The sequence below is a fragment of the Mesorhizobium sp. P2_A12 genome (assembly GCF_056405075.1).
The window spans coordinates 166752-333052 of the sequence record NZ_JBFUCU010000007.1 but is presented as its reverse complement, the minus strand read 5'-3'; the positions used below and the strand labels follow the sequence as shown (position 1 = coordinate 333052).

The 166301-nt window shown below is 63.3% G+C and carries 157 protein-coding genes, 2 other RNA genes and 2 pseudogenes (1 of these 161 only partly in view); 53 read left to right on the top strand and 108 right to left on the bottom strand.

Features of this window, described 5'->3' with window-relative positions:
• Positions 1-1649 (bottom strand): potassium transporter Kup (locus AC1DZU_RS18455; protein WP_477287044.1); only part of this gene is annotated, 1649 nt, incomplete at its 3' end.
• Positions 1650-1746: 97 nt separating this feature from the next.
• The gene (locus AC1DZU_RS18450) at positions 1747-2487 is read right to left on the bottom strand and encodes a pyridoxine 5'-phosphate synthase (protein WP_477287042.1); all 741 of its coding nucleotides are present in this window, start codon (positions 2485-2487) and stop codon (positions 1747-1749) included.
• Positions 2488-2600: 113 nt separating this feature from the next.
• On the opposite strand from AC1DZU_RS18450, the gene AC1DZU_RS18445 reads away from it, so the two are divergent.
• Positions 2601-3017, top strand: coding sequence for a SpoIIAA family protein (locus tag AC1DZU_RS18445; RefSeq protein WP_477287040.1), 417 nt, complete (start codon positions 2601-2603; stop codon positions 3015-3017).
• A 36-nt stretch (positions 3018-3053) separates the two neighbouring features.
• Here AC1DZU_RS18445 and AC1DZU_RS18440 read toward each other — a convergent pair whose 3' ends face one another.
• The 9 genes from AC1DZU_RS18440 to AC1DZU_RS18400 form a co-directional block, all read right to left on the bottom strand.
• A complete protein-coding gene (locus tag AC1DZU_RS18440; protein ID WP_457151500.1) occupies positions 3054-4181 on the bottom strand; it encodes an ATP-dependent DNA helicase in 1128 nt (375 codons plus the stop codon).
• A gap of 167 nt (positions 4182-4348) precedes the next feature.
• Positions 4349-4714, bottom strand: coding sequence for a nitrile hydratase accessory protein (locus tag AC1DZU_RS18435; protein ID WP_477287038.1), 366 nt, complete (start codon positions 4712-4714; stop codon positions 4349-4351).
• Positions 4701-5360: a nitrile hydratase subunit beta gene (nthB, locus tag AC1DZU_RS18430; protein WP_477287036.1), complete on the bottom strand. Its 660-nt coding sequence runs from the start codon at positions 5358-5360 to the stop codon at positions 4701-4703. The genes AC1DZU_RS18435 and nthB overlap by 14 nt, the downstream gene beginning before the upstream one ends.
• Complete coding sequence (gene nthA / locus AC1DZU_RS18425) at positions 5357-5962, bottom strand: nitrile hydratase subunit alpha (protein WP_477287034.1); 606 nt, start codon at positions 5960-5962, stop codon at positions 5357-5359. The genes nthB and nthA overlap by 4 nt, the downstream gene beginning before the upstream one ends.
• A gap of 73 nt (positions 5963-6035) precedes the next feature.
• Entirely contained in the window at positions 6036-9197 is a 3162-nt protein-coding gene (locus AC1DZU_RS18420; protein ID WP_477287032.1) for an efflux RND transporter permease subunit, read from the bottom strand.
• Positions 9194-10465 (bottom strand): efflux RND transporter periplasmic adaptor subunit, encoded by a 1272-nt coding sequence (locus AC1DZU_RS18415; protein ID WP_477287030.1) that lies wholly within the window; start codon positions 10463-10465, stop codon positions 9194-9196. The genes AC1DZU_RS18420 and AC1DZU_RS18415 overlap by 4 nt, the downstream gene beginning before the upstream one ends.
• Positions 10466-10706: 241 nt before the next feature.
• A complete protein-coding gene (locus tag AC1DZU_RS18410) occupies positions 10707-11303 on the bottom strand; it encodes a LysE family translocator (protein WP_457151506.1) in 597 nt (198 codons plus the stop codon).
• A 120-nt stretch (positions 11304-11423) separates the two neighbouring features.
• Entirely contained in the window at positions 11424-11999 is a 576-nt protein-coding gene (ilvN, locus tag AC1DZU_RS18405) for an acetolactate synthase small subunit (RefSeq protein ID WP_477287028.1), read from the bottom strand.
• A gap of 85 nt (positions 12000-12084) precedes the next feature.
• Complete coding sequence (locus tag AC1DZU_RS18400; protein WP_477287026.1) at positions 12085-13881, bottom strand: acetolactate synthase 3 large subunit; 1797 nt, start codon at positions 13879-13881, stop codon at positions 12085-12087.
• A gap of 442 nt (positions 13882-14323) precedes the next feature.
• On the opposite strand from AC1DZU_RS18400, the gene AC1DZU_RS18395 reads away from it, so the two are divergent.
• A complete protein-coding gene (locus tag AC1DZU_RS18395; RefSeq protein ID WP_477287024.1) occupies positions 14324-16126 on the top strand; it encodes an NAD(P)-binding domain-containing protein in 1803 nt (600 codons plus the stop codon).
• Between the two features lie 63 nt (positions 16127-16189).
• On the opposite strand, the gene AC1DZU_RS18390 is transcribed toward AC1DZU_RS18395, so the two are convergent.
• From AC1DZU_RS18390 to tmpA, 4 genes are all read right to left on the bottom strand, one after another.
• Positions 16190-16951 carry a PcfJ domain-containing protein gene (locus AC1DZU_RS18390; RefSeq protein WP_477287022.1) on the bottom strand — a complete coding sequence of 254 codons (762 nt, stop codon included), beginning with the start codon at positions 16949-16951 and terminating at the stop codon, positions 16190-16192.
• 90 nt (positions 16952-17041) lie between these two features.
• Positions 17042-17350, bottom strand: coding sequence for a hypothetical protein (locus AC1DZU_RS18385; protein WP_477287020.1), 309 nt, complete (start codon positions 17348-17350; stop codon positions 17042-17044).
• Positions 17351-17920: 570 nt separating this feature from the next.
• Positions 17921-18505, bottom strand: a complete 585-nt coding sequence (tmpB, locus tag AC1DZU_RS18380; RefSeq protein ID WP_477287018.1) for a (R)-1-hydroxy-2-trimethylaminoethylphosphonate oxygenase — start codon at positions 18503-18505, stop codon at positions 17921-17923.
• Positions 18502-19653, bottom strand: a complete 1152-nt coding sequence (gene tmpA / locus AC1DZU_RS18375; protein WP_477287016.1) for a 2-trimethylaminoethylphosphonate dioxygenase — start codon at positions 19651-19653, stop codon at positions 18502-18504. Before tmpA ends, tmpB begins: the two co-directional genes overlap by 4 nt.
• Positions 19654-19770: 117 nt before the next feature.
• Between tmpA and AC1DZU_RS18370 the strand changes: the two genes are divergently transcribed.
• Positions 19771-20655, top strand: a complete 885-nt coding sequence (locus AC1DZU_RS18370; RefSeq protein WP_477287014.1) for a LysR family transcriptional regulator — start codon at positions 19771-19773, stop codon at positions 20653-20655.
• 4 nt (positions 20656-20659) lie between these two features.
• On the opposite strand, the gene AC1DZU_RS18365 is transcribed toward AC1DZU_RS18370, so the two are convergent.
• Genes AC1DZU_RS18365 through AC1DZU_RS18355 form a run of 3 tightly spaced genes read right to left on the bottom strand, consistent with a single transcriptional unit; the run spans position 20660 to position 22116 of the window.
• Positions 20660-21187, bottom strand: coding sequence for a GNAT family N-acetyltransferase (locus tag AC1DZU_RS18365; RefSeq protein ID WP_477287012.1), 528 nt, complete (start codon positions 21185-21187; stop codon positions 20660-20662).
• Positions 21188-21239: 52 nt separating this feature from the next.
• Positions 21240-21548, bottom strand: a complete 309-nt coding sequence (locus AC1DZU_RS18360; protein WP_477287010.1) for a hypothetical protein — start codon at positions 21546-21548, stop codon at positions 21240-21242.
• A 4-nt stretch (positions 21549-21552) separates the two neighbouring features.
• Positions 21553-22116 carry a helix-turn-helix domain-containing protein gene (locus tag AC1DZU_RS18355; protein WP_477287008.1) on the bottom strand — a complete coding sequence of 188 codons (564 nt, stop codon included), beginning with the start codon at positions 22114-22116 and terminating at the stop codon, positions 21553-21555.
• A 155-nt stretch (positions 22117-22271) separates the two neighbouring features.
• On the opposite strand from AC1DZU_RS18355, the gene AC1DZU_RS18350 reads away from it, so the two are divergent.
• Positions 22272-24104, top strand: a complete 1833-nt coding sequence (locus AC1DZU_RS18350; protein ID WP_477287006.1) for an ATP-binding protein — start codon at positions 22272-22274, stop codon at positions 24102-24104.
• A 226-nt stretch (positions 24105-24330) separates the two neighbouring features.
• On the opposite strand, the gene AC1DZU_RS18345 is transcribed toward AC1DZU_RS18350, so the two are convergent.
• Both AC1DZU_RS18345 and miaA read right to left on the bottom strand, forming a co-directional pair.
• Positions 24331-25122, bottom strand: a complete 792-nt coding sequence (locus tag AC1DZU_RS18345; protein ID WP_477287004.1) for a GGDEF domain-containing protein — start codon at positions 25120-25122, stop codon at positions 24331-24333.
• 129 nt (positions 25123-25251) lie between these two features.
• The gene (miaA, locus tag AC1DZU_RS18340; RefSeq protein ID WP_477287002.1) at positions 25252-26196 is read right to left on the bottom strand and encodes a tRNA (adenosine(37)-N6)-dimethylallyltransferase MiaA; all 945 of its coding nucleotides are present in this window, start codon (positions 26194-26196) and stop codon (positions 25252-25254) included.
• On the opposite strand from miaA, the gene serB reads away from it, so the two are divergent.
• Together serB and AC1DZU_RS18330 are read left to right on the top strand one after the other, a co-directional pair.
• Positions 26186-27073: a phosphoserine phosphatase SerB gene (gene serB / locus AC1DZU_RS18335; RefSeq protein WP_477287000.1), complete on the top strand. Its 888-nt coding sequence runs from the start codon at positions 26186-26188 to the stop codon at positions 27071-27073. The two genes, miaA and serB, sit on opposite strands and share 11 nt — an antisense overlap.
• Positions 27070-27642, top strand: coding sequence for a GNAT family N-acetyltransferase (locus AC1DZU_RS18330; protein ID WP_477286998.1), 573 nt, complete (start codon positions 27070-27072; stop codon positions 27640-27642). The genes serB and AC1DZU_RS18330 overlap by 4 nt, the downstream gene beginning before the upstream one ends.
• A 47-nt stretch (positions 27643-27689) precedes the next feature.
• Here the strand turns inward: AC1DZU_RS18330 and AC1DZU_RS18325 are convergent, their stop codons facing one another.
• The 6 genes from AC1DZU_RS18325 to AC1DZU_RS18300 all read right to left on the bottom strand — a co-directional run bounded on the left by AC1DZU_RS18325 (position 27690) and on the right by AC1DZU_RS18300 (position 33373).
• Positions 27690-29207, bottom strand: coding sequence for a DegQ family serine endoprotease (locus AC1DZU_RS18325; RefSeq protein WP_477286996.1), 1518 nt, complete (start codon positions 29205-29207; stop codon positions 27690-27692).
• A 211-nt stretch (positions 29208-29418) separates the two neighbouring features.
• Entirely contained in the window at positions 29419-29601 is a 183-nt protein-coding gene (locus AC1DZU_RS18320) for a DUF2065 domain-containing protein (protein WP_477286994.1), read from the bottom strand.
• Positions 29602-29607: 6 nt separating this feature from the next.
• Entirely contained in the window at positions 29608-30576 is a 969-nt protein-coding gene (gene hflC, locus AC1DZU_RS18315; RefSeq protein WP_477286992.1) for a protease modulator HflC, read from the bottom strand.
• A complete protein-coding gene (hflK, locus tag AC1DZU_RS18310) occupies positions 30576-31688 on the bottom strand; it encodes an FtsH protease activity modulator HflK (RefSeq protein ID WP_477286990.1) in 1113 nt (370 codons plus the stop codon). Before hflK ends, hflC begins: the two co-directional genes overlap by 1 nt.
• A 150-nt stretch (positions 31689-31838) precedes the next feature.
• Entirely contained in the window at positions 31839-32357 is a 519-nt protein-coding gene (locus tag AC1DZU_RS18305) for a dihydrofolate reductase (protein ID WP_477286988.1), read from the bottom strand.
• Positions 32357-33373 carry a DUF4424 domain-containing protein gene (locus tag AC1DZU_RS18300; RefSeq protein ID WP_477286986.1) on the bottom strand — a complete coding sequence of 339 codons (1017 nt, stop codon included), beginning with the start codon at positions 33371-33373 and terminating at the stop codon, positions 32357-32359. Before AC1DZU_RS18300 ends, AC1DZU_RS18305 begins: the two co-directional genes overlap by 1 nt.
• Positions 33374-33504: 131 nt before the next feature.
• On the opposite strand from AC1DZU_RS18300, the gene cobF reads away from it, so the two are divergent.
• The gene (cobF, locus tag AC1DZU_RS18295; protein ID WP_477286984.1) at positions 33505-34284 is read left to right on the top strand and encodes a precorrin-6A synthase (deacetylating); all 780 of its coding nucleotides are present in this window, start codon (positions 33505-33507) and stop codon (positions 34282-34284) included.
• A gap of 32 nt (positions 34285-34316) precedes the next feature.
• Here the strand turns inward: cobF and AC1DZU_RS18290 are convergent, their stop codons facing one another.
• The 5 genes from AC1DZU_RS18290 to modA all read right to left on the bottom strand — a co-directional run bounded on the left by AC1DZU_RS18290 (position 34317) and on the right by modA (position 38488).
• Positions 34317-35069, bottom strand: a complete 753-nt coding sequence (locus AC1DZU_RS18290) for a methyltransferase domain-containing protein (protein WP_477286982.1) — start codon at positions 35067-35069, stop codon at positions 34317-34319.
• 371 nt (positions 35070-35440) lie between these two features.
• The gene (locus AC1DZU_RS18285; protein ID WP_095087111.1) at positions 35441-35782 is read right to left on the bottom strand and encodes a winged helix-turn-helix domain-containing protein; all 342 of its coding nucleotides are present in this window, start codon (positions 35780-35782) and stop codon (positions 35441-35443) included.
• A gap of 81 nt (positions 35783-35863) precedes the next feature.
• Positions 35864-36976: a molybdenum ABC transporter ATP-binding protein gene (gene modC / locus AC1DZU_RS18280; protein WP_477286979.1), complete on the bottom strand. Its 1113-nt coding sequence runs from the start codon at positions 36974-36976 to the stop codon at positions 35864-35866.
• Entirely contained in the window at positions 36973-37677 is a 705-nt protein-coding gene (modB, locus tag AC1DZU_RS18275; protein WP_477286977.1) for a molybdate ABC transporter permease subunit, read from the bottom strand. The genes modC and modB overlap by 4 nt, the downstream gene beginning before the upstream one ends.
• A gap of 16 nt (positions 37678-37693) precedes the next feature.
• Complete coding sequence (gene modA / locus AC1DZU_RS18270) at positions 37694-38488, bottom strand: molybdate ABC transporter substrate-binding protein (RefSeq protein ID WP_477286975.1); 795 nt, start codon at positions 38486-38488, stop codon at positions 37694-37696.
• Between the two features lie 148 nt (positions 38489-38636).
• On the opposite strand from modA, the gene AC1DZU_RS18265 reads away from it, so the two are divergent.
• A complete protein-coding gene (locus AC1DZU_RS18265) occupies positions 38637-38843 on the top strand; it encodes a TOBE domain-containing protein (RefSeq protein ID WP_477286973.1) in 207 nt (68 codons plus the stop codon).
• A 38-nt stretch (positions 38844-38881) separates the two neighbouring features.
• Here AC1DZU_RS18265 and AC1DZU_RS18260 read toward each other — a convergent pair whose 3' ends face one another.
• Both AC1DZU_RS18260 and AC1DZU_RS18255 read right to left on the bottom strand, forming a co-directional pair.
• Entirely contained in the window at positions 38882-39676 is a 795-nt protein-coding gene (locus AC1DZU_RS18260; protein WP_477227035.1) for a thymidylate synthase, read from the bottom strand.
• Between the two features lie 184 nt (positions 39677-39860).
• Positions 39861-40172 carry a DUF2853 family protein gene (locus tag AC1DZU_RS18255; RefSeq protein ID WP_095087099.1) on the bottom strand — a complete coding sequence of 104 codons (312 nt, stop codon included), beginning with the start codon at positions 40170-40172 and terminating at the stop codon, positions 39861-39863.
• 168 nt (positions 40173-40340) lie between these two features.
• Here AC1DZU_RS18255 and ssrA point away from each other — a divergent pair.
• Positions 40341-40701: a transfer-messenger RNA gene (ssrA, locus tag AC1DZU_RS18250) on the top strand.
• 82 nt (positions 40702-40783) lie between these two features.
• A complete protein-coding gene (locus tag AC1DZU_RS18245) occupies positions 40784-41335 on the top strand; it encodes an AAA family ATPase (protein WP_477286970.1) in 552 nt (183 codons plus the stop codon).
• A gap of 42 nt (positions 41336-41377) precedes the next feature.
• Here AC1DZU_RS18245 and AC1DZU_RS18240 read toward each other — a convergent pair whose 3' ends face one another.
• On the bottom strand, positions 41378-42583 hold the full coding sequence (locus AC1DZU_RS18240; RefSeq protein ID WP_477286968.1) for a multidrug effflux MFS transporter: 1206 nt from the start codon (positions 42581-42583) through the stop codon (positions 41378-41380).
• Between the two features lie 189 nt (positions 42584-42772).
• On the opposite strand from AC1DZU_RS18240, the gene AC1DZU_RS18235 reads away from it, so the two are divergent.
• From AC1DZU_RS18235 to AC1DZU_RS18220, 4 genes are all read left to right on the top strand, one after another.
• Positions 42773-43462 (top strand): TetR/AcrR family transcriptional regulator, encoded by a 690-nt coding sequence (locus AC1DZU_RS18235; RefSeq protein WP_477286966.1) that lies wholly within the window; start codon positions 42773-42775, stop codon positions 43460-43462.
• 118 nt (positions 43463-43580) lie between these two features.
• Positions 43581-44120, top strand: a complete 540-nt coding sequence (locus tag AC1DZU_RS18230) for an SspB family protein (RefSeq protein WP_477286964.1) — start codon at positions 43581-43583, stop codon at positions 44118-44120.
• Between the two features lie 15 nt (positions 44121-44135).
• A complete protein-coding gene (locus AC1DZU_RS18225) occupies positions 44136-44381 on the top strand; it encodes a DUF4169 family protein (protein ID WP_477286963.1) in 246 nt (81 codons plus the stop codon).
• Between the two features lie 20 nt (positions 44382-44401).
• Positions 44402-44623 (top strand): ribbon-helix-helix domain-containing protein, encoded by a 222-nt coding sequence (locus AC1DZU_RS18220; RefSeq protein ID WP_477286961.1) that lies wholly within the window; start codon positions 44402-44404, stop codon positions 44621-44623.
• A 123-nt stretch (positions 44624-44746) separates the two neighbouring features.
• Here AC1DZU_RS18220 and AC1DZU_RS18215 read toward each other — a convergent pair whose 3' ends face one another.
• A complete protein-coding gene (locus AC1DZU_RS18215) occupies positions 44747-46549 on the bottom strand; it encodes a chloride channel protein (protein ID WP_477286959.1) in 1803 nt (600 codons plus the stop codon).
• Positions 46550-46701: 152 nt separating this feature from the next.
• Between AC1DZU_RS18215 and AC1DZU_RS18210 the strand changes: the two genes are divergently transcribed.
• The 3 genes from AC1DZU_RS18210 (at position 46702) to AC1DZU_RS18200 (ending at position 48458) form a co-directional block, all read left to right on the top strand.
• Positions 46702-47133 carry a MarR family winged helix-turn-helix transcriptional regulator gene (locus AC1DZU_RS18210; RefSeq protein ID WP_477286957.1) on the top strand — a complete coding sequence of 144 codons (432 nt, stop codon included), beginning with the start codon at positions 46702-46704 and terminating at the stop codon, positions 47131-47133.
• 122 nt (positions 47134-47255) lie between these two features.
• The gene (locus AC1DZU_RS18205) at positions 47256-47561 is read left to right on the top strand and encodes a hypothetical protein (RefSeq protein WP_477286955.1); all 306 of its coding nucleotides are present in this window, start codon (positions 47256-47258) and stop codon (positions 47559-47561) included.
• Between the two features lie 15 nt (positions 47562-47576).
• On the top strand, positions 47577-48458 hold the full coding sequence (locus tag AC1DZU_RS18200; protein ID WP_477286953.1) for a sigma-70 family RNA polymerase sigma factor: 882 nt from the start codon (positions 47577-47579) through the stop codon (positions 48456-48458).
• A gap of 32 nt (positions 48459-48490) precedes the next feature.
• Here AC1DZU_RS18200 and AC1DZU_RS18195 read toward each other — a convergent pair whose 3' ends face one another.
• Complete coding sequence (locus AC1DZU_RS18195) at positions 48491-52384, bottom strand: AsmA family protein (RefSeq protein ID WP_477286951.1); 3894 nt, start codon at positions 52382-52384, stop codon at positions 48491-48493.
• A 178-nt stretch (positions 52385-52562) separates the two neighbouring features.
• On the opposite strand from AC1DZU_RS18195, the gene AC1DZU_RS18190 reads away from it, so the two are divergent.
• Entirely contained in the window at positions 52563-53567 is a 1005-nt protein-coding gene (locus AC1DZU_RS18190; protein WP_477286949.1) for a Dyp-type peroxidase, read from the top strand.
• Between the two features lie 51 nt (positions 53568-53618).
• On the opposite strand, the gene AC1DZU_RS18185 is transcribed toward AC1DZU_RS18190, so the two are convergent.
• Positions 53619-55037: an FAD-binding oxidoreductase gene (locus AC1DZU_RS18185; protein ID WP_477286947.1), complete on the bottom strand. Its 1419-nt coding sequence runs from the start codon at positions 55035-55037 to the stop codon at positions 53619-53621.
• A gap of 205 nt (positions 55038-55242) precedes the next feature.
• Between AC1DZU_RS18185 and AC1DZU_RS18180 the strand changes: the two genes are divergently transcribed.
• Positions 55243-55728: a thioesterase family protein gene (locus AC1DZU_RS18180; RefSeq protein ID WP_477286945.1), complete on the top strand. Its 486-nt coding sequence runs from the start codon at positions 55243-55245 to the stop codon at positions 55726-55728.
• A gap of 143 nt (positions 55729-55871) precedes the next feature.
• Positions 55872-56069: a hypothetical protein gene (locus AC1DZU_RS18175; RefSeq protein ID WP_184873377.1), complete on the top strand. Its 198-nt coding sequence runs from the start codon at positions 55872-55874 to the stop codon at positions 56067-56069.
• A 43-nt stretch (positions 56070-56112) separates the two neighbouring features.
• Here the strand turns inward: AC1DZU_RS18175 and AC1DZU_RS18170 are convergent, their stop codons facing one another.
• Positions 56113-56592, bottom strand: a complete 480-nt coding sequence (locus AC1DZU_RS18170; RefSeq protein WP_477286942.1) for an Lrp/AsnC family transcriptional regulator — start codon at positions 56590-56592, stop codon at positions 56113-56115.
• An 89-nt stretch (positions 56593-56681) separates the two neighbouring features.
• Between AC1DZU_RS18170 and AC1DZU_RS18165 the strand changes: the two genes are divergently transcribed.
• Positions 56682-57584, top strand: coding sequence for an EamA family transporter (locus AC1DZU_RS18165; protein WP_477286940.1), 903 nt, complete (start codon positions 56682-56684; stop codon positions 57582-57584).
• Positions 57585-57606: 22 nt separating this feature from the next.
• On the opposite strand, the gene AC1DZU_RS18160 is transcribed toward AC1DZU_RS18165, so the two are convergent.
• Positions 57607-58482, bottom strand: a complete 876-nt coding sequence (locus AC1DZU_RS18160; protein WP_477286938.1) for a dienelactone hydrolase family protein — start codon at positions 58480-58482, stop codon at positions 57607-57609.
• A gap of 252 nt (positions 58483-58734) precedes the next feature.
• Here AC1DZU_RS18160 and AC1DZU_RS18155 point away from each other — a divergent pair, with 252 nt between their 5' ends.
• Together AC1DZU_RS18155 and AC1DZU_RS18150 are read left to right on the top strand one after the other, a co-directional pair.
• Positions 58735-58890, top strand: coding sequence for a hypothetical protein (locus AC1DZU_RS18155; RefSeq protein ID WP_184873372.1), 156 nt, complete (start codon positions 58735-58737; stop codon positions 58888-58890).
• A gap of 9 nt (positions 58891-58899) precedes the next feature.
• Positions 58900-59334, top strand: coding sequence for a hypothetical protein (locus AC1DZU_RS18150; RefSeq protein WP_477286936.1), 435 nt, complete (start codon positions 58900-58902; stop codon positions 59332-59334).
• Between the two features lie 43 nt (positions 59335-59377).
• On the opposite strand, the gene AC1DZU_RS18145 is transcribed toward AC1DZU_RS18150, so the two are convergent.
• Positions 59378-61696: a glucose/quinate/shikimate family membrane-bound PQQ-dependent dehydrogenase gene (locus AC1DZU_RS18145; RefSeq protein WP_477286934.1), complete on the bottom strand. Its 2319-nt coding sequence runs from the start codon at positions 61694-61696 to the stop codon at positions 59378-59380.
• Between AC1DZU_RS18145 and AC1DZU_RS18140 the strand changes: the two genes are divergently transcribed.
• On the top strand, positions 61686-62714 hold the full coding sequence (locus tag AC1DZU_RS18140; RefSeq protein ID WP_477286932.1) for a DUF2059 domain-containing protein: 1029 nt from the start codon (positions 61686-61688) through the stop codon (positions 62712-62714). The two genes, AC1DZU_RS18145 and AC1DZU_RS18140, sit on opposite strands and share 11 nt — an antisense overlap.
• An 81-nt stretch (positions 62715-62795) precedes the next feature.
• A complete protein-coding gene (locus AC1DZU_RS18135; RefSeq protein ID WP_477286930.1) occupies positions 62796-65453 on the top strand; it encodes an ATP-dependent helicase in 2658 nt (885 codons plus the stop codon).
• Between the two features lie 57 nt (positions 65454-65510).
• Here the strand turns inward: AC1DZU_RS18135 and AC1DZU_RS18130 are convergent, their stop codons facing one another.
• From AC1DZU_RS18130 to AC1DZU_RS18110, 5 genes are all read right to left on the bottom strand, one after another.
• Positions 65511-66554: an ABC transporter permease gene (locus tag AC1DZU_RS18130; RefSeq protein WP_477286928.1), complete on the bottom strand. Its 1044-nt coding sequence runs from the start codon at positions 66552-66554 to the stop codon at positions 65511-65513.
• Positions 66551-67348, bottom strand: a complete 798-nt coding sequence (locus AC1DZU_RS18125; protein WP_477286926.1) for an ATP-binding cassette domain-containing protein — start codon at positions 67346-67348, stop codon at positions 66551-66553. The genes AC1DZU_RS18130 and AC1DZU_RS18125 overlap by 4 nt, the downstream gene beginning before the upstream one ends.
• An 85-nt stretch (positions 67349-67433) precedes the next feature.
• Positions 67434-68441, bottom strand: coding sequence for a substrate-binding domain-containing protein (locus AC1DZU_RS18120; RefSeq protein WP_477286924.1), 1008 nt, complete (start codon positions 68439-68441; stop codon positions 67434-67436).
• A gap of 104 nt (positions 68442-68545) precedes the next feature.
• Complete coding sequence (locus AC1DZU_RS18115; protein ID WP_477286922.1) at positions 68546-69454, bottom strand: sugar phosphate isomerase/epimerase family protein; 909 nt, start codon at positions 69452-69454, stop codon at positions 68546-68548.
• Entirely contained in the window at positions 69451-70485 is a 1035-nt protein-coding gene (locus AC1DZU_RS18110; RefSeq protein WP_477286920.1) for a Gfo/Idh/MocA family protein, read from the bottom strand. The genes AC1DZU_RS18115 and AC1DZU_RS18110 overlap by 4 nt, the downstream gene beginning before the upstream one ends.
• Before the next feature lie 197 nt (positions 70486-70682).
• Between AC1DZU_RS18110 and AC1DZU_RS18105 the strand changes: the two genes are divergently transcribed.
• Positions 70683-71708 (top strand): LacI family DNA-binding transcriptional regulator, encoded by a 1026-nt coding sequence (locus tag AC1DZU_RS18105; RefSeq protein WP_477286918.1) that lies wholly within the window; start codon positions 70683-70685, stop codon positions 71706-71708.
• Between the two features lie 43 nt (positions 71709-71751).
• Here the strand turns inward: AC1DZU_RS18105 and AC1DZU_RS18100 are convergent, their stop codons facing one another.
• The 5 genes from AC1DZU_RS18100 to AC1DZU_RS18080 all read right to left on the bottom strand — a co-directional run bounded on the left by AC1DZU_RS18100 (position 71752) and on the right by AC1DZU_RS18080 (position 77260).
• Positions 71752-72066, bottom strand: a complete 315-nt coding sequence (locus tag AC1DZU_RS18100; RefSeq protein WP_477286916.1) for a ferritin family protein — start codon at positions 72064-72066, stop codon at positions 71752-71754.
• Between the two features lie 55 nt (positions 72067-72121).
• Positions 72122-72877, bottom strand: a complete 756-nt coding sequence (locus AC1DZU_RS18095; RefSeq protein ID WP_477286914.1) for a bestrophin-like domain — start codon at positions 72875-72877, stop codon at positions 72122-72124.
• Between the two features lie 98 nt (positions 72878-72975).
• The gene (locus AC1DZU_RS18090) at positions 72976-74529 is read right to left on the bottom strand and encodes a trimethylamine methyltransferase family protein (protein ID WP_477287062.1); all 1554 of its coding nucleotides are present in this window, start codon (positions 74527-74529) and stop codon (positions 72976-72978) included.
• Positions 74530-74538: 9 nt separating this feature from the next.
• Positions 74539-76950: a GcvT family protein gene (locus AC1DZU_RS18085; RefSeq protein WP_477286912.1), complete on the bottom strand. Its 2412-nt coding sequence runs from the start codon at positions 76948-76950 to the stop codon at positions 74539-74541.
• Positions 76951-77131: 181 nt separating this feature from the next.
• Positions 77132-77260: a hypothetical protein gene (locus AC1DZU_RS18080; protein ID WP_477286910.1), complete on the bottom strand. Its 129-nt coding sequence runs from the start codon at positions 77258-77260 to the stop codon at positions 77132-77134.
• Between the two features lie 2 nt (positions 77261-77262).
• Here AC1DZU_RS18080 and AC1DZU_RS18075 point away from each other — a divergent pair, with 2 nt between their 5' ends.
• Positions 77263-78969, top strand: a complete 1707-nt coding sequence (locus AC1DZU_RS18075; protein ID WP_477286908.1) for an esterase-like activity of phytase family protein — start codon at positions 77263-77265, stop codon at positions 78967-78969.
• Here AC1DZU_RS18075 and AC1DZU_RS18070 read toward each other — a convergent pair.
• Positions 78853-79479: pseudogene (locus AC1DZU_RS18070) on the bottom strand (L,D-transpeptidase); the annotation flags it as partial. The gene AC1DZU_RS18075 and the pseudogene AC1DZU_RS18070 overlap by 117 nt on opposite strands.
• 141 nt (positions 79480-79620) lie before the next feature.
• Here AC1DZU_RS18070 and AC1DZU_RS18065 point away from each other — a divergent pair.
• Positions 79621-81093 carry an MATE family efflux transporter gene (locus tag AC1DZU_RS18065; RefSeq protein ID WP_477286906.1) on the top strand — a complete coding sequence of 491 codons (1473 nt, stop codon included), beginning with the start codon at positions 79621-79623 and terminating at the stop codon, positions 81091-81093.
• 166 nt (positions 81094-81259) lie between these two features.
• Complete coding sequence (locus AC1DZU_RS18060) at positions 81260-81835, top strand: TMEM175 family protein (RefSeq protein ID WP_477286904.1); 576 nt, start codon at positions 81260-81262, stop codon at positions 81833-81835.
• 84 nt (positions 81836-81919) lie between these two features.
• Here AC1DZU_RS18060 and AC1DZU_RS18055 read toward each other — a convergent pair whose 3' ends face one another.
• Positions 81920-82201, bottom strand: coding sequence for a hypothetical protein (locus AC1DZU_RS18055; RefSeq protein ID WP_184874898.1), 282 nt, complete (start codon positions 82199-82201; stop codon positions 81920-81922).
• Positions 82202-82461: 260 nt separating this feature from the next.
• On the opposite strand from AC1DZU_RS18055, the gene AC1DZU_RS18050 reads away from it, so the two are divergent.
• The gene (locus tag AC1DZU_RS18050; RefSeq protein ID WP_477286902.1) at positions 82462-83328 is read left to right on the top strand and encodes an SDR family NAD(P)-dependent oxidoreductase; all 867 of its coding nucleotides are present in this window, start codon (positions 82462-82464) and stop codon (positions 83326-83328) included.
• Positions 83329-83369: 41 nt separating this feature from the next.
• Here the strand turns inward: AC1DZU_RS18050 and AC1DZU_RS18045 are convergent, their stop codons facing one another.
• The 3 genes and pseudogenes from AC1DZU_RS18045 to AC1DZU_RS18035 all read right to left on the bottom strand — a co-directional run bounded on the left by AC1DZU_RS18045 (position 83370) and on the right by AC1DZU_RS18035 (position 85271).
• Entirely contained in the window at positions 83370-83795 is a 426-nt protein-coding gene (locus AC1DZU_RS18045) for a low affinity iron permease family protein (RefSeq protein WP_457151469.1), read from the bottom strand.
• A 268-nt stretch (positions 83796-84063) separates the two neighbouring features.
• Positions 84064-84687, bottom strand: a pseudogene (locus tag AC1DZU_RS18040) (DapH/DapD/GlmU-related protein); the annotation flags it as partial.
• A 77-nt stretch (positions 84688-84764) separates the two neighbouring features.
• Complete coding sequence (locus tag AC1DZU_RS18035) at positions 84765-85271, bottom strand: CreA family protein (RefSeq protein ID WP_477286900.1); 507 nt, start codon at positions 85269-85271, stop codon at positions 84765-84767.
• 189 nt (positions 85272-85460) lie between these two features.
• Between AC1DZU_RS18035 and AC1DZU_RS18030 the strand changes: the two genes are divergently transcribed.
• From AC1DZU_RS18030 to AC1DZU_RS18020, 3 genes are all read left to right on the top strand, one after another.
• On the top strand, positions 85461-86039 hold the full coding sequence (locus tag AC1DZU_RS18030; protein WP_477286898.1) for an SCO family protein: 579 nt from the start codon (positions 85461-85463) through the stop codon (positions 86037-86039).
• An 80-nt stretch (positions 86040-86119) separates the two neighbouring features.
• Complete coding sequence (locus AC1DZU_RS18025; RefSeq protein WP_477286896.1) at positions 86120-86992, top strand: 50S ribosomal protein L11 methyltransferase; 873 nt, start codon at positions 86120-86122, stop codon at positions 86990-86992.
• Between the two features lie 145 nt (positions 86993-87137).
• The gene (locus tag AC1DZU_RS18020) at positions 87138-88982 is read left to right on the top strand and encodes an aminopeptidase P family protein (protein ID WP_477286894.1); all 1845 of its coding nucleotides are present in this window, start codon (positions 87138-87140) and stop codon (positions 88980-88982) included.
• 111 nt (positions 88983-89093) lie between these two features.
• Here the strand turns inward: AC1DZU_RS18020 and AC1DZU_RS18015 are convergent, their stop codons facing one another.
• The 23 genes from AC1DZU_RS18015 to mraZ form a co-directional block, all read right to left on the bottom strand.
• Positions 89094-89390, bottom strand: coding sequence for an AzlD family protein (locus AC1DZU_RS18015; protein ID WP_184874906.1), 297 nt, complete (start codon positions 89388-89390; stop codon positions 89094-89096).
• Positions 89387-90115 (bottom strand): AzlC family ABC transporter permease, encoded by a 729-nt coding sequence (locus AC1DZU_RS18010; protein ID WP_477286892.1) that lies wholly within the window; start codon positions 90113-90115, stop codon positions 89387-89389. Before AC1DZU_RS18010 ends, AC1DZU_RS18015 begins: the two co-directional genes overlap by 4 nt.
• A 112-nt stretch (positions 90116-90227) precedes the next feature.
• Positions 90228-90920, bottom strand: a complete 693-nt coding sequence (locus tag AC1DZU_RS18005) for a DUF2461 domain-containing protein (protein ID WP_477287060.1) — start codon at positions 90918-90920, stop codon at positions 90228-90230.
• Entirely contained in the window at positions 90920-93124 is a 2205-nt protein-coding gene (ligA, locus tag AC1DZU_RS18000) for an NAD-dependent DNA ligase LigA (RefSeq protein WP_477286890.1), read from the bottom strand. The genes AC1DZU_RS18005 and ligA overlap by 1 nt, the downstream gene beginning before the upstream one ends.
• 264 nt (positions 93125-93388) lie before the next feature.
• The gene (gene recN / locus AC1DZU_RS17995) at positions 93389-95062 is read right to left on the bottom strand and encodes a DNA repair protein RecN (protein ID WP_457154003.1); all 1674 of its coding nucleotides are present in this window, start codon (positions 95060-95062) and stop codon (positions 93389-93391) included.
• A 210-nt stretch (positions 95063-95272) separates the two neighbouring features.
• Positions 95273-96145 (bottom strand): outer membrane protein assembly factor BamD, encoded by an 873-nt coding sequence (locus tag AC1DZU_RS17990; RefSeq protein ID WP_477286888.1) that lies wholly within the window; start codon positions 96143-96145, stop codon positions 95273-95275.
• Between the two features lie 262 nt (positions 96146-96407).
• Complete coding sequence (gene lpxC / locus AC1DZU_RS17985) at positions 96408-97358, bottom strand: UDP-3-O-acyl-N-acetylglucosamine deacetylase (RefSeq protein WP_477286886.1); 951 nt, start codon at positions 97356-97358, stop codon at positions 96408-96410.
• 272 nt (positions 97359-97630) lie between these two features.
• Positions 97631-99301 carry a cell division protein FtsZ gene (ftsZ, locus tag AC1DZU_RS17980; RefSeq protein WP_477286884.1) on the bottom strand — a complete coding sequence of 557 codons (1671 nt, stop codon included), beginning with the start codon at positions 99299-99301 and terminating at the stop codon, positions 97631-97633.
• A gap of 66 nt (positions 99302-99367) precedes the next feature.
• On the bottom strand, positions 99368-100675 hold the full coding sequence (ftsA, locus tag AC1DZU_RS17975) for a cell division protein FtsA (RefSeq protein WP_184874914.1): 1308 nt from the start codon (positions 100673-100675) through the stop codon (positions 99368-99370).
• Entirely contained in the window at positions 100672-101613 is a 942-nt protein-coding gene (locus AC1DZU_RS17970) for a cell division protein FtsQ/DivIB (protein ID WP_477286882.1), read from the bottom strand. The genes ftsA and AC1DZU_RS17970 overlap by 4 nt, the downstream gene beginning before the upstream one ends.
• Positions 101601-102527, bottom strand: a complete 927-nt coding sequence (locus tag AC1DZU_RS17965) for a D-alanine--D-alanine ligase (protein ID WP_184874916.1) — start codon at positions 102525-102527, stop codon at positions 101601-101603. Before AC1DZU_RS17965 ends, AC1DZU_RS17970 begins: the two co-directional genes overlap by 13 nt.
• A 301-nt stretch (positions 102528-102828) precedes the next feature.
• Positions 102829-103794 (bottom strand): UDP-N-acetylmuramate dehydrogenase, encoded by a 966-nt coding sequence (murB, locus tag AC1DZU_RS17960; RefSeq protein WP_477287058.1) that lies wholly within the window; start codon positions 103792-103794, stop codon positions 102829-102831.
• 2 nt (positions 103795-103796) lie between these two features.
• Positions 103797-105203: a UDP-N-acetylmuramate--L-alanine ligase gene (murC, locus tag AC1DZU_RS17955; RefSeq protein WP_477286879.1), complete on the bottom strand. Its 1407-nt coding sequence runs from the start codon at positions 105201-105203 to the stop codon at positions 103797-103799.
• On the bottom strand, positions 105200-106327 hold the full coding sequence (gene murG / locus AC1DZU_RS17950) for an undecaprenyldiphospho-muramoylpentapeptide beta-N-acetylglucosaminyltransferase (RefSeq protein ID WP_477286877.1): 1128 nt from the start codon (positions 106325-106327) through the stop codon (positions 105200-105202). The genes murC and murG overlap by 4 nt, the downstream gene beginning before the upstream one ends.
• A 1-nt stretch (position 106328) precedes the next feature.
• Positions 106329-107480, bottom strand: coding sequence for a putative lipid II flippase FtsW (gene ftsW / locus AC1DZU_RS17945; RefSeq protein WP_095086935.1), 1152 nt, complete (start codon positions 107478-107480; stop codon positions 106329-106331).
• Positions 107480-108880, bottom strand: a complete 1401-nt coding sequence (gene murD, locus AC1DZU_RS17940; RefSeq protein ID WP_477286875.1) for a UDP-N-acetylmuramoyl-L-alanine--D-glutamate ligase — start codon at positions 108878-108880, stop codon at positions 107480-107482. The genes ftsW and murD overlap by 1 nt, the downstream gene beginning before the upstream one ends.
• An 8-nt stretch (positions 108881-108888) precedes the next feature.
• Positions 108889-109971 carry a phospho-N-acetylmuramoyl-pentapeptide-transferase gene (gene mraY, locus AC1DZU_RS17935; RefSeq protein WP_023765130.1) on the bottom strand — a complete coding sequence of 361 codons (1083 nt, stop codon included), beginning with the start codon at positions 109969-109971 and terminating at the stop codon, positions 108889-108891.
• Positions 109972-109989: 18 nt separating this feature from the next.
• Positions 109990-111420 carry a UDP-N-acetylmuramoylalanyl-D-glutamyl-2,6-diaminopimelate--D-alanyl-D-alanine ligase gene (locus AC1DZU_RS17930; RefSeq protein WP_477286872.1) on the bottom strand — a complete coding sequence of 477 codons (1431 nt, stop codon included), beginning with the start codon at positions 111418-111420 and terminating at the stop codon, positions 109990-109992.
• On the bottom strand, positions 111417-112865 hold the full coding sequence (locus AC1DZU_RS17925; protein ID WP_477286870.1) for a UDP-N-acetylmuramoyl-L-alanyl-D-glutamate--2,6-diaminopimelate ligase: 1449 nt from the start codon (positions 112863-112865) through the stop codon (positions 111417-111419). The genes AC1DZU_RS17930 and AC1DZU_RS17925 overlap by 4 nt, the downstream gene beginning before the upstream one ends.
• A gap of 54 nt (positions 112866-112919) precedes the next feature.
• Positions 112920-114629 carry a peptidoglycan D,D-transpeptidase FtsI family protein gene (locus AC1DZU_RS17920; protein ID WP_477286868.1) on the bottom strand — a complete coding sequence of 570 codons (1710 nt, stop codon included), beginning with the start codon at positions 114627-114629 and terminating at the stop codon, positions 112920-112922.
• Positions 114626-115021, bottom strand: coding sequence for a cell division protein FtsL (gene ftsL / locus AC1DZU_RS17915; RefSeq protein ID WP_477286866.1), 396 nt, complete (start codon positions 115019-115021; stop codon positions 114626-114628). Before ftsL ends, AC1DZU_RS17920 begins: the two co-directional genes overlap by 4 nt.
• A 4-nt stretch (positions 115022-115025) precedes the next feature.
• A complete protein-coding gene (rsmH, locus tag AC1DZU_RS17910; protein ID WP_477286864.1) occupies positions 115026-116042 on the bottom strand; it encodes a 16S rRNA (cytosine(1402)-N(4))-methyltransferase RsmH in 1017 nt (338 codons plus the stop codon).
• Complete coding sequence (gene mraZ / locus AC1DZU_RS17905; RefSeq protein WP_477286862.1) at positions 116039-116497, bottom strand: division/cell wall cluster transcriptional repressor MraZ; 459 nt, start codon at positions 116495-116497, stop codon at positions 116039-116041. Before mraZ ends, rsmH begins: the two co-directional genes overlap by 4 nt.
• A gap of 409 nt (positions 116498-116906) precedes the next feature.
• Here mraZ and AC1DZU_RS17900 point away from each other — a divergent pair, with 409 nt between their 5' ends.
• Complete coding sequence (locus tag AC1DZU_RS17900; protein ID WP_477286860.1) at positions 116907-118022, top strand: cystathionine gamma-lyase; 1116 nt, start codon at positions 116907-116909, stop codon at positions 118020-118022.
• 209 nt (positions 118023-118231) lie between these two features.
• Here the strand turns inward: AC1DZU_RS17900 and rnpB are convergent.
• The 5 genes from rnpB to AC1DZU_RS17875 all read right to left on the bottom strand — a co-directional run bounded on the left by rnpB (position 118232) and on the right by AC1DZU_RS17875 (position 121508).
• An RNA gene (gene rnpB / locus AC1DZU_RS17895) (RNase P RNA component class A) lies at positions 118232-118631 on the bottom strand.
• An 80-nt stretch (positions 118632-118711) separates the two neighbouring features.
• Complete coding sequence (locus AC1DZU_RS17890) at positions 118712-119392, bottom strand: lytic transglycosylase domain-containing protein (RefSeq protein ID WP_477286858.1); 681 nt, start codon at positions 119390-119392, stop codon at positions 118712-118714.
• A gap of 210 nt (positions 119393-119602) precedes the next feature.
• The gene (locus tag AC1DZU_RS17885) at positions 119603-120358 is read right to left on the bottom strand and encodes an N-acetylmuramoyl-L-alanine amidase (RefSeq protein ID WP_477286856.1); all 756 of its coding nucleotides are present in this window, start codon (positions 120356-120358) and stop codon (positions 119603-119605) included.
• Positions 120355-121074 (bottom strand): TerB family tellurite resistance protein, encoded by a 720-nt coding sequence (locus tag AC1DZU_RS17880; protein WP_477286854.1) that lies wholly within the window; start codon positions 121072-121074, stop codon positions 120355-120357. Before AC1DZU_RS17880 ends, AC1DZU_RS17885 begins: the two co-directional genes overlap by 4 nt.
• Before the next feature lie 173 nt (positions 121075-121247).
• Positions 121248-121508: a hypothetical protein gene (locus AC1DZU_RS17875; RefSeq protein ID WP_109668284.1), complete on the bottom strand. Its 261-nt coding sequence runs from the start codon at positions 121506-121508 to the stop codon at positions 121248-121250.
• 190 nt (positions 121509-121698) lie between these two features.
• Between AC1DZU_RS17875 and AC1DZU_RS17870 the strand changes: the two genes are divergently transcribed.
• Genes AC1DZU_RS17870 through AC1DZU_RS17860 form a run of 3 tightly spaced genes read left to right on the top strand, consistent with a single transcriptional unit; the run spans position 121699 to position 127326 of the window.
• Entirely contained in the window at positions 121699-125322 is a 3624-nt protein-coding gene (locus tag AC1DZU_RS17870) for a hydantoinase B/oxoprolinase family protein (RefSeq protein ID WP_477286852.1), read from the top strand.
• 31 nt (positions 125323-125353) lie between these two features.
• Positions 125354-126652, top strand: a complete 1299-nt coding sequence (locus AC1DZU_RS17865; protein ID WP_477286850.1) for a BtaA family protein — start codon at positions 125354-125356, stop codon at positions 126650-126652.
• Positions 126649-127326, top strand: a complete 678-nt coding sequence (locus tag AC1DZU_RS17860) for a class I SAM-dependent methyltransferase (protein WP_477286848.1) — start codon at positions 126649-126651, stop codon at positions 127324-127326. The genes AC1DZU_RS17865 and AC1DZU_RS17860 overlap by 4 nt, the downstream gene beginning before the upstream one ends.
• Here the strand turns inward: AC1DZU_RS17860 and AC1DZU_RS17855 are convergent.
• A complete protein-coding gene (locus AC1DZU_RS17855; protein WP_477286846.1) occupies positions 127318-128697 on the bottom strand; it encodes a serine hydrolase domain-containing protein in 1380 nt (459 codons plus the stop codon). The genes AC1DZU_RS17860 and AC1DZU_RS17855 overlap by 9 nt on opposite strands.
• A gap of 287 nt (positions 128698-128984) precedes the next feature.
• On the opposite strand from AC1DZU_RS17855, the gene AC1DZU_RS17850 reads away from it, so the two are divergent.
• Both AC1DZU_RS17850 and AC1DZU_RS17845 read left to right on the top strand, forming a co-directional pair.
• Complete coding sequence (locus AC1DZU_RS17850) at positions 128985-129788, top strand: glycoside hydrolase family 25 protein (protein ID WP_477286844.1); 804 nt, start codon at positions 128985-128987, stop codon at positions 129786-129788.
• A gap of 174 nt (positions 129789-129962) precedes the next feature.
• Positions 129963-131141, top strand: coding sequence for a lytic murein transglycosylase (locus AC1DZU_RS17845; protein WP_477286842.1), 1179 nt, complete (start codon positions 129963-129965; stop codon positions 131139-131141).
• 52 nt (positions 131142-131193) lie between these two features.
• On the opposite strand, the gene AC1DZU_RS17840 is transcribed toward AC1DZU_RS17845, so the two are convergent.
• Positions 131194-132414, bottom strand: a complete 1221-nt coding sequence (locus AC1DZU_RS17840; RefSeq protein WP_477286840.1) for an alanine racemase — start codon at positions 132412-132414, stop codon at positions 131194-131196.
• 209 nt (positions 132415-132623) lie between these two features.
• On the opposite strand from AC1DZU_RS17840, the gene AC1DZU_RS17835 reads away from it, so the two are divergent.
• Positions 132624-133541 carry a DMT family transporter gene (locus tag AC1DZU_RS17835; protein ID WP_477286838.1) on the top strand — a complete coding sequence of 306 codons (918 nt, stop codon included), beginning with the start codon at positions 132624-132626 and terminating at the stop codon, positions 133539-133541.
• Positions 133542-133981: 440 nt separating this feature from the next.
• Here the strand turns inward: AC1DZU_RS17835 and metF are convergent, their stop codons facing one another.
• Positions 133982-134899: a methylenetetrahydrofolate reductase [NAD(P)H] gene (gene metF / locus AC1DZU_RS17830; RefSeq protein ID WP_477286836.1), complete on the bottom strand. Its 918-nt coding sequence runs from the start codon at positions 134897-134899 to the stop codon at positions 133982-133984.
• The gene (locus tag AC1DZU_RS17825; RefSeq protein ID WP_477286834.1) at positions 134899-135906 is read right to left on the bottom strand and encodes an ArsR/SmtB family transcription factor; all 1008 of its coding nucleotides are present in this window, start codon (positions 135904-135906) and stop codon (positions 134899-134901) included. The genes metF and AC1DZU_RS17825 overlap by 1 nt, the downstream gene beginning before the upstream one ends.
• A 131-nt stretch (positions 135907-136037) precedes the next feature.
• Between AC1DZU_RS17825 and tsaA the strand changes: the two genes are divergently transcribed.
• The gene (gene tsaA, locus AC1DZU_RS17820; protein ID WP_477286832.1) at positions 136038-136577 is read left to right on the top strand and encodes a tRNA (N6-threonylcarbamoyladenosine(37)-N6)-methyltransferase TrmO; all 540 of its coding nucleotides are present in this window, start codon (positions 136038-136040) and stop codon (positions 136575-136577) included.
• Positions 136574-136891, top strand: a complete 318-nt coding sequence (locus AC1DZU_RS17815) for a DUF2293 domain-containing protein (protein ID WP_477286830.1) — start codon at positions 136574-136576, stop codon at positions 136889-136891. The genes tsaA and AC1DZU_RS17815 overlap by 4 nt, the downstream gene beginning before the upstream one ends.
• A gap of 11 nt (positions 136892-136902) precedes the next feature.
• Here the strand turns inward: AC1DZU_RS17815 and AC1DZU_RS17810 are convergent, their stop codons facing one another.
• Positions 136903-137406, bottom strand: a complete 504-nt coding sequence (locus AC1DZU_RS17810) for a hypothetical protein (RefSeq protein WP_477286828.1) — start codon at positions 137404-137406, stop codon at positions 136903-136905.
• Positions 137407-137563: 157 nt separating this feature from the next.
• Between AC1DZU_RS17810 and AC1DZU_RS17805 the strand changes: the two genes are divergently transcribed.
• A complete protein-coding gene (locus AC1DZU_RS17805; protein WP_477286826.1) occupies positions 137564-138526 on the top strand; it encodes a D-amino acid aminotransferase in 963 nt (320 codons plus the stop codon).
• A 132-nt stretch (positions 138527-138658) separates the two neighbouring features.
• Complete coding sequence (locus AC1DZU_RS17800; protein WP_477286824.1) at positions 138659-139498, top strand: SDR family oxidoreductase; 840 nt, start codon at positions 138659-138661, stop codon at positions 139496-139498.
• Positions 139499-139576: 78 nt separating this feature from the next.
• Here the strand turns inward: AC1DZU_RS17800 and AC1DZU_RS17795 are convergent, their stop codons facing one another.
• Positions 139577-140194 (bottom strand): MOSC domain-containing protein, encoded by a 618-nt coding sequence (locus AC1DZU_RS17795; RefSeq protein ID WP_477286822.1) that lies wholly within the window; start codon positions 140192-140194, stop codon positions 139577-139579.
• A 5-nt stretch (positions 140195-140199) separates the two neighbouring features.
• Positions 140200-140841 (bottom strand): TetR/AcrR family transcriptional regulator, encoded by a 642-nt coding sequence (locus AC1DZU_RS17790; RefSeq protein WP_477286820.1) that lies wholly within the window; start codon positions 140839-140841, stop codon positions 140200-140202.
• A 125-nt stretch (positions 140842-140966) separates the two neighbouring features.
• Between AC1DZU_RS17790 and AC1DZU_RS17785 the strand changes: the two genes are divergently transcribed.
• From AC1DZU_RS17785 to AC1DZU_RS17775, 3 genes are all read left to right on the top strand, one after another.
• Complete coding sequence (locus AC1DZU_RS17785; RefSeq protein ID WP_477286818.1) at positions 140967-141389, top strand: tautomerase family protein; 423 nt, start codon at positions 140967-140969, stop codon at positions 141387-141389.
• A 31-nt stretch (positions 141390-141420) separates the two neighbouring features.
• Positions 141421-141819 (top strand): VOC family protein, encoded by a 399-nt coding sequence (locus tag AC1DZU_RS17780; protein WP_457151696.1) that lies wholly within the window; start codon positions 141421-141423, stop codon positions 141817-141819.
• A 120-nt stretch (positions 141820-141939) separates the two neighbouring features.
• On the top strand, positions 141940-142623 hold the full coding sequence (locus tag AC1DZU_RS17775; RefSeq protein WP_477286816.1) for a methyltransferase family protein: 684 nt from the start codon (positions 141940-141942) through the stop codon (positions 142621-142623).
• On the opposite strand, the gene AC1DZU_RS17770 is transcribed toward AC1DZU_RS17775, so the two are convergent.
• From AC1DZU_RS17770 to ettA, 5 genes are all read right to left on the bottom strand, one after another.
• The gene (locus AC1DZU_RS17770) at positions 142526-142942 is read right to left on the bottom strand and encodes a GFA family protein (protein ID WP_477286814.1); all 417 of its coding nucleotides are present in this window, start codon (positions 142940-142942) and stop codon (positions 142526-142528) included. The genes AC1DZU_RS17775 and AC1DZU_RS17770 overlap by 98 nt on opposite strands.
• 223 nt (positions 142943-143165) lie before the next feature.
• Positions 143166-144287, bottom strand: coding sequence for a beta-ketoacyl-ACP synthase III (locus AC1DZU_RS17765; protein ID WP_477286812.1), 1122 nt, complete (start codon positions 144285-144287; stop codon positions 143166-143168).
• A 108-nt stretch (positions 144288-144395) separates the two neighbouring features.
• On the bottom strand, positions 144396-144731 hold the full coding sequence (locus AC1DZU_RS17760) for a hypothetical protein (RefSeq protein ID WP_477286810.1): 336 nt from the start codon (positions 144729-144731) through the stop codon (positions 144396-144398).
• Between the two features lie 103 nt (positions 144732-144834).
• Complete coding sequence (gene tam, locus AC1DZU_RS17755; RefSeq protein ID WP_477286808.1) at positions 144835-145602, bottom strand: trans-aconitate 2-methyltransferase; 768 nt, start codon at positions 145600-145602, stop codon at positions 144835-144837.
• Between the two features lie 46 nt (positions 145603-145648).
• Complete coding sequence (ettA, locus tag AC1DZU_RS17750) at positions 145649-147298, bottom strand: energy-dependent translational throttle protein EttA (RefSeq protein ID WP_477286806.1); 1650 nt, start codon at positions 147296-147298, stop codon at positions 145649-145651.
• Positions 147299-147570: 272 nt separating this feature from the next.
• On the opposite strand from ettA, the gene AC1DZU_RS17745 reads away from it, so the two are divergent.
• A complete protein-coding gene (locus AC1DZU_RS17745; RefSeq protein WP_477286804.1) occupies positions 147571-148857 on the top strand; it encodes a GGDEF domain-containing protein in 1287 nt (428 codons plus the stop codon).
• Between the two features lie 8 nt (positions 148858-148865).
• Here the strand turns inward: AC1DZU_RS17745 and AC1DZU_RS17740 are convergent, their stop codons facing one another.
• Both AC1DZU_RS17740 and AC1DZU_RS17735 read right to left on the bottom strand, forming a co-directional pair.
• A complete protein-coding gene (locus tag AC1DZU_RS17740) occupies positions 148866-149480 on the bottom strand; it encodes a hypothetical protein (RefSeq protein ID WP_477286802.1) in 615 nt (204 codons plus the stop codon).
• A gap of 86 nt (positions 149481-149566) precedes the next feature.
• The gene (locus tag AC1DZU_RS17735) at positions 149567-150574 is read right to left on the bottom strand and encodes a ribonuclease T2 family protein (protein WP_477286800.1); all 1008 of its coding nucleotides are present in this window, start codon (positions 150572-150574) and stop codon (positions 149567-149569) included.
• A gap of 189 nt (positions 150575-150763) precedes the next feature.
• On the opposite strand from AC1DZU_RS17735, the gene AC1DZU_RS17730 reads away from it, so the two are divergent.
• The 3 genes from AC1DZU_RS17730 to AC1DZU_RS17720 all read left to right on the top strand — a co-directional run bounded on the left by AC1DZU_RS17730 (position 150764) and on the right by AC1DZU_RS17720 (position 154633).
• Positions 150764-151696, top strand: a complete 933-nt coding sequence (locus AC1DZU_RS17730) for an alpha/beta fold hydrolase (RefSeq protein WP_477286798.1) — start codon at positions 150764-150766, stop codon at positions 151694-151696.
• 115 nt (positions 151697-151811) lie between these two features.
• The gene (locus tag AC1DZU_RS17725) at positions 151812-152987 is read left to right on the top strand and encodes a CaiB/BaiF CoA transferase family protein (protein WP_477286797.1); all 1176 of its coding nucleotides are present in this window, start codon (positions 151812-151814) and stop codon (positions 152985-152987) included.
• Complete coding sequence (locus AC1DZU_RS17720) at positions 152984-154633, top strand: thiamine pyrophosphate-binding protein (RefSeq protein WP_477286795.1); 1650 nt, start codon at positions 152984-152986, stop codon at positions 154631-154633. The genes AC1DZU_RS17725 and AC1DZU_RS17720 overlap by 4 nt, the downstream gene beginning before the upstream one ends.
• A gap of 116 nt (positions 154634-154749) precedes the next feature.
• On the opposite strand, the gene AC1DZU_RS17715 is transcribed toward AC1DZU_RS17720, so the two are convergent.
• Both AC1DZU_RS17715 and AC1DZU_RS17710 read right to left on the bottom strand, forming a co-directional pair.
• The gene (locus AC1DZU_RS17715) at positions 154750-155190 is read right to left on the bottom strand and encodes a CHRD domain-containing protein (RefSeq protein WP_477286793.1); all 441 of its coding nucleotides are present in this window, start codon (positions 155188-155190) and stop codon (positions 154750-154752) included.
• A gap of 206 nt (positions 155191-155396) precedes the next feature.
• Positions 155397-156680, bottom strand: a complete 1284-nt coding sequence (locus AC1DZU_RS17710) for a cystathionine gamma-synthase family protein (RefSeq protein ID WP_477286791.1) — start codon at positions 156678-156680, stop codon at positions 155397-155399.
• A gap of 124 nt (positions 156681-156804) precedes the next feature.
• Here AC1DZU_RS17710 and AC1DZU_RS17705 point away from each other — a divergent pair, with 124 nt between their 5' ends.
• A complete protein-coding gene (locus AC1DZU_RS17705; protein WP_457152357.1) occupies positions 156805-157263 on the top strand; it encodes an Lrp/AsnC family transcriptional regulator in 459 nt (152 codons plus the stop codon).
• Between the two features lie 41 nt (positions 157264-157304).
• Here the strand turns inward: AC1DZU_RS17705 and AC1DZU_RS17700 are convergent, their stop codons facing one another.
• Genes AC1DZU_RS17700 through AC1DZU_RS17685 form a run of 4 tightly spaced genes read right to left on the bottom strand, consistent with a single transcriptional unit; the run spans position 157305 to position 161152 of the window.
• The gene (locus AC1DZU_RS17700) at positions 157305-158276 is read right to left on the bottom strand and encodes an ABC transporter substrate-binding protein (protein ID WP_477286788.1); all 972 of its coding nucleotides are present in this window, start codon (positions 158274-158276) and stop codon (positions 157305-157307) included.
• 41 nt (positions 158277-158317) lie between these two features.
• On the bottom strand, positions 158318-159472 hold the full coding sequence (locus AC1DZU_RS17695) for an ABC transporter permease (RefSeq protein WP_477286786.1): 1155 nt from the start codon (positions 159470-159472) through the stop codon (positions 158318-158320).
• Entirely contained in the window at positions 159469-160347 is an 879-nt protein-coding gene (locus AC1DZU_RS17690; protein WP_477286784.1) for an ABC transporter permease, read from the bottom strand. Before AC1DZU_RS17690 ends, AC1DZU_RS17695 begins: the two co-directional genes overlap by 4 nt.
• Positions 160348-160360: 13 nt before the next feature.
• Complete coding sequence (locus AC1DZU_RS17685; RefSeq protein ID WP_477286782.1) at positions 160361-161152, bottom strand: ABC transporter ATP-binding protein; 792 nt, start codon at positions 161150-161152, stop codon at positions 160361-160363.
• Between the two features lie 145 nt (positions 161153-161297).
• Between AC1DZU_RS17685 and AC1DZU_RS17680 the strand changes: the two genes are divergently transcribed.
• Positions 161298-161696 (top strand): cupin domain-containing protein, encoded by a 399-nt coding sequence (locus tag AC1DZU_RS17680; RefSeq protein WP_184874971.1) that lies wholly within the window; start codon positions 161298-161300, stop codon positions 161694-161696.
• A gap of 20 nt (positions 161697-161716) precedes the next feature.
• Here the strand turns inward: AC1DZU_RS17680 and AC1DZU_RS17675 are convergent, their stop codons facing one another.
• From AC1DZU_RS17675 to aptA, 5 genes are all read right to left on the bottom strand, one after another.
• On the bottom strand, positions 161717-162094 hold the full coding sequence (locus AC1DZU_RS17675) for a hypothetical protein (RefSeq protein ID WP_477286780.1): 378 nt from the start codon (positions 162092-162094) through the stop codon (positions 161717-161719).
• Positions 162095-162108: 14 nt separating this feature from the next.
• A complete protein-coding gene (locus AC1DZU_RS17670) occupies positions 162109-162480 on the bottom strand; it encodes a hypothetical protein (protein WP_477286779.1) in 372 nt (123 codons plus the stop codon).
• A gap of 2 nt (positions 162481-162482) precedes the next feature.
• Positions 162483-163934: a dihydropyrimidinase gene (gene hydA, locus AC1DZU_RS17665; protein ID WP_477286777.1), complete on the bottom strand. Its 1452-nt coding sequence runs from the start codon at positions 163932-163934 to the stop codon at positions 162483-162485.
• A 64-nt stretch (positions 163935-163998) separates the two neighbouring features.
• A complete protein-coding gene (locus AC1DZU_RS17660) occupies positions 163999-165249 on the bottom strand; it encodes a Zn-dependent hydrolase (RefSeq protein ID WP_477287056.1) in 1251 nt (416 codons plus the stop codon).
• A 70-nt stretch (positions 165250-165319) separates the two neighbouring features.
• Positions 165320-166301, bottom strand: partial view of an omega-aminotransferase AptA gene (aptA, locus tag AC1DZU_RS17655; protein ID WP_095088901.1) — the 3' portion only. Its footprint extends 347 nt past the window's final position; 982 of the gene's 1329 nt are visible here — the last part of the coding sequence; its start codon lies beyond the right edge, outside the window; its stop codon occupies positions 165320-165322.

The following is a 166301-nucleotide window of genomic DNA, read 5'->3' as shown; positions in this document are numbered from 1 at the left end:
CGCATGAACAGCTCGTTGACCGTCTCCATCTTGACCCGCTCGCTGTCGGGCACCACCGGCTGCGGCGCGGTCACCACCGAAAGGATGACGTTCTGCTCATGCAGCACCTTGTAGTGTTTCAGGCTGTGCATCAGTGCCGTTGGCGCGCTCAAGGGATCGCTGGTCAGGAACACGGCGGTGCCGGACACCAGCTGCGGCTTCTTCTTCAACAGGTTGCCGGCGAGGAAATCGAGCGGGATCTCGTTGCGCCGGGTCTTGTCGAACAGATAGCGGCTGCCGCGAATCCATGTCGACATGATCAGCCCCATCATGCAGGCGACAGTAATTGATACCCATCCGCCTTCGAAGATCTTCACGACATTTGCCAAGAAAAAACCGCTGTCGATAATGCCGAACAGTAGGGCCAGAGCCAAGGCAAGCGCCAGCTTCCATTTCCACATCTTGCGCATCACCACGAACAGCAAAATGGTCGTCATCAGCATTTCGCCGGTCACCGAAATTCCGTAAGCGGAGGCCAACGCACTCGAGCTGCCGAAACCAACCACCAGCAGCATCACCCCGATCGCGATGAGCAGGTTGACGCGGGGCATGTAAATCTGCCCGAGCTGCATTTCAGAGGTATGCTGCACCTCGATGCGGGGCAAAAGGTTGAGCTGCACGGCCTGACGGGTCAGTGAAAAAGCGCCTGAGATGACCGCCTGGCTGGCGATAACGGTCGCGGCCGTTGCCATGCCCACCATCGGCATTAGTGCCCAGTCAGGCAGCATCTGAAAGAATGGATTGGTCGGCCTGCCACCATTGGCCAGGACAAAAGCGCCTTGCCCGAAATAGTTGAGCAGCAGGCACGGGAAAACCACGGAAAACCAGGCCATCACGATCGGCTTGCGCCCGAAATGGCCGAGATCGACATAGAGCGCCTCGGCCCCGGTCACTGCCAGGAACACCGCACCGACGGTGACAAAGGCGGCGGTCGGAGTACCGGCGAGATAGTAGACGGCGTAGTAGGGATTGATCGCCATCAGGACCGATGGATCGTCCATCAGGTGATAGAGCCCTGCGATGCCGATGGCCAGGAACCAAAGCGCTGTCACGGGCCCGAACACCGCCGCGACCTTTCCGGTGCCGAAGCGTTGCACCGAAAACAGAAAGGCCAGGATGACCAGCGTGATGGGCACGACATAGGCATCCAGTGTCGGGGTCACCACCTCCAGGCCTTCGACCGCCGACAGCACGGAGATGGCCGGTGTGATGATAGCGTCGCCAAAGAACAGCGCCGCACCGCAAAGCCCGATCCCGAGAATTAGTCGGGCGCCTTTCGGATAGGCGCTTCGTGCAAGCGCCATCAGGGATAGCGTACCGCCCTCGCCCTTGTTGTCTGCACGAAGCACGAAGGCGACATACTTTATGGTGACGATGATCGTCAGCGCCCAGACAATCAGCGACAGAACGCCCAGCACATCGCTACGCGTATCGGTGCCGGGAGAAGCATGGAGCGCTTCTCGGAAGGCGTAGATGGGGCTGGTGCCGATATCGCCATAGACGACGCCGAGCGCGCCCAGCATCAGAATCTTGGTACTGTGCTTTTCGACTTCGGAATGGCTCGATTGTTCGACAGTTCCAGCCTCGCTACCGCTACTGGCAAGGTCCATCGACCACTCTCCGACAAGCGCGCGGTGCTCTATGCATGCTGTGATACGATATCAATTGCACGCGATGGCTGCCATACTTTCAATGCGCGGCTCTACCCTACCATCCGCAGGCTTTCAGGAACCGCCCCACCGTGCCGGCCATGCCATACTCCAACGCGTCGGCTGTCAACCCATGTCCGATCGACACTTCGGCCAATGCGGGAATGCGCTTTGCCAGTGCCGGAAGGTTCCTGACCACCAGATCGTGCCCGGCATTGACCTGAAGACCGGCGGCGAGCGCGGCATCAGCGGTTTTTCCCAGTCTTTCCAATTCCTTGGCCGCTCGGGCGGGATCGGAATGACAACTGCCATACGGACCCGTATAAAGCTCTACCCGGTCGGCACCGGTGTCACGCGCGGCCGTCACGCCCGCAGGGTCCGGGTTCGAAAACAGCGACACACGAAAGCCCCCCTTCTTCAGACGCTTGACGATCGGAGTAAGGAACGCGGCCTCGGCGGCAAAGTTCCAGCCATGGTCCGACGTCGCCTGCGCGGGATCGTCCGGCACCAGCGTCACCTGTTCGGGCTGATGCTTTTCCACGAGCGCCAGGAAATCCTCGGTCGGATAGCCTTCGATGTTGAATTCCGCGCGCGGAAATTCGTCGTCGATCAGCGACCGTATCTCAGGCAGATCGGAGTGTCTCGTATGCCGCTCGTCGGGGCGCGGATGCACCGTCAGCCCATGCGCCCCGGCCGCAAGCGCAATGCGGCCGAGGCCGGTCACGCTCGGCCACGGCAGGTCGCGCCTGTTGCGCAGCATGGCGACGGCATTGAGATTGACGGAGAGTTTTGCGGGCATGGAAGCGGCCTCGGAGATCATTCGACGCGCCACCTATAATGCCTTTGGCGGGAACAGACAGGGGGTTTCGAGTGTTCCAAGCGTGATGAAGTGAGTCCGCGAAAGGAAGCACCATGAATTTTCTCGATGCCGTACCGGCTATCCGTCGTCTCGAGACCAGCCGTGACGACCTTCTCGCCATCGATGTCGTCGGCCACGTCTCAGCGGCCGATGGCGAAAACCTTTTCGGGTTGATGGAGGCAGCCTATGCCCTTCACCCACATATCGACGTGTTGGTGCGCCTTGTCGATCACGATGGCGTCGACTGGGCCAATATTGCCGAAGAGACCCTGACGCAGGGCTCCGCCCATGCAATGCAACATGTCGGCCGTTGCGCGACGATCGGCGAGCCGGACTGGACCGCCGACGCGCGACATGTCCTGCGGGATGCGCCGTCAATCGAATTCAAGCATTTCGAGACCGAGGACGAAGCCTCGGCCTGGCAATGGCTTGGAGCCCGGCCGACCGAAGAGCAACAGGGTCGCGGCTGAAACACGACAGCCCCGCAGGGTCTCGGCGAATGCCTGCTACCTGACGATCGTCAGCCGCTCGGCCGCGCGTGTGATTGCGGTGTAGAGCCAGCGCTGGCGGGTTTCCTTGAAGGCCCAGCTTTCATCGAACAGCACGATCTCGTTCCATTGCGAGCCCTGCGCCTTGTGCACGGTCAGCGCGTAACCATAGTCGAAATCGTCGAAGCGCTTCTTCTGCTGCCAGGGAATGTCGGCATCCGGATCCTCGAAGGCCGCCTTGAGCAGTTTGATCTTGGCGACGCCGCGGTCCGGATCGTCCTCTTCCGGCGACACCAGAAGGTTGATGCCGGGCTTCACCGTCTCGCGCGACGAGGTCATCACCTTCCACAGCGAGCCGTTAAGCAGGCCCTTGGCCGGATCGTTGCGCAGGCAGACGAGCTTGTCGCCGGCCTGCGGATAGTCGGCATTGAAGCCTTTGAGTTCGCGCAGCCGCTGATTGTAGCGCCGCCGCGTGCGGTTGGTGCCGACCAGCACCTGATCAGCCTTCAGCACCAGCTCCTGGGTGACGTCTTCCTTGCCGATCACCTGGGCCGTGCCATAGTCGCCACGCATGAACTCACGGCCCTCGCGAACATCGAGCGCCAGCCGTAGGATCGGATTGTCGCGCGCCTGCCGGTGGATTTCGGTGAGCAGGAAATCCGGCTCGTGGTCGGTGAAGAAGCCGCCGCCCGAAATCGGCGGCAGCTGGCCGGGGTCGCCGAGCACCAGGATCGGCGTACCGAAGCTCATCAGGTCGCGGCCAAGCTGTTCGTCGACCATCGAACATTCGTCGATGACGACCAGTTTCGCCCGCGAGATCGGGCTCTGCCGGTTGAGCGAAAAGGTCGGTGACATCGAGGTCTTGCCGGTGACCTCGTCCGATACCGATTCCTCGCCCTTCGGCCGATAGATCAGCGAATGGATGGTGCGGGCGTTGATCGCGCCCTTGGAGCGCAGTACCTGTGCGGCCTTGCCGGTGAAGGCGGCAAACTGGACCTGGCCGTCGACATGCTCGGCGAAATAGCGCGCCAGCGTCGTCTTGCCGGTGCCGGCATAGCCGAACAGCCGGAACAGCTGCGGCTTTCCGGTCTTCAGCCAGCGGGCAACCGCTTGCAGCGCCTCGTCCTGTTGGGGAGAGAATTCCATCAGCGCGAGAGACCGGATTCGCAAGGGAAAGACAAGATAGCCGCCACCACCATCGACGTGTCGGGGCGCTTCAGTGCCGCGGACGGATCAGGCTATCAGGCGCAAACAAGAACGTAAAGAGAACAGACGCAGCTGCGCCACGATTATGGTCTGGCTGCTGCCACGACCTATCGGATCCGCCTGGGGTCGTTCTCCAGCAGGATCGGCTTGCCATGCGGAGTTGCGTGCGCGGCGCGCTCCCAGGCTTCAGCCATGGCATCGACATCCGCCCTGGCGGTCAGCCCTTTCGAAACAAGCAGGCTTTCCAGCGCCGCCAGCCAATGTTCGTAATAGTCATGGCCGTCAACCGCGGCATCTGGCTTCCTCACCTGCGTCGACAGTGCCTGCGCCCATTCGCCCCACGAAAACAGGCCCTTGTCATGCAGCGCAACCGTCATGGCGAATGCTTCGGCCTGCCATGGCTCGGCAAAGACCGGGGCATCGACGCCAAGCGGCAAATCGGCGGCGTGATCGTTTGCCTCACGCCGGCTCAAGATAGCTCTCCCAGGCATCGATCGACACACTCAGCGTCGGGTCGGCGCCCTCGCCCCAGATTTCCGACCCTTCGAAAACCACCGTGTAGACCCATTGCGGGTTTTCGCCCCGGCCATGCGCGTTGCTGTCTGGAAACACGAAGCCGTCGCGCACCGCCTCGATCGTTCCATGCTTGCCGCGTGCATAGCGCGGCAGCCGCGTGTGGCCGGTCGGGTTGAAGTTCCTGGTCCGCACGGGATCGCCGGCCTTGAACCGCGCCGATTGCGCCACCGGCCGGTCGCAAGGACCGCCCTTGGCCAGCACGGCAGGCACGTTTTCCGCCTTCAGCACCCGTTTCGGCGCCGCCGCCGGATCGACTGCGGTGCCTGCCTTGAGATCGCGCTCGCTGACAAAGCCATGGCGCTTGAGCAGCACTTCCAGCGCCTTTATCCAGATCTCGTAGTAGCTGGAGGCATAGTAATCGGCGGGATGCAGCGATTCCCGCGCATGCCGGCTCTCGTCGATGTTCCACGCGCCCATCGCGCCGGCGCACAGCGTCACACCCAGCGCCCGCCTTTCCCAGGCGGCATGAAAATACGGCTCGTCAATTTCCGGCGCGACTGGACCGAAGCCCATCTGCCCGCCAAGGTCCTGCGGCCCGTTCATGCCGGCTGCCTCGCCAGAGCGGTGCCGATCATAGCGTCGCGGCTCACCAGATCGGCCAGCCGCTCCTCACTCCAGCCCTCGGTGCCGTCGGGACGCATCGGCACGACGAGATAGCGCAGCTCGGCGGTGGAATCCCAGACGCGGATCTTTTTGTCAGCCGGCAGCGTCAGCCCGAACTCCTCCAGCACACCGCGCGGATCGATGACCGCGCGCGAGCGGTAGGGCGGCGCCTTGTACCAGACCGGAGGCAGGCCGAGCACAGACCACGGATAGCAAGAGCACAGCGTGCAGACGACGAGATTGTGCGTGTCCTCGGTGTTGAAGACCGCCTGCATATGCTCGCCTTGGCGGCCGGTGTAGCTGAGCGATTCGATCGCCGCTGTCGCATCGCGCTTCAGCCAGTCGGCGAATGCCGGATCGGCCCAGGCCTTCGCCACCACTTTGGCGCCATTGCGCGGGCCGATCCTGGTCTCGTAGGTGTCGACGATGACATCGATCGCGGCCGGATCGATCAGCCCCTTGCGGGTGAGGATAGTCTCCAGCGCACGTACCCGCGCGGCAAAGGGATCGAGCTCGTTGTCGTGATCGTGATCGTGTGACATGACCGCAAATTACGTTTCCGGTGATGCCACCGCAAGCGCAACGCCTTGGGCCAGATCCTGGCGACCTTGAATTCTATTCGGCGGCCGTCTTCTGCGGTTCGAGCTGCTGCTCCTCGTTGACATCGAACAGCGAGGGCTGCCTCACAGGTTCCTTCGGGATCTCTTCAGCCTTGCGCTTCGGCATCAGCCCGACCAGCCAGCCCGAGAAGTTCTCCATGTAGACATAGATCACCGGCGTCACGAACAAGGTCAGCGCCTGCGAAGCAAGCAGGCCGCCGACAACGGCAACGCCCAGCGGCTGGCGCAGCTCGGCGCTGGCGCCGGTGCCGAGCGCGATCGGAAACGTGCCCATCAATGCGGCCAGCGTCGTCATCATGATCGGCCTGAAACGCATGAGGCAGGCCTTGTGGATGGACTCGGTGGCCGACAAGCCGTCTCGTCGCAATTCCAGCGCCACGTCGACCATCATGATGCCGTTCTTCTTGACGATGCCGATCAGCATCAAAATGCCGATCACCGCGATCACCGACAGATCCATGCCGGCGAAGCGCAGCGCAACGACGGCGCCAAGCACCGCCGACGGCAGGCCGGTGAGAATGGTGAGCGGGTGGATGAAGCTTTCGTAGAGAATGCCGAGCACGATGTAGATGGTCAGGATGGCGCCGCCGATCAGCAGGCCCTGGTTGGCCAGCGAATCCTGGAAGGTCTTGGCCGTGCCGGCAAAGGTCGTCGAGATCGCCGTCGGCATGCCGATCTGCTCCTTGAGCGCGTTGATGCGGGTCACGCTGTCGCCGAGCGCCACGCCTTGCGGCAGATTGTAGGAAATGGTCACCGCGGGCAGCTGGCCAAGCTGGTTGACCGTCAAGGCGCCGGCTGTGCGATCGACCCGGGCAAAGGCGCCAAGCGGCACCAGACTGCCGCTCGCCGTCCTCATCTGGATGGCAAGCATCCGCTCGGGCGACCATTCGATCTTGGGATCGAGCTCGGTGATGACTTCGTAGCTGTCGGCCGAACCGAAGATTGTCGAAACCTGGTCGGTGCCAAACCCGCCATAGAGAGCGGAGCGCAGCGTGTCGGTATCGATGCCGAGCTGGGCGGCTTTATCGCGATCCACCACCAGCGTCGCCTGCAGGGCATTGTTCTGCAGGTCGCTGGTGACATCGGCGAAGGTCGCATGGTCGGCCGCCATCGCGTCGTTCATCTTCTGCGCCCAGATATCGGTCTGGCCGGTATCCAGGCCCTGAACCACGAGCTGATAGGCGCTGGCCGACGACCGCGAACCCAGCCTCAGGTTCTGCACCGGTTGCATGTAGGTCTCGATACCCGCCACGCCGGCCAGTTGTCGCCTTAGATCCGAAAGGACCTTCTCGATATCGGGACGCTGGTCCTTCCCCTTGAGCTGGACGAACAGCTGCCCCTGGTTGAGCGCATTGTTGCCGCTGCCCGCCGACCACGCCACATGGTCGACATAGGGCGAATGCGAGAAGACGTTGGCCACCTGCCCTTGCAGCTTGGCCATGGCGTCAAACGAGATGTCCTGGCGCGCGATGGTCGTCACCGATATCTGGCCGATATCCTCCTGCGGGAAGAAGCCCTTCGGCGAGACCTGGATCAGCCATACCGACGCTGCCGCGGTTCCGATGAAGACCAGGAACACCAGGAAGGTGTGCCGCAGGCAGAAGCTCAAGATCCGGTCGTAGCCGCGTGTGATGAAGTCCTGCTTGTGACCAGGGCCATGCTTGTCCCGATCGGCCTTCGTAACCGACAGCAGCCGCGAGCACAGCATCGGCGTCAGCGTCAGCGACACGAACATCGAGGCCAGGATGGCGACCGTCACCACGACGGCGAACTCGTTGAAGATGCGGCCGATCACGCCGCCCATCAGAAGCACGGGGATAAACACGGCGACCAGCGATATCGAGATCGAGATGATGGTAAAGCCGATTTCGCGCGCGCCCTTCAGCGACGCATCGAAGGCCGACAACCCATCCTCTTCCATATGGCGGAAGATGTTTTCCAGCATCACGATGGCATCGTCGACGACAAGGCCGACCGCAAGCGTCAGGCCCATCAGCGATATGTTGTCGATGGAAAAGCCGAACAGGAACATCGCGCCAAGCGTCGCAATCAGCGAGATCGGCACCGCCACGGCCGGGATGATGGTCGCCGTGACCCGGCGCAGGAACACGAAGATCACCATGACCACCAGCGCGATGGTCAACAGCAGCGTGAACTGCACGTCGTCGACGGCCTGGCGGATCGAGGTCGAACGGTCGTTGAGCAGCTTGATCGAGGCGGCGGCCGGCATCTGGTCCTGGAACGACGGCAACATCGCCTTGACCTTGTCGACGACGTCGACGGTGTTGGCGTCGGGCTGGCGCTGCACGGCCATGATGATCGCGCGGGTACCATCGTACCAACTTGCGGTGGTGGTCGTCTGCACCGAATCGACGACGCGGGTCACCTCGCCCAGCCGTACCGGGTGACCGTTCTTGGTGGCGATGATGAGGTTGGAGAAGCCGGCAGCGTCGGTGAGTTGCGTGTTGGCCGTGATGGTGAGCTGCTGCTTGTTGTTCTGCAGCACGCCGAGCGGCGTGTTGCTGTTGGCAGACGCGATCGCCGCCTGCAGCTGATCGATCGAGATGCCGCGCGCGGCGAGCGCGGTCGGATCGATCTGGATGCGCACGGCGTATTTCTGCTGGCCGAAGATCGAGACCTGCGCGACGCCGTCGATGGTCGACAGCGACGGCGAGATGACGTTTTCGGCGAAAGCATCGAGGTCGGTCAGCGGAACCGTGTCGCTGACCAGCGACATCAGCAGGATCGGCGCATCGGCCGGATTGACCTTGCGATAGCTCGGCGGCGCCGTCATCTGCGGCGGCAATGATTTCTGCGTACGCGCGATCGCCGCCTGCACGTCTGCCGCTGCGGCGTCGATGTCGCGGTTGAGCACGAACTGGATGGCGATCGAGGTCTGGCCAAGCGAGTTGGTGGTCGAGATCGAATCGATGCCGGCGATGGTGGCGAACTGCTTGATCAGTGGCGTCGCCACCGACGTGGCCATGGTTTCCGGCGAGGCCCCGGGCAACTGCGCCGAGACGTTGACCACCGGGAATTCGGCGCTGGGCAGTGCCGCCACCGGCAGGAACTTGTAGGCGAACAGTCCGCCCAGCACGAGGGCGAACGACATCAGGAGGGTGGCGACCGGCCTACGAATGCAGAATTCAGAGATCATTGGGCCGCCTCGCCGGCCTTGTCGGCTTGCGCGACCTTGGGAGCGGCTTGGCCGCCGCCACCGGTCGCGGCCTTGCCTTCATGCACGGCGGCGCCGTCCTTCAGCCTTGTCTGGCCTTCGGTGACTACCTTCTCACCGCTTTTCAGCCCCTGGCTAATGGCGCTGTTTTCACCTTCGGTCAGGGCCACCTCCACCGGCCGCATCTCGACCGTGTTGTCCGGCTTGACGACATAGACGAACGGCCCCTTCTGGCTGGGCTGCACCGCAACCGTGGGAACCGATGTCATCTTCGGCATGATGCCGGCATCGAGCACGACATTCACATACTGGCCCGGCCACAACGAGAGATCGGCATTCGGCACACTCGCCCGCGTCGCGATCGTACCGGAAGCGGTGTCGACGCTGGAGTCGACGAAATCGAGCGTCCCCTTGCCGATCGGCGTCGGGTCGCCGTCCTTGGTCAGCGTCACGGCACCCTGCTGCGGCGCGGCAAGCGCCTTATGCAGAAGCGCCAGGTTACTTTCCGGCAGATTGAAGTTGACCTGCAGCGGGTCCATCTGGGTGATGGTCACCAGCGGGGTCGCCGTGCTGCTGTTGTTGCCGTTGCTAGTGGTGACCAGGTCGCCGACCGCGACATTGACGGCGCCAAGCCGGCCGGAAATCGGCGCGGTGATCGTGGCAAAGCCCAGCTGGACGTTGTCGGCGTCAATTGTCGCCTTGTCGGCATCGACGGTTGCCGCGGCAGCCTTTTGCGCCGCAACCGCCTGGTCGTAGGTCTGTTGCGTGCCGGCCTGCTTGGCGACCAGGTCCTTGGCCCGCTGGAGATCCGAATTCGAGCTGGCGAGCATCGCCTGGTCCTTGGCGAGCGCCGCCTGGTCCTTGGCCAGTTGGGCCCTCAGCGCCCGGTCGTCCAGTGAAAACAGAACGTCGCCGGTCTTCACCATCTGCCCGTCCTTGACGTCGATCGATACGATCTGGCTGGACACCCGTGCATTGATGCTGACGACGGCCGGAGACGAGACGAACCCGATCGCATAGCGCCGGATCGGGAAATCGGCCGTCGAAGCGACGGCCGAGAGGATGGAGGCGGAGCGCGCCGCGGTGGCGCCCTTCTTGTCCGAAGCCGCGGCCGGTTGGTCCGCCGCGGCCACCTGCTTTGCGCCGATGATCTGTTCAACCCTGCCCAGCGCGTTCGGCGAAACATAGAGCCAGCCCGCCGCGCCGAGGCAAGCGACGGCAAGCAACGAAAGAACGACTTTTCCACGCATGGTCAAAAGGCCCTCTCCATCCGACACGCGATGGGCCGATGGTTCGCATTCTAGCGCAAATCACGGCCCGTTGCCGCGATTTCGCCGAATAGATAGGACACGCCTTTGTCGGAAAAGGGCCAAAACACGGCATTACGAAGATTTAATGTGCACTGCACAATGGATGTGCAACCGACCAAGGTGGGCCGAGATTTAGGTCAGGCCGGCATCACCTGGCCGCATCACCTGAATGTCGACACACCTAGCGCAGCATCGGCCACAACGTCGCCGCTAGCAGCACGCCCATGGCGATATTGAACCATTTCAGGCGCACCGGGTCCGACAGGAAACCGCGCAGCGCGGTGCCGAAACCCGCCCACACCGAGACGCTCGGCAAATTGACGACGGTGAAGGCCACCGAGATCAACACCACCGACAGGAACGGATGCTCCGGATTGGTGTAGACAGCCATGGCGGTGATCGCCATCACCCATGCCTTGGGGTTGACCCACTGGAATGCCGCCGCATCGATGAAGCGCATGGGCTGCCCCTTCGCCTCACCCTTGCCGGCAAGCGAACGCGACATGGCGATCTTCCAGGCGAGATAAAGCAGGTAGGCGCCGCCGGCGACCTTGAGCGCCGTATGCAAGATCGGAAACGCAGTCAGCACCGCACCCAGGCCAAGCCCAACCGCAACCAGCAGCACCAGGAAACCGATGCTGATGCCCAGCATGTGTGGAACCGTCCGCACGATGCCGAAATTCACTCCCGATGCCAGAAGCATGAAATTGTTCGGCCCCGGCGTGATCGACGTCACCAAGGCATAGACAAGCAGGGCAAGGAATGCGTCAAGCGACATGATATCCTCCCAGACACGTCAGCACTATTGTCTCTTTCCGGAGGCCGTACAACGACCAGCGGCCGGTTTGTGGCAGAGCCAGACCTACGCTTGTCAAAGATTTGGAAGGCCCGGCCGTGCCTACATCCCCTGCGGACCGCGGTTCATCGCCGCCACGCCGGTGCGGCAGATCTCGACCAGGCCGAGCGGCTTCATGATGGCGATGAACTGGTCGAGCTTGGTGCCCTTGCCGGTGATCTCGAAGATGAAATGCTCGGTGTTGGCGTCGATGACGCTGGCGCGGAAGGCGTCCGCCAGCCGCAGCGCCTCGACGCGGGCCTCGCCGGTACCGGCAACCTTGACCAGGGCCAGTTCCCGCTCCAGCGGCCGCTCCTGGCCGAACTCGTGCGAACGCACGGTCAGGTCGACCACACGGTGGACCGGCACGATGCGTTCGAGCTGATGCTTGATCTGCTCCAGCACATGCGGCGTGCCGCGCGTCACGATGGTGATGCGCGACAGGTGCTTCTCATGTTCGGTCTCGGAGACGGTCAGGCTCTCGATGTTGTAGCCGCGCCCGGAGAACAGGCCGATGACCCGGGCGAGCACGCCCGGCTCATTGTCGACCAGCACGGAAAGCGTGTGGTTCTCCGGCCTTTCCGTCTCCTTGGCGATGAAGTAGGCGGAGCCCGTGGGCTGTAGGTGCTGTGCGTTCATGACATGAATCTCGTTTTCAAACTATTGAGCTAATTCTCTGTTTTCGCACGGCTTCTCGCGACAGCCCTGCCTAGGCCAGGTGGGGCTACACCAGTTCCCTGCCCTTGGCGTCGATGGCGTTGGCCACTGCCTCGTCGGTCGCCTCGTCGGGCAGCAGCATCTCGTTGTGTGCCTTGCCCGACGGGATCATCGGGAAGCAGTTCGCAAGTGTCGCCACGCGGCAATCGAACAGCACCGGCTTCTTGACCGCGATCATCTCCTTGATCGCATCGTCCAGCTCGTCCGGCTTCTCGCAACGGATGCCGTGGCCGCCATAGGCCTCGGCCAGCTTGACGAAGTCCGGCATCGCCTCGGTGTAGGAATGCGACAGCCGGTTGCCGTGCAGCAGCTGCTGCCACTGCCGCACCATGCCCATATACTGGTTGTTGAGGATGAAGATCTTGATCGGCGCGTCATGCTGCACGGCCGCGCTCATCTCTTGCATCGTCATCTGCACCGACGCGTCGCCGGCGATGTCGATGACCAGCGCGTCGGGATGCGCGATCTGCACGCCAAGTGCCGCCGGCAGGCCATAACCCATCGTGCCCAGCCCGCCTGACGTCATCCAGCGGTTCGGCTTCTCGAAATGATAGTGCTGCGCCGCCCACATCTGGTGCTGGCCGACCTCGGTGGTGATGTAGGTGTCCATGCCCTTGGTCAGTTCGTAGAGCCGCTGGATGGCGTATTGCGGCATGATGACGTCGTTGTTCATCTTGTAGGCGAGTGAATCGCGCGCACGCCATTTGGCGATCTGCTCCCACCAGGGGTAGAGCGCCTTCTTGTCGGCCTTGGCGGTGGCCCGCCACAGCCGCACCATATCCTCCAGCACCCGGCCGACATCGCCAATGATCGGCACTTCCGTGTGGACGTTCTTGTTGATCGACGACGGATCGATGTCGATGTGGATCTTCTTCGAGTTCGGCGAAAACGCGGTCAGCCGCCCTGTGATGCGGTCGTCGAAGCGCGCACCGATGCAGATCATCACGTCGCAATCATGCATGGCCATGTTGGCTTCATAGGTGCCGTGCATGCCCAGCATGCCCATCCAGTTCTTGCCCGATGCCGGATAGGCGCCGAGCCCCATCAACGTCGAGGTGATCGGGAAGCCGGTGAGATCGACCAGTTCGCGCAGCAGATGGCTTGCTTCCGCACCCGAATTGATGACGCCGCCGCCGCTATAGATGATCGGCTTCTTGGCGCTGGCCATCAATTCGACCGCCGCTTTGATTTTTTCCAGGTCGCCCTGGACCTTCGGCTGATAGCTGGTGCGCGGCGCGATCTGCGGCGAGACGTAAAAGCCCCTGGCGAACTGCACGTCCTTCGGGATGTCGACCACGACCGGACCGGGACGGCCGGTGGTTGCGACATGGAAGGCCTCGTGGATGGTCGCGGCGAGCTCGTTGACGTCCTTCACCAGCCAATTGTGCTTTGTGCAGGGGCGCGTGATGCCGACCGTGTCGCATTCCTGAAAAGCGTCGGAGCCGATCAGCGAGGTCGGCACCTGTCCGGTCAGGCAGACCAGCGGGATCGAATCCATCAGCGCGTCCTGCAGCGGCGTCACCGCATTGGTGGCGCCGGGTCCCGACGTCACCAGCATGACACCGGCCTTGCCGGTCGAGCGCGCATAGCCTTCCGCCGCATGGCCGGCGCCCTGCTCGTGGCGGACCAGGATGTGCTCGACCTCGTCCTGTTGGAAAATCTCGTCGTAGATCGGGAGTACAGCGCCGCCCGGATAGCCGAAGACATGCTTGACGCCATTGTCCTTCAGCGCCTGCACCACCATTTCGGCGCCAGTCATTTCGGTTCTTGGCATTTCGCGCCGCTCACTCTGTCCGTTGCTCATCGGTCTGGTCCCGTACTGCCGCCATCTGGCGATTGCTTGTCGTTTAGTCGTGTTTCAGGCAATAAAAAAGGCCCCCGAGGGAGCCTGTGTGTTGCGCATGGGAGGTTTTCGCCCGGCGGTTACACCGCCTTGCCCACGCGCTTTCCTACGAGAATGAGTGCCGTTTTCATGGTGGCGGACAATAGAATTGGTTTTACGCCGCTGTCAACGGCGAATCTGAGTGACATGAACCCGCAGCAAAGGGGCCGGCTCTCCTCTTCGGCACCGGCAAGCCATCACCGGAAAAATTCAATAGGTTTCCGATAAAGCATTGAAAACACGCCAAACTATTGGAGGGCGTGACGCTGCGGAGCTTTTGAAGAAATACTCCGCCAATCGTGGACAACTCAGTCCGGCCAGATCGCTCGATCGAGAAGCGATCACAATCCAAGGAGGAAAGCTGATGCTCGACAAGGCCCCTAACAAGAAACTGTCCGACCTGCTCGACCAATTCGGCGCCGCCCTGGTCGCCAATGACATCGAGAAAGCGGTCGATTGCTTTCAGGAGGACTGTTATTGGCGTGACCTCGTCACTTTCACCTGGAACATCAAGACCATGGAGGGTCGCGACCAGGTCCGCGACATGCTGAAGAGCCAGTTGTCGAAGACCAAGCCATCCCACTTTGCCATCGCCAAGGGTGAGGACGCGACGGAGAGCGGCGGGGTGATAGACGGCTGGATCAGCTTTGAGACAGAGGTGGCGCGTGGCTTCGGCCATGTCAGGCTGAAGGACGGCAAGATCTGGACGCTGCTGACCACCATGGTCGAATTGAAAGGCCACGAGGAGCCGGCGGGTTTCGCGCGGCCGATGGGTGCCAAACACGGCTCGGGCAAGAACCGTGCGACATGGAAGGAAGAACGCGAGCAGGAGGCCGCCGAACTCGGCTTCAAGACGCAGCCCTACACGATGATCATCGGCGGCGGCCAGGGCGGCATCGCTCTCGGCGCGCGCCTGCGGCAGCTCGGCGTTCCAACGATAATCATAGAAAAGAATGAGCGGGCCGGCGACAGCTGGCGCAAGCGCTACAAGTCGCTCTGCCTGCATGACCCGGTCTGGTACGACCATCTGCCCTATATCGATTTCCCGAAGAACTGGCCGGTCTTTTCGCCCAAGGACAAGATCGGCGACTGGCTGGAAATGTACACCAAGGTGATGGAGCTGAATTACTGGTCCTCGACCGAGGCCAAGAGCGCGTCTTATGACGACAAGAAGAAGGAATGGACGGTCGTCGTCCACCGCGACGGCAGGGACATTACGCTAAGGCCGAAGCAGCTGGTGCTGGCTACCGGGCAATCTGGCAAGGCCAATATGCCGAAATTCAAAGGCATGGAAAACTTCAAGGGCGATCAGCATCACTCCTCGAAGCACCCCGGCCCCGATGCCTATGCCGGCAAGAAGGCTGTTGTCGTCGGCTCGAACAATTCCGCCCACGACATCGCCGCGGCACTTTGGGAAGCAGGCGCCGATGTCACCATGGTGCAACGCTCGACCACGCATATCGTCAAGTCCGACACGTTGATGGAAATCGGGCTGGGGTCCCTCTATTCGGAACAGGCGGTGCAGAGCGGTATGACCACGGCCAAGGCCGACCTCGTCTTTGCCTCCCTGCCCTACAAGATCCTGCACGAATTCCAGATTCCGGCGTACGCAGAAATGAAGAAGCGCGATGCAAAATTCTACACGGGTCTGGAGAAGGCCGGCTTCATGCTCGACTGGGGCGATGACGATTCGGGCCTGTTCATGAAGTATCTGCGGCGTGGTTCGGGCTACTATATCGACGTCGGCGCTTCCGATCTGATCATCGATGGCTCGATCAAGCTGAAAAGCGGTGTCAACGTGGTCGAGATCAAGGAGCGTTCGGTGCTGCTCAGTGACGGATCGGAGTTGCCCGCCGATGTCATCGTCTACGCCACCGGCTACGGCTCGATGAATGGCTGGGCGGCCGACCTGATCTCCAGGGACGTCGCCGACAAAGTCGGCAAATGCTGGGGTCTCGGTTCGAACACCACTAAGGATCCCGGTCCATGGGAGGGCGAATTGCGCAACATGTGGAAACCGACGCAGCAGGAAGCACTGTGGTTCCATGGCGGCAATCTGCACCAGTCACGCCACTATTCGCAGTTCCTGTCGCTGCAGTTGAAGGCCAGGCAGGCAGGCCTGCCGACGCCGGTCTACGGGCTGCAGCAGGTCCATCACAAGGGATAGCGCCTCGTACATCCGCTCCTTTTTGAACCCGCGCGGCGATTCCGCCGCGCGGGCTCTGTCTGTTCAGTCCTGCAGCGTCACGCACTTCGCCTTGGCCCAACGCTCGAGGATCTTGCGCTCGTCCGTCGTTGCCAGACGATTGCCGAAACCGCGCACCTGGACCGCCCGATGCTGCGGATCGAGCTCGATCGTCAGCAAGCGTTCAGTCTTGCCGAGCGCCTTGCGTCGCAGCGCCCAGATCGAGGCATTGCCGGCAATGCATTTGGTCGCATAGGACGACACGCAATGATGCATCGCCCGGCTCTCGGCAACGAGGTCCTCTGCGGTCTTCAACTGGCGAATGGAGAACCACTCGCCATGCGCCTTCGCCTCCTTGGGCGGCGGATGCCATTCCCAATCCTGCAGGCGCGAGCCGTCCCAGGCGCTGCACTGCGCGGGTGCGCCGGCGACGGGCTGAGCCCGCGCGGCGGCCCGCCGGCGCATCGCCTCGATGCGTTCGATCGCAGCAAGATCGCGATGCCAGTCCGACATCTGCCGGTGCAGCGAGGCGAGCGTGCGGCCCTTCAGGCTGTAGGCAGCATCGCGCCGGTGCTTGGCGCCGACATAGTCACAGAGATCGTCGATCTCCCCCTTCGAAGCAGGATGCTCGCAGAAGAAGCGCGCCACCTCGCGCCAGAAGGCCAACTCGCCACGCGGCGTGCGCACGATCTTCGTGCGTGCAAGTCGTGCAGCCAGCCCCCAATCCTCGGTGTAGGACCGGACGATCGCGAACCAGAACGCCTCGTCGAAGGTGAAATCGCCGGACACGTTCAGGAAGCAATGCACCTCCTTTCGCGACAGCCACGCATTGGCGCCCGCCTTGTAGAGCGAGCCGCCACCTGCGGCCGTGACGTACCAGGCCAGGCGAAATGCGATCTACTGACCATCGAGCCCCGACCTATCCAGCCAGATGGCCTCAAGCGCGGCAGAAACCGGATAGCGCGCATAGAGATAGCGGGCGGCAGCCAGCCGCAGCCGCGCCGGGTCGCGCGTCTTCAGCTTTGGACGCCACAACGCGCCGTCGCGGATCGCCATGCCGGCATAGCCGCGGCGTACCTCATCGAGCGCCCGCTCGAAATCGGGAGCGGGGCGCGGTATAGTGGAAACCCGCCGCAGCGATGCTTGATATGCTTCAGTGCGTTGGCGCTCGGCGTCCTGCCTGAGCTGGATCATGGACCTGGCCATGGCCGTTCTTCCCGATTGGAACCCTGTCAGCCGCACGCAATTCCAGCGTCGGCACGGAATGTGTCGATCTGGGTTGGCGTGACATGGACAGGTCTCCTTTCAGGATGACGGTTGGAAAGGCGCGGTCTCTAGGCCCACAAGAACCTCGGCGCAAGTGCCATTCCTTCAATGTTTACAATGGCCTGTCGGAGTGTTGCAAAGCTGCATCTTTGATTTTCAGGCAGCCGCGATCGTCGGCGGGGAGCTCCAGGCTTCCACCGTTTTCATGGACAATGCGGCCTAACGCCGTCGCGGGCTGCGTAGCGCGCGCTGACGACAACTGCCGCCGCGCATCGCGGCACGGCGGTCCTCAGAGTGTCAGGAAATTGGAACCGCTGTGGCGCGGGTCAGCCCGTTCGTCCGCCGCGGAGGCGCGAAATGCGTGAACAAGATCTCATCGTCGCCTCCATCAAAAGCGTGGTTGATACGGTGCGGCCAATGAAAATGCGAGCCGCATGTCAGGCGCGGCCAATACATCGGAACGAGCGCAACGGCAAGACCGCGAGCGTGCTCGGCCTCGACGGAGTTGAGTCAGGCGCGATCGCGAAAGTCGCGAACGACCCGCTGCAGCAGTGGCACGTAATCGCGGAACGTCCGTGTCTTCATGTTGGCGATCTTGCCGCTCTCGTCCCAGATGCGGACCCGGACCGCTTCTTCATGGAAGGGATTCTTGCGGAACTCGGCCACCTCATCGGCGCTCATCGGCCCGCCCTGTAGCGACAGCGTATGCACCGAGGCCTGAGACAGCTTGCCGAAATAGCTCGGATCGGTGGCGCAGAGATAGCGCTTGGCCGAAACATGCAGCCTGACGCATTCGACGATGACCGGCGGAAAGAACGGCGCCAGCACCGCGCCGCCGGCTTCGTCATGATGCTTGTCCACGACATCCTCGGGCGAATAGGTGCCGAACTCGCTTGTGTAGTGGCCGATGTCGTGCAGCAGGGCCGCCGCCACCAACTCGTCCGGTGCGCCATCCTGCTCGGCGAACCATGCGCCCTGCAGCATATGCTCCGACATGGTGACGGGCTCGCCGAGATAGGATTCCGCGCCCCGGCGTTCAAAGATGTCGGCGATGAACTCGACGATGTTGTCCGCGCTCAGGTCCTGGCTGTTCATTCCGCCGCCTCCCTCAACGCGTGTTCGATCGCTGCGAGCGTCGACAGCAAGCCGTCCTTGTCGGCGTAGCAACCCTGCAACCAGCGCTTGCCAGTGCCGGAAAACGCTTTGCGGGCATGCATGACGCGCGTGTTGTCGACGATGAACGCCTGGCCCGCTTCGAGCTTGAAGGTCACTTCGAAGGACGGATCTTCGATCAGCTCGGCAAACCGGCGATAGGCGGCATAGTAAGCCTCCATGTCGGCGAACGGCACGTCGACCGTCGGCGCCAGCGAACGGTTGTTGAAGCGGATGCAGATCAGCTCGCCGTCGGGCCCGAGTTCGATCATCGGCCGTTTCGCCCGTAGCCGCACGCCGGAAGAGCCGGCATATTCGAAACGCGCCGGGGATGAACTCAACAGCCGGAAGCCTTCGGGGCTTTCAGCCTGCAAGGCCGCCGCGACGGCAAACCCGTCGACGACGCTGGACTCGCCACCCTCCACCGTATTCTCGATGCAGGACAGGATCTGCAGCGTCGGCACCGGATCGCGATAGGGATTGTCGGTGTGCGCCTGGAGGCCGAGATTGGTGTAGGCGAGATTGCTGGGATTGACCTCGGCGCGCACTTCGAACCAGCGGCCGTAATTGGTCTCCCTGATATAGCCGAACAGATCGGACACTTTGCAGAGCGCCCCGGATTCGGCCGGCAGATCGTCCATCACCGCGAAGCCATAGGCTTTCACCGCCGACAGCCATTGCCGCAAGACGTTGCGGTCGCGACTGGCGGCAGGGTAGCCGGCACGCGGCACGGAATTCTGCATCGTCGCCTTGGTCCAGCGCACGATGTCCTCGCCTGTCCAGCCAGCTTGGCGGGCCGAGTCGCGATCATAGGCATTGGCGCTTAGCCAAACAGAGGGAAAGCTCACCGTCTTTCCTTCCGGCACGAAGCTGACCTCGAGGGCGTCACCCCTGATCGACGCCGCGCCGATCTTCGTCTCGGCTGGAATGTCGAGGATGGTGATGAGCCGCTGGCCGTTGCCGGCACTGCGCGTCTTGTCGTCCAGCGCATTGTCGCGCAGCCACATGGCGTGAAAGCGGGTGCGCGTCCCGTCCTTCCAGCCAAGTTCGATGGTTTTGCCTTCGTCGCCGATCAGCGCGTGGGTGAGCATGGAGATCCATTCCTGCAGCTAGGCCTGCGGTCCGATCCGCAGGTTTCGATTGCATGTTGACCGCGCGAAAGGCATAATTCAAATTATCGTTTTTTGGCCAATGACCTTAAATATCTAATGGCTCGAACAATCCCGCCCTTGCCTCCGCTTGACTGGCTGCGCAGTTTCGAGGCTGCGGCGCGGCTGTCGAATTTCACCGCCGCGGCAACCGAGCTTGGCCTGACCCAGGCGGCGGTCAGCCAGCACATCCGGCTTCTCGAAGAACGGCTGAAGACGCGTCTGTTCTCCAGGCTGGCGCGTGGCGTCGCGCTGGCGCCGGAAGGCGCGGCTTACCTGCCCCACATCCAATCGGCTTTCGCCACTATCGGCAACAGCACCGCGGAATTGTTCGAGCCGCGCGCCGTCCAGACCGTGACCGTTCGCGCGCCGATCTCCTTTGCCCTGCTGATGATTGTTCCAGCCCTGCCCGACCTGGCCAAGGCATTGCCGCGCATCCAGCTCGACCTGGTGACGATCCACCGACCGGCCGACTACGACCTGCCGGGCTCAACGCTCGACATCCGTTTCGGCAACGGATCCTTCCCTGGACGTGAAGCCGACAGGCTGACCGCCGAGCGGCTCGTGCCGGTGACTGCCCCGGCCCTGGCCGGCGACGCCGACTGGACCTCCCTGCCGCTGCTTCTGGTCGCCGGCGCGCGCGAGATGTGGGCGGAATGGTTCGCGGCCGCTGGGTTGGCCGGCCACCCCCGGCGATCGCATCGCTTCGACAGTTTCGTTGCCGCGATGGAGGCGGCCAGGGCCGGGGCCGGCGTGTTGCTGGGCTCGCGGCCGCTGGTCGATGCCGCGCTCGACAGCAGGACCCTGGTCAGGCTTTCCGACTTCGAACTCTCCAGCACCTCGGGGCATTTCCTGACCAAAGCGTCGACCGCGCGCCTGACCAGCGCCGAGCAGGATTTCCGCCAGTGGCTGCTGTCCCGCCTCTCCGGTTACGGTCCAGCGTGACTGGTTACGAGATTGGCCCGATACGCTTCCAATAGAGGAGCGTACCGGTCAGTCCGCCATGCGGCTTCAACGCATAGTCCGGTATCTCGCCGGCGAGCGTGAAACCGAGCTTCTCGTAGAGGCCTGAAGCACCCTCCTCCGTCGCCGTATCGAGAACCAGCAGCGTGCGCCCCTTTTGAACGGCCAGGCTCTCGGCGGCGCGCATCAGGCGCGTTCCCACGCCCTTGCCCCGGTAATCCAAACGGGTCATCAGCTTAGCGATCTCGGCCCGGTGCGGCTGGTTGGGCGGACAGTCGAGCAACAGGGTGACAGTGCCGACCAAGACCTCGCCGTCCCAGGCGCCCAGCACCGCCCTTTCCCCTCTTGCCGCCGCTGCCAGCGATTTCTGCCAGAATGCGCTAGCCGCTTCCGGTGCCAGCGGATGCATGAAACTGACCGATCCACCGGCCGCTACCGTTTCGACCAGCAATTCGGCCAGCATCTCCTGCGTCGCCGCAGCCGGGGTCAGTGGTCCGATCTCGATCGAGTTCATGCGCGTGATGTCCTGTGATTGCGATGGGGCGGCAGATGCGGGCACATTGCCGTCAGTCCAGATGGCGCACACGGCGTCGCTTTCGGGCCGCCTTGATGGCGCCGATGCGTTCGGTGTCCTCTTCCCCGAGATGCCGCCCGCGTTCCAGAATCTCGAGCGTGTATTCCTCATAGGTCAGGCCCAGCCGCTCGGCCTTGTCCATGCGCAGCAGCATGACCTCGCGGCTCGGCGCTTTCCACGCCTTGGCATGGGCGGCCTGCCAGGCAAGGAAGATATAGGGATCGCCCTTGCCCCATGGCGGCCCCTTGTACTCGTCAAGAGGCGGCCCCCCATTGTGGGAGCGCTTCGGTCGTCTGGCCATGAGTTCAACCCCTGACCAACGCGACGAGATAGTCGGCGCCGGGTTCCAGGGCGTGGAAGGTACAGTCCGACGGCGCGCCGAGCGCCAGGCAATCGCCAGGGTCGAGCCGGTGCACCACATCGCCCTCGATGAACTCGAGCCGCCCCGAAATCAGCCATATCTGCTGCTTGATGAATGCATAGGACGCAGCGGGAAAACTGACCCTGGCGCCCGCCGGCAACTGGACCCTGATCAGTTCCAGCGGCATGTCCGAGGCGGGCGACAAATGCCGCCTGACATAGCCCGTACCGGGGTCGCGCCACACCGGTTGATCGGCCGTGCGAAGCAGCCCGCCGCCTTGCAATTCGGCGCGCGCGATGAGGGTCGACAGTGTCATGCCGAAGGCCGACGCGATGCGCACCAGAAGGGCCGCCGTCGGGCTGGTCTTGCCGCGCTCTATCGTGCTCAGCATCGCCTTCGACACAGCGGAGCGTTCTGCAAGCTCGGCCAGCGACCAGTCCCGCATGGTCCTCTCGGCGTGTATCCTTCTGCCGATGGTCGAGGAAATATCGTTCGCTATATCATCCATATGTCCATTATAGCGAAATATCGATTCCGGAGAAGAGCTGTCTCGCGACAATTTTCACGGGTCCCTTAATCGTCTTTACACCATCCGACCTCATCCCGCCTTAACCCCGTTCCTGTAGGCTCGATGCTCCAGGGGAAATGGGGATTGGCCTATCCATGTATGTCGAACGCGAAGCCTCCGTTGGAGAACCGACATTGCAGGAGCGCCGCAACGCAGAACAGAACGACAGGCGCATTCTGGGCAACGTCGTGCAATGCGACGGTGCGCGCGCCACCATCGGCGCCTTTGCGGACGATATTGACGGCGCGGTGACCGGCCTGTGGACAGTCGGCAAGATGATTTCCATCAATCTGGGATCCACGCGAACCGTCGGCCTGGTCTACGGGATCGGCAAGTCGGACCGCGCCTGGAGCAATGAAGGTCAAAACCCGATCGAGGTCAGCATCGAGCTGATCGGCGAAGTCCGCGACGGAGCAGAACCTGGCGCCAAGCCGATCTTCGATCGCGGCATCACCACCTATCCGCATATCGGCGCCATCGCCCATCGCATCCGCACCCGTGACCTGCAGGCGGTCTATGATCTGGCCGGGCGTCATTCGATCACCATCGGCACACTCTCGCAGGACGAGACGATCGCCGCCAACATCGCCATCGACGATACGTTGGCGCGTCACTTCGCCGTGGTCGGCACCACCGGTGTCGGCAAATCCACCGCCGTCTCGTTGCTGCTGCGCAAGTCGATTGCGGCACGGCCGGACCTGCGCATCCTGATCCTCGATCCGCACAACGAGTTCGCCGCGTCGCTGCCCGAATATTGCGTCAGGGTCGATTCCAAGACGCTCGACCTTCCGTTCTGGATGTTCAGGCTGGAGGAGTTCGCCGAGGTGCTGTTCCGCGGCCGCGAGACGGTGCCGGAAGAGATTGACGCCTTGCGCGACCTCATCCCCGCCGCCAAGAACCTTTACCGCAACCCGAATTCGGGCAGCTACATCAGGCGCGGCAGCGATGCGCTGACCGCCGATACGCCGGTGCCTTACCGCATCGCCGACCTCATCAAGCAGATCGACGAGCGTATGGGCATGCTCGAAAGCAAGACCGATCGTCCGACGCTGAAATCCCTGAAGACGCGCGTCGAATCGGCGGCTGCCGACCCACGCTACCGCTTCATGTTCAACTCGCGCCTGATCGAGGACACCATCCACGAGACGATCGGCAACCTCTTCCGCGTGCCGCATCATGGCCGCCCGGTGACCTGCTTCGAGATGGCCGGCATGCCGTCCGAAGTGGTCAATTCCGTCTGTTCGGTGCTGGCGCGCCTGGCCTTCGACCTCGCTTTGTGGAGCGAGGGCAAGCTGCAGCTTCTGCTTTTGTGCGAAGAAGCGCACCGCTACATGCCGGCCGATCCGCGTCTCGGCTTTGCGCCGACAAGGCACGCGCTGTCGCGCATCGCCAAGGAAGGCCGCAAATATGGCTGCTATCTCGGCGTCGTCACCCAGCGACCGGGCGAGCTCGACCCGACCATCCTGTCGCAATGTTCGACCTTCTTCGCCATGCGACTTGCCAACGAGCAGGATCAGGCGATCATCCGTTCGGCGATTGCCGACTCATCGGCCTCGACGCTGGCTTTCCTGTCGTCCATGGGCCAGCGCGAGGCCATTGCCTTTGGCGAAGGCGTGGCGACGACGATGCGGCTGAAGTTCGAAAAACTATCCTCGGAATTGATCCCCGGCACCAACAAACGCGAAGAAGCCGCATCGAAAGCCGGCGAGGATGTCGACCTGGTGGCAATCGTCGAGCGGCTGCGCAACGTGCCGAAACCAACGCAGCAGGCGATGGCCTTCGCCGAAGTCGTCGATTCAAGCCGCCAGGCCGGCGATCCCGACTACCGCAAGCCACCGGCCACCAGCCGCGTGCAATCGGATGACGATTTCGACATGCGCTACGGCCTCAAGCCCGCGACCTTCGGCCTGCGCCCGCAAAACGACTGAGCCGACAGCCTTACGCCATTCCGCCGACCGACTGGGAAGCCACATCAAGCTTCCAGAGCAGGGCGTCGTTGGCATGCATGGGTAAATCCCGAAAGGGAATTCATCAGGCCGAGTTGAATGACGTGGCTTTCGAGAAGCCGGAGCGGAGCGGACATTTAGTCCGTGAGCACCGGAAGTCGAGAAAGCCGCGTCAGGCGACCGGCCTCATGAATTCTTCTTCGGGATTTTAGGCGCAGACGCGGTTGCGGCCTTGCCTCTTCGCCTCGTAGAGCTGGCGATCTGCGCGGCGATAGAACTCCTCCGCGGTTTCCTTGCGGTCCCAGACAGCCAGACCGACGCTGGTGGTGATCTTGAGCCGGACATTGCCGGAGAGCACCGACATGTTGGCGACCGCCTTGCGGATGCGCTCGGCAAACTTGCCCAGCAGTTCGGCGTCCATGTTGGGCGTGACCACGGCGAATTCCTCGCCGCCCAGCCGCGCCACCACGTCGTGATAGCGAGTCATGTCCTTGAGGCAGCTCGCGACCGCCTTGAGCACCTCGTCGCCGACATCATGGCCATGGGTGTCGTTGACCTGCTTGAAATGGTCGAGGTCGAGGATCATCAGCCCGACGGGCTTTTCGATGCGCCGGAACTCCTCCAGATATTCCTTCAGCGCGTCGTCGAAATAGCGCCGGTTCTGCATGCCGGTCAGGCCGTCGGTCAGGGCGGCATGCTCGAGTGTCTCCGAGCGGGCGCTGAGCGAAACCGTCATGGCGCGCAGCTTGCCTTCCTCCGTCGCCTGTTTGCGGATCAGCGGATAGATGAAGAAGATGCCGAAGAACAGCGCAGTGGCCAAAAGCACGCCGGTCGCGAACAGCAGCTTGTTGAGATAGATGACCTTGTCCATGCCCGAAGCCGTATGCAGCTCGGTGGCGAAGGATTGCAGCAGTCCATAGGCATGCAGCGTCACCAGGCCGGCGGCCAGGATCACGAAGATAAAGACGAAAAATGCTGATTCCGCCTTGTGGAAACGCATCTGCTCCCCAATGGAAAAGTGCCCACTGACCTTATGGCATGGGCGGGCTTACGGAGGGTTAATTTGGACAACCGCAACGGGAACCTTACCTTGCAGATAAACTTTTCAGGTTGCAATGGAAACAGGCGATCAAATCGTGGTTTCCAGATCGTCACCGGGCCGCAATCTTTGCCATTCCGAGCCCAATTGATGCCTGAACCAGGTCGTTTGCCGCTTGGCATATTGCCTGGTTGCGATCTTGGCGCGCTCGATCGCCTCGGGAAAGCCAATCTCTCCAGCCATCGCAGCCTGCAGTTCGCGAACGCCGATCGCTTTCATCGCCGGCAATTCGGTGTCGAGGCCGAGCGCCGATAGCCGCTTGACCTCGTCCAGCGCTCCCTTGTCCAGCATCTGGTCGAAGCGTTTTTCGATGCGGTCGACCAACGCCGCTCGATCCGGCTCGATCACGAAGAAACGCGCGCTCTGCCTGTCGATGAGCGGCCGGCCGCGCTCCGCCTGCCATTCCCGGATCGAACGGCCCGACGCGTCGAGTACCTCCAGTGCCCGCACGATGCGCTGGCTGTCGGTCGGCTTCAGCATCATGGCAGCCGCCGAATCCTCGCGCAGCAGCAGTCTGTGCAGCTTGACTGCGCCCTGCTCCTTCAACTCAAAGCGCCAGCGGTCACGAATCCGCTGCGGAATGTCGGGCATTTCCGAAATGCCCTCGGCAAGCGCACGGAAGTAGAGCCCGGTGCCACCTGCAAAAATAACAGGCTGTCCGGAGAGCGTACCGTCCTCGATCAGCTTCATCACGTCGCGCAGCCACGCACCGGTGGAATATGCTGTGGCCGGGTGGACATGGCCATAGAGACAATGCGGCGCGCGGGCGAGGTCGTCCGCCCCCGGCCGGGCGGTCAGCACGTCGAGCACCGAATAGCCCTGCATGGAATCGGTGTTGACGACGACGGCGCCCTTGCGCTCGGCCAGCTCGAGCGCAAGGGCCGACTTGCCGCTGGCGGTCGGCCCGGCTATCAGGATCGCGTCCCTCACGCGGCCCTCGCCCGCCTGTCTGCCGGAATGTTCCATGCCGCTCATCGCCACGCTTGTTTCCCGTCCCGCCGATCGCGCATTGTCGCAGTCGCTTGCGAATATGGCGTCACGGTCGGTCGGCGCAAGCGCTGTTGTCTGGCTTGCCGACGCGATTGCCTGCGATCTTGCCTTGCCGCGGGAGGCTGACGCCGCCGGGACTAGTGCCGCCTTGCGCGCAGCACTCGCCACCGAACCGGTCGACGTAATCGTCCAGCAGGCAGAAACCCGCCGCAAGAAGATCCTCATCGCCGACATGGATTCGACCATGATCGACCAGGAATGCATCGACGAACTGGCCGACGAGATCGGCGTCAAGGATCATGTTGCCGCCATCACAGCGCGATCGATGAACGGCGAGATCGCGTTTGAACCGGCTTTGCGCGAGCGAGTGGCGTTGTTGAAGGGCCTCGATGCCGCCGTGGTCGACCGCATCGTCGCCAATCGCCTGACGCTGGCCGCGGGCGGCGGTGCGCTGGTGCGAACCATGCGGGCCAATGGCGCCTGGACGGCGCTGGTGTCTGGCGGGTTCGAGGTCTTCACGACGCGCATCGCGGCCATGCTTGGCTTCCAGGAGAATCGCGCCAATCGCCTGCTCGAACAGGACGGCCGCTTCACCGGGCTGGTCGGCGAACCGATACTCGGTCGCGCCGCCAAGGCCGATGCGCTGATCGAGATTTCCACACGCCTCGGCCTGACGCCGACTGACGCAATTGCCGTCGGCGACGGCGCCAATGATCTCGACATGATCCGGCTGGCCGGCACCGGTGTCGCCCTCCATGCCAAGCCGACGGTGGCGGCACAGGCAAAGGTGCGCATCGACCACGGCGACCTGACAGCATTGCTCTATGTGCAGGGCTACAGACAGGAAGAGTTTGTGCAATGAAACCAATGCGAACCGAGCGCCTGATCCTGCGCAACTGGGAAGATCGCGATCGCGAACTGTTCCACCGGATCAACTCCGACGAACAGGTCATGGAATTCTTTCCGTTCCGCCGCAACCGCGCGCAGGCGGACGCCAAGATGGACGAGGTCCGCGCCTGGGTTGATGAGGACGGCTATGGCTTCGCCGCGGCCGAGATTGCGGCCACCGGCGAGTGCATCGGCTTTGTCGGGATAACCGGGACAGAAGACATCGACGTCCTACCCGACGGCACGATCGAGATAGGCTGGCGTCTCGCCCCGGAATTCTGGGGCAAGGGCTACGTCACCGAGGCGGCCGAGGCCTGGCTCGCCTACGGTTTCGAAACGCTCGACCTGGACGAAATCGTGTCTTTCGCGGTCTACGACAACCATCGCTCCACCGCCGTCATGAAACGCCTCGGCATGAGGTTCGACCCGGCCAGCGACTTCGACCATCCCGACGTCCCTGACAGCCACCCGTCGCTCAAGCGGCATGTCCTCTACAGATTGTCGCGCAGGGACTGGCAGGCAAGAAAAAAGGCGGCTCAATAGCCGCCATTTTTCTTCTCAAAATCAGGGACTACAAGCCTTTCCGGACTTCAGTCCATCCGGATCGTCACGAACCTGAGCTCGCCGGTCTTCGACGCCAGCATCAGCAGCGCGTTCTTGCGCCCTTGCTCCTTCAGGGCGCCAATCCGGTCCATGACGTCCTTGGGCGTGGCGACTGATTCCTGTGCGATCTCGGTGATCACTTCGCCCGGCTGGATGCCGCGTTCGGCGGCAGCCGAATCCTTGGTGACATCGGTGATGACGACGCCGGAGACATCCGCGGCAATGCTGAACTTCTTGCGTGTCTCGTCGTTCAGTTCGCCGACGGTCATGCCAAGCACCGAAGCCGTCGAGACGGCCGGAGCCTTGTCACCCTTGTCCTTGTCGGTGTTGCTGCCGTCCTCGCCGCTGGCGAGCTTTTCGCCATCCTCGAGCCGGCCGAGCGTCACCTTCACGGTCTGCTCGACGCCCTTGCGCACGATTAGCACGTCGACCGCCTTGCCGACCGGGCTTTCGGCGACCACGCGCGGCAGGTCGCGCATTTCATGGATGTCCTTGCCGTCGAATTTGAGGATGACGTCGCCGGCCTGGATGGTGCCGTTGTCCACCGGGCCGCCCTTGATGACGCCGGCGACCAGCGCGCCCTTGGCAGTCGCCATGCCGAGGCTCTCGGCGATGTCGTCGGTCACCGGCTGGATGCGCACGCCGAGCCAACCGCGCCGGGTCTCGCCGAACTGGCGCAACTGGTCGACGACGCCCGAGGCAAGCTGCGAGGGGATGGAGAAGCCGATGCCGATCGAACCGCCCGACGGCGAAATGATCGCGGTGTTGATGCCGATGACTTCGCCGGCGCTGTTGAACAGCGGACCGCCGGAATTGCCGCGGTTGATCGCGGCGTCGGTCTGGATGAAATCGTCATAGGGACCGGAATTGATGTCGCGGTTGCGGGCCGAAACGATGCCGACCGTCACCGTGCCGCCGAGGCCGAACGGATTGCCGATCGCCATGACCCAGTCGCCGACGCGCATCTTGGTGGAATCGCCGAACTTCACCGCCGTCAGCTTGTGGCCCTTCGGGTCGACCTTCAGCACCGCGACATCGGTCTTGGTGTCGGTGCCGACCAGCGTCGCCTTCAAGGTGATGCCGTCCGAGAAATTGACCTCGATGTCGTCGGCATCGGCGATCACGTGGTTGTTGGTGACGACGATGCCCTGCTCCGCGTCGATGACGAAGCCGGAACCCAGCGACTGCACTTTCTGCCCGCCATTGTCCTTGTCGCCGCCACGGTTCTTGAAGAAATCGTCGAAGAAATCCTGGAAAGGCGAACCCTCGGGCAACTGCGGCATCGGCACCGCGCCCGGACCTTCCGTACCCTTCACAGTCTGCGAGGTCGAGATGTTGACCACCGCGCCGAGCAGGCCTTGCGCCAGGTCGGCAACCGAAGCAGGGCCGTCGGCGGCCAATGTCGGCGTCACGAAGGACGGGGCAGCGACGGCGCTGACAAGAAGTGCTGCCGCGCCGGCGATCAGCGTCCGCCGTGCCGCGCGCAAAAGGGTGTTGGATGTCATCGAGAAGCCTCCCGGTATTCTTGAAAAGAAAAGCGCTTCGACGAAAACGCCGCGTCGCGCCATGTTGGCAAAAAATAAGGCACGTTTGCGGCTATGACTATCGGCAGCGGATAAATCATCCGTTATCCCGGGATCGAACTTCGTATCCCCGGATCGAAGCTCGTATCCCAGGATCGAAGTTCGTATCCCCCGGGATCGAAGCTCGCCGCCCTCACCCGCTTCGAACCAGCCAGACGATGCCGACACCGATGGCAATCGCCGCCAGCCCCGCGATCCGCAACGCATTCTCGGGCAGCGACAACACTTCAGTGGCGAGCTTCCTGGCAAGGCCTGGAAAGCCGCCATAGACCAGACCTTCAAGGACAAGGCCCATGGCGGCGAGAAAGTCCTGCACCTGCCGCTACGGGCTGGTGCTGGGCTGTGCCGCCGGCGCGGCAGGTGCCGTCGCAGGCGCGGCAGGTGCCGGTGAAACCGGCTTCGCTGGCGCCTCCTTGCCATCAGGATCGCGGAAGAACCGGAAGAACTCCGAGTTCGGCGACAGCACCATGGTCGTCCCGGTGTTGTCCAGTGCCGTGCCATAGGCGTTCATCGACCGATAGAAATCGAAGAAGGCCGGGTCGCGCTTATACGCTTCCGCGAAGGTGGCGCTGCGCTGGGCTTCGCCCTCGCCTCGCAGGATTTCCGACTCTTTGCGCGCTTCGGCAACGATCTCGACCACTTCGCGATCGGCGCGAGCCGTTATGCGCTGTGCCGCTTCGTTGCCGCGTGCCCTCAGCCGCGCAGCCTCTGCGAGGCGTTCGGCCTTCATGCGGTCGTAAGTCTGCTGCGAGACTTCCGCGGTGAGATCGGTACGGCGAATGCGGACATCCTCGATCTGCAGGCCGAGCGACGTGGCGTCGGGCCGAAGCTGATCGCGGACTTCGCGCATCATCACGGCGCGCTGTTCGGAGAGCGCGGCCTCGAAATCGCGCAGACCGTAGACACGCCGCAAGGCAGCGTCGAGACGCGTCCTGAGCCGGGCTTCGGCCAGTTCGATCTGACCGGACACGGCGGCACGGAAGACGCGCGGATCCGAGATACGATACGCGATGAAGGCATCGACCTCATAGAACTTGCCGCCCGACACCTGGACGCGGATGTTGTCGAGGTCGAAGCGCAGCACACGGTTCTCGATCAGTTGCACCGTATCGGCGTCGAAGAACGAGAACGGCGCCTTGAAGTAGATGCCGGGCTCGCTCTTGACGTCGACGATCTCGCCGAACCTGAGCACCAGCGCCTGCTGGCGCGCATTGACCACGAAGACCGACGAGTAGAGCAGGAACAGGATGATGGCCGCGGCGACGACGATGATGGGGAGACGATTGGCCATCACTGGTTACCTCCCGTAACGGCAGCAGGGGCGGCCGGTGCCGGCGCTTTCGGCTGCAATGCCGGCAGCGGCAGATAGGGAACGACCCCTTGCCCGTTGCCCTGCTCGACGATCACCTTGTTCGAATCCTTCAGAACTCTCTCCATGGTTTCCAGATACAGGCGCTTGCGTGTCACATCCGGCGCCTTGGCATATTCGTCATAGACCGAGATGAAGCGCTGCGCCTCGCCTTCGGCTTCCTGCACGACCCGGTTCTTGTAGGCGGCCGCGTCTTCACGAACCTGTGCGGCCTCGCCGCGCGCCTGGCCGAGCTTCTGGTTGGAGTACTGGTTGGCCTGCTCGACGAACTTGTCCTCGTCCTGCTCGGCGCGCTGCACCTCGTCGAACGCATCGGCCACCTCGCGTGGCGGTGCAGCATCCTCGATCGAGACGGCGTTGACGTTGAGGCCGGCCTTGTAGCCGTCCAGCGTCGTCTGGATGATTTCGCGAACCGAGGCGGCGATGCCCTGGCGGTCATCGCGGAAGATGTCCTGCGCCGGCCGGCGGCCGACGGCTTCGCGCATGGCGCTTTCGGCAACCTGCCGCAGCATGCCGTCGGGATCGGAGACGTCGAACAGATAGGCCCGGGGGTCGGAGACCTGATAGGCCACCGAGAACTGGACGTTGACGATATTCTGGTCGCCCGAAAGCATCAGGCCGTTGCCGCTGGAGTTGCCGCCGCCAATGTCGACGAGCTGTTCGGAGATCTTCGCCGTCTCGACGGTTTCGAGCGGCCACCAATGGAAATGCAGGCCGGGCTGCGACAGTTCGGCCTTCGGCTTGCCGAAGCGCAATTCAACCGCGACCTCGTCGGGCTGCACGGTGTAAACCGCCTGGAACGCCCACAGCACCACAAGTGCGGCCGCAATCAGCGCGAAAATAGCCGGGCTCGCGCCACCGCCACCTGGCAGTGCGCGCCGCAACCTGTCCTGGCCGCGGCGGATGATGTCTTCGAGATCGGGAGGCGAGCCCTGCGGGCCGCTCGGTCCCTTTGGTCCCTGCCCCCAGGGTCCCTGATTGTTGCCGCCGCCGCCCCATGGGCCGCCGCCGCCGCTTTTATCGTTCCAGGGCATGAATGTCCTTTCGCATGGAATTCCCTCAAGCGCCGGTATTATGGCGCGAAATCCAGTATCGTTCTTCTATAGGGACGCCACGAGACGCTTTCAACGCGATGCGTTGCCGACTTCGTCCGATTTGGTCCGGTCGCGACCCTTTGTCGTCTTTCAATGCACGTCGCGGCGGCGCTCGTAAACCGAATAGCGCGTCGCGTGGCTGTCCTTTTCCCCCGCCGGAACCTCCTGTGAGCTGACCATACGCCAGGAATTGGGATCGATCGGCGGGAAATGCGCATCGCCGTCGACCGTTGCCAGCACATGGGTGACGTGCAACCGGTCGGCCAGCGGCAGCGCCTGGGCGTAGATTTCGCCGCCACCGATGACGCAGACTTCGTCTACGCCGGCCATGCAGCGCCCGCGCACCGTCGCCAGCTGGATCGCGGCTTCGAGCGAATGCGCGACCTCGATGCCCTCGGCGCGCCAAGCCTTGTCGCGGGTGACCACGATGTTCAGCCTGCCCGGCAGCGGCCGGCCGATGCCTTCAAAGGTCTTGCGGCCCATGATGATCGGCTTGCCCATCGTGTCGGCCTTGAAGCGCTTGAGATCGGTCGACAGGCGCCAGGGCAGCGCGCCTTCCCGCCCGATCACGCCGTTCTCGGCAATGGCAACGTAAATCGCGACGTGCATCAGTTGGCATCCCCGGCATTGTTGTCCGTCGGATCGAGAAGCAGGATGTCGATGTCGTGCTCGGGATAGAAATCGTCCGCCGTCATCTCGAACGTCGTCGGTCCGATCTTTTTGACATTGTCGCCGCAGAACGAGACCAGCGCTTTCGGATTGACCTTGTCGACGGTCAGCTTGAACTTTCCGATGGTGCCCGCCGCCCAGTTGCCGCCGGTAGTCAGGACATAGGCGATGCGGCTTTCGTTGTACTGGGGATAGCCGTCTGGACCATCCTTCGCCGCCTTGCGCACCGCGTTCTCGAAGGTATCGTCCATGCAGTAACGGGTCTTGTAGCTGGCGTATTGGCCCTGGAACTTGCCGTCGAAGAAAAAGCTGACCGAAGACGTGCCGCCGACGCTCGGCTTGTAACGGTGCGAGACATGAACGTCCTTGTTGGCCGGAAAGGTCGAGCGCCACCAGTAGGTCGACCGCAATTGCCAGAACGGCGCGTAGTTGGGTTTCGCGCCGGGGCTGTCGTCAATCGTGTCCTCGATGATGATGCCGCGGTTGACCCAGTCGTCGGCCACCGCTTGCGGCAGCTTTGCCAATGCAGCCTTCGCCGCGTCGCCGAACGGGTTGAACGGTACATTCTGCGCCTTCAGATCCGCACCGATGTCGATGCCGAGCGCGAACACCTTCTGCTCGAGCTGCGGCTTGGCGGCGACACCGTCGATCGTCACCTCGAAGCCGAGAAAATTGTCGCTCTGATTTTCAGGGATCGCCGGCATCTCCTCGGGATCGCCAGAAATGTCGGGCATCGGGAACGCGACGATCGCGTCGACATCCTTGTCGGTGTTGTTGTGGAAGACGTAGTCGACCGTCACCTTTTCCGGCGAGATGAAGAGGTCCTCGCTTTGCATCGACACCGCATCGCTTCGCGACAGGGTCAGGCCGCCGGTGCCGAGCTCGGCAACCGAATCATTGGCGAATGCAGGCGCGGCTGAAAGCGCCAGCACGGCGGTCAGGACGTATCGCAACATGGAAGCCCCCTCGGCTAGAATGCCGACACGACCCTAGCCGTTTCAATGTGGCGTTTCAAAGCCCTTCCGCATCCGCGGGCGCGCCATGACGCTCTGGACTAACAGGTTTCGATCGGGCAGGAGATCGTTCCATGCGCAAGCTTCTCGTCATCGGCATCGGCGCCGGCAATCCAGACCACATGACCGTTCAGGCCATAAACGGCCTCAACCGCGCCGACGTGCTGTTCATTCCCGACAAGGGCGCGAAGAAGAACGACCTTGCCGATCTGCGCCGCCAGATCTGCGATCGCTTCGTCACCAACCCGAAGTCGCGCCGCGTCGAATTCGACGTGCCGGTGCGCGCCGAGCCGGCGCCCTCTTACCGCTCGACGGTCGACGACTGGCACGAGGCCATTGCCGCCATCTACGAAGCCCTGATCCGCGACGAGATTGCGCAGGATGGCTGCGGCGCCTTTCTGATCTGGGGCGATCCCTCGCTCTACGACAGTGCGCTGCGCATCCTCGAGCGCGTGCACCTGAGAGGCAATGTCGCGTTCGAACTAGAGGTCCTTCCAGGCATCACCGCTATCCAGGCGCTTGCCGCCAGCCACAAAATGGCGCTGAACCGCATCGGCGATTCCGTCCTCGTCACCACCGGTCGCCGCCTCTCCCAGGAGGGCCTGGCCGACAATGCCGGCAGCACCGTCGTCATGCTGGACGGAAAATGCGCGTTCAATACGCTTGCCGACAAGGATGTCGCTATCCATTGGGGCGCCTATCTCGGTACCCCGGACGAGATTATTCTCTCGGGCCGGATCGGTGATATCGGCCCGGAGATCGAAAGGGTCCGCGAGGAAGCCCGTCTGCAAAAGGGCTGGATCATGGATACGTATCTGCTGCGCAAGCGTGGCGAGCCGCAGGACGATCGGTAATTTTCAGGAACCGAAGGTCCAAACCTAACGACCTACGCCTGCCGTCGTTTCAAAATTGCGCAGAATTCAAAGTTGTTGTGCGGCGTGGCATAGACTTGCTCGACATCCAGCCCGATGAGACCGAGATTGGAAAGTGCCTCTATGCCGTCGCGGAAGCTTTGCGGCGTAAATTGCCACGCGTGAACATCGACGTATGCCCCGCCGGAATTGTCATATTCGCTCATGGCCACGGAGACCGCAGCAATATTCTGCCGATAAACCGGCAGCCCATGATCTCCGGCCCAATGACGGGCAGCGTCATTGTGCGTGATCAGGGCTCTGTGTTCGATGACGCTCTTTATGCTGTGAACGCTGTTGCCCCGAGCGTTGATGAAATCTGCAATTGAGCTCTCTGGAATGAAGTGATCGAAGCAATAGCGCTTGTCCGGTACAATCAGGAGGTATCTGCCTGTCGGCACGAGTATCCTCTCGACCTGTCTCAGATGGTGGATGAGATCCGGTTGATGCTCGATGCAGTGACTGCTCAGGCAGAAGTCAAACGTCTCGGCGACAATACCCAAATCGCCGGTGCTGGAGACATAGTCGATATCCACAGGGGCGGTGGAGTATGGGTAGCCGACCGCATCCGCCCTCTTGATCAGGCCATGCTTGTCCAAGACGTCGAGATATCTGACGTTTGGACCCCGAAGCGTTGGGTTGGTGAAAGGCCCGATCTCAAGGGCTGATTTGCGTCCGACAAGGGCAGTCAGGTCGTTTCGGTGAAACTTTGTGGGGCCGGCGTCCATTCGAATTAGCCCGCGCCTGAGCAGCGGTAGCAGCCTTCTCAACAGGGGCAGCGAGGCAAGCCGCGCCCGCATTGCGCGAGGCAATAGCCGCCAGACATTCGTAAGCCGAGGCACTACCCTCATCGCGCAGCGCCTCTTCGTGTTGCGTTGTTGCTAGTGCCGCGCTGCTTCCAAGATCATGGCCTCAGTTTCCTCGATGTATTGAGTGCTCAGGGGCCGATCCGCTGTGCATCAACGTGTCGTCTAACCAAGAGGCGCCAATTCTAACCAAACATCCGGAGCCGGACAACTGGCCCGCGAGGGCCGCCCTGTCGGCCTCTGGTTCACGCGGTGAACTGCGCCAGGGCGTCCCATCTTCCGCTCGGCACCTTTCATCCGGCATCGATTTCAGCCTGCAACGCCTCCATGTGCGTCGCAGCCGCCGCCGCCGCCGCGCGCTCGATGGCGCGGAAGCGGCTGACAACCGCAAGCCCCACCGCAGTCAGTTGCGCGCCGCCGCCCTTGCGGCCGCCGGTCTGCGCCGCGACCAGCGGTTTGCCGAACACCCGGTTCATGTCCTCGACCAGGTCCCAGGCGTGCTTGTAGGACATTTCCATGCCACGCGCGGCGGCAGAGATCGAACCGAAGGCGGCGATCTGCTCCAGAAGCTCGATCTTGCCCGGTCCGATGCGCCCGTCGGGGTCGAGATTTATCCGCAAGCTCAGCGACGGCATTTTTGCTCCTCCGCGGTCACGTCCGATCCCATACTAGAAGCTCCTCAGCGATACCGCTATTCCAAAAAAACATAGCGATGGTCAGCCATCCGCTTCGGCGGGCAGGCCGGCGCCGGTGTTTGCCCGGTCGAAGCTCACCGTCTTGACCACGGCGAAAACCTTGCCGCCGGGCTGGAGCTTCAGCGCCTGCCGCGACTGCTCGGTGATGCGGGCCAGCACGGTTGCGCCGTTGCAATCGATGCCGACCTCGACGGTCGCGCCCTCGCCCGGGGCGATGGCAACAATCGTGCCCGGCAGAATGTTGAGCGCGCTCAGGCCTGTCGGTTTCTCCGTTGCGATCATCACGTCGCGGGCGCGGATGCGGATGCGCACACGCGCCCCTGTCGTCATCGCTAGCCGCGGCACCCGGATCTCGCCGGCGGCCGAGCCGAGCACGGTCATGCTGAAAACCTCGTCATGGTGCAGCACCTTCGTGTCGAGCACGGCGCCGCCCTCGGCGCGCTCCTCCGCCGGCAGCAGGTCGAGCCTTTGCATCACCGCCTCGATCGGTCCGCTGGCGATGACATGGCCCTGCGCCAGCGTCACCACGTCGCTGGCCAGCCGCGCCACCTCGGCAACCGAATGGCTGACATAGACGATCGGGATTTTCGTCTCGTCGCGCAGCCGCTCGATATAGGGCAGGATCTCGGCCTTGCGCGCCTCGTCGAGCGAGGCCAGCGGTTCGTCCATGAGCAGCAATCTAGGGCTGGCCAGCAACGCCCGGCCGATCGCCACGCGCTGCTTCTCGCCGCCCGAGAGCTTTGCCGGTCGCCTGTCCAGCAGCGGTCCAATGCCGAGCAATTCGACAACGCCATCCATCTCGGCGTAGCGCTCCGTTGCCGGCGTGAACCAGCGGCCATAGCGCAAATTGCTGGCCACGCTCATATGCGGAAACAGGCGCGCATCCTGGAACACCATGCCGATGCGGCGCTTGTGCTTTGGCACGAAAATGCCAGCGCCCATGTCGACCAGCACGCGGCCATCGACCTCGATGCGCCCTTTGTCGGGCCGGATCAGCCCGGCGATCATGTCGATCAGCGTCGTCTTGCCGGACCCGGAGGGTCCGAACAACGCCGTCAGCCGCCCGGCGCTCTCAAAGCGAACATCGAGGCTGAAATCGCCGAGGCGATGGCTGATGTCGACAAGGACGGTCATTCAATGTCCATCCGCCGTCCGACACGCCGCGCCAGCACCTCCGAAGCGACCAATGCGGCCATCGAGATGACAATGGAGATCAGCGTCAGCCTGAGCGCGCCTTCATCACCGCCCGGCACTTGCGTGAAGGTATAGATCGCCGACGGCAGTGTCTGCGTCTCGTTGGGGATGTTGGACACGAAGGTGATGGTCGCGCCGAACTCGCCCATCGCCTTGGCAAAAGCCAGGATGGCGCCGGCGATCAATCCGGGCAGGATCAGCGGCAGCGTGATGGTGGCGAACACCCAGTAGGGATTTGCGCCGAGCGTTCCCGCCGCCGCTTCCATCTTGCGGTCAACCGCCTCGATCGACAGCCGGATGGCGCGCACCATCAGGGGAAAGCCCATGACGCCGCAAGCGAGCGCCGCACCCGTCCAGCGAAACGAGAAGACGATGCCAAAATGCTCGGCCAGGAAGGCGCCGGCCGGCCCTCGCTTGCCGAAGGTCAGCAGCAGCAGATAGCCCGTCACCACCGGCGGCAGGATCAGCGGCAGATGGACCAGGCCATTGAGCAGCGTCTTGCCCCAGAATTGTCCTCGGGCAAGCAGCAGCGCGATCAATATGCCCGGCGGCAGGCTGGCGAGCATCGCCACCGTCGCCACCTTGATCGACAGCCGGACCGCATTCCATTCGTCGGGAGTGAGGTCCAGCAGCCAGTTCATGCGTTGGTTTCGTACCTCAATTGCTCGGCGTCAGGACAGTAAATCCCTGCTCCTTGAACAGCGCACCAGCCTTGCCCGACTGCAGGCATTTCAGGAAAGCCGGCGTATCCTTGTCCTTCGAATCGGCGGTCTGGGCAACCGGATAGATGATCGGCGGATGCGAATCCTCCGGGAAGGTGCCGACCACCTTGACGCCCTTTTCGGCGTGCGCGTCGGTGGCGTAGACGATGCCGAGGGCGGCTTCGCCGGTCGAAACCAGCTTAAGCGCCGCGCGCACATTCTCGGCCTGCGCCACCTTGCCTTCGACCGACGACCAGACACCGAGCGATTCAAGTGCGGCCTTGCCGTATTTGCCGGCCGGCACAGCCTTGAAGTCGCCCATGGCAAGCTTGCCGTCGCCAATCAGCTTGGCAAGGTCGAAACCCTTCTCGATCTTGGTTTCAACCGTCGAGTCCTTCGGAGCCACCAGCACGATCTCGTTGCCGAGCAGCTTCACTTCGGTGTCCGGCTTGGTCAGCTTCTTGTCGGAGAGATATTTCATCCAGTCGAGGTCGGCCGAAATAAAGACGTCGGCAGGTGCGCCGCCCTCGATCTGCTTGGCCAGCGCCGAGCTTGCCGCGTAGGAGACAGTCGCGGCCTCGCCGACATCGGCCTCGCATGCCTTGTTCACCGCGTCGAGCGCGTCCTTGAGGCTGGCCGCGGCAAACACCACCACCTTGTCTTCCGCATGCGCGGCCGGCACTGCCGCCGTCAGCGTCGCGGCAAAACCGCCAATGGCGATCGCTTTCAATCCGAAACCTTTGCGCGTCATGGAAAACTCCCCTGGGTTTGAAATCCGATCGGCTCGAAGCCTGCCAACCGATATATCCGCATGAATATAACAAGGGAAGGCCCGTACCCCTGTGCGACATCGATTGTTCTGGTAAGACGGGCAAGGAAACCCTGGAAAGGAAACTTCGATGAAGATCAGCGCTCGCAATATCCTTAAGGGAACGGTCACCGAGATCGTCAAGGGAGCCACCACTTCGCATGTCCGGATCGACATTGGCGGCGCCGTCGTCACCGCTTCGATCACCAACGAGGCCGTCGCCGATCTTAAGCTCGAAAAGGGCAAGCAGGCCTATGCCGTGGTCAAGGCTTCGGACGTGATGGTCGGCATCGACTGATCGGTGCCTGATTTCGAGGGTGAGCCGATCGGCGGGACTTAGACCGCGATCGGCGCCTTGATGGTCGCGTCGGCGACGTAGTTTTCCAGCCGGAAATCCTCGAAGCGGAAGGCGAACAGGTCCTTCACCTCGGGATTGATCCACATTGTCGGCAGCGCCCTTGGCGTGCGCTGCAATTGTTCGCGCGCCTGTTCGAAATGGTTCGCGTAGAGATGCGCGTCACCGAGCGTATGGACGAAATCACCTGGCTTCAGCCCGGTCACCTGCGCCACCATCAAAGTCAGCAGCGCGTAGGAAGCGATGTTGAACGGCACACCGAGGAAGATATCGGCGGAACGCTGGTAGAGCTGGCAGGAAAGCCGGCCTTCGGAAACATAGAACTGGAACAGGCAGTGGCATGGCGGCAGCGCCATGGCTTCCACTTCGGCCGGATTCCAGGCTGAAACGATCAGCCGCCGCGATTGAGGATTGCGGCGTATCTCTTTCAAAAGATTTGCTATCTGGTCGATGGAACCGCCATGGCCATCCGGCCACGAGCGCCATTGTTTGCCGTAGACCGGGCCGAGATCGCCATTCTCGTCGGCCCATTCGTCCCAGATCGAAACGCCATGGTCGGTGAGGTATTTGATGTTGGTGTCGCCGGCCAGGAACCACAGCAGTTCATGGATGATCGACTTCAAGTGCAGCTTCTTGGTGGTGGTGACGGGAAAGCCGCGCGCCAGATCGAAACGCATCTGGTAGCCAAACACGGAGCGCGTGCCGGTGCCGGTGCGATCACCGCGATCGGCACCGTTGTCCAGCACATGCTGCAAGAGGTCAAGATATTGGCGCATCGGTTCCGGCTCGATTCGAGATTTTACCAATCATAGCGCATGTGTGGGCTGACGCCACGCTAGGATCATGCGCAAAACCAAAAAGTGCCACAGCATCCTTTGCGCGTCCGAAAGGACGCACGGCGCTGTAGGAAGCGCAGAAAACCGTGCTAGTCGGCGGCCAGAGCAGAATTATCAAAAGGTCTCAGAGGGAGCCGAGCTTGCCCAGGTCCTTGGCGACCAGATAGTAGAAAGTCACCCGGTTCTTGGTGTTGTCGGCGGCCATCGCCTTGCAGACCTTTTCGATCGACGCATCAGCCTTCTTGTCGTCTGATATGCCAAGCTTTTTTGACACCCAACCGGCCTTGACGCGGTCGAGTTCCTTCGGGTCGGTGCAGGACACCAGCGAGGAATCGCGGTTCCTGAGCGCAATGCCCAGATGCTTCACGATCTTGTCGACCACGTCGGCGCTTGCCGCGGCGTCGTATTTCTTCACGTCTGCAAGATAGTCGGCCATCAGAATTCCCCTCGTCGGCGCCACCGATCGATCGATGAGGGCTGTGGCGCGCTGCTGCAACTTGTGCGCTAGGTCGGTAACTCCTCACCGTCTCAAAGCTTCGGTTGAGACCGCGCCCAAGTCAACCCTCGGCAACGCGGTTTTGGCGTGGGGACAAAGTGCCATTGCGGCCTTTCATTTTCCACCACAGACCCCTATATTCGTTTTGTCGGCTTGACCGACTATGGCGATAAATGGGCGATGAAATAAGCCGTTCGGACCCGGGGGCGGTACCCGGCGCCTCCACCAAAAGCCGCTGCTGTGTACAGGGCGGTTTTTGCTGGGGGCGAAATAGGATCGACGAAGGTGTAAAGATCGTACTTTTGCCCGGCATTGTACCACCGTCATCGGGCTAAACTTATAGTTGCCAACGACAACTATGCGGAAGCACGTCTCGCTGCTTAATGCGGTGCGATAGCTTCAATTCAAGTCCTAGAGGTTCGCACTTCTAGGCGGGGTTCGGAGGTACCTGGCAACAGAAACCTCCACTTCTCCCTCCTTTGTCAGTCCTATGCACCGCGCCCATGGCTGCGAAGCGCGCAGCACCGCGTACCCTTCTCCATGGACAAAAGATGCAGAACGATTCCGATCGATTCTTCGTGCTGACCGGTGGTCCGGGCTCCGGCAAGACCACCTTGATCGAAGCCTTGCGCCGGGCAGGCTTTGCCACCTCGGTCGAAGCCGGCCGCGGCATCATCCGCGACCAGTCCACCATAGGCGGGACTGCCCTGCCCTGGCACGATCGCGCGCTGTTTGCCGAGTTGATGCTGTCGTGGGAGATGCGCTCCTATCAGGTCGCGTGCGACCAGACAGGCCCGGTCTTTTTCGATCGCGGCGTGCCGGACACGCTTGGCTATTTGCGCATCATCGACCTGCCTGTTCCCGAGCACGTCATGCATGCCGCCGAACGCTTCCGCTATGCCAAGCGCGTCTTCATTGCTCCGCCATGGCCTGACATCTTCACGCAGGATGCCGAGAGAAAGCAGACGCTCGACGAGGCCGAGCGCACTTATCATGCGCTGGTCGGCGTCTATACGGAACTGGGCTACGAGCTGGTCCCGCTGCCATTGGCGCCGGTCGAGGTCCGGCTTCGATTTGTGCTGACCGAGGCAGGATTGAGATAAAAAAGACCGGGCTAGCCCGGCCTTTTCATCGATTGCAATCGCTTATTCCGCCGGTGCCTCGACGGCTTTGCGCGAGCGGCCGAGCGTGACCTTGGCCAGCGTGAAGGAGATCACCGCGCAAAGCGTGATGCCGGCCACCATCGGCAGCGGCGTGCCGTCGAAGAACACCCCGGCGACGCCCATGGCGAGCGCGCCGATGGCGAAGTGCAGCGTGCCCATCAACGCCGAAGCCGTGCCGGCGATCTCGCCGTGCTCTTCCATGGCCAGCACCGAGGTGGTCGGGATGACCAGGCCGAGGAAGCCGTAGCCGACGAACAGCAACGCCGCCATCACGTCGAGCCGGTCTATGCCTGTGGCCATCACCGCGAACAGCACCACCATCGTCGTGGCGTAGCCAGTCACCGCGACACGCACCACGCGCCGCAGCCCGAAGCGCTCGGCCAGCAGACCCGTCAGCTGCGACATGCCGATAAAGGCGACCGCATTGATCGAGAAGAACACGCTATAGACCGAAGGCGAAAGCCCGTAGTGGTCGATCAGGATGAACGAGGAGCTCGACAGATAGACGAAGAAGCTCGCAATGCCGAAACCGGCGATCGCCACCAGACCGAGGAAGTTGCGATCACCCATCAGAAAGCGGTAGCCGGAAAGCGCGGTTGCAAAGGAGGAACCGGCGCGGTCTTCCACCGGCCGCGTCTCCTTGAGCGAAGTCGCCAACAGGATGGTGGCAAGCACTGCCGCACCCGTCACCGTCCAGAACACCGCGCGCCAGCCGAAACTCTCGATGATCTGGCTGCCGGTCAGCGGCGCCAGGATCGGCGACACCGAAAACACCAGCATCAGCAGCGACATCAGTTTGGCAGCCTCATTGCCGGTGTGCAGGTCTCGCACGATGGCGCGTGGAATGGCCATGCCGGCGCTGGCGCCAAGGCCTTGCAGGAAGCGGAAAGCGATCAGCCATTCGATGGTCGGCGCCATTGCCGAGCCAATGCCGCCGATCATGAACAGCGCAAGGCCGCCATAGAGCGGCAGCTTGCGGCCGACCATGTCGGAGATCGGCCCGACGACGATTTGGCCAAAACCCATCGACAGGAAGAAGATCAATAGGCTCATCTGCACGGCGGCGGTGCCGGCGTGCAGATCCGCGCCGATCGATGGCAGCGCGGGCAGATACATGTCGATGGCGAACGGGCCGATTGCGGACAACAAGCCGAGCACGACCGCGATGCGGAGGAATTTGGGACTCATGATAAAGGCTTCTTTCGAATCTGGTTGCCGCCGCAGGCCGGCGGGTAACCCAAGGACGTTCCATCCCCTGAAATTCCGACTCTCCAAGAGCGAATTCTCTTCGTCTCTCCGGAGCCAAATCTCTTCGTATTGTGTCCACAAATTTAGACACTCTTGTCTAATTCGTCAATCACCTCTATATAGAATTCCATGAAGCTGCATGTTTCTCCTGACACTTTCCCGCCACGCGGCCATGAGGCCAAGCGCATTTCGATTGTCGACGCCGCCGCTGGAGTTTTTTGTCGCGAAGGTTATGCCGGCGCCAACATCGACCTGATCGCGGTCGAGGCCGGCGTCTCACGCCAGACCGTCTATAACCATCATGGCGACAAGGAAAAATTGTTCGTCGCCGTGGTGCGCGATCTGACCGAGCGCTGCAATACCGGCATTTTCGCCACCATTGCCACCTTTCCCGATCAGCCCAAGGACCTCGAAGCCGATCTGATCGGCTTTGCCGTGCGCTTGAACCAGAACTGCATCTGCAACCGCGACGGAAAATTCCTGCGCAAGCTGATCCAGACCGAAGGCGAGCGCTATCCCGAACTGTTCGCCGAGTGGCTCAAGCAGGGCCCAGGCCGGACGTGGCCGGCTATCGCCGCCCGCTTCGCAAGGCTGGCTTATGGCGGTTACCTCGCGATCGATGATCCCGATGTGGCGGCACGACAGTTTCTCGGTCTCGTCAATGCCGAGTTGCAGACGACCTTCATGCTCGGCGGCACGCCGCGCGAGGACGAGGTGCTCCAGTCGGCGACCAATGGCGTGCGCACCTTCCTGCGTGCCTTCGGCAAGCGCCGGTCCGTCGCATCGGTTGAAAAGCAAGCTGCGCTCGCCGGCGCTTGAGCGATCAAATCGCCGGCAATAATCCTCGTCTCGGTGCGGAGGTGATCTATATGCGGTTTACGCCGCGCTCAAGCTTGATTACAGCTATGCGGACGATTCAACGGAACCCGACCGCCACATGGCCGACGACCACATCCGCTACGACATTCTGGCCCAGGAGGCGTTGCGCGGCGTCATGCGCAAGGTCCTGGCCGAAGTCGCGCGCACCGGCCTTCCCGGCAACCACCACTTCTTCATCACCTTCCTGACCGGCGCGCCCGGCGTGCGCGTGTCGTCACGGCTGCGCGAGCGTTATCCCGAGCAGATGACCATCGTCATCCAGTTCCAGTATTGGGACCTGAAGGTGACCGACACCGGCTTCGAGGTCGGCCTGTCCTTCTCCGACGTGCCGGAGAAACTCGAAATCCCGTTCTCGGCCGTGCGCGGCTTCTATGATCCTTCGGTCAATTTCGAACTCGAATTCGACGTCAAGACCGACGGTGTCGCCGAGGAACCAGCCGCTGAAGCCTCGCCCGAGCCGCTGACCATCGTCTCCGAGAAAAAGCCGAAGGCCGAGAAGAAGGCCGCCGCCGCCGAGCAGGAGAAGAAGCCCGCTGCTGCCGACGCCGCCACCAAGGGCGCCGAAGTGGTCTCGCTCGACGCCTTCCGCAAGAAATAATCCACGCTTCGCGCCATGGCCGACATCGTAAACCTCCGCCAGGCCCGCAAGCAGAAGGCGCGGGACGAGAAACTGCGCGTCGCCGAACAGAACCGGGCGCTGCACGGCCGTTCCAAGGCCGAAAAGGAACGCGACCGCATGATCGCCGACAAGAGCGACAAATTCGTCGCTGGACATCGTCGCGAACCCTTTGGCGACAAAGACAACCAGAGCGTCCGACCGAAAGGCGCGCGGCGGCTTTCGGACGAATCCGATGCTTAGAGCAAAATGAGTACTCCGCAGTGAGCGCCGTCGAAAAGCGCTCGGTGACCATTCGCGGCCACCGCACCAGCTATTCGCTCGAAAAGCCCTTCTATGACGATCTCGTCGCGATCGCAGCGATCAGAAAGCTGACGCTCGCCGCTCTTGTCGCCGAAGTCGACGAGACGCGGCCCCGCGACACCAACCTGTCCTCGGCACTCCGGCTCTTTGTCCTGGAGTGGGCAAAGCGCGGCGCCGGCTAAATCTTTGTCCTTACGCACTTCCGGACGGAAAACCGCTACACACTTTTCCTCGAACCGCTCTAACTCGTTGTTTTGACACAATTCTGGACGGAAAACCGTTTCACACTTTTCCTGGAATTGCTCCTAGAGGCTCTCGACCACGTCCGCCTTTTTCCTCCGTCTGGTGCCGAAACCAAGCAGGGTCGAGCGATCGCGTTCCTCGGCCTGTTTCCTAGACCGCACGCGCATCAGATCCTTCCACCCGACATAACCGACCAGTTGCAGGCCCTCACGGGTGACGACAGGCAGATGAGAGACGTTGGCCAGCAGCAGCTTGTCGGTGAGACCCTCCAGGTACTCATCCGGATAGGCCAGCGTGATCTTGCTGCCGGCGAGCAGCTCGCCAAGCGTCGTGGTGCGGTGCCTGCCGGCCCGTCTCCAGCGCAGGATCGCCGGCGGATCGATGAGACCGAGCACATGCCCGTTCTCGTTGACGACGGGAAAACTCGGATGCCGCGTTTCCGGCGCCGTCAGGAATGCCGCCGCGCCATGCAGCGTCATCGTCGCCGGCACGCTCTCGACCTGAGAGGTCATGACCTCCCGTACTCTGGTCAGGGCGAAGGGATCGACACGGTATTCGCGAACCAGATGGTGCCCCCTTCTGGCGATCTTCTCGGTCAGGATCGAACGCTTCATCAAAAGCACGGTGACGGTGTGTGCCGCCGCACAGGCTGCGATCAGCGGCACCAGCATGTGCGTGTCGCCGGTTAGCTCGACGGCAAAGAAGGTTGCGGTCAACGGCGCCCGCATCGTGCCGCCCATGGTGGCGGCCATGGCCAGCAGCGCCCAGAAGCCTGGATCGGCCGCAGGCAGAACGCCGGCGAGCACCGCTCCCATCGCCCCACCCATGATCAGCAGCGGTGCCAGCACGCCCCCGGACGTTCCCGAACCGAGCGCCACCGACCAGATGATGGCCTTCACCACCAGGAGGATGAGTGCCGCTGTGGCGACCGTGCGGCCATCCAGCATGTCGGTGATGTTGTCATAGCCGACGCCGAGCGCCTGCGGCTCGATCAGCCCGCCTATGCCGACCACCAGGCCGCCCAGCATCGGCCACCACATCCAGTGAATGGGCAGCTTCTGGAAGCCGTCCTCGCAGGCATAGACCATCTGCGTCAGCAGCCCCGACAACAGGCCGGCCGCAATGCCGATCGAGACCCAGCCGGCAAGGCCGATGAAGGACACCTCCATGCCGCCCTGAAACGGAAAGATCGGCCCGGGCAGATGCAGCATGGTGCGCTCGACCTCGGCAATGATTGCCGCGACCGCCACGGGAATGAAGCTGCGCGGGGTCCATTCGAAGAGCAACAGTTCGACCGCCAGCATGATGGCCGCGATCGGTGTGCCGAAGACCGTGGTCATGCCGGCCGCCGCACCTGCCACCAGCAGCGTCTTGCGCTCATTGTCGCTGACTGGCAGCATTTGTGCGATCAGCGAGCCGATCGCGCCGCCCGTCATGATGATCGGCCCCTCGGCGCCGAACGGGCCGCCCGAGCCGATCGAAATCGCCGACGACAGCGGCTTCAGGATCGCAACCTTGGCGTCGAGCCTGGAACGCCCGAGCAGGATCGCCTCGATTGCCTCTGGAATGCCGTGGCCGCGGATCTTCTCGCTGCCGAAGCGCGCCATCACCCCAATGATCAGCGCGCCGATCACCGGGACGACGACAGAGGCAAGCCCGAGCGGCGTGTCCTGCAGCTTCAGATCGGCGAGCGTGAACTGGCCAAAATAGGCGATGTTGGTGGCAAGCCTGATCAGTTTCAAAAGCGCGATGCCGGCAAACAGCCCCGCCGTCGCCACCACCACGGCGATGGCGGCAACGAGCAATACCCTGGCATCGGTGGTGAAATCCCTGAGATGACCGGGATTGGAGTGATTGGGCTTCATGACGGACTTTGCTTTCTGGCGGCGAGCCGTATCTCGCGGCATGGTCGAGGCGGCCAGCCGGCTTTGTCGGCTGGCTATGTATCGTAACACGATATAAATATTCAAGTCGGTTTTGCTCGAAATCCGTTTGAGCTTTCCCGGAAAACGAACAAATGTCTGGTATGACGCAGCCGCAGAAACCTCGCCCCGCCATCAAGCAGTCCGACTACCAGCGGCTGTCCGAATTTCGCTACCTGATCCGGCGCTTCCTCGAATTCAGCCAAATCCAGGCGGAAGACGCCGGCCTGACGCCGCGCCAGCATCAGGCGCTGCTGGCAATCAAGGGATTCCCGGGCGGCGGACCGGTGACGGTTGGCGATCTGGCGGAGCGCTTGCGCATTCGCCATCACAGCGCCGTCGAGCTGATCAACCGCCTTTGCGAGGCAGGGCTGGTGGCAAGGGACCAGGACAAGGATGACCATCGCCGCGTGCTGCTGCGGCTGACCGAGCGCGCCGACGACTGTCTGGCCGAGCTGTCGGCAGCACATCTCGACGAGCTGTCGCGCATCGAACCCATGCTCAAGCGCCTGCTCGTCGGCGAGTGACGCGCCGGCGTCGTGCATTACGGCTGCGAATTATTCCTGGCACCCCGAATCCTTGGGCTTCCCGGGAACGTCTCGACAAGAGTGGGCCGGCAAGGCGAAATACGATCCAAGGAACAATCAAGATGAAACGCCATCTGATACGCTACAAGACCAAGCCGGAGCTGGCCGATGAGAACGAGCGGCTGATCAAGGCCGTGTTCCAGGAGCTGGGCGACAAATCTCCGGACGGCGTTCGCTATATGACGTTGCGGGCCGGCGACGGGACCTTTGTCCATCTGGTCGAAACGGAAACTGATGCCCATGCCGAACTCATCACCGGGCTTGCGGCATTCGAGGCCTTTCAGAACGGCATCCGCGACCGTTGCATTGAACGCCCACAACGTGAGGAAATGATCGTGGTGGGCAGCTATCGGATGCTGGGCGAGTAGTCGGGATAGAGGCGCATGAACATCCCTGGCGATATCCGCGAGCCGTTCGATCGGCTGTTCGGGGAATTGCGCCCCAAGCTGCACCGCTACTGCGCCCGCATGACGGGCTCGGCCATCGACGGTGAAGACGTGCTGCAGGAAGCCCTGGCCAAGGCGTTCGAAGCTCTGCCCAACACCGGCCCGCTAGCGAATCCGGAGGGTTGGCTGTTCCGCATCGCCCACAATGCGGCGCTTGATTTCCTGCGCCGTCGCGCCCGTGAAAAGGCCTTTTCCGATGAGGATCCGGACATGATCGTCGACCCGGCCAACCCCACCGTCGACCGTCAGGCCGCGGCCGCCGGCCTGCACACCTTCATGCGCCTTCCCGTCGCGCAGCGAAGCAGTGTCATCATGATGGACGTTCTGGGCTATTCGCTGCAGGAGATCAGCGCCATGCTCGACACCAGCATTCCGGCCATCAAGGCCGCGCTGCATCGTGGCCGCGGCCGCCTGCGCCAACTCGCCGATGAACCCGAGGATCGCCCTTCCCCCAGGCTGACTGCGTCCGAACGCCTGCTCCTCGACGCCTATATCGATCGCTTCAATGCCCGCGATTTCGATGCGGTGCGCGATATGCTTGCGGACGAGGTGCGGCTGGAACTGGTGGCCAGGGCGCGGCTGAACGGGCGCAAGGAAGTCGGCACCTACTTCCACAACTATTCGAGCGTCCAGGACTGGCGGTTCGCGCCGGGCTTCGTCGAAGGCAGGCCGGCAGTCCTTGTCTGCGATCCTAACGATCCGGCGGCGCGGCCCTCCTACTTCGTGCTGCTGGGATGGCAGGCGGGCAGGCTTGCCGCCATCCGCGATTTTCGTCACGCTCGCTACGTTGCGGACAGCGCCGAGATGTCCATCCTCTGACGCAATTGTTCGGCGCGCGGCGGCGGTCCGCGCTACTGCAACGACTTCAGCAGATTGTCGATGGTGAACGGATTGGACTTCGGCTTGGCCGGCGGCGGATTGTCGTTGGCCTCCGGCAGCGGCGCACGCTCCACCTTCGGCGCCTGCTGCGCGGCCTTGCGTTCGGCCTCGAGCCTTGCCTTTTCCTGCGAGGCGATGCGTCTCGCTTCTTCGTCTGCTTGCGCCTTGGCTGCCTCGTCGGCGGCCTGCTGCTCGGCCGCGGCCTTGGCGTCGGCCTGGGCTTTCGCTTCGGCATCGGCTTTCGCCTTTGCATCCGCTTCAGCCTGGGCCTGCGCATCTGCTTGGGCCTTTGCCCTGGCGTCGGCCTCGGCTTTCAGCCGCGCTGCTTCCTCCTGCTGGCGCAATTCCTCGGCCGCCCTGTCGCGCTCGTCCTGCAACGCCGCGTAGTAGCGCACCTCGCGCCGCAGCCGCTGCTTTTCGAGCAGGGCCGCCTGCATCGCCTCGACGCGCTGCTGTTCCCTTTCGAGCGCTCGCTGGGTCAGGAACTGTGCCAGCGGCTCGCTGTCGAACTGCCGTTTCACGGCGCCGAACGGCCCCTCGGCGGTGAAGTTCATCACCGGATCGGAGCCGACCAGCGCGTCGTCGCCGGGCCAATAGGTGATCGCTCCCTTGGCGGAAACCATGGCTGCGTTGAGGTCCGCAATGATGTCGGCGGACAAGGTTGCCGCCGGATTCTCCAGGCTGATCGGCGGTGCCCTGAGCGTGCCGCCGGCAACCGTGAAGGCGACAGATGTATCCTTGGCGGCAAAACTGCCGTCGGCGGCGATTTGCGGCGCGAAGACGGCGGTCTTGGCCGCATCGATGTCGCGCCCGATCGCATCCGCCTTGGCGAGAAACGCGTTGAACGCATCGGGATTGACGCCGGCGACCTGCAACCCCCTCAACGCCGCCGTGCCGGAGCCCGACAGAGCGGCCACCATCGCATCGACCGACTTGCCGCTGGTCGACAGTGCCGTCGAGAAATCGCCATTGCCGCTGATGCCGGCATTCGGCAGCACGGTCGCCAGATCGGCGCCCGCCAGTTTCATCTGGCCGGTGAAAAGTCCGGTGCCGTCATTGTTCTTCAATTCGAACACGCCCGTCAGCGCACCATTGAGGAATTTCGCCTTGAGGTCCGAAACCCGGATGCCTTCCTGGTCGAGCTTGAGCGAGAATCCGGCGTCATAGGCGGTGGCGAACGGCCCGGCGGCAAGCGCCGCCGTCGTCAGGTCGAGATCGGCGGTGAACGGCAGGCTGGATTTCTGGCTGAACGGAGCAGCCGGCCAGCCACCATTCTTGTCGCCCCCACTCTTATTGGCAAGAAAAGCAGAATCGCCGAACAGCGCCACAGCCATCGGATCGAGGTCAAGTTCGTCGAGCACCAGTGCGCCGGCCAGATGCGGCACGCCGTCCTTGACGTCGACATTGACGTCACCGGACACCGCCGCCTCGTTGAGGGCGCCGTTGAGATTATCCAGCACCAGCAGGCCGTTGCCATAGTCGCCCTGCGCCGCGAGTGACGCCGACATGCCAGCGCCCATTCCAGGCAGGCCGATGCCGGTCGTCATCAGCCATGGCTCGATGTCGGCGGCATCGAGGCTGAGCTTGCCTTTGACGGTAGCCCCTTGCGGCGTGTCTGCAACGGTTCCCTCGAAACCGGCCTTGAAGTCGTTGCCGGCGAGGCTGAAAGTCGTCGCCAGGCCCCCGCCAAGCGTGCCCTTGGCCTGAACGTCCGTGCTCGCCTCGCCCAGCATGCCGAGCGGCAGCGCCGGCAGGCCGTACAGCGCCAACAGCGCGGTGGCGTCGGGGTTCCTGGCGTTGAAGGTCAGCGTTACCGGCGCTTCGAGCAGCTTGTCCGCTGCTCCCTTCCCCGACAGCGACGCCGAAAAGGCCGAGCCGCCGGCCTTGCCTTGGCCGCTCACCGCCAGCCCCGTGGTGCCATCGCCATTGTCGGCGGCACTTGCCACAAGGTCGACGCGCGCATCCTGGAACAGCTCGGGATAGGCCGCTGCACGGCTCGCCAGCCCCTTAAGCACGGCATTGTCGGGATAGTGCTGGGCGGCGACGTCGACCAGCGGCTTGAGATCGACGGCAACCACCGAAGCGTCGAGCTTACCGGTTGGACTTGCCGGAAAATCCTTGATCCGGCCGGTGGCGCTGATCGAGGCGCCGGCCAGCCCGCCCAACGACAACCGGTCGATTTCAAGCAACCCGTCGCGCAGCCTCAGCGCCGTGTCGACCGTGTCGGCGGTCAGGCCGCCGGCGCTGACCGGCCCGGCCTTGATCTGGAAATCGAGGTCGCGGTCGGCAAAGCGGTTGGCGCCTTTGTCGCTGACGAAGATCGAGGCGAAGGCCGCAAGCCCGTCGACATCGAGCTCACCGCCTTCGAGCCGCATCAGCACCGACGGTTTGGCATCGTCGGGCTGGCTGGAATCGATGCTGCCGGAAAACTTCGCCTTGCCCAGGATCAATTCGAGATCGCTGAAGGCCTGGCGTTTTTCCGTGACATCGACCGTGGCCTTGAAACCGGCGGCGGGTAGACGGCGGATCGCCTCGTCGACATCCTTCGACAGCCAGGCGGCAAAGCCTGAAGGTTGCGCCACGGCCAGCAGCAGCGAGCCGGTGAAGCCGAAACGATCCTCGACGCTGAGCATGCCGTTGGCTTCCAGCGTGGTGCGGCCGGGCAGTGTCGCGGCAAGCGATTCCACCAACCAGCCGCCATCGGTCGGCTCGGCGGAAAGATGGACGTCGCGCACCGTGGTATCGCCGGCGACCACCGCCGGCAGCTTGACCTCGACGGTGCCGGGTATGGTCGGCTTCGGCAGCTCGTGCAACGCCTGTTCGAGCGCGGCGATGCGCTGGTCGAGCGTCGCGCCGGCGCCGGCCTCGGCGCCCACCGCCTCGTCGAACTGCACCTGCGCGCCACTGGCCTCGATGGCGAAGCTCGGCTTCAGGCCGAGATCGACCGAAGCCTTGCCGTCGGCGGTGTAGGGATTGTCGAGCGGTCCGGTCTCGAAGCGGAATTCGTCGACACCGAGCTTCTGGTGATCGAGCGAAAACTTACCATTCAGCCGAAAGCCTGGATCGGGCTTGCCGGCACTGACCTTCACCGTCTCGCCGTCGTTGCCACGCAACGCGGCGCTGTTCTTGTCGGCACCGGAGATCTTGAACTGGCCGGAGTAGACGGCGGCACCCTTGACGATGCCGGCATTGCCGTCGGTTTCGATGACCAGCGGATAGGCATCGGGATCAGCCTTCAGCCGAAGCCGCATCTGTCCGGTGCCTTCGGCCTTTCCAGTGGACGCGACGACCGTGGTGCGAAGACCGTCGAGCCGCAGTGTACCGTCCATGCGCCATGGCCCGGCCAGCGACTTGGCCGAGATCGTCGAATTGATCTCCGAGATGAGATGGCTGCGCCCACCAGCGGCATGGCTGAGTTTGATCTGCCCTTCCGTCACCGTCAGCTTTTCGATCGAGATCTGGTTGAGGTCGAAGGGCGAGGATGGCCGCATCGCCCAGTCGACGGTACCGTTGCTGGCAATATCGATGGTCGCTTTCGGCCGCACCAGCCGCATGTCGAAGATCAGCACCTCGCCACGCAGGAAGGGCGCCAGCTCCGCATCCATCGAAAACGTCTCGACGGTCATGGCAGGTTGGCCATTCGGGCCACCGGCGACGGTGACGTTGGAAAAGGTCACCGAGGGAAACGGCAACAGCCGCGCCGTGGCATCGCCCTGCACCGTCACCTTGCGGCCAAGGATGGCGCTGGCCTCCCGCTCGAATTCGGCGCGGTAGCCGGTCCAGTCGATAAAATACGGCACCACCAGCGCCGCACACAGCACCAGCACGAACAGGCCACCGAAGATCACGAACAGGCGAGCGAGCATCAGCTCCGAACGGGTTGATTGAAATTCTGCCGCACTCTACCTGCATCCGCGTGTCGATAAAGAGGCAATTCATCCAGTGTTGCGTGATGTCTCATCCGCAGCTGCGTGATGTCTCATCCGCAGTTGCGTGATCTCGGGTGATCTGAAACAAATCCTGGAAAAAGCGGAGATATTTCGGATGTCAGGGAAGAACTGGGACCGCGTGCCGATCGATGCCCAAAGCGTCGACGCTCCATTGTCGTTGTCGGCCGTCTTTCTTGTCGTCACTGTCGCAAGCGAGCAGAGCGCTCTCGTCAAGGTCGCGGCCGTGCTCGGCGGGCTTGACGATCTCGTCAAGACTGTCGGATTTCGCGACCTTTCCGGCCGGCTGTCCTGCATTGCCGGCATCGGCCGCGAGCTCTGGGATCGTCTCTCTCCAGACCGGCGGCCGCTGGAACTGAGATCGTTTGCGCCGATCAAGGGTGCGGTTCATTCGGCGCCGTCGACGGCGGGCGACCTTCTCTTCCACATCCGGTCCGAGCGCCCCGATATGTGCTTCGAGTTCGAGCGCATTTTGCTCGACAGCCTTGGCGACGGCGTGACGGTCGTCGACGAGGTCTCGGGTTTCCGCTATTTCGATGCGCGTGACCTGCTCGGCTTTGTCGACGGCACGGCCAACCCGACCGGTCTCGATCTGCCTGCCTCGGCGCTCGTCGGCGACGAAGATGCCGACTTCGCCGGCGGCAGCTATGTCGTCGTTCAGAAATATCTGCACGATCTCGATGCGTGGGCGCGAACGCCAACGCCCCTCCAAGAAGAGATCATCGGCCGCACCAAGATCGACAACATCGAAATCGATGACGACGACGCGCCGCGCAAATCGCACAAGTCGCTTGCCACCATCGAGGATGCCGATGGCAACGAATACGACATCCTGCGCGACAACATGCCTTTCGGCCAGCCGGGGCGACGGGAATTCGGAACCTATTTTATCGGCTATAGCAGGTATCTCTGGGTGATCGAGAAGATGCTGCAGCGAATGTACATCGGTGACCCGCCGGGCGCTTACGACCGGTTGCTCGATTTCTCCACGCCGCACACCGGGACCACGTTCTTCGCGCCAACTCGCCCTATGCTGCAAACGCTTGTTCAGGGCGCGCAGGAGAAGCCTGCATCAACTGCGCCGCAGAAGCCTGTCGAGTAAGCGAACCAGTTTGACCTAGCGCATGGGCGCCTGGTGACCGGCAGCCGACATCTAATGGCCGACGCCCGGCAATATCTTGCCGGGGTTCATGATATCAAGCGGATCGAGCGCCTGCTTGATGGTGCGCATGATGTCGACGCCGTGGCCGAGTTCGTGACGCAGGAAGCCGATCTTGCCCTGGCCGATACCGTGCTCGCCGGTGCAGGTCCCATCCATGGCGATCGCCCGCATGTTGAGCCGCGCGACAAATTTTTCCGACAGCGCGATCTCCTTGGGGTTGTCGACGTCCATCAGCACCAGCACGTGAAAATTGCCGTCGCCGGCATGGCCGACGATCGGCGCGATCAGCCCCATCTCGGCGATGTCGGCTTCGGTCTCGGTGACGCATTCGGCAAAGCGCGAGATCGGCACGCAGACATCGGTCGACAGCCCTTTGGCGCCCGGCCGCAGCGTCAGCGACGACCAGTAGGCGTCGTGCCTCGCCTTCCACAATTTTGTCCGCTCCTCGGCGACACTGGTCCACAGGAACGGGCCGCCGCCATTCTCCTCGGCAATCATGCCGAAGGTCTCGGCCTGCTCGGCAACGCCGGCGTCGCTGCCATGGAATTCGACGAACAGGCACGGGCTCTCGGGATAGTCGAGTTTCGAATAATTCTTCATCGCCCGCATCTGCAGTGCGTTGACCAGTTCGATGCGCGCCACCGGAATGCCCATCTGGATCGTCGCGATGACCGTGTTGCAGGCCGCCTCGACACTCGGGAAGGGACAGACGCCGCCGGAGATGGCTTGCGGAATGCCTTGCAGCTTCAGTGTCAGCGACGTGATGATGCCAAGCGTGCCTTCCGAGCCGACCAGCAATCGCGTCAAATCGTAGCCGGCCGAGCTCTTTTTCGCGCGCTTGCCGGTCGTCACCGTCTCGCCGTCGGCCATGACCGCGGTCAGCGACAGCACGTTCTCGCGCATCGTGCCATAGCGCACCGCATTGGTGCCGGACGCCCGCGTCGCCGCCATGCCGCCGAGCGAGGCATTGGCGCCCGGATCGATCGGAAAGAACAGGCCGGTGTCGCGCAAATGCCGGTTCAAATCCTCGCGTGTGACGCCGGGTTCGACCGTGCAGTCGAGATCCTGCGGATTGACCGCCAGGATACGGTTCATTCGCGAAGTATCGACCGAGATGCCGCCGCCCGGCGCATTGGTGTGGCCTTCGAGCGATGAGCCGACGCCGAAGGCGATCACCGGCACCCGATACGCGGCGCAGGCGCGCACGATCTCCTGCACCTCGGCGGTCGTCTCCGGGAAGGCGACGCCATCCGGCGCCTGCGTCGGAATATAGGTGGTGGTGTGGGCGTGCTGGGAGCGGATGGCCTGGCCGGTCTGGAAGCGCTCGCCGAGCCGCTGCTTGAGGATGCCGAGCACGGCCGCAATGCCCTCCTCGTTGCGTTCGACCGGATTGAGGTCGCTCAGAGCCATGAATTCCTCCGCGAATGGACCAGCGCGCACCCTTGTTGTGCATCTATGGATGATGCGCTCGGCAATTCCAGGGAAGGCGTGGAGCGGCTTTCCATCGGAATTGCGTCAAACAAGGAGATAGAGCAGTTCGGCGTTTCCGTGAAACGATGAACCGATCTAGTCTCACCGACAACAGTCTGTCCAGCACCAGAACAAGGAAGTTTCGATGCCCATCCCCGCCCCCTTCGTCTCCCAATCCATGGACATCGAGAAGGACTGGATCGACTACAACGGCCATCTCAACATGGCCTATTACAACGTGCTGTTCGACCGCTGCTCGGACGACGCCTTCGAGGCAATGGGCATGGGGCCGAACTACGCCAGAGACCGCCGCCTCACCATCTACACGGCGGAAGTCCATGTCTGCTACGTGCAAGAGTTGCATCTCGAGCACAAGGTCACCGTCACCTTCCAGCTGATCGACCATGACGACAAGCGACTGCGGGTCTACCAGGAAATCCGCCATGTCGACGGCTGGCTCGCCGCCACCTCGGAATCGCTTTCGCTGCATGTCGACATGGCCGGGCCGAAGGTGGCGCCGTTCCCCGCCGATGTGCTTGCCAAGATCGAAGCCATGCGTGCCGCCCATTCGGCACTGCCTATGCCGGAGCGCGCCGGCCGTTCGATCGGGATTCGCCGCAAGACCGCTTGAAGCGACACGACGGCCACGTTAACCTTACCGAGGTTTTAACGGGAACAAGCCAATTGAGCCATTGAACGACTCAGCGGAGCGGTCGAGAACGATGCTCATGGGTTGCGATACGGCGGCGGGCGAAGCCGGTTCGAGGGACGTGCATGAAAACCGACATCAAGGTCGAAGTGGACAGGCTCGTGGCCGATCCGCGCATCACCGACTATGATTTCTGGCGCTCGCTCAAGAACGTCAACAACGAGATCTTCCACATCGCCAACAACAACGAGCCGATCCCGTTCGACATGATCCGCTGGCGCGCCATCCTGAAGCAGGCGCGCATGAGGCGCGGACACGCTTAAAGCCTTCGGACCGACATCCTCGCCCTCAAGACCGGCCTCGCCCTCAAGATTGGCGCTTCACCGCTCCCAGCGGCGAGCGTGCCACCACCGGTGACGACTGGATGATCGCCGTGTTGGTCATCGCGTAGGGAATGATGCGGTCGATCACCCGTTCGAGCTCGGCCACCGAGCCGACATGCGCCAGCGCGATGAAACAATCCTCGCCGGTCACCCGGTCGCATTGCGCAATCTCCGGCAGGTCGCGGATGATCTCGGCGACCACAGCCAGTTGCCCCGGCACCGGACGGATGCGCAGCCATGCCGATAGCGGCAGGCCAAGTGCGGCAGGGTTGATCCTGATCGAATAGGCCTCGATCACGCCACTCTCCTGCAGCCGCTTGATGCGCTCGGCGACACTCGGCGCCGACAGGCCGACCGAGCGTGCAAGCTCCGCCGTGCTGATGCGCGCGTCCTTTTCCAGCAGCCGCAGGATCTTCATGTCCGCCGCATCGAGGTCGGCGCTTTCAGTTCGAAGGCGTTTCATCGAAAACTCCTTGCATCCGGGCGAAACCTAGCCTGCAGAGCCAATCATCCCCCATATAAATCGACAAAACTGCCTGCGATACTGATCCGATGGATGATCAAACGCAAGCTCTCGCGGCAAGCCCTGCCCCTGCCGGCCCTGTCCAGGGCGGGCTGGCGACGAGACTGCCGCCACATGTCTGGTTCGGCGTCAGCGCCGTGTTCCATTATCTCGGGCCGGCATTCGCCGTGCTGCTGTTCCCGCATGTCGGCGTGCTCGGCATGGCGTGGCTGCGCATCGCCACCGCCGCCCTGGTCTTCGCGCCGCTGACCCGGCCTTGGCGAACCTTCGCCCGCGCCAATCGCTCGACACGGCTGCTGCTGCTGGCCTTCGGCGCCTGCCTGGCGGTGATGAACTGTTCGTTCTACCTGGCGCTCGACCGCTTGCCGATCTCGCTGGTGGCGGCGATCGAATTTGTCGGCACCATCGGCATTGCGCTGATCGGCCTCAGGAGCCCGCGCAATCTTGCCGCCCTTGCCATTGCCGTCACCGGCACATTGCTGCTCATCGACGTCAAGTGGTCGAGCGATCCGCTTGGCCTGTTCTGGGCCTTCCTCAACGGCGCGCTGTTCGTCGGCTACATCGTGCTCGGCCACCGCGTCGCCCGCACGGGCGCAGGCGACGGCATAGCGGGCCTCGGCGCGGCCATGGCCATCGCCTTCATCGTCGTGCTGCCGATCGGCCTCACCGACGCGCTGCCGGCCTTCTTCTCGCCATTGCTGTTGCTCGCCGCCATCGGCGTCGGCATCTGCTCGTCGGTCATTCCCTACATCTGCGACCAGCTCGCCATGTCGCGGCTGCCACGCGCGAGCTTCGCCCTGATGCTGTCGCTGCTGCCGGTCACCGCGACGCTGATAGGGGTCATCGTGCTGCGCCAGATTCCGAGCCTGACCGATTGCCTCGGCATTGCGCTGGTCGTCGCCGGCGTTGCCTTCCACAAGCCGGCGCGCTGAAACAATCGGTGCCGCGGATCGGCTACCCTAGCTTCTCCTTCAAGAAAGCGATCGTGCGCCCCCAGGCGAGGTCGGCCGCCTTCTTGTCGTAGCGCGCCGCCGAGGTGTCGTTGTTGAAGGCGTGGTTGGCGCCTTCATAGACATAGACCGTGTATTCGACATGCGCGGCATCAAGCTCCTTCTTGAAGGCGTCGATGCCGGCATTGGTGCGCTCGTCCAGCCCGGCATAGTGCAGCAGCAATGCAGCCTTGATCTTCGACACATCGGCGGCCTTCGGCTGCATGCCGTAATAAGCGACGGAGGCGCTGAGATCGGGCGCGTTGACGGCCAACATGTTTGCCGTGCCACCGCCCCAGCAGAAGCCGACGGCGCCGACCTTGCCGTTGCCGTCCTTTTCGGCCTTGAGGAAAGCGACCGTTGCCTCCCCGTTGGCGACGGTCTGCGCGGAATCCAGTTTGGTGAACATGTCGCGCGCCTTGTCCTCGTCATCAGGCGTGCCGCCTAACGGCGACAGGAAGTCCGGCGCCAGCGCCACGAACCCTTCGAGCGCCACGCGCCGCGCCACATCGCGTATATGCGAGTTGAGCCCCCTGTTCTCGTGGATGACGATGACGGTGCCGAGCTTGCCAGACTGGTTCGCCGGCTTGACCAGATAGCCCTTCATCTCGCCGCTGCTGCCGGGATATGTGACGTCCTCGCCCTTCACGCGTGGATCGTTGTCGGCGACGATTGCCGCTTGCGCCGAATTTGCCGCCAAAAGCGGTGCGATCGCGGCCGCGGCGGCACCCGATCCGGCAAGCCGGGTCAGTTGCTCCATGAAGCGGCGGCGGTCGAGCGTCAGATGGGTGTATTCATCATAGGCGTCGATCATCGCCTGGGTGATGGCAGGTTTCGTCATGGGCGCGCTCCTTCGATCCGCTTTGGTACCGATCGCAAGATAGGAGCGAGGCTCCTGTCGTCCAGTCACGGCTCGGTGACACTCGTCCTCCCTCGCAATTGGCTGGAGGCTCCCAGCATCATCACGTTTTGGTCATCGGCGACAATCTTGATGGCGCTGCCACAATAGTGGAGGACACTGACCGACGTCGGCCGCGCCTCGGCGCGGTCACAGTCCTGATCTGAAGGCCGATCTGGAAAAGGAACGACGCCAATGACCATGCCCTCGCCAATCCTGGCAACCGCCTTCCTGTTTGCCGCGACCGCTATTCCAGCGCTGCGTGCGACGATTGTTGCCGCAAGTCGAAGGTCCATGATCAAGGTTCGCATCCGCCCGCGCCATCCGGCAAACACGAAAACCCAGGGTTGAGGTGAAGTCATGGACGTACAGGACATCGTGAACACTGTTTCGCAGAAGGTCGGTCTCGACCAGGCGACGACGGAAAAGGTTGTCGGCACCATTTTCTCGGTGCTCGAGCACGAAGCGGAAGGCACCAGCGCCTCCTCGTTCTTCGCCAAGATCCCCGGCGCCGATGCGTTGGCCCAGAAGTATGACGTCATGGCCGCCGCTCCGGCCGGCGGTGGCGGCTTTCTGTCGTCGCTGCAGGGCGCGCTTGGCGGCGTTCTCGGCGAGAAAGCCGGCGCGCTGGTCAACGGCGTTGCGGCCCTCAAGGCATCGGGCCTCGACATGGCGCAGATCCAGAAGGCGGGCGCAACGCTGATCCAGCAGGCCGAAGCCGCCGCCGGCCCCGACCTGACCAATGAGGTGCTCGGCTCGGTGCCCGGCCTGAAGAGCCATCTCGGCATCAGCTGAGGCGTCGATCCGTCAAGACAGTGCCGTCCTGAAGTAGCCTCCCCTACTTCGGCAGCGCGTAGGCCATCACATAGTCGCCCGGCTTTGTGCCGACCGAGCCGTGGCCGCCGGCAACGATAACCACGAACTGGCGTCCGTCGGCGACCGTATAGGTCATCGGCGTCGATTGCCCGCCGGCCGGCAGTCGCGCCTGCCAGAGCTGCTTGCCCGTTGTCAGGTCGTAGGCGCGCAGATAATCGTCGACCGCGGCGCCCAGGAAGGCGACGCCGCCGGCGGTGATCATCGGTCCGCCAATGCCCGGCACCCCGACCTTCAGTGGCAATGGCAGCGGCGTCATGTCGTAGACGGTGCCGTTGCGATGCTTGTAGGCGATGGTGCCGGTCCGCAGATCCACACCCGCGACATAGCCCCAGGGCGGCGCCTGACAGGGAATGCCGAGCGGCGACAGGAACGGCCCCATCACCACGGCATAGGGAGCGCCGTCATTGCGGTTCAGCCCCTGCTCGCTGCCCTTGGTGTCGCTGCCGGGCGGCGGCACGTCCGCGCGCGGGACGAGTCTCGACGTGAAGGCCAGATAGGTCGGCATGCCGAACAGCACCTGCCGCACCGGATCGACCGCGACGCCACCCCAGTTGAAGGTGCCGAAATTGCCGGGATAGATCAGTGACCCCTGCACTGAAGGCGGTGTGTAACGGCCTTCATAGCGCAATTTGTGCAACGCGATCCGGCAGGCCAGCTGGTCGAACATGGTGATGCCCCACATGTCGGCGTCGGTCAGCGGCTTGGGATTGAAGGAGAGGTCCGACGCTGGCTGCGTTGGCGCGCTGTGGTCACCCTCGATGGCGCCGCCGGGCGCCGGCACTTCCTTGACCGCAACCACCGGCTCGCCGGTACGGCGGTCAAGCACATAGAGGTCGCCCTGCTTGGTCGGCCCGACCAGCGCCGGCACCACCGTGCCGTCGGCCTTGGTGATGTCGATCAGGCTCGGCTGCGCCGGCACGTCCATATCCCAGAGGTCGTGGTGCACGGTCTGCCGCACCCAGCGCAACTGCCCGGTGTTGAGGTCGAGCGCGGTGATCGAGGACGAGAACTTCTCGACATTGTCGCTGCGCCCGGCGCCGAGCTGGTCCGGCGTCTGGTTGCCGAGCGGCACGTAGAGCAGGCCGAGCTTCTCGTCGGCGCTCGGCGTCGACCACATGTTGGGCGAGTTGGCGGTATAGGTCTGGCCCGCCGCCAGCGGCGTCGTCTGGTCCGGATTGCCCGAATCCCAGTTCCACACCAGGGCGCCGGTGTTGACATCATAGGCGCGGATGACGCCGGACGGCTCCTGCGTCGAATAATTGTCGTTGACGGCGCCGCCGACGATGATCTTGCCGCCCGATACCAACGGCGCCGAGGTCGAATAGTAATAGCCCGACTTCGGATAGGGCATATTGGTCAGCAGGTTCAGCGTGCCGCCCTCGGCGAAGGCCGGACAGACCTGCCCGTTGGCAGCGTCGAGCGCGATCAGCCGCGCATCCGAGGTCGGCAGGTAGACCCGGGTCGCGCAGGGCTGGCCGGCGGCGATGGCGGCGTCGGCATAATAGGACACGCCGCGGCAGGTCTGGTGCTGGCGGTCCTTGTCGAGCTTGATCTTGGGATCGTAGCGCCATTTCTCCTTGCCGCTCGCCGCATCGACCGCGATGGCGAAATTGTGCGGCGTGCAGATGTAGAGCGTGTCGCCGATCTTCAGCGGTGTCACCTGATACGTCGTCTCGCTGATATCGTCCGGCCCTTTCACGTCGCCGGTGCGATAGGTCCAGGCCGGCTGCAGCTTGGCGACATTGTCCGGCGTGATCTGGTCGAGCGGCGAATAGCGTTGGCCAAACTGCGTTCGTCCGTAATAGTGCCACTCACCGGCCGGCACATCGTTGCCGAGATTGGCATTGGGGATCACCTTGTCGGTGTCGAGCTCGCCGGCAATGTCCTTCGGATCCGCTGTCATTGAATAACCGGCGACCGCCAGCGACGCCAGCACGGCAAGGATCAGCGGCGCGCGTGCGTCAGGGCCGGTAATCCCCCGCCGCGCCCACGGCGTCAGCAGCCACAGTGCAACCAGCACAATGATGCCGCCGCGCGGGCCGAGTTCCCACCAGTCAAAGCCGGTTTCCCAGACTGCCCAGGCCAGTGTGCCGATCACGATCGCCGCGTAGAGCCACAGCGCGGTGGACCGGCGCCGGTAGAGCAGCCAGGCGGCGATCAGGAAGGCGAGGCCGACGATGATATAGTACCAGCTGCCGCCCAGCGAAGCCAAGCGGATGCCGCCGCCGCCAAGCACCAGACCGATCAGAAAAAGGATGAGGGAGGTGATCGTGACAGCCAAGATGATACTCCTTCGACTGTTGCGTTTTGCGACGCCCAAGGACAGCCCGATGCACCCGTTCCTGCCCTCCGCACAGCTTTCTCCCGCCCGCCCCGCCTGTCAAGGCGACGCACACGCCAAGGTGGCAATCCATCTTGCCTGCGGTCGGGTTTTCCAGCAGTCTCAATCATCTCTCCGCAGGAGCAAGCAAATGACGTCGTTCGTTCCGCCGCTGACGCGCCTGATGCTTGCACTCTGTTGCCTTGTCTCTCTCACCGTGGCTGCGCCTGCGCAGACGCTGCATGAGATCAACAAGGCGAACGGCTTTCACGAGATGCTGATGGCTATCGGCCCGGGTTTCATCGCAGCCGTGAAATCGGCGCCGGAAACGCCGCCGCAAAAAGTCCAGGACGCCCTGGCGGCGGCCATGGAAGGCGCTTTTGACGCGGACAAGATGGAGGCAGCCACCGAAGCGCGAATGGCGGACAAACTGCCCGCCAGTGAATTGTCCGACCTGGCCACGTTCTATGCGTCGCCCCTTGGCAAACATGTCACGGCGCTGGAAATCCAGGCTTCAACGCCGGAAGAAAGGCAACGCAAGACGATCGAAGGTCCAAAGATCCTGGGCGAACTTCCATCCAGGGATCCGGCTCGGCTCGCACTGTACAAGAAGCTCGTGGACGATCTCAGCGCTGTCGACACCGGAGAAGCCGTGGCCTTGAACATGGGCTATGCAATGCTTTCCGAGATGCTGGGAGCGGCCGGAAAGCCCCTGCCCGACGACCAGATCATGGCCCTGCTGCGTCAGCGATCCGAAGGCCTTCGCCATGACATCGAAACGGACGTCATGGCATCGGTGGCCTACATGTACCGGGATCTGCCGCTTGACGATCTCAAGCTTTACGCGACCTTCCTGGCGTCACCCGCCGGTCGCCGCTATTACGACCAGATGCAGGTCGCCCTCGGCGCCGTGATGACGGACGAGGCGCGCTCATTCGGACATCGATTTTTCGTCGCCCTCGGTTATCGCAAGGCCTGAACAGCCCATATCAGGCACTTTAGCGGAACAAAACGTAGACACTTCTGGCCTTTCGCCGCCGAATCACTACATTCGGGGGAGATGTCCGGCTTTTCCGAAGACATGCCCTTTTTCGATGAACCCAACGCGCGGCCCGCGGCCCCGTCGGGCATTGCCGCGCGCGCCATGGCCGCCCGCAGCGGCCACAACAATGCGCCGGACTATCTGAAGGGGCTGAACCCCGAGCAGAGGCTGGCGGTGGAAACCACCGAAGGCCCGGTTCTGGTGCTGGCCGGCGCCGGCACCGGCAAGACGCGTGTGCTCACCACCCGCATCGCCCACATCCTCGCCACCGGCAAGGCGTTCCCCTCGCAGATCCTCGCTGTCACCTTCACCAACAAGGCCGCGCGCGAGATGAAGCAGCGCATCGGCATCCTGATCGGCGAAGGCAACGTCGAAGGCATGCCGTGGCTCGGCACCTTCCACTCGATTGGAGTGAAGCTGCTTCGCAGACACGCCGAGCTTGCCGGTTTGCGCTCCGACTTCACCATCCTCGACACCGACGATGTCGTGCGGCTGATCAAGCAGTTGATCCAGGCCGACGGGCTGGACGACAAGCGCTGGCCGGCCAAGCAGTTCGCCCAGATGATCGACGGCTGGAAGAACAAGGGACAAGGCCCGGCCGACATCGCCGAGGGCGACGCCCGCGCCTTCGCCAACGGCAAGGGCCGCGAGCTCTACAAGGCCTATCAGGCACGGCTGCAAACGCTGAACGCCTGCGACTTCGGCGACCTTTTGTGCCATCCGATCCGCATCTTCCGCGCCAATCCGGATGTGCTGAAGGAATACCACAAGCGCTTCAAATACATCCTCGTCGACGAATATCAGGACACCAACACCGCGCAGTACATGTGGCTGCGCCTGCTGGCGCAGCGGCCCGATGCCGGACGCTCTTCAACATCGACGGATCTGCGACAGGCCGAAGGCCGCAAGCCCGACCGGGCGTCGGCCGGCCAGGCCGCCCCCGCGGAGGCCAGCGAGCGAAGCTCGCGTGCGACCGTGAGCGACAACAAAGTCAACATCTGCTGTGTCGGCGACGACGACCAATCCATCTATGGCTGGCGCGGCGCCGAGATTGACAACATCCTGCGCTTCGACAAGGATTTTCCGGGCGCCACCATTATCCGGCTGGAGCGCAACTATCGCTCCACCGCGCACATCCTGGGGGCTGCCTCTCATCTCATCGCCCACAATGAGGGCCGCTTCGGCAAGACGCTGTTCACCGACCGCGACGAGCCCGAGGACGACAAGGTGCATGTCCACGCCGCTTGGGATTCCGAGGAGGAAGCCCGCGCCGTCGGCGAGACCATCGAGGCCTACCAGCGCCAGAAGCACAATCTCAACGACATGGCCATTCTCGTCCGCGCCTCCTTCCAGATGCGCGAGTTCGAGGACCGCTTCGTCACGCTCGGCCTCAACTACCGTGTGATCGGCGGCCCGCGCTTCTACGAGCGCATGGAAATCCGCGATGCGCTGGCCTTCTTCCGCGTCGTCGCGCAAGGCGCTGACGACCTCGCCTTCGAGCGCATCGTCAACGTGCCGAAGCGCGGGCTGGGCGAAACCACCATCCGCCAGATCCACGACACGGCGCGCGCGCTGCGCGTGCCGATGCTGGAAGCCGCCTCCAAGCTCGCCGAAAGCGACGAGTTGAAGCCGAAGCCGCGCGCCGCCTTGCGCGAAGTGGCTGCCAATTTCGAGCGCTGGCAGAAGGCGCTGGAGACCACGCCGCACACCGAACTCGCTGAAACCATTCTCGAAGAGAGCGGTTACACCGACATGTGGAAGAACGACCGCTCGGTCGAAGCGCCCGGCCGGCTGGAGAATTTGAAGGAGCTGATCCGCTCCATGGAGGAATACGAGTCGCTGCGCTCCTTCCTCGAGCACGTGGCGCTGGTCATGGACGCCGAGCAGAATGCTGAGCTCGACGCCGTCAACATCATGACGCTGCATTCGGCCAAGGGCCTCGAATTCGAGACCGTCTTCCTGCCCGGCTGGGAGGAAGGCCTGTTCCCGCACCAGCGCGCGCTCGACGAAGGCGGCCGCTCCGGGCTGGAGGAAGAACGGCGTCTGGCCTATGTCGGCCTGACCCGCGCCAAGAAGAACCTGCATTTGTGGTTCGTCTCCAACCGTCGCATCCATGGCCTGTGGCAGTCGACCATCCCGTCGCGCTTTCTCGAAGAGCTGCCGGAAGCCCATGTCGATGTCGCCGAGAGCGGCAATTCCTATGGTGGCTATGGCAATTCCTATGGCGGCGGTTCTTTCGCCTCCGGTCGCGGCGGCCGGCAAAATCCCTATGGCGCCTCGCGCTTCGACAATGTCGGCGCCAACACAGAAAAATCCGGCGCCTTTTCCAACACTTACGCGACGCCGGGCTGGCAGCGCGCGCAAGCCAACCGCGCTGAAGCGACCGACCGTAACTGGGGCTCGCGCTCCGGCCATCAGGTCGAGCGCATCGGCTATGGCGAGACCGACTCCGGCTACGGCGCCGGCCGCACCAGCGTCAAAGGCCGCACCATCGACGGTGAGCTGGTCGCGAAATCCGTCTCGGATACGCCATCCGCCTTCAGCGTTGGCGATCGCGTCTTCCACCAGAAATTCGGCAACGGCAACATTTCGGCCATCGAAGGCAACAAGCTGACCATCGACTTCGACAAGGCCGGCCAGAAGCGCGTGCTGGACGGGTTTGTCGCGGCGGTTTGAGCGCCCGCTTGTCCCGTTGTCCTACAAGCGACCGCCCCAGCCAGAAATCTCCACCCGTCACCGATACCGCGCCTGGTTCCATTTGTGGCCGAGCAGCGACAGGATGATGATCAGCCCGTTGAAGAACTGCACGTAGAAGCCGCTCAGGCCCGCCGCCACGACGCCGGTCTGGATGAAGGACACGGTGACAGCACCGATAGCGCCGCCGACGACGGTGCCGATGCCGCCCCAGGTCGGCGTGCCGCCGACGAACACCGATGCCAGCACCGGCAAGAGATAGCCGTCGCCGGCAGTCGGCCACCAGGTGAAGTTGATCATCACCGAGAACGTGCCGGCGATCGCCGCACCGATGCCGACGAAGACGAACACTTTCACCCGCACGCGCTTGACGTCGATGCCCATCTGCTGGGCGCTGTCGGGATTGTCGCCGACCACCCTCACCTGCGCGCCGAAGCGGTGGCGGTTGTAGAGCATCGCCGACAGCACGACGAAGGCGACAGCCCAGAAGATCTGCACCGGGATGCCATAAACCTGGCTGGAGAAAATCTTATAAGCCCAGCTGTTGGCAAGGTTGGTCAGCGCCATCGACTTGCCTTCGTTGATGATCTGGATCAGGCCGCGCAGCAGGAAATTCATGCCGAGCGTGGCAATCAGCGACGACAGCCCGCCATAGACCACCAGCGAGCCGACCAGGAAACCGAGCAGTACGCCGGTGACGAGCGCCGCGGCAATGCCGAGAAACGGATCGTAGCCGGCCTGTACGACCAGCGCGAAGACCCATGAAGCAAAACCCATCGTCGCCGGAAACGACAGGTCGATTTCGCCGCAGGTAACGACGAAGACCAGCGGCACCACCACGAACAGCGCGACCGGCAGCGTGGTCAGCACCGAGCTGTAGAGATACCAGGTCGTGAAGACGGTTGGGTTGGCGATCATGAACACCGCCATCATGACGATGAACACGCCGAGCGTGCCGAGCGAAGCACGGTTGTCGAGGATGAACCCGCGCAGCCATTGATCGGATGGGTGTTTCCACTCTTTCTGTGGGCGGGGAATGGCGGTGGACGGCTCGTGCAGATCGGGTTCCATGGTCTTGCTCATCGCACTGCCCTCTCGGCGTCGCCGGTGTCGTGCAACCCGGCCAACCCGCCGGGGTGTGCGACATCCTCCATGAAGTTGATGAGGTCCTCGGCCGACTTGACCTCGCTGCGGTCGGCGGTAAGTGCGACCTTGCCGCGATCGAGCACCACGAAGCGGTCGGCGATGTCGAAGACATGATGGATGTTGTGGCCGATGAACAGGATCGAGCGGCCGCTCGCCCGCACCTGGCGCACGAAATGGAAGACCTTGGCGGTTTCGGTCAGCGACAGCGCCGTCGTCGGCTCGTCGAGGATGATCAGTTCCGCCTGCTTGTAGATGGCGCGCGCGATCGCCACGCCCTGGCGCTCGCCGCCCGAGAGTTGGCCGACAATCGACTGCGGCGTGAACACTTTCGAGGTGAAGCCGATCTCGCGCATCAGCCGGCTGGCTTCCTCGATCTCCTTGTTGACCTTCAGCCAGCCGAGGAAACCCGTGAGTTCGCGGCCCATGAAGATGTTGCGCACGATCGTCTGCTGCACGGCCAGCGCGCGGTCTTGGAACACCGTCTCGATGCCGGCCTCGCGCGAACGCGCCGCACTCCATCCGGTCACCGCCTTGCCGCGGATCAGGATTTCGCCGCTGGTCGGCTTGACCACGCCGGACAGGATCTTGATCAGCGTCGACTTGCCGGCGCCATTGTCGCCGATCAGGCCGACCACTTCGCCCCGATCGACGCTGAGATTGACCCCGCCCAGTGCATAGACCTGGCCATAGGATTTGCTGATATCGCGCAGTTCGATGATGCGTTCGGCCATCGGATCCTCGCCTTGGTTGTTGCTGCCGGCCTCTTAGCCGGCGGTCCTGCCGGCCGGGCTTAGCCCCGGCCGGCAGCTTGGGAGGTCAGCGCAGTGCCTGCTTGGCGAGTTCGGCGACGATCTCGTAATTTTCAACCGTGACGAAGCCGGCGCCGGTGTCGACATTCATCGGCGCCAGACCGAGCACCACCTGCTGGCAGAGGCTGAGGATCGGCAGATAGCCCTGCAGGAATGGCTGCTGGTCGGCCGTCAGCTGTACCCAGCCGCCCTTGAAGGCCTCGACGATCTGCGGGCTGGTGTCGAAGCCGAAGTTGAAGATGTCACCGGCCTTCCGTCCCGCCGCCTGCATGTATGTCGGCACATTGCCGAGCATCTGCCCGCCGGGATAGCCGACCGCCTTGACGTCGGGATTGTTGAGCAACGCGGCGGTGATCAACGGGATCGCGAGATTCGGATCGGCTGCCCATTCGGTTTGAGAATTGATTTGAATGACATCGATGCCGGCCTCTTTCAGCGCGGCGACTGTCCCACGCTCGCGTGCGCCCCGACTCTCATTCTCGAACGGGCCAATCATGATCGCCTTGTCGCCAGCCTTCAGCTTGGCCAGCTTGAACGCCTCGGCGCCGAGCGCGCGGCCCTGCTGCTCCTGCTGGGCGCCGACATAGCCGCCGCCGAACGCCGCCGTCACCGTCGGCACCGGCACGTTCTGGTACATCATCTTGATGCCGTCCTTGTGCGCCTGTTCAGCCAGCGGCATGATCGCCGCGTCGCCGGGGTGGCCCATCATGGCGATGCCGCCTGGCTTGACCGCGACCGCCTCGCGCAATTGCTGCACCATCTTTTCGACGTCCCAGCCGGAGAAAATGTAATCGACCTTCGGCCCGAGATCGGCTGCCGCCTGCTTGGCGCCATTATAGACGATCGTGCCGAAGGCGTCGCCCTCGGCGCCGCCGACGAAGAAGCGGATGTGGACGTCCTTGCACCATTGGGCGTCGAGCGCCTGCGCCGGCAAGGTGTAAATCGCAGCGGCGAGCGTCGTGGCGGCGGCCACGATGGTCGAGCGCAGAAGTGTCCTTCTCATCGTCATGCTCATGCACTTATCCTCCCTTTTTTCCCTGGCCAGGCCGAGGGGTTTCGACGATCGCTTCGGCTATGCGCCGCAATCTTGGCCAGCCGGCACCTCCCGCCGGCTCGCTTTCACACCGGGTTAGGCAGGTAGCTGGCACCTCCCCGGCATTGCTTCAGATAGTCCAGCGCGCGTACCTGCCCGGTGATCTCCAGTTCGTTGCGATAGACCGGATCGTGCCAGCCCTCGATGTCGATGGCGCCTTTGTAGCCGGCCAGCCGCAATTCGCTGATCACCCGCGTCCAGTCGCTGTCGCCGAAGCCCGGCGTGCGCATCTGCACGAACGGCAGCCGGCCGAATACGCCGTGTTCGCGGATCACATCCCAGCGCACCGTCGCGTCCTTGCCGTGGACATGGAAGATGCGCGGCGCCCATTTGCGGATCTGCGGCAGGGGATCGATCAGGTAGACGAGCTGGTGGCAGGGCTCCCATTCGAGGCCGAGATTGTCGTCTGGCAATTCATTGAACATCAGCTCCCACGCGTCCGGATTGTGGGCGATGTTCCAGTCTCCACCAGCCCAGTTGCCGTCCATGGCGCAATTCTCGAAAGCGATGCGCACACCCTTGTCGGCGGCGCGCCTGGCCAGCGGACCCCAGACTTCTTTGAAGCGTGGCAGGCTGTCCGGCAACGGCTTGCCGCGGAGGCGGCCGGTGAAGCCGCTGACGATCGAGGTGCCGAACAGATGGGCGTTATCGATCACCGTTTCCCAGGCCTGGAGCACGCCGCGATCGACATCGCCGCTCTCCAGCGGATTGCCGAACACACCGATCGAGGAGACCGTGACGTCGGCATCGCCGATCGCCTCTCGGATCTCACCGGCAAGCCGCGGCAGATCCTTGCCGCCCAGAGTCTGCCAGAAGAAGGGCTGGATGCACTCGAAGCCAAGCGGCAGGATCGCCTTGATATAGGCGGCCGGGTCGTCGAGATTGGCCCGCACCATGGTGCCGATCCTGATGTCTAGAAGCGGGTTTGGCATCATTGTCCTTCCTGCGAGGAGATCGTCACCCGGCGCCCGGTTTCGGCGCTCTCAATGGCGCCGAAGACCATGGCCAGGCTCTTGATGTTGTCGGCTCCGCACGTCTCCGGCTCGCTGCCGGTCTCGATCGCCCGCATGAAATCCTGGATGATGCCAAGATGGCCGCCGACGCGGTCGGCGGGATCGAGCGGCGGCACGGCAATCGGTTCGGTACGGTCGAACAGGCCTTCGCGGCCTGGCAGGACGACCTCGGCCTTCAGCTCGTCATTGCCGTCCCAGACCAGGCTGCCGCGCTCGGCGACGATGCGCCATGTGCTCTCCCAGCTGGTGCGGAAGCCGGCGGCGCACCAGGAGCCGGCATAGGTGAAGACCTTGCCGCCGCCGAGATCGAAGACGGCGCTGGCCGATGATCCCTGCCGGTACCAGGAACTCGCCGGCTCCCATTCCTGGCAGTAGACGCCGGCCGGCTCGCCATTCACCATGTAGCGGGCGGCGTCGAATGTGTGGATTGCCATGTCGAGCAGCAGGACGTGGGCCATCTCTTCGCGAAAACCGCCGAAATGCGGCGCGACGAAGAAGTCGGCATGGATGCTGGTCGCGGCACCGATGGCGCCGGAAGAGAGAAAGCGCCTGATGCGCCTGACATTGGCGACGTAGCGGCGATTCTGGACGACGGCATGGATACGTCCGGCCTGGCGGGCGGCCTCGACGATGGCGCGCGCATTCTCCGGGCTGTCGGCGAGCGGTTTTTCCGTCAGGAGATGGCAATGATGGGCAAAGGCCGAGAACGCAACCTCGCGGCGGGCGGCGGGAACCACCACGTCGAACACTGCGTCGGGCCTGGTTCGGTCGAGCACCGCGTCGAGGCTGGTGCCGATGACGGCGCTGGTGAGGTCGTATTCGCGCGCCCTCGCCTTCGCCCTGTCGGCGTCAAGGTCGACGAGGCCGACAACGGAAAGTCCGTCGATCTGCCTCACGGCATCGAGCCACTGCTTGCTCATCGCTCCGCAGCCGGCCAGGACGACATTTATCATCCAGCACTCCTCCTCCGCTCGGTCCCTCCAGACCGATCGTCACGGCATTCACGGCATGGCCGTAAACGTTTTCCGTAAACGTTTACGAGAACACACCCGATGGTGTAGAATGTCAATTGGTCGCTCGCAAAAAATTGTCTTGTCGCCTTGGCCTGAGCGCTTACCGGTGCTAGCCAAGCAAGGGGGAGAACAGTCACTTGGCGTCCAGCATTCATGACCTTGCCCGTCACCTGAACATTTCAATCGGCACCGTGTCGCGCGCCCTCAACGGCCGCGCCGACGTCAATGCCGACACGCGCCAGCGCGTGCTCGAGGCGGCCAGGACGCTGAACTATTCGCCGAACCAGTCCGGCCGCAGCCTTCGGCAGGGCGCCACCCATTCGATCGCCTTCATGCTTCAGCCGCATCCGGGCGACCAGCAATATGGCGAGCCGTTCTTCATTCCGTTCCTGATCGGGCTGCAGGCGAAGCTTGCCGAGAGCGGGCTCGACTTGATCGTGGTCATGGGCGCGCCTGGTGACTACCAGCAGGAACGCCTGCGCCGTGTCGTCGAGACGCGCCGCGCCGATGCCGTGGTGCTGGCCTGGACGCGGCGCGAGGACGAGCGCATCGACTATCTCACCCAGGCCGGCTTCCCGTTCGCCACCCTCGGCCGCAGCCGCTCCGGGGCCAAGTCATACCCTTCGCTCGACCTCGATTTCGAAAAGGCCGGTGCCGATGCGGTCGACCGCCTGGTGGCGCGCGGCCACCGCCGCATTGCCGCCATCCGCCCGTCGCTCAATCTCAATTTCGCCTACCTGTTCCTCGACGGCTATCGCAAGGCCTTGCGGCGGCACGGCATCGAGGTCGATCCCGAGCTGATCGCGTCCGGTTTCATCAACGAGGCCGGCGGCTATGAGGTGACGCCGCAGGTCATGCGCTCCAAGGACCCGCCGACCGCTATCATCTTCAACAACGACGCGATGGCGCTAGGCGGCTGCAAGGCGCTGGCCGAGATGGGTATCAGGCCGGGGCACGACATGGCGGTGACCGTCATCGTCGATACGCCGCTCTGCCGCTACTTTTCGCCGGCGCTGACCGCCTTCCGCCCGGCCCTGGAGCAGATGGGGCAGCGGCTCGCTGAAATGCTGCTGGCTTCGATCCCGGCCTTCGCCGGCCCACAAGGTCCGCGCATCATGCGCGAGGTCTGGCCATTGGAACTGGTGGCGCGCGACAGCGATTGATCTGGCCCGAAGCAGAGCCAGATCGGTCACGATCTATCAGGCCTCAATCCACCTTCTTCTCACCCCTCTCGCCGGCCTTGACGATGTCGCCGGTGGTGAACAGGATTTCCTTCAGTTCCGCCCGCCAGTCCTTCTTCTGGCGCAGCAGGAATTCGAGATCCATGCCGAAATGCTTGAACTCCTCGCCCTGCGCGTTCTCCATGATGGCGCGGGCCTGCGCGTCCTTCTCCACCGATATGCGCTGTTCGTACCAGCCTATCGCTTCCGCCTCCTCGATCAGCGAGGTGATCATGCGGGCAAAGGTCCGCACCTTCTGCGACAGTTCTTCGGGCGGTTCGTGATACTGGTCGAATCCCATGTCGTCCTCCCTGAGGCCATCTCCATGAATGCCCGGGAACGACGCCGGTTCCGTATCATCGCTGCAATTCCGCCAGCGCCCTCTGCAGGGGCGCCGGCGAAATCTGGATCGGGCCGGAGAACGGTATGTCCATGTCCAGGATGAGGTAGATCGCACCCGCGATCAGCACGGCCGAAACCACGAAGGTCGAAACCGTGATTGCGTTGCGGGGCGCCCTGAACCCGAAGCTGGCGAAGATCAGCACCAGCCACGCAACCAGCATGGCGATCAGCGGCGCAGGGATCGTGCCCTCCGACTGCTCGATCAGAATCCATCGCAACTCCACCACTTTCTGCAGGCGCTGACCGGCATCCTGCAAGAGGGAGCTGTGCGCCGCGTCGGCCGGCTCCAGTGCCCTCAGCCGGGTGCCGATCTCCGTCAGCAGATGTTCGGACAGCCGGTTGGCGACAACCGGCGTTTCGCCGGTCGGCGAGGCATCGCCCGCCACCCTCTGCACATAGACGACTAGCGGCTGGCGCGCCGCGTCGGTCTCCGGGCCATACTCGCGCAAGGTCCTGTCGAGCAGGATCAGCTCCGTCGCATAGTCGTGCACGTTGTGATCGATCGATTCGAACGTGTTCTTGGCCGAGTTGATCATCAGGCCGAGCACCAGCGAGGTCATGACCCCAAACAGGTTGGCGGCGAGCCGAACCACATTGTTCGTATCGTCGTCGCGATGTCTGACCGGCAGCCTGGGCCAGATCGCCATGCTGACCAGCGGCGCCGCTGTCAGGCACAGGAAGATCATCACTGCGATCAAAGCTTCGCGCATGACGGCCATTTCTGCACGGGATGCGCCGATTGCCAATGACCCCCGTCACCGATCACCCCGCGAAAGCTGCGCCAGGCGTCTTGCGGACGGCTCCTGCCTCAGGACACCGGCGGTGCTCCGCCCTCTTGTGTGCGCCGGGCGATGAACGCGTCGAGCACACCGGCGGTGGCGACAGCCGAAGCCGGCGGCACGAAATCGGCAAGTGTGCGCCTCCAGACAGCGGTGGCGCGCTCGCTCGCCGTCTTCGAGCCGCTTTGAGTCCAATTGCCGAAATTCGACCAGTCGGCGACCAGCGGTTCGTAGAAGGCGGTGCGGTAGCGCGCCATGGTGTGGCCGGCCGAGAAGAAATGGCCGCCCGGCTGTACCTCGGCGATTGCCTCGAAGCCGATGGAATCGCTGTCGCCGGGCGTCGCCACGCAGAGTTCAGCCACGGTCTGCAGCGCCTCGATATCGGTGACCAGCTTCTCGAAGGAAACGCTCAAGCCGCCTTCCAGCCAGCCGGCGGCATGGATGCACATCGTCGCTCCGGCCAGCACCGAGCCCCACAGCGCGAACTGCGTCTCGTGCGCCGCCTGCGCATCCGAAATGTTGGCCGCGCTGCCGCCGCCGGACCGCCATGGCAGCCCGGTGAAGCGCGCCAGTTGGCCGGCGCCCAGCGTCGCCTTGACATGCTCCGGCGTGCCGAAGGCGGGCGCACCCGATTTCATGTCGACATTGGAGGAGAAGGAGCCATAGACGACCGGTGCACCGGGCCGCACGATCTGCGCCAGCGTCAGTCCCGCCAACGCTTCGGCATGCTGCAGCGTTAGCGCACCGGCGACCGTGATCGGCGCCATCGCGCCCGCCAGGCAGAAGGGCGTGATGACCGAGATCTGCCCGGCCCTGGCGAAATCGATGATGCCTTGCGCCATCGGAATGTCGAGCTGGCGCGGCGAGTTGGTGTTGATGACGGTGTAGCAATGGGCGCCGGCGAGGAATTCGTCCTCCGAGAGCCCACGCGCCAACCTGATCATCTCGAAGCCGTCCTCGACCTGCGGCGTGCCGCGCGCGAAGACGAACGGAAGCTTGTCCGACAGCGTCAGCTGAGCGCGGTTGACCGCATAGTGGCGAAAGCGGTTGTCGACGTCCTGCGGCTCGATACAGGGTCCCAGCATATGCAGCACGTCGAAATGCTGCACCAGCCGTATCAGATCCTCGAAGTCGGCCAGCGTGCCCGGCCGCCGGCCGCGCTCGAGATCGGTGACGTTCGGCGCCCCGCATCCGGCCAGGAAGGTCATCGAGCCGAGTTCGAGCGTCAGATCGCGGGCGCGAGCACCGGCATGAGCATGGATCGATTTCGGCGCCGAGGCCAGTGCCGCCGTCACCATGTCGCGGCCGATGCGCACCATGTCGGTGTCCGGATCGACCAGGGCGCCGGCGCGGGCAAAATGCTCACGTGCCTGCGGGAGCAGCACCTTGATGCCGAGTTCTTCCAGCACCCGCAACGCCGTGTCGTGGATGGCGGCGACCTGATCATCCGAAAAAATCGGCTGCGACAGGAACGGATTCTTCAGCGAACGGTAATCGGGTCGGCGGCTGGTTTCCGAGCCGGCCTCGCCTGTCCGCCCACGCCGGCGCTCGCGCCTGCTGTCACGTGCCGCGTCATCCATCAGAAATCCTCCTCATAGCCGCATCGCCTTACCGTCGGGGTCGTAGGGCGAGCCCGCGATGACGCGCGCCGGCCGCTCCGTGCCGACGACATGCACCGAAAGCGCGGTGCCCTCGCCCGTGAAATCACGGTCGACGAATGCCAGCGCCAGGCTTTTGCCGACCGAATAGCCATAGCCGCCGGAAGTGACGAAGCCGACGCGCCGGCCTTGATGCCAGACCGGCTCGAAGCCGCTGGCGTCGGCGTCGACGGCATCGACCTCCAGCGTCACCAGGCATTGGCCGCTGCCAGCCTCCCGCTGCTTGAACGCCGCTTCGCGGCCGGTGAAGTCGCCTTTCCCAAACGCGATGAACCGGTCGAGACCGGCCTGATCGGGTGTGTAGCCCTGGGTGAATTCACGCGACCAAATGCCGAAACTTTTTTCCAGCCGCAGCGCGTTCAGCGCGTAATAGCCGATCTCGGCAAGGCCGAGATCCTCGCCGGCCGCCAGCAGCGTTTCGCGCAAGCCGGCATGCATGGTCACCGGACAACTGATCTCGAAGCCGAGCTCGCCGGCGATCGAGAGGCGGGCAACCCGCGCGGGCACCATGCCGATGTCGAATGCGCCGCAGGCCATGAACCGCAGTGCCGCGCCTGACACATCCTGATGCGTCGTGCGCGCCAGGATTTTGCGTGCATTCGGCCCGGTGAGCAGGAAGCCGCTCATCGTGTCGGAAAGGTCTGTGACCGTGATCCCCTCCGCCGCATGGCTCTCGAACCAGCGCATGTGGAATTCCCTGAGATAGTAGGAGCCCATCAGCCAATAGTCGCCGCCACCCCAGTTGATGACCGTGAGGTCGCCCTTCAGTCGTCCGTCATGGCCAAGCATCGGCGCCAGCCGCGCCTGTCCTGGTTTCGGCAGCCTGCAGGCCAGCAGCTGGTCAAGCCATGCTTCGGCCCTTGGCCCGGAAACCGCATAGCGCGCATAGGCCGAGATATCGACGAGACCGGCCGCACGCCGAACCTGCAGCGCCTCGTCGCCGACGATGTCGAAGGCGTTGGAGCGCCGCAGCGTCGTGTTCTCGCGAAACCCCATCGGCGCGAAATAGGCCGGGATCTCCAGCCCCCAGGACGCCGTCCATTCGCAACCCGCCGCCGTCATGCCGTCATAGGCGCCGGGGCGTTTCAGCGGCCGGCCGGCGGGCAGCCGCTCATTGGGAAAGGTCATGACGAAGCGGCGCGAATAGAACTGGCGCGTCGTCTGCCTGAGATATTCGCGGTTGGCGGCGAAGGCGCCATAGCGAGCAATATCCATGCCGAAGATGTCGGCCTGCGGCTCACCATAAATCATCCACTCGGCCAGCGACTTGCCGACGCCGCCGCCCTGGCTGAAGCCGGCCATGACGCCACAGGCAAGCCAGTAATTCTTCAACCCGCGCACCGGTCCGACAATCGGATTGCCGTCGGGGGTGAAGGTGAAGGCGCCGTTGACCCATTTGCGGATGCCGGCCGTCCTCAGGCATGGAAAGCGCTCATAGGCCTTGGACAGTTCCGGGCTGATGCGGTCGATGTCTTCCGGGATCAGTTCGATGCCGTAATCCCATGGCGCGCCATCCATGTTCCAATGCTTCGGGTTCTGCTCGTAGACGCCGAGTAATACGCCGCTGCGCTCTTGCCTGAGGTAGGAAAAGCCGTCGAGATCGACCGCAAGCCCGAGTTCCTTGTCGAGGGCGGCAACCTCCGGAATGTCCTCGGTGATGAAATAGTGATGCTCCATCGGCGTCACCGGCAAGTCGACGCCAGCCATGCGGCCGAGCTGCTTTGCCCACAGCCCGCCGGCGTTTACGACATGCTCGGCCACGATCGTGCCTTGCTCGGTGACGACATCCCAGTGCCCGTCGGCACGCGCCTTCAACGCGACCACGCGGTTGCGCAGGATCACGTCGGCCCCACGCTTCTTCGCGGCGCCGGCATAGGCATGCGTCGCTCCATAAGGGTCGAGATGGCCTTCGTTGGAATCGTAGAGGCCGCCGAGTACGTCGCTGACATCGACGATCGGGCAGATCTCCTTGATCTCTTCCGGTGTCACCAGGCGAGCCGTTTCGATGCCGACTGACTGGAACACGGCCCAGGCCGATTTCAGCCATTCCCAGCGCTGGGGATCGCTGGCCATGTTGACGCCGCCCGTCATGTGCAGGCCCGCGTTCTGGCCGGATTCGGCCTCGATCTCGCGATAGAGCTTGATGGTGTAGTCCTGCAGCGCCGCGACGTTGGGATCGGCATTGAGCGCGTGAAACCCGGCCGCCGCGTGCCAGGTCGAACCGGCCGTCAGTTCGGCCCGCTCGATCAGCGCCACATCGCTCCAGCCGAAACGCGTCAGATGATAGAGCACCGAGGCTCCGACCACGCCACCCCCGATAACGACTGCGCGGTAGTGCGACTTCAAGGGCTTCCCTCCCCGGTTAGTCCGAAGGCTGCACCATATACGCACTGGACATAAGTGTCTAGTGCGATGCGGGGCACACCTCGCTTTGTCGACCGGAGCCTGAGGGGGTGATCAATTCTTTCGTGCGGCCACACGTTTTTGTCGGCTTGCAAAGATGCCGACGGGCGGGCATTGCGCGCTGTCACGCAAGCATCATGTTCGCGCCGTAGACCGCTTTTCGGGGAGGCGCACGCGGCATCATCGATGCCGCACCTCTTTCAGCTTTTTCGCCATCGGCCGCTCCGGCACGCTTTGTTACAAAGAGGATCATCCATGAAACACCTGCACCGAACCGTGTCGCTCGGCGTCGCGCTGGCAATGTTCAGCGCCTTGACGCCGGCGCTGGCCGACAGCACCGCGACCGTCGGCGGCACCAGCTTCGTCAACAAGGGACTGGTCGGCGTCGGCCGCATTCCGGCCAGCCAGAAGGACAAGTTCGGCGAGACGTTCGGCTCGGGCTCCGGCATGGCGATCGACACCGCCGGCTGGACGCATAGTGCCGACGGCTACAAGGGTTCGCTCTGGCTGCTGCCGGACCGCGGCTACAACGTCGTCGGCACCACCGACTACCGGCCGCGCCTCAACACGATCGGCATCGAGTTCGCGCCGACCGCGCCTGGTGCGGCGCCCGCTGCCGGCCAGGAGCAGTCCGGCGTCAAGGCGACGCTCGCCGACACCATGCTCTTGACCGACGACAAGGGCGCCGATGCTACCGGCCTCGACCCGCTCAACGGCGTGCGCGCAGCAAGCGGCGACATGCCGATCCTGCCCGAGGCCAACGGCAAGCTGGCGCTCGACAACGAGGCGATCGTGCGGCTACCCGACGGCTCGATGTTCATCTCCGACGAATACGGCCCGAACATCTATCGGTTTTCCGCCGAAGGCCATCTGCTGTCGGCGACCCAGCCGCCGGCTGCCCTCGTGCCGATGCGCCATGGCGCGCCGAACTTCGCCTCGGACAATCCCGGTCCGGGTGCTGCCGAGCCCGATCCGAAGGATCCAGATACCGGCCGCCAGAACAACCAGGGCCTCGAAGGCATGGCGATGACGCCGGACGGCAAGTTCCTGATCGCCGTGCTGCAGTCGGCGCCCCGGCAGGATGGCGGCGATTCCGGCGCGACTCGCCAGAACACGCGCGCGCTGGTTTATGACGCTTCCGACCTCGCCCATCTCAAGCTGGCGCACGAATATGTCGTGCCGCTGCCGGTGTTCAAGGATGCCAAGGGCAAAACCAAGGTGGCGGCGCAGAGCGAGATCGTGGCCCTGTCCGACCAGACCTTCCTGATGCTGACCCGCGACAGCGGCAACGGCCAGGGGTTGAAGGGCGACACCTCGCTGCTCCGCCAGATCAACATCGTCGATCTCTCCGCCGCGACCGACATCGCCGGTGGCGCCTTCGACGCTGCCGACAAGCCGGTGGCACCCAAGGGCGTTCTCGACCCATCGGTGACGCCGGCCAAGCTGACGCCCTTCATCGACCTCAACGACAAGGGCGAACTCGGTCGCTTCGGCTTGCACAATGGCGCGCCGAACGACAAGAACAACCTCTCGGAAAAGTGGGAGGCGATGTCGGTGGTCAGCGTGCTCGATCCGAAGCTGCCCGACGACTATTTCCTGTTCATTGCCAATGACAACGACTTCCTCACCCAGGACGGCTTCCAGGTCGCCGAGCGCGTCCGCCTACAGATCGTGACGGCACACTTACTGCAACATCTCCGCGTCCTTTGGCACGCCCGCATCGATCGGCTCGGCCGTCCTGTTCGACACGGCGGTGATCTTCGCGGCGGCCGAAAGGTTCGCGCGCACGAAGACCGGCGCGACGCCGTTGACGCGGCCGTAGAGGTCGATGATGTCCTGGTTCATGAAGCGCACACAGCCGGACGAAGCATTCTTCCCGATCGAGTCCCACTCCGGCGTTCCGTGCAGCCGGTACATCGTGTCCTTGCCGTCGCGGAAGAGATACAGCGCGCGGGCGCCTAGCGGGCTCTGCGGGCCGGGCGGCATGCCGTCCTTGTATTTCGCCAGTTCCGGCCGGCGCTGGATCATTTCCGGCGGCGGCGTCCAGACCGGCCATTTCTTCCTGGCCTGGACCACGGCGCTGCCGGTCCATCCGAAACCGGCCTTGCCGAGGCTGACGCCATAGCGGATAGCCTTGCCGCCGTCGCGCACCAGATAGAGGAAGTGCTCGGAGACATCGACGACGATCGTGCCGGGTTTTTCTCCGGTCGGGTCGGACACGATCTGACGCACGAACTTCGGATCCATCTTGGCCACCGGGATCGCCGGCAGCTGATAGCCCTCGTCGACGCGCGCCGCATACATGGTTGCGACATCGCCGAAAGCCGGATCGCTTGGCGGTGCCGCCACAGGTGGCGTCACCACCTCCGTCGTTGTGCACGCCGAAAGAGCCACGGAGGCCGCGCCCAAAGCGGATGCACCGAGAAACGCGCGCCTGTTCAGGCGCTCAAAAAACAGTGGAATATCGGACATGAACCCCCGGCTTACGAGTTTGATCTAGTAAGGAACGCGCCCCACGCGCCCAGAACCAGTATCCGATTACCGAAGCTTTGAGAACATGATTAGATCAAGGCACGGACCTGACTGAGATAAGCCTTCGCCGAGTTGCCTGCCATGGACGACAAGATGCCCACGCGCCGGAGCACCGGCGACCTGACCAGTGGCCCGATCCCGCGCACGCTGCTGCTGTTCGCCTTGCCGGTGCTCGGCTCCAACGTGCTGCAGTCGCTCAACGGATCGATCAACGCCGTCTGGGTTGGCCGTTTTCTCGGCGAATCGGCGCTGACGGCCACCTCCAACGCCAACCTCGTCCTGTTCCTCATCCTCGGCACGGTGTTCGGCATCGGCATGGCGGCCACCATCCTGGTGGCACAGTCGGTCGGCGCCCGCGATCTGCCCGAGGCACGCCGCATCGTCGGCACCAGCGCCACCTTCTTCTTCCTCATCTCGGTGGTGTTCGCGGTCTGCGGCTGGATATGGGTCGACGCCATCCTCAACACGCTCGGCACTCCGGCCGATGCCTTGCCGCTGGCGCGCTCCTATCTGCGCATCATCTTCGTCGCCGTGCAGATGACCAACCTTTTGTCCTTCGTCATGACCGTGCTGCGCGGCGCCGGCGATTCACGCACGCCCTTTTTGTTCATGGCGCTCGCCGTCGTCCTCGACATCGTGCTCAACCCGTTGCTCATCCGTGGCATCGGGCCATTCCCGGAACTCGGCATCGCCGGCTCCGCCACCGCGACGCTGATCGGCCAGACGGTCAGCGTAATCGCCATTCTGATCGTGCTCTATGTGCGCAAGCACCCGCTGCGGCTGGCCGGCGCCAACCTCGCTCTGCTGCGGCCCGACCCCACCTTGCTGCGCATCATCGTCTTCAAGGGCGTGCCGATGGGCCTGCAGATGATCGTCGTCTCAACGGCGGCGCTGACGGTGATGGGCATCGTCAACTCCTACGGTTCGCAGGTCGCCGCCGCCTACGGCATCGCCGCGCAGCTTTGGACCTACATCCAGATGCCGGCGCTCGCCATCGGTGCGGCGGTCTCCTCGATGGCGGCGCAGAATGTCGGTGCCGGCCGCTGGGACCGGATCGGCCGCATCGCCGCCTCCGGTGTCGGCTTCAACCTGGTGCTGACCGGCGCATTGGTTGCCGTGCTTTGGCTTTTCGACCGTTCGGTGCTGAGCCTGTTCCTGAGCAGCGACAGCGCTGCGATCGACATCGCTGCCCACATCAACAATGTCGCGTCATGGTCGTTCATCCTGTTCGGCATCACCATCGTGCTGTTCGCCACCGTGCGCGCCACTGGCGCGGTGATGCCGCCGCTGATCATCCTGGTGATTTCGGTGCTGGTCGTGCGCACCGGCTTTGCCTATTTCATGCGCGGCGTGATCGGCGAGGAAGCGCTGTGGTGGAGTTTCCCGGCCGGCTCGATCACCTCGCTGGTGCTGGCCGCCGCCTACTACCGCTTCGGCCGCTGGCGCACCATGCACATGATCGAGGACAGGCCGGCCGCCGGCGAGCCGCCGGATACCGGCCTTGGCGTGCCGCGCCAGCGCGCGAACATGGCGCCCGAGACGCCGAACGGCTGACAGACAGGCGATACCTCCGCAGTTCGCCGGCAACGGTGGCGAATTGATCTTCTTCCACCCGAACCGCACCGATCCGTCCCGTCGTCAGAGGTGGTCGCCCAGCCACATGGCGGGTAGCCGCCCGTCCCACCATCGCGTAGATATCGTCGATAGAGGGGGAGGACTCATGGGCAAAGGCAGGGTCGAGGCATTCACCGATGGCGTCGTGGCCATCATCATCACCATCATGGTGCTCGAGCTGAAAGTGCCGCATGGCGAGGATGTTTCCGCCCTCTTGCCGTTGTGGCCGATCTTCTTCAGCTACGTGCTGTCCTTCATCAACGTCGGCATCTACTGGAACAATCTGCACAACATGTTCCACACAGTGCAGCGCGTCGACGGCCGCGTGCTGTGGGCGAACCTCAATCTTTTATTCTGGCTGTCGCTGATGCCGGTGACGACGGCCTTCATGGGCGAGAACCACTTCGCACCGGTGCCGGTCGCCGTCTATGGCATCGATCTCGTGCTATGCGCCGTCGCCTATACGATACTGGCCGCAGCACTGCATCGCCTGCACGGCAATGAGACCGCCTTTGCCAAGGCGCTGGGGAATGACCGCAAGGGCAAGATCTCGTTGACCCTCTACATCGCAGCCGTCCTGCTGACCTTCGTCAATCAGTGGATCGGCGTCGTGCTTTATGTGCTGGTTGCGATGATCTGGTTTGTGCCGGATAGGCGCTTCGCCCGGGTGATCGAAAAATAGCGCTTTCTTGTCTGACGCAATTCCTGGGGAAAGCGCTACGCGCTTTTCCCGGGAAAACCGTTTCACACTTTTCCTGGAATTGCTTCACTTGCGCATCGCCTTCAGTTTTTCCGCCACCGAGGCGGCAAGGTCGGCATAGCGCTCCTCCAGCCGTTCCGCCGCCTTGATGATCGAGAAATCATGGCCGAATTTCTCCAGTGCCATGCGCAGCTTCTCGACGAACTCGGCTTGTTTCTCCAGGGCGGAAAAGAGCGTTTTCACCTGCGCTTCGCTGATGTCGGGGTTGGCCAGCATCTGCGGCACCTCGCGGCTCATCTGATCGCCGGTGGCGGTCTGTTCCTTCAAAATTGCGACCCAGTCCGTCAATCAGGAAATCTCCATTTCTCACGGCAAAAGTCTCCTTTTGCCGTGGCAACATGCGCAGCCTCGGCCGGGCTGGTCAACCCGGGCCAATGCATGCCGCCCGAATGGGCGCAGCGGCTTTGGGACGACGACATGCATGAAACAAGGCCTGAAGCGCGCCACATAAATCGCTTCGAACCCGATGCGCTTTACGCGCAGTGAGGCTTGCGCTGGCCCGTTCCAGCGCTAAGTTCTGCGCCATCGAAAGAAGGACCCCATCGCCCATGATCACCGACGCCGAAATCCAGACCGCCCTGCCCGCGCTTGGCCCGGGCAACACCGCCGTCATCACCGGCGCCGCCAGCGGTATTGGTCTTGCGGCCGCCAAGCGGCTTGCATTGATGGGCATGAAGATCGTGCTGGCAGACATCGGCAGCGCACGCCTTGACGACGCCTCCCGCGCTGTTTCCGCGATTGCGGGCGAGGATGCCGTGCTTGCCGTTGCCGCCGACGTTTCGAACGCGGACGAAGTGGACCGTCTCGCCGAAAGAGCGTTCGGCGCCTTCGGCGACGTGTCGCTGCTGGTGAACAATGCCGGCGTCGGCAACAACCCCGGAAAGCCCTGGGAAAACCGCGATGCCTGGAAGCGGCTTCTGGACATCAATTTCTGGGGCGTCGTGCATGGCGTCGAGGCCTTCGCGCCGCGCATGCTGGCCTCGGCCAAGCCCGGCCTGATCGTCAACACCGGCTCCAAGCAAGGCATTACCACGCCGCCCGGCAACCTCGCCTACAATGTCTCCAAGGCTGGCGTGAAGACCTACACGGAAGGCTTGGCACACGCGCTGCGCAACGAACCCGGCGCCCATCTCGCCGCCCATCTGCTGATCCCCGGCTTCACCTTTACCGGCCTCACCGAGGGCGCGACGGAAAAACCGGCTGGCGCCTGGAGCGGCGAACAGGTCATTGATTTCATGCTGGAATCCCTGACCAGGGGCGATTTCTACATCCTGTGCCCGGACAATGAGGCGGCGCGGCCGCTGGATGAAAAGCGCATGGCCTGGGCGATCGGCGACATCATCGAGAACCGTCCGGCTCTGTCGCGCTGGCATCCGGACTACAAGGAAAATTTCGCGGCGTTCATGAAGCAATGAGCATGACCGCACGGTTGATCCCGAACTAAACCGCGGACGCTTCAGGCCGCGTGCTTTTTCGGCCCGCGCTTCTGCGCCACGGCCTTCTTTGCCGCCATGGCGGCAATCTTCTCGTCATGCCGCCTGGCCGCACGCTCGCATTTGTCACGGATCTCCTCGACCTCCGATTCGGTCAGATGTTCGATGCCGATGAAGTTGTTGTGGCCCTCGCTGACGCGGATCAGCTCGTCGAGCTTGGCCTGGATCGCCGCGCCGTCGCGGTTCTGGGTGTTCTGGATGAGAAAGACCATCAGGAAGGTGATGATGGTCGTGCCGGTGTTGATGACGAGCTGCCAGGTGTCCGAAAAGCCGAAGAACGGCCCGGTCACCGCCCAAACGACGACGATCAGGCAGCAGGCGGCAAATGTCAGCGGCAGGCCGGTGACGTGGGCAACCCAGTTGGCGATCTTGGTGAAAAGCTTTTCCATGTGTCGAAATTCCTCAACGCAGCGGCGCGATGAGAAACAACCGGCGACCGCTTCAGGTTCCCGGCGCAAACAAATACGTCAGGCGCAATTGGCTACACGCATAAAGAGAACAAGGCGGAAAACACGCCTTATGGCTTCAATGCCACAATAGCGGCACAGGCAAGAGTGCCTGTTCCTTCCGCTACCCAGCGGGTTATCTCCAGCCCCTTCCGCCGCGCCACCCCCGCATGGCGGAAGGGGTTTCAGTCCGGTCAGATGGCGTCGTTTCCCAGCGGTCGAGGAACGCCTCGATCGGCAATGCCTGCATGTCGGGAACTGCCCTGGCGAGCTTTTCGACCGGCCAGTCCCACCACGCGAGCGCTTCGATCCGAGCCGCGACAGTGGCCTGGAAGCGTGATCTGAGCGGTCTGGCCGGCACCCCGGCGACGATGGCGTAGGACGGTACATCATGCGTCACCACCGCATTGGCGCCGATGACGGCGCCATTGCCGATGGTGACCCCGGGCATGATCACCGCGCCATGGCCGATCCAGACATCATGGCCGATGGTCACTGCTTTCGCCTGCCGCCGCTCGCGGAATGCAGCGTCGACGCCCAGCCAGCGAAAATACTCGTTCGGCCGGTAACTGACCTTGTGCTGGGTGAGCCGCTCGATGGGGTGCTCCAGGGCGTTGATGCGGCTGTTTGATGCGATCGAACAGAATTTGCCGATCGTCGTGTAGATCGCTTCGGCGTGGCGCTCGAAATAGGAGAAGTCGCCGACGGTCACTTCTCGCAGCACCACCCGCTCGCCGATCGAGGCATAGCGGCCGAGCTTGCAGGCCTTCAGTTCCGCAGTCGGATGGATGCGCGGCTCGGAATCCTTCGGGACGAGATTTTCGGAACGGTCCATGCGGGCGGCTTTACCCCTAGGCGGTTGGTCCCGCAAGCGGGACTAACCCTCCGTAAGCTCGGTTCCAGCCGACCCACCTATTTCGGCTTGCCGCTCGTCCACACCACGTTCTGGCCGTAGAGCGGCACGGTGGTGACCGACATCTTGGCCGAGCCGTTCTGCACCTGGCGTGAATGCGACAGGTAGATCAGCGTCTCGTTGGCCTTGTCGTAGATGCGGTTCACCACCTGCTTCTTCCAGATCAGGCTGATGCCTTGCTTGAACACTTCCTCGCCGCCTTCGCTCATATCGATGTCGCCGATGGTGATTGGGCCGGTCTGGCGGCAGGAGATCGAGGAGTCGGACGGATCCTCGAACCAGTTGCCCTTGTGCAGGCGGTCGATGATGCCGCGATCGAAATAGGCGACGTGACAGGTGACGCCCTCCACCTTCGGATCCTTGATCGCCTCGACGATGATGTCGTTGCCCAGCCAGTCGACACCGACCTTGCCGACTTCATCGGCCACGGCCGTGCCAGCGCCAAAGACAACGCACGCGGCCAACGCGCCGCCGATCAGTTTTCGCCCAATCAGTCCCTGCAACATAGCCTCCTGCGGTTCGAGTTGCCGGTCACAGGTGGGGCGAGCAGCCCGGCTTTGCAAGCGGATACGTCGACCCCATATGCGGTTGCGGCAACGCGGCACTTTGCCTGGGCGGGGTCGAACCGCTAAGACTGTCGTGCTGGCGCGGCATGTGGCCGGCGCTCCCGATGATTCTGCGGACGGACCTTACTGATGATGCGTTCTATTCTGGTCGGCATTCTCGTCCTGATGGCGGCCGGCATCGGCTGGCTGACCTTCGACTGGTACCGCGGCCACTATGGCGGCGAGCCCTTCGGCGCCGCCTTCACGCTGGTCGACCAGCAAGGCGCGCCGATCACCGAGACCGCGTTCAGGGGCCAGCCCAGCGTCGTCTTCTTCGGCTTCACCCATTGCCCCGAAGTCTGCCCGACCACGCTGTTTGAACTGGCGGGCTGGCTGAAGACCCTCGGCGACGACGGCAAGAACCTGCATGCCTATTTCGTCTCGGTCGATCCGGAGCGCGACACGCCCGATGTGATGAAGGCCTATGTCAGCAATTTCTCCGACCGCATCGTCGGCATCACCGGGGATCCGGACAAGGTCCATGCCATGGCCAAATCGTTCGGCATCTACTGGAAGAAAGTCGACACCGGCGACGGCGACTATACGATGGACCATACCGCCTCGGTGCTGCTGCTCAACGCCAAGGGCGACTTTGCCGGCACCATCGCCTATGGCGAAAGCGCTGACACGGCCGTCGCCAAGTTGAAGCGACTGGCCGCGGGCGCATGATCCCGAACCGAAGGACGGCGTCAGCGAAAAGTGGGAACCGGTTTTCGAACAAGATCATGCTCGAGCAAGACACATAATCGATGACCCAGACGCGGCTTCATTTCATCACCGGAAAGCTTGAATCCATCAGCATTTTCGCGGCGTTCGAGGCGGCCTTCGAGGATGAAGGCCTGCCGATCGCCGTGCTGGAGGTCGATGAGGATCGCGATATCTACGAAGTGTCGCTCTATGCCGATGGCGACGTCGATGCCGTCGAGACGCGGGCCAAGGACATCCTTGCCGGCCTTTCCATTGCGAGGCCGATCGGCCGCGAGGCCTTGCCCGACATCGACTGGGTGGCGCGTTCACTGGAGGGCTTGAAGCCGGTGCGCGCCGGCCGCTTCTTCGTCCACGGCGCGCATGACCGCAGGAAGCGCCACAGCGGCGAACTCGCCATCGAGATCGAGGCGGGCCTTGCCTTCGGCACCGGCCACCACGGCACCACCGCCGGCTGCCTCGAAATGCTGGAAAAGGTCATGCGCCGCGAGCACCCGCGCAATGCGCTCGACCTCGGCACCGGCAGCGCGGTGCTGGCCATCGCCGTTGCCAAGCTGGCGCACATTCCGGTACTGGCCACCGACATCGATCCGGTGGCGGTGAGAGTGGCTGCCGCCAACGCACGACTCAACAACGTCAAGGCACTGGTGGAGACGGTGACCGCGCCGGGCTTTCACCACCCGATCTTTGGCAAGCGCGCGCCCTTCGATCTTATCGTCGCCAACATATTGGCGCGGCCGCTGATGCGGCTTGCACCGCAAATGGCCGATCACATCGCACTGGGCGGCTCGATCGTGCTGTCAGGCATCCTCCAGCGCCAGCGCGACGCTGTCGTCTCGGCCTATGTCGGCCAGAACTTCCGCCACGTGCGCACCTTGCACCGCGAGGGCTGGGTGACGATCCACCTCAAGCGTTGAGGCAGACAGACCGGCAACTACCCAAGCTGGACCAAGGCCAGCCGGTTGTCAGTCAAGCGACGCTGTAGCAGGTTGCGCCAGCCGAAAATCGATTTCGATTTTCAAGCCCGTGCGCTACGGTCGCGCGGAATTCAGGGAGGCCACGATGTTCCAGACCTTCGAATCCGCGGGCGATCCGGCAGTCGGCAAGCCGCGCGTCGCGCTGCTGCGCCAATGGCTGGCGGCCAACGAGCTGGACGGCTTCATCGTGCCGCGCGCCGACGAACATCAGGGTGAATATGTCGCCGATCGCTCGGCGCGGCTGAAGTGGCTGACCGGTTTCAGCGGTTCGGCCGGTGTCGCCGTCGTGCTGCGCGACCGCGCCTTCGTCTTTGTCGACGGGCGCTACACGCTGCAGGTGCGCCACGAGGTCGATCTCGACATCTTTTCGATCGAAAGCCTGGTCGACAACCCGCCAGCCGTCTGGCTGAGAGACGCCATCGGCAAGGGCGCGCGGCTCGGCTTTGACTCGTGGCTGCACACGATCAGCGAGGTCAAGGCGCTGCAGGCTTCGGCTGACAAGACCGGCGCGGTGCTCGTGCCGCTCGACAAGAACCCGATCGACCTCATCTGGACCGACCAGCCCGAGGCGCCGGTTTCGCCGGTCGAGCTCCACCCGATCGGCTTTGCCGGCGAACTCGCCAAGGACAAGCTGGCGCGGCTGGCAACGGCGATCACCAAGGACGGCGCCACCCATGCGGTGCTGACCGACCCTTCCTCCATCGCCTGGGCCTTCAACATCCGTGGCGGCGACGTGCCGCATACACCGCTGGCGCTCGGCTTCGCCATCCTTGCCGCCGACGGCTCGCACCAGCTGTTCATGAACCGGCGCAAATTCTCGCGCCAGGTCGAGGCCTATCTCACGCAGCTCGCCGAGCCGCATGAGCCCGGCGAATTCGAAGCCGCGATCGTGGGCCTTGCCAAGGGTAGCGCGAAGATCGCGCTCGATCCGGTGCTGGCGGCCGACAGGCTGCGCATGCTGGTCGAGGACAACGGCGGCACCGTGATTGCCGCAGCCGACCCTGCCCGCATTCCACGCGCCACCAAGAACCAGGCCGAGATCAACGGTTCCCGCGCCGCGCATCGCCGCGATGGCGCCGCGGTGGCCAAGCTCTTGTGCTGGCTGGAGCGCCAAAAACCCGGCTCGCTCGACGAGATCGCCGTCGTCACCAAGCTGGAAGAGACGCGCCGGAAGACGGGCGAGGAAACCCAGATGCCTCTGCGCGACATCTCCTTCGACACCATTTCCGGTGCCGGGCCGAATGGCGCCATCATGCATTACCGTGTGTCGCGCGCCACCAGCCGCAAGCTGCAGGCCGGCGAATTGTTCCTGCTCGATTCCGGCGGCCAGTATCAGGACGGCACCACCGACATCACCCGCACCGTGCCGATCGGCCAACCGACCGAGGAAATGCGCGAACGCTTCACGCTGGTGCTGAAGGGCATGATCGGCATTTCAACGCTGCGCTTCCCCGCCGGCACACGCGGCTCGGAAATCGACGCCGTCGCCCGCATGGCGCTGTGGCAGCACGGCTGCGACTTCGCGCACGGCACCGGCCACGGCGTCGGCTCGTACCTGGCCGTGCATGAGGGACCGCAGCGCATCGCCCGCACCGGCACTGAAAAGCTGCTCGAAGGCATGATGCTGTCCAACGAGCCCGGCTACTACAAGGAAGGCTCCTACGGCATCCGAATCGAGAACCTGATCCTGGTGACGCCGGCGGAAGAGGTCGAGGGCGGCGACATCGCCATGCACGGCTTCGAGACGCTGACGCTGGCGCCGATCGACATCCGCCTGGTGCGCACCGATCTGCTGACGCGCGACGAATTGCACTGGCTCGACGCGTACCATGCCCGCGTGCTGGCCGAGATCGGACCGATGCTCGACGGCGAAACGCTGGCCTGGCTGGAAAAGGCCACCGCGCCGCTGCCGCATGATGCGAAGATCTGACGATTGGCGAAAGCTTCAAAGCAGGGGTGTTTCTCCCCGTTCTACGGGGAGAAATGCCCGGCAGGGCAATGAGGGGCAGCGCCGACGTTCGACACGATCGCGCCGGTGAAACTACCCGACGAACTGCCGCGCCAGTATCAACACCGCTGCGCCAGCCAGAAACATAGACATCAGCCCGCCGCGCAACGAAACCACGGCGGTGACGACCAATGCCGCCCATTCCGCCGGTCCGGCGTTCAGCAGCTCCGGCGCGACCAGCGTCGTCAGCACCGCCGCCGGCACGGCATTGAGGCCGGCCTCGACGCGCGGATGGATGTTTTCGAAACGGGAGATGACCAGATGCCCGCCGATGCGCGTCAGGTAGGTCGCGATCGCACCGGCGATGATGATCCAGAATGTCGTGCTCATGGCCGTGCCTTCACGCCGCTGTGGTGGGGAGGCAGGACGACGGCGAGCAGCACCCCGGCAATTGCGCCGATCGAGACGTGCCAGGGCGAGCCGACGTTCCTGTAGGCGATGATCGAGGCGGCAGCGCTGGCAATGACCACCGGCAGCCACAGCGGCCGCTTGCGAAAGCCCAGGACAAGGCCGAGAAAATAGATAGGCAGCAGGAAATCGATGCCCAGCGCATGCGTGTCGGGGATCAGCTTGCCGAACACCGCGCCAAGCGCGCTTTCGATCACCCAGAACACATAGACCGGCAGACCGAGTCCGAGATACCAGGCGAAGCCGACCGTCTGGCCGGATTGCGCCCTCGCCTCGGCCACCGCGAATTGTGGATCGGTGAGGATGAAATAGCCGAGCGCTTGGCTGATGACAGGCCAGTGCGCAATGCGCCGGCCGATACCGGCGGAATAGAGCACATGGCGGAAATTGACGGCGAAGATCGACAGCACGATCAGCCACGGCGCCACATGCTGGCCGAACAGTTGGATGCCTACCATCTGGCTGGCGCCGCCGAAGACCAGTGCGCTCATCAGGAAGGCTTCGAAGACCGAGAAGCCATTGTCGACCGCAAGCGCCCCGAACAGCACCGCGAATGGCGCCGACGCCACCACGACAGGCATCGAGAGCCGCACACCCTGCCAGAAATCGCTCCTTGCACCGCTCTCGGAGATTGCGTCCGTCGCCATCAATCACTCCCTTGCGAAGGGCGGTATGTAGGTGGCGCAGCCCGGTCTGTCACACGAATTCGCTTGAGCCGAATGATCAGCGGAAATGATCGTCGCGATGCCTTATCGAAGGTTAGGCGGCGAGGGCTTTGCCCTCGATGGCCCTGCCCCAGTCGAGCAGCGGCCTGGCGCGCAAGCTGAAATCGACGAGTTCGTCGACCAGCTGCGCACCATGGATCCCCGCCGGGTCGATCACATGCTGGACGACAAAATGCCGGTTGCGGATGGCGTCAGTCAGATCGGGTTCGCTGATCTGCTCGAAGCCGCGTGGGGTACGCTTCATGCGGCCTTCCGTCTCAAGCTCAAGGCCGTTCTTCTTCAGCGCCTTTACCATGGCGCGAAACTTGTCAGGCTGCGTCGCGATGGCTTTGCGCATCGCCAGCAGCAGCGCCGGCTCCGGCTGCCACCAGGCGACGTCGGCAAAGCAGCCCTCAAGCCCGACATGAACATAGAACACGCCCTGCGCCATCTTGGTGCCGTCGGGCGACAGGATCGCCGACAGATGCCGGTTGTAGGGCCGCTTGTCCTTGGCGAAGCGCACGTCGCGGTTGATACGGAACAGCGACTTCTTGCGATCCCCGCGCAGGCCGAGCCCCGCCTGATCGAAACGCTCCGTGAGCGTTTCGATCAGATCGCCGAAGGGGTCACGCAACTCTTTTTCGAACAGGTCGCGGTTTTCCAGGAACCACTCCCGGCTCTGATGGAAATCCAGCGCCTTCAGGAACGGAATGGCCTTCAGCCCGAAACCCTTGAATGCACCTTCCATCATTCCTTGCCGATCCGCACCAGCCAGGCGTCCTCGTCGATCACTTCGACGCCGAGCTCGCTGGCCAGCTTGAGCTTGGAGCCGGCACCCGGCCCGGCGACCACCAGATCCGTCTTGGCCGAAACAGAACCCGCGACCTTCGCGCCGAGGCGTTCGGCCATCGCCTTGGCTTCGGGGCGGGTCATCTTTTCCAGCGTGCCTGTGAACACGATCGTCTTGCCGGCCACCGCGCTGTCGGCCGAGATGGTCACGATATAAGGCTTCGGCTTGACCTGTTTGAGCAGCGCGTCCAGCACGTCGTCGTTGCGTTCATTGCCGAAGAAGTCGCGCAGCGCATCGATGACTGTGTCGCCGATGCCGTTGACCGATGGGAAAACGGTGTGTGGATCGTCGGCCGCCGCTGTCTCCTTGCCGACGCGAATCAGTTCCTCGATGGTCGAGAAGGTTTTTGCAAGCACTGCGGCCGTGGTTTCGCCGATATGACGGATGCCGAGCGCGAAGATGAAGCGGTCCAGTTCAGGTTCGCGGCGCGAGTCGATGGCAGCAAACAGTTTGTCGAGGCCTTCGTAATTGCGATCCTCGACGCTGCGCACATTCTTGCGCGTCTTGCCCGATGCCGCCTCGCGCTGCCTGGCCTGCTCCTCACGCCGCTCGGCCAACGCCTTGGTGACGGCGGGGCGGCGATCCCTGAGCGTGAAGATATCGGCGGCTGTCTTGATCAATCCCGCATTGAAGAAAGTGTCTATGTTCTCGGCGCCCAGGCCTTCGATGTCCAAGGCACCGCGTGACACGAAGTGCCGCAATCCCTCCACCGCCTGCGCGGGGCAGATCAGTTCGCCGGTGCAGCGTCGACGGGAATCTTCCTTGCCGGTCTTCTCGTTGATCTCGCGCGTCGCCGGCGAGCCGCAGATCGGACAGGTGTGGGGGAATTCGTATGGCACGGCGTCGGGCGGACGCTTGTCGATGACGACGCTGACGATCTGCGGAATGACATCCCCTGCCCGCTGGATCACCACCGTATCGCCGATGCGCACGTCGATGCCGTCGCGGATCGGCTGGCCTGTGCTGTCCAGGCCCTTGATGTAGTCCTCATTGTGCAGCGTGACGTTTTCAACCACGACGCCGCCGACCGTGACCGGCGCCAGCCGCGCAACCGGCGCCAGCGTGCCGGTGCGGCCGACCTGAATGTCGATCTTCTGCACGGTCGTCATCGCCTGTTCGGCGGGGAATTTATGCGCAACCGCCCAGCGCGGCTCACCAGTGACGAAACCCCATCTGCGCTGCAGTTCCAACTGGTCGACCTTGTAGACGACCCCGTCAATGTCGTAGCCCAACGAGGAGCGCTGTTCCTCGATTCGATGATAATGCGCGATCAGCTCCTCGGCCGACTTCGCCCGCACCATCAGCGGGCTGATCGCGAAACCCCAATCCTTGAACTTCTGCACCGCGCCGTACTGGGTCGGCGCAGGATCCTCAGACGTGTAGCCCCAGGCATAGGCGAAGAATTTGAGGTTGCGGCTAGCGGTGACGGATGGATCCTTCTGGCGCAAGGAACCGGCCGCCGTGTTGCGCGGATTGACGTAGTCCTGGCCGCCAACCGCCGCCGAGCGTTGCTTCAGCGCCTCGAATTCCGCGTAGGTCATATAGACCTCGCCGCGTATCTCGATGATTTCTGGCCAGCCCGAGCCTTTCAGCTTCGCGGGGATGTCGGCGATCGTCCTGAGATTGGCGGTGATGTCCTCGCCGACGGCACCGTCGCCACGCGTTGCGCCCTGCACGAACACGCCGCTTTCATAACGCAGCGAAGCCGACAAACCGTCGATCTTCGGCTCGGCCGTGAAGGCGATGTCGAGATCCTTGTCGCGATCGAAGAACCGCCGGCCGCGTTCAATGAAGTCGGCGACATCCTCGTCCGTATAGGCCTTGGCGAGGCTGAGCATCGGCACCGCATGGCGCACCTTGGCGAAGCCTTCCGCCGGCGCCGCGCCAACCCTGCGCGACGGCGAATCCTCGCGCACCAGCGCCGGAAAGCGCTGCTCGATGGCAAGGTTGCGCCGTGTCAGCGCGTCATATTCCGCGTCGGTGATGATCGGCGCATCCTCGGTATGGTAGCGCCGGTCATGCTCGGCGATCTCTTCCGCCAAGCGCTTCAGCTCGGCTTCGGCTTCGCTGTCTGTCAGGGCATCGACTGGTTTTTCGGACATGGTTTCAGACCTGGCTCATAGATGTATGCCGCCCAAAAATGCGCAGCGGTTTTGGGACAACGACACGCATAGCAACAAAGACCCAGAGCACGTCGCGCAAATCCGATTCGGCGCGACGCGCTTTGGTGGTCCGCGACCATAGATCAGCTTTCGGATTCAAGGGAGCAAAATTCTGATAAAACCGCGCCGAAACAGCGGGATGGCGCCACAAGCTGACTCTGTTGCGAAGCCGGAATTTTTGCCAGCCTGGCGAACCCTGCATCGTCAGGACGCGGCGGTGTTCTCGCGCAGCAGCCGCTCGGCGGCGGCGCGCGCCTCGTCGGTGATGGTGGCGCCGGCCAGCATACGCGCGATCTCTTCCTGCCGCGCCGGCCGGTCCATCTCGGCAATGCCGGTCGCGACGCGGTCGGTGCTGCCCGACTTGGAGATCAGGAAATGCGTCGCCGCGCGCGCCGCTACCTGCGGCGCATGCGTGACCGACAGCACTTGGACGCGTTTCGACAATCGCGCCAGCCGCTGGCCGATGGCGTCGGCGACAGCACCGCCCACGCCGGTGTCGATTTCATCGAAAACCAGCGTCGGCGCCGAGCCACGGTCGGCCAGCGCCACCTTCAGCGCCAACAGGAAGCGAGAAAGCTCGCCGCCGGAAGCGACCTTCATCATCGGCCCAGGCCGTGTGCCTGGATTGGTGCGCACCCAGAATTCGATCTGGTCGATGCCTTCTTCCATGCGGCCCTCGGCCTCGCTCTTCATCTCGACGATGAAGGCGGCGCGTTCGAGCTTTAGAGCCGGCAACTCGGCCATGACCGCCTTGGTCAGGCCGACCGCCGCCGCATGGCGCAGCGAGGACAACTGTGCGGCGGCAATGTCATAGGTCTCGCGCGCCGCGGCCGCCTGCTTTTCCAGCCCGTGCAAGCGTTCCTCGCCGGCATCGAGATCGGCGAGATCGGCCGACATCGTGTCGCGCAATTGCGCCAGGTCGTCGACGGCGACAGTGTGCTTGCGCGAAGCGGCGCGCAGCGAAAACAACCGCTCCTCCGCCTTCTCCAGCCGTTGCGGATCATATTCGGTGGCGCGCAGTGCGGCCTCGACGCCCGATTGCGCCGCGTCGAGCGACAGCATCGCCTCGTCGAGCGACTTGACCACGTCGTCGAGCAGGCCTGGCGCTTCGGTCACCTTGCGTTGCAGCCGTCTGAGCAGGCTCGCCAGTTGCGGCAAGGGCGAGGACGGGCCGGAAAGCACATCCTGCGCGTCATGGATTTCGGAAGCGATCTTCTCCGCCCGCATCATCGATGCGCGCAGCTCGGCGAGATCGGTCTCCTCGCCCGGCTGCGGATCCAGCTTCGTCAGCTCCGCGACCGCAGCACGCAGATAGTCGGCCTCGCGCGCGGCCGCCGCCACCTTGGCGCTGTGGCGGGAAAGCTCCTGCTCGCAGGCGCGCCAGTGCCGCCACGCCTCGCCGGTCGAGCGCACAGCGCCGAGATGGCCACCGAAGGCGTCGAGCACATCGCGGTGCGCGCCGGGATCGACCAGAGCGCGTTCGTCGTGCTGGCCGTGGATCTCGACCAGCGCGCGGCCGACATCGCGCATCAGCGTGACGCTCGAAGGCTGATCGTTGACGAAGACGCGGGTGCGGCCATCGGCCGTTTGCAGGCGGCGCAGGATGATATCGCCGTCATCGTCGATGGCGTTTTCGGCAAGCAGTGTGCGGGCCGGATGGTTGCGCGGCACGTCGAAGACGGCGATCACCTGGCCCTGCGCCGCGCCATGGCGTACCAGCGACGCGTCGCCGCGCGCGCCGAGCGCCAGCGACAGGGCATCGAGCAGGATGGATTTGCCGGCGCCGGTTTCGCCGGTCAGCACGGAAAGACCCGGCTGGAAGTCGATATCCAGCTTCTCGATCAGGACGATATCGCGGATCGATAGTCTGGAAAGCATCAGAACCCGGACCTATTGCATGTCGCCCAAAAATGGACCCGGTTTTGGGATGCCGACATGCACAAAAACAAAAGACGTAAAGACGTAAAGCGCGATGCGCTTTAGAGCGGCACGCGACCATCTGCAGTCGCAGCGCCGCACTATCTTTTTGTTTGGGCACCGGATCAATCCGAAAAAGCGTTGCGTACGCTTCGGTCCAATGCTCCGGGGTCAGGCGCCGCCGGTGATCATCTTCCCGGCCTTGGATATCCACGAGCCGGCATTCTCGCGCGGCGCAAGCCCGTTGCTCTGCAGCAGCTTGTAGGAATCCTTGTACCACGAACTGTCGGGGTAGTTGGTGCCGAGCACCGCGGCGGCGGTCTGTGCCTCCGAGGTCAGCCCCATCGCGTAGTAGCTTTCGGTCAGGCGGGCGAGCGCCTCCTCGACATGGCGCGTGTTGGAATAGTTCTCCACCACGGTGCGGAAGCGCTTGACGGCGGCGATGTATTCGCGGCGCTCGAGATAATAGCGGCCGATCTGCATTTCCTTGCCGGCCAATTGGTCGTTGGCGAAGCGCATCTTTTCCTTGGCGTCGTCGACATATTCCGATGTCGGCCAGCGCGTCACCAGGTCCTGCATCGTCTGAAGGGTCTGGCGCGCTTCCTTCTGGTCCTGCGTCACGTCCTTGATCTGGCGATAGTAGCTCAAGCCGATGATGTACTGCGCGTAGGCGGCGTCATCGGTCGACGGATAGAGCGTGAGATAGCGCTTGGCCGAGCCGATCGCCTCGTCGTAATTGCCCTGTCGATAGTCGGCGAAAGCGCCCATCACCATCGATTTGCGGGCGAATTCCGAATAGGGATGCTGGCGGTCGACGGCATCGAATTTGCGGCTCGCCTCCTGCAGGCGCCCGGCATTCAGATTGGCAAGGCCTTGATTGTAGAGAACATCGGCCGGCTCGGTCTGGTCGACATAGGTCGACAGGTCGATATCTTTCTCCGACGACATGCAGGCCGACAGGAAGAGCGATGGAACAACCACCGAAAGCGCCAGGAAAACAGCCCGCTGCGGCGCTTTCAATTGACCAACTCGCTTGAAGAACATGATTGGATTCCGCCCTTTCGGCGTTATTTCAATACGTGTTGCATGCCCTTGTCCCAAACTTGGTCCCCACTTTTGAGCGACATGCACTAATCGAAGGCAGCAGCCATAAACCATAACCGCCTTGCCCGGCAACGCTATCGCCGGCCAATCGCACATTTTTGTGGCGGTCGGAGACTGCTTGAACATCCGTGCAATTTCACCAGCAGGTGATGCATTCGTGCAACATCCGCTGCCTGCGATGGAATCCGAAAAAACAGGAGAATCAAATCATCCAGGGCGCGTAGAGCGGCGCGTTGACGGCGTTCATCTCGGCGCTGCGGCCACGCTCGCGGCGTGTCGTCTCGACGATCTCGAATGCCGTGCGATCCGACAGCAGGCGGCGCAGCGCGGCGGCATTCATCCTGTGCCCGCCGCGATAGGAGCGGAAGCAGCCGATGAAACGGGCGCCGGCCAGCGCCAGGTCGCCCATGGCGTCAAGCGTCTTGTGGCGAACGAATTCGTTGGGATAACGCAGGCCGCCCATGTTGATGACGCGGTTGTCGTCACCGATCACCAGCGAATTCTCCAGCGAGGAGCCTAGCGCATAGCCGGCGGCCCACAGCCGCTCGACATCCTTCATGAAGCCGAAGGTGCGGGCGCGCGCAAGGTCGCGGCGGAAAATATCGGCGTTGAGGTCCGACGCAAACAGCTGCCGGCCGATTGCCGGGCTTTCGAAGTCGATCTCGATCTCGAAACGGGTGCCGTCGTAAGGCTTGAACTCCGCCCACGAGGCGCCGTTCTCGATGCGAACCGGCTTGATGACCCTGATATAACGGCGCTTGACCGACAGCGTCTCGACGCCGGCCTGGTCGATGGCTTCGACGAACGCCATGGCGCTGCCGTCGAAGATGGGAACCTCGGAACCGTCGATCTCGATGGCGACATTGTCGATGCCGAGCCCGAACAGCGCCGCCATGATGTGCTCTACCGTGGCGATGTGCTCGCCGGCGGGATCACCAAGCATGGTGCACAGGTCTGTGGCGCCGACTTCGGAAACCAGGGCGCGGACCTCGCGGCCCTGCTCGGCGCCGTTGAAAAGCTGGAACACGATGCCGGTATCGGCATCTGCCGGTATGAAGCTGATGGAAACTTCCTTGCCGCTGTGGACGCCGGTGCCGGTAAGCGACGCGCGCGTCTTCACTGTCGTCTGATAGTCGTGCAAGACAATCCCCATAAGCCCTAAGGTCCGCTTCTCCAGCCCGAGGGCGCGGCTCTTGTTGAAATCGGCAGGCAGGGCGACTTCCCCCGAAATCCTGACAAACCGACTATGGTGGCCGGAAGATAATGTCGCGGGTTGGAGACTCCAAATCACGGTTTCTTACTCTTTGTAACCGCGAGCCGGATTCAGTTGAGCTTGATAAGTCATTGAAATATCATCATTTTAAACGTTAACAGGCAAGCAATTTCTTGCTTGCCTGTTAACAATTCTTAAAGCCCGTTTACCGATCAGTTGGCCTGGCGGCGCAGGAACGCCGGAATCTCCAGCTGATCATCGTCCTGAGTCGCCCTCACCTGCGGCGTCAAGCGGCCCTGCTCGTCGAGTTGACCGCGGCGCGGCGCATAGAGCTGCGCGTCCTGGCTGGCAAGACGGCGCACTTCAGGCGCTGCCTGGCGCAGCTTGGGTTCGCGTGGCTGCGCCGGCTGCAGCCGGGCAGGCTCTTCCTCGCGACGGGTCAGGCCGTTGGTCAGGCGCTTCAGCAGGCCCATCGGTCCGCTGTTGTTCTCGTGGTCGGCCGGGCGGCTCTTGGCATCCACCTCGGCCTTGACGACCGGCGGAAAGTCCTCGACGCGCGGCATCCGCTGCGGAGCCATAGCAACCGGCTGCGGCGCTTCACGCAGCATTTCGCGCGGCTGCGGGGCCGGCTGCGCCACGGGCTGCGGCATCGGCTGTGCTGGCGGCGCCTGGAAGATCTTGCTCTGCGGGCGGAAATCCTCCGCATGGGCAACGGGAGCCGGACGAGCCTGCGCCATCGCCGCTGCATTTGCTTCCGCCAGCTGGATGGCTTCGGCGACCGGGTCGGCGGCGCGCGGTTCGTAAGCTGCCTGCTGGACCGGCGCCGGGCGGCTTTCCACTGCGGCAACGGCCGGGCGGCTGACCGGCTTCTGCGGTGCGGTGCGGATCGAGATCGGCGCTGCGGCGATTTCCGCCGCCGACTTGTCGATGCCGGTGGCAACCACCGAGACGCGGATGACGCCTTCGAGTTCCTCGTCGAAGGTGGCGCCGAGGATGATGTTGGCGTCCTGGTCGACTTCCTCGCGGATGCGGGTCGCCGCTTCGTCGACCTCGAACAGGGTCAGGTCGCGGCCGCCGGTGATCGAGATCAACAGGCCCTTGGCGCCCTTCATCGAGGTCTCGTCGAGCAGCGGGTTGGCAATGGCGGCCTCAGCGGCCGCCATCGCGCGGCCCTCGCCTGAAGCCTCGCCGGTGCCCATCATCGCCTTGCCCATCTCGCGCATGACCGAGCGCACGTCGGCAAAGTCGAGGTTGATCAGGCCTTCCTTGACCATCAGGTCGGTGATGCAGGCAACGCCGGAATAGAGCACCTGGTCGGCCATGGCGAAGGCGTCGGCGAAGGTCGTCTTGTCATTGGCCAGCCGGAACAGGTTCTGGTTGGGGATGACGATCAGCGTATCGACGCATTTCTGCAGCTCTTCGATGCCAAAATCCGCCGTCTTCATGCGGCGCTGGCCTTCGAAATGGAACGGCTTGGTGACGACGCCGACGGTGAGGATGCCCTTTTCGCGTGCGGCACGCGCCACGACCGGAGCCGCACCCGTGCCGGTGCCGCCGCCCATGCCGGCGGTGACGAAGCACATATGGGTGTTGGACAGATGATCGATGATCTCGTCGATGCATTCTTCCGCCGCCGCGCGGCCGACTTCCGGCTGCGACCCAGCGCCAAGGCCTTCGGTGACATGCGCGCCGAGCTGGATCAGCCGATCGGCTTTCGACATGGTCAGCGCCTGTGCATCGGTGTTGGCCACCACGAACTCGACACCGCGCAGACCGGCGGTGATCATGTTGTTGACAGCATTGCCGCCGCCACCGCCGACACCGAACACGGTGATCCGCGGCTTAAGCTCGGTGATGTCCGGCTTCTGCAGATTGATCGTCATTGTCTCCGTCCTTTGCCTTTCACGCCGCTTCGCCGCCGCGGCCGCCTATGGGGCTGTCCCCGTCAATTAGAAACTGTCTCTCAACCACTGACTCATGCGATGCAGTTTTCCACCCGTTCCAGTCATTCTGAGACCGGAAATTCCTTTCGCCGGATGGCTCTCGAAGCTCGCCATCTGCGGATAGATCAGAAGCCCCACAGCGGCCGAGAAGGCCGGTCCCTTTGCCGCTTCCGGCAGGCCGGCCACGCCAAGTGGGCGCCCGATGCGCACATTGCGTCCGAGGATCCGGCGCGCCGCCTCCGGCAGGCCGGCAAGCTGGCTGGCGCCGCCGGTCAAGACGACGCGCTTGCCCACCGCATTGCCGTAGCCGGACTTGTTCAGCCGGTCGCGCAGCAATTCGAGCGTCTCGTCGATGCGGGCGCGCACGATGCGCGTCATCACAGAGCGCGGGATCTGCAACGGCACGTCGCCGTCGTCGCCGATCGGCTGGATCGAGACCAGGTCGCGGTCGTCGGCGCTGCCCGGCAATGCCGAGCCATGCATCACCTTCAGCCGCTCGGCGGCGTCGAGCGAGGTCGACAGGCCCTTGGCCATGTCCAGCGTGACATGGTTGCCGCCGATGGCGATGGCGTCGCCATGGACGAACTTGCCTTCCGAAAACACCGAGATCGTGGTCGTGCCGCCGCCCATGTCGATGCAGGCGGCGCCCATTTCCAGTTCGTCGTCGACCAGGGCGGCCAGCCCGCTGGCATAGGGCGTCGCGACCATGCGCTCGACCGACAGGTGCGACCGGTTGATGGAAAGCTCCAGGTTGCGCATCGGCGCGGCGTCGCCGGTCAAGACATGCATGTCGACGCCAAGTGCGTCGCCGACCATGCCGCGCGGGTCGCGCACTCCGCGCTCGGCATCGAGCGAAAAGCCGACGGGGAGCGAATGGATCACCTCGCGTTCGGCCTTCAGTGCTTGCTTGGCGCCGGCGCCGAGAACGCGCTTGATATCGGCCTCGTCGGCCTCGTGGCCGCCAAGGTTGATGGTGGCCGAGAAGGCTTCGCTCTTCAGCCGGCCGGCGGTCATGTTGACGATCAGCGAATCGACCGTCAGCCCAGCCATGCGCTCGGCCGCATCGACGGAAAGACGAATGGCATGCTCGGCGCGATCGAGGTCGACGACGACTCCCGACTTCACGCCTTGCGACTTCTGATGGCCTATGCCGATCACCTGGATCCGGTGCGAGCGGCCGCGCAACAGCTTGCCGTCTTCGCTCGGCTTCAGCTTGGCCACCATGCAGCAAACCTTGCTCGAACCGACATCCAGCACCGTCAGGGTGCCGGATCGGCGCGACGCGGCGTCGCCATGACCGCCAAGCCAGCTCATATTTTCGTCTCCGGCTTGCGCTTCAGGCTTTTGGGTTTTTCGTTGAGGGCGGCTTCGCGCTGCGTCGCCGCCTCGGGCGTCAGCTGCACGACCAGCCTGTCCGTCAGGCGCATGTCGACGGCGGCGATATCGCGCGACAACAGCCCCTTGTCCTGGTCCATCTTGACGAGCTCGGCGATCGCCTGATCCTCGCCATCCTCAGGAAGCTTGACGGTGATGCCGTTGTCCAGCTTCAGGTCCCAGCGCCGTTCGCCAACGCGGACATAGCCTTTGATCCGGCTCGCGAGTTCAGGATACTTTTCGACCTTGACCAGGAAGTCCGGCGCCTTGGCCGGCGCACCGACGCCGATCAGCAAAGGCAAAAGCACCTGCTTGCCGCCGGAGAACGGCGCGATCACAGCGCCATTCTTCTCGATGACCGAGAGCCCATCGCCCTGCTGCCAGAGCGCGAAGGGCTCGCGCTCCTCAACGCGTACTTCCAGCGTGTGCGGATAGACCTTGCGCACGGCGGCGACCTCGATCCAGGGCAAGGTAGCAATGCGCTCCCGCGCCGCCTCGGCATCAAAACCGATCAGCGAGGTCCAGCCGTCGAGCTCGAGCCTGTCGAGGATGTCGATCTCGGAGGTCTGGCGATTGCCGACCACCTTGACCTGATCGACGGCAAAGCCGGTGCGGGCAGTGATGCTTTGCACGATGCCGTCGACATGGCCGCCGAGATAGGCGCCATAGGCACTGCTCGAGACAAGCAGCACGGCAGACATCATGGCCGCGGAGAAGCGCGGCGCCTGGAATTCACCCACGCCCAGGCGCGCAAGAACGCGCACCGGGCGGCGAAGCACACGCGGCAGCACGAAATGGCCTGATGACAATGGCAGGCCGAACAGCGCCGGCCCGGCCGCGCCCTTCCCCTTACCTTGTCCCCATTTCAACGCAGACACGAAGCGTCCTCCACCATCCAACTCAACAAATCGCCAAACGAGTGCCCGGCCTGGGCGGCGATTTCAGGCACCAAGGACGTCGGCGTCATACCCGGCTGGGTGTTGACCTCGAGCCAGACAACCTCGCCGTTTTCGGAATGCCGATCGTCATAACGGAAGTCCGACCGGGAAACGCCCCGACAGCCGATCGCTTGATGAGCCTTGAGCGCCAGTGTTTGTATTTTTTGGTAAATATTCGGTGAAACTTTTGCGGGGCATTCGTGCTTTGATCCCCCAGCGACATATTTTGAATCATAGTCGTAGAAGGAATGGCCGGTCGGGATGATCTCGCAGACCCCCAGAGCCACATCGCCCATTACGGCGCAGGTGAGCTCGCGGCCATGGATGTAGCGTTCGACCATAACGGTATCGCCATATTTCCACTCGGACGAACCGATGACCTGCGGCGGATGCGACTGCCCCTCATGCACGATGACGACGCCGAAGCTCGACCCCTCGTTGACAGGCTTGACCACATAGGGCGGCTTCATCGGATGCTTGTTCTGGATGGCGAAGCGGCTGGCGACCTTCGATTCGGCGACCGGGACACCGACCGATTTGGCAACCCGCTTGGCCTGCTCCTTGTTCATGGCCAGCGCCGAGGCGAGCACGCCTGAATGCGTATAGGGAACACCGAGATATTCGAGGATGCCCTGGATAGTGCCATCCTCGCCGAACGGACCATGTAGCGCATTGAAGGCGACATCCGGCCGGAGTTCGGCAAGCACCGAGCCGACATCGCGCCCGACATCGACGCGCGTGACCTGGTAGCCTTCCTTCTCGAGCTCATCGGCACAAGCCTTTCCCGAGGACAAGGACACGGGCCGCTCGGATGAGAAACCACCCAGCAGGACGGCCACATGCTTGTTTTTCATTCCCCGTCATCCCCTCTCACGGCGGACCAAAAACCAAGATTTCCGCAACATTGAGTCCGAGTCTCCCGGCAGGTTGCCCCCCCAGACGGAAAACGCTGAAAACGCGTCGAACGACTCAAATCAGGAAACGCTTTGGAGCAGAGAATCAGAGAGTTGATTCACTGGCAAGTACTTACGATTCCGAGAGATTCACTTTCTGAGAAAATGGATGCGAAAACCGTGCCGCTGAGTCTTTACAGCAACGGTCGTGGACCATTTCGGCCCCGTTGAAGTTCATGCATCACGTGAACTTCAACACCCGCTACAGGAGTTGCCCAAGAAACTCCTGCACCGCATGCCCCGGCCGGAAATTGCCGATGCGCTTGATTTCCCATTGCAGCCGGATGCCCGCATTTTCCAGCACCCGCGTGCGCACCGTCTCACCGAGATATTCAAGGTCGTAGCCGGTTGCGGTTCCCGTGTTGATCATGAAGTTGCAATGCATAGGCGACATCTGAGCACCGCCGATCATCAGGCCGCGGCAGCCCGCCTTGTCGATCTCTTTCCAGGCTGACGTGCCTTCGGGATTCTTGAAGGTCGAGCCGCCGGTCTTCTCGCGGATCGGCTGCACGGTCTCGCGGTGGTTCTGGACCGCGTCCATCGCTGCCTTGATCGCTGTCTTGTCCTCGGCAAACCCCTCGAACAAAGCCGAGGTGAAGATCAGCCCGGAAGGTGCCACCGAATGGCGGTAGGCGTAGCCCATGTCGGCATTGCTCAGCGTTTGCACATTGCCCCGACGGTCCAGCGCACGCACCTCGACGACGCGTTCGCGCGTCTCGACGCCGTTGGCGCCGGCGTTCATCCGCAGCGCGCCGCCGACGGCGCCGGGAATGCCGTGATAGAAATGGAAGCCGCCAATGCCGGCTTCGAGCGCCACGGCGGCAACGCGCTTGTCGGGCGTCGCCGCGCCCGCCTTGATCGTGGTCGGCGAAACAGTTTCGGCCTCACCAAATCCCTTGGCCGAAAGCCGGATGACAAAACCCGCAATGCCGCCGTCCCGGACCAGAAGGTTCGAGCCGACGCCGACGATGGTCAGCGGGACCTCTTCGGGAACGGCTTTGAGGAACGCGGCCAGGTCCTCCTCGTCGGCCGGCTGGAACAGCACTTCGGCCAGCCCCCCGGCGCGGAACCAGGTGATCTTGTCCATCTCGGCATTCGGCGTCAGGCGGCCACGCAGGCCGGCAAGCCGGTCGCCAAGTCTGTCGATCAGGGCCTGGCCATGCATCATGATCATGAGACTGTCCCGCCAAGCTCCTTGGGCAGCGCATAGGCCCATTGGGTGATGTTGCCAGCGCCGAGGAAGACGACGAAGTCACCGGGCTTGGCCAGATCACGGATGATCGGCGCGATTGCTGCCGGACCCTCGATGTAGCGCGCGTCGCGATGGCCGCCCGCGCGGATGCGCGACACCAGCGCATCGGATGTCACGCCTTCGATCGGTTCTTCGCCGGCCGCGTAGACCGGCGCCACCATCACCGTGTCGGCGTCGTTGAAACAAGTGGAAAACTCGTTGAACAGATCGTGCAGCCGGGTGAAGCGGTGCGGCTGGGCAATGGCGATGACGCGGCCCTTGGTGGCGCTGCGCGCCGCCTTCAGCACAGCCGAGATCTCGACCGGATGATGGCCGTAGTCGTCGAACACATCGACGCCGTTCCACGAACCGGTATGGGTGAAGCGGCGTTTGACGCCGGCGAAGGACGACAGGCCCTTCTTGATCGCCTCGGCGGACAGGCCAAGCTCATGCGCGACAGCGATCGCGGCCGTCGCGTTGGAGACGTTGTGGCGACCGGGCATCGGCAGGCGCAAGCCGGCGATCGTCGTCTGGCCACCGCTCTTGCGGTTGCGGATCACCACGTCGAACTCAGATATGGCACCCGCCATGCGGTGGTTGGTGAAGCGCACGTCGGCCTGCGCATTCTCGCCATAGGTGATGACGCGGCGATCCTCGATGCGGCCGACCAGCGCCTGCACCTCCGGGTGATCGGTGCACATCACGCCGAAGCCGTAGAACGGCACGTTCTCGACGAACTGGCGGAACGCCTCGCGCACCTTGTCGAAACTGCCATAGTGGTCGAGATGCTCGGGATCGATGTTGGTGACGACGGCAATCTCGGCCGGCAGCTTGAGGAAGGTGCCGTCGCTCTCATCGGCTTCGACCACCATCCATTCGCCATCGCCCATGCGCGCATTGGTGCCATAGGCATTGATGATGCCGCCATTGATGACGGTCGGATCGAGCCCGCCGGCTTCGAGCAAGGTCGCCACCATCGAAGTCGTCGTCGTCTTGCCATGCGTGCCGCCGATCGCAACCGCCTGGCGAAAGCGCATCAGCTCGGCAAGCATCTCGGCACGGCGCACGATCGGCAGCAGCTTTTCGCGCGCTGCCTTCAGTTCGGGGTTGGTTTTCTTGATCGCCGTCGAGACGACGACAACCTCGGCATCGCCGAGATTTTCGGCCTTGTGGCCGACGAAGCATTCGATGCCCTTGTCGCGCAGTCGCTGCACATTGGCGCTGTCGGCCTGGTCGGACCCCTGCACCTTGTAGCCGAGATTGTGCAGCACTTCGGCGATGCCGCTCATGCCGATGCCGCCAATACCGATGAAATGCACAAGGCCGATGGTCTGCGGCATCTTCATGCGTGCGTCCCCTTCCTGAAGTCTGAAACGGTTTTTTGGGACGCAATAGCCTCTGTAAGATCGGCGAGCAACCGTGCCGCGTCGGGCCGGCCGGCCGATTTCGCTCCCGCCGCCATGGCCGCCAGCCGCTCGGGGCTGTCCATCAGCCCGCCGATGAGGGCCGCGATGCGCTCGGGCGAAAGCGAGGACTGCGAGTGCACTTCGCCACCGCCGGCGGCGGCAAGGGCCGCCGCGTTCGCAGCCTGGTCGTGGTCGAGCGCGTAGGGATAAGGCACCAGCAGCGCCGGCCGGCCAATGACGGCGATCTCCGAGACGGTCGAGGCGCCGGAGCGCGAGATCACCAGATGCGCCGTCGCCATGCGTTGCGCCATATCGGTGAAGAAGGGCGAGACTTCGACGGCGACGCCAAGTGCGGCATAGGCCGCCTTCACCCGCGCCACGTCGTCGGCGCGCGCCTGCTGCGTGATCACCAACCGGTTGCGTTGGGCGTCGGAAAGCAGCGCGATCGCCGCGGGCACCGCGTCCGAGAAGAACTGGGCGCCCTGGCTGCCGCCGAACACCAACAGCCTGAACGGCTGCTCCCCGGTCGATGCCGCATAAGGCGTCTTGGCCGCTTCCAGCACGGGAGGCCGGACCGGATTGCCTGTCGTCACCGTCTTGGCGCCGGCCGCACTGGCGTCCTGTGGCAGGAAGCCGCCGGCGATGGCGTCGACACGCCCGGCCAGAGCCCGGTTGGCGCGCCCCATCACCGCGTTCTGCTCATGGATCAGCGTCGGCACTTTGCGCCGCGTCGCCGCATAGAGCGGCGGCAAGGTCGGATAACCGCCGAAGCCGACGACCGCATCCGGCTTGATCCTGGCGATGACAGCGGAGGCCTGGCGCACGCCGCGCCAGATTTTCCAGAAGGCACCAAGCAGGGCGATGGGATTCTTCGAGCCCATTGTCGCCGACTGGATCGGATGGATGGCGGCCGCGGGGAAATGGGCCGCGAACCGCTCGGCGCGGTCGTCGGTGGCCAGATGCACCGTCCAGCCGCGCTCGTTCAGCTCATGCGCCAGCGCCTCGGCCGGAAACAGATGCCCGCCGGTTCCACCTGCCGCGAGAAGGATGACGCCTCTCGCCATATCACTCCGCCGGCAAGGCGCGTTGCGGCAGGGCAAAGCCCATTTGCTTGCGCTTTTCAGGCCGCTTGCGCGTCAGCGCCAGCACCATGCCCATCGAGATGGCGATGGCGATCTGCGAGGAGCCGCCATAGGAGATGAAAGGCAGCGTCATGCCCTTGGCCGGCACCAGCTGCAGGTTGACGCACATGTTGATGACGGCCTGCAGGCCGAACACGGTGACGAGGCCGCCGACCGCATAGCGGGTGAAGTCGTCATGCTCCTTCAGGGCCGTGTTGAGGCCGCGCAGCACGATGAAGGCGAAGATCGACATGATGAAGAAGCACATGATCAACCCGAATTCCTCGCCGGCGACCGAAAAGACGAAGTCGGCATGGCTGTCGGGGATGACCCGTTTGACGGTGCCCTCGCCCGGCCCGACGCCGAACCAGCCGCCATTGATCAGCGCCTCGCGGCCCATGTCGACCTGGAACGTGTCGCCTTCGCCGGTGAGGAACTTGTCGATGCGCAAGGCGACGTGCGGAAACACCGAATAGGCGGCAAATACGCCGCCGACGCCCGCACCACCAAGCGCGATGATCCACAGCCATGGCAGCCCGGCCATGAAGAACATCACACCCCAGGTGCCGGTCACCAGCATCGTCTGGCCGAGATCCGGCTGCGCCACCAGCAGCGAGACGACCAGCGCCAGCAGCAGCATGGCAAACAGATTGCCCGGGATGTCGGGCTGGCGCTTGTGCTCGGCAAACAGCCAGGCGCACATGATGACGAAGGCGGGCTTGAGGAATTCCGACGGCTGGATCGACAGGCCGGCTAGCGACACCCAGCGGCGCGCACCCTTCACTTCGACGCCGATGTAGAGCACCGCCACCATCAGCACCAGCATCAGGCACAACATGATCAGCGCCATGCGCCGGATCTGCCTGGATTCAAGGAAGGACACCGCCAGCATCACGCCAAGCGCCGGCACGGTGAAGATGATCTGCCTTGTGGCAAAATGGAAGCTGTCGAGGCCGATGCGTTCGGCCACCGCCGGGCTGGCGGCGAAGGACAGCACGATGCCGAGCCCCATCAGCGACAGGAACGCCGCCAGGAACCAGCGATCGATCGTCCACCACCAGGTCGCAACCGGACTTTTATCGAGACGGCTCTGCATTATCGTGCCCCTCCGATGGGTTTCACACCCTCGATAGCATTCGCAGCTTGCCTGAAGGCTTCGCCGCGGACTTCGAAATTCTTGAACTGGTCGAAACTGGCGCAGGCCGGCGACAACAGCACCACCACTTCGCTCGTATCGTCTTGAGCCGCATCATGCGCGGCATGTTCGACCGCAGCGGCCAGCGTACCCGATATTTCGTAGGGAACGGCCTCGCCCAGTGTCGCCGAAAAGGCGGGCGCCGCCTCGCCGATCAGATAGGCCTTGGCGATGCGCGGGAAGAAGCCGCGCAACGGCTCGATGCCGCCCTCCTTGGGCAGGCCGCCGGCGATCCAGTAGATGCGCGGAAAGCTCGACAAAGCCGGTGCCGCCGCGTCGGCATTGGTCGCCTTGGAATCGTTGACGAACAGCACGTGATCCTTGCGGCCGACCTGCTCCATACGGTGAGCAAGGCCGGGAAAACTTTCCAGTCCGGATTGGATTTCGCCAAGGTCCAGCCCGACCTTGAGGCAAGCCGCGACCGCCGCCAACGCGTTTTGCGCATTGTGCTGGCCGCGCAGCGAGCCGATGCCTTCGAGGAAAGCGACGCGGCTATAGCGGCCGTTCACCGCCTCCATCAGGTTGCCGCCGTCGGCGAAATAGCCGTCGGTCAGCGGCAGCCGCTTGGAAATGCGGATGACATGCCGCCCTGCCCGCTCCAGCCGCTCGGCTATCTGAGCGCACCAGGAATCGTCGATGCCGATGATCGCAGTCTCGCTGCCGGCCACCAGCCGTTCCTTGATCGAGGCGTAGTGCTGCATGGTGCCGTGCCGATCGAGATGGTCCGGCGTCAAATTGAGCAGGATGCCGGCCGTCGGGTTGATCGAGGGCGCGAGATCGATCTGGTACGACGAGCATTCGACGACATAATGCCGATTGGGCTCGGGCGGATCGAGCGTCATCACCGCGCGGCCGATATTGCCGCCCATCTGGGTGTCGCGTCCCGCCGCTTTGAGGATATGCGCGGTCAATGCGGTCGTCGTCGACTTGCCGTTGGTGCCGGTGATGGCGATGAACGGCGCTGCCGGCGCGGCGAGCATCCGCTCACGGCAGAAAAGCTCGATGTCGCCAATGATCTCGACGCCGGCACCACGCGCCAGCTCGACCGTCCAATGCGGCTTGGGATGCGTTAGCGGCACGCCGGGCGACAGCACGAAAGCGGAGAACTTTGCCCAGTCGGCGCCGCGCAAATCGCTGGTTGCGATGCCGTCTGCCGCCGCCTTGGCAACGCTTTCAGGGTTGTCGTCCCAGGCCAACACATCCGCCCCGCCGGCGATCAGCGCGCGCGCCGTCGCGATCCCCGAGCCACCGAGTCCGAAGAGCGAAACATGCTTGCTTGCGAAGGATGCGGCGGGGATCAAGCGGCCTCCTATCTCAGCTTCAGGGTGGACAGGCCGACCAGCGCCAGGATGACGGCGATGATCCAGAAGCGGATCACCACCTGGCTTTCGGTCCAGCCGAGCTTTTCGAAATGATGGTGGATCGGCGCCATCAGGAACACCCGCTTGCCGGTCATCTTGAAGTAGCCGACCTGGATGATGACCGACAGGATCTCTACGACGAACAACCCGCCGACGATGACCAGCACGATCTCATGCTTGGTGGCGACGGCAACCGTGCCGATCAGGCCGCCCATGGCCAGCGAGCCAGTGTCGCCCATGAAGATCGCCGCCGGCGGCGCATTGAACCAGAGGAAGCCAAGGCCGGCGCCGATGACCGCGCCGAGCACGACCGCCAGTTCGCCGGTGCCGGGCACGAAATGGATCTGCAGATATTCTGCGAACACGGCGTTGCCGGAGAGATAGGCGATGACGCCGAAGGACGCCGCCGCGATCATGATCGGCACGATCGCCAGCCCGTCGAGGCCGTCGGTCAGGTTCACCGCATTGCCGGCGCCGACGATAACGAAGCAGGAGAACGGGATGAAGAACCAGCCGAGATTGATGATGAATTCCTTGGCGAAGGGGAATGTCAGCGACGACGAGAACGGCGCCTGGCCGTTATGCATGATCACCCAGGCGGCGATGCCGGCAATGACGAATTCAAGCGCCAGCCGTGCCTTGCCGGAAAAGCCGAGATGCGACTGCTTGGTCACCTTCAGATAGTCGTCGTAGAAGCCGATCGAGCCGAAGCCCAGCGTCACCAGCAGCACCACCCAGACATAGATGCTCGACAGGTTCGCCCACAGCAGCGACGACCCGATGATGCCCGACAGGATCATCAGCCCGCCCATGGTCGGGGTACCGGCCTTCTTGAAATGCGTCTGCGGCCCGTCGGCGCGGATCGGCTGGCCCTTGCCTTGCCGCAACCGCAGCGAATTGATGATGGTCGGTCCGAAGATGAAGACGATGAGTGCCGACGTGATCAGCGCCCCGCCGGTGCGGAAGGTGATGTAGCGGAAGACATTGAAGACCGAGATCTTGTCCGCAAAATCGACGAGCAGTGTGAACATGCGCTTATCGTCCCCGACCTAGGTCTGTTTGCTTGTCGTTTGAGCCGGGAACTTGCCCAGCAGCGCATCGACCAGTTTTGCAAAACCGATGCCCTTCGACGATTTGATCATCACCACGTCGCCCGGCTTCAGCGCGGCAAGCAGCACCGGCTTCAGTTCCTCGGCGCCGGCGCGGTATTCCGTCTTGATTTCGCCTGGCAGCCTCTCGGCCAGCGCCCGCATTTCCGGCCCGCCGAGAAAGACTGTCTGCGTCCCTGAGCCGACGATGAGATCGGCAAGGGCGGCATGCAGCTTGGCCGAATGGTCGCCGAGTTCCAGCATGTCGCCGAGCACGGCGATGCGGCGGCCCTCTCCTGTCACCGGCGTCGCGTTGAGCAGCGCCATGGCAGCGCCCATCGACGCCGGGTTGGCATTGTAACTCTCGTCGATCAGCGTGATCGGCCCGCCGGGGTGGCGCAGCACATGGCGCTTGCCGCGCCCGCGCTCGGCCGTAAGATCGGCCAGCGCCAGCGCCGCTCTGTCGAGATCGGCGCCGACCAGATGCGCCGCACCCAGCACCGCCAGCACGTTCTGCACCATGTGGCGGCCGGGCGCACCGACCCGGGCCGTCACTTCGTGGCCGCCGATCCTGGCGGTGATGTCGGTATGGTCGGCGTGGAGTTCGCATTTGACTAGCTTGAAGGTCGAGCGCGCATTCTCGCCGAAGCCGTACACGTGCTCGACTCCGGCGGCATGCGCCATCTTGTCCAGAAGCTTCCAGCGCCCATCGTCGCGATTGAGGACGGCTGCGCCGTCAGGCTCCAGGCCTTCGAATATCTCGGCCTTGGCTCTGGCGATCTCATCGAGATTGCGGAAGAAGCCAAGATGCGCCGCCGCGATCATGGTGACGATGGCGACATGCGGCCTCACCATCTTGACCAGCGGCCGAATTTCGTCGGGATGGTTCATGCCGATTTCGAACACGGCATAGTCGCAATCGACCGGCATGCGCGCCAGCGTCAGCGGCACGCCCCAATGGTTGTTGAACGACTGCGCCGAGGCATGCACCTTGCCGACGGCCGACAGCACGTGGCGCAGCGCTTCCTTGGTGGTGGTCTTGCCGGCCGAACCGGTCACCGCGATGATCTTGGCCGCGGAGCGGGCGCGCGCCGCGACACCAAGCTTCTCAAGCGCGGCCAGTACATCTTCGACAACGATGATCGGCGCCGTCAGCCGGCCGAGCGACGGCAGCTTGCCTTCCGCCACCACCAGCACGCCGGCGCCAGCCTTGATGGCGGCGGTGGCGAAGTCATGGCCGTCCATCACCTCGCCCTTGATGGCGAAGAAGGCGTCGCCCGGTTGCAGGCTGCGGCTGTCGATCGAAATACCGGATATGCCTTCCGGCATCGGCCCGAGCGGCCGCCCGTCCATGCCGGCAACCAGCGCCTCGGAGGTCCACAGCAAGCTCATGCGGCACGCTCCCGCAGCGCCGCGCGGACTTCCTCATGATCTGAGAAATGCAGCGTTTCAGTGCCGATCGTCTGGCCTTCCTCGTGGCCCTTGCCGGCCACGATCAGCGTGTCGCCGGCATGCAGCATGGCTACCGCCTCGTGGATCGCCTGGCGCCGGTCACCGATTTCGATGGCGTCTGGCGCGGCGGCAAGAATAGCGGCGCGGATCGTTTCCGGCACTTCCGAGCGCGGATTGTCGTCGGTGACGATGACGACATCGGCCAGCCGCGTCGCGATCTCGCCCATGATCGGCCGCTTGCCGCGGTCGCGGTCGCCGCCGCAGCCGAACACGACGATGACGCGACCGGTGGTGAACGGGCGCACCGAGGCCAGCACGTTTTCCAGCGCATCGGGCTTGTGAGCGTAGTCGACATAGACCGGCGCGCCGTTGGTGGTGGTGCCGACAAGGTCGAGACGGCCCGGCGCGCCCTTCAGTTTCTCCAATGCCATCAAGGCCTTGGCGACAGGTGTTCCAGTGGAAATGGCAAGCCCCGCCGAAACCAGCGCGTTCGATATCTGGAAATCGCCGGCGAGCGGCAGGTCGACCTCGTAGAGCACGCCGCCGGCCTCGACCTCGGCGCGCTGGCGATGGCGCTCGTGCTCGACTCGCTTCAGCTTGAGGAAATCGCCATGGCGGCCAACCGTCAGCACGTCGAGCCCGGCAGCCTGCGCCGCCTGGATCGTCGGCGCCGACCACGGATCGTCGGCGAAAATGACGGCCGGCGCGCCTTTCGGCAGCAACGTGTCGAACAGGCGCAATTTGGCGCGGTGGTAGTCCTCGACCGTCGGATGATAGTCCATATGGTCGCGGCCGAGATTGGTGAAGCCTCCCGCCGCCAGCCTGACGCCGTCGAGGCGGCGCTGGTCGAGCCCGTGGCTGGAGGCTTCCATCGAGGCGTGGGTGACGCCGGCATCCGCCAATTCCTTGAGCAGCTGGTGCAAGGCGACCGGATCCGGTGTCGTCAGAGAGCCATACTCGTTGCGACCCGGCGCCACCACGCCGGTAGTGCCGATCGAAGCCGCGGCATAGCCGGCCTGCTCCCAGATCTGCCTGGTGAAGGCGGCGACCGATGTCTTGCCGCTGGTGCCGGTCACCGCGACCATGGTCTCAGGCTGCTTACCGAAATAGCGGGCCGCACTCAGCGCCAGCGCCAGTCGCGGATCATCGACCGCCAGCACTGGAGCAGGCAACCCGGCGATGGCGCTGCCTGCGACGACTGCAGCTGCACCACGCTGGGCGGCGTCGGCGGCATAGGTCGCGCCATCCGCCTTGGTACCGGCGAGCGCGAAGAAGACGACGCCGGGCTTTACCTGGCGGGAATCCGACGAAATCCCGGTAACCTCCAGATCGGCGGAAGCTGTTCCTTCGACTGGCAGGATACCGGCTAGATCTCTGAGCTTCATCGAGTCCCGTTCACCACAACAAAATAGCGCGCAGTTGCCGGCGCGCCCTAAGAATCACTGATAGGAAACCAGCGTTGCACCATTTTCATGGCTGAAATCTGGCTTCACGCCAAGCATGGCCGCAGATCGCTTGATGATATTGCCGGCGATAACCCCTGCATTCGCGGCCGCGACGTCCGTCATGCCGGGCTTTTCCGGGTGGGGGGCGTCGGCAATCGTGAACACGAGGTATTGCGGATCGTCCATCGGAAAGGCGGCGACGAAGGTATTGAAATTCAATTCCTTCGAGTAGCGGCCATTGATGACCTTCTCGGCCGTTCCAGTCTTGCCGCCAACGCGGTAGCCGGGGACTCTGGCGTTTCTGGCCGAGCCCTTCTCGGCGTTGAGCGTATAGAGATAGCGCATGCCATCGACCGTTTTTTCGCTGACCACTTTCTTGGCTATCGCCATCGCTTCTGCCTGTGTGCGGACCAGGAAGGTAGGGTTCATCAGGAAGCCGCCATTCATCAGCGCCGCACAGCCGACAGCCGCTTGCAGTGGCGTCGTCGACACGCCATGGCCGAAAGCGATGGTGAACGAATTGACCTGTTTCCAGACTTTCGGTTCAGTCGGCCGAGCGACTTCCGGCAGTTCGGTCTGCATCTTGTCCAAAATTCCAAGGCGATGCAGGAATTCGCGGTGCCCCTCGATGCCGACCATCTCGGCCTCCCTGGCCGACCCGATGTTGGACGAATAGAGGAACACCTCCGGCAATGACAGCACACGGTTCTTGCCGTGGAAATCGTGAATCGCCTGATGGCCGACCCGGATTGGATGCGAAGCGTCGAAGCGGCTCGCCATCGTCGCCTTGCCGGAATCGAGCGCCATGGCCGAGGTGAAGCTCTTGAAAGTCGAGCCCATCTCATAGAGCCCCGCCGACATCCGATTCAGCCGGTCCTTCTCCTGTGCATTGTAGGGATTGTTCGGATCGAAATCCGGCACCGAGGCCATCGCCACCACTTCGCCGGTCTTGACGTTGAGCACAACGGCGCCAGCGCCCATGGCGCGATAACGCTCCAGGCCGGCGGCGATCTCGTCGCGCACCACATGCTGGACACGCAGATCGATCGAAAGCCTCACCGGCCTCAGATCCTTGGCGACCGCCAGGCCCGATGCCTGCAAATCGCTCAAGCCCTGCTCGTCGACATATTTCTCCATGCCGGAGATGCCCTGGTTGTCGATGTTGGTGAGCCCGACAACATAGGACGAGGTCTCGCCGCTCGGATAGAAGCGGCGCTTCTCGGTGCGGAAGCCGAAGCCGGGAATGCCGAGCTGCATGATGTCGGACTGCTGCTTGGGCGTCAGCTGCCGCTGCAGCCAGACGAAGCCGGCGCCGCTTTTAAGCTTGTGGTAGGTCTGCTCGTAGTCGATCTCGGGCAGCACCGTCGACAGCTTCTCGATCGCCTCGTCGGCATCGACGATGCGCCGCGGTTCGGCAAACAGCGAGGCCGTCTTGATGTCCGTCGCCAGCACTTCGCCGTTGCGATCGACAATGTCGGGCCGCGACGCGGTTACCCGGCTCTGCGGGCCGCCCGACATGTCGGGGGTCTGGAAGCCGAGATAGACCAACCGCCCGGAAATGGTCGCGAAGATGCCGAAGAACACCGCCATCGTCATCACGATGCGCGTCCTGCCCTTGCCGCCGGTCGCCTTGCGGGCGCCCTCGACCACGATCGATCCGCCTTCGCCGGCCTTTGTGCTGCGCTTCAGCAGTTTGCCGATCATTGGGCGATGCCTCCGGTCACAACGGGATCCTTGCCGTCTAGGGGCGCCTTGTCGGAATTGTCGGCCATGCCGCCCTCGCGTCCTTTGAGGATGTCCTGAATGTCCAGGGCTTTGGCCGGCAGGTCGCCGATGCCGACGATCTGGCGGGCGCTGACCGGCTGGAGTTCGAGCTGCGACTTGTAGAGGTCGGCCAGCTTCTGCAGCCGCGACGGCTGGGTGAGCAGGCTCCAGTCGGCCTTGAGCAGGTCGATCGTGTCCTCCTCATAGCGGATCTGCTCATGGATCTTCTGCACCGCTGCCAATTGTTCCTCGGCCTCGCGCTTGGTCTTGTAGGTAAGGGCCGCCGCCGAAACCATGACGGCGATCAGGACGATGTCGCTGGTACGAAACACGTGCTTACCTCTCCCCCGGCCGGTCGATGCCGGGAAGTTTTGGAAGGCCGAAGATCGAAAAGTCGCTGCTGCGGGCCGGTGCCTCGGTGCGGATAGCCGCGCGCAGCCGGGCCGAACGGGCCCGCGGATTGGCCGCGACCTCCGCGTCGCCCGCAGTCACGCCGCCGCCCGCCTTGCGGAAGGTGGCGGTGCGCGCCTGTGCCTCGGGCATATGGCGCGAGCCTGTCACAGCGTCGGCGCGATCGGCGATGAAGCGCTTGACGATGCGGTCTTCCAGCGAATGGAACGTCACCACGGCGAGCCGCCCTCCCGGCTTCAGCGCGCGTTCGGCGGCCAATAAGGCCTTCGCCAGTTCGCCAAGCTCGTCATTGACGAAGATGCGCAACGCCTGGAAGACGCGCGTGGCCGGATGGATCTTGTCCTTTGGTGCGCGGCCGACATGTGTCTCGATGGCGTCGGCCAGTTCCAGCGTGCGCTCGAATGGCCGCTTTTCGCGGCGAGCCTCGATCATGCGGGCAATACGGCCGGCGTGACGCTCCTCGCCGAGGAAGCCGAAGATGCGGGCGAGATCACCCGGCTTGAAGGAATTGACGACATCGGCGGCGCTCAGGCCCGCTTGCGCCATGCGCATGTCGAGCGGCCCGTCGGCGCGGAACGAGAACCCGCGTTCGGCCTGGTCGAGTTGCATCGACGACACGCCGATGTCGAGCACGACGCCGTCGGCGCTCTCGACATGCTCGTCCAGCGTCGAGAATGGCGCCTGCACCAACCTCAATCGGCCGCCGGATTGCGCCTCGAGATCGCGCCCGGCGGCGATGGCATCCGGATCGCGGTCGATCGCCACGACGGAAGCGCCCGTCGCCAGAATGGCCTTGGTGTAGCCGCCGGCGCCGAACGTGCCGTCGATGATGATGTCGCCCCCCACCGGCGCCAGCGCTTCGAGCACTTCGCCAAGGAGGACCGGAATGTGGCGGGCCGATCCGCCAACGGCGTGAAGGTCATCGCCGTGGCCCACCGTCATTCCAGTCGCTCCCCAGGCTTGGTCCCCTGCCGAAGCTGCAAAAGCCGGGCCCGTGCCTGCGCCCCATAGGCGGCTAGCCGTCCCGGCTCCCAGATCTGAAAGAAATTGCCGCGCCCGACAAAGGCCACCTCCGCCGAAATGCCGGTATGCTCGCGAATGAAATCGCTCATCGTGATACGGCCGTCCTGGTCGAGCTTCAGGAAGGTGCCATCGCCATGGCAGAAGAACGACATGTCGTCCGCCGTCTGCAGGAAGGGATCTTCGAGCGCGATGCGCTGCTCGTAGCGGTCGAGCAGGTCGAGCCCGCCGACATCCATCGCCGGCTGGTCGAGGCAACGCAGCGCATAGAGTTCCGAATAGCCGCGCTTCTGCACGACGGCACGAAAATGCGCCGGAACGGACACCCGCCCCTTCGCATCGATCCTGCTCACCGTGTTTGACAGAAACCGGTCCATTAAACGTCACAGCCGCTTGCGCCGCCGCACCCCTCTCCATCTTGTAGCACGCGCCGCCCCGGCGCGTTCCCTGCCCCGTATCAGCCTCGTCCACAGGGACAAAAACCGGCAAACGCGCAGCCGCCGCGGCTGCCCGATTGGCGTACGCTTTACCCTGACGCGGAACGAAGGCTTGAGTATCGAAATGGGATATCATGGGGCACTATGGGCGTCAACGGGAATGGCTTCACAAACACACGCGCCGCGACCAATGAGAGCAGCCTTGACGGCACGTCTCGTCTTTATCGTCTATTAAGCCTAACGAACCGTTTAGAGCCGCCTGGCCCAACCGGACGCGCCTTGCCGCGAGCCAAAGCCCGGCATAGCGTCTCGCCGCATCCGGTCGGTCGCCAAGAGGGTCTGAGAATCGATGTCTGAAACAGCGAACGCACGCGCTGCGGCACTTCCCCATCTGCGCGACAGTGGGCTTAACAAGGGCGACCCGATCCCCCTGCCGCTGACCATGGCCGCAATCTATCACACACCCGGCGACGCCAGCGGTTTCGATGAGTACGGCCGCTTCAGCAACCCGACCTGGGATGCGGTCGAACATATGCTGGCGCATCTGGAAGGTGCACCCTGCGTCGCCTTTCCGTCAGGGATGGCCGCAATCTGTTCGCTGTTTTTCGGCCTGCTCAAGACCGGCGACCGTATCCTGCTGCCTTCGGACGGCTATCACACGACAAGAGCCCTGGCCGATCGCTTCCTGAAGCCTTTTGGCGTCACCTATGATGTGAGGCCGACATCGACCTTCCTCGACGGCGGCTTCGAAGGTTACCGCCTTGTGTTTGTCGAAAGCCCCGCCAATCCGGGACTGGATATCTGCGATATCGCGGCCGTTGCAAAAGCCTCTCACAGTGCCGGCGCGCTCCTTGCGGTCGACAACACGACGATGACGCCCTTCGGCCAGCGGCCGCTCGACCATGGCGCCGATATCGTCGTTGCCGCCGACACCAAGGCGCCCAATGGCCATTCCGACGTGCTGTTCGGCCATGTCGCCAGCCGCAATGCCGATATCATCACCGCCGTGACCGGCTGGCGCGAAATCTCCGGCAGCATTCCCGGGCCGTTCGAAGCGTGGCTGGTGCATCGCGGCCTCGAAACGCTGGATGTGCGCTTCGACCGCATGTGCTCTTCGGCGGAAGTGATCGCACGAAGGCTGAAGGGCCACCCGGCAATCAGCGGCCTGCGTTTTCCCGGACTGGAGAGCGACCCCTCGCACAACCTTGCCCGCGCCCAGATGGAGCGCTTCGGCTTTCTCATCTCTTTCGAGCTCGCCTCTGAAGACAAGGCCGAGGATTTCATCAACAACTGCGAACTGATGCAGGCCGCAACATCCTTCGGCGGCGTCCACAGCTCCGGCGAACGCCGATCAAAGAGAGGCGATGCGGTTGCCGCCGGTTTCGTTCGCCTCTCGGTCGGCTGCGAGCCGGTGGAAGAGCTCTGGAAGGCGATTGAAGCGTCGCTGGACAAGATCAGCGGCTGACCAGTTGACTACAGTTTCAGATATTTGACGCGCAATCGTTCCATGAGTGGCGGCCCATCCAATGCCGGCCCGCTGTCGATCGCACCAATCTCAAGCAATCGGTCGGCTCCCGCTGCAAAGTCAAATGGCCGAATGGCTTGTATCAGCAGGCGCGCCCGAGGGCGCAACCTGCTGATCTCAAAAGACTTCTTTTCGATGTCGTGGAGAGAGTTGCCAGCTGGCCTGTAAGCCGGGTTCTGTATGGCCCTCGCCCCTTGCGAGGCGAGAACGTGGCGGCCATTCATCTTGGGCGCATGTTGCCATACGCCTCACGCAACCTACCCGGACGGTGAGCCGGAAACAGCCCTCGAGGGTTTCCCCTCGCACCGCCCCTATTCGGTCTTGCTCCCGGTGGGGTTTACCGTGCCGCTCCTGTTGCCAGTCGCGCGGTGGGCTCTTACCCCACCCTTTCACCCTTGCCACGATTAGATCGTGGCGGTTTGCTTTCTGTGGCACTTTCCCTGGGGTCGCCCCCGCCGGCCATTAACCGGCACCGTGTCTCCATGGAGCCCGGACTTTCCTCACCCGCGGCCTTTCGGCTGTTGCGGGTGCGGCCGCCCGGCCAGCTGGCAAGGCGTATAAAGGGGTTCACGCTCGAAAACGCAAACGAAAAAGCCGGCCGCTCCGGCCGGCTCCACGCAACCAGTCGGCTAAAGCGCCGCCATCTGCACCTTGACCTTGCTGCAATAGGCGGCCGACACCGGGTTCATCCGCGTTGCGGCATGGCCGGCGTTGTATTTCAGGATCGTGCCGCAGGTGGAGCCGCCGCCGAGGTCCTGCGCCATGGCGAGGTACTTCATGCCGTATTTGATGTTGGTGTCGGGATCGAACAGCCCCTTGGCCGAACCGTTGTAGCCCATCATCCGTGCCGTCGCCGGCTTGATCTGCATCAAGCCGATCTCGCCGGCGCTGCCGACCATGTTCGGCCGGTAGTTGCTCTCGATGCTGATGACTGCATGAGCGAGCGAAACCGGTACGCCGTAGCTCGCGGCATAGCGCGCGACGATCGCCGAATACTGACCGCCGCCGGCCACTGCTGCCGTCGACGCAGCCGCGTTCCTGAGGCCGATCGACGCCGTTGTCGCCATGTCCAAGGTCTTGCGGCCGCGCTTCGTCTGCCCTTTGGCGGATTTCTTCGGCTTGGCAAAACTTGCCTTTTCCATTTTCACGGAAGACCGCTTCGTGGCCTTGGCGTCATGGCCTGCCTTGCTGGGTTTTGCGGATACCGCGACGAGCCCTTGATCAGCCCGAGGGCTAGCATTCGCGACACCGAAGGCAAAAGTCATTACGCCGGCAGCAACAGCTGCCGTTAAAACGGTCAATTTCTGCATGTGATCCTGTTCTGTCTGAACCGCGTGAAGGTGTTCACGCAGCAACGCTTAATCAATATCGGAACATCCGGGGGGCTGGGGGTCCGACAACTTGCACGCCAGCCGTTTGAAGCTCGAATTGGTGCCAAACAAGGCCAGGCAAGTCACTTTGAGTGACAGCTTGTAACTTAAGGACTGGAAAGAGCACTTTGAGAGCGGCTTCCCCCGTGGTCAAGACCTTACGGAAGCAAGCAGCCTTTCTAGCGTCCGCTGTGTCGAGCCATCGGCAACACCATCCACTTTGCGCGGCCGGAAATGTCGCTGAAACGCTTCGACGACAATCTCCGTCTGCCGGTCGAAAATGCCTGATATCTCGACGCCATAGCCATAGAGCGCCAGCATCGACTGCAACGCCTCGACATTGGCGCCGGTGTCTCCGGTCTTGAGCACGGCCCCTCGCCTGACGGGTGCGGCCGGCACGAGATGGCCGACGCCGGCCGCAAACAGCGTCCGCCATGGAAACTTCTCGCCCGGATCGATCTTGCGCCCCGGCGCCACGTCGGAATGCGCCAGCACTCGCTCGGCAGCAATCGAGTGCCGACCTGCGATCCCAGCGCACAAGCCGATCACCGCATCGATCTGCCGCCTGGGAAAACCGGGATAGCCCAGCGAATGTCCCGGATTGACGATCTCGATGCCTATCGAACAGGAATTGATGTCGGCGCGTCCGAACCACGAGCTCTTGCCGGCGTGCCAGGCGCGATCGCTTTCCCTGACCATCTGCACGATGTCGCCATCCTCATGCACAAGATAGTGCGACGAGACCTCGCTGGCCGGATCGCACAGCCATGCTTCGGCGCCGGTGCCGGTCGCCATTCCAGTGTAATGCAGCACGATCATGTCGGGCCTGAGCGTGTCGCGCCGCGGACCGAAATTCGGCGATACCCTGACCTCGGCGCTAGGCTCGTCGGGCAGGAAGCCGCTCATGCGTGCCGCAGGCCCCGCTCGATCATCTCATAGGCGGCGTTGATCGCCGCCACCCGGGTCGTTGCGATCTTGATGAACTCCTGCGGCAGGCCGCGCGCGATCAGCCGGTCCGGATGATTGTCGGAGACCAGCTTGCGATAACGCTTCCTGACCTCTTCGAACGGCTTGCCGCGTTCGATGCCGAGCACAACATAGGGATCACCGGCGCCGAGATTGACGTGCCGCGCCATGATGCTCTCGTAATGGGCCTCGTCGATGCGGAAAATCTCGGCGATACGATGCAGGAAGTGGCCTTCGCGCTCATGCACCAGCCCATCGGCCTTGGCGATGTGGAACAGACCGTCGAGTATGTCTTCAAGCATCACGCAGTTGGAAAGGCCCGAGCCGCACAGTTGCGCCATCCGCTCGGCATAGGTTTCGAAACCGGCGACGTCGCGCTGGGCGAGATCGAACAGCCGCGCCACATTGCGCGTCTCCTTCGGCGGTACCTCGAATATTTCCTGGAACGCGCGCACCTCGTCCTGGGTCACGATACCATCGGCCTTGGCCATCTTGGCCGACAGCGCGATCATCGCCACCGAGAAGGCGACACGCCGGCGCAGGTCAGCGTCGCCGGAGAAAACCGTGCGCACGGCCTCTACGACGTCGGCGACGCCCGACGAGGTTGACGATGAAACACGTGTGATGAACTCGCCAAGGCGATCCCAAATCGACATGGCCTGCTTCTTAGGGCCACGGCCTCTTGCTATCAAGCCGGGACAGTGCCGCAGCCTTGGCGCAACCGATCGGCCAGACGCCGAGGGGATGTAGTGACGGGGCGCAGACAATATGAGAAAGGCCAGCGCGCAGCCGGCCTTCCTCAATCATCACACGAGTACTGCTTTGCTGACTACTGCGCGGGCGCAGGAGCTGGTGTTGCCGGAGCCGGCTCGGCAGGCTTCTCGGGTGTGATGCTCTTGGTGGTCGAGTTATCGGTTGCCGGAGGCGTTGCGGCCGGCGGCGTGGCTTCCGGCGTCGCCGGCTTCATCGGCTGCTCGGCGGCTGGCGGATTGGTGCTCTGGGTGGTGGTGTTGTCCGTGCCGCTGTCGCTGCAGGCAGCAACGCCGAGCAACGCCAAAGCGGAAACGGACGCAAGAATGAGCTTTTTCATAACATCTCTCCTTCACTACACGTTCACGTTGCGGTGAACGGTCGAAGGGGAAATGCATCAGATGGCCATGAGTTTCGTAACGTTGCGTTTCCATATGTAACATCATCTGGCCCGTTTGCGATTGCCGGCCAGACAACGGCGAACTAACAGGATGTGTTGAACAATCGAACTGAAACTGCCGGGAGCTGCCATGACCGCGACGTGGGATTTCTGGATCGATCGCGGCGGTACCTTCACCGACGTCATCGGCCGCGACCCGCAAGGCGGGCTGCATCCGCGCAAGCTTCTTTCCGAAAATCCCGAAGCCTATGCCGATGCCGCCATCCAGGGCATTCGCGACCTTCTCGGCCTGTCCTCCGGCGGCGCAATCCCGCCGGGCCTGATCGGCGACATCAAGATGGGCACCACCGTCGCCACCAACGCCCTTCTGGAGCGCAAGGGCGACCGGGTTCTGCTGCTCATCACCAAGGGGTTTCGCGACGCGCTGAAGATCGCCTATCAGGCGCGGCCGGACATCTTCGCCAAGGAGATCATCCTTCCAGAACAGCTCTATGAGCGCGTCATCGAGATCGACGAGCGCGTGCGCGCCGACGGCAGCATCGAACGGCTGCTCGACATCGCCGCTTGCCGGCCGGCAATCGAGCAGGCAAAAGCCGATGGCATCGACGCCGTGGCCATCGTCTTCATGCATGCCTGGAAATATCCCGACCACGAAAAGGCGGTGGCAAAAGTCTGCCGAAAGCTCGGCTTCGGCCAGGTTTCCGTCAGCCATGAGGTCTCGCCGCTGATCAAGCTGGTCGGCCGCGGCGACACTGCGGTGGTCGACGCCTATCTGTCTCCGATCCTGTCGAGATATGTGCAGAAGGTGGCTGGGGAATTGGGCGCGGCGCCCAGCCAATCTCCCCACCTCATGTTCATGATGTCCTCCGGCGGCCTGACCGCCGCCGATATGTTCCAGGGCAAGGACGCGCTGCTCTCCGGGCCTGCGGGCGGTGTCGTCGGCATGGTCGAGACGGCGAAGCTTGCCGGCTTCGGCAAGGTCATCGGTTTCGACATGGGCGGCACCTCCACCGATGTCGCCCACTATGACGGCGAATATGAGCGTGCCTTCGACACCGAGGTGGCCGGCGTACGGATCCGCGCGCCGATGATGCGCATCCACACCGTCGCCGCCGGAGGCGGCTCGATCCTGCACTACGAGGCCGGCCGTTTCCGCGCCGGCCCCGATTCCGCCGGCGCCAATCCCGGCCCGGCCGCCTACCGCCGGGGCGGGCCGCTGGCCGTCACCGACGCCAATGTCATGCTGGGCAAACTGCAGCCCGATTTCTTTCCGAGGATCTTCGGTCCCGCCCAGGACCAGCCGCTCGACGTCGAGACGGTGCGCGAAAAATTCACCGCACTGGCCGCCGAAATCGGCGATCGCCGCACGCCGGAAGCTGTCGCCGAAGGGTTCGTCACCATCGCCGTGGAAAACATGGCCAATGCCATCAAGAAGATTTCTGTCCAGCGCGGCTACGACGTCACCGAATATCTGCTCAATTGCTTCGGTGGCGCCGGCGGCCAGCATGCTTGCCTGGTTGCCGACGCGCTCGGCATGGAAGCGGTGCTGATTCATCCCTTTTCCGGCCTGCTGTCGGCCTATGGCATTGGCCTGTCCTCGGTTTTTGCCTCGCGCCAGCAGGCGCTGCTGAAGCCGCTGGCGGAAGAGTCCAGAACCGAGATCGGCAACCTGATCGCCACCTTGAGAAAAGCCGTCTTCGCCGAATTCGCAGTGCAGGGCATCGCCGAAGACATGGTTGCCGCTAAGCCGGTGCTTCACATTCGATATGACGGCACCGACACGACACTGCCGGTGAATTTCGAGGAAGACTCGATTTTCAAGGCCAAGCGCGATTTCGAAATTGCCCACAAGGCGCAGTTCGGTTTCGTCTATGACAACAAGCCGATGATCGTCGAGACCGTCGGCGTCGAGGGGACCGATACCGGTGGCACGGGACGCGACGAAAGCGATTCCGCGCTCGAAGACATCGCCGCAAGTCCTTTGGAAGTACGAAAAATCTTTTCCGACGGCATCTGGCGCGACGCCGGCATCATTCGCCGCGAAGAGCTCAAGCCCGGGCATAGAATTGCCGGCCCTGCGCTGATCATCGAGCCGAACCAGACCATCGTCGTCGAGCCGGGCTGGCAGGCCGAGATCACCGCCAAGAACCATGTGCTGTTGCGCCGCGTCGAGGAGAAGCAGCGGCAGGCAGCGCTCGGCACCGAGGCCGATCCGGTGATGCTGGAAGTCTTCAACAATCTGTTCATGTCGATCGCCGAGCAGATGGGCGTGACGCTGCAGAACACCGCCTATTCCGTCAACATCAAGGAGCGGCTGGATTTCTCCTGCGCCGTCTTCGACCGCAACGGCGCGCTGGTCGCCAATGCGCCGCACATGCCTGTGCATCTAGGGTCCATGGATCGTTCGGTCGAAACCATCATCCGATTGAATTCCGGCGACATCCACCCCGGCGACGTCTTTGCCCTCAACGCCCCCTACAATGGCGGCACCCATCTGCCCGATATCACCGTGGTGACGCCGGTTTTCGACGACGCTCAGCAGAAAATCCTTTTTTGGGCCGCCTCGCGTGGCCACCACGCCGATATCGGCGGCACGGCGCCCGGTTCGATGACCCCCCTCGCTACCACAGTCGACGAGGAAGGCGTGCTGTTCGACAATTTCCGCATCGTCGATTGCGGCCGCTTCCGCGAGAAGGAACTGGAAACGCTGCTCACCGACCACCGGTGGCCGGCCCGCAACCCGCATCAGAACATCGCCGACCTCAAGGCGCAGATCGCTGCCAACGAGAAAGGGGTCGCCGAACTCCGCAAGATGGTCGCGCATTTCGGCCTCGATGTCGTCGAAGCCTATATGGGCCATGTCCAGGACAACGCCGCCGAGAGCGTGCGCCGCGTGCTGGAGCGGCTGCCGGACGCTTCCGAATATGAATATCCGACCGATACCGGCCAGCTCATCAAGGTGAAGATCACGGTGGATCGACAAAGGCGCGAGGCGACTGTCGACTTCACCGGCACGTCGCCGGTCATGAAGAACAATTTCAATGCGCCCGAGCCGGTTGCCCGCGCGGCCGTCCTCTATGCCTTCCGCGTCATGGTCGAGGACATGATCCCGATGAATGCCGGCTGTTTGCGGCCAATCAACATCATCATTCCCGACGGCTGCATGCTTAAACCCGCCTACCCTGCCGCCGTCGTCGCCGGCAATGTCGAGACCTCGCAGCACGTCACCAACGCGCTGTTCGGCGCCATGGGCGCCATGGCCAATGCGCAGGGCACCATGAACAACCTGACCTTCGGCAACAAGCAGTACCAGTATTACGAGACGATCTGTTCCGGGTCACCCGCCGGCCAAATGAACTCCGGCCGCGGCTTTGCCGGCACTTCCGGCGTCCACACCCACATGACCAATTCCCGCCTCACCGACCCGGAAGTGCTGGAACTGCGCTTTCCCGTGCTGCTCGAGGATTTCCACATCCGTGAAGGTTCCGGCGGCAAGGGCAGATGGAGCGCCGGCGACGGCACCAAGCGCACCATCCGTTTCCTAGAGAAAATGGAATGCGCAATCCTGTCCTCGCATCGCAACCGCCCGCCGCAAGGATTGGACGGTGGCGGCGACGGCGAAGTCGGCTCGACCAAGGTTCGCCGGAAGGACGGTGCGATCGACGTGCTGAAAGCCTGCGACCAGACCGTGCTTCAGGCGGGTGACGCCGTCATCCTGACGACACCGACGCCGGGCGGGTTTGGCAAGGCCTGAACTTACGTCAACAGGCTGTCACCGGCCTGTCATGACCTTGGGCTACCCGCTTGCGCCAAAGCAAATGGGGAATCACCTTGCCATGACGGACGTTTCCGCAGATCTGGTTTTTCGCCGCGGCAAGGAAGTTGGAAAGGCCGTCTACCAGAACCGCCCGCTGTCGAAAGCCGGCATCTCGGAGCGGCTGTTCGCCTTCCTGTTTTCCGGCCTCGTCTACCCCCAGATCTGGGAGGACCCCGATGTCGACATGGAGGCGATGCAGCTTGGCCAGGGCCATCGCGTCGTCACCATCGCCTCCGGCGGCTGCAACATCCTCGCCTACCTGACCCGTTCGCCGGCACAAATTGACGCCGTCGACCTCAACGCCGCGCATATCGCGTTGAACCGCATGAAGCTGGAAGCCGTGCGCCACCTGCCTGCGCAGGGCGATCTGTTCCGCTTCTTCGGCGCCGCCGACACCAGCCACAATTCGCAAGCCTACGACCGTTTCATCGCGCCACATCTCGACCCGGTCAGCCGTCACTACTGGGAGCGCCGGAACTGGCGCGGCCGCCGGCGCATCGCCGTCTTCGACCGCAATTTCTACCAGACCGGCCTGCTCGGCCTGTTCATCGCCATGGGCCATCGCACGGCAAAGTTCTTCGGTGTCGATCCTGCCGGCATCATGCAGGCCCGCAACATCGGCGAGCAGCGCCGCTTCTTCAACGAGAAACTGGCGCCAGTCTTCGACAAGCCGCTGCTGAAGTGGGCGACGTCGCGCAAGGCCTCGCTGTTCGGCCTCGGCATTCCGCCGGCGCAGTACGATTCGCTGATCACGTCGGGTGACGGCACCATGGCCAGCGTGCTCAAGGCCCGGCTGGAAAAGCTTGCTTGCGATTTTCCGCTGGAGAACAACTACTTCGCCTGGCAGGCCTTCGCCCGGCGCTATCCGAACCCCGGCGAGGCTGCCCTGCCCGCCTATCTCGAAAAGCAGAATTACGAGACCATCCGCGGCAATGTCGACCGCGTCGCCATCCACCATGCCAATCTGATCGAGTTCCTTGCCGGCAAGGATGCAGGCGCGGTCGACCGCTTCATCCTGCTTGATGCGCAGGACTGGATGACCGACGACCAGCTCAATGCGCTATGGTCGGAAATCACCCGCACCGCGTCGGCCGGCGCCCGCGTCATCTTCCGCACCGCCGCCGAGCCCAGCTTGTTGCCTGGTCGGGTTTCCAGCTGGCTGCTCGACCAGTGGAATTATCAGGACGAGGCGTCGCGCGAATTCTCGGCCCGTGACCGCTCGGCCATCTATGGCGGCTTCCACCTCTACGTGAAGCGCGCCGCATGAGCACCACCGACCTGCCGGCCAGCCATGCCGAACTGATGGACGGCGTCTACCGCTGGCAGCGCCACATCTACGACCTGACCCGTAAATACTACCTGCTCGGCCGCGACCAGATGATCTCCGGGCTCGACGTACCGGCCGGCGGCACCGTGCTTGAACTCGGCTGCGGCACCGGCCGCAACATCATCCTGGCCGCCCGTCGCTATCCCGACGCCCGCTTCTTCGGCCTCGATATTTCGGCCGAAATGCTGGAGACGGCGGGCACTGCCATTGCCCGCGAAGGCTTGTCGGGCCGCGTCACGTTGGCGAGGGGCGACGCCACCGATTTCGATGCGGGCGCACTTTACGGTGTCGAACGGTTCGACCGCATCTTCGTATCCTATTCGCTGTCGATGATCCCCGGCTGGGAAAAGACGGTCTCGGCGGCACTTGCTGCGCTGTCACCGAATGGTTCGCTGCACGTCGTCGATTTCGGCCAGCAGGAAGGCCTGCCAGGCTGGTTCCGGGCGCTGCTGCGCGGCTGGCTCAAGAAATTCCATGTCGCGCCGCGCTCGACCTTGCGCGAGGTTCTGGAATCAGAATCTCGGCGAACCGGCGCAAGCTTCCGTTTCCGCACGCTTTATCGCGGCTATGCCTGGCTGGCCGTGATCGGGCCGCGTCCACAAAAACTAGTGTAGCGCCGTCACCAGGGCCCCGACCATCGCCTGAGGGCGGTAGCCGAGCTTGGCCGGCGTCAGCCCGAGCCGCACCACAACCAGCTGCTCCGAGGGAATGACGGTGACCGTCTGCCCGTCATGGCCTTCCATCCAGTAGGTGTCCTTGGGCAGCCCCGCCGCCACGCCGGCGCCGGGCTTCTTCTCGTCGCCCGGTGCCTCGATCCACAACTGGCCCTTGCCGTAGACTTTCGAGGCTGGCGCCGGCTCCCGCATCCAGTCGACGAAGCCGGCCGGCAGCACCTGGTTGCCGTTCCACACCCCACCTTGCAGCAGGAACTGGCCGAAGCGGGCCCAGTCATGCGCCGTGGCATAGAGATAGGATGAGCCGACGAAGGTGCCCTGTTCATCGGTCTTGAGCACCGCGCTGTGCATGCCGAGCGGCTCGAACAGCGCGGTGCGAGGCCACATCAGCGCCTTGCCCTTGTCGCCGATCGCGTCCTGCCAGAGGCGCGACAGCATCACCGCCGTGCCGCTCGAATAGGTGAACACTTTGCCGACCTCGGCCACCAGCGGCTTGGCTTCGGCGAAGCCTGCCATGTCGGGTTCGAGGTAGAGCATCCGCGTGACGTCGGCGACGTCGCCATAGTCCTCGTTGAACTCCAGTCCGCTCGACATCGCCATCATGTCGGCAAGGCTGATCGCGGCGCGGCCATCCGCCTTCCACGGCGCGAACAGGCCTTTTTTGTCGACCGCCATCTTGCCGTCCTTGACCAGCGTGCCGACGATCGCGGCGTTCACCGTCTTGGTCATCGACCAGCCGAGCATCGGCGTCTTTGCCGAGAAGCCCGTGCCATAGCGCTCGGCGACGACGCGGCCATTCTTGACCACCACCACCGCGCGCATGCCGCTGCCGGTCAGCGCCGCATCGTCGAGCAGCTTGGCAATCACCGGATCCTGTGATGGCTCGACCCGCTCGCCCTCGGGCCACAGCGCGGCCTGGCTGACCGCCGACGGTTCGGCATAGACCGCCGTCCGCCGCGCTTTGCCGACATCGCCATCGGGAACCGAAGCGCAACCCAGCCCGTCACGGGCGACGGCGAGGCTCTTGCCAAGGAAGCCAAGCATGCCCGCCGAGACCGTTCCCCTATTCTTGTCCACCGAGACCCGCATCAACCGCAGCAGCGGGTGCCCAGGCGCCTGCACGTCGACCGCGAGCACCTCATTGGCGTCGCGACCGGCGATGAAGACGTTCGAGCAGACGATCTTGGCCGAATAGCCGGAGCCGACGCGGATCATTTCCGGCGGCGCGATGTAAAGCCAGGCGAAGAGCGCGGCGATCGCCAGCGCGACCAGGCCAAGCAGCCATCTGACGATCTTGGCGACGATCCGCATTTGTTTCCTCCAGGCCCCGTGCCTGACGCTCATGTCATCGATTTGCCGACATTGCTTCCGCAAATCGCAGTGCTTGTCGAGCGCCGTCAACCTGATATCAACCATGTTCGGCGATCACTGGATGCATGTCGCCCAAAAGTGCGCAGCGGTTTTGGGACAACGACATGCACGAAAGCGAAGATACCGGGCGATGCTGTGGGGCGATCGCTCGTCGGGGGCCAGACAAAGCGCCGGCCATCAGTGCACAGACCCATCAGCGACCGGCTGAATCCGGCTCGGGAGTTGCGATGCGCCGTCTTGCGGGCCTCATCATGCTGACGCTGCTTAGCGCCTGCTCGACGGTGGACGATCTCTCGCCACTGTCACCGTCTGCGTCCAGCAGCCCGACGACGGTTGCCGTGCGCGCGCCGCGCTTTGCCGATTCCAAGCCGCATGAATGGGAAAGCGGCGCACCGTGGAACTACGCCGTTCACGGCACAGACGTCTCCAAATACCAGACTTCGGTCGACTGGCCGGCGGCCAAGGCCAACGGCATCTCCTTCGCCTTTATTAAGGCGACCGAGGGCGGTGATCGGTTCGATGAATATTTCAACGAACACTGGGCCCGCACGAAAGCCGCCGGCGTTCCGCGCGCGGCCTACCATTTCTTCTACTTCTGCACGCCCGCCGCCCAGCAGGCGCGCTGGTTCATCCAGAACGTCCCGGTCGATCGCTCGGCGATGCCGCCGGTCCTCGACATGGAGTGGAACCCAAAATCGCCAACCTGCAGGTTGCGTCCCGATGCCGCCACGGTACGCGCGGAGATGACCACCTTCCTCGAAATCGTCGAACGGCACTATGGCAAGAAGCCGATCATCTACACCTCGGTCGACTTCTTCGATGACAACCAGCTATCGACCTTCCGCGGCTATCCCTACTGGCTGCGTTCCGTCGCCGGCCATCCGCGCGAAAAATACGGCAGTCACCCCTTCACCTTCTGGCAATACACCGGAACCGGCATCGTTCCGGGCATGACCGGCAAGTCCGACATCAACGTCTTCAATGGCAGCGAAGCCGCGTGGAACAAGTGGTTGCGGCAGAACACCCGCTGACCCCAGTGTAACGGCAGAGCGGAATAAGGGGCTTCGGCAGAACACCGTTGACACCGGGCCTGCCGCTTGCTTTTCGACACAGCCAGCGGCAAAGAGTGCAACCGCCGGTAATCAAGGGCGTTGGGCTTCCGAGGGGGGCACGACAAATGCCCTCATTCGTTCGAAAGGAAGCTGATGCGACTGCGTTCCCAAGCCCTCGCGGCGCTATTCTTGTGCGCCACGGCCTTGCCGGCGATGGCGCAGGAATGTGGCGGCGACTTCGAAGCCTGGAAGCAGGGCGTGGCGGCGGAAGCCAGGGCGGCCGGGGTCGGTGCCGTGGGCCTGGACGCGCTGGAGGATGCCACCATCGACGACAAGGTCCTGGCGCGCGACCGTGCCCAGGGCGTCTTCACCCAGACCTTCACCGAATTTTCCAACCGCATGATCTCGGCCTACCGGCTGAAGCAGGGCGCGGCGAACATGAAGAAATACGCCGATGTCTTCGCCCGTGCCGACCAGCAGTTCGGCGTCCAGGCACCGATCATCGCTGCCTTCTGGGCGCTGGAGACTGATTTCGGCGCCGTGCAGGGCGATTTCCACACGCTGAGCGCCCTGGTGACGCTGTCCCATGATTGCCGCCGCCCGCAACTGTTCCGGCCTCAGCTGGTGCCACTTCTGGAATTGATCGATCGCGGCGTCGTGCCGGCCGATGTCAGGGGTGCCTGGGCCGGTGAAATCGGCCAGACCCAGATCCTGCCTTCCGACTATCTGGCGCGCGGCGTCGACGGCGATGGCGACGGCAAGGTCGACCTGCGCGGCAGCGTGCCGGATGTGATCATGACCACCGCTAACAAGGTGCTGTCGCGTGGCTGGAAACGCGACGAGCCCTGGATCCAGGAAGTCCGCGTGCCCGACGACATGCCGTGGGACCAGACCGGGCGCACCAATAAGCTGCCGTTGACGCAATGGGCGCAATGGGGTGTCACCTACCCCAGCGGCGCGCCGTTGGTCGACAACGGCCTGAAAGCGGGCCTCGCGCTGCCCATGGGCCGCAAGGGGCCAGCCTTCCTCACCTACGACAATTTCGACGTCTATCTCGAATGGAACCAGTCCTTCACCTACGCGCTGACCGCTGCCAACCTTGCGGCGCGCCTGGCGGGCGCACCACAGTTCGATCCGCGCAATCCCGAGACCGGCCTCAACAACGAACAGCTGAAGGCGCTGCAGACCAAGCTCGAGGCCAGGGGCTACGATGTCGGCACGGTCGACGGCATCCTCGGCACCAACACCCGCGAAGCCATCCGCAAGGAGCAGATGCGCCTTGGCCTGCCGGTGGATGGCTGGCCGACGCCGGAGTTGCTGGCGAACCTGTGAGAGCGACTAGCGAGCAGAAGGTAACTCCTTCTATTCGCTATTCGCTACTCCCCTAATCCGCCATCGTCTCCAAACTCGCAAAGCCTTGCGGCGCGTCGCCCTCGTCGAACGGCGTCGTCACCTCGACGAAGGTGTCGGGATAAAAGCCGTTGAATCGGGTCCGGAGCGACAACGAATAGGCGCCGATATGGCCAATCTCGATCCAGTCGCCGGTGTCGACCGTTTCCGGCAGCCAGAACGGCCGCGACAGGATGTCGACGGAATCGCAGGTCGCGCCGCAGACCTTGAACGGCACGATGTTCTTTTCCTCGCCATTGCGCGAGCGGATCGCCGGATCGGGGATGAAACGCGCCGGCAGCGTGATCTTGCCGGTCCATGAGTCCGACAGCGACGCCCAGATGCCGTCATTGATGTAGAGCCGCTTGCCCTTGCGCAAGAGCACCCGCACGATCAGCGACAGGCAGCGCGCCACGATCACCCTGCCGGGCTCGGCCACCAGCGGTATCTGGTCGAATTGGTATTCCTTCAGGTCGCCGGAAAGCCGCGACATGATCTGGCCGAGCGACGGCATCTCGATCTGCTTGCGGTTCGGGTCGTGGCCGTACTCGGCTGGAAAGCCGCCGCCGACATCGAGCCCAGCAATGTCGAAGGTCAGGCGGTTGCGCACCCAGTCGGCCGACGCCAGCGCCCGCTCATAGGTATCGGGATCCTCGATCTGGCTGCCGACATGGAAACATAGGCCGACCTTGTAGCCGGTGCGGTTCAGCCGCTCCGCCAGTTCGACCGCATAGGCCGGCCCGGCGCCGAACTTCTTCGACAGTTCATAGGCGGCCGATCCTTTCGTCTGGACCCGCACGAACACGGCTATTGCGCCCGGATCGATGTCGAGCGCCCGCACCACCCGGGTCAGCTTGGTGATCTCGTCCTCATGGTCGAGCGAAATGACACGGATGGCGTACTTCTCCAGCGCCAGCTTGATGTCCGACTGCGCCTTGACCGGATGCATGTAGAGCATCTCGGCATCGGGTGAGACCGCACGCACGGCGGCGAACTCGCCGGGCGAGGCGACGTCGAAAGCGGTGACGCCGGCCTCGACCAGCGCCTTTAGTACGATCGGCTCGCCATTGGTCTTGACCGCATAGGCGGTCTTGCCGGGGAACATGCCCATGAACTGCCTGGCATCCGCCATCAGCACCTGCGGGCGGAAGCAATAGACCGGATCGTCCGGGCGAAGCGCCAGTGCCGCCTCGCGGGCATTCTCGAATCGCTGCATGGACGAATCCTCATGTCGGCTGCGCACAATTAATCCAAGCTAGCGGCTAATGAAAACAATTCTGTGTCTCGTGGCACTGACGCAGCGGCGTTAGATTTTTGGCAGCAACGTTTGCCATCAGTCAGGTTTCGGGTGGCCCTTGTCGCCAGACCCGATATGCGTTCTGGCTGACCGGCCGGCATTGAGGCCGTCTGGGGAGGACGATTGACATGGCAATGGCCGCGACATCAGCATCACGCGGGCCGATGGTGCTCAAGGACTGGGGGCAGCTTCTGCTGCTCGGTGCAATCTGGGGTGGCTCGTTCTTCTTTGCCCGCATAGCGGTGGCAGAACTTCATCCGCTGGTGCTGGTGCTGTTTCGAGTCGCCATCGCGGCGATCGCGCTGCAGCTCTATCTCGCCATTCGCGGACCGTCCTTTCGCCTCGCGCTTCCTCATGCCGGTTTGTTCTTCCTGCTGGCATTCACCAACAATGTCATCCCTTTCTCGCTGATCTTCGCCGGCCAGACCCAGCTTGGCGCCGGCGTCGCCTCGGTGCTCAACGCAACGACACCGTTCTGGACATTGATCCTCGCCAACGCGCTGACATCAGACGAAAAGCTCTCCTGGAACAAGCTCGCCGGCATTGCGCTCGGCGTCGCCGGCACGGCGGTGATGATCGGCCCCGGCCTGCTTGCCGGGCTCGGCGGTCCGGTCTGGGCCAAATTCGCGCTGATCGGCGCTTCGCTGTCCTATGGTGTGGCGCTGATGGTCGCCCGCCGCTTCAAGGCCGTCCCCTCGCCAGTCATCGCCACCGGACAATTGACCGCCTCGACCATCATCATGATCCCGATCGTGCTCTTCACTTATGGCCCGGCCGGACTGTTCTCCGCCTCGCCTCCGGTCTGGGCGGCGGTGCTGGCGCTGGCGCTTTTGTCCACCGCCTTCGCCTACATCCTTTATTTCAACCTCGTCGCCTCGGCCGGCGCCACCAATGCCTCGCTGGTCACGCTCATCGTGCCGGCCAGCGCCATGCTGCTCGGCTTCCTGTTCCTCGGCGAACGGCTCGAACTGTTCGAAATCTGCGGCGTGGTGCTGATCGCACTTGGCCTCGTCACTATCGACGGACGGCTGTTCGGAAGGCGTTAGAGCGCCGCGGTAGCGCTGCCATGACACGATACTGACACATCGCCGCCACATTTTGTTCACAGGTCTGAAGCGGGTTTTTGCCGAAGAGTTTCAATGCCTAACGGCAAAAGGCGGGTCGCAAATCTAGCAATCACGTCGCAATGCAGCACATTTTTCGCTTGCCTGTGGCACAAATGAACCTAGACTCTCGGATATAGCTCTTTAAGAGGAGGCTATGTCATGGGACTTACGAGGCCTATCAACGCATTGATGATCTGTGCTGCGTTCGCCTTCATCGGAGCCCTCATTATGGGCTTTCTTCCCTGACCCGCCAAGACGGGGAAGACCAGCACCACATAGTCAAAACCATCGAAAAAGGCCGGGTCTTTACCCGGCCTTTTTGCATTTCGGAAGCCCTTTTGAATATCTTTGCTTGACGCGACTCCGAACGGGGAATTGCTCTAAGCTGCGGCGGTACCGGCCGGCTCGGCTTCGTGCGAGCGGATGCCGATCATGTGGCAGATGGCAAAAACCAGATCGGCTCGGTTCATCGTGTAGAAATGGAATTCGCCGACCCCGCGCTCGACCAGGTCCATGACCTGTTCGGCTGCCACCGCCGACGCCACCAGCGCATGCGTCTGCGGATCCTGGTCCAGGCCCTCGAACCGCTCCGCCAGCCAGCCGGGCACATGCGCGCCCGCCCTCGCGGAAAAGTTCGCGACCTGCTTGAAACTGTGAACCGGTTGGATGCCCGGCACGATGGGGATGTAGATGCCGGCGCGGCGGACGCGCTCGACATAGCGCTCGTAGAGATCATTGTCGAAGAAGAACTGGGTGATGGCGCGCGTCGCACCATTGTCGACCTTGCGTTTCAGCATCTCGATATCGGTGGCGAAATCGGGGCTCTGCGGATGCTTCTCCGGATAGGCCGCGACCGAGATGTCGAAATCCGCGATCCTCTTGAGTCCGGCGACCAGTTCCGCACCATTCTCGTAGCCACCGGGATGCGGGCGATAGGATTCGCCGACACCCGAGGCCGGATCGCCGCGCAGCGCCACGAATCGGTTGATGCCGATCGACTTGTAATCCTGGATGACCGCGTCGACCTCGTCGCGCGTTGCACCGACGCAGGTCAGATGCGCCGCGGCCGGAATGCCGGTTTCCGTCAGGATGCGCTTTACCGTGCGTGCGGTGCGCTCACGCGTCGAGCCGCCGGCGCCATAGGTCACCGAGACGAATTTCGGCTTCAGCGGCTCCAGCCGGGTCACCGTGTCCCACAGCCGTGCCTCCATCTCGTCGGTTTTGGGCGGGAAGAACTCGAAGGAAACCCTGACCTTGTCGCCAATGTCTGGGCGACGGGAAAAGCGGAACTGGTTCATCAGGCAATTTCCCTTATCTGCCTTGTGTCGTTGGAAGGATCGGCGATCAGCAGGCGCCGGTCGCGCCCAAGCCAGAGTTTGACGGTGAGCCTGGCCTCGTTGCCGCCGCGCGGCTCGAACTCCTGGCTGTCTTCGAGATCGAGGCCGGCTTCCGCAAACCAGTCGGCGATCTGCCGATCGGAAAAGCCCAGCCGCATATGCGCGTGTTCGTCGCGCAGGAATTCCAGCGTGTGCGGCGCGAAGTCGACGATGACCAGCCGCCCGGCCGGCCGCAAAAGCCGGGCCGCCTCGTGGATGGCGCGAGCGGGATCGTCGAGGTAGTGCAGCACCTGGTGGATGGTGACGAGATCGAAGGCGTCACGTTCGACCGGTGGCGCGAAGATGTCGCCCTGCCGCACCTGCGCATTCGAAACCCCTGCCTTGTCGAGATTGGCGCGCGCCACGGTCAGCATCTCGCGCGACATGTCGATGCCGACACCGCGCCGGTAGAGCGGCGAGAAGATTTCGAGCAGCCGCCCGGTGCCGGTGCCGAGGTCGAGCATCGACTGGAACGGCCGCTTGCCGACCAGCTTCAGCATCGCGGCCTCGACGGCGCGGTCCGGCACATGCAGCGAGCGGATATGGTCCCAGCTTGCCGCATTCACCGAAAAATATTCAGCCGCGCGGTCCTGCCGCTTGCGCTTGACCGAGCCCAGTCGCTCTTGATCACGCTCGACCTGGGGGTCGGCGCCGCGAATGCTGGAAACCAGCCCCAGCACGAAGTCGCGCGCCGAATCCGTATCCGACAGGCGGAAAAAGGCCCACGACCCTTCCTGGTAGCGGCCGATCAGCCCGGCCTCCAGCAGCAGCTTCAGATGCCGCGAAACGCGCGGCTGCGACTGGCCGAGAATTTCTGTAAGATCGGAAACGGTGAGGTCGCCGCGAGACAACAGTGCCAATATGCGCAGGCGGCTGGATTCGGCCGCCGCCTTCAATGTGTCCACCATGGTGTCGAGTGAGACATGCATCAGCGTATTCTCTTTGAAAAAGATATAAACATATGTTTATGTCGATTTTCGCATCCTTGCAAGCGCTATGTCGCTTCCGGACAAGAAAATGCCGCTTGCGTGATCTCGATCAAACAGATGCGAGGGGTGGAATGACCGGACCACGTGAGATGTTCGAGGCGCGCGACGGCGAGCAGGAGCTGGAAACAGATCCGGCGCTGATGCCAGGTGACGGCGGTATCGTCTTCATCGGCCGCATCACCTCGCCATGGACGACACGGGAGACCTGCCCCAAGAACATGCGCACCGCGCGCGAGACCGGGCAGCCGGCGGTGCTGACCATCGACGCACCCTATCGCAGTGGCCTGCAGGGGCTGGAGCGCGCTAGCCACATCATCATCCTGTCCTGGCTGCACCACGCGCCGCGGACTCTGATTGTGCAGAAACCGCGCCATGCGGCTGAAGCCAAAGGCGTATTTTCGTTGCGCTCGCCTGCCCGGCCGAACCCGGTCGGTTTGCATGTGGCCAGGCTGGTCGGGCTCGACATCGGCACCGGACGCCTCGATCTCGACGCCATCGATGTGCTCGACGGCACGCCGGTCATCGACATAAAACCCTACTTCGCCTCGACCGATGCCTTCGCCGAGGCGACCATCGAAGGGCGCGACGAGCCCAATCGGATTCGGCGATGAAAGCAGCGCCGACCGGACGCCGCCGCGCCATCGCCAAGGCGCTGACGGCACTGCTGCCGCTGGCGCCCTATGCCGACATGGAGAAGATCCGCGCCGATGCCGGCTCGGTTCACATGAAGACATTGCCGCCGACCATCGCCGTATGGCTGGCGACCATTGCCCACATCCGCCACGTGCACACCGATTACGAAAAACTGCTGGGCGAAGGCTACGACCGCGACTCGGCGCGTTTTTTCGTCATCGAACAGACCAACATGATACTCACCCGCTGGCGCGCGACACGCCTGCTCGACGCCGACGACGAGGAGGAATGAGGCAGAGCCTGTTATTGCCGCGTCAGCACGGCGACCGCATTGTAGGGCTGGCCGTCCGCCTGGCCGGTCCACGTCCAGGACAGATTTCCCTTGAAAAACCTGACGGTGATGTTGCCGCCGTCGATGCACTTGTCCTGACCGTAAGTGATGCTCTCATGGTATTCCGCCGACGTCTCGTCCCTGGACGTCTGGGACAGGGATCCGCCGCAGCCAAATGACGGATAGTCGATCGATGCACCGCCATCATTGATCGTCATGGCGATCGACCAGTCGGCGCCGGTGGCCCCGGCCGGGCTCTGGTGGCCGCTGCCGACCCAGGTGCCGCTCAGCGTCGGCAAATTCACCGCGCAAGGCACGTTCTGGAAGATCGGCGTCAATTCGCTGCCGGTTTTCTCGCAGCGATAGGTCTGGCCGCTCTGGCACAGTTCCTCGCCTTGGCGAGCGCATTGCGCACTGGCTTGGCCTGTGGCGGCAAAAATCATCATGGCTGCGATGACGGTCCCGAACCTGCCCATGTCCCCCTCCCGGTCAGAGTTCGCAACATAAGGCAAGTCCAGTCCAATGTATCGGCCGGATCGCCATCGAGGACGAACAGCACCTGTCGGCTGGCTCTATGCCTTCCGCTTGGCGCCGATAGCCTGCTGATCCCGCCTTGCGCGACAGGACGCCCCGATGAGCCAGACGAAGGCAAGACAGGATGAGAAGCCACTGCCGACGGTCAGCGACCGCCACGTAGACCCGCATTCCTATCCCGACGGGGTCGCCTTCCTCGACGGCCAGTATCTGCCGATGTCGCAAGCCAAGGTCTCGGTGCTGGATTGGGGTTTTCTGCATTCCGACGCCACCTACGACACCGTGCATGTCTGGAATGGCCGCTTCTTCCGCCTCGACCTGCATCTCGACCGTTTCTTCAGCGGGCTCGAAAAACTGCGCATGACGATCCCCTTCGACCGTGAAGGCGTGACCGAGATCCTGCTCAATTGCGTGGCGTTGTCGGGACATCGTAGCGCCTATGTCGAAATGCTGTGCACGCGCGGCGCCTCGCCGACCTTCAGCCGAGACCCGCGCCAGGCGGTCAACCGCTTCATGGCGTTCGCGGTGCCGTTCGGCTCGGTCGCCAATGCCGAGCAGCTGCAGCGTGGCCTGCGCGTCGCCATCAGCGACAAGGTGCGTATCCCGCCGGCCTCGATCGATCCGGCGATCAAGAACTATCACTGGCTCGATCTGGTGCGCGGCCTCTACGATGCCTATGACCGCGGCGCCGAGACCGCGCTGATTCTCGACTTCAACGGCAATGTCGCCGAAGGCCCAGGCTTTAACGTCTTCTGCGTCAAGGACAGCAAACTGTCGACGCCGGCCATTGGCGTGCTGCCCGGCATCACCCGGCGCACCGTTTTCGATCTCTGCGCCGAACAAGGTCTCGTCGCCGTCGCCACCGATGTCAGTGTCGCCGCTTTGCACGAGGCTGACGAGGTCTTCATCACCTCCACCGCCGGCGGCATCATGCCGGTGACGGAGATCGACGGCGACCGGATCGCGAACGGCAAGGTCGGGCCGATCACCAGCCGCCTGGTGGCGCTCTATTGGCAAAAGCACGACGACCCGGCATGGTCGAGCCCGGTGCAATACCCCTGATCAACAAGGCGGTTTGTTCAAAAAGATATCCTTCGCCTCTGGAAAAACGCCGGATCGTCCGTATATGCCCCAAAGCGGAGAAGCCTCCGCTTTCACCCGAAATCACGCCCGCAGGGGCAAGGACTCCACATCATGACAAACAAGGTTTGGTTCATCACCGGATCGTCGAAGGGCTTTGGCCGCGTCTGGGCCGAGGCCGCACTCGCCCGTGGCGATCGCGTCGCGGCGACCGCCCGCGATGCCGGCACGCTCGCCGATCTTGTCGAGAAATACGGCGACAATATCGCCGCGATAAAGCTCGACGTCACCGACAAGAAAGCCGTCGACGCCGCGATAGCTGAGGCGCACAAGCGCTTTGGCCGGCTCGACGTCGTCATCAACAATGCCGGCTATGGCCATTTCGGCGCCATCGAGGAAGTCAGCGAACAGGAAGCCCGCGACCAGATCGAAACCAATGTCTTCGGCGCCCTATGGGTCACCCAGGCCGCGCTGCCGATCATGCGGGCGCAGCGCTCCGGCCACATCATCCAGATCTCGTCGATCGGCGGCGTCAATGCCTTTGCCTCGCTCGGCCTCTACCATGCCTCGAAATGGGCGCTGGAGGCCTTCAGCCAGTCGCTCGGCATCGAGGTCGCGGAATTCGGCATCCATGTGACACTGGTCGAACCGGGCGGCTTCTCCACCGACTGGGCCGGTCCGTCGGCCAAGGTCTCCAAGCCGATCGAGGCCTATGCGCCCGCCCGCGCCAAGATGGCCGAGCGCCGCGCCAATTCGGTCGCCGGCGATCCCGAGGCCACCGGACCGGCGATGCTGGCCATTGTCGATGCCGCCGAGCCGCCACTGCGCGTGTTCTTCGGCGATGGCGGCATGCCGATGATCAAGCAGGAATATGCCAACCGCATCGCCACTTGGGAAAAGTGGGACGACGTTTCCATCGTGGCGCAGGGCGCGAAGAAGAACCGCAAAGCTTGAGGCCAGTTCGGAGATATCGCTACGCCGCCTCGGCGGCGTAGCCCCCGCCCTATGCGGCATTCGAATGCGGGCGAGTGTCTAGCTCAGATAGATCCACTGCTCGGGCACGCGCACCGATATCTCCTCGCCGGCCTTGATCGTTCCCGGCTTCTCGACCCAGGCGACGAGGCCGCGCAGCCGCTTCGCCGATTTCGGGAACAACAGGGCGCCGGCCTCGATGTCGGCCATCCCGGCATGTTCGGCGATCGATCGGCCGGCGATACGGCAGGGTCCGTTCTGTGCGTCGACTTTGATGGTAACGCCGTCCTTGAAGAACAGCAGTGTGCCCGCCGGCAGCATGGACAGATGCGGCACACCCTCGATCAAAAGATTGGCGCCGATCCACTCCGGCCTGATCTCGGCCAGGCCCATGCGTTCGGCGACGATGGCCAGTTCATCCGCCGCCACCACAGACAATTGCCGCTCATTGCGCATTTCGGTGCCGCGCGGATACCAGGGCTCGCGCCCGCCGGACCGCCGCGTCGCGCCAGCATGGAAATCGCCCGATATGCCTTCGAAGCCCAGCCGCAACGCATCGACCGGACGCGTTTCGAAATGATCCGATGGCGCCAGATAAAGCGCTGCCACGTTGGCGGCCAGCTTTCGCGCCGGGACGATTTCGATCGGCTTTTCAGCCTCGGGGAAGAGATCCAGCATCGGCTTCATTCCTTGGATGGTGCGCCCTGTTTTTGCCCTTCGTCCGGCAACGCCGCAAGAGCGGTTTGGGCCAAAGAGCGCAACTCTTCGACCGAAGCGCCGTCCCGCGCCTGGATGGACATGCCGTTCATGACGCCGGCCAGGTATTTGGCGAAGCCCTCGACGGCGAGGCCTTCCGGCAGGTCACCGATTGCCCGGCCCCTGGACAGCCGCTCGGCGATCGCCACTTCACTTGCCTTGCGGTAGGCCTTGAGTTCATCCGCAATGGCTTGCGCCTGCGGCGAGGCTGCGAGCGCACCGCTGACGAACAGGCAGCCACCAGGCTTGCCGGGCCTGGAATAGGCCTCCGCCGCGCCGAGCAGCAACCGCCGGATCGCTTCCCGCGTCGGCACCGGCGCGGCCAGCGCCTCCAGCGCAAAGCCAATCTCGGTCTGGTGGTAGCGCGTCAGCGCCTTGCGGAACAAAGTCTCCTTGTCGGTGAAGGCGTTGTAGATCTGCGGCGGCGTCAGCCCCATCGCCTCGCGCAGCATGGCCAGCGAAGTCGCCTCATAGCCATGCTCCCAAAACAGATGCATCGCCGCATCCAGCGCCCGATCGAGGTCGAAGGCGCGTGGCCTGCCGACCCGATTCTTTTCCAAATTATCCATAGTGATCGATACGAAACCTGTTGACTCGCCTTCTCGACATAACGTAACAATTGATACGAAACATGGCAAGCCGGAAGACATTTCCGTCGGCAAGACCATGGAAGCCAGCGAAAAAGGAGAGCCAAATGCCCATCACTGTGACCGCGCCCGAAGGCGTACTGACCCCGGCGGGAGAGCGCGAGATCCTGCCGCGCCTCAGCGCCGCCCTCCTCGAAGCCTCCGGCGCCACCGGCAATGCGTTCTTCGCCGCGATTGTCGGCGGCACGGTCCACGTCCTGCCGCTGCATCGCATTTATGCCGGTGGTGCCAACCGGCCGGTGGTCATGGTCGAACTGAAGCTGCCGAACATCGGCCTTGGTTCGATCGAAGCCCGAAATGCCTTCATCAATGCAGCCGCCGGGATTGTCTCCGAGCTCTGCGTGCCCGGCCACCGGCCTGAAAACACCTGGATCAACATCGTCAATGCGCCAGACGGCGGCTGGGGTATCGGCAGCCGGCAATATTCAGGCGAAGCACTCGTCGCGGCCGCGACCGCCGCCGCGCAGTGATCTGGCGGCCGCGATGAACAGGAGCGAACCGATGCGGCTCTCACCTTCGCTGTTCTTCACCACCAATTGCGAGCCGGCACTGGCCTTCTACGAACAGTGCGGTCTTGGCCGGGCAACGATCCTGCTGCGCTGGGGCGACAACACCATGCCGGTGCGGACCGAAGCCATGCGCGGAAAGGTGTTGCATGCACGGTTCGAAGGCCCGGGCGTGCTGTTTCATGCCTCGGACAATGACGATGCCGAGCCGATGAAAGGCTCCGCCCTTTGCCTGGAATTCGACAGCCTGTCGGCGATGCGGGAGCTTTTCGCCCGCATGGCCGCGGGCGGCCGGATCACCGTCCCCCTGGCGCGGCAATATTGGGGAACCAGCTTCGGCATGCTGGTCGACGCCTTTGGCGTGCAATGGATGTTCAGCTGTCCCAATGAATGAGGTCCGGCGCGGATCACGATCTTCTTACCTGAAATTGGAACCAGTCCCCCGCAACGCCCCCATTGCTGCCGCGCCGCGCCGGCTTCATGGTGACGCCAGACCAAGTCTGCGGAGGTTCTCATGCGTCCCGGAACAGCAATCGCCCTGCTTTGGCTGATCTGGGCGGTGACCTGGGCCGGTGCCGCGCTCTGGGCCGACCCTGCCCAGAAACGTGCTGGGTTCAGGGTGGAGGCTCGCTATCGGGTTCTCTGGCTGGTCGGCGCGGTGTTGCTTTTCATTCCAGCGCACGGCTATGAAGGCCGCCTCAGGCTGTGGATGCCTGACCTCGCCGAGGCATGGACCTGTGTCGCCGTGATCGCCATCGGCATCTCCTTTGCCTGGTGGGCGCGCCTGCATCTCGGCAGGCTGTGGTCGGGCACCATTACCGCCAAGGCCGGGCACCACGTCGTTGATACCGGCCCGTATGGGTTGGTCCGGCATCCGATCTACACCGGGCTGCTGCTGGCGATCCTGGCCACCATGGCGGCAAAAGGTACGGTCTGGGGCATTGTCGGAACCGCTTTGCTCATCATCGGCATCGTGACGAAGGCAAACTCGAGGAACACTTCATGCGCGGCGAGCTGGGCAGCGCCTACGACAACTACGCCAGGCAGGTGCCGATGCTGGTGCCGTTCGCGCCAGCCCGATACGGCAGTTGAGCGCCGTCTCAGCTTGATTTTCTTGCCGCACTGCTTTGCTGGAAGTGTTCGACAGCGCCATCGATTTGAACCCAATCATGTTTCGACTGCTCGAAAACCGACCTGACGGGGGGCGGGTAGTTCGGGTCCGCCAGCGCGCCGACCGCAACGCCGATCATTGACGGCAGCTTGTCGGCCTTCCAACAGAGCGTCGATCCGCAGTTTGGACAAAAGTAAGTGTGGACCTTGCCCCCGCTTGTTGCGTCGCGGGTGAACACTTTCGGAGTTCCGGAGATGGCGACTGCGGCGACCGGATAGAAGGCGCCGACGCCAAAAGGCGCGCCGGTCCTGCGTTGGCAGTCAAGACAATGGCAGGCGACGACCAGTTTCGATGGTCCTGGAAGCGTGAGCGTCAGAGTACCGCAACTGCATCGGGCGTCACTCATTGGAAAAACCTCCATCTTCAGAAGCGTTGATTTCAAACCGAGACACTCCCGAACGCCGGGAGCTGTTGAGATCGAGGTCAGGCTGAGGGGGAGTAGAAGGCGGGTGCGAAGCGAATGGAATGGTGGGTTCCGGGAGCCGGAACCAGGCGCACTTTTGGGTGCGTGAGCACCGGATGCGCAAGAGACTGCCTTCGCAGGCCAGTTGAGTAGCGAATACCCGAGTCTAGAGCATTCTGAGAAGCGCACCGCCTATGGAATACCCCGCGCCAAACGCGCAGATCAAGCCGAAATCGCCGGGCTTCATGTCGGCGTGGTTCTCCGACAGCGCCACGATGGCGCCGGCGCCCGCCGTGTTGCCCAGCCTTTCCAACACCATCGGCGCGCGGTCGTGGTCGACCTCGTGGCCGAACGACAGTTTCAGGATCATGGCATTCATGCGCGCATTGGCCTGATGCAGCCAGAAGCGTCGGACCGCCTGCGGCGTCAACCCGTGCTCGGCCAGGAACTCGACGATGAACTTCTGCCCGGCGACGGTGACTTCCTTGAACACCTTGTTACCGACCTGCTTGATCAGATTGCCTTCCAGGTTGATCATGTAGGGATCTTCCTGGGCGGTGCGGGTATGATAGCCCAGATTGGTGCGGATGTTGTTCGACAGCTGCGTCCAGATGCGTGTGTCCAGCACCTCGAAACGCCCCGGCCGTTTGTCGCCCTGAGCAAGTCCCTCCACCACCATCGACACCGAGGCATCGCCGAAGATGAAATGCGTCTGCCGGTCGCGGAAATTGAGATGGCCGGTGATGATTTCCGGCGTCGTCACCAGAATGCGCTTGTGCGCACCCGAGCGCACCAGATTGACCGCCATGTGAAGGGCCGCCGCGGCGGACGAACAGCCAAGCCCCATGTCGAAGCCGGCGCCCCTTGTGCCCAGCGCCTCCTGCATTTCGATGGCGATCGCCGGATAGGGCCGCTGGTGGTGCGAGGCCGAGCAGATGATCAGGTCGATATCGGACGGCTTCAGCCCGGCATGGTCGAGAGCTTTTCGCGCCGAGGCGATGCCGAACTCGGCCTCCAGCGATAGCGCGTCATCAGGCCGCGCCGGAATGCGCGGCGTCATGCGAGTCGGGTCTAGAATGCCTTCGCGCTCGATCACATGGCGGGTGCGCACGCCCGAGGCGTGGACGATGAAGTCGCTGTCCGATTTCGCCAGCGGCGGCTCGTCGGTGCCCTGACGGCGCGCATTCTCCATGTCGACCCAGGCATTGAAGCTGGCGACCAGTTCTTCATTGGTGATCTTGGGTTCGGGGATTTCAACGCCAATGCCGCTGATGATGACGCGATGCATGTGTCCAGTCCGTCCCATCCGCAGGCGTTGCGGGCTTCATTGGGCGCCGGAAGGCTCCGGCGCAACACTTTTCTCACCGAGGCGGTTTACGCCGACTTAAGCGTGACTTCACCAGGCGCACAACTTGGTGTTGGTCTGCGGGTTGTTCCAGCAGGCGCCGTCGTCGCGGCTGCGCACGAACTGCCCCGGCAGCGGCACATTGCGGCGGCCCAGATTGACATAGCCATAGGCGAAGCCCGGGCCGTCGATCTCCAGGACATAGGTCGGGTAGCCCGGCGCCGAGATGCGGAAGCTGCCCGCGTCGTCGATCGCCCTGTAGCTGCATGAGAAATAGCCGTCATCGCTGGTATAGCAACGCGCCCGCTTGGCCTCCGCCGAGATCGAGAAGGCCAGAAGCACTGCCGCGCACACGCCGCCGCCGAAAAGCATCTTTTTCAGTATCATCACCAACCCCTGCCAAGGGCCATCGTGACCCCAACGCGTTGAATTGCGCACGGCGGCGAAACCCGGTCAAGCGGCCGCAATTGGCGCGACCCAACATGGACAATCAGGCCCGCTTGGCGACGATGAAGATGCGTGGAAACCGCAAAAGCACCTTTCCGTTCGCCGTCTTCGGATAGGCCTTGGCGATCTTGGCCGTGTAGCTGTCGAGGAACATTTTGCGCTCGTGCGCCTCGAGCGGATCGAGGAACGGTTTCAACCCGGTCGATTTCACCCATTCAACGATCGCCTCGGCGTCGGCCAGTGGATGATTGTAGGCCGTGTGCCAGACATCCAGCCGGGCGGACAATGGCGAGAGCAAGTCATAGTAGAACGATACTGGTGGCAACGGACCGCGCGCCGCGTCTTTCATCTTCGCGGCAAAAGGCATTTCGGCCGCGGTTTCCCGCATCACCTGATGCGACGGTTCAAGAAGATTGTCCGGCATCTGGATGGCGAGCGCGCCGCCTGGGGCCAAAAAACCCATCAGCCGCTGGAAGACCGCCGGATGTTCTGGCAGCCACTGGAACACCGCATTGGCGAAGATCACGTCGACCGGCTCCGCCGGCTGCCAGTTGGAAGCATCCGCAAGATCGAAGTTGACGTCAGGCAGGCGCGCCCTCGCCTTCTCGATCATGTCGGGCGACGTGTCGAAGCCGCTCACCTGCGCATCCGGCCAGCGCTCGACAAGCAACTCGGTCGAGTTGCCCGGCCCGCAGCCAATGTCGACGACCCGGCGTGGGAAATCCACTGGCACCTGTGCTGCGAGATCACGCGCCGGACGAGTACGCTCATCCTCGAATTTCAGATATTGGGCGGCGGACCAATCGGCCATGTGAGTTCCTCATGTCGTTTTGAGAATTCGCCGCCCGAAAAACCCCTTACCGCGTCAGCCTCTTGTAGGTCATGCGGTGCGGGTTGACGGCATCCGGCCCGAGGCGGCGGATCTTGTCTTGCTCGTAATCCTCGAAATTGCCCTCGAACCATTCGACATGGCTGTCGCCCTCGAAGGCGAGGATGTGCGTCGCCAGACGGTCGAGGAACATACGATCGTGCGAGATGATGACCGCGCAGCCGCCAAAATTTTCCAGCGCGTCTTCAAGCGCCGCCAGCGTTTCCGTATCGAGATCGTTGGTCGGTTCGTCGAGCAGCAGCACATTGCCGCCGGTCTTCAGCATCTTGGCCAGATGCACGCGGTTGCGCTGGCCGCCGGAGAGATTGCCGACCTTCTGCTGCTGGTCGCCGCCACGGAAGTTGAACGACGCGCAATAGGCGCGCGTGTTGGCCTCGAACTTGCCGAGCTTGACAACTTCGGCGCCGCCGGAAATCTCTTCCCAAACCGTCTTTGACGGATCGAGCGCATCACGGCTTTGGTCGACATAGCCGAGCTTGACCGTCTCGCCGACGCGGACCGTGCCGGCATCCGGCTTTTCCTGGCCGGTGATCATGCGAAACAGCGTCGTCTTGCCGGCGCCGTTCGGGCCGATGACACCGACGATGCCGCCGGGCGGCAGCTTGAATTCCAGGCCGTCGATCAGCAGCGTGTCGCCAAAGCCCTTCGACAAGCCGTCGACCTCGATCACCACATTGCCGAGCCGCTCGCCATGCGGGATGACAATCTGCGTGTCTGTCGGTCGCCGCTTGTCGGCTGCGTCCAACAGATCCTGGAACGCCTGGATACGCGCCTTGGACTTGGTCTGGCGGGCTTTCGGGCTCGACTGGATCCACTCGCGCTCGCGGCCGATGGCGCGCTGGCGGGCATCGTCTTCGCGGCCTTCCTGCTTGAGGCGCTTGGCCTTGGCTTCGAGATACTTGGTGTAGTTGCCCTCGTAGGGAATGCCGCGACCGCGGTCGAGTTCGAGGATCCAGCCGGTGACATTGTCGAGGAAGTAGCGATCGTGGGTGATGATCATCACCGCGCCCGGATAGGCGCGCAGGTGCTTTTCCAGCCACGCCGTGGTCTCGGCGTCGAGATGGTTGGTCGGTTCGTCGAGCAGCAGCAGGTCGGGCTGGCGCAGCAAGAGCTGGCAGAGCGCGACGCGGCGGCGTTCGCCGCCCGACAGCTTGGTGACGTCGGCCTCCTTGGGCGGACAGCCCAGCGCTTCCATCGCCATCTCGACCTGCTGTTCGAGGTCCCACAAATTGAGCCGGTCCATCTCGTCCTGGAGCTTGGCCGACTCGTCGGCCGTCTCGTCGGAATAGTTCATCATCAGTTCGTTGTAGCGTTCGATGATGGCGGTCTTGGCGGCGACGCCTTCCATGATGTTCTCGAACACGGTCTTCTTCGCATCGAGCGCCGGCTCCTGCGCCAGATAGCCGACGGTGGCGCCTTCGGCGAGCCACGCCTCGCCGTTCCACTCCTTGTCGAGCCCGGCCATGATCTTGAGGATCGTCGACTTGCCGGCGCCGTTGGGGCCGAGAATGCCGATCTTGGCATCCGGATAGAAGGACAGATGGATGTTCTCGAGCACCTTCTTGGTGCCATAGGCCTTGTTGAGGCCGGCCATGTGATAGATGAACTGGCGTGCCACGCGCGCTTTCCCTGAAAAACTGACTGGCCCAGAGAAACTGACTGGATTTGTCAAATTGAATGGAGGTTGGCCGCTATGTAGGCGATGCGGCGGCGAACGGCAATCGCTTTTGCCGCTTCTGGCCGGTCACACGCGGAAGTGTCCGCCAACCCTGAAGTTTTCCGCCGGCCGCCGAGCGCGATGAAAGCTCCGGTTAACCCTTCGGCGTCAAAACAGGATCGGGTGGAATCGCCGACTTGTCGCGATTCAGGAGAAAGATCGGATCGACGGCATTGCTGAACAGTTTCCTGCTCCTTGCCGAAGCGGTCGTCTACTTCAGCGTCATGGTGACGCTTTTCCGCTGCAGGAAACGCATCGGCCTCGGCGTCTTTGTCTGCGCGCTCGGCGTCATGCACTTCCTCGAGACCTATCTCGCCAGCGTGTTCTATGTCGCCTTGCCGTTCGGCATGGTCTCGCCGGGCTCGGCGGTGCTGTTTTCCGGCAAACTGGTCATGCTTTTGCTGCTCTACATGAAGGAGGACGCCGCCACCGTCCGTCAGCCGATCTATGGTCTTCTGCTTGGCAATGCGCTGATGATCGGGCTGGTGCTGCTGTTGCGCCTGCATGCCATCGCCCCGCTGCCCGATGGCAGGCTGCCCGACATCGGCTTCATCGACGAAATGGGCTGGCTGATGGTGTGGGGCACGACGCTGCTGTTCGTCGACGCCATCCTGATCATCCTGCTTTATGAAAAGCTCGGGCGATACCTGCGCAAGGCCCAGTTCGCGCGCATCTTGATTTCGGTCGCATGCGTGCTCACCTTCGACCAGGCGGGGTTCTTCACCGCGCTGCATTTCGTCGCCGGCGCGCCGATCGCGGTGTTTTTCGGCGGTTGGTTTGCCAAGATGGTCGCCGCGCTGACCTACAGCACCATGCTCGTGGCCTATCTCAGATGGTTCGAAGAACGCCAGATCGCGCTGCCGCGCGGACTGACCGACATATTCGACACGCTGACCTATCGCGAGCGCTACGAAGCGCTGGTCGAACATGTCGGCCGTGACGGCCTGACGGGCCTGCTGCACAGGGGCCGCTTCGACAGCGATGGTGAAGCCGCCGTCCAGGTCAGTCTGCGAACGGCGAAGCCGCTCAGCCTGCTGATCATCGATGTCGACCATTTCAAGTCGATCAACGACCGTTTCGGCCATGCCGAAGGCGACAAGGTGCTGAAAGCCGTTGCGGCCCTGCTTGGCGAGGCGGCAAGTGCGGAAGACCAGGTGTTCCGGATCGGCGGCGAGGAATTCGCCATCCTCAGTTCGCGTCCGCACCCGGTCGCCAGGCTGTTCGGCGAGAGCATCCGCTATGCGGTCAAGGCCTCCGCCAACACCAGCCGCTTTGACCTGACCGTCAGCGCCGGCGTCTCCAGCGTCGGCGAAACGACTCGCTGCCTTGCCGATCTGTTCGCGCTCGCCGACCAGCGTCTCTACAAGGCCAAGTCGACCGGACGCGATCGCGTCGTTGGCGAGCCGGACGGCCACGAGGCCGACGCCGCCGTTGCATGGACCAAATCCGCGCAAATCTAGTCGTGAGTTTACTGCGACTTTTTCTGTCGCCGGATGCCGGCCACAGTGGAGACCGCCATCAGGGCAATCGCCAGCCATTTCAGCGCGGTGATGATAGGTCCGGCCTCAATGTCATAGGCGATGAACAGCAGGATGCCTGGCACCAGCAGGCCGCACATGATCAGCATAATGCGGTTGATCTGCCAGGACACTTTTGAGGCCAACGCCTCGTCGTCGGGCGCGGCGATCAGCGCCGCACGCACCGCCTTGCTGGCCACCAGCACTGCCGAAAGTCGCATCGAAATCGGCAGGCCAAGGCCGATGATGAGGAACGCGCAGGCGGCCAGCAGCAGCGAAAACTTAAGCGCGCTCGTCTCGGCCGGTATGGGAAACAACACTGTCGCCAGCGGCAGGCAGACGCCGAAAATGCCGAGCGCCGCAATCGTGATGAAGATCACTGCATTGACGATGGTGAACAGCTGGTAGGTGCCGGCGCCGATCGGTTCGGAGAGCGTCCGCATGCGCGCCCATTCGGAGTCGGCATAGGAAAAACCCGGCCATTCCATGCGCCCGTCGCTGATCGCGACCATGCCCTTGGCCCAGAAGGCCAGCCGCGCCAGCGCGCTGCTCGTCATGCCATCCATTGCGACCCCCGCGCGAATGATGCTCGGTGCAGCATAGCACCACGACGCGGCAAGGCGACAGTCCGGCGTCGGCGTTCAGCCAGTGGTTACTGGAACCCTATCGCGTCGACAGTGCCAGTCGGGCAGCCGGCCTTGTTGGTGGGCACCGAAGCCAGCAGGAGGTCCTTCAGCGAGCTGTCGGGACCAATCGGGCCGGCAAGGCCGAGCGTCAGTTCGCCGATCAGCCGCCTGCCGCTCGACGGATCGATGACGCAGGAGACGCGCACCCGGTCCCCGGCCCCAGCGCCAAAGGCGCTGTCGAAGGCGCCGCGGATCTGGTCCGCCGTCAGCTTGCCGCCGATGTTCTTGGCAAAGAGATCGCGCACCGGCGAGCTGTTCACCGCGCGCATCAAATTGAGCGCGTCGGAGAAATAGTCCTGCTGGCTCTTGCCGTAGCAGGTGCCGTGCTTGATCCATTCATGCCGCTCGAGATGGGAAGCGGTACCCGGCATCACCTGATCGAGTTCCGTGCGGGTGCTGGCGTCCAAATTGACCGGCGGCAGGTCCTTCCAGTGGGCAGGATTGTCGTTGGCTTTGTCGCTCGCTGTCGCCTGGCAATAGAAATTGCCGTTCGGCTGCGGCCACAGCCCGTGCAAGGTGAAATGCGTGGCGTCGAAATCGCCGGAGCTCTGCGCCTTGCATTCGGTCTTGCTCGACTTGGTCTCGCAAAAAGCCGGCTGCCAGCTCAGCGCGAAGACATATTCAGGCTTTCCCGACGCCGCCGGCTTGCCTTGCCCGCCAGGCGCTGCAGGCACCGTCGCGGCGCTGCTGCCGGAGACGTGGCCGCAGCTGACCTTCACCCAGCGGCGCTCCGGATCGGCGCCCGGCACCAGGATGAGATAATGCGTCGGTGCATCCTTGTTGCCGGCAAGCAGCGGGTAGCTCTGTCCAGCATCGGTCGACACATTACCGGGATTCTTGCCGTTCTTGATGGCTTGCGTTGCCGGACAGGCCGCATCGGCAACGAAGGTGCCTCTCATCTTGACATCGGCACGCGCCGCACCGGCCAGCGAGGCCGCCAGCATGGTCAATCCGAAAACAACACCAATGCGCATAGGGAATCCCCGGCTGAAGAAGTGGGCGACAGACTGAAGCTGTCTCCATGTCAGAATTGCGATATTTTGCTGGCCAAACGCAAGAAACATCGTCGCGGAAAAGGCAGGCACGGTGATTGACGCAAAACGGGTGCTGGCGCAAACAAAGCCGGCGCCACGATGGCGGCCAGAACCCGGAGACCGAGCGGCATGCCATTCAGCCAGCAGCGCGTGGTTCGCTCGCCGACGGGTGCCGACCTCAATCTCTTCGTCAGGCAGGCCGATGGCAGGCCGCGTGCAGTCGTGCAGATCAATCACGGGCTGGCCGAGCACGCCGCGCGCTATGCCCGCTTCGCCGATTTTCTTGGCCCGCGCGGCTACCACGTCTATGTCCACGACCATCGCGGCCATGGCGCGACCAAGGCGCCCGATGCGCCACTCGGCAAATTCGCCGACAAGCATGGCGCCGCCAAGGTGATCGCCGATGTCGGCGCCGTCCATGATGTCATCGCGGGCGAACAGCCGAACCTGCCGGTCATCCTTTTTGGCCATTCGATGGGCGCGTCAGTGGCGCTGAACTTCCTATTGAGCCACTCGCCACGCGTTCATGCGGCCGCGATCTGGAACGGCAACTTCTCAGCTGGCCCGCTCGGTCAACTGGCCCTGGGTATTCTTGGTTGGGAACGCATGCGGCTGGGCTCGGATGTCCCCTCGCGCCTGCTGCCGAAACTCACCTTCCAGGCCTGGGGCAAGGCAGTGCCCAATCACCGCACGCTGTTCGACTGGCTGTCGCGCGACGCGGCTGAGGTGGCGAAGTACATTGCCGATCCGCTCTGCGGTTGGGATGCGTCGGTGTCGATGTGGCGCGACGTTGTCGGCATGGCGCTGAATGGCGGCAGGGACGCCGGCTTTGCCGGCATCAGGCGCGACCTGCCCGTCAGCATCGTCGGTGGCGAGAAGGATCCCGCCTCGGACTACGGCAAAGGGATCACCCATCTTGCCGATCGCATGCGCAAGATGGGGTTTTCGAATCTGGTTTCAAAGGTTTACGCCGACACCCGCCACGAAAGCCTGAACGAGGTCAACCGCGACATCATCATGGACGATTTCGCGGCCTGGGCCGACGGCGTGCTAGGATCATAACCCGGCCAAAGCGGCGCGAATCCATTTCGAACTGGCACCTTGGCCCATTGCAAGGGCCGTGACAGCCATCGCCGGGCTTGATAGAGGCTCTGCTTTCGATCAACCATGGTGATCTATGACTGAGCCCCCGCTGAAAGGCGTCCGCGTCGTCGAACTCGCCCGCATCCTTGCCGGGCCATGGGCCGGACAGTTGCTTGCCGATCTCGGCGCCGATGTCATCAAGGTCGAGAGCCCCGATGGCGGCGACGACACCCGCAAGTGGGGCCCGCCCTTCGTCATGGGCAAGGGCGGCGAGAACCTGTCGGCCGCCTATTACCATTCCTGCAATCGCGGCAAGCGCTCCATCGCCATCGACTTCTCGACGCCGGAGGGTGCGGAGACGGTTCGCCGGCTGGTCGCGACGTCGGATGTGCTGATCGAGAACTTCAAGCTCGGCGGCCTCAAGAAATATGGCCTCGATTACGACAGCCTGAAGACGATCAACCCTCGCCTCGTCTACTGCTCGATCACCGGCTTCGGCCAGGATGGGCCCTACGCGCCGCGCGCCGGCTATGATTTCATCATCCAGGCCATGGCCGGTATGATGTCGATCACCGGCGAGGTCGGCCGCGAGCCGCAGAAGGCCGGCGTCGCCATCTCCGACATCTTCACCGGCCTCTATTCAGTCATCGCCATCCAGGCGGCATTGCGCCATGCCGAACAGACCGGCGACGGCCAGCACATCGACATGGCGCTCTTCGACACCCAAATCTCGGCGCTCGGCAACCAGAACCTGAACTATCTCGTCTCCGGTAAGTCGCCGGTGCAGATGGGCAACGCGCATATGAACATTGCACCTTACGAGGTGGTTCCGGTCAGGGATGGCCATATCATATTGGCGGTCGGCAATGACGGCCAGTTCGCCAAATTCTGTGCCGCCGTCGGGCTGGACGATTTGCCCACAAATCCCGACTTCGCCACCAACCCCGCGCGGGTCGCCAACCGGGTCAAGCTGCGCGAACACATGATCGAAGCGTTGAAGATTTTTGATCGCGACCCGCTGCTGGCGAAGCTGGAAGCGGCCAGCGTGCCGGCGAGCCCGATCAACACGATCGGCCAGATGTTTTCCGACCCGCAGACGATCGCCCGCGGCATGCGGCTAGACCTTGACGACGGCCATGGCAATCTTCTGCCTTCGGTGCGCGCACCGATGGTGATGTCCGGCACGCCGCTTGTCTATGAACGCCCCTCGCCGCGCCTTGGCGAGCACACGCAAGAAATCCTTGCCGAACTGGAGAAGTCTGGACAATGAAGACTGGCGGACAACTGATCGTCGACGCGCTCGAAGCCAACGGCACCGACCGCATCTATTGCGTGCCTGGCGAATCCTACCTGGCGGTGCTCGACGCGCTCCACGATTCGGCGATCCGCACCATCGTCTGCCGTCAGGAAGGCGGCGCCGCCATGATGGCCGATTGCCACGGCCGCCTGACCGGCAAACCCGGCATCTGCTTCGTCACCCGCGGACCCGGCGCCACCAATGCGTCCGCCGGCATCCACATCGCCATGCAGGATTCTATTCCCGTCATCCTGTTCATCGGCCAGGTCGCCAGCCACGCCAAGGAGCGCGAGGCCTTCCAGGAAGTCGACTACAAGCGTTTCTTTGGCGACATCGCCAAATGGGTGGTCGAGATCGATGATGCCTCCCGCATCCCGGAATTCGTCACCCGCGCCTTCGCGGTGGCGACATCGGGCCGTCCCGGCCCGGTGGTCATCTCGCTGCCGGAAGACATGCTGACCAGTGTCGTCGAAGCGCCCATCGCCTTGCCGCGCACACCGGTCGAAACCCGGCCGGGTGAAGCCGAACTCGACGCCCTGGAGGAATTGCTGGCCAAGGCCAAGCGGCCATTCGCCATCCTCGGCGGCACGCGCTGGGATACCGAGGCTGTGGCGCAGATGCGCGCGATCGCCGAAGCGTGGTCGCTGCCGGTCGGCTGTTCCTTCCGCCGCCAGATGCTGTTCGACCATCTGCATCCGAACTATGCCGGCGATGTCGGCATCGGCATCAATCCGAAGCTGGCCACGGCGATCAAGCAGGCCGATCTCGTGCTGCTGATCGGCGGCCGCATGGGCGAAATGCCGTCGTCCGACTACACGCTCTTGAAGAGCCCCTACCCCGACCAGACGCTGGTCCATGTCCATGCCGATGCCGGCGAACTCGGCCGCGTCTACCGGCCGACGCTGGCGATCAACGCCTCGCCGTCAGCATTCGTTCAGGCCTTCGCCAAGCGCAGGCCGGCCTCCGCACCCGTCTGGGCAGCCGAGACGCCAAAACTGCATGCCGCCTATCTCGACTGGTCGACGCCGCCCGAAAGCGGCCCCGGCCCGGTCCAGATGGGGCCGATCATGAACTATCTTGAAAAGGTGTTGCCCGACGACGCCATACTCACCAACGGTGCCGGCAATTACGCTACCTGGGTGCATCGCTTCCACCGGTCCCGCCGTTTCGCCACGCAGGCAGCCCCCACGTCAGGCTCGATGGGCTATGGCACGCCGGCCGCGGTCGCCGCCAAAGGGCTGTTTCCGGATCGCATGGTGGTTGCCTTTGCCGGCGACGGCTGCTTCCTGATGAACGGGCAGGAGTTCGCCACCGCCGTCCAGTATGACCTGCCAATCATCGTCGTCGTCGTCAACAATGGCATCTACGGCACCATACGCATGCATCAGGAGCGCGAATATCCCGGCCGAGTCGTTGCCACGGATCTCAAGAATCCCGACTTTGCGGCCTTGGCCCGTGCCTATGGCGGCCATGGCGAGACGGTGGAGAAGACCGCGGATTTCGCTTCCGCCTTCGAGCGTGCCCGCGCCAGCGGCAAGCCGGCGATCGTCGAGATCAGGCTCGACCCCGAGGCGATCACGCCGACCCGGACGATGACCCAGATCCGCGACAAGGCCTGAGCACCAACGGCACAGATCGAACAGCGTCGCGTCCCCTCCGTCCTACCGGACGGAGGGGACGCTGTTCCTTAACTTCGAGGTAATTCAGTCCCCCAGTCCCCCGGGGCGACGTTATCCTACTTCGCCTTTTCGATCTGGCCGCGGATCTCGCCGTCCTTGTTGGCGGCGGTGTGGACGTTGACGTAATATTTGCCAGCCTCGAGATCAGCGGCCTGCGCATCGGTCAGCGTCTCCGATCCCTTGATCGGGCTCTTGAGCTTTTTGAACGGAATGACGGGTCCAGCGTTTTCACCCATCGCCGCCGGACCGTGAATATGCGCGGCCGTCGCTGGCCCGCTGAGACCGGAATATTTGACGTTCCAGCTGAGCTTCTTCTTGGCCGTGTCGAACGTGAGAGTGGCCGTACCTTTGCCCTTTGTGGTGACGGGCGGGCTCTGCTGGCCGCCATCGAGCGTGGCAGTGAACTTTTCCATATCAGCCAAGGCCGGCGAGACAAGGAAGATAGAAACAGTGACGGCAAGTGCCGAAACGATCGGCGAAAACGACTGCATGCGCATTTTAGAAACCTCCGTTGGATGCAACACCCTGCGGCCCCCCAGCGCATGGATACATCAACACAACGATCTACCGGCCAAAAGTATCCTGGGCGCACGCATATGTGATGACCGATGAAAAGAGAGGCGGTTGCCCGCCCCTCCTGGGATTATCCAATGTCAAAGCCGCGACGGCGCCTCCGCCTCGCTGCCGAGGCGCCCGGAGACGGTCAGACCGCTGCCAGCGCCTGCGTCAGGTCGGCGATCAAATCGTCCGGGTGCTCGACACCGATCGACAGCCTGACCGTGGTCTCCAGCACGCCGATACGTTGGCGCACGTCGAAGGGAATGCCCGAATGGGTCATGGCCGCGGGGTGGCTGGCCAGCGATTCCGTTCCGCCGAGGCTCACCGCCAGCTTGAAGATCTGCAGGCCGTTGAGAAAGGCAAAAGCCGCCTTTTGCCCGCCGCGTATGTCGAAGGAGAAGGTCGAGCCGGCGCCGCTGCATTGTGCCCGGTAGGCGCGGCCCGCCGGCGTGTCCTCGCCCAGGAACGGCAGGTAATGCACCTTCTCGACCTTGGCATGATCGCGCAGGAATTCGGCGACCAGGCGCGCATTGTCGTTCGCCCGCTCCATGCGGATCGACAGCGTTTCCAGTGAGCGGCCAAGCATCCAGCAGGAATGCGGGTCGAGCTGCGTGCCGATCGCGCCGCGCAACGCCTTGATCGGCTTGGTGACGGTCTTGCTGCCCATGGCGGCGCCCGCGATCAGGTCGGAATGGCCGCCGACATATTTGGTCAGCGAATAGACGGACACATCGGCGCCGTGTTCGATGGGCCTCTGGAAGACCGGACCGAGCAGCGTGTTGTCACAGACGACGATCGGCGCCGACCCTTGGTTCGCGCCGATTTCGTCGGCGATTTTGCGCATCAGCGCGATGTCGACCAGGCTGTTGGTCGGATTTGACGGCGTCTCGATCAGGATGACCGAGACACGGCCTTTTTTGACTGCAGCTTCGGCCGCCGCGCGCACCGCCGTCTCGTCGACGCCATCGGCGAAGCCGACAGCACCGATACCGAAGCCGGAAAGCGTGCGCGTCAAAAGCGTCTCGGTGCCGCCATAGAGTGGCTGCGAATGCAGGATGACGTCGCCCGGACGGGCATAGGCGAGAAGTGTCGTTGCGATCGCGGACATCCCTGAGGAAAACAGGATGCAGGCATCCGTCCCCTCATAGATCGCGAGCCGGTCCTCGACGATCTCGCTGTTGGGATGGTTGAAGCGCGAATAGACTAGGCCGGACGCCGTGCCGCTCGGCGGCTCCTTTCGGCCGGACGTGTAGTCGAAGAAGTCGCGTCCCTCTTCCGCTGACTTGAATACGAAGGTCGAGGTCAGGAACACCGGCGGCTTGACCGCACCCTCCGAAAGTTGCGGATCGAAGCCATAGCTCAGCATCAGCGTCTCCGGGTGGAGCTTGTGATTGCCGATATGGGTTTTCGACGGGCGTGGCGCGGGCATGGCTTGTTCCTGCTTCCTCGAGGAGTGTCGCACGGCAATTTATGCGATCCCGATCGCGCAGTCCTTGCTATTTTTGGGCGCGCATGGCTGCATCCTCGCAACAAATTGCCTGGAGAGGTCGAAAGTGCAGCAAAAGATAGCCGATGATTTCGATCGCAGGATTCTGCAGGAACTGCAGGCCGACGCCCGCATCACCAACAACGAGCTTGCCGAGCGGATCGGCCTGTCGCCGTCGCCTTGCCTGAGGCGGGTGCGGCGGCTGGAGGAGACCGGCGTCATCAGAGGCTACACCACGCTGGTCGATCCGGCCGCCTTCGGCTGGAGCATGGTCGCCATCGCCACCGTCCGGCTCAGCCGTCAGAACGAGGACGAGATCGTCATGTTCGAGGACGCGATCCGCGGCTGGGAAGAGGTGCTGGAATGCCACCTCGTCACCGGCTCGCGCGACTATGTGCTGAAGGTGGTCACGGGCAGCCTCGAACAGTACGAGCGCTTCATCAAGGAAAAGATCGCGCGGCTGAAATGCGTCGCCTCGATCGAGACCAGCTTCGTCATGAACACCATAAAGGAACGGCGCCTCTGACAGAGGCGCCGTTCCCAGCATCAGGATGTTGCTACCTAGGCTTACTTGACCGCCTTGTCGGTGATGGCGGTGGTGTAGGCGCCTTTCGGCTCCTTGGTGATGATCTTCTGGTCGAGCAGCGCCTTGGCGGTGCGCTCGTAGGTCGCCGGATCGAGCTTGCCGTCGGCATTGTCGATCAGCTTGGCGACTTCGCTCATCATCCGCTTCTGGTGGTTCTCGTCCTGGCCGCCACCGTCCATGACGATGCCTGCGGCCTCGTCATTGTTGTCGATGGCGTATTTCCAGCCCTTCATCGAAGCGCGCACGAAACGCACCATCTTGTCCTCGAACGCCGGATCCTTGAGCTTGTCTTCCGACGCATAGAGCCCGTCCTCGAGCAGGTCGTTGCCCATCGCCGAATAGTTGAACACGGTCAGCTGCTCCGGCTTGTAGCCGGCGTCGATCAGCTGCCAGTACTCGTTGTAGGTCATGACCGAGATGCAGTCGGCCTGCTTCTGGATCAGCGGCTGCACGTCAAAGCTCTGCTTCAGAACGGTGACGCCATCCGGGCCGCCTTCGGTCTTCAGGCCGAGCTTGTTCATCCAGGCGTAGAACGGATATTCATTGCCGAAGAACCAGACGCCGAGCGTGTGCCCCTTGAAGTCGGCTTCGGTCTTGATCGGCCCGTCCTTCGGGCAGACCAGTTCCATGCCGGCCTTCTTGAACGGCTGGGCGATGTTGACCAGCGGCACGCCCTTTTCGCGGGCAGCCAGCGCACCACCCATCCAGTCGACGATGACATCCGCGCCACCGCCAGCGATCACCTGCTCCGGAGCGATATCGGGGCCGCCCGGCTTGATGTCGACGTCGAGACCTTCGGCCTCATAGAAACCCTTGGCCTTGGCAACATAGTAGCCGGCAAACTGGGCCTGCGTGACCCATTTCAGCTGCAACGTCACCTTTTCGGCGGCCATTGCCTGGAACGCGGCTAGCGACATCGCGCCGGCCAGGACAGGAATAATCAGTCTTTTCATCTTTTTACCCTCTGAAGTTAGGACCCTTAGACCCACCGCCCCTATCCACCACGGACAGAGGGATGCCAAAACGTGACGGCTCTTTCGACAAGAGCGACCACGCCATAAAAGACCGAACCCGCAAGTGCTGCAACTGCGATTTCGGCCCAGACCATGTCGATGTTCATCCGCCCGACCTCGGTCGAGATGCGGAAACCCATGCCGACGACAGGCGTACCGAAGAACTCGGCGACGATGGCGCCGATCAGCGCCAGCGTCGAGTTGATCTTCAGCGCGTTGAAGATGAAAGGCGCGGCTGCCGGCAGCCGGAGCTTCAGCAGCGTCTGCCAGTAGCCCGACGCGTAGGTGCGCATCAGGTCGCGCTCCATATGGCCGGAGGCGGCGAGGCCGGCGACCGTGTTCACCAGCATCGGGAAGAACGTCATGATGATGACGACGGCCGCCTTGGACTGCCAGTCGAAGCCGAACCACATGACCATGATCGGGGCGACGCCGATGATCGGCAGCGCCGAGACCATGTTGCCGATCGGCAAGAGCCCGCGGCGCAGGAACGGCACGCGATCGGCGAGGATCGCGGTGATGAAGCCGGCGCCGCTGCCCACGAAATAGCCAAAGATCACCGCCTTGAAAATCGTCTGCCGGACATCGGCGCCGAGCACCGGCAGCGAACTGGCGATGCGCGCGCCGATGGCGCTTGGCGGTGGCAAGAGGATGAAGGGAATGCCGGCGCCCCGCGTCACCGCTTCCCAGATGATCAGGATCCAGGCGCCGAAGATGGCGGGGATGATCAGGCGCAGCGCGCTCCGGGCCCAGCTCGCCATCGGGCGAAGTCCCGACAGCACGGCAACGCAGCGCCAGCCGAGCAGCCAGGCAGCCGTAAGCAGCAAGAAGTACGGCGCCAGTGCCGTACCTTCAAAACCGGAAATGCCCGATATCAGTAGCCAGGCGACAAGGTGGGCGCCGACAAACAGCACGACCGCCTCTGCAAGCGGCGGAATCCTGGTCATCGAGATCAGCGCCGCCAGCACTGCAAGGCCGAGCATCAAGCCTTTCGTCCCGAGGTAGGGGTAGTTGAAGCTGGCCGCCGGCTCGGCAAGCGCTGCCGCTTCCGGCTTCGACATCGCGCCGAGCGCCACCGCGATCAGGCACAGCACGATGGCGAGCACCGCTTGCCAGGAGGGTTTCAGCCAGTTCATGCCGGCCTCCCGCCCATGGCGCGATCGACGATGCGCCCGGCAATGCCAACCACCATGACCAGTAGTGCGGCCACCACCGAACCGGCAACCAGCGTCGACCAGATGTCGATGGACTGGCTGTAATAGGCGCCGGCCAGAAGCTTGGCGCCGATCCCCGCGACAGCACCTGTCGGCAGTTCGCCGACGATGGCACCGACCAGGCTCGCCGCCACGGCCACCTTCATCGATGTGAACAGGAACGGCACCGAGGCCGGCACGCGCAACTTCCAGAAGGTCTGCGAGGCGCTGGCATTGTAGGTGTGCATCAGGTCGAGGTGCATGATCTCGGGCGAGCGCAGGCCCTTCACCATGCCGACTGTCACCGGGAAGAACGACAGATAGGTCGAGATCATCGCCTTCGGCACCAGGCCGGTGATGCCGATCGCCGCCAGAACGACAATGATCATCGGCGCCACTGCCAGGATGGGAATGGTCTGCGAGGCGATGATCCACGGCATCAGGCTGCGGTCGAGCGTCGCCACATGCACGATGCCGACAGCGATGATGATGCCGAGCGCCGTGCCGAAAGCAAAGCCAAGCAGTGTCGACGACAGCGTCACCCAGGCGTTGTAGACGAGGCTACGGTTCGAGGTGATGGGGCGCAGAAACGTGTTCTCGAAGAAATTCACCGCCACCTGATGCGGCGCCGGCAGCGTCGGCTTCGGCTGCGACAGCGTCTTGCCGATGAACTCGCTCAAGGCAGGCGTTTCATTGGCGCGGCGGTCGAGATCGCGCTGGAACGGCGCGTTGAGGATAACGGCAAAAACGTACCAGAGCACGACCACGCCAGCGAGGATCGAGGTCACCGGGATGAGCTTGTCGCGGAAGCTGTCCATCTAGCGCACCAACTCAATCTTCATAGCTGTGGCCTGCGTGCAGACCATCGCGGACGCGCGCCGCGATCGCCAAGAATTCCGGCGTCTCGCGGATGTGGAGCGGCCGCTCCTTCGGCAGCGTCGATTCGATGACATCAGTGACGCGGCCCGGGCGTGGCGACATGACGACGATGCGCGTCGATAGATAAACGGCTTCCGGAATGGAGTGGGTGACGAAGCAGATGGTCTTGTTGGTGCGTCCCCACAGTTCCAGCAATTGCTTGTTGAGGTGGTCGCGCACGATCTCGTCCAGCGCGCCGAATGGCTCGTCCATCAACAGAAGGTCGGCGTCGAAGGCCAGCGCACGGGCGATCGAGGCGCGCTGCTGCATGCCGCCCGAAAGCTGCCACGGATACTTCTTCTCGAAACCTGAGAGGTTGACGAGGTCGAGGGTACGATTGATCCGCTCCGCCTGCTCCACCTTGGACAGGCCCATGATCTCCAGCGGCAGCCCGACATTGCGCTCGATGGTGCGCCACGGAAACAAGGCGGCGGCCTGGAAGACATAGCCATAGGCGCGTTTCTCGCGCGCCTGTTCGGGCGTCATGCCATTGACCGAAATCGTCCCCGAGGTCGGCTTCTCCAGATCGGCGATGACGCGCAGCAAGGTCGTCTTGCCACAGCCCGACGGCCCGATGAAGGAGACGAACTCACCCTTGCCGATGGTCAGGTCGACATTGGACAGCGCCTGCACCGCCCCGTCATTGGTCTGGAAGGTCAGTTCGAGTTTGCTTGCCGCGACGACGGCTGGCGAAATCCCTGTCATCGCTTGCTGCCTGCCTGATCCCGCCATTGAGGCGCCGGCTGGAATCCGATTGCTTTTATCGCGATGTTGTTTTCCACTCGCCCCTGTCCCATTGGCCCCAGTCCCACTAATTTTGTCCCACTCAATCGGCGCCCGGAGTTTCCTGATGTCGCCCACTTGTCATCTTATCCGCCCTGAAACCACTTATGAAGGCAAGCAGGGATTGACCTATTTCGCCGGCATCGCCGCGGAAACCGTCGGCTCGTCCGGCATCTGCATGCATATGCTGACCATGCCGCCCGGCGCCCGCGCCAAGGCGCATATGCACGAGAGCCATGAAACGGCGATCTATGTGCTCTCCGGCGAGGTCCATACCTGGTACGGCGACCGGCTGGAGCACCATATCGTCGTCAAGGCCGGCGACCTCTTCTACATTCCGGCCGGCGTGCCGCATCTGCCGGCCAATCTCAGCGGCGCCCCGTCTTCGGCCGTCATTGCCCGCACCGATCCCAACGAACAGGAAAGCGTCGTCCTGCTGCCGGAACTGGATGCGCTGGTCGCTTGAGGCCGATGGGAAGTTGATCGTTATCGGCACCGGGAGACTTCCCCCATGACATTGCCGTCCGCATCGGTGATCACCAGCTTCTTGGCGCTCTTGGGGCTTTGCTTGACGGTGAACTCTGCCGGCGATTGCCCATCCTCACCTTCCGCCTCGCATTGCGCCTTGATGGTCAGCGAACCGTCCGATTTCGCCTGCTTGTCGGTGAAGGTGCAGGCGCTTGCCACGGTGACCAGATCCGTGTCCGTCAGCAGCAGCATGTCCTCGGCATAGACTTCCTGGCCGTTCTTGTTGATGCAGCCGGACTTGTTGCCGTAGGGCTTGGACAGATCGATGCCCTTTGCCGAAGCCTGACCGGCAGCTAACACGAGAACCATCGCAACTGACAGACCAAAACCGCGCATGCCAACGCCCCACGTCACGAACATGATTGCAGCGGCCCCATTTCTTCAAGGCCGGGAATGGTGACGAAGAAACCATCCTCACCCTTGTTGGTGACCACAACTGTTTCGATCGTCGTCCCCGCCTCGCCCTCGGCGGAACAGGTCGAAGTCAGCGATTGTGCACCCAGCACCGACGTCAATTGCTGCGCGAACCGGCAGCCGCTGCCATAAGTCTCGATGCCTTCGGCGGTCAGCACGATATAGGCATCGCTGTCTTGATAGCCGGCCTTGACGCCGGCGCAGCCGACATCATTGCCCCAGGAGCCGGCCAGCACGCCGCTCGCCGCTGCCGGGCCAGCGACAACTGCCGCCAGGGCCAACGAAATGAGCGCGGCCGAGCGCGCCAAGCTCAAACCCCGGTCGCCGGGATGCCGGTGCGTTCGACCTTGCGCGGCGCGGAAATTTCCTTCCACGTCGAAAGCGCCCGGTTGACCGCCGCGTTCGGCTCGCGGGCCACGAACTCGCCGTGCCCCGGCTTGGCCTTGACCTCAGCCTCCTGGATCGACAATTCGCCGCGCGAGAACACGAAGCGCGGCAGGCCGGTCACCTCGAACCCTTCGAAGACATTGTAGTCGATCACGGATTGCTGCTTCTTCGACGAGATCTTCTTCTTGCGCTTCGGATCCCAGACGACGATGTCGGCGTCAGCACCTTCGACGATGGCGCCCTTCTTCGGATACATGTTGAGGATCTTGGCGATGTTGGTCGAGGTCACCGCGACGAACTCGTTCATCGTCAGCCGGCCGGTGTTGACGCCGGTGGTCCAAAGCACCGGCAAGCGGTCCTCAAGCCCGCCGGTGCCGTTCGGGATCTTGGTGAAATCACCGACGCCGTTGCGCTTCTGCTTGGTGGTGAAGGCGCAATGGTCGGTCGCCACCACCTGCAGCGAACCCGCCTGCAGGCCGGCCCACAGCGAATCCTGGTGCAATTTGTTACGGAAAGGTGGGCTCATGACGCGGCGCGCCGCATGGTCCCAGTCCTTGTTGAAATACTCGCTCTCGTCGAGCGTCAGGTGCTGGATCAGCGGCTCGCCGAACACACGCATGCCCTTCTGCCGCGCCCGGCGGATCGCCTCGTGGCTCTGCTCGCAGGAGACATGCACGACATAGAGCGGCACGCCCGCCATGTCGGCGATCATGATAGCGCGGTTGGTCGCCTCGCCTTCCACTTCCGGCGGCCGCGAATAGGCATGACCCTCGGGGCCATTGTTGCCGGCAGCAAGCAACTTCTGTGACAGGGCTGCAACCACATCGCCATTCTCGGCATGCACCAGCGGCAGCGCGCCAAGGTCGGCGCAACGCTGGAACGACGCATACATCTCGTCGTCGTCGACCATCAGCGCGCCCTTGTAGGCCATGAAGTGCTTGAACGAGGTGATACCCTTGTCGACGACGGTGGCCATCTCGTCGAACACCTGCTTGCCCCACCAGGTGATCGCCATGTGGAAGGAATAGTCGCAGGATGCTTTCGAAGTCTTGTTGTCCCACATCTGCAAGGCTTCCAGCAGCGACTGCTGCGGCGCCGGCAGGCAGAAATCGACCACCATCGTGGTGCCGCCAGCAAGCGCCGCCCGCGTTCCGGATTCGAAATCGTCGGCCGAATAGGTGCCCATGAACGGCATTTCGAGATGGGTGTGCGGATCAATGCCGCCCGGCATCACATAGCAGCCTGTGGCGTCGAATTCGTGGTCGCCATGCAGGTCCGAACCGATGGCGACGATCTTGCCGTGCTTGAACAGCACATCGGCCTTCCACGTGCGATCGGTGGTGACGATGGTGCCGTTCTTGATAACTTTGGTCATGTCTTGTTCCCTTGTTCTCTTCGCGCTTCTTTGCGAGCGGCGTTTGGAATGCGGATTTGTAAGTTCACTCCACGATGACAGCCGTCTCCACCACGGCGTGGAACAGCACGTCGGCACCGGCCGACGCCCATTCCTTGGAGATTTCCTCGGCCTCGTTGTGGCTGAGCCCGTCGACGCAAGGGCACATCACCATCGCGGTCGGCGCGACGCGATTGATCCAGCAGGCGTCATGGCCGGCGCCTGAAACGATGTTGCGGTGCGAATAGCCGAGGCGTTCGGCGGCGTCGCGGATCGCCTTGACGCAGCCGGCGTCGAAGGTGACCGGGTCGAACGCGCCGACCTGTTCGATCTTGTACTGGATGTCGAGCGCCTCGCAGATCGTGTCGATGCCTCCGCGGATGCGGCCGTCCATTGCATCCAGCACTTCCTTTTCCGGCGAGCGGATGTCGATGGTGAAGACGGTGCGACCGGCGATGATGTTGCGCGAGTTGGGAAACACCTCCATATGGCCGACCGCGCCGACGGCGTCGGGCTGGTAATCCATGGCGATCTCGTGCACCAGCTCGATCACCCTGGCCATGCCGAGCCCAGCATTGCGGCGCTTCGGCATAGGCGTCGAACCGGTATGCGCCTCCTTGCCGGTCAGCGTCACCTGCAGCCACTTCAGCCCTTGCCCGTGGGTGACGACACCGATGTCGATGCCCTCGTCCTCGAGGATCGGTCCCTGCTCGATATGCAGTTCGAAGAAGGCATGGATCTTGCGGTCGCCGACCTTCTCGGTGCCCTTCCAGCCGATGCGTTCAAGCTCCTCGCCGAATTTCTTGCCTTGCTTGTCGACATGCTCATAGACATCGGCCTGGTCGAGCACACCGGCAAACACGCCGGATGCCATCATTGCCGGGGCAAAGCGTGCGCCTTCCTCATTCGTCCAGTTGGTGACGACGATCGGATGTTTGGTCTTGATGCCGAGATCGTTGAGCGAGCGCACCACCTCAAGCCCGCCCAGCACGCCGAGCACGCCGTCATACTTGCCGCCGGTCGGCTGCGTATCGAGATGGCTGCCGACATAGACCGGGGGCAGGCTGGGATCGGCGCCTTCGCGGCGGGCAAACATCGTGCCCATCTCGTCGACGCCCATTTCGAGCCCGGCCGCATCACACCAGCGCTTGAACAGGTGCCGGCCCTCGCCGTCCTCGTCGGTCACGGTCTGGCGATTGTTGCCGCCGGCAATGCCCGGGCCGATCTTCGCCATCTCCATTATCGAATCCCACAAACGGTCTGAATTGATTCGCAGATTCTCGCCGGGTGCGGCCATTCCAAGTCCTCTCATTTCATGTCCTGGCCGGGCGGCGGTTCCCGTCGCCACCCGTCCAGGTATAGGCAGATTAGTCTATCGAGCGCAGAACATCCCGCACGTGGTCGATCAATTCGTTGATCTGGCCCTTGGTGATGATCAGCGGCGGCGACAGCGCAATGATGTCGCCGGTGGTGCGGATCAGCGCGCCGCGCTCGAACGCCTTGACGAAGGCCGAGAAGGCACGCTTGGTCGGCTGGCCGGCGATCGGCGCCAGCTCGATCGCCCCGATCAGGCCGATGTTTCTGATATCGATGACGTTCGGCTCGCCCTTCAGCGAATGCAGTGCGTCTTCCCAATAGGGCGCCAGCTCCTCGCCCCGGGTCAGCAGGCCCTCTTCCTTGTAGGTATCGAGCGTGCCCAGGGCAGCCGCGCAGGCGATCGGATTGCCCGAATAGGTGTAGCCGTGGAAGAACTCGATCATGTGCTCGGGGCCGGTCATGAAGGCGTCGTGGATTTCCTTCTTCACGAACACCGCGCCCATCGGGATGACGCCGTTGGAGACGCCCTTGGCGGTGGTCATGATGTCGGGCGTGACGCCGAAATAGTCGGCGGCGAACGGCGTGCCGAGACGGCCGAAGCCGGTGATGACCTCGTCGAAGATCAAAAGGATGCCGTGCTTGGTGCAGATTTCGCGCAGCTTCTGCAGATAGCCCTTGGGCGGCAGGATGACACCGGTGGAACCGGCGACCGGCTCGACAATGACGGCGGCGATGGTCGATGCGTCATGCAGGGCGACGATGCGCTCCAGCTCGTTGGCCAGTTCCGCGCCATGCTCCGGCACGCCTTTGGTGAAGGCGTTCTTCTCGGGCAGATGCGTGTGCGCCATGTGGTCGACGCCGCCGAGCAGCGTGCCAAACATCTTGCGATTGGAGACAATACCGCCGACCGAAATGCCGCCGAAATTGACGCCGTGATAGCCGCGCTCGCGGCCGATTAGGCGAGTGCGTGAGCCCTCACCCTTGGCGCGGTGATAGGCGATCGCCATCTTGAGCGCCGTTTCGACCGATTCC

Coding starts and splice junctions, on each gene's coding strand:
- AC1DZU_RS17675 (WP_477286780.1), bottom strand. CDS start 162,094: ATGCGCGGTTTTGGTCTGTCAGTTGCGATGGTTCTCGTGTTAGCTGCC.
- AC1DZU_RS18215 (WP_477286959.1), bottom strand. CDS start 46,549: ATGAAGCCCAATCACTCCAATCCCGGTCATCTCAGGGATTTCACCACC.
- AC1DZU_RS17740 (WP_477286802.1), bottom strand. CDS start 149,480: ATGGATGGCATGACGAGCAGCGCGCTGGCGCGGCTGGCCTTCTGGGCC.
- AC1DZU_RS17840 (WP_477286840.1), bottom strand. CDS start 132,414: ATGCAGCGATTCGAGAATGCCCGCGAGGCGGCACTGGCGCTTCGCCCG.
- recN (WP_457154003.1), bottom strand. CDS start 95,062: ATGCTTTCCAGACTATCGATCCGCGATATCGTCCTGATCGAGAAGCTG.
- AC1DZU_RS18150 (WP_477286936.1), top strand. CDS start 58,900: ATGGACGTACAGGACATCGTGAACACTGTTTCGCAGAAGGTCGGTCTC.
- ftsA (WP_184874914.1), bottom strand. CDS start 100,675: ATGAGCTGGCTTGGCGGTCATGGCGACGCCGCGTCGCGCCGATCCGGC.
- AC1DZU_RS18185 (WP_477286947.1), bottom strand. CDS start 55,037: ATGGCTCTGAGCGACCTCAATCCGGTCGAACGCAACGAGGAGGGCATT.
- AC1DZU_RS17805 (WP_477286826.1), top strand. CDS start 137,564: ATGAGCCAGACGAAGGCAAGACAGGATGAGAAGCCACTGCCGACGGTC.
- murB (WP_477287058.1), bottom strand. CDS start 103,794: ATGATGCATGGCCAGGCCCTGATCGACAGACTTGGCGACCGGCTTGCC.
- AC1DZU_RS18175 (WP_184873377.1), top strand. CDS start 55,872: ATGAAAACCGACATCAAGGTCGAAGTGGACAGGCTCGTGGCCGATCCG.
- modC (WP_477286979.1), bottom strand. CDS start 36,976: ATGACCGTCCTTGTCGACATCAGCCATCGCCTCGGCGATTTCAGCCTC.
- miaA (WP_477287002.1), bottom strand. CDS start 26,196: ATGAGCGGCATGGAACATTCCGGCAGACAGGCGGGCGAGGGCCGCGTG.
- AC1DZU_RS18345 (WP_477287004.1), bottom strand. CDS start 25,122: ATGCGTTTCCACAAGGCGGAATCAGCATTTTTCGTCTTTATCTTCGTG.
- AC1DZU_RS18170 (WP_477286942.1), bottom strand. CDS start 56,592: ATGAAACGCCTTCGAACTGAAAGCGCCGACCTCGATGCGGCGGACATG.
- AC1DZU_RS18420 (WP_477287032.1), bottom strand. CDS start 9,197: ATGATCTCTGAATTCTGCATTCGTAGGCCGGTCGCCACCCTCCTGATG.
- AC1DZU_RS18125 (WP_477286926.1), bottom strand. CDS start 67,348: ATGGCCGAACGCATCATCGAACTGCGCGATATCAGCAAATCCTATGGC.
- AC1DZU_RS17680 (WP_184874971.1), top strand. CDS start 161,298: ATGTCGCCCACTTGTCATCTTATCCGCCCTGAAACCACTTATGAAGGC.
- ftsZ (WP_477286884.1), bottom strand. CDS start 99,301: ATGACGATCAATCTGCAGAAGCCGGACATCACCGAGCTTAAGCCGCGG.
- AC1DZU_RS18205 (WP_477286955.1), top strand. CDS start 47,256: ATGAAACGCCATCTGATACGCTACAAGACCAAGCCGGAGCTGGCCGAT.
- AC1DZU_RS18350 (WP_477287006.1), top strand. CDS start 22,272: ATGTATGTCGAACGCGAAGCCTCCGTTGGAGAACCGACATTGCAGGAG.
- nthB (WP_477287036.1), bottom strand. CDS start 5,360: ATGAACGGGCCGCAGGACCTTGGCGGGCAGATGGGCTTCGGTCCAGTC.
- AC1DZU_RS18400 (WP_477287026.1), bottom strand. CDS start 13,881: ATGAGCAACGGACAGAGTGAGCGGCGCGAAATGCCAAGAACCGAAATG.
- tam (WP_477286808.1), bottom strand. CDS start 145,602: ATGGCCGATTGGTCCGCCGCCCAATATCTGAAATTCGAGGATGAGCGT.
- AC1DZU_RS18440 (WP_457151500.1), bottom strand. CDS start 4,181: ATGGAATTCTCTCCCCAACAGGACGAGGCGCTGCAAGCGGTTGCCCGC.
- AC1DZU_RS18240 (WP_477286968.1), bottom strand. CDS start 42,583: ATGAGTCCCAAATTCCTCCGCATCGCGGTCGTGCTCGGCTTGTTGTCC.
- AC1DZU_RS18005 (WP_477287060.1), bottom strand. CDS start 90,920: ATGGAAGGTGCATTCAAGGGTTTCGGGCTGAAGGCCATTCCGTTCCTG.
- AC1DZU_RS18080 (WP_477286910.1), bottom strand. CDS start 77,260: ATGATCCTCTTTGTAACAAAGCGTGCCGGAGCGGCCGATGGCGAAAAA.
- AC1DZU_RS17765 (WP_477286812.1), bottom strand. CDS start 144,287: ATGCATCGCGTCATCATCAGCGGCATTGGCGTTGAAATCCCCGAACCC.
- AC1DZU_RS18290 (WP_477286982.1), bottom strand. CDS start 35,069: ATGGACGCCGGCCCCACAAAGTTTCACCGAAACGACCTGACTGCCCTT.
- AC1DZU_RS18410 (WP_457151506.1), bottom strand. CDS start 11,303: ATGTCGCTTGACGCATTCCTTGCCCTGCTTGTCTATGCCTTGGTGACG.
- AC1DZU_RS18180 (WP_477286945.1), top strand. CDS start 55,243: ATGCCCATCCCCGCCCCCTTCGTCTCCCAATCCATGGACATCGAGAAG.
- AC1DZU_RS18060 (WP_477286904.1), top strand. CDS start 81,260: ATGGGCAAAGGCAGGGTCGAGGCATTCACCGATGGCGTCGTGGCCATC.
- AC1DZU_RS18110 (WP_477286920.1), bottom strand. CDS start 70,485: ATGATAAATGTCGTCCTGGCCGGCTGCGGAGCGATGAGCAAGCAGTGG.
- mraZ (WP_477286862.1), bottom strand. CDS start 116,497: ATGGACCGGTTTCTGTCAAACACGGTGAGCAGGATCGATGCGAAGGGG.
- AC1DZU_RS18255 (WP_095087099.1), bottom strand. CDS start 40,172: ATGGCCGACTATCTTGCAGACGTGAAGAAATACGACGCCGCGGCAAGC.
- metF (WP_477286836.1), bottom strand. CDS start 134,899: ATGAACCAGTTCCGCTTTTCCCGTCGCCCAGACATTGGCGACAAGGTC.
- AC1DZU_RS17890 (WP_477286858.1), bottom strand. CDS start 119,392: ATGCAGAAATTGACCGTTTTAACGGCAGCTGTTGCTGCCGGCGTAATG.
- AC1DZU_RS18305 (WP_477286988.1), bottom strand. CDS start 32,357: ATGCACGTCGCGATTTACGTTGCCATTGCCGAGAACGGCGTGATCGGG.
- AC1DZU_RS18025 (WP_477286896.1), top strand. CDS start 86,120: ATGACCCAGACGCGGCTTCATTTCATCACCGGAAAGCTTGAATCCATC.
- AC1DZU_RS17860 (WP_477286848.1), top strand. CDS start 126,649: ATGAGCACCACCGACCTGCCGGCCAGCCATGCCGAACTGATGGACGGC.
- AC1DZU_RS18230 (WP_477286964.1), top strand. CDS start 43,581: ATGGCCGACGACCACATCCGCTACGACATTCTGGCCCAGGAGGCGTTG.
- AC1DZU_RS18160 (WP_477286938.1), bottom strand. CDS start 58,482: ATGACGAAACCTGCCATCACCCAGGCGATGATCGACGCCTATGATGAA.
- AC1DZU_RS17965 (WP_184874916.1), bottom strand. CDS start 102,527: ATGAAAAACAAGCATGTGGCCGTCCTGCTGGGTGGTTTCTCATCCGAG.
- tmpB (WP_477287018.1), bottom strand. CDS start 18,505: ATGAACAGCCAGGACCTGAGCGCGGACAACATCGTCGAGTTCATCGCC.
- AC1DZU_RS18165 (WP_477286940.1), top strand. CDS start 56,682: ATGGATGATCAAACGCAAGCTCTCGCGGCAAGCCCTGCCCCTGCCGGC.
- AC1DZU_RS17780 (WP_457151696.1), top strand. CDS start 141,421: ATGCGGCTCTCACCTTCGCTGTTCTTCACCACCAATTGCGAGCCGGCA.
- rsmH (WP_477286864.1), bottom strand. CDS start 116,042: ATGACGGTGGGCCACGGCGATGACCTTCACGCCGTTGGCGGATCGGCC.
- AC1DZU_RS18330 (WP_477286998.1), top strand. CDS start 27,070: ATGAAACCAATGCGAACCGAGCGCCTGATCCTGCGCAACTGGGAAGAT.
- murC (WP_477286879.1), bottom strand. CDS start 105,203: ATGAAGATGCCGCAGACCATCGGCCTTGTGCATTTCATCGGTATTGGC.
- hydA (WP_477286777.1), bottom strand. CDS start 163,934: ATGACCAAAGTTATCAAGAACGGCACCATCGTCACCACCGATCGCACG.
- AC1DZU_RS17870 (WP_477286852.1), top strand. CDS start 121,699: ATGACCGCGACGTGGGATTTCTGGATCGATCGCGGCGGTACCTTCACC.
- lpxC (WP_477286886.1), bottom strand. CDS start 97,358: ATGGGGATTGTCTTGCACGACTATCAGACGACAGTGAAGACGCGCGCG.
- AC1DZU_RS17715 (WP_477286793.1), bottom strand. CDS start 155,190: ATGCGCATGCAGTCGTTTTCGCCGATCGTTTCGGCACTTGCCGTCACT.
- AC1DZU_RS18285 (WP_095087111.1), bottom strand. CDS start 35,782: ATGCCGTCGCTGAGCTTGCGGATAAATCTCGACCCCGACGGGCGCATC.
- AC1DZU_RS17695 (WP_477286786.1), bottom strand. CDS start 159,472: ATGAACTGGCTGAAACCCTCCTGGCAAGCGGTGCTCGCCATCGTGCTG.
- AC1DZU_RS18415 (WP_477287030.1), bottom strand. CDS start 10,465: ATGCGTGGAAAAGTCGTTCTTTCGTTGCTTGCCGTCGCTTGCCTCGGC.
- mraY (WP_023765130.1), bottom strand. CDS start 109,971: ATGTTCACACTGCTCGTCGATTTTGCGGACAAGATCTCGGTCTTCAAT.
- AC1DZU_RS18020 (WP_477286894.1), top strand. CDS start 87,138: ATGTTCCAGACCTTCGAATCCGCGGGCGATCCGGCAGTCGGCAAGCCG.
- AC1DZU_RS18450 (WP_477287042.1), bottom strand. CDS start 2,487: ATGCCCGCAAAACTCTCCGTCAATCTCAATGCCGTCGCCATGCTGCGC.
- AC1DZU_RS18300 (WP_477286986.1), bottom strand. CDS start 33,373: ATGTTGCGATACGTCCTGACCGCCGTGCTGGCGCTTTCAGCCGCGCCT.
- AC1DZU_RS18155 (WP_184873372.1), top strand. CDS start 58,735: ATGACCATGCCCTCGCCAATCCTGGCAACCGCCTTCCTGTTTGCCGCG.
- AC1DZU_RS17690 (WP_477286784.1), bottom strand. CDS start 160,347: ATGGACAGCTTCCGCGACAAGCTCATCCCGGTGACCTCGATCCTCGCT.
- modA (WP_477286975.1), bottom strand. CDS start 38,488: ATGACGCGCAAAGGTTTCGGATTGAAAGCGATCGCCATTGGCGGTTTT.
- AC1DZU_RS18115 (WP_477286922.1), bottom strand. CDS start 69,454: ATGATGCCAAACCCGCTTCTAGACATCAGGATCGGCACCATGGTGCGG.
- AC1DZU_RS17925 (WP_477286870.1), bottom strand. CDS start 112,865: ATGAAGCTCAGAGATCTAGCCGGTATCCTGCCAGTCGAAGGAACAGCT.
- AC1DZU_RS18015 (WP_184874906.1), bottom strand. CDS start 89,390: ATGAGCACGACATTCTGGATCATCATCGCCGGTGCGATCGCGACCTAC.
- AC1DZU_RS17800 (WP_477286824.1), top strand. CDS start 138,659: ATGACAAACAAGGTTTGGTTCATCACCGGATCGTCGAAGGGCTTTGGC.
- AC1DZU_RS18100 (WP_477286916.1), bottom strand. CDS start 72,066: ATGGGATTCGACCAGTATCACGAACCGCCCGAAGAACTGTCGCAGAAG.
- AC1DZU_RS17720 (WP_477286795.1), top strand. CDS start 152,984: ATGAAGACTGGCGGACAACTGATCGTCGACGCGCTCGAAGCCAACGGC.
- AC1DZU_RS18030 (WP_477286898.1), top strand. CDS start 85,461: ATGATGCGTTCTATTCTGGTCGGCATTCTCGTCCTGATGGCGGCCGGC.
- hflC (WP_477286992.1), bottom strand. CDS start 30,576: ATGGCCAATCGTCTCCCCATCATCGTCGTCGCCGCGGCCATCATCCTG.
- AC1DZU_RS17855 (WP_477286846.1), bottom strand. CDS start 128,697: ATGCGGATCGTCGCCAAGATCGTCAGATGGCTGCTTGGCCTGGTCGCG.
- AC1DZU_RS18035 (WP_477286900.1), bottom strand. CDS start 85,271: ATGTTGCAGGGACTGATTGGGCGAAAACTGATCGGCGGCGCGTTGGCC.
- AC1DZU_RS17930 (WP_477286872.1), bottom strand. CDS start 111,420: ATGAGCTTGCTGTGGACCTCCGAGGCGCTGGTTGCCGGCATGGACGGG.
- AC1DZU_RS17900 (WP_477286860.1), top strand. CDS start 116,907: ATGTCTGAAACAGCGAACGCACGCGCTGCGGCACTTCCCCATCTGCGC.
- AC1DZU_RS17710 (WP_477286791.1), bottom strand. CDS start 156,680: ATGCCCGCGCCACGCCCGTCGAAAACCCATATCGGCAATCACAAGCTC.
- AC1DZU_RS17875 (WP_109668284.1), bottom strand. CDS start 121,508: ATGAAAAAGCTCATTCTTGCGTCCGTTTCCGCTTTGGCGTTGCTCGGC.
- AC1DZU_RS18130 (WP_477286928.1), bottom strand. CDS start 66,554: ATGAGCAAGACCATGGAACCCGATCTGCACGAGCCGTCCACCGCCATT.
- AC1DZU_RS17920 (WP_477286868.1), bottom strand. CDS start 114,629: ATGATCGGCAAACTGCTGAAGCGCAGCACAAAGGCCGGCGAAGGCGGA.
- AC1DZU_RS18265 (WP_477286973.1), top strand. CDS start 38,637: ATGAAGATCAGCGCTCGCAATATCCTTAAGGGAACGGTCACCGAGATC.
- AC1DZU_RS17815 (WP_477286830.1), top strand. CDS start 136,574: ATGAAAGCAGCGCCGACCGGACGCCGCCGCGCCATCGCCAAGGCGCTG.
- AC1DZU_RS18225 (WP_477286963.1), top strand. CDS start 44,136: ATGGCCGACATCGTAAACCTCCGCCAGGCCCGCAAGCAGAAGGCGCGG.
- AC1DZU_RS18235 (WP_477286966.1), top strand. CDS start 42,773: ATGAAGCTGCATGTTTCTCCTGACACTTTCCCGCCACGCGGCCATGAG.
- AC1DZU_RS17885 (WP_477286856.1), bottom strand. CDS start 120,358: ATGAGCGGCTTCCTGCCCGACGAGCCTAGCGCCGAGGTCAGGGTATCG.
- AC1DZU_RS18120 (WP_477286924.1), bottom strand. CDS start 68,441: ATGAGCATGACGATGAGAAGGACACTTCTGCGCTCGACCATCGTGGCC.
- AC1DZU_RS17880 (WP_477286854.1), bottom strand. CDS start 121,074: ATGTCGATTTGGGATCGCCTTGGCGAGTTCATCACACGTGTTTCATCG.
- AC1DZU_RS18370 (WP_477287014.1), top strand. CDS start 19,771: ATGGCTCGAACAATCCCGCCCTTGCCTCCGCTTGACTGGCTGCGCAGT.
- AC1DZU_RS17730 (WP_477286798.1), top strand. CDS start 150,764: ATGCCATTCAGCCAGCAGCGCGTGGTTCGCTCGCCGACGGGTGCCGAC.
- AC1DZU_RS17850 (WP_477286844.1), top strand. CDS start 128,985: ATGCGCCGTCTTGCGGGCCTCATCATGCTGACGCTGCTTAGCGCCTGC.
- modB (WP_477286977.1), bottom strand. CDS start 37,677: ATGAACTGGCTGCTGGACCTCACTCCCGACGAATGGAATGCGGTCCGG.
- murG (WP_477286877.1), bottom strand. CDS start 106,327: ATGGCGAGAGGCGTCATCCTTCTCGCGGCAGGTGGAACCGGCGGGCAT.
- AC1DZU_RS17790 (WP_477286820.1), bottom strand. CDS start 140,841: ATGGATAATTTGGAAAAGAATCGGGTCGGCAGGCCACGCGCCTTCGAC.
- AC1DZU_RS17700 (WP_477286788.1), bottom strand. CDS start 158,276: ATGAAAAGACTGATTATTCCTGTCCTGGCCGGCGCGATGTCGCTAGCC.
- AC1DZU_RS18245 (WP_477286970.1), top strand. CDS start 40,784: ATGCAGAACGATTCCGATCGATTCTTCGTGCTGACCGGTGGTCCGGGC.
- ilvN (WP_477287028.1), bottom strand. CDS start 11,999: ATGAACGCACAGCACCTACAGCCCACGGGCTCCGCCTACTTCATCGCC.
- hflK (WP_477286990.1), bottom strand. CDS start 31,688: ATGCCCTGGAACGATAAAAGCGGCGGCGGCGGCCCATGGGGCGGCGGC.
- AC1DZU_RS18045 (WP_457151469.1), bottom strand. CDS start 83,795: ATGGAAAAGCTTTTCACCAAGATCGCCAACTGGGTTGCCCACGTCACC.
- AC1DZU_RS17785 (WP_477286818.1), top strand. CDS start 140,967: ATGCCCATCACTGTGACCGCGCCCGAAGGCGTACTGACCCCGGCGGGA.
- AC1DZU_RS17810 (WP_477286828.1), bottom strand. CDS start 137,406: ATGGGCAGGTTCGGGACCGTCATCGCAGCCATGATGATTTTTGCCGCC.
- AC1DZU_RS17735 (WP_477286800.1), bottom strand. CDS start 150,574: ATGCGCATTGGTGTTGTTTTCGGATTGACCATGCTGGCGGCCTCGCTG.
- AC1DZU_RS17845 (WP_477286842.1), top strand. CDS start 129,963: ATGCGACTGCGTTCCCAAGCCCTCGCGGCGCTATTCTTGTGCGCCACG.
- AC1DZU_RS17795 (WP_477286822.1), bottom strand. CDS start 140,194: ATGCTGGATCTCTTCCCCGAGGCTGAAAAGCCGATCGAAATCGTCCCG.
- ligA (WP_477286890.1), bottom strand. CDS start 93,124: ATGTCCGAAAAACCAGTCGATGCCCTGACAGACAGCGAAGCCGAAGCC.
- AC1DZU_RS17825 (WP_477286834.1), bottom strand. CDS start 135,906: ATGCATGTCTCACTCGACACCATGGTGGACACATTGAAGGCGGCGGCC.
- AC1DZU_RS18095 (WP_477286914.1), bottom strand. CDS start 72,877: ATGCGCGAAGCTTTGATCGCAGTGATGATCTTCCTGTGCCTGACAGCG.
- AC1DZU_RS18195 (WP_477286951.1), bottom strand. CDS start 52,384: ATGCTCGCTCGCCTGTTCGTGATCTTCGGTGGCCTGTTCGTGCTGGTG.
- AC1DZU_RS17835 (WP_477286838.1), top strand. CDS start 132,624: ATGGCAATGGCCGCGACATCAGCATCACGCGGGCCGATGGTGCTCAAG.
- nthA (WP_477287034.1), bottom strand. CDS start 5,962: ATGTCACACGATCACGATCACGACAACGAGCTCGATCCCTTTGCCGCG.
- tsaA (WP_477286832.1), top strand. CDS start 136,038: ATGACCGGACCACGTGAGATGTTCGAGGCGCGCGACGGCGAGCAGGAG.
- AC1DZU_RS18075 (WP_477286908.1), top strand. CDS start 77,263: ATGAAACACCTGCACCGAACCGTGTCGCTCGGCGTCGCGCTGGCAATG.
- AC1DZU_RS18050 (WP_477286902.1), top strand. CDS start 82,462: ATGATCACCGACGCCGAAATCCAGACCGCCCTGCCCGCGCTTGGCCCG.
- AC1DZU_RS17760 (WP_477286810.1), bottom strand. CDS start 144,731: ATGATACTGAAAAAGATGCTTTTCGGCGGCGGCGTGTGCGCGGCAGTG.
- AC1DZU_RS18260 (WP_477227035.1), bottom strand. CDS start 39,676: ATGCGCCAATATCTTGACCTCTTGCAGCATGTGCTGGACAACGGTGCC.
- AC1DZU_RS18360 (WP_477287010.1), bottom strand. CDS start 21,548: ATGGCCAGACGACCGAAGCGCTCCCACAATGGGGGGCCGCCTCTTGAC.
- AC1DZU_RS17660 (WP_477287056.1), bottom strand. CDS start 165,249: ATGGCCGCACCCGGCGAGAATCTGCGAATCAATTCAGACCGTTTGTGG.
- AC1DZU_RS17725 (WP_477286797.1), top strand. CDS start 151,812: ATGACTGAGCCCCCGCTGAAAGGCGTCCGCGTCGTCGAACTCGCCCGC.
- cobF (WP_477286984.1), top strand. CDS start 33,505: ATGCGCAAGCTTCTCGTCATCGGCATCGGCGCCGGCAATCCAGACCAC.
- AC1DZU_RS18010 (WP_477286892.1), bottom strand. CDS start 90,115: ATGGCGACGGACGCAATCTCCGAGAGCGGTGCAAGGAGCGATTTCTGG.
- ftsW (WP_095086935.1), bottom strand. CDS start 107,480: ATGCAGAGCCGTCTCGATAAAAGTCCGGTTGCGACCTGGTGGTGGACG.
- AC1DZU_RS18190 (WP_477286949.1), top strand. CDS start 52,563: ATGTCAGGGAAGAACTGGGACCGCGTGCCGATCGATGCCCAAAGCGTC.
- AC1DZU_RS17990 (WP_477286888.1), bottom strand. CDS start 96,145: ATGTTCTTCAAGCGAGTTGGTCAATTGAAAGCGCCGCAGCGGGCTGTT.
- tmpA (WP_477287016.1), bottom strand. CDS start 19,653: ATGCTCACCCACGCGCTGATCGGCGACGAAGGCAAAACCATCGAACTT.
- AC1DZU_RS18210 (WP_477286957.1), top strand. CDS start 46,702: ATGTCTGGTATGACGCAGCCGCAGAAACCTCGCCCCGCCATCAAGCAG.
- AC1DZU_RS17685 (WP_477286782.1), bottom strand. CDS start 161,152: ATGACAGGGATTTCGCCAGCCGTCGTCGCGGCAAGCAAACTCGAACTG.
- AC1DZU_RS17865 (WP_477286850.1), top strand. CDS start 125,354: ATGACCTTGGGCTACCCGCTTGCGCCAAAGCAAATGGGGAATCACCTT.
- AC1DZU_RS18365 (WP_477287012.1), bottom strand. CDS start 21,187: ATGAACTCGATCGAGATCGGACCACTGACCCCGGCTGCGGCGACGCAG.
- AC1DZU_RS17770 (WP_477286814.1), bottom strand. CDS start 142,942: ATGAGTGACGCCCGATGCAGTTGCGGTACTCTGACGCTCACGCTTCCA.
- AC1DZU_RS18065 (WP_477286906.1), top strand. CDS start 79,621: ATGGACGACAAGATGCCCACGCGCCGGAGCACCGGCGACCTGACCAGT.
- AC1DZU_RS18355 (WP_477287008.1), bottom strand. CDS start 22,116: ATGGATGATATAGCGAACGATATTTCCTCGACCATCGGCAGAAGGATA.
- AC1DZU_RS18395 (WP_477287024.1), top strand. CDS start 14,324: ATGCTCGACAAGGCCCCTAACAAGAAACTGTCCGACCTGCTCGACCAA.
- AC1DZU_RS18445 (WP_477287040.1), top strand. CDS start 2,601: ATGAATTTTCTCGATGCCGTACCGGCTATCCGTCGTCTCGAGACCAGC.
- AC1DZU_RS18135 (WP_477286930.1), top strand. CDS start 62,796: ATGTCCGGCTTTTCCGAAGACATGCCCTTTTTCGATGAACCCAACGCG.
- AC1DZU_RS18385 (WP_477287020.1), bottom strand. CDS start 17,350: ATGGCCAGGTCCATGATCCAGCTCAGGCAGGACGCCGAGCGCCAACGC.
- AC1DZU_RS18325 (WP_477286996.1), bottom strand. CDS start 29,207: ATGACATCCAACACCCTTTTGCGCGCGGCACGGCGGACGCTGATCGCC.
- serB (WP_477287000.1), top strand. CDS start 26,186: ATGCCGCTCATCGCCACGCTTGTTTCCCGTCCCGCCGATCGCGCATTG.
- AC1DZU_RS17775 (WP_477286816.1), top strand. CDS start 141,940: ATGCGTCCCGGAACAGCAATCGCCCTGCTTTGGCTGATCTGGGCGGTG.
- AC1DZU_RS18200 (WP_477286953.1), top strand. CDS start 47,577: ATGAACATCCCTGGCGATATCCGCGAGCCGTTCGATCGGCTGTTCGGG.